190 protein-coding genes, 15 tRNA genes and 1 pseudogene (2 of these 206 running past the window's edge) are annotated in these 230,686 nt (G+C 38.9%); 82 read left to right on the forward strand and 124 right to left on the reverse strand.

What is annotated here, in order from left to right; all coding sequences use genetic code 11:
• The 3 genes in view from uup to rlmKL are tightly spaced (each overlapping or abutting the next) and all read right to left on the reverse strand, a layout consistent with a single transcriptional unit that may run on beyond the window.
• Window positions 1-1,397 carry the 5' portion of an ATP-binding cassette ATPase Uup gene (gene uup, locus ABD009_RS01255; protein WP_343822225.1) on the reverse strand. 514 nt of this gene lie to the left of the window's left edge, so only the first 1,397 of its 1,911 coding nucleotides appear in the window; its start codon is at window positions 1,395-1,397; its stop codon lies off the left edge, out of view.
• The gene (locus ABD009_RS01260) at window positions 1,384-1,623 is read right to left on the reverse strand and encodes a glutaredoxin family protein (RefSeq protein ID WP_343822226.1); all 240 of its coding nucleotides are present in this window, start codon (window positions 1,621-1,623) and stop codon (window positions 1,384-1,386) included. The genes uup and ABD009_RS01260 overlap by 14 nt, the downstream gene beginning before the upstream one ends.
• Window positions 1,616-3,745, reverse strand: coding sequence for a bifunctional 23S rRNA (guanine(2069)-N(7))-methyltransferase RlmK/23S rRNA (guanine(2445)-N(2))-methyltransferase RlmL (rlmKL, locus tag ABD009_RS01265; RefSeq protein WP_343822227.1), 2,130 nt, complete (start codon window positions 3,743-3,745; stop codon window positions 1,616-1,618). The genes ABD009_RS01260 and rlmKL overlap by 8 nt, the downstream gene beginning before the upstream one ends.
• A 192-nt stretch (window positions 3,746-3,937) precedes the next feature.
• Between rlmKL and ABD009_RS01270 the strand changes: the two genes are divergently transcribed.
• The 3 genes from ABD009_RS01270 to ABD009_RS01280 all read left to right on the forward strand — a co-directional run bounded on the left by ABD009_RS01270 (window position 3,938) and on the right by ABD009_RS01280 (window position 4,286).
• Window positions 3,938-4,014 (forward strand) — tRNA-Met (locus ABD009_RS01270).
• 59 nt (window positions 4,015-4,073) lie between these two features.
• Window positions 4,074-4,150: transfer RNA gene (locus ABD009_RS01275), tRNA-Met, on the forward strand.
• 59 nt (window positions 4,151-4,209) lie between these two features.
• Window positions 4,210-4,286 (forward strand) — tRNA-Met (locus ABD009_RS01280).
• 33 nt (window positions 4,287-4,319) lie between these two features.
• On the opposite strand, the gene ABD009_RS01285 is transcribed toward ABD009_RS01280, so the two are convergent.
• Both ABD009_RS01285 and ABD009_RS01290 read right to left on the reverse strand, forming a co-directional pair.
• Entirely contained in the window at window positions 4,320-4,646 is a 327-nt protein-coding gene (locus tag ABD009_RS01285; RefSeq protein ID WP_343822228.1) for an Hpt domain-containing protein, read from the reverse strand.
• 6 nt (window positions 4,647-4,652) lie between these two features.
• Window positions 4,653-5,606 (reverse strand): response regulator, encoded by a 954-nt coding sequence (locus ABD009_RS01290; RefSeq protein ID WP_343822229.1) that lies wholly within the window; start codon window positions 5,604-5,606, stop codon window positions 4,653-4,655.
• 158 nt (window positions 5,607-5,764) lie between these two features.
• On the opposite strand from ABD009_RS01290, the gene ABD009_RS01295 reads away from it, so the two are divergent.
• A complete protein-coding gene (locus ABD009_RS01295; protein WP_343822230.1) occupies window positions 5,765-8,179 on the forward strand; it encodes a PAS domain-containing protein in 2,415 nt (804 codons plus the stop codon).
• A gap of 131 nt (window positions 8,180-8,310) precedes the next feature.
• A complete protein-coding gene (locus ABD009_RS01300; protein WP_343822231.1) occupies window positions 8,311-10,668 on the forward strand; it encodes a carbohydrate binding family 9 domain-containing protein in 2,358 nt (785 codons plus the stop codon).
• A 69-nt stretch (window positions 10,669-10,737) separates the two neighbouring features.
• Here the strand turns inward: ABD009_RS01300 and ABD009_RS01305 are convergent, their stop codons facing one another.
• From ABD009_RS01305 to ABD009_RS01315, 3 genes are read right to left on the reverse strand one after another with little or no spacing between them, the layout of a single operon-like run.
• Entirely contained in the window at window positions 10,738-11,319 is a 582-nt protein-coding gene (locus ABD009_RS01305) for a glutathione S-transferase family protein (protein WP_343822232.1), read from the reverse strand.
• A gap of 8 nt (window positions 11,320-11,327) precedes the next feature.
• The gene (locus tag ABD009_RS01310; protein WP_343822233.1) at window positions 11,328-12,104 is read right to left on the reverse strand and encodes a methyltransferase; all 777 of its coding nucleotides are present in this window, start codon (window positions 12,102-12,104) and stop codon (window positions 11,328-11,330) included.
• A 1-nt stretch (window position 12,105) separates the two neighbouring features.
• Window positions 12,106-12,867 carry a Nif3-like dinuclear metal center hexameric protein gene (locus ABD009_RS01315; protein WP_343822234.1) on the reverse strand — a complete coding sequence of 254 codons (762 nt, stop codon included), beginning with the start codon at window positions 12,865-12,867 and terminating at the stop codon, window positions 12,106-12,108.
• 186 nt (window positions 12,868-13,053) lie between these two features.
• Between ABD009_RS01315 and ABD009_RS01320 the strand changes: the two genes are divergently transcribed.
• Entirely contained in the window at window positions 13,054-13,425 is a 372-nt protein-coding gene (locus tag ABD009_RS01320) for a hypothetical protein (RefSeq protein WP_343822235.1), read from the forward strand.
• 80 nt (window positions 13,426-13,505) lie between these two features.
• On the opposite strand, the gene ABD009_RS01325 is transcribed toward ABD009_RS01320, so the two are convergent.
• The 5 genes from ABD009_RS01325 to ABD009_RS01345 all read right to left on the reverse strand — a co-directional run bounded on the left by ABD009_RS01325 (window position 13,506) and on the right by ABD009_RS01345 (window position 19,297).
• Window positions 13,506-13,817, reverse strand: a complete 312-nt coding sequence (locus tag ABD009_RS01325) for an integration host factor subunit alpha (protein ID WP_155694715.1) — start codon at window positions 13,815-13,817, stop codon at window positions 13,506-13,508.
• 4 nt (window positions 13,818-13,821) lie between these two features.
• Window positions 13,822-16,233: a phenylalanine--tRNA ligase subunit beta gene (gene pheT / locus ABD009_RS01330; protein ID WP_343822236.1), complete on the reverse strand. Its 2,412-nt coding sequence runs from the start codon at window positions 16,231-16,233 to the stop codon at window positions 13,822-13,824.
• A gap of 11 nt (window positions 16,234-16,244) precedes the next feature.
• The gene (gene pheS, locus ABD009_RS01335; protein ID WP_155694711.1) at window positions 16,245-17,225 is read right to left on the reverse strand and encodes a phenylalanine--tRNA ligase subunit alpha; all 981 of its coding nucleotides are present in this window, start codon (window positions 17,223-17,225) and stop codon (window positions 16,245-16,247) included.
• A gap of 195 nt (window positions 17,226-17,420) precedes the next feature.
• A complete protein-coding gene (gene hda, locus ABD009_RS01340) occupies window positions 17,421-18,113 on the reverse strand; it encodes a DnaA regulatory inactivator Hda (RefSeq protein WP_343822237.1) in 693 nt (230 codons plus the stop codon).
• Window positions 18,113-19,297 (reverse strand): DUF2066 domain-containing protein, encoded by a 1,185-nt coding sequence (locus ABD009_RS01345; RefSeq protein ID WP_343822238.1) that lies wholly within the window; start codon window positions 19,295-19,297, stop codon window positions 18,113-18,115. Before ABD009_RS01345 ends, hda begins: the two co-directional genes overlap by 1 nt.
• A gap of 163 nt (window positions 19,298-19,460) precedes the next feature.
• Between ABD009_RS01345 and ABD009_RS01350 the strand changes: the two genes are divergently transcribed.
• From ABD009_RS01350 to ABD009_RS01360, 3 genes are read left to right on the forward strand one after another with little or no spacing between them, the layout of a single operon-like run.
• Complete coding sequence (locus ABD009_RS01350) at window positions 19,461-19,826, forward strand: histidine triad nucleotide-binding protein (protein WP_343822239.1); 366 nt, start codon at window positions 19,461-19,463, stop codon at window positions 19,824-19,826.
• Window positions 19,826-20,431 (forward strand): tRNA-uridine aminocarboxypropyltransferase, encoded by a 606-nt coding sequence (locus tag ABD009_RS01355; RefSeq protein WP_343822240.1) that lies wholly within the window; start codon window positions 19,826-19,828, stop codon window positions 20,429-20,431. Before ABD009_RS01350 ends, ABD009_RS01355 begins: the two co-directional genes overlap by 1 nt.
• Before the next feature lie 38 nt (window positions 20,432-20,469).
• Window positions 20,470-22,077: a GMC family oxidoreductase gene (locus tag ABD009_RS01360; RefSeq protein ID WP_343822241.1), complete on the forward strand. Its 1,608-nt coding sequence runs from the start codon at window positions 20,470-20,472 to the stop codon at window positions 22,075-22,077.
• Between the two features lie 59 nt (window positions 22,078-22,136).
• On the opposite strand, the gene ABD009_RS01365 is transcribed toward ABD009_RS01360, so the two are convergent.
• From ABD009_RS01365 to ABD009_RS01400, 8 genes are read right to left on the reverse strand one after another with little or no spacing between them, the layout of a single operon-like run.
• Window positions 22,137-23,057, reverse strand: coding sequence for a 2-hydroxyacid dehydrogenase (locus ABD009_RS01365; protein ID WP_343822242.1), 921 nt, complete (start codon window positions 23,055-23,057; stop codon window positions 22,137-22,139).
• Complete coding sequence (gene tcdA, locus ABD009_RS01370) at window positions 23,054-23,872, reverse strand: tRNA cyclic N6-threonylcarbamoyladenosine(37) synthase TcdA (protein WP_343822243.1); 819 nt, start codon at window positions 23,870-23,872, stop codon at window positions 23,054-23,056. Before tcdA ends, ABD009_RS01365 begins: the two co-directional genes overlap by 4 nt.
• The gene (locus ABD009_RS01375; RefSeq protein ID WP_343822244.1) at window positions 23,869-24,585 is read right to left on the reverse strand and encodes a TIGR01621 family pseudouridine synthase; all 717 of its coding nucleotides are present in this window, start codon (window positions 24,583-24,585) and stop codon (window positions 23,869-23,871) included. The genes tcdA and ABD009_RS01375 overlap by 4 nt, the downstream gene beginning before the upstream one ends.
• Window positions 24,586-25,380 (reverse strand): 3-deoxy-manno-octulosonate cytidylyltransferase, encoded by a 795-nt coding sequence (kdsB, locus tag ABD009_RS01380; protein WP_343822245.1) that lies wholly within the window; start codon window positions 25,378-25,380, stop codon window positions 24,586-24,588.
• A gap of 12 nt (window positions 25,381-25,392) precedes the next feature.
• Complete coding sequence (locus ABD009_RS01385; protein WP_343822246.1) at window positions 25,393-25,587, reverse strand: Trm112 family protein; 195 nt, start codon at window positions 25,585-25,587, stop codon at window positions 25,393-25,395.
• Window positions 25,588-25,590: 3 nt separating this feature from the next.
• Window positions 25,591-26,625 carry a tetraacyldisaccharide 4'-kinase gene (gene lpxK, locus ABD009_RS01390; protein WP_343822247.1) on the reverse strand — a complete coding sequence of 345 codons (1,035 nt, stop codon included), beginning with the start codon at window positions 26,623-26,625 and terminating at the stop codon, window positions 25,591-25,593.
• The gene (msbA, locus tag ABD009_RS01395; RefSeq protein ID WP_343822248.1) at window positions 26,626-28,362 is read right to left on the reverse strand and encodes a lipid A export permease/ATP-binding protein MsbA; all 1,737 of its coding nucleotides are present in this window, start codon (window positions 28,360-28,362) and stop codon (window positions 26,626-26,628) included.
• A gap of 42 nt (window positions 28,363-28,404) precedes the next feature.
• The gene (locus ABD009_RS01400) at window positions 28,405-31,119 is read right to left on the reverse strand and encodes a ComEC/Rec2 family competence protein (RefSeq protein WP_343822249.1); all 2,715 of its coding nucleotides are present in this window, start codon (window positions 31,117-31,119) and stop codon (window positions 28,405-28,407) included.
• Window positions 31,120-31,228: 109 nt separating this feature from the next.
• On the opposite strand from ABD009_RS01400, the gene ABD009_RS01405 reads away from it, so the two are divergent.
• Together ABD009_RS01405 and pyrC are read left to right on the forward strand one after the other, a co-directional pair.
• The gene (locus ABD009_RS01405; protein WP_343822250.1) at window positions 31,229-31,762 is read left to right on the forward strand and encodes a DUF2062 domain-containing protein; all 534 of its coding nucleotides are present in this window, start codon (window positions 31,229-31,231) and stop codon (window positions 31,760-31,762) included.
• 44 nt (window positions 31,763-31,806) lie between these two features.
• A complete protein-coding gene (pyrC, locus tag ABD009_RS01410) occupies window positions 31,807-32,841 on the forward strand; it encodes a dihydroorotase (RefSeq protein WP_343822251.1) in 1,035 nt (344 codons plus the stop codon).
• 26 nt (window positions 32,842-32,867) lie between these two features.
• Here the strand turns inward: pyrC and ABD009_RS01415 are convergent, their stop codons facing one another.
• From ABD009_RS01415 to ABD009_RS01425, 3 genes are read right to left on the reverse strand one after another with little or no spacing between them, the layout of a single operon-like run.
• Window positions 32,868-34,133 carry a lipoprotein-releasing ABC transporter permease subunit gene (locus ABD009_RS01415; protein ID WP_343822252.1) on the reverse strand — a complete coding sequence of 422 codons (1,266 nt, stop codon included), beginning with the start codon at window positions 34,131-34,133 and terminating at the stop codon, window positions 32,868-32,870.
• Window positions 34,130-34,798 (reverse strand): lipoprotein-releasing ABC transporter ATP-binding protein LolD, encoded by a 669-nt coding sequence (gene lolD / locus ABD009_RS01420; RefSeq protein WP_425543052.1) that lies wholly within the window; start codon window positions 34,796-34,798, stop codon window positions 34,130-34,132. Before lolD ends, ABD009_RS01415 begins: the two co-directional genes overlap by 4 nt.
• Window positions 34,799-34,813: 15 nt before the next feature.
• Window positions 34,814-36,058, reverse strand: coding sequence for a lipoprotein-releasing ABC transporter permease subunit (locus ABD009_RS01425; protein WP_343822254.1), 1,245 nt, complete (start codon window positions 36,056-36,058; stop codon window positions 34,814-34,816).
• A 118-nt stretch (window positions 36,059-36,176) separates the two neighbouring features.
• On the opposite strand from ABD009_RS01425, the gene ABD009_RS01430 reads away from it, so the two are divergent.
• The 8 genes from ABD009_RS01430 (at window position 36,177) to ABD009_RS01465 (ending at window position 45,994) form a co-directional block, all read left to right on the forward strand.
• The gene (locus ABD009_RS01430) at window positions 36,177-36,800 is read left to right on the forward strand and encodes a PilZ domain-containing protein (RefSeq protein WP_343822255.1); all 624 of its coding nucleotides are present in this window, start codon (window positions 36,177-36,179) and stop codon (window positions 36,798-36,800) included.
• Window positions 36,800-37,834 (forward strand): agmatine deiminase family protein, encoded by a 1,035-nt coding sequence (locus tag ABD009_RS01435; RefSeq protein ID WP_343822256.1) that lies wholly within the window; start codon window positions 36,800-36,802, stop codon window positions 37,832-37,834. Before ABD009_RS01430 ends, ABD009_RS01435 begins: the two co-directional genes overlap by 1 nt.
• Before the next feature lie 44 nt (window positions 37,835-37,878).
• Window positions 37,879-38,769, forward strand: coding sequence for a carbon-nitrogen hydrolase (locus ABD009_RS01440; protein WP_343822257.1), 891 nt, complete (start codon window positions 37,879-37,881; stop codon window positions 38,767-38,769).
• Between the two features lie 45 nt (window positions 38,770-38,814).
• The gene (gene mfd / locus ABD009_RS01445) at window positions 38,815-42,321 is read left to right on the forward strand and encodes a transcription-repair coupling factor (protein WP_425543053.1); all 3,507 of its coding nucleotides are present in this window, start codon (window positions 38,815-38,817) and stop codon (window positions 42,319-42,321) included.
• A gap of 81 nt (window positions 42,322-42,402) precedes the next feature.
• The gene (locus ABD009_RS01450) at window positions 42,403-43,893 is read left to right on the forward strand and encodes a CsiV family protein (RefSeq protein WP_343822258.1); all 1,491 of its coding nucleotides are present in this window, start codon (window positions 42,403-42,405) and stop codon (window positions 43,891-43,893) included.
• A gap of 12 nt (window positions 43,894-43,905) precedes the next feature.
• Window positions 43,906-44,718, forward strand: coding sequence for a purine-nucleoside phosphorylase (locus tag ABD009_RS01455; RefSeq protein ID WP_343822259.1), 813 nt, complete (start codon window positions 43,906-43,908; stop codon window positions 44,716-44,718).
• A complete protein-coding gene (gene deoC / locus ABD009_RS01460; protein WP_343822260.1) occupies window positions 44,718-45,497 on the forward strand; it encodes a deoxyribose-phosphate aldolase in 780 nt (259 codons plus the stop codon). The genes ABD009_RS01455 and deoC overlap by 1 nt, the downstream gene beginning before the upstream one ends.
• Before the next feature lie 74 nt (window positions 45,498-45,571).
• Window positions 45,572-45,994, forward strand: coding sequence for a hypothetical protein (locus tag ABD009_RS01465; RefSeq protein ID WP_343822261.1), 423 nt, complete (start codon window positions 45,572-45,574; stop codon window positions 45,992-45,994).
• On the opposite strand, the gene chrA is transcribed toward ABD009_RS01465, so the two are convergent.
• The gene (gene chrA / locus ABD009_RS01470) at window positions 45,989-47,176 is read right to left on the reverse strand and encodes a chromate efflux transporter (RefSeq protein ID WP_343822262.1); all 1,188 of its coding nucleotides are present in this window, start codon (window positions 47,174-47,176) and stop codon (window positions 45,989-45,991) included. The two genes, ABD009_RS01465 and chrA, sit on opposite strands and share 6 nt — an antisense overlap.
• Before the next feature lie 245 nt (window positions 47,177-47,421).
• On the opposite strand from chrA, the gene ABD009_RS01475 reads away from it, so the two are divergent.
• Complete coding sequence (locus ABD009_RS01475; protein ID WP_343822263.1) at window positions 47,422-48,966, forward strand: DUF3369 domain-containing protein; 1,545 nt, start codon at window positions 47,422-47,424, stop codon at window positions 48,964-48,966.
• Here ABD009_RS01475 and ABD009_RS01480 read toward each other — a convergent pair.
• The 27 genes from ABD009_RS01480 to ABD009_RS01610 all read right to left on the reverse strand — a co-directional run bounded on the left by ABD009_RS01480 (window position 48,963) and on the right by ABD009_RS01610 (window position 83,961).
• Complete coding sequence (locus ABD009_RS01480) at window positions 48,963-49,220, reverse strand: VF530 family protein (RefSeq protein ID WP_343822264.1); 258 nt, start codon at window positions 49,218-49,220, stop codon at window positions 48,963-48,965. The two genes, ABD009_RS01475 and ABD009_RS01480, sit on opposite strands and share 4 nt — an antisense overlap.
• Before the next feature lie 75 nt (window positions 49,221-49,295).
• A complete protein-coding gene (locus ABD009_RS01485; RefSeq protein WP_343822265.1) occupies window positions 49,296-51,509 on the reverse strand; it encodes a TonB-dependent receptor in 2,214 nt (737 codons plus the stop codon).
• 331 nt (window positions 51,510-51,840) lie between these two features.
• The gene (locus ABD009_RS01490; protein WP_343822266.1) at window positions 51,841-53,406 is read right to left on the reverse strand and encodes an amidase; all 1,566 of its coding nucleotides are present in this window, start codon (window positions 53,404-53,406) and stop codon (window positions 51,841-51,843) included.
• A 67-nt stretch (window positions 53,407-53,473) separates the two neighbouring features.
• Window positions 53,474-54,076, reverse strand: a complete 603-nt coding sequence (locus tag ABD009_RS01495) for an HD domain-containing protein (RefSeq protein ID WP_343822267.1) — start codon at window positions 54,074-54,076, stop codon at window positions 53,474-53,476.
• Window positions 54,073-54,651 (reverse strand): thymidine kinase, encoded by a 579-nt coding sequence (locus ABD009_RS01500; protein ID WP_343822268.1) that lies wholly within the window; start codon window positions 54,649-54,651, stop codon window positions 54,073-54,075. Before ABD009_RS01500 ends, ABD009_RS01495 begins: the two co-directional genes overlap by 4 nt.
• Window positions 54,652-54,733: 82 nt before the next feature.
• On the reverse strand, window positions 54,734-55,771 hold the full coding sequence (locus tag ABD009_RS01505) for an esterase-like activity of phytase family protein (RefSeq protein ID WP_343822269.1): 1,038 nt from the start codon (window positions 55,769-55,771) through the stop codon (window positions 54,734-54,736).
• 201 nt (window positions 55,772-55,972) lie between these two features.
• A complete protein-coding gene (locus ABD009_RS01510; protein WP_343822270.1) occupies window positions 55,973-56,443 on the reverse strand; it encodes a Dps family protein in 471 nt (156 codons plus the stop codon).
• A 102-nt stretch (window positions 56,444-56,545) separates the two neighbouring features.
• Window positions 56,546-57,769, reverse strand: a complete 1,224-nt coding sequence (locus tag ABD009_RS01515; RefSeq protein WP_343822271.1) for a phosphopentomutase — start codon at window positions 57,767-57,769, stop codon at window positions 56,546-56,548.
• Window positions 57,766-58,305 carry a cell division protein ZapC domain-containing protein gene (locus tag ABD009_RS01520; RefSeq protein WP_343822272.1) on the reverse strand — a complete coding sequence of 180 codons (540 nt, stop codon included), beginning with the start codon at window positions 58,303-58,305 and terminating at the stop codon, window positions 57,766-57,768. The genes ABD009_RS01515 and ABD009_RS01520 overlap by 4 nt, the downstream gene beginning before the upstream one ends.
• 70 nt (window positions 58,306-58,375) lie before the next feature.
• On the reverse strand, window positions 58,376-59,383 hold the full coding sequence (gene pyrD, locus ABD009_RS01525) for a quinone-dependent dihydroorotate dehydrogenase (RefSeq protein ID WP_343822273.1): 1,008 nt from the start codon (window positions 59,381-59,383) through the stop codon (window positions 58,376-58,378).
• An 81-nt stretch (window positions 59,384-59,464) separates the two neighbouring features.
• Window positions 59,465-64,294, reverse strand: coding sequence for an NAD-glutamate dehydrogenase (locus ABD009_RS01530; RefSeq protein WP_343822274.1), 4,830 nt, complete (start codon window positions 64,292-64,294; stop codon window positions 59,465-59,467).
• Between the two features lie 232 nt (window positions 64,295-64,526).
• On the reverse strand, window positions 64,527-66,833 hold the full coding sequence (locus ABD009_RS01535) for an efflux RND transporter permease subunit (RefSeq protein WP_155694642.1): 2,307 nt from the start codon (window positions 66,831-66,833) through the stop codon (window positions 64,527-64,529).
• Between the two features lie 14 nt (window positions 66,834-66,847).
• Window positions 66,848-67,873, reverse strand: a complete 1,026-nt coding sequence (locus ABD009_RS01540; RefSeq protein WP_343822275.1) for a WD40/YVTN/BNR-like repeat-containing protein — start codon at window positions 67,871-67,873, stop codon at window positions 66,848-66,850.
• Between the two features lie 88 nt (window positions 67,874-67,961).
• Window positions 67,962-69,323 (reverse strand): DUF1329 domain-containing protein, encoded by a 1,362-nt coding sequence (locus tag ABD009_RS01545; RefSeq protein WP_343822276.1) that lies wholly within the window; start codon window positions 69,321-69,323, stop codon window positions 67,962-67,964.
• Between the two features lie 13 nt (window positions 69,324-69,336).
• Window positions 69,337-71,415, reverse strand: a complete 2,079-nt coding sequence (locus ABD009_RS01550) for a DUF1302 domain-containing protein (protein ID WP_343822277.1) — start codon at window positions 71,413-71,415, stop codon at window positions 69,337-69,339.
• Window positions 71,416-71,582: 167 nt separating this feature from the next.
• Window positions 71,583-71,810: a DUF2835 family protein gene (locus tag ABD009_RS01555; protein ID WP_343822278.1), complete on the reverse strand. Its 228-nt coding sequence runs from the start codon at window positions 71,808-71,810 to the stop codon at window positions 71,583-71,585.
• Between the two features lie 8 nt (window positions 71,811-71,818).
• Window positions 71,819-74,386: an aminopeptidase N gene (gene pepN / locus ABD009_RS01560; protein ID WP_343822279.1), complete on the reverse strand. Its 2,568-nt coding sequence runs from the start codon at window positions 74,384-74,386 to the stop codon at window positions 71,819-71,821.
• Between the two features lie 81 nt (window positions 74,387-74,467).
• The gene (nhaC, locus tag ABD009_RS01565; RefSeq protein WP_343822280.1) at window positions 74,468-75,901 is read right to left on the reverse strand and encodes a Na+/H+ antiporter NhaC; all 1,434 of its coding nucleotides are present in this window, start codon (window positions 75,899-75,901) and stop codon (window positions 74,468-74,470) included.
• A gap of 29 nt (window positions 75,902-75,930) precedes the next feature.
• A complete protein-coding gene (locus tag ABD009_RS01570) occupies window positions 75,931-77,316 on the reverse strand; it encodes a sodium-dependent transporter (RefSeq protein ID WP_343822281.1) in 1,386 nt (461 codons plus the stop codon).
• A gap of 92 nt (window positions 77,317-77,408) precedes the next feature.
• Window positions 77,409-79,448: a carboxy terminal-processing peptidase gene (gene prc / locus ABD009_RS01575; protein WP_343822282.1), complete on the reverse strand. Its 2,040-nt coding sequence runs from the start codon at window positions 79,446-79,448 to the stop codon at window positions 77,409-77,411.
• Between the two features lie 8 nt (window positions 79,449-79,456).
• The gene (proQ, locus tag ABD009_RS01580) at window positions 79,457-80,077 is read right to left on the reverse strand and encodes an RNA chaperone ProQ (protein WP_343822283.1); all 621 of its coding nucleotides are present in this window, start codon (window positions 80,075-80,077) and stop codon (window positions 79,457-79,459) included.
• Window positions 80,077-80,361, reverse strand: a complete 285-nt coding sequence (locus ABD009_RS01585; protein ID WP_155694922.1) for a hypothetical protein — start codon at window positions 80,359-80,361, stop codon at window positions 80,077-80,079. The genes proQ and ABD009_RS01585 overlap by 1 nt, the downstream gene beginning before the upstream one ends.
• Window positions 80,362-80,367: 6 nt before the next feature.
• Window positions 80,368-80,844, reverse strand: a complete 477-nt coding sequence (locus ABD009_RS01590) for a GAF domain-containing protein (protein ID WP_343822284.1) — start codon at window positions 80,842-80,844, stop codon at window positions 80,368-80,370.
• 132 nt (window positions 80,845-80,976) lie between these two features.
• Window positions 80,977-81,801, reverse strand: coding sequence for a LytR/AlgR family response regulator transcription factor (locus ABD009_RS01595; protein ID WP_343822285.1), 825 nt, complete (start codon window positions 81,799-81,801; stop codon window positions 80,977-80,979).
• A gap of 10 nt (window positions 81,802-81,811) precedes the next feature.
• Window positions 81,812-82,882 (reverse strand): sensor histidine kinase, encoded by a 1,071-nt coding sequence (locus ABD009_RS01600; RefSeq protein WP_343822286.1) that lies wholly within the window; start codon window positions 82,880-82,882, stop codon window positions 81,812-81,814.
• Between the two features lie 123 nt (window positions 82,883-83,005).
• Window positions 83,006-83,470: an Mpo1 family 2-hydroxy fatty acid dioxygenase gene (locus ABD009_RS01605; RefSeq protein ID WP_343822287.1), complete on the reverse strand. Its 465-nt coding sequence runs from the start codon at window positions 83,468-83,470 to the stop codon at window positions 83,006-83,008.
• Window positions 83,471-83,550: 80 nt separating this feature from the next.
• Window positions 83,551-83,961 (reverse strand): acyl-CoA thioesterase, encoded by a 411-nt coding sequence (locus tag ABD009_RS01610; RefSeq protein ID WP_155694928.1) that lies wholly within the window; start codon window positions 83,959-83,961, stop codon window positions 83,551-83,553.
• A 123-nt stretch (window positions 83,962-84,084) separates the two neighbouring features.
• On the opposite strand from ABD009_RS01610, the gene ABD009_RS01615 reads away from it, so the two are divergent.
• Window positions 84,085-85,923, forward strand: coding sequence for a M61 family metallopeptidase (locus ABD009_RS01615; RefSeq protein ID WP_343822288.1), 1,839 nt, complete (start codon window positions 84,085-84,087; stop codon window positions 85,921-85,923).
• Between the two features lie 166 nt (window positions 85,924-86,089).
• On the opposite strand, the gene ABD009_RS01620 is transcribed toward ABD009_RS01615, so the two are convergent.
• Together ABD009_RS01620 and ABD009_RS01625 are read right to left on the reverse strand one after the other, a co-directional pair.
• On the reverse strand, window positions 86,090-86,965 hold the full coding sequence (locus ABD009_RS01620; RefSeq protein WP_343822289.1) for a M23 family metallopeptidase: 876 nt from the start codon (window positions 86,963-86,965) through the stop codon (window positions 86,090-86,092).
• A gap of 73 nt (window positions 86,966-87,038) precedes the next feature.
• Window positions 87,039-87,905: a 6-carboxytetrahydropterin synthase gene (locus tag ABD009_RS01625; protein ID WP_155694932.1), complete on the reverse strand. Its 867-nt coding sequence runs from the start codon at window positions 87,903-87,905 to the stop codon at window positions 87,039-87,041.
• A 135-nt stretch (window positions 87,906-88,040) separates the two neighbouring features.
• Here ABD009_RS01625 and ABD009_RS01630 point away from each other — a divergent pair, with 135 nt between their 5' ends.
• On the forward strand, window positions 88,041-88,361 hold the full coding sequence (locus ABD009_RS01630; protein WP_343822290.1) for a putative signal transducing protein: 321 nt from the start codon (window positions 88,041-88,043) through the stop codon (window positions 88,359-88,361).
• A 122-nt stretch (window positions 88,362-88,483) separates the two neighbouring features.
• Here ABD009_RS01630 and ABD009_RS01635 read toward each other — a convergent pair whose 3' ends face one another.
• Window positions 88,484-88,924 carry a VOC family protein gene (locus ABD009_RS01635; protein WP_343822291.1) on the reverse strand — a complete coding sequence of 147 codons (441 nt, stop codon included), beginning with the start codon at window positions 88,922-88,924 and terminating at the stop codon, window positions 88,484-88,486.
• A gap of 149 nt (window positions 88,925-89,073) precedes the next feature.
• Here ABD009_RS01635 and ABD009_RS01640 point away from each other — a divergent pair, with 149 nt between their 5' ends.
• Window positions 89,074-90,045 (forward strand): tRNA-dihydrouridine synthase, encoded by a 972-nt coding sequence (locus ABD009_RS01640; RefSeq protein ID WP_343822292.1) that lies wholly within the window; start codon window positions 89,074-89,076, stop codon window positions 90,043-90,045.
• A gap of 58 nt (window positions 90,046-90,103) precedes the next feature.
• Window positions 90,104-91,936 carry a M2 family metallopeptidase gene (locus tag ABD009_RS01645; RefSeq protein ID WP_343822293.1) on the forward strand — a complete coding sequence of 611 codons (1,833 nt, stop codon included), beginning with the start codon at window positions 90,104-90,106 and terminating at the stop codon, window positions 91,934-91,936.
• A 123-nt stretch (window positions 91,937-92,059) separates the two neighbouring features.
• Here the strand turns inward: ABD009_RS01645 and ABD009_RS01650 are convergent, their stop codons facing one another.
• Complete coding sequence (locus tag ABD009_RS01650; RefSeq protein WP_343822439.1) at window positions 92,060-92,899, reverse strand: 2OG-Fe(II) oxygenase family protein; 840 nt, start codon at window positions 92,897-92,899, stop codon at window positions 92,060-92,062.
• 88 nt (window positions 92,900-92,987) lie between these two features.
• Window positions 92,988-93,896, reverse strand: a complete 909-nt coding sequence (locus ABD009_RS01655; RefSeq protein ID WP_343822294.1) for a DMT family transporter — start codon at window positions 93,894-93,896, stop codon at window positions 92,988-92,990.
• A 165-nt stretch (window positions 93,897-94,061) separates the two neighbouring features.
• On the opposite strand from ABD009_RS01655, the gene ABD009_RS01660 reads away from it, so the two are divergent.
• Together ABD009_RS01660 and ABD009_RS01665 are read left to right on the forward strand one after the other, a co-directional pair.
• Window positions 94,062-96,536, forward strand: a complete 2,475-nt coding sequence (locus tag ABD009_RS01660; protein WP_343822295.1) for a DUF748 domain-containing protein — start codon at window positions 94,062-94,064, stop codon at window positions 96,534-96,536.
• Window positions 96,537-96,615: 79 nt separating this feature from the next.
• Window positions 96,616-97,143: an NUDIX hydrolase gene (locus ABD009_RS01665; RefSeq protein ID WP_343822296.1), complete on the forward strand. Its 528-nt coding sequence runs from the start codon at window positions 96,616-96,618 to the stop codon at window positions 97,141-97,143.
• Between the two features lies 1 nt (window position 97,144).
• On the opposite strand, the gene ABD009_RS01670 is transcribed toward ABD009_RS01665, so the two are convergent.
• The 5 genes from ABD009_RS01670 to dapA form a co-directional block, all read right to left on the reverse strand.
• Window positions 97,145-98,365, reverse strand: coding sequence for a phosphoenolpyruvate carboxylase (locus tag ABD009_RS01670; RefSeq protein ID WP_343822297.1), 1,221 nt, complete (start codon window positions 98,363-98,365; stop codon window positions 97,145-97,147).
• A gap of 12 nt (window positions 98,366-98,377) precedes the next feature.
• The gene (locus ABD009_RS01675) at window positions 98,378-99,013 is read right to left on the reverse strand and encodes a condensin complex protein MksE (protein ID WP_343822298.1); all 636 of its coding nucleotides are present in this window, start codon (window positions 99,011-99,013) and stop codon (window positions 98,378-98,380) included.
• Window positions 99,010-102,690, reverse strand: coding sequence for an ATP-binding protein (locus ABD009_RS01680; RefSeq protein ID WP_343822299.1), 3,681 nt, complete (start codon window positions 102,688-102,690; stop codon window positions 99,010-99,012). Before ABD009_RS01680 ends, ABD009_RS01675 begins: the two co-directional genes overlap by 4 nt.
• 102 nt (window positions 102,691-102,792) lie before the next feature.
• A complete protein-coding gene (bamC, locus tag ABD009_RS01685) occupies window positions 102,793-103,863 on the reverse strand; it encodes an NlpB/DapX family lipoprotein (RefSeq protein ID WP_343822300.1) in 1,071 nt (356 codons plus the stop codon).
• 19 nt (window positions 103,864-103,882) lie between these two features.
• Window positions 103,883-104,767, reverse strand: coding sequence for a 4-hydroxy-tetrahydrodipicolinate synthase (dapA, locus tag ABD009_RS01690; protein ID WP_343822301.1), 885 nt, complete (start codon window positions 104,765-104,767; stop codon window positions 103,883-103,885).
• 140 nt (window positions 104,768-104,907) lie between these two features.
• On the opposite strand from dapA, the gene ABD009_RS01695 reads away from it, so the two are divergent.
• Together ABD009_RS01695 and bcp are read left to right on the forward strand one after the other, a co-directional pair.
• The gene (locus tag ABD009_RS01695; RefSeq protein ID WP_343822302.1) at window positions 104,908-105,462 is read left to right on the forward strand and encodes a glycine cleavage system transcriptional repressor; all 555 of its coding nucleotides are present in this window, start codon (window positions 104,908-104,910) and stop codon (window positions 105,460-105,462) included.
• Window positions 105,463-105,474: 12 nt separating this feature from the next.
• Window positions 105,475-105,945, forward strand: coding sequence for a thioredoxin-dependent thiol peroxidase (bcp, locus tag ABD009_RS01700; RefSeq protein ID WP_343822303.1), 471 nt, complete (start codon window positions 105,475-105,477; stop codon window positions 105,943-105,945).
• 210 nt (window positions 105,946-106,155) lie between these two features.
• Here bcp and ABD009_RS01705 read toward each other — a convergent pair whose 3' ends face one another.
• Together ABD009_RS01705 and ABD009_RS01710 are read right to left on the reverse strand one after the other, a co-directional pair.
• Window positions 106,156-107,250, reverse strand: a complete 1,095-nt coding sequence (locus ABD009_RS01705) for an AI-2E family transporter (protein ID WP_343822304.1) — start codon at window positions 107,248-107,250, stop codon at window positions 106,156-106,158.
• A 25-nt stretch (window positions 107,251-107,275) separates the two neighbouring features.
• Window positions 107,276-107,488 carry a sulfurtransferase TusA family protein gene (locus ABD009_RS01710; RefSeq protein WP_486374857.1) on the reverse strand — a complete coding sequence of 71 codons (213 nt, stop codon included), beginning with the start codon at window positions 107,486-107,488 and terminating at the stop codon, window positions 107,276-107,278.
• A gap of 88 nt (window positions 107,489-107,576) precedes the next feature.
• On the opposite strand from ABD009_RS01710, the gene ABD009_RS01715 reads away from it, so the two are divergent.
• The 7 genes from ABD009_RS01715 to ABD009_RS01745 all read left to right on the forward strand — a co-directional run bounded on the left by ABD009_RS01715 (window position 107,577) and on the right by ABD009_RS01745 (window position 114,280).
• Complete coding sequence (locus ABD009_RS01715; RefSeq protein WP_343822305.1) at window positions 107,577-108,239, forward strand: hypothetical protein; 663 nt, start codon at window positions 107,577-107,579, stop codon at window positions 108,237-108,239.
• Window positions 108,240-108,250: 11 nt separating this feature from the next.
• Complete coding sequence (gene bepA, locus ABD009_RS01720; protein ID WP_343822306.1) at window positions 108,251-109,741, forward strand: beta-barrel assembly-enhancing protease; 1,491 nt, start codon at window positions 108,251-108,253, stop codon at window positions 109,739-109,741.
• On the forward strand, window positions 109,741-110,088 hold the full coding sequence (gene arsC, locus ABD009_RS01725; RefSeq protein WP_343822307.1) for an arsenate reductase (glutaredoxin): 348 nt from the start codon (window positions 109,741-109,743) through the stop codon (window positions 110,086-110,088). Before bepA ends, arsC begins: the two co-directional genes overlap by 1 nt.
• Window positions 110,088-110,669, forward strand: coding sequence for an NAD(P)H-dependent oxidoreductase (locus ABD009_RS01730; protein WP_343822308.1), 582 nt, complete (start codon window positions 110,088-110,090; stop codon window positions 110,667-110,669). Before arsC ends, ABD009_RS01730 begins: the two co-directional genes overlap by 1 nt.
• A gap of 9 nt (window positions 110,670-110,678) precedes the next feature.
• Window positions 110,679-111,197 (forward strand): DUF2069 domain-containing protein, encoded by a 519-nt coding sequence (locus ABD009_RS01735; protein WP_343822309.1) that lies wholly within the window; start codon window positions 110,679-110,681, stop codon window positions 111,195-111,197.
• Window positions 111,198-111,323: 126 nt separating this feature from the next.
• Window positions 111,324-112,715, forward strand: a complete 1,392-nt coding sequence (locus ABD009_RS01740; RefSeq protein WP_343822310.1) for a DASH family cryptochrome — start codon at window positions 111,324-111,326, stop codon at window positions 112,713-112,715.
• A 2-nt stretch (window positions 112,716-112,717) separates the two neighbouring features.
• Window positions 112,718-114,280: a cryptochrome/photolyase family protein gene (locus ABD009_RS01745; protein WP_343822311.1), complete on the forward strand. Its 1,563-nt coding sequence runs from the start codon at window positions 112,718-112,720 to the stop codon at window positions 114,278-114,280.
• 302 nt (window positions 114,281-114,582) lie between these two features.
• Here ABD009_RS01745 and ABD009_RS01750 read toward each other — a convergent pair whose 3' ends face one another.
• Window positions 114,583-114,996 carry a hypothetical protein gene (locus ABD009_RS01750; protein WP_343822312.1) on the reverse strand — a complete coding sequence of 138 codons (414 nt, stop codon included), beginning with the start codon at window positions 114,994-114,996 and terminating at the stop codon, window positions 114,583-114,585.
• A gap of 287 nt (window positions 114,997-115,283) precedes the next feature.
• Between ABD009_RS01750 and ABD009_RS01755 the strand changes: the two genes are divergently transcribed.
• Window positions 115,284-118,136, forward strand: coding sequence for a TonB-dependent receptor plug domain-containing protein (locus tag ABD009_RS01755; RefSeq protein WP_343822313.1), 2,853 nt, complete (start codon window positions 115,284-115,286; stop codon window positions 118,134-118,136).
• Window positions 118,137-118,246: 110 nt separating this feature from the next.
• Window positions 118,247-119,451 (forward strand): annotated as a pseudogene (locus ABD009_RS01760) (IS3 family transposase).
• A 70-nt stretch (window positions 119,452-119,521) separates the two neighbouring features.
• On the opposite strand, the gene ABD009_RS01765 reads toward ABD009_RS01760, so the two are convergent.
• Window positions 119,522-121,744, reverse strand: coding sequence for an NADP-dependent isocitrate dehydrogenase (locus ABD009_RS01765; protein ID WP_343822314.1), 2,223 nt, complete (start codon window positions 121,742-121,744; stop codon window positions 119,522-119,524).
• A gap of 363 nt (window positions 121,745-122,107) precedes the next feature.
• Between ABD009_RS01765 and ABD009_RS01770 the strand changes: the two genes are divergently transcribed.
• The 8 genes from ABD009_RS01770 (at window position 122,108) to ABD009_RS01805 (ending at window position 131,736) form a co-directional block, all read left to right on the forward strand.
• The gene (locus ABD009_RS01770; RefSeq protein WP_343822441.1) at window positions 122,108-122,638 is read left to right on the forward strand and encodes a pseudouridine synthase; all 531 of its coding nucleotides are present in this window, start codon (window positions 122,108-122,110) and stop codon (window positions 122,636-122,638) included.
• 87 nt (window positions 122,639-122,725) lie between these two features.
• Window positions 122,726-123,853: a tRNA 2-thiouridine(34) synthase MnmA gene (gene mnmA, locus ABD009_RS01775; RefSeq protein WP_343822315.1), complete on the forward strand. Its 1,128-nt coding sequence runs from the start codon at window positions 122,726-122,728 to the stop codon at window positions 123,851-123,853.
• A 1-nt stretch (window position 123,854) separates the two neighbouring features.
• The gene (gene hflD / locus ABD009_RS01780) at window positions 123,855-124,490 is read left to right on the forward strand and encodes a high frequency lysogenization protein HflD (RefSeq protein ID WP_343822316.1); all 636 of its coding nucleotides are present in this window, start codon (window positions 123,855-123,857) and stop codon (window positions 124,488-124,490) included.
• Window positions 124,491-124,499: 9 nt separating this feature from the next.
• Window positions 124,500-125,870, forward strand: coding sequence for an adenylosuccinate lyase (gene purB / locus ABD009_RS01785; RefSeq protein ID WP_155694989.1), 1,371 nt, complete (start codon window positions 124,500-124,502; stop codon window positions 125,868-125,870).
• Window positions 125,871-125,979: 109 nt separating this feature from the next.
• The gene (locus tag ABD009_RS01790) at window positions 125,980-127,131 is read left to right on the forward strand and encodes a cupin domain-containing protein (RefSeq protein WP_343822317.1); all 1,152 of its coding nucleotides are present in this window, start codon (window positions 125,980-125,982) and stop codon (window positions 127,129-127,131) included.
• Between the two features lie 2 nt (window positions 127,132-127,133).
• Window positions 127,134-127,589, forward strand: a complete 456-nt coding sequence (locus ABD009_RS01795) for a GNAT family N-acetyltransferase (protein ID WP_155694993.1) — start codon at window positions 127,134-127,136, stop codon at window positions 127,587-127,589.
• Between the two features lie 265 nt (window positions 127,590-127,854).
• The gene (locus ABD009_RS01800) at window positions 127,855-128,898 is read left to right on the forward strand and encodes a Leu/Phe/Val dehydrogenase (RefSeq protein ID WP_343822318.1); all 1,044 of its coding nucleotides are present in this window, start codon (window positions 127,855-127,857) and stop codon (window positions 128,896-128,898) included.
• 267 nt (window positions 128,899-129,165) lie between these two features.
• Complete coding sequence (locus ABD009_RS01805) at window positions 129,166-131,736, forward strand: TonB-dependent receptor plug domain-containing protein (protein WP_343822319.1); 2,571 nt, start codon at window positions 129,166-129,168, stop codon at window positions 131,734-131,736.
• Between the two features lie 228 nt (window positions 131,737-131,964).
• On the opposite strand, the gene sucD is transcribed toward ABD009_RS01805, so the two are convergent.
• The 8 genes from sucD to sdhC all read right to left on the reverse strand — a co-directional run bounded on the left by sucD (window position 131,965) and on the right by sdhC (window position 141,807).
• The gene (sucD, locus tag ABD009_RS01810) at window positions 131,965-132,837 is read right to left on the reverse strand and encodes a succinate--CoA ligase subunit alpha (RefSeq protein WP_155694998.1); all 873 of its coding nucleotides are present in this window, start codon (window positions 132,835-132,837) and stop codon (window positions 131,965-131,967) included.
• Window positions 132,837-134,003: an ADP-forming succinate--CoA ligase subunit beta gene (gene sucC / locus ABD009_RS01815; protein WP_343822320.1), complete on the reverse strand. Its 1,167-nt coding sequence runs from the start codon at window positions 134,001-134,003 to the stop codon at window positions 132,837-132,839. Before sucC ends, sucD begins: the two co-directional genes overlap by 1 nt.
• Window positions 134,004-134,148: 145 nt before the next feature.
• Window positions 134,149-135,645 (reverse strand): 2-oxoglutarate dehydrogenase complex dihydrolipoyllysine-residue succinyltransferase, encoded by a 1,497-nt coding sequence (gene odhB, locus ABD009_RS01820; RefSeq protein ID WP_343822321.1) that lies wholly within the window; start codon window positions 135,643-135,645, stop codon window positions 134,149-134,151.
• Window positions 135,646-135,660: 15 nt separating this feature from the next.
• Window positions 135,661-138,468 (reverse strand): 2-oxoglutarate dehydrogenase E1 component, encoded by a 2,808-nt coding sequence (gene sucA / locus ABD009_RS01825; protein ID WP_343822322.1) that lies wholly within the window; start codon window positions 138,466-138,468, stop codon window positions 135,661-135,663.
• 125 nt (window positions 138,469-138,593) lie between these two features.
• On the reverse strand, window positions 138,594-139,307 hold the full coding sequence (locus ABD009_RS01830; RefSeq protein ID WP_155695006.1) for a succinate dehydrogenase iron-sulfur subunit: 714 nt from the start codon (window positions 139,305-139,307) through the stop codon (window positions 138,594-138,596).
• Between the two features lie 18 nt (window positions 139,308-139,325).
• Window positions 139,326-141,092: a succinate dehydrogenase flavoprotein subunit gene (gene sdhA / locus ABD009_RS01835; protein ID WP_343822323.1), complete on the reverse strand. Its 1,767-nt coding sequence runs from the start codon at window positions 141,090-141,092 to the stop codon at window positions 139,326-139,328.
• Window positions 141,092-141,439 (reverse strand): succinate dehydrogenase, hydrophobic membrane anchor protein, encoded by a 348-nt coding sequence (sdhD, locus tag ABD009_RS01840; protein WP_343822324.1) that lies wholly within the window; start codon window positions 141,437-141,439, stop codon window positions 141,092-141,094. Before sdhD ends, sdhA begins: the two co-directional genes overlap by 1 nt.
• Window positions 141,433-141,807 (reverse strand): succinate dehydrogenase, cytochrome b556 subunit, encoded by a 375-nt coding sequence (sdhC, locus tag ABD009_RS01845; protein WP_330997719.1) that lies wholly within the window; start codon window positions 141,805-141,807, stop codon window positions 141,433-141,435. Before sdhC ends, sdhD begins: the two co-directional genes overlap by 7 nt.
• Before the next feature lie 381 nt (window positions 141,808-142,188).
• Here sdhC and ABD009_RS01850 point away from each other — a divergent pair, with 381 nt between their 5' ends.
• The 4 genes from ABD009_RS01850 to ABD009_RS01865 all read left to right on the forward strand — a co-directional run bounded on the left by ABD009_RS01850 (window position 142,189) and on the right by ABD009_RS01865 (window position 151,155).
• Window positions 142,189-143,475: a citrate synthase gene (locus ABD009_RS01850; protein WP_343822325.1), complete on the forward strand. Its 1,287-nt coding sequence runs from the start codon at window positions 142,189-142,191 to the stop codon at window positions 143,473-143,475.
• Between the two features lie 264 nt (window positions 143,476-143,739).
• Window positions 143,740-144,819, forward strand: a complete 1,080-nt coding sequence (locus ABD009_RS01855) for an efflux RND transporter periplasmic adaptor subunit (protein WP_343822326.1) — start codon at window positions 143,740-143,742, stop codon at window positions 144,817-144,819.
• Window positions 144,820-144,830: 11 nt separating this feature from the next.
• Window positions 144,831-148,097: an efflux RND transporter permease subunit gene (locus ABD009_RS01860; protein WP_343822327.1), complete on the forward strand. Its 3,267-nt coding sequence runs from the start codon at window positions 144,831-144,833 to the stop codon at window positions 148,095-148,097.
• On the forward strand, window positions 148,072-151,155 hold the full coding sequence (locus ABD009_RS01865; RefSeq protein ID WP_343822328.1) for an efflux RND transporter permease subunit: 3,084 nt from the start codon (window positions 148,072-148,074) through the stop codon (window positions 151,153-151,155). Before ABD009_RS01860 ends, ABD009_RS01865 begins: the two co-directional genes overlap by 26 nt.
• A gap of 106 nt (window positions 151,156-151,261) precedes the next feature.
• On the opposite strand, the gene ABD009_RS01870 is transcribed toward ABD009_RS01865, so the two are convergent.
• Window positions 151,262-154,342, reverse strand: coding sequence for an efflux RND transporter permease subunit (locus tag ABD009_RS01870; RefSeq protein ID WP_343822329.1), 3,081 nt, complete (start codon window positions 154,340-154,342; stop codon window positions 151,262-151,264).
• A 2-nt stretch (window positions 154,343-154,344) separates the two neighbouring features.
• The gene (locus ABD009_RS01875) at window positions 154,345-155,478 is read right to left on the reverse strand and encodes an efflux RND transporter periplasmic adaptor subunit (protein WP_343822330.1); all 1,134 of its coding nucleotides are present in this window, start codon (window positions 155,476-155,478) and stop codon (window positions 154,345-154,347) included.
• A 118-nt stretch (window positions 155,479-155,596) separates the two neighbouring features.
• On the opposite strand from ABD009_RS01875, the gene ABD009_RS01880 reads away from it, so the two are divergent.
• Window positions 155,597-156,481, forward strand: coding sequence for a LysR family transcriptional regulator (locus tag ABD009_RS01880; protein WP_343822331.1), 885 nt, complete (start codon window positions 155,597-155,599; stop codon window positions 156,479-156,481).
• 327 nt (window positions 156,482-156,808) lie between these two features.
• Here ABD009_RS01880 and ABD009_RS01885 read toward each other — a convergent pair whose 3' ends face one another.
• Window positions 156,809-157,594, reverse strand: a complete 786-nt coding sequence (locus ABD009_RS01885; RefSeq protein ID WP_343822332.1) for a TatD family hydrolase — start codon at window positions 157,592-157,594, stop codon at window positions 156,809-156,811.
• 188 nt (window positions 157,595-157,782) lie between these two features.
• On the opposite strand from ABD009_RS01885, the gene ABD009_RS01890 reads away from it, so the two are divergent.
• Window positions 157,783-158,454, forward strand: a complete 672-nt coding sequence (locus tag ABD009_RS01890; RefSeq protein WP_343822333.1) for an MlaC/ttg2D family ABC transporter substrate-binding protein — start codon at window positions 157,783-157,785, stop codon at window positions 158,452-158,454.
• 40 nt (window positions 158,455-158,494) lie between these two features.
• Here ABD009_RS01890 and ABD009_RS01895 read toward each other — a convergent pair whose 3' ends face one another.
• Window positions 158,495-161,086, reverse strand: a complete 2,592-nt coding sequence (locus ABD009_RS01895; protein WP_343822334.1) for an ABC transporter permease — start codon at window positions 161,084-161,086, stop codon at window positions 158,495-158,497.
• Entirely contained in the window at window positions 161,076-161,861 is a 786-nt protein-coding gene (locus ABD009_RS01900; RefSeq protein ID WP_343822335.1) for an ABC transporter ATP-binding protein, read from the reverse strand. The genes ABD009_RS01895 and ABD009_RS01900 overlap by 11 nt, the downstream gene beginning before the upstream one ends.
• A 23-nt stretch (window positions 161,862-161,884) precedes the next feature.
• Between ABD009_RS01900 and ABD009_RS01905 the strand changes: the two genes are divergently transcribed.
• Window positions 161,885-162,544 (forward strand): arylesterase, encoded by a 660-nt coding sequence (locus tag ABD009_RS01905; RefSeq protein WP_343822336.1) that lies wholly within the window; start codon window positions 161,885-161,887, stop codon window positions 162,542-162,544.
• Between the two features lie 234 nt (window positions 162,545-162,778).
• Here the strand turns inward: ABD009_RS01905 and ABD009_RS01910 are convergent.
• From ABD009_RS01910 to gltX, 6 genes are all read right to left on the reverse strand, one after another.
• Window positions 162,779-162,854, reverse strand: a tRNA-Glu gene (locus ABD009_RS01910).
• Window positions 162,855-162,884: 30 nt separating this feature from the next.
• Window positions 162,885-162,960 (reverse strand) — tRNA-Glu (locus ABD009_RS01915).
• A 28-nt stretch (window positions 162,961-162,988) separates the two neighbouring features.
• Window positions 162,989-163,064 (reverse strand) — tRNA-Glu (locus tag ABD009_RS01920).
• Between the two features lie 30 nt (window positions 163,065-163,094).
• A tRNA-Glu gene (locus ABD009_RS01925) sits at window positions 163,095-163,170 on the reverse strand.
• A 36-nt stretch (window positions 163,171-163,206) separates the two neighbouring features.
• Window positions 163,207-163,282 (reverse strand) — tRNA-Ala (locus tag ABD009_RS01930).
• A gap of 300 nt (window positions 163,283-163,582) precedes the next feature.
• Window positions 163,583-165,001, reverse strand: coding sequence for a glutamate--tRNA ligase (gene gltX / locus ABD009_RS01935; RefSeq protein WP_343822337.1), 1,419 nt, complete (start codon window positions 164,999-165,001; stop codon window positions 163,583-163,585).
• A gap of 69 nt (window positions 165,002-165,070) precedes the next feature.
• On the opposite strand from gltX, the gene ABD009_RS01940 reads away from it, so the two are divergent.
• From ABD009_RS01940 to ABD009_RS01955, 4 genes are all read left to right on the forward strand, one after another.
• Window positions 165,071-165,544 carry an EVE domain-containing protein gene (locus tag ABD009_RS01940; protein WP_343822338.1) on the forward strand — a complete coding sequence of 158 codons (474 nt, stop codon included), beginning with the start codon at window positions 165,071-165,073 and terminating at the stop codon, window positions 165,542-165,544.
• A 185-nt stretch (window positions 165,545-165,729) separates the two neighbouring features.
• Window positions 165,730-165,805: transfer RNA gene (locus ABD009_RS01945), tRNA-Val, on the forward strand.
• A 46-nt stretch (window positions 165,806-165,851) separates the two neighbouring features.
• Window positions 165,852-165,927, forward strand: a tRNA-Val gene (locus tag ABD009_RS01950).
• A 22-nt stretch (window positions 165,928-165,949) separates the two neighbouring features.
• Window positions 165,950-166,025: transfer RNA gene (locus ABD009_RS01955), tRNA-Val, on the forward strand.
• Window positions 166,026-166,059: 34 nt separating this feature from the next.
• On the opposite strand, the gene ABD009_RS01960 is transcribed toward ABD009_RS01955, so the two are convergent.
• On the reverse strand, window positions 166,060-166,476 hold the full coding sequence (locus tag ABD009_RS01960; protein WP_343822339.1) for a VOC family protein: 417 nt from the start codon (window positions 166,474-166,476) through the stop codon (window positions 166,060-166,062).
• A gap of 246 nt (window positions 166,477-166,722) precedes the next feature.
• Here ABD009_RS01960 and ABD009_RS01965 point away from each other — a divergent pair, with 246 nt between their 5' ends.
• Together ABD009_RS01965 and ABD009_RS01970 are read left to right on the forward strand one after the other, a co-directional pair.
• The gene (locus ABD009_RS01965; protein ID WP_343822340.1) at window positions 166,723-167,877 is read left to right on the forward strand and encodes an acyl-CoA dehydrogenase family protein; all 1,155 of its coding nucleotides are present in this window, start codon (window positions 166,723-166,725) and stop codon (window positions 167,875-167,877) included.
• 9 nt (window positions 167,878-167,886) lie between these two features.
• Window positions 167,887-168,663 (forward strand): SDR family NAD(P)-dependent oxidoreductase, encoded by a 777-nt coding sequence (locus ABD009_RS01970; protein ID WP_343822341.1) that lies wholly within the window; start codon window positions 167,887-167,889, stop codon window positions 168,661-168,663.
• 107 nt (window positions 168,664-168,770) lie between these two features.
• Here the strand turns inward: ABD009_RS01970 and ABD009_RS01975 are convergent, their stop codons facing one another.
• Window positions 168,771-169,097, reverse strand: a complete 327-nt coding sequence (locus ABD009_RS01975; protein ID WP_343822342.1) for a hypothetical protein — start codon at window positions 169,095-169,097, stop codon at window positions 168,771-168,773.
• 415 nt (window positions 169,098-169,512) lie between these two features.
• Here ABD009_RS01975 and hisG point away from each other — a divergent pair, with 415 nt between their 5' ends.
• The 6 genes from hisG to hisA all read left to right on the forward strand — a co-directional run bounded on the left by hisG (window position 169,513) and on the right by hisA (window position 175,503).
• Entirely contained in the window at window positions 169,513-170,412 is a 900-nt protein-coding gene (gene hisG, locus ABD009_RS01980) for an ATP phosphoribosyltransferase (protein ID WP_343822343.1), read from the forward strand.
• A gap of 29 nt (window positions 170,413-170,441) precedes the next feature.
• Entirely contained in the window at window positions 170,442-171,764 is a 1,323-nt protein-coding gene (gene hisD, locus ABD009_RS01985) for a histidinol dehydrogenase (protein WP_343822344.1), read from the forward strand.
• Window positions 171,757-172,878 (forward strand): histidinol-phosphate transaminase, encoded by a 1,122-nt coding sequence (gene hisC / locus ABD009_RS01990; protein ID WP_343822345.1) that lies wholly within the window; start codon window positions 171,757-171,759, stop codon window positions 172,876-172,878. Before hisD ends, hisC begins: the two co-directional genes overlap by 8 nt.
• A gap of 4 nt (window positions 172,879-172,882) precedes the next feature.
• The gene (gene hisB / locus ABD009_RS01995) at window positions 172,883-173,965 is read left to right on the forward strand and encodes a bifunctional histidinol-phosphatase/imidazoleglycerol-phosphate dehydratase HisB (protein ID WP_343822346.1); all 1,083 of its coding nucleotides are present in this window, start codon (window positions 172,883-172,885) and stop codon (window positions 173,963-173,965) included.
• On the forward strand, window positions 173,965-174,606 hold the full coding sequence (hisH, locus tag ABD009_RS02000; RefSeq protein ID WP_343822347.1) for an imidazole glycerol phosphate synthase subunit HisH: 642 nt from the start codon (window positions 173,965-173,967) through the stop codon (window positions 174,604-174,606). The genes hisB and hisH overlap by 1 nt, the downstream gene beginning before the upstream one ends.
• A 138-nt stretch (window positions 174,607-174,744) precedes the next feature.
• Window positions 174,745-175,503, forward strand: a complete 759-nt coding sequence (gene hisA, locus ABD009_RS02005; RefSeq protein ID WP_343822348.1) for a 1-(5-phosphoribosyl)-5-[(5-phosphoribosylamino)methylideneamino]imidazole-4-carboxamide isomerase — start codon at window positions 174,745-174,747, stop codon at window positions 175,501-175,503.
• A 71-nt stretch (window positions 175,504-175,574) separates the two neighbouring features.
• Here hisA and ABD009_RS02010 read toward each other — a convergent pair whose 3' ends face one another.
• The 12 genes from ABD009_RS02010 to dnaQ form a co-directional block, all read right to left on the reverse strand.
• Complete coding sequence (locus ABD009_RS02010) at window positions 175,575-175,787, reverse strand: YgaP family membrane protein (protein WP_343822349.1); 213 nt, start codon at window positions 175,785-175,787, stop codon at window positions 175,575-175,577.
• A gap of 26 nt (window positions 175,788-175,813) precedes the next feature.
• Window positions 175,814-177,187, reverse strand: a complete 1,374-nt coding sequence (locus tag ABD009_RS02015) for a hypothetical protein (RefSeq protein ID WP_343822350.1) — start codon at window positions 177,185-177,187, stop codon at window positions 175,814-175,816.
• A gap of 15 nt (window positions 177,188-177,202) precedes the next feature.
• A complete protein-coding gene (locus ABD009_RS02020) occupies window positions 177,203-178,018 on the reverse strand; it encodes an outer membrane lipoprotein-sorting protein (protein ID WP_343822351.1) in 816 nt (271 codons plus the stop codon).
• Window positions 178,011-180,566, reverse strand: a complete 2,556-nt coding sequence (locus ABD009_RS02025) for an efflux RND transporter permease subunit (RefSeq protein ID WP_343822352.1) — start codon at window positions 180,564-180,566, stop codon at window positions 178,011-178,013. The genes ABD009_RS02020 and ABD009_RS02025 overlap by 8 nt, the downstream gene beginning before the upstream one ends.
• A gap of 175 nt (window positions 180,567-180,741) precedes the next feature.
• The gene (locus tag ABD009_RS02030) at window positions 180,742-181,983 is read right to left on the reverse strand and encodes an amidohydrolase family protein (protein ID WP_343822353.1); all 1,242 of its coding nucleotides are present in this window, start codon (window positions 181,981-181,983) and stop codon (window positions 180,742-180,744) included.
• A 10-nt stretch (window positions 181,984-181,993) separates the two neighbouring features.
• A complete protein-coding gene (locus ABD009_RS02035; RefSeq protein ID WP_155695073.1) occupies window positions 181,994-183,373 on the reverse strand; it encodes an amidohydrolase in 1,380 nt (459 codons plus the stop codon).
• A 306-nt stretch (window positions 183,374-183,679) separates the two neighbouring features.
• A tRNA-Asp gene (locus ABD009_RS02040) sits at window positions 183,680-183,756 on the reverse strand.
• A 21-nt stretch (window positions 183,757-183,777) separates the two neighbouring features.
• Window positions 183,778-183,854 (reverse strand) — tRNA-Asp (locus ABD009_RS02045).
• A gap of 25 nt (window positions 183,855-183,879) precedes the next feature.
• A tRNA-Asp gene (locus ABD009_RS02050) sits at window positions 183,880-183,956 on the reverse strand.
• Window positions 183,957-183,993: 37 nt separating this feature from the next.
• Window positions 183,994-184,070: transfer RNA gene (locus ABD009_RS02055), tRNA-Asp, on the reverse strand.
• Between the two features lie 109 nt (window positions 184,071-184,179).
• Window positions 184,180-185,679 (reverse strand): TIGR03503 family protein, encoded by a 1,500-nt coding sequence (locus ABD009_RS02060; RefSeq protein ID WP_343822354.1) that lies wholly within the window; start codon window positions 185,677-185,679, stop codon window positions 184,180-184,182.
• Window positions 185,658-186,368: a DNA polymerase III subunit epsilon gene (gene dnaQ, locus ABD009_RS02065; protein ID WP_155695079.1), complete on the reverse strand. Its 711-nt coding sequence runs from the start codon at window positions 186,366-186,368 to the stop codon at window positions 185,658-185,660. The genes ABD009_RS02060 and dnaQ overlap by 22 nt, the downstream gene beginning before the upstream one ends.
• A gap of 82 nt (window positions 186,369-186,450) precedes the next feature.
• On the opposite strand from dnaQ, the gene rnhA reads away from it, so the two are divergent.
• Window positions 186,451-186,912, forward strand: a complete 462-nt coding sequence (gene rnhA / locus ABD009_RS02070; RefSeq protein WP_155695081.1) for a ribonuclease HI — start codon at window positions 186,451-186,453, stop codon at window positions 186,910-186,912.
• 57 nt (window positions 186,913-186,969) lie between these two features.
• Here the strand turns inward: rnhA and ABD009_RS02075 are convergent, their stop codons facing one another.
• The 8 genes from ABD009_RS02075 to ABD009_RS02110 all read right to left on the reverse strand — a co-directional run bounded on the left by ABD009_RS02075 (window position 186,970) and on the right by ABD009_RS02110 (window position 195,537).
• The gene (locus tag ABD009_RS02075) at window positions 186,970-187,824 is read right to left on the reverse strand and encodes a DMT family transporter (protein ID WP_343822355.1); all 855 of its coding nucleotides are present in this window, start codon (window positions 187,822-187,824) and stop codon (window positions 186,970-186,972) included.
• 93 nt (window positions 187,825-187,917) lie between these two features.
• Entirely contained in the window at window positions 187,918-189,156 is a 1,239-nt protein-coding gene (locus ABD009_RS02080) for an ABC transporter permease (RefSeq protein ID WP_343822356.1), read from the reverse strand.
• Window positions 189,149-190,348, reverse strand: coding sequence for an efflux RND transporter periplasmic adaptor subunit (locus tag ABD009_RS02085; RefSeq protein ID WP_343822357.1), 1,200 nt, complete (start codon window positions 190,346-190,348; stop codon window positions 189,149-189,151). Before ABD009_RS02085 ends, ABD009_RS02080 begins: the two co-directional genes overlap by 8 nt.
• The gene (locus ABD009_RS02090; RefSeq protein WP_343822358.1) at window positions 190,345-191,337 is read right to left on the reverse strand and encodes an HlyD family secretion protein; all 993 of its coding nucleotides are present in this window, start codon (window positions 191,335-191,337) and stop codon (window positions 190,345-190,347) included. The genes ABD009_RS02085 and ABD009_RS02090 overlap by 4 nt, the downstream gene beginning before the upstream one ends.
• Window positions 191,330-192,322: an HlyD family secretion protein gene (locus ABD009_RS02095; RefSeq protein ID WP_343822359.1), complete on the reverse strand. Its 993-nt coding sequence runs from the start codon at window positions 192,320-192,322 to the stop codon at window positions 191,330-191,332. The genes ABD009_RS02090 and ABD009_RS02095 overlap by 8 nt, the downstream gene beginning before the upstream one ends.
• Window positions 192,315-192,995, reverse strand: a complete 681-nt coding sequence (locus ABD009_RS02100) for an ABC transporter ATP-binding protein (protein WP_343822360.1) — start codon at window positions 192,993-192,995, stop codon at window positions 192,315-192,317. The genes ABD009_RS02095 and ABD009_RS02100 overlap by 8 nt, the downstream gene beginning before the upstream one ends.
• A 66-nt stretch (window positions 192,996-193,061) precedes the next feature.
• Window positions 193,062-193,766: an START domain-containing protein gene (locus tag ABD009_RS02105; protein ID WP_343822361.1), complete on the reverse strand. Its 705-nt coding sequence runs from the start codon at window positions 193,764-193,766 to the stop codon at window positions 193,062-193,064.
• Between the two features lie 250 nt (window positions 193,767-194,016).
• Entirely contained in the window at window positions 194,017-195,537 is a 1,521-nt protein-coding gene (locus ABD009_RS02110; RefSeq protein WP_343822362.1) for a fumarate hydratase, read from the reverse strand.
• 210 nt (window positions 195,538-195,747) lie between these two features.
• On the opposite strand from ABD009_RS02110, the gene pabB reads away from it, so the two are divergent.
• The 5 genes from pabB (at window position 195,748) to ABD009_RS02135 (ending at window position 200,918) form a co-directional block, all read left to right on the forward strand.
• Entirely contained in the window at window positions 195,748-197,145 is a 1,398-nt protein-coding gene (gene pabB, locus ABD009_RS02115; protein ID WP_343822363.1) for an aminodeoxychorismate synthase component I, read from the forward strand.
• A 10-nt stretch (window positions 197,146-197,155) separates the two neighbouring features.
• On the forward strand, window positions 197,156-197,737 hold the full coding sequence (locus ABD009_RS02120) for a CoA pyrophosphatase (RefSeq protein WP_343822364.1): 582 nt from the start codon (window positions 197,156-197,158) through the stop codon (window positions 197,735-197,737).
• A gap of 83 nt (window positions 197,738-197,820) precedes the next feature.
• Entirely contained in the window at window positions 197,821-199,197 is a 1,377-nt protein-coding gene (locus tag ABD009_RS02125; protein ID WP_343822365.1) for an L-serine ammonia-lyase, read from the forward strand.
• A 67-nt stretch (window positions 199,198-199,264) separates the two neighbouring features.
• Window positions 199,265-200,464, forward strand: coding sequence for an aminotransferase class V-fold PLP-dependent enzyme (locus ABD009_RS02130; protein WP_343822366.1), 1,200 nt, complete (start codon window positions 199,265-199,267; stop codon window positions 200,462-200,464).
• A gap of 10 nt (window positions 200,465-200,474) precedes the next feature.
• Window positions 200,475-200,918: a SufE family protein gene (locus ABD009_RS02135; RefSeq protein ID WP_343822367.1), complete on the forward strand. Its 444-nt coding sequence runs from the start codon at window positions 200,475-200,477 to the stop codon at window positions 200,916-200,918.
• On the opposite strand, the gene ABD009_RS02140 is transcribed toward ABD009_RS02135, so the two are convergent.
• Window positions 200,889-201,956, reverse strand: coding sequence for a DUF3549 family protein (locus ABD009_RS02140; RefSeq protein WP_155695108.1), 1,068 nt, complete (start codon window positions 201,954-201,956; stop codon window positions 200,889-200,891). The genes ABD009_RS02135 and ABD009_RS02140 overlap by 30 nt on opposite strands.
• A gap of 94 nt (window positions 201,957-202,050) precedes the next feature.
• Between ABD009_RS02140 and truC the strand changes: the two genes are divergently transcribed.
• Both truC and ABD009_RS02150 read left to right on the forward strand, forming a co-directional pair.
• The gene (gene truC, locus ABD009_RS02145) at window positions 202,051-202,812 is read left to right on the forward strand and encodes a tRNA pseudouridine(65) synthase TruC (protein WP_343822368.1); all 762 of its coding nucleotides are present in this window, start codon (window positions 202,051-202,053) and stop codon (window positions 202,810-202,812) included.
• Window positions 202,813-202,814: 2 nt separating this feature from the next.
• The gene (locus ABD009_RS02150) at window positions 202,815-203,261 is read left to right on the forward strand and encodes a flavodoxin domain-containing protein (RefSeq protein WP_343822369.1); all 447 of its coding nucleotides are present in this window, start codon (window positions 202,815-202,817) and stop codon (window positions 203,259-203,261) included.
• A gap of 103 nt (window positions 203,262-203,364) precedes the next feature.
• Here the strand turns inward: ABD009_RS02150 and topA are convergent, their stop codons facing one another.
• Entirely contained in the window at window positions 203,365-206,028 is a 2,664-nt protein-coding gene (gene topA / locus ABD009_RS02155) for a type I DNA topoisomerase (RefSeq protein WP_343822370.1), read from the reverse strand.
• Window positions 206,029-206,420: 392 nt separating this feature from the next.
• On the opposite strand from topA, the gene astB reads away from it, so the two are divergent.
• Window positions 206,421-207,767: an N-succinylarginine dihydrolase gene (gene astB / locus ABD009_RS02160; RefSeq protein ID WP_343822371.1), complete on the forward strand. Its 1,347-nt coding sequence runs from the start codon at window positions 206,421-206,423 to the stop codon at window positions 207,765-207,767.
• 145 nt (window positions 207,768-207,912) lie between these two features.
• Here the strand turns inward: astB and ABD009_RS02165 are convergent, their stop codons facing one another.
• The gene (locus tag ABD009_RS02165) at window positions 207,913-210,660 is read right to left on the reverse strand and encodes an Ig-like domain-containing protein (protein ID WP_343822372.1); all 2,748 of its coding nucleotides are present in this window, start codon (window positions 210,658-210,660) and stop codon (window positions 207,913-207,915) included.
• Window positions 210,661-210,854: 194 nt separating this feature from the next.
• Between ABD009_RS02165 and ABD009_RS02170 the strand changes: the two genes are divergently transcribed.
• A complete protein-coding gene (locus tag ABD009_RS02170) occupies window positions 210,855-212,213 on the forward strand; it encodes a dicarboxylate/amino acid:cation symporter (RefSeq protein WP_343822373.1) in 1,359 nt (452 codons plus the stop codon).
• Between the two features lie 111 nt (window positions 212,214-212,324).
• Here ABD009_RS02170 and ABD009_RS02175 read toward each other — a convergent pair whose 3' ends face one another.
• Window positions 212,325-212,714 (reverse strand): DUF3192 domain-containing protein, encoded by a 390-nt coding sequence (locus ABD009_RS02175; RefSeq protein ID WP_343822374.1) that lies wholly within the window; start codon window positions 212,712-212,714, stop codon window positions 212,325-212,327.
• Window positions 212,715-212,874: 160 nt separating this feature from the next.
• Between ABD009_RS02175 and ABD009_RS02180 the strand changes: the two genes are divergently transcribed.
• Window positions 212,875-213,165 (forward strand): hypothetical protein, encoded by a 291-nt coding sequence (locus tag ABD009_RS02180; protein ID WP_343822375.1) that lies wholly within the window; start codon window positions 212,875-212,877, stop codon window positions 213,163-213,165.
• Window positions 213,166-213,207: 42 nt separating this feature from the next.
• Here ABD009_RS02180 and syd read toward each other — a convergent pair whose 3' ends face one another.
• Entirely contained in the window at window positions 213,208-213,762 is a 555-nt protein-coding gene (gene syd, locus ABD009_RS02185; protein WP_343822376.1) for a SecY-interacting protein, read from the reverse strand.
• 65 nt (window positions 213,763-213,827) lie between these two features.
• Between syd and queF the strand changes: the two genes are divergently transcribed.
• Both queF and ABD009_RS02195 read left to right on the forward strand, forming a co-directional pair.
• Window positions 213,828-214,676 carry an NADPH-dependent 7-cyano-7-deazaguanine reductase QueF gene (queF, locus tag ABD009_RS02190; protein WP_343822377.1) on the forward strand — a complete coding sequence of 283 codons (849 nt, stop codon included), beginning with the start codon at window positions 213,828-213,830 and terminating at the stop codon, window positions 214,674-214,676.
• Window positions 214,677-214,687: 11 nt separating this feature from the next.
• Window positions 214,688-215,077 (forward strand): ribonuclease E inhibitor RraB, encoded by a 390-nt coding sequence (locus tag ABD009_RS02195; protein WP_155695126.1) that lies wholly within the window; start codon window positions 214,688-214,690, stop codon window positions 215,075-215,077.
• 144 nt (window positions 215,078-215,221) lie between these two features.
• Here ABD009_RS02195 and ABD009_RS02200 read toward each other — a convergent pair whose 3' ends face one another.
• Window positions 215,222-216,643, reverse strand: a complete 1,422-nt coding sequence (locus tag ABD009_RS02200; RefSeq protein WP_155695133.1) for a sodium-dependent transporter — start codon at window positions 216,641-216,643, stop codon at window positions 215,222-215,224.
• Between the two features lie 152 nt (window positions 216,644-216,795).
• On the opposite strand from ABD009_RS02200, the gene ABD009_RS02205 reads away from it, so the two are divergent.
• A complete protein-coding gene (locus ABD009_RS02205; RefSeq protein WP_343822378.1) occupies window positions 216,796-217,095 on the forward strand; it encodes a YciI family protein in 300 nt (99 codons plus the stop codon).
• 91 nt (window positions 217,096-217,186) lie between these two features.
• Window positions 217,187-217,570 (forward strand): hypothetical protein, encoded by a 384-nt coding sequence (locus ABD009_RS02210; protein WP_343822379.1) that lies wholly within the window; start codon window positions 217,187-217,189, stop codon window positions 217,568-217,570.
• Here ABD009_RS02210 and ABD009_RS02215 read toward each other — a convergent pair.
• From ABD009_RS02215 to ABD009_RS02225, 3 genes are read right to left on the reverse strand one after another with little or no spacing between them, the layout of a single operon-like run.
• Window positions 217,560-218,027, reverse strand: coding sequence for a hypothetical protein (locus ABD009_RS02215; protein WP_343822380.1), 468 nt, complete (start codon window positions 218,025-218,027; stop codon window positions 217,560-217,562). The two genes, ABD009_RS02210 and ABD009_RS02215, sit on opposite strands and share 11 nt — an antisense overlap.
• Window positions 218,028-218,030: 3 nt before the next feature.
• Window positions 218,031-218,264, reverse strand: coding sequence for a hypothetical protein (locus ABD009_RS02220; RefSeq protein ID WP_155695147.1), 234 nt, complete (start codon window positions 218,262-218,264; stop codon window positions 218,031-218,033).
• Window positions 218,265-218,267: 3 nt separating this feature from the next.
• Window positions 218,268-219,281, reverse strand: a complete 1,014-nt coding sequence (locus tag ABD009_RS02225) for a nucleoid-associated protein (RefSeq protein WP_155695148.1) — start codon at window positions 219,279-219,281, stop codon at window positions 218,268-218,270.
• A 62-nt stretch (window positions 219,282-219,343) separates the two neighbouring features.
• On the opposite strand from ABD009_RS02225, the gene ABD009_RS02230 reads away from it, so the two are divergent.
• Both ABD009_RS02230 and ABD009_RS02235 read left to right on the forward strand, forming a co-directional pair.
• Complete coding sequence (locus ABD009_RS02230) at window positions 219,344-219,568, forward strand: YejL family protein (RefSeq protein ID WP_343822381.1); 225 nt, start codon at window positions 219,344-219,346, stop codon at window positions 219,566-219,568.
• A 28-nt stretch (window positions 219,569-219,596) separates the two neighbouring features.
• Window positions 219,597-221,069: a DUF3413 domain-containing protein gene (locus ABD009_RS02235; RefSeq protein ID WP_343822382.1), complete on the forward strand. Its 1,473-nt coding sequence runs from the start codon at window positions 219,597-219,599 to the stop codon at window positions 221,067-221,069.
• On the opposite strand, the gene nosR is transcribed toward ABD009_RS02235, so the two are convergent.
• Window positions 221,059-222,345 (reverse strand): response regulator c-di-GMP phosphodiesterase, NosR family, encoded by a 1,287-nt coding sequence (gene nosR, locus ABD009_RS02240; RefSeq protein WP_343822383.1) that lies wholly within the window; start codon window positions 222,343-222,345, stop codon window positions 221,059-221,061. The genes ABD009_RS02235 and nosR overlap by 11 nt on opposite strands.
• Window positions 222,346-222,434: 89 nt before the next feature.
• Here nosR and ABD009_RS02245 point away from each other — a divergent pair, with 89 nt between their 5' ends.
• Complete coding sequence (locus tag ABD009_RS02245; RefSeq protein ID WP_343822384.1) at window positions 222,435-223,970, forward strand: sensor histidine kinase; 1,536 nt, start codon at window positions 222,435-222,437, stop codon at window positions 223,968-223,970.
• On the opposite strand, the gene acnA is transcribed toward ABD009_RS02245, so the two are convergent.
• From acnA to fabF, 7 genes are all read right to left on the reverse strand, one after another.
• A complete protein-coding gene (gene acnA, locus ABD009_RS02250; protein ID WP_343822385.1) occupies window positions 223,939-226,602 on the reverse strand; it encodes an aconitate hydratase AcnA in 2,664 nt (887 codons plus the stop codon). The genes ABD009_RS02245 and acnA overlap by 32 nt on opposite strands.
• Before the next feature lie 172 nt (window positions 226,603-226,774).
• Window positions 226,775-227,101 (reverse strand): PilZ domain-containing protein, encoded by a 327-nt coding sequence (locus tag ABD009_RS02255; protein WP_343822386.1) that lies wholly within the window; start codon window positions 227,099-227,101, stop codon window positions 226,775-226,777.
• Complete coding sequence (locus tag ABD009_RS02260) at window positions 227,101-227,997, reverse strand: hypothetical protein (RefSeq protein ID WP_343822387.1); 897 nt, start codon at window positions 227,995-227,997, stop codon at window positions 227,101-227,103. Before ABD009_RS02260 ends, ABD009_RS02255 begins: the two co-directional genes overlap by 1 nt.
• Complete coding sequence (tmk, locus tag ABD009_RS02265; RefSeq protein ID WP_343822388.1) at window positions 227,997-228,626, reverse strand: dTMP kinase; 630 nt, start codon at window positions 228,624-228,626, stop codon at window positions 227,997-227,999. The genes ABD009_RS02260 and tmk overlap by 1 nt, the downstream gene beginning before the upstream one ends.
• Window positions 228,627-228,640: 14 nt before the next feature.
• Window positions 228,641-229,708: an endolytic transglycosylase MltG gene (mltG, locus tag ABD009_RS02270; RefSeq protein ID WP_343822389.1), complete on the reverse strand. Its 1,068-nt coding sequence runs from the start codon at window positions 229,706-229,708 to the stop codon at window positions 228,641-228,643.
• The gene (gene pabC, locus ABD009_RS02275; protein WP_343822390.1) at window positions 229,701-230,513 is read right to left on the reverse strand and encodes an aminodeoxychorismate lyase; all 813 of its coding nucleotides are present in this window, start codon (window positions 230,511-230,513) and stop codon (window positions 229,701-229,703) included. Before pabC ends, mltG begins: the two co-directional genes overlap by 8 nt.
• Before the next feature lie 74 nt (window positions 230,514-230,587).
• On the reverse strand, window positions 230,588-230,686 hold the end of the coding sequence (fabF, locus tag ABD009_RS02280) for a beta-ketoacyl-ACP synthase II (RefSeq protein WP_343822391.1). The gene runs 1,140 nt beyond the window's last position; only the last 99 of its 1,239 coding nucleotides appear in the window; its start codon lies off the right edge, out of view — the gene reads right to left on this strand; it ends in the stop codon at window positions 230,588-230,590.

Genomic DNA, 230,686 nt, shown 5'->3' on the forward strand with positions numbered 1-230,686 from the left:
GTTGGTTCATCAAGTATTAAAACATTTGAAGGCTTAACAAATAACTTTGCTAAAAGAAGGCGGTTCTTTTCGCCACCTGACAAGGCTTTAACTGGCGTTCTTGAACGTGCTGGCGGAAATAAGAAATCTTGAAGATAACCAAGAACATGACGGCTTGAACCATTAAAATCAATCTCTTGTTTACCATCGGCAACATTATCTTGAACCGTCTTTTCAATATCAAGTGCTAAGCGATGCTGGTCAAAGTAGGCAACATTTAGGTTTTCACCAATATGAATAACACCTTGTTCTGGTTGTATGTCACCAAGCAATAATTTGATTAGCGTCGACTTACCAACACCATTTGGCCCTACAAGTGCAACCCTATCGCCTCTCATTACCAAACAAGAAAAATCATTAATCAGTGTTTTACCCGGAATTGAATAGCTAATGTCTTTAGCTTCAAATACTTTCTTGGCACTTTTTTCACCCTGTTGAATTGACATATTTGCAGTGGTAGGTGCGTCAATTCTGTCGTTGCGTTGTACCCTGAGGTCTTTTAAAGCTCTAACTCGACCTTCATTTCGCGTTCTTCTGGCTTTGATGCCTTGGCGGATCCAAACCTCTTCTTGCGCTAATTTTTTGTCAAATAACGCATTTTGTTGCTCTTCTACTTCTAAAAGTCTTTGTTTCTCTTCCAAATAATACTCATAAGTACCTACAATACTTAATGCATTACCTCTATCTAAGTCGATTATTCGAGTCGCCATTGCTCTAATAAACGCCCTGTCGTGCGAAATAAATACGATGGCACCCTTAAACTCTTTTAAAAAAGACTCCAACCATGCAATTGCGTCTATATCCAAGTGGTTCGTTGGCTCATCTAACAAAAGAATATTTGGTTGTTTTACCAATGCACGAGCTAAAGCAAGTTTACGTAGCCAACCACCCGACAATTTGTTGATGTCTTGATCAGGATTTAAACCCAACTTTGTTAGCGTTTGCGAAATTCTTAAATCTAACGTCCAGCCTTCGTGTTGATCAATTTGTTGTTGTAACTTTTCCATTCGAGACATCAAAGAAACGTCATCCGCAATTTTCATCGCAATATCGTCAAATTCATCCATTAGATCTTTTATATGTTGCAAACCTGCACTTACAAATTCTAAAACAGTACCGTGTTGGCCTCTTGGCGGATCTTGCTCTAATCTCGCTACGGTTGCGTCATTAACAAACTGCAATTTACCGTCGTCTAATGATTGGTCTCCGCTTATTACCTTGAGCAGCGAAGATTTACCTGCGCCATTTCGTCCAACGATACAAACTCGTTCGCCAGCGTTAATTTGAAAATCCACATGATTAAGAATTGGATTACTGCCAAATGCCAGCTGTGCGTTGCTAAGTCTAACTAATTCCATAATGCTCTTTATATTGCTCTATTTGTTGTATATCGAAAGGCCAAAATAACGCTTGTTCCGCATCTTCGGCAATTAATACAGGTATTTTGTCACCATAGTATTTGACCAGTTGATCATCGAATACGATATCTATGATTGAAAAGGTAGTACCTGAATCATTGAGGAGTTTAATGGCAAGGCTGCACAAGTGACAGCCCTGCGTTGATAAAAGATTGAGGCTAGCCATTTTCTTTTAAAATTAACTTCCAGCAATGATGGATATTTTGATTGCGTTTAAAGTCTTCTGGTAATGTTTTATCTTTAATATCAACAATCTCAAACCCTAACGCTTCAATCTGCTCAACTTCTAACTTAAACTTTCGTAAGTTATTTGAAAACAAAATAGTACCATTTGGATTTAACCTACCTTTTACAAGTTCTAATATCTCAACATGATCTCTCTGTACGTCCCAAGTTCTGTCCATCTTTTTAGAATTCGAGAACGAAGGTGGATCTAAAAACACCAAATCAAATTTATCACGAGACTTTGCCAACCAATCTAAGCAGTCGGCGCGTTGGAAATAGTGACCCTTTTCTGAGATTTTATTTAAGCTAAAGTTGTCTTTTGCCCAGTCAATATAGGTGTTAGACATATCAACACTTGTTACGCGGTTTGCACCGTTGAGTGCAGCATGTACTGATACACTGCCGGTGTAGCAAAATAGATTTAAAACGTCTTTGCCTTTACACCACGAAGCAAACTCTTTTCGAGTTGAGCGGTGGTCTAAAAACAGACCCGTATCTAAATAGTCGTGTATATTCACGTAAAACTGAGCGCCAAACTCTTCAACTGAAAAACGATGATATTTGCTATCTTCTTTTTCGTACTGCTTTTTACCTTTCTGAGCTTTTCTCACTTTGATAGAAAAGTTTTCAGCATTTAAATCAAATTTTTGTTGAAGAATACTAAGGACATCTAAAAGACGAATTTCCGCAACGCTTTCTTTTATGGTTTTTGGAGCTTGATATTCGTAAACTACAACGCGGCCATCATAATAATCTACCGCAACGTTATACTCTGGTATGTCGGCGTCATAAACTCGATAACAAGAAATGTCTTCTTTTTTAGCCCACTTCTTTAAACGTTTTAGGTTTTTATCTACTCGCTTAGAAAACGCTTGACCATCTTTAGATAAATAATATTCACCGTTTTGTGCGCTTTCTGATAATTCACATTGTTGAGGTGTTAACTGATAGTTTGCTAAAACGGTTTCTATTTGTCCGTTTTTGAGCTTGAACTCTTTGCTTTTTTGCAACCTTAATAATTTTAGCAATAAGGTTTGGCCCGTTAATAACGATACATGCCAGTTTTCATAATTCTTTTTGAAGTTTAAACCTAATCGTTTGAACAAAGATAGTAATTCAATTGCATCACCAATACGCTCACCGTATGGAGGATTTGAAACAATCCAGCCAGGTTTAAGCTTTTTGCTAACCGTTGCATTTGCTGCGTCTTGTTGATTAATACTTATTACTTCTTCCAAACCAGCTTCAGCAATATTGGACTCGGCTTTACCTATTACATAATTAGAAATTTCAAAACCAATAAATTGTGTTGTTGCTGGTACTTCTGCATCAATAGCCTCTTGGCGCAACGCATTGTATTTATTTACAGAGAACTCTGGATGTTTAACAAAGGGAAAAGTTCGCTTATTTAAACCTGGCGCTCTTTTTATATGCATCATCGCAGCTTCGATTAATAAAGTAGCTGAACCTGCAAAAAGGTCGACAAAGGGGCTGCTCTGATCCCAACCGCTTCGTTTGATTATAGCAGCCGCCAAATGCTCTTTTAAAGGCGCAGCACCCTGCTCGACTCGATAACCACGCTGATGTAATGATGAACCAGAAAAGTCGACATAGATATTACAGCGACCTTTAAATAATCGAGCGTGGATTTTTAAATCAGGATCTGATTTGTCGATGTCAGGGCGTTTACCCGTTTCTTCACGGATATTGTCAACGATAGCATCTTTTACGATAAGGCCACCAAATTGACTATTTCTTATACTTTTGTCAGTTCCGACAAACTCTACGGCAAAACTATCTGTTTTAGTAAAGTATGGGTGCCAATCAAAGCCAATAACACCGTTATATATTTTCTCCTTGGTGTTACCACTAATATCAATTACGTGTTTCAAAACACGAGTCGCTAGGCGCGACCAGAAGCATATTTTAATGGCGACTTCAAAGGTGGCTGAAAAGTGAACAGACTGCAATCTTGGGCTAACTTCTGTTGCCCCTAGTTCAATTAGTTCGTCGGCTAATAGCGGCTCTATTCCCGCTGATGTTAAAGCTATAAAATTTGGCATAATCACTAAACTTAGAAAATTTGCAGACATTATAGCAAATTTATACGAAAGACCTATTTATTACAGTTTTTTTAATTCAGGTGTTGCATTAAAATTTTAAGTCGTTAGTATACGCACCTCGCTGAAGCACGCTGTGCCGAAGTTCGGTCATTAAGTATGCAAAGACCTTTAAAAAAACATACAGTCTACTGGCGCGGGATGGAGCAGTCTGGTAGCTCGTCGGGCTCATAACCCGAAGGTCGTCGGTTCAAATCCGGCTCCCGCAACCAATTTTTGGTAGCCCTTCGTTACGAATAAACGAAGTAAATATAAATATTCAGTCTACTGGCGCGGGATGGAGCAGTCTGGTAGCTCGTCGGGCTCATAACCCGAAGGTCGTCGGTTCAAATCCGGCTCCCGCAACCAATTTTTGGTGGCCCTTCGTTACGAATAAACGAAGTAAATATAAATATTCAGTCTACTGGCGCGGGATGGAGCAGTCTGGTAGCTCGTCGGGCTCATAACCCGAAGGTCGTCGGTTCAAATCCGGCTCCCGCAACCAATTTTCTAAATGTAAATGGCTCTGTACTTTAAACTAGTACTTTAGGCTAGCTACGTAAGTTTCAATTTCTATTTTCACTTCAGGCCAATGCGCCAAAATGTGTTCCTTTTTTACTTTCCCATTACCCTCTGTTTTTTCAAACTCTTCACAAATAGTTGCCATAAATCGAGCGCCGACCATTTTTGACATGGTTTTTACACTATGTGCATGTCTAACAGACGTTTCTAAATCAGCGCTGCGTAATTCAGTAATATAAACCTGAGCTTCGCTGCAATAAGATTCTAAAGCGTCTATCAACATCACTTCTGGTAACCCTTCAAAGTTCATAATCAGATCATCAACACAAAATGTATTTTTCATATTTCGCTACTTTTTTCTTTGAATGATAGGTTTAGTAAGTATGCCCATCCACGCAGTTCGTAAACTCTTACTAAACTGACCTTTACCCTGAAGGGCAAGTTTAGGCGTTGAGTACTTGTCAAAAGGTAGTTCTGAAATCATTTTTATTCGTTCTGAAAATGGTTTCCAGATTGCGAGGTCGGGATTTGATGCTTTTATAGGTTTTATCGCATAGTTTAAGTCGTCCAAACACATTCTTATTTGTTTGATGTCTTCTTTTGCAGTTGGATATGTTTCTTTATCCGTCCTGTAAAAATGAAAATGGTTAAGTTGGAAGCATAAATCCTTTAACCTTCTATCTATTTGATGAAAACCAGTAGTTGCGTCAGATGGCCATTTAATAAATTGATTTACAGCCTCACTATCAGAGCTCTCTAACTGTTTTCTAACTTTAGTTTGCTCCGAAGGCTCATTCTTAACGACCGACGATTTAACTTTAACCTCTTTTGGAGGGTTTGCTTCGCGAAGTTTTTTATCTATTTCTTGAAAATGTTCGGCGGTATTGATGTTGGCCCTCTTGTTTAGATGATTCTGGACACGTTTTCTTAACTCTAGAGCAACAATAGGTTTAGCTATAATGTCGCTAACCTGGAACATTAAGCATTCCTTTACCGCCTCTTTATAGGTATTTCCAGAAAAAATTAACACAGGAATATCATGATTGCCTTTGCATTCGCCTTTTCGAATTTGTTTTACTATTTCTAGGCCCGACCCATCAGGCAAATTTAGATCAATTATAGCTAATTCCATATCGTATCTTTGCAGCAATGTATCGGCTGTGCTTACTCTTGATGCTGTGTGGCACTCAACACCAGGTATAACTCTCAACGTTTCATTAAGGAATTGGCACATAAGATTAACGTCGTCCACTAACAAAATATGAACAGTTTTTACTTTCTGAACATTTCCTACTACAACCATATTTTAATGAACTCCATATTCCAAACAGTGACTAAAGCGTAAGTTCAACCACATTGTTTCTATTAGAATATTTATAGTCTATAAATTAAATAATTACCTATACTAAGTTATGAAACAAAATCTAATTTTTAAAAAATTAACAATGAGAACTTTCCTACATGATTATTATTGCCACATTTTGCCTTGTTGCAGCATTGTTAGCCGGCGTAGGTATAGGGTTATTGCTTAATAAAAAAGTAGGTGTAAATTTTAGCAACGACAACAGATCAAAAGACACTGATAAAAATAGCTCGAATAGTACAGCTGAAAACAACCAGTACTTTAATTTCTCTAACCGAACCTTTTTACTATTAGCAAACTCATTACCTACTTACCTAGTCATTATTAAAAATGATGGCACCGTACTATTTGTAAATGAGACGTTTAAAACATTTATTGGGGATAATCTACCTACATTTAAAATTAACTGGCTTTCTTTTGTTTCAAAAAACGACGTTGATAGAGTTAAAACTAAATGGCGTAGCGCGGTCAAAAGCAACCAATCAATTAGTTTTGAGTACCGGTTTGATGACGGCAAGGGACTAATTCAGCATATTGAAACCTTTCTAACTCCAATTACCAATCCAAACAGCGGTGAAATAGTTTGGTTCGCTAGCTCTATCAACAATTCAAAGTTAGAAGACTTTAAGAATCAATTAGAGCAGCTTGCCGCCAAAAGAGAGGGTATTTTACAAAACATGGAAGACGGTTTTATTAGTGTAACTGAGGATTTGTTTGTAGATTACGTTAATTTTAGAGCCGAGATCATGCTTCAACTTCCACAAAACTGTATTGGAATGAAATTAAAAGAAACAACGCGGTTCTTTGAGGAGCCGGATATACTAGCGCATATAAAATACGCGTTAAATAATACATCAAGTGATAACTTTGAATTTTCTTACAAAGGCTGCGATTACTTTATTCGGATATACCCTACTGCAACAGGGCTAAGTTTCTACTTTCAAGATATCACATCTGAGAAGTCTTCTAGAAACGAGTTAAAACTATTAAGAACGGCTATAGACAAAGCCAATGATGTCGTATTGATAACGACAGCAGAACTAGAAAAGCCAGGACCTACTGTCGTCTATGCAAATGAGGCTTTTGAGCGAGTCACTGGATATAGTCGCCAAGATATAATTGGCCAGAGTCCACGTTTGCTGCAAGGTAAAGAAACTGAACGAAAGAACTTAGATGTATTAAAAAATGCATTACAGTCTTCAGAACCTGTTCGTGTTTTGTTAACAAACTATTCAAAAGACGGACAGGCTTATTTTAATGAGGTAGATATCTCGCCGATTATAGACAAAAGCGGAGTGACTACCCATTTTGTAGCGATTGAGCGCGATATTAGTAAACAAAAAGAACAAGAAGATTTGGCTTTTAGAGCTCACAAAATGGACTCTATTGGCTTGGTTACTGGCGGAGTAGCTCACGATTTCAATAACTTATTAACAATTATATTAGGTAATTGTGAAATCCTTTCTAGCCAATTAGAAAACCAAAACGAAAATAAAAGTCAAGAATATTTACATGCTATATCGGATGCTACTCGACAAGGCGTATCACTTACGCGAAGCCTATTAGCTTTCTCTAAAAGGCAGCCTTTTAATAAAAACACTGTTGTAATTGATAATATTTTAACGTCTGTAATCCCTCTTATTAAAACCGCACTTGGCGCACAGTTTGAGTTTACTCTTAGTGATGAATGTAGTAACCGCAAATTGGCTGGTGATCATGCCCAATTAGAAAGCATGTTTTTGAATATGGCTATAAATGCTCGTGACGCTATGGATTGCAAAGGTTCATTTTCAATCTCTATTAAAGATAAAGTAGTTAAAGAAGCAGACAAGCTTAGCCAATACTTAAACCCTGCCAATTACACACTTATTCAGTTTAAAGACTCGGGTAAAGGTATGACACCTGAAGTAATAGATAAAATATTCGATCCCTTCTTTAGCACTAAAGCATTAACAAAAGGTACAGGCTTAGGCTTGAGTATGATTTATAGTTACGTGGATCAGTGCTCTGGTTATATAGCTGTAGAGTCAAAAATTAACCAAGGTACAACATTTAACGTTTATTTACCGGCAGGTAACACTGTTGAAAATGATCAGGATAAACAGCAGAAACTAATACAAGAGCAGGACTTAGTAACTGATTTCACGGGTAAAACAGTACTAATAACTGAAGATACTCAAATGGTGGCGAAAGTTGCCTGCCACATATTCAATGAACTTGGTTTTAACGTATTGTTGGCAACAGATGGCTTAGAAGCGTTAGACTTGTTTGAAGAGAACCCTCAGATAGACCTCTTATTCACTGATATTATTTTACCCAATGGTCTCACTGGAAAGGATGTTGCTAATAGAATCAAAGAGTCGGTACCAACTTTGCCTGTCATATTTACTTCAGGTTTCACAGACGGCAAATTGAAACATGATGATTATCAAACTACAAATACAGAATTTCTTCAAAAACCTTATACAAAGAAAGCTCTCGTTGAAACGGTTAACTTAATTACATTTTCCTAAACGACTTAACTTTGCCGTTTTGTTGCTCACCGCAATTTACAACCTACTATCCATTATTTGTGTAGAATATTTTACTATAACTTAGACGTCATTTTCTCTTATAGAATAAAATATAATAAATTGAGACCAAAATGAAGAAAGGATTTACCACTCAGGTAGCAGTGCTCTTTCTGTGCACCTCTGCTTTTTCTAATGCAAAAGTAGACCAAACGGACTTGCAACACATTACTTCTGATTTAGTTGCACCTACTGAAATTCCACGTATCCATAAACCTATCACTATTGATGGCCATATAAACGAAGCTATATGGACAAAAGCACGTCGCTTTTTAGTGAATAATGTTACGTTTCCCCATGAAAATATACCGTCTCCTGTTCAAACAGAAGCGTTTATGATGGAAGATGGTGAAAACCTATATGTTGCTTTTAAAGCTTATGATCCTGAACCTCATAAAATCCGCGCTTTTTTAAGTGACCGTGACAAAAACTGGAATGATGATTTAGTCGGGCTAAAAATAGATAGTTTTAACGACGATACCCTAGCCTATCAGTTTTTTATTAACCCTTTAGGTACTCAAACAGACTCTATAGAAAACGCACTTACTGGCCGTGAGAGTTCGTCTTGGAACGGTATATGGGATTCTGCAGGTAAGATTACAGAGTTTGGTTATACGGTAGAAATTGCAATCCCGTTAAGAATTTTAAACTTCAATGACCGCCTCGATATTCAGCAATGGGGTTATGAACTCGTTAGGTTTTACCCTAGAGATGAACGTTTAAGATTATCAAACGCAAAAATGGATCAAGGCCAGGATTGTTGGGTTTGTCAAATGCCTACACTGCAAGGGTTCAGAGGTGCCAAACAAGGAAATAACTTAACGGTAGTACCGACGTTAGTTAGTGGACAAACACAAACCAGAGAAATTAATACAACAAACAACCAAACAACCATTGAAGACTGGGAAGACGAATCTAATACCGATGTTGGATTAGACTTTAAATGGGGTATAACACCCGATGTGACTTTAAACGCCACACTAAACCCAGACTTTTCCCAAGTAGAAGCGGATTCAGGACAACTAAATGTTAACAATACATTTGCTTTATTTACGCCAGAAAAACGTTCCTTCTTTTTAGCCAACGAAGATTACTTTAGTACTCCATTAAGCCTTATTTATACTCGTAATATACAAGACCCTGACTATGGCGCCAAAGTAACAGGTAAAATGGGCGATCATTCGTTCGGTGGTTTTGTTGCCAATGACAAAACATCACTATTTTTACTTCCTGGTAATTTAGGCTCCAATGTTTATGAAGTAGATGAAAAAACAACAAATGGTGCGTTACGATATAGTTACTCTGTAAATGATGACTTAAAAATGGGCGCAACAACAACCATTCGTAAAAATAGTGAATATCATAACTATTTAACGAGCTTAGATACCCGTTATCAACCAAACCAAAATAATCGCGTCAACATACAAGTATTATCTTCAGATACATATTTAGCTCAAAGTTACATAGATGATATAAAAAACTCTGGTGACTATAGCTCAGAGCAAGAGTTAAGAGCTGACAAGATTAACGGCACCGATACAGCGTATAGAATCCATTATAACCATACCAACCGTGATTGGTTTTTTGATATGACACACATGAATATTGGTGAAAGCTTTAGGGCCGACTTAGCTTTCTTTAATAATACTGATCATAAAAAGACAGTTATTGGCGGTGGCCATATTTGGCGTGGTAACGATGAGGATTGGTGGACTAGGGTTCAATTGTCTGGCGATGTAGATTGGACACATAACCAACGCGGTGAAAAAATTGAGCAAGAAGCAGAGATGTATTTGAACGTTAATGGTCCTATGCAATCATTTTTACGCCATGGGATAGCAGCTCGCACTAAAGTTGGCAATCGAATTGATGAAACAACGTTAGCAATAGATGGAAATACAGAAGAGTTTGATGAGGTTTCATTTAGCTCTTGGATGGAGTTTAAGCCTACGTCGCATATCTGGCTAGGTAATTACCTTAGACTAGGTACAGGTATCGATTATAGTAACTCGAGACTAAGTGATGTATTTGTTTGGGAGCCTAAAATCACATGGCACGCCAATAAACACTTAGAAACGAAACTAGCGTTAAAACTATCAAACATGAAGTATAAAGGCGATGATATTTATACTGCTAACTTAATTGATTTGAGGTTAAGTTATCAGTTTAATATACGAAGTTTTTTACGGCTATCTGTAGTAGGTTATGACATTGAAAGAACGCTTGAAAACTATTTACCAGAAGTCAGAGATGACTTTAATTCAAATTACAAAAGTGTTTCTGCACAGTTATTATTTTCGTACAAGGTCAATCCACAAACATTATTTTTTGTAGGCTATTCCGATGGCGGTTATCAAGATGATGATTTGAGTAAAGTTACAAAAAATACCAGAAGTGTATTCTTAAAAATGAGCTATGCATGGATTATGTAAACGCTTAATTAATGTACCACCTAGTATAAGTAAAAAGCTCTTAATATGTTTAAGAGCTTTTTTATGCCTCTATTCTACTGGGCTTGTTTCTGAAACACCTAATTGACTTTGATTACGTTCTATAAATTCTAGAATGTTCTTCTGTTTAGAGAAGTCATATAAGTTCCTAAATCCAGCCCATTCAATTAATACTAACAAACTAATGGTTACATAGTTCCATTCAGCTAGACCACCCTCTCCTAGCTTGCTATCAAAATAAGAAAACGTTGCTTCGCTTCGTTCTCTCTGGATATTAAAATACAGCTTATCTTCGCTTGTATCTACCGCAGATCGTTTTAAAATCATCATATTAACAAGAGAGTCGTTACAACTATTAATTAGTGCTAAGTCATTCTTTTCTTGCCAATTAAGTGGGGCAAGATCTAATACTTCTTGTACATATTCAAAAGCTAAGTTTGAATCCAATAATAACGGTAAGTTAGTATTATCGGTGTCTTCAAACATAGGTATTTTTAACGTTGGGTTCACGCTTTTAAGCTTTTCCCTGTCGCTACCAAATATATTTGTATTCTCAAAATCGTAGGGCGTAGACGCCAGTAGAATACGAAGTCTCCTAACGTAAGGAGAAGTTAACGATCCATATATTTTCATTTTATTTCCTATACTTTAGTTAAAATGAGATGCATATAACGCCCAATTTCAGTATATGGGGCTAACTGACTGTACTTTAGCTCCATATCTAATATGTTATCAACATCACTTTCCCATTTATTAACATCTCTTATGTAGTCATGGAACACTCGAACACCAGATTTGATTGCAATAGTAAGCTTTTCTTCTGATACCCACTGGTATACATCTGCAGGTTCTAATGCAGACTGAGGGTTTAACTTTACAACCCTCTTCGCCTTCATACCCGCTCTTATGTAGTCAAAATTCCCATACACCAGATTACTCAACGTTTGACCTATTTTGTTATAGAACATAAAAGAAATAGCGCCACTAGGTTTACATAAGGCATTAAGAATTGAAAACGCTTCTCTTGGTTTTTCTAACCACTCAAATACCGCATGGCAAAGTACTAAGTCATATTTTTCATTAAGGTTTTCTGATAACTCTTGTAACGGAAGACACTTAAAATTGATATTTTCTAGTTCTTTTTCCTGCGTAGCCTGTTTGGCTATAGTTAACATTTCCTCTGATATGTCGGTTAACGTCACGTCATGGCCAAGCTCTGCGAGTCTAATTGCAAGTTGTCCTTGCCCACCACCCACATCAAGAACAGAAAGTGTTTTTCCAGAATCTAGGTTAAAGTCAATATACTGTTTTAAGTCTCTAGTTAGTACTGCCTCTCTAACTCTGCCTTTACTAGTTCCGTATATGTTCTTCCTAAAAGTGCCTTTTCTATCATCAAAGTTTTGGTCTGTAGTTGTCATATTAAACCGGATTGTGAATATCTATAAATGAAACATCGAGGTTGAAGTGCTCTTCTAAATGCTCACCTAAACTTTGTACACCGTAACGCTCGGTAGCATGATGACCTGCTGCAAAAAAATCGATATTTTGCTCTCGAGAACTGTGAATAGTTTGTTCTGATGCTTCACCTGTAATAAATGCGTCAAGTCCAGCATGTGCGACCACATCTATATAACTTTGCCCACCTCCTGTGCACCAGGCTACAGTTCTAATATCTTCATCTCTTACTGCATTAACTAATGGCTCACGCAATAAGTTCAGTTTTATTAGTTTAGCTAACTTGTTGGCTGTTGTGCCTGTGGGTAACTCGCCTTGCATTACTATCCCTTTCGGCTTTATCCCTGGAAATGGTTTAACATTTGTAATATTTAGTTTTTTAGCGAGCTGTATATTGTTGCCAAATTCAAAATGAACATCTATTGGCAAATGATAGGCTACTAAATTAATGTCATGTTTAAGTAGCTTTGCAATACGCCTTTTTTTCATGCCTGTTATCGGGTCAGATTCACCTTTCCAGAAATAACCATGATGCACTAATATCGCATCAGCCTTATTTTCAATTGCAGCATCTATTAATGCTTCCGAAGCAGTCACCCCGATTACTATTTTTTTTATTTTGGAGCAACCTTCTACTTGAAGTCCATTCGGGCAAAAATCTTTTATATTATTAGAATCAAGCAGTTCATCTAAATAGGAAATCAATTGGTTTACTTCTACAGACATAAAATCTCTCCAAAAAAACAATACTCCAATATTCTACGCACTTTTATTTATATTGTGCACTTTGACGAGCATTTAAGGCGAAAAACGTTCTTTTATAGTCTAATTTCTCTGTAAAGTTGAAATTTACCTTGAAAGTTTGTATAAATAAACTTCATCTTTTTTAAAATAATTATTTAGGTAAATATAATGAGTAAACTAGACAAAGATCAGGTCTTGTCTGACTTCACAGCAGCTTACGTAGCTAAAAATGGAAAAGAGCCATCAGTTGAAGTAAAGAGTGGTTGGTACAGCATCGATGGCGGTAAAAACGTTCGACTAGCTGCTATTGAAGAGATGACTCAAGAATTGTCTGGTTCAGCTCCATCGGCAAAAGCGGCAGAGCCAGCAAAGGCAAAAAAATCAGTTAAAAAAGCAGCGCCAGCAAGTAAAGTTGCAGAAGCAAAGTCTGCGGGCTTTAAAGTTGTTAAAAAAGGCGACGGATATAACCCAGCAAACTTCTGGTTAGACTATTTAGCATCACTTAATAGTGACAGTCGTACACCACAAGGTTTCTACTAAAGCTTATTCTATAAATAATGTTTTAATAGAATAAAAAAAACCAGCTTAAAGGCTGGTTTTTTTATACTTTAATTTTGAGTCTACTTTTCCTGCTTTACTAGTTCAGCAGTGCCAACTTCAACTCTAGCCTTTAGCTTTTGACCAGGTCTAAAAGTCACAACTCGACGAGCAGAGATTGGAATATCTTCTCCCGTTTTTGGATTTCTACCTGGGCGTGATTTTTTCTCACGCAGCTCAAAGTTACCAAAGCCAGAAAGCTTAACTTGTTGGCCACTTTCTAAGGTTGAACGAATTTTTTCAAAAAACTCTTCAACTAAACCTTTTGAGTCGGCCTTATTAAGACCTACTTTTTCAAACAACTGTTCTGCTATTTCTGCTTTGGTTAATGCCATAGTTTTATTGCCTTAGCGTCGCGTCAAATTTATCAGTTAACATATTCACTACTTGATCAATTTTAGTACTAATATCCTGTTCTTCCAATGTTTTTTCAACATCTTGTAGTACTAAAGAGATGGCTAAACTTTTATTGCCATCTTCTATACCTTCTCCACGGTACACATCGAACAAGTTTAGGTCAACCAATTGATTTCCGCCAATATTTTTAATTTCTTTTAAGATCTCGCCAGCATTAACAGCTTCTTTTACAACTACAGCGATATCTCTTCTATTGGATGGATACTTAGAAACTGGCTTTGCGTCCGGTAAGTTTCTAACTTCAATCTCTGACAAGATTAGTTCAAAAACAAAAGTTTTTCCGTTTAAGCCGATAGTTTTTTCTATTTGTGGATGAACGGCCCCAACATACCCAATCACATTACCATTTCTGGTAATTTGTGCTGATTGTCCTGGGTGCAAGGCAGCAGAGTTTCTATCGCCACTTGCCATCGGCAAAAATTCGATATTACCCACCGACGCTGTTTTGGCCAGCAATGCTTCTACATCACCTTTAATATCGTAGAAATCAACTGCTCTTGGGTTACCATCCCAATATTCTCCATTAACTGTGCCTGAAATAACACCTGCTAACATAGCTTCTTGGCGAATATTCATTTCAGAGTTAGTGTCTGGCAAGAACCTTAAGCCAGTTTCAAATAAACGAACTCGGCTTTGTTGTCTCTTTTGGTTATTAGAAACAGCCGGTAATAAACCTGACCACAAGCTTAGTCTCATTACTGACATATCTGCTGAAATAGGATGTGGTAAAACTAAGCCTGATTCATTCGGGAACAAAGCTGACTGAACTTTAGGATCAACAAAACTATAAGTGATAGCTTCTTGATAACCTAAGTCTACCAACGTTGAAGAAAACACATTCTTTTCAATATTCTTTTCAGGATGGCTAGGCATCTTTAAAGAAGCCGTTGGCGCAATATTCGGAATGTTGTTATAACCGTACACACGAGCAACTTCTTCAATTAAGTCTTCTTCAATATTGATATCGAATCTGAAGCTAGGAGAGATGGCTGACCATGTTCCATTTTCAAAAGAAACATCTAATCCCAAACGGCTTAGTATAGTTGTTACTTCTTCATCACTAATTACATGACCTAATACTCTGTCTAGTCTTTCACGACGTAAAGAAACCACAGGCTCTTTAGGTAACTCATCATTGTTTACTGCTTCAACAATTGGGCCTGCTTCTCCACCGGCAATCTCTAACAATAGTTGAGTTGCTCTTTCCATTGCAGTGCGTTGCAGTTTAAAATCTACGCCACGTTCATAGCGGTGAGATGCATCAGTATGCAAACCGTAACGACGCGCTGCGCCTGCCATTGTCACAGGTGAGAAAAATGCGCTTTCTAAAAGAACGTCTTTAGTTTCTGTTGTGACACCAGAGTTTAAGCCACCAAACACACCGGCAATTGCTAGCGGCTTATTGTGATCAGCAATAACTAAAGTTTTTTCATATAACTTAACTTCAGACTCATCCAGTAAAACTAACTTTTCATCTTTGTTGGCTAGTCGTACTTTTATTCCGCCTTCAATCTTAGATAAATCAAATGCATGCATTGGATGACCAAGCTCTAACAATACAAAATTAGTAATATCAACAACCGGGTCAATTGAGCGGATACCACTTCTGCGTAACTTTTCAGTCATCCACAATGGTGTTGTTGCATTAACGTTAATGCCTTTTACTACACGACCTAAATAACGAGGACAAGATGTTGGTGCTTCTAATTCAATTGATACTTTATCTTCAATTGACATAGGTACGTCTTTAACGTTTAGAGCTTTAACATCTTCGTTATTCAGAACACCAACTTCGCGCGCAACACCTAATATTCCAAGGCAATCACTACGGTTTGGAGTTAAATCGATCTCAATAATTTGATCGTTTAAATCTAAATACTCTCTAACATCCGTGCCTAAAGGCGCGTCGTTTGGTAACTCTAAGATACCGTCGCTGTCATCAGCCATACCTAATTCAGACCAAGAACAAAGCATACCAAAAGAAGGTTGGCCTCTTAATTTAGCTTTCTTGATCTTAAAGTCACCCGGTAAAACCGCGCCTACCATAGCAACAGCCACTTTAAGACCTAAACGACAATTTTTAGCACCACAAACAATATCGATTAGTTCGCCATCGCCTGCAGTACCAACATTTATTTTTGTAATCTGAAGTTTATCTGCTTCAGGATGCTTGCCACATTCAACTACTTCACCAACAACTACACCGGTAAAATCTGCTGCTGCGGGCTCAACACCATCAACTTCTAGCCCAGCCATAGAAAGCTGTTCGCTTAATTCATTAGTTGATATGCTCGGGTTCACCCATTCACGTAACCACTTTTCACTAAATTTCATTGGATGAATTCCTATTTAAACTGCTTTAAGAAACGAAGATCGTTTTCGAAGAAAGAACGTAAGTCATTTACGCCGTAACGCAACATTGTTAATCGTTCAACGCCCATGCCAAAGGCAAAGCCAGTATATTCTTCTGGATCAATTCCCACTGAACGAAGTACATTTGGGTGGACCATGCCACAACCAAGTACTTCCAACCATTTACCATTTTTACCCATCACATCAACTTCAGCTGACGGTTCAGTAAATGGAAAATAAGATGGGCGGAATCTAATTTGTAAATCTTCTTCAAAGAATTGGTGAAGGAAGTCATGCAATATGCCTTTTAGCTCAGCAAAACTTACATTCTTGTCAACCATTAGACCTTCAACTTGGTGGAACATTGGCGTATGAGTTTGGTCATAATCGTTACGGTAAACACGGCCTGGAGATATGATTCTCAACGGTGGTTTCTCTGTTTCCATAGTACGAATTTGAACACCAGAGGTTTGCGTTCGTAAAACCGTATCTGCGGTAAAGTAGAACGTATCGTGATCGGCACGAGCTGGGTGATGTTCTGGTATATTTAGCGCATCAAAGTTATGAAAACCGTCTTCTACTTCTGGACCCTGTTTTACTTCAAAGCCTAAATCGCCAAAGAATTGCTGAATTCGTTCGATAGTTCTATTTACCGGGTGTATATTTCCAGGCTCTATACCACGACCAGACTTAGTAACGTCAATAGTTTCAGCCGCCAGCTTCGCGTTTAATGCTTCAGCTTGCAGTGCTTCACGGCGTACCGTTAATGCCTTTTGTACGTCACCTTTTGCAACATTGATAGCCTGACCGGCTTCCTTACGTTGCTCGTGGTCCATTTTTCCTAAGCCTTTAAGTAACTCAGTGATCTTACCTTTTTTGCCTAGAAATTCGACTCGAACTTCTTCTAGCGATGCAATATCGTTAGCGTTGTTGATGGCTTCTTTTGCTAAGCCAACTGTTTCTTCTAAATTCATGGAAAACTCTTTTCGGTCATTGACGATCTTGTGAGATTCGGATTTCTATTTTCAGCCGTAAATATTAACGTAAAACCAGTCGAGATTTTAGTTCTATTTGGCTAATTTTGAGGGATTTTTTTACTTTTTTTTAAATGTTTGCTTTTAGGGCAAAGAGAGCTGGTTGATTTCTGAACGTTTTCTGTTTTTTAAACGTCAAATTCCCAATACTTCTTTCACAAACGGAACCGTAACAACTCGTTTCATGGCAACGCTCTGTCTTGCCATCGTATCGAGTGCCTGCATTAAAAAAATCATATTTCTAGGTAATCTATTAATAATAAATTTCGCAACTTCTTCCGTAACTTCAAATTCCATTAAATGGGCATGTTGAATAAGCGCCTCTATTTTTAATGCTTCAGTTAACTCTGGCAGTTGGTATAACGTACACCATTGTAGTCTTGAACCTAGGTCAGGTAATGTTAAGTTTAGATTGGTGGGAATGTCATGCCCAGCAAATATCACGGTTGCTTTGTTCTGCAACAAGGCATTAAATAGATTAAAAAGTGCCGTTTGCCACGCGTCGTTTTCCGACACTAAGTGTATATTGTCAATACAAACCACGTCGACTGAGTCTAACCCGTCTATTAAGCCGGGTTCTGCTGCTAACACTTGCTCTAAAGGCAATAGAATGCTCGTTTTGCCAATCTCATCTGCAAAGTGACATGCTGCATTTAAAAGGTGGGTACATCCAACACCATGCTGCCCTGCTAAATAGTGTGCTGTGAACTCTTCACTTTCTATAGCACTTCTTAATTCTTTAACAACCAAGCCTGCAAGGCCTTCACTTTCAACGAATGAGCTAAAAGTTTGAGTGCTGTTATAAGTAACCGGTAATAATAACTGCATTAGCGGTTTAACCATCGGTAATTCAAAACGCTAATTTGTTTTATATCCAAATTTGTTCCGTCTGCTTCTGCATCAGAGTTTGTATATTCTTTAGTTAACAAGTCTAGTTGTTGCTCCACTGATAACTCCGGCGCTTTTGAAACAGACTGAGTTTCTACACGTTCGAAGTTAGGTAATAGAGAAAGGGCCCTTATCACATCCAAACCTTGACCTGATAACCATAACGTAAACCGAGCTTGGTCGGCATTAACTTCATGAAGATATACTTTTTTTATTGGCGGTAAGTTGGTTAAATGTTTTTCAACTAACTTTAAATCTAACATGGATTTTAGATTGCTAATGGTGAACTCTATGTTCTGTTGTTTTATTTGTTGGTTACTCACAGAGTATTGGCTAGCGAAGTAATCTCCTAATGAGTTAACTAACTCTTTTAATACGTAAAACTGGTCACCATTAGAGGTTCCTTTGGTAAGAAACCTTCTGTCCTTAAATATACTGAAATCTAACAACCAACCTGACTGGTACTCTGGTTCTTTAAAGTTATCAACCGCTCGAAGTCTTGCCATTACAAAATATTCTGCTTCATACCTTTGGCTGGCTTTACTAACGACACCATCAAACTTAGCCCATACGTCAGAGGAGTATATTGTTTCGCTGTCTTGCTCATCCATCAAAGGTAACGTTAGAGGCAGCCCTCTGTTCTCACTACTTTGATTAATAACTTCTGCTATCTGCTGGAATTCCTGTTCATTGACAATAGTTCTATTAAGCCCCTCTTCTAAAACTAACCATAGAACAGCTTTAGGTCGTCTTTGACCCCAAATAGAAGCACCCACCTTTCTAACCAAAGCATCAATCTTTGTTTGATCAAATTGATCCACCAAAAAGACTCTGTTTTGACTGTCAGTATCAAAAGTGAATGACTTAATATAATTAGCGGTTTTTACTCTAATTTCATATTGAACGGTTTTATTATTTAATATTTCTCGTGAACCAGTGACTTTAGTTAAAACTTGCTCTATCGCCCATTTATGAGCTTTAACCCTAGTTTTTTGGGATTTATCAGTAACAAGTATTTTCCCTGTATATAAGCCTTTAACCTCTACCGCATAAGAAAATGAGATTGAAGCCAAAAAAAGGACAGCAATAATAAAGCGATAAATCAATGTTACTTTTGCATTCACGATATGAGGATTTCCTTTGGGTTAGAGCCTAATCATACCCAATTAACTAAAACAAAAAAACACTATCATAAATAAATCTTCTTTTATTCAATACTAATCTTGCACATCATTCACTAGATCAGTAAAGTTTTTGTTTAAATTCTTCTTTTTAAGGCCCTTTGACGTGACTGAAGCCACAATTTTCGACAAGATAATTAACCGTGAGATACCCGCAACTATCATTTATGAAGATGATTATGTTTTAGCGTTTAATGACATTAACCCGCAGGCCCCAATTCATTTTTTAGTTATTCCAAAAGTTCAAATACGGACTGCAAATGATATTAACAATGATAATGCTGAGTTAGTTGGTAAGTTGTACGTTGCAGCGGCTAAAATTGCAGACGAAATGGGATTTGCTGACAATGGCTTTCGATGCGTAATGAACTGCAACCCCGATGGCGGTCAAACGGTTTATCATATCCATTTACATGTTTTAGCTGGCAAACCATTAGGCTGGCCTCCATATCAAGAAACTTTAAAAAAATAATGAGTAAGCGAAAAACCTGTTCGCACTGTATGTACCCTGAAACACGTTGTTTGTGCAGTTTTCTTACTCCTGTAAAACACAAAACAAAAATTACAATTATTCAGTGTGACAAGGAAGGGAGTAACGCTAAAAACACAGCAAAGTTACTGCCTTTTTTATCTAAAAACATTTCGATTGTCACAGAGCAAGATATTGCTGATATTAAATTACTAAGCGAACTTTCAATACAATCAGAAGAAACAGCAATTCTATTCCCTTCACAAGTTGCTAAACCTATATCTACTTGCGTGAACAACAACTTCTGTTTTGATCATTTAATTGTGATTGACGGCACCTGGAAAAAAGCTAAGAAACTGTTTTATACACACCCTTGGTTAAATGACCTAAGTCATGTCGCTTTATCAGAAGCTTATATGAGTCAATATGCCATTCGAAAAACATCTATTGATAACGGTTTATCAACTTTAGAAGCAATAGCGTATGCAATAGAAGAAAATGAAGGTGTCAATAATGTAGACATTTCTCCATTTTTTAAGTTACTAGATGGAATTAACAAAACTTTCATAGAGCATATGCCAAAGGACGTTAAGTCTAGATACCAATAAATGGTACCAGTGCGCTAATACTGAAAAAGGAGAATAAGTTGAAACATTTTGATTTTATTATTGTCGGCGGAGGCTCTGCAGGTTGTGTATTGGCAGCTCGCCTTTCAGAATGTGCAAACTTTTCTGTTCTTTTATTAGAAGCCGGTGGAGAAGATACTAGTCCGTTAATAAAAATGCCTGCAGGCGCTGTTTCTATGGTGCCAACCCATTACAATAATTGGGCATTTGATACCGCACCACAACAAGCAATGGCAAACCGTATTGGGTACCAACCTCGAGGAAAAGTGTTAGGTGGTAGTAGCGCTATTAATGCGATGATCTATATTCGAGGTCATCAACAAGACTATCAAGATTGGGCACACCTAGGTTGGGGTTGGGATGACGTATTGCCCTATTTTATTAAGTCGGAAAATAACCAAAACTTATATAACGACTCCAATAGTAAAGACCTCCACGGGCACAACGGGCCATTATATGTTTCTAATTCCTATTCAAACCACCCTATTGCTGATGCTTTTGTAGATGCAGGTGTGGCACTTGGTTACCCACATATAGACGATTTTAATGGTTTTGAACAAGAAGGCATGGGACGTTACCAAGTAACACAATATAAAGGACAACGTTTTAGTGCATCTAGGTCTTACCTAGAGCCAATTCGCTACCGTAACAATCTTACCGTCATTACTAATAGTGAAGTGGCTAAAGTTATATTAGAAGATAAAGTCTGCAAAGGTATTGAAACTCTAGATGGTAAAATATTTACCGCAGAAAAAGAGGTTTTGTTATCAGCAGGCGCAATAAAGTCACCACAAATCTTACTTCTGTCGGGTGTAGGTCCTAAAGAACAGTTAGCGAATAATAATATTAAGTTACAGCATGAATTAGATGGTGTAGGCCAAAACCTTCAAGACCATCCAGATTATGTTAGCTGTTTTGAGTCAAATCGAACTGATTTATATGGCCTATCGGCCTCAGCAATACCTAAAATGATAAAGCAGGCCTATCAATACTTTAAAAATGGGCAAGGTATATTAACGAGTAACTTTGCGGAGACCGGTGGCTTTTTGAAAACGGATAAAGCATTACAACGACCGGATATTCAATTTCACTTTGTGATCGCCACAGTTAAAGATCATGCTCGAGATTGGCGTACTAGTTTAAAACACGGTTTTAGCAATCATACCTGTGTTCTAAGGCCTAAAAGTGTTGGCAGCGTCACTCTAAAAAGTAACAACCCAACTGATTGCCCTATTATTGATCCCAACTTTCTAGCTCACGAAGACGATGTGAATACTATGTTGGCGGGCGTTAAAATGGCGAATCAAATACTGCAACACGATCTAATTAAAAGATATCAAGTATGCTCGATAAACCAAGATCAGAATTTAGATGATAATGAGCTTATCGATAAAATCAAAACTTTAACCGACTCAGTTTATCACCCAATTGGTACCTGCAAAATGGGATTACTTGATGACCCATCTGCCGTTGTAAATAATCAATTAGAAGTAATAGGAATTGAAAATCTAAGAGTCGTTGATGCTTCTGTATTTCCGAATCTAATTGGGGGCAATACTAACGCCCCTACTATTATGGTAGCCGAACGATGTGCTGACATGATTAAAGAGAAATGGCTTAACAATTAACAATTAACAATTAACAATTAACAATTAACAATTAACAATTAACAAGCCATTATCTTATACTAATAGCCTAGTGTCTTATCAACCACGTTTATAAGTTCTGTTCCGTCTAGAACGTTGTTGTAGTTTTCAATAACCTGTTCAACCGCTGTATTAACATTAGTTACTGCTGATACGTGTGGTGTAATGTGCAGATTGGGCGTTCGCCAGTATGGATGGCTTTCTGGTAATGGCTCTATATCAAACACATCTAAATATGCAGCTGCTATCTCTTTGTTATAAAGGGCAGCAATTACACTATCTTCATTAACATGCCCGCCGCGCGCCACATTGATGAGCACCGCGTCGGTTTTCATTTTACTGAAAACCTCATCGTCAATAATACCTTTTGTATCGGTAGTTAGCGGCAATAAGCAAACTAGATAGTCTACGTTTTGAATCAAGGAATCAAAGCCAACATTACCACTCATGCAGTCAATTGTTGGGTGACTCTTCTCTGTTCTGCTCCAACCTTTTACACGATAGCCGTTTTTTATTAAAACCTCTCCAACATGCATTCCTAGCTTTCCTAAGCCTAAAATGCCAACATCCCTTCCCTTACGATTACTTCGAGGTTTCCATAGCGCTAAAGATTGCTGTGTTTGATATGTTGGTAGTCGAAGTCTGTATTGATTTACGATAGTTAAAACATACTGCGCCATATTCTCAGATAAGTCGGCATCCACTATTCGAGTTACCGGCACATTTGGTAACTGTGGGTCAGCAAATATCGAGTCAACACCAGCGCCAAAAGAAGACACGGCTTTTAAGTTCTTAAACAGGACTAAACTGCCAGGTTCATGTTGCCATACTAAAGCGAGTTCAACGTCATCTGGCTTTGCAACATCAGGCCATACTTCAATATTTTCACTGCCAATACGTTCTGCTAATTTCGCTACTAATTTATCAGTATTTCTATCGGGGATATTGATTAACAAGCTCATAGACTTTCCTTTTTATTCAAACGCTCCATTTTACTAATGTGCTTAGTTATGGCTTTTGACGCAGCAAAAAATCCAAACGTGCCCGTTACCATTGTCGCTGCACCAAATCCCATATTGCAATCTAGTCGCATGCTACCTTCTGCTGATACCTTAGCAGCACAAACGGAGCCATCGGCTTGAGGATATTGCAGCTGTTCCTTACTATATACACAGTCCACTGAGAACTTTCGTTTAGGGTTTTTACTAAAGTTAAAATCTCGACGTAGCTGGTTTCTAACTTTAGACAACAATGGATCGTGTGTGGTTTTTGCCAAGTCGCCAAACTGTATTTGGCTAGGATCTGTTTGTCCGCCGGCACCACCTGTTACAACTAAATTGATTTTGTTTCTATGGCAATGTGCAATTAATGCCGTTTTTGCAGCAATGCTATCAATTGCATCGATGACAACGTCAAAACTTGACTCATGGCGAGTACCAAAGATCTCAATTAAATTGTCAGTGGTTACAAAATCCTCTATACAATGAACTTCGCAGTCCGGGTTTATTTGTTTAATTCGCTCAGCCATCACGTCTACTTTAGACTTACCTACAGTTGAAGACATTGCATGAATTTGGCGATTAGTATTTGTAGTACAAACATCATCTAAATCTATAAGTGTGATTGTACCAATTCCTGAGCGCGCTAATGCTTCTGCCGCCCATGTACCAACGCCACCAATACCAACTACACAAAAGTGAGCTTGCTTTAGCCAAAGGTGTGGCTCTACACCATAAAGTCGAGTTATTCCGCCAAAACGGATCTCATAATCACTCATATTTTATACTCTTTATTACTGACTTTTGCTGGCCAAGGTAAGTCATTGGCTTCTTCTAAAACCGCATTAATCAAATCAAGTTGCGATGCAAACTCATCGCCTTCATCTGGCATTGATTGAACTGAAATCAAGTCTTCGCCATACTGAAAATCTAATTTAGCGCTATGCAGGTAAACGCGATCACTACTTTGACCACCATAAAGCTCATCGCCTAAAATAGGCGCTGACAAGCTTTTTAAGGCGACTCTTAGCTGATGAGTTTTACCACTTTCTGGTTTAAGTAAATAAAGTCTAAAGCCGGCTTTATCTGGATTTGTATAACTAAAAAAGCGAGTAACTGCAGGATTTTGTTTGGTTTTTAAAAGCTTCCATTGAGAACGACGGGCTTTTTCCATATCGCCAATAATGGCACCCTGCTTTTTTTTAGGTTTCATATTTGATATTGCTAGATAAAACTTGGTGATTTCTCTAGCGCTAAAAGCGTCTTGAAAACGAGCCGCCGCTTGGCTGTTTCTCGCTAATATCAATAAACCTGAAGTGACTTTATCAAGACGATGAACAGGAAATAACTCTTCCTTGAAGTAACTCGCACAAGTATTAAAAAAACCTTGGCCAATATCACCTTCATCATGAAAGTTTACATTGGCTGGCTTATTAACTATGTAAAAGTCATTGTGTTCTAAAACAACATTTATGCTCAACTCGGATTCCATTTATTGTTGTTTTAAACTCGCCACTAATCTTCGAACCTGCTCGAGGTCTTCTGGTGTATCGACACCGGCCGGCGGTGGCTCAATCGCTAAATCAACATGAATACTTTTGCCTTGCCATAAGACTCTTAACTGCTCTAACGATTCAATTTGCTCCAACTGTGAAGTTGGCCAACTGATATAGTCTTTAATGAATCCGGCCGTATAAGCATAAATGCCGATATGTCTTTGATATGGAAAATCGAGGTTTATGTCCGCTGCTTGTTTAGTGAACTGGTCTCTGTCATAAGGTAAAGCTGAACGGGAAAAAGTTAACGCCAAACCATCTTTGTTGGTGACAACTTTAACAACATTAGGGTTTATTAATTCATTATAAGAGCAAATGCTCTCTGACAAGGTTGCCATTCCAACGTTCTGATCTTTTAACTTGATTAAATTAGCAGCAAGTTGCTGAATGTTAACCGACGGGATCATAGGTTCATCGCCTTGCACGTTTACCACAACGGTATCATCTTCGAAGCCATAAATATTCAATACTTCGGCCAGGCGCTCGGTGCCTGATTCATGACTTTTTGCAGTCATACAAACTTCGCCGCCAAAGGCTTTAACTGCATCAAAAACACGTTGATCATCCGTAGCTACAATTACTTTTGAAGCGCCAGAAGCAACTCCACGTTCGTATACCCACTGCACCATAGGTTTGTCGTCTATGATTGCTAATGGTTTACCCGGTAGTCTTGTTGAGTCATAACGAGCTGGAATAACAACTATAAAGTCATGTGTTTTTTGATTTATCATTGAATACTCTTTTTATTTGTACTGTTCAATTTCTTCTGAAGATAACTGGCGCGCTTCGCCTTCTAACATAACTGGAATGTCTTCATTAATTGCATAAGCAATTCGGTCAACTTTACAAATTAATTCGTTTGTATCTTTCGCGTAATGTAGTTTTGATTTGCATATAGGGCACGCGATTATATTTAATAATTTTGTATCAAAAGCCATGTTCTATTCCGTTATTTTTAATTTTTTAATTTTATCTGTGAGATTGCGCTCAAGCGAATCTGATATTACTGCGTCAACTGGCAGCGCATACCAATTAGGCTGAGCAAACTTCATACATTTAACTGCGTCTTTTTCGGTCATTACAATAATGTCGTTATCTTGTAACTCAATCGATTTAAAATCTGCTTCAGTAAAGTTATGGTGATCGGGAAACCAATGTTCAGATACTACTTTAAGGCCCGACTTTTGAGCGGTTTTTTTAAATCGCTCTGGATTTCCAATTCCAGATATCAAGTGCACATTTCTGGTCTCTTCTTTCAAAAGAGACACGGTTTTACCCTTCAGCTTTATTAGTGAGGTTGCACCAAGTTGATAATCTATAAACTTATTTTCATCAGACTGTAAGCTTGATTTACTTTTACTTAAAAAGCCTGAATTGACCACGGTAAAGTCTACCGATTTTAACCTACTTATAGGTTCTCTTAATGGTCCCATCGGCAACAAATAACCATTTCCAAAGTAACGAGCGCCATCTACTAATACCACTTCCATGTCTCTGGCCATCTTATAATGCTGCAAGCCATCATCAGAAATAACAATGTTTACACCACTTATTTGAGATGCATATTTCACCGCTTTTGTTCTGTCTGAATCAATTACCACTGGCACGCCAGTGCGCAAAGCCAATAAGTTTGGCTCATCACCCGTTAAGCTAGGGTCGCTAATCGCATTAACTAAACGTGGAAAGCTTGGGCCAATTTTAGTGTTTGCACCATAACCACGACTTACAATAGCCGGTGTATAACCAAGTCCTTTAAGCAACTTGACAAGATAGATAACAAATGGCGTTTTCCCAGTCCCGCCTACGGTAATATTACCCACAACGATTACTGGAACATTTGCTTTTATCTGTTTTTTTACACCGAGTTTAAATAAGCCTCGTCTTAAGTTGCTTACTAACCAAAATAATACAGTTAATGGTAACAGTAACCACACCCAACGTTTGTTGGAATACCATGCGGCTTCTAAACCGCTCATTTAATCATCACCAAACTGTAGTTGATGCAATGCCGCGTAAGCGCCACTTTGTGCTATCAAATCTGAGTGCGTGCCTTGCTCTATAATTCGGCCTTTATCCATAACAACAATCTTATCTGCATTTTCGATTGTCGATAAACGGTGTGCGATAACAATACTGGTTCTGTTAGTCATTAGGTGCTGCATAGCGTCTTGAATTGCACGTTCGGACTCAGTATCTAATGCCGATGTTGCTTCATCTAAAATTAAAATTGGTGAGTCTCTTAAAATCGCTCGAGCAATTGCGATACGTTGGCGTTGGCCGCCCGAAAGCAAAGCTCCGTTCTCGCCAACTTCAGTGTCTAATCCATTTTCTAGCTGATCTGTAAACTCAACTACATGGGCTAGTTTAGCGGCATTCTCTACCTCTGATCTGGTAACGCGTGACATTCCATAAGCAATATTATTTGCAATTGAATCGTTGAATAAAACCACTTGTTGAGAAACCATAGCGATATGAGAGCGTAAGTTCGTTAGTTCAAATTCATTAATATCATCGCCATCAATGGTGATATTTCCTTCATTTGGAAAATAGTAACGCGGTACGAAATTTGAAATTGTTGTCTTACCGCTACCACTTCTACCAACCAGTGCTACCGTAGTGCCTGGTTTAATATCTAAGCTGAAGTTTGTAATGACATTTTTATTAGTACCCGCATAAGCAAAGTTAACATTATTAAAACTTAAATGCCCTTTTACGGTTTCTTTAGCTATCGTTCCATTGTTAACTTCAGACTCTACATCTAATACTTCAAATACACTTTTTGCAGCTGTTAAGCCTCTTTGAAATTCGCTATTAACTGTGGTTAACATTTTAAGTGGTCGTAGCAACATCATCATAGATGAAAGAACAACAGAGAAAGTACCTGGTGATAATGTGCCCAACATTTCAGGCTGAGCAGAGATGTACAACACCGCCGCTAAAGCAAAGGAAGCAATAACCTGAATCGACGATACGCTCAATGTTTTGGTTACTACCATTTTCATGCGTTGCTGACGATTGTGATTGTTCGTATCAAAAAAAGATTCAGTTTCTTTTTTCTGACCGCCAAACGCTAGAATAACTTTATGTCCCGACAACATCTGTTCTGATTGTCTGGTGACATTTCCCATCGCCGATTGAATTCGTTTAGAAATAACTCTAAATCGCTTAGTAACATAAGTGACTATTAAAGCAACAATAGGCACTAGCACTATGATGGCAACAGACAGTTTCCAACTGTGATAAAACATAACAGCGAGAAGTCCAACGACCATGGCACCCTCTCGAACGAGTGTCATTAACGCTTTGCTACATGCATTTTCAATTTGTTCAGTATCAAAGGTAATTTTTGAGATAAGGCTGCCATTTGATTCAGCATCATGATAAGTCACAGGCAGTGTCAGCATTTTCTCGTATAACTCTTGGCGCATTTTCATTACAATATTAGAGCCAACCCAGCCTAACCCGTATGTGGCCATGTAATTAAATACACCGCGAAGAAAAAACACAGCAATAACAAACAGTGGTGCAGCCGCTAATACTTCGCTATTTTTTTCAGTTATACCATCGTCTATAAAAGTTTGGATTTCTGAGATAAAAAGCACATCGATACCGGCGTAACCTAACATGCCGATAAGTGCGATAACAAATCCTAAAAAGTACGGTTTAATATAGGCAGCGAGCCTTTTAAACGTTGTTGAGTAGTTTTCTTCCAAGAGTCTATCCAAAGCTAAACGAAACTAATAATTAGGTTAATTCTACCGTATTTGTCCATGAAAGCTAAAAGGATTTTGTTTTTTCCAAAATGGTGACCACTTATTGAGCGTTGTTCGAATTTCAATTTGCTGACTGTTTGGGTTTAAGAGTAAATCAATCTGCCCCGATTCTGCGGTATTGTATTGGCTAATTTGATAACGTTCGTACCTGTCTTTGACCTCTTTGGATGGCATGCCAAATCGATTATTTACACCGCTACTAAACACCACAATACTCGGCGAACTGGCGTAAATAAAAGGCTTAAAAGAACTATGTTTACTACCATGATGAGACGCAATCAGTACATCCGCTTTTAAGTTAATCTTATTTTGGTGATGAGCATCCACTAATATTTGCTCTACTTTATGTGTCACATCGCCTGATACTAATAGCTTTAAACCCGATGTTAAATCTTCTATTAATATTACACAGCTTTTATTATTTCGAGAGTAGTTAGGCCAAAGATCAACAAGTTCCGGCCATATAGAAATGTTTGGCCAAATAAGGGTTAAGGCTACACGTTCTGTTCCTACCAATTGGGGCAATTTGTTTAGATCATCACAATTTTGGGGAATTAGGCTTTCAGTTTGGGTTCCGTTTACTGCTGAAACATCACCAATATGATCAGTATCTAGGTGGGTAACAATAACCTGTGTTAAGTCATGAATGCCGCGTTTCTGCAATGTTGGCTCAATGACCGCCTGAGTCGCATTAGCGCCACTTGGAAATATTGGACCTAAGTCTATCAACATTGAGAAATTGCCAGTCCTATACTGACTAGCCCTATCTTGCTGTGAAACTAGTAAACTACTTCCTTGACCAACATCAAAAACTGAAATCAAGGTTCTTAGCTCATTGCTCTTTTTAAACAACGCCGTCCTGTTAGAAGCCGCTTTTGTTGGCACAGATGACTTTATGGGCTTAGGCGTAAGCCAAAGATTCCATGTATCGCTATAAATATTCGGAATCTTGTATCCAAAGAATAGGAGAATGAATAAAGTAAGCATTCTAAAAACGGTCAAATTTAAACGGCAAAAGTATTTATAGATAAAAGGTAAGGTGCTTATCAGAACGATAAATAGAAAAACCAAGGAAAACGCAGTATTGCTCGACAGGTAAAACCAGCCACTTTCTAGTTTAAACCATATAAACAGATCCCAAAACCAAGTCAGTATTTCATCAGCAATGGAAAACATAAAAAGAGATAATGTCGCGTTTATGTCTAGAGTAAGAGTGCCAATAACAATACTAGGCATGATTATAAATGAGAAGGTCGGCGCTAGCATAAGGTTTGTGGCTATAGAAGAAAGTGAAATTCCACCAAAAATAGTCATAGTCATTGGTGACATCCAAACCACTATAAATACTTGAAAAGCGATAGCAACAAACACAACTTTTTTTGTGTTCTCCACTATCGATGCACCTTCACTCCAAGTTCTATTAGCGAATAAACGAAAGAAGATTATGATGCCAACAACGGCATAAAAGCTTAGCCACCAAGATACGTTCAAATAAGACCATGGCGACCAAATGATACTGCACGTTGCGACAGATAACAGTATGGTAAAGCTCCCCAATCTTACACGTAACATTTTGAACAACACCCAACATGATATTGCTAAGGCTGCTCTAACCGCAGATGATGGTGCTCCTATCATAAAGACATAAAACCATATAAAACTGAGTGACAATAAATTTGGCACTAACATAGGGGTTAAGCTCTGACTTAATTTCGACCCTAAACCTTTTTTATTAATAACCTTGTTTATTAAACTATTTATTCCCGTTATAAATTTGATTAAAAGCTTTAGAGTCAGAGTAATCAGTAAATAGATTAGGCCAACATGCAGTCCAGAGATTGCCAAAAAATGGCCAATCCCTAACTTATTAATCGTATCCTTTTTTGCATAATCAATGAGCTGTTTGTCACCAGTGGTTAATGCTAAAAGAATATCTTGGTGCCGCCATTCTAAATTCGATTCGGAGACTGACTGGTTAATCATTCGCAACAATTTATCGGTAATTAACTGGCGTTGAGCTGGTCGGTTTATATTTAAATGTTCAGTTGAAAAAGCCGCCATGTTTTGGTTGTTCGAACTCACAGAAAAAACATGATCTTTTATAATGCTACCTGTTGCTTTGTAACCACCTGCTGTCATATAGGTTTGACGGTTAAAACCGTGTTCATTCTCATAACCAACTACGGATTTTAATTTTACATGTGCCGTAACTTCTTTGCCCATTTTTAATTCTAAATTGGAATCTGTTTTTGCTTCAAACCAGTTGAGTCTAACTAATAGCGCTGGTTGCAACCAGTCAACCTTTCGCTTTTCAACATGAGTCACTAACAGGTCAACAATCAGTGATTTAGGCGTGCAATTCGTGTTTGTTTTACTACATGGTTTTGCAACGTTTACGTTATTAACCATTCCAGTTAGTGTTACGATTCTATTTGAATCTAAGTAAGCGGTTAGAGGATTATATTGCGTTAACCAAGAACTGACTAAATTTTGATAACTGATACCCACTAAAATGGATATAAAAATTGATAATGCTAAGCTTGTTGTTAGATGGGTGTTTGTTTTTTTAACTTTTACGACAGCTAATAAAGAAAGAATGGCGATGAAGAAGCTGACTGACTCACCTAAAGTTAACAAGCGTGGGCTGAACAAAAAAAGGCCACAACCGATTAAAAATCCTGCGAACCATTTGTTCAATCAAATTTCCTTAACTAATGTATTAATTCTCTAATTACAAAGACCAATTTTTAATGTAACTTAGCGTCACTTTTTGACAAGTACAGAAATCTTGATCCGAGCTCAAATTATGCCAAAAAAATTCATACAGCGATTTTTGCCAGACCACCAAAAAATCAAACAAAACAAAGCCGTCAATATGTTTGGCGACCTACTGCACGACGCAAACTTATGGCACCTAAATCGACGCTCAGCTCGAGGGGCATTTGCAATTGGTTTGTTTAATGCTTTTATTCCCGTTCCTTTTCAAATGTGGCTTTCAGCGTTTGGTGCCATTATATTTAAAGTCAACTTGCCATTATCTGTAGCCCTTGTATGGGTCAGTAACCCTTTAACTATGCCTCCACTATTCTATGGTTGTTATTTATTGGGCGAATGGGTTTTAGGTGGTGAGAAACAACCATTTAAATTTCAGTTGAGTTGGGATTGGTTAGTGACCAGTTTATCAACCATAGGTCCTGCATTTATAACCGGCTGTTTAATTGCGGCCTCGGTTGCCGCCATTATCGGTTTTTTTGGAATAGACTTAATGTGGCGTTATTCAGTAAAAAAATCTTGGCAACAGCGCAAGCAACTTAGAATTAACCGCGAACTAGACAAGTAGTAACATTAATTCGTTAGTTATCTTTATCAGCATATGGAGCATTTATGACACAAATTACTATTCAAACGCCTGACGATTGGCACTTGCACTTCCGAGACGGTGATATGCTTAAAGAGACCGTCGCAGCAACGGCTCGTTGTTTTAATCGCGCGATTGTAATGCCGAACCTTGTGCCTCCAGTGACTAATGCTCAAATGATCAATGATTACCGCTCGCGCATAGAACAAGCTCGACCAGATGGCAGCCAGTTTGAACCGTTAATGGTGTTGTACCTTACAAACGATACGACAGAGCAAGATATCATCGACGCAAAAGCCGCTGGTACAGTCGCAGCAAAGCTTTATCCAGCGGGCGCAACTACTAATTCAGACGCTGCAGTTAGCGCGTTAGATAGCCTCTTTCCAATATTCGAAGTCATGGCAAGAGAAAACATGTTATTGCTAGTGCACGGAGAAGTAACGGATCACCACATCGACATTTTTGATCGAGAGAAAGAGTTTATCCACCGCAACTTATCTAGAATTGTTGATGGTTTTCCAAATCTTAAAATAGTCTTCGAGCACATTACCACTAAAGATGCAGTCGACTTTGTACTTAATGCGCCAGAAAACGTAGCCGCGACAATTACTCCACAGCATTTATTACTAAACAGGAATGATTTACTCGTTGGTGGCATTAGACCGCATAATTACTGCTTGCCTGTATTAAAGCGCAACATCCACCAGCAAGCTCTTCGCGCCGTTGTTGCAACTGGTAACAGTAAGTTTTTCCTAGGTACTGATTCAGCTCCACATGAAAAGTCGAAAAAAGAAAATTCTTGTGGATGTGCGGGTTGTTATAGTGCCTGGTCTGCACTTGAATTATATGCTCATGTATTTGAAGAGCTTGATGCTTTAGATAAGCTAGAAGGTTTTGCTTCTCATCATGGCGCTGACTTTTACGGACTACCGCGCAATAGCGGCACGGTTACATTAGTAAAAGAAGACTGGACCATTCCAGAAATGATTACACTTCCAAATGGTGATCCTATCGTTCCATTTTTTGCAGGTGAAACTTGTCATTGGAAACTGAAGGCTTAAAGTTTTTTAAACCTTCAGCTTATGCCTTACCTCAATAATTCTATTGGGGTAAGTTTAGCGGCTTTACTAGATGGATATAGACTAGCTAATAATGCGATAAACAAAGCAGTGCTTGTAATGATAATAACCTGTGTAAATTGGAGCTCGCTTGGTAAGTACTCTATAAAATAGACATCGCCGTCTAGCACCTTAAAGTTCAACAAACTCTCTAGAACCGCAAATATATTTGGCAAAAACTTCGCTAGAACACATCCAATTAATGTTCCCCAAACTATTCCTCTTACTGCAGTCAGTAAACCCATAATTACAAAAGTTAGTTTAACAGTGCTAGGCGTTAGCCCTAAAGTTTTAAGTATTCCAATATCGCTATACTTTTCTTGTACCGCCATAGAAAGTGAAGAAACAATATTAAAACTGGCCACGGACATAACAAGGACCATTACTAAATACATAATATCTTTTACTAGCACGATATCGTTGTATACATGGCCTTGGCTCCTGAACCAGTCAATAATATAAACGTAGTCCGTTATTTCACTGCCTATTTCAGAAGCAACCTTGTTAGCCTCAAATGGGTCAATGAGTGAAACCTTTACACCTTGGGCTTCATACTCACTGTAACCTTGGCTTTGTTGAATAACATCCAGTGGCACATAAACCTGACCGTGATCCATCTGACCACCGATTTGATAAATACCGCTCACTACAAAGTTTAAGTATTTAGGCGATGACAAACGGCCAGTATCAGAAACAACGGGGATTAATAACTCAAGTCTATCGCCTACTGTTAATTCTAGCTTTTTTGCGAGGCCAACTCCTATAACCGCCGGTGGTAAAGTGCCTGACTCTACTTTGGTTAACCAAGTACCCTCAATAATAAACTCCGACGTGACATTAACGGTTCGCTCCAACTCTTGATGTACCGCTTTTAGTAATACCGCTTCCATATTATTTTTCTTTTGAATCATCGCGTTTAATTCAATAAATGGAGCAACGGAGAGCACCTTTGGGTGTTGTTGAACTTGCTTGGCAGTTTTTGTCCAATCCGGCAATGAACCAGCCACCGATTTAAATTCTATATCCGGAATAACAGACAGAAGCGTATTGCGAAGCTCCCTTTCAAAGCCATTCATTACTGATAAGCCAATAATTAGCGCGGCAACGCCAATTGCAAAGCCTATGCGAGACGCTCTGTTAATGAACCGAATATAAGGGCTTTGTACGCCAGTTTTATAATACCTGCCTGCTAATTGCCAAGCTAAGGTGATATTTTGTTTAGAATTAGTGCTCATTCCACAACAAGTCCATCATCAAGCTTTATAATTCTGTCAAAGCGCTCTGCTAGTGCTTGATCATGTGTTACAACTACTAGAGTTGTCCCTAACTCTTGATTCACCTTTAAAAATAAATCAAACACCTGTTGAGCGTTTTGTTTGTCAAGGTTACCGGTAGGTTCATCAGCCAACACCAACTTAGGTTTATTAACGAGTGCTCTTGCAATCGCTACACGCTGACGCTCTCCTCCTGACATTTGCGAAGGTAAGTGATCTAAACGATGTGAGAGGCCAACTAAATCAAGCAAGCTTTTAGCTTGGTTTTCTGCTTCTTGTTTATCCGTTCCGTTGATAAGTAAAGGCATAGATACATTTTCTAAGGCACTGAATTCCATCAATAAGTGATGAAATTGATAGATAAACCCTAAATTTTTATTTCTAAATAGTGCAGCTTCACTGTCTGACAAGTCGGTATTGCGCTTGCCTAAAATCTCAATAACTCCAGACGACGGTTGATCAAGCATTCCAATTAAATGCAACAAAGTACTTTTTCCAGAGCCTGATTGTCCTAAGATAGCCACTTGCTCACCAGCTTTTATTTCTAAATTTAGTCCTTTTAAAATATCAGTATCCACAACACCGCTATATGATTTTTTCAAATCACTACACTGAATTACATTCACAACCATTTCCTTAAATTACTCATAACGCAGCACATCGGCCGGCGCTAACTTTGCCGCTCTGATGGCAGGATAAATACTGGCCAAAAACGACAATCCAATTGCCAAAATAGCAATCAAGCCGACCTTTTCCACACTAAATACAACAGGTAAACCTATGCCTGGAACGCCCAACAAGTTAATATCTGTTATTAACATAAACTTGTTTATTCCAAGGGTAATTACTGATCCTAATATGCTTCCTAAAATAGCACCAATAACACCGTTATAACTACCTTGAATAGTAAACACTTTTGCAATGTCTATGGGCTGCATGCCAAGGGTTTTTAAAATAGCTACTTCGCCTTGTTTTTGTGTGACCATCATGACAAGCGCAGAAACTATATTAAAAGCCGCTACCGCAACAATAAGGCTCAACATTATCCACATCATGTTTTTTTCCATTTTAACGGCGTCAAATAGTTTTCCGTGGGTATTATACCAACTTGATATGTCAAACTGGTCTTTGCCGAGCGTGTTCAATAATGATTTTTCAATTGATTTGGCTGCAAAAGGATCACTCAATACAAGCTGTATTGCCTGCATACTGTTAGCTTTTTGCTTTAGTAACTTGTTTAAGTCTTGTTTTTTAGTAAATACTAAATGTTGGTCCAACTCACTATCGGTGGAATAAAGTCCAACAATTTTAAAGTTACGTTGAGCGGGCAAACGACCTAACGGAGTGTAATGAGAAGCACCACTTACGATAATTCGTACATTGTCACCTATGCTTAGCCCGTTGTCGTAAGCCATAAACCGGCTTATAACGACGCCATAGCGACTACTATTTAACGATTCCCATGTTGGGCTATTGGCAGCGGCTTTTAAACCCAGAGGGATTTCAGAGTCAAGTGATAAACCTTGCACCACTATGCCTTTAAAATCTTGAGGTAGTTGTAGAATCGCCGTAGAGCTAACTAGTGGTAGTTGTTGTAAGATGAGTTGTTGGTCATTTTCTGGAAGTTGTTTAAGCCACTCTTTGTCTTGCAACTCTTCTAACAGGCCATTATTTTTAGCAGTAACCACTACATGCGGCACACTACCTAAAATCCGATCTTTTAATAAACCTTCAAAACCATCCATTACTGATATAACAACTATCAGAGATAATACACCTAAGGTAATGCCCGCTTTTGAAAATAATGATATCAGCCCCACGAACTTGCCTGCTTTGGAAGCTTTTGCGTATCGCCGAGCTATGACTAAACTTATTGGTAAATTCATGTAAGGTTTTGAATCTTTTTAATTTAAATGGTGAAGGAATGCATAAGGTTCGATAATATGTGTTTCATATACAAAGTACAAGCTATGCAGGCTCCGTAATCACATAAGGTCAGCGTTAATGAATGAACAAGATTCCGCTCAGTTTTCTGAGTATTTTCAGTTAAATCACGCCATTGAAGTCAACATAAGTAAAGGCGATGTATTGTCTAATACTCCTACTGATGATGAGTTTGACGCGTTAATCCCCTTACCTTATAAGTTAGCGTCTGAAATGAAAGGCGTTGAACAAAATATGCTTCGACCGCTTAGGCAGCTAGGCGATGTTATTGAGCCGCTTGCTGATTACTTAAAAGCACAAAGCCGAAAAATTGATTTAATGATGCACTATATTCTGCAAGCTCAAGATGAAAATGATGAACGTCATCTCACCGTTTCATTTGGTGGCGGAGGTTTTGTTTTCTCGTCACCGGATAGTTATAGCAAAGAAGACTATTTAGTTTGTAAATTGTTTTTTAATGACGAGGCTTCAGCAATATATTGTTTAGGCCGAGTAATTGAACAAAGTGATAATGACACACAAGGCGATGAAGGCGATGAAGGGAATGAAAGAGAAACGCTATATACCGTTTTATTCCATAAAATTAGAGATGAAGATCGTGAAACTGTAGTTAGAGCTTCGCTGCACCAACAATCGAAACAATTATTGAAGAAAACCCAAAAAAGAGACAGTGAGAATAGTTAATGTCATATACTTTGCCACCAGAGTGGGAAACACAGTCTGCCGTTTTATTAACATGGCCGCACGACAAAACAGACTGGGCACCTATCTTACCAGACATCGAGAACGTATATATACAGCTGGCCAGTCACATAGCGGAACGTCAGCTATTGGTTGTTGCTTGTCACTCTAGCGATTTAAAGAACCATGTAGCGTCATTGTTAGAAAGCAATAATGTGAACACAAATAACGCACGCTTATTTATAGCGCCTTGTAACGACACTTGGGCTAGAGATCATGGACCAATCACTCTACTGTCTGAAAAGCGAGAGCCTAAACTGCTCGACTTCACGTTTAACGCCTGGGGTGCAAAGTACCACGCAAATCTTGATAACGAGATCAATGGTCACCTTTTTAAGCAACCTTTTTTTGATGCGGCATTAACACAAAAGAATGATTTAATATTAGAGGGTGGCAGTATTGAAAGCGATGGTGCGGGTACCCTAATGACCACATCCATTTGTTTGCTGAATCAAAACCGCAATGCACACCTTTCAAAACAAGAAATCGAAGAGCAGTTATTAACATCATTGGGCATGAAACAAGTCTTGTGGATTGATCATGGGCACCTAGCTGGCGATGACACTGATGCTCACGTAGACACTTTAGCTCGTTTTGCGCCTGAAGGTATTGTCTATGTTCAGTGTAACGACAAAACAGAGTCTCACTATGCCGAACTATGCAACATGGAAAAGCAATTGGAAAGCTTTGAAAATACTAGCGGTGAACGCTACCGTCTATTTCCACTGCCTATGCCTAGCCCTATTTCAAATGAAGATGACGAATTGTTACCAGCCACCTACGCAAATTACCTCATTATCAATAGAGCGGTACTAGTACCAACCTACAATGATGACAATGATGCAGCTGCGTTAAGCGTAATCCAAAAGGCCCATCCAAATCATGACATTATCGGAATTGACTGTAACGCGGTTATCCAGCAGTTCGGTAGTTTACATTGTTTAACCATGCAGATACCTGCAGGCGTGATTGTTTAACCTATAATGACGTATGCAAATTTAACAAAATTTAGAGCTTAACTATGAACAATAAAGACCTAAACGTCGCCTTAGTACAACATAGCAATACAGGTGATGTTCAACACAATCTAAATAAAACCATTCAAGGCATTAAAGACGCCGCCTCTGAAGGTGCGAAGCTAATTGTTTTACAAGAGTTACATTGCTCTTTGTACTTCTGCCAAACGGAAGATACAGACTGTTTTGATTTAGCTGAAACTATACCGGGGCCTTCTACTAACACCTTTGGCGAATTAGCCAAAGAGTTAAAGGTTGTCATTGTATTATCGTTATTTGAAAAGCGAGCCGTTGGGATTTACCACAATACAGCAGTAGTCATGGACAGTGATGGCTCTATTGCAGGTAAATATCGTAAGATGCACATACCTGATGATCCTGGCTTTTATGAAAAGTTTTACTTTACACCGGGTGATATAGGTTTTGAGCCTATTCAAACCTCAATAGGTAAACTTGGTGTTTTAGTCTGTTGGGATCAATGGTTTCCTGAAGCTGCCAGATTAATGGCGATGGCGGGTGCAGACGTGCTTATATACCCTACCGCAATTGGTTGGGACAAAAGAGATGATGCCGATGAACAAAAGCGTCAGCTAGATGCATGGGTAATATCACAAAGAGCACATGCCGTGGCGAACGGTTTACCCGTTATCTCTTGTAATAGAGTGGGATTAGAATTAGATCCTAGTGGTCAGAGTGAAGGCATTTCGTTTTGGGGCAATAGTTTTATTGCAGGGCCACAAGGAGAAATATTAGCTCATGCAGGCGACAGTGATGATCAAATTCTTACGGCAAACGTATCGTTAAGTCGAAGTGAGTCTGTTAGACGAATATGGCCATTTATGCGTGACCGCCGGATAGACCATTATAGTGACTTATTAAAGATTTATCGCGATTAACAACGCTAATTACCGCGACTTGAAAATGAATTTAAAGGGATTGTTGTGCTTCCACAATTATTAAAACTGCCTTTGCCGAAGGTTAAATCGGCGTCAGACAAAAAAGCAGATAAGATAACTTGGTCAAGATTAGCGGGAAGCAGTAAAGCCCTTGCTATTGCAGAGGCTGCCTTTCATTCAGATCATGTAACCGTTGTGGTAACGGAAAACACGCCTGCGGCCCATAGACTAGAAAGTGAATTAACCACCCTTTTACCTGCAGACAGCCACCCGGTATTTACATTCCCCGATTGGGAAATTCTGCCATACGATACATTCTCGCCGCACCAAGACATTATTTCACAGCGACTTTTAACCCTGTATCAATTGCCAAGTATGCAGCGCGGCGTAGTTATCGTTCCTGTTAGTACGCTAATGCATTTTATTGCCCCTAAAAGCTATATTATGGGCAATAGCTTTGTATTTTCAGCGGGCGATGTAAAAGATATACAAGCATTAGCCTTGCAACTGCAAGAAAATGGCTACCGGAATGTAGAGCAAGTGATTGAACACGGTGAATACTCGGTACGTGGTTCCATACTCGATATTTACCCTATGGGTAGCGACCAACCTTTTAGAATTGATTTTTTTGATGACGAAATAGACTCTATTCGTGTCTTTGATACTGAATCTCAGCGCAGTAAAGACAAGGTCGATAAAATTAACTTATTGCCCGCTCACGAATTTCCTTTAGATAAAGAAGGAATAGAGGCATTTAGACAAAATTATCGTGAGCAATTCACTGTTAGAAATGAAAAAGGTAGCCTATACAAGCAAGTATCTGAAGGCAGTTTCCCTGCAGGGATTGAGTATTACCTACCGCTATTTTTCGAAAAAACAGACTCGCTTTTTGACTACTTCCCGCAAAACTGTCACTTAGTTTTGGTCGGTGATATACAGGCACAAGCCGAGTTATATCTGCGCGAAACCCAAAAGCGTCACGATAACCTAAATGTTGATCCTTTAAGACCTTTATTAGAACCGGCTAAATTATTCTTGGCGCTTAATGAGCTATTTGGTGAGATGAACCAATGGCCACAAATTAACATTCAAAATGGCGTGACAAAAGGCGCTGGTAAATTTAACGCTAATACGCAAATTATTGACGATATTTCAATAGACTCGCAGCTAAAACAACCATTTACTAAAATACTTGCCCATATTGTTTCTCAAAAAGAACAACGCGGTAAAGTTTTGTTTAGTGTTGAGTCTGCAGGTCGACGTGAAACATTACTAGAGCTTTTAAGACAAGCTCATATAAAGCCAAACCAATTTAAAACGGTAAAAGACTTTGTCGATTCAGATAGTGACATTGGTATCGTTATAACAAGTCTAGAAAACAGCTTTAGTTTAATCACTAACCACAATAATGAATCACTCCCAATTTCGTTTGTTACTGAAACAGAATTACTGGGCGGTCGCGTTACACAGCGAAAACGAAATAAACGTGAAAAGTCTATTTCTACTGATGCGCTAGTAAGAAACCTTGCAGAGCTGAAAGTAGATCAAGCAATTGTACATATTGAACATGGTGTAGGTCGTTATAAAGGGTTAGAAACCATAGACGCTGGTGGACTTACTAGCGAGTTTGTAACGATTGAATACGCTAACGAAGCAAAACTTTATGTTCCAGTTGGTAACTTACATTTACTTTCGCGTTATACCGGCGGTGAAACTGAATCTGCACCGCTAAATAAATTAGGCTCTGACGCATGGGAAAAAGCTCGCAAAAAAGCCGCGGAAAAGATTAAAGACGTGGCTGCTGAATTGCTCGACATCTATGCTCAACGTGAAGCAAAACCTGGATATAAATACGAATTAGAACGAGATGGCTGGCGACAGTTTTCGGCATCATTTCCGTTTGAAGAGACTGAAGATCAGCAACTTGCGATTAACGCCGTTGTTAATGACATGAAGTCACCACAAGCCATGGACAGACTTATATGCGGCGATGTTGGTTTTGGTAAAACCGAAGTCGCTATGCGCGCGGCTTACATCGCAGTAAACGATGGTAAGCAGGTTGCGGTTTTAGTGCCAACTACTCTGTTAGCGCAACAACACTACGAAAACTTTGTTGATAGGTTTGCGGATTGGCCCGTTAAAGTAGAAGTCCTATCGAGATTTAAAACAGGGAAACAACAAACTGCCGTTTTAGAGCAACTAGAAAATGGTCAAGTTGATATTGTGGTAGGTACACACAAGTTAATCCAAGAAAACATCAAGTTTAAAGACTTAGGCTTACTCATAATAGATGAAGAGCACAGGTTTGGTGTTAAACAAAAAGAAGCCATCAAAAAGCTAAGGGCTAATGTTGATATTCTAACGCTTACAGCTACGCCAATTCCAAGAACATTAAACATGGCGATGAGTGGCATGCGCGACCTTTCAATTATCGCCACGCCTCCAGCAAAACGCTTAGCTATCAAAACCTTTGTTCGCCAAATTAATGATGATCTGATCAAAGAAGCCATCATGAGAGAAACAAATCGTGGTGGCCAAGTGTATTTTTTACATAACAACGTAGAAACCATTGAGCAAAGAGCAAAGGCTATTGAGGCGTTGATGCCTGAGTGTCGAGTAGTGGTTGCACATGGACAAATGCGTGAAAAAGAGCTTGAGCGCGTAATGGGTGATTTTTATCACCAAAGATACAATGTATTAGTATGTACCACTATTATTGAAACCGGCATAGATGTGCCTACTGCCAATACTATTATCATGGAGCGTGCTGACAAACTTGGTTTGGCGCAACTACACCAACTTAGAGGCCGTGTGGGTCGTTCTCACCACCAAGCCTATGCTTATTTGTTAACACCACCACCCAAAGCCATCAGCAAGGACGCGGTTAAGCGCTTAGAAGCCATTGAGTCGCTAGAAGATCTTGGGGCTGGTTTTGCGTTAGCTACTCATGATTTAGAAATACGTGGCGCAGGTGAACTGCTTGGTGATGACCAGACAGGTCAAATACAAACCATTGGTTTTACGCTTTACATGGAAATGCTAGACCAAGCGGTGGAAGCGTTAAAACAAGGTAAAGAGTTAAGCTTAGATTTAATCACATCTAAACAAACTGAAGTAGAGCTTCGAATTCCGTCTTTATTACCTGATAGCTATATTCACGACGTTAACATGAGGTTGAGCCTTTATAAGCGAATCGCAACGGCTGCGGATACGGATGACTTAGACGATATAAAAATTGAGCTTATTGATAGGTTTGGTCTACTGCCTGATGCCACTAAGAATCTATTTAAAATTAGTGAGTTTAGACAACGGGCTCAGGCTCTTGGTATTACAAAAATAGAAGCTGGACCTAAAGGCGGTAAATTTGAGTTTTCACAAGAAACAAAAGTAGACCCGTTATTCTTGATTAGCTTAATTCAATCAAAACCACAGCATTATAAACTTGACGGTGGGCAAACCTTAAAATTCATCATTGATAATAAGGACACCGAAGATAGGTTGAAGTTTGTTAACGCTATGCTAAATGATTTTGAGCATAAGCAAAAAACCTAGAAGATTAAATTGCCCTAACGTACACTGGGAAACTAAATTACATGTTTCCCAGATTTTCTCTGTTAAAAGGAATAGAAGTTGTTGAGTCGTCAAATCATTGGAAATTCAAACTGGCTTAAAAAGCTGAGTCCGTTGTTTCTTGTACTTACCGCGACATCTGGTTTTGCGGCCACAGATTCAAGTTCACGTAGCCTTGCTATACCCGATGAGTTGACGAGTCTATTAACAGAGCCTAAAAACCCATTTGAGCTCAGCCCTACAGCACCTAGAAAAGAAAATGAGGAGCTAGTCGAGGGAATTAAGTCAGCTGATGGCCGTTGGTTTGATGTTGAAATTATCATTTTTGAACGCACTCTTAAAAAAACGACACGAGAAAATTTTGATCAACATATAAAAAATGTAAAACCTCGTCGATATTGGGATATACAAGCTAGTCAGTTTTCTCCCGACATAGCGCCACTATTATCCAATTTACCTAGGTGTCATGAGGATTTAGATCCTTTTTATATTAATGAACAGCGTGACGATCAAGGATTACCGCTGCTGTCAGATTCAGAGTTTTTTAAATACTACGTAAATTACCAAACAATAATTTCACAAAGCTGGAAGATTTCGGAAAACTTGTGCTTGTTACCAAGTGAGTCTTTAAACGATTATTGGCAAGTTTCTGAAGACATCAATTTCCTGAACCACAAAACAAACTCTAATGAAACTATAAACCTTTTTACAAAAGTTAAATGGGACAAAGCACCGAGGGAGATGTCTGGCTATGACTATGACGACTACAGAGGTGTTTATTTATTGGATAAACAAAACCTAGCACTGACAGAGCAAGCTGAGAAATTAGATAGCCACTGGGGCACAAAAACCTTATTACATATTGGTTGGCGTCAACCAGGCTTATCGGCTACGAACGCTGTTTCTGTGTATTTAAAAGCAGGTACCAACTATACTGATGAATTTACCTATGACGGTCATCAAATTAAAAAAAGCACGGCTCCGCCTTTAGCAAATAATTTGCAATCGATGGACCTTCAGCAATCTAGCAATCAAGTTATGCTAAGTTCGGTTCAAAGCAATGTAGATAAGTTTTTAAACAAACTTGAGTCTGGCGCAGCCGTCGATCCAATAACCAATCAATTAGTGATGCCCAAAAAACAGAACTTCCCAAAGGAAACTTGGCAACTTGATGGCTCCTTTAAAGTTCACCTAGATCATTACCTTTACTTAGACGCCAATTTAAACTTTCGTCAAAAAATGACAAAGATGGTGGATATAGACGAGGTTTTGGCTAAAGAATCATCATTAGATGCGTCATTACTTGAAAATGACTTGACCAATGATGTACAAAACGTATTAATATCAGCTGCAAACAAAGACAAAGCAGTCTCCGAGTTTAACGAATTTAATGAGCAGGATCCGTCTCTTACGAACGATAGCTCATTATTGGAAATACAATACCTACAAAATTTCCCATTCAAACAACTAAGACGTACCTACTCAGGTGATCTACACTATTTAGACCACCCTAAGTATGGCGTGCTTTTCCAGATCAGAAAATATAGACATTAACGGGATAATTACGTGAAAGATTTTGAAATCAGTGCTCAATATATAGAACAACAATTAAATGGTTTTAAACCTGAAGTGGCTATCGTATTAGGTAGCGGCTTAGCTGACCTTGCCGACCAAATAACAGACCCTATTAGTATTCCTTATGCTGATATCCCAGAGTTTCCACAAAGTACAGTTGTAGGTCATACAGGTCGATTAGTAGCCGGTACATTAGGTGGTAAAAACGTAATCTGTATGCAAGGTCGTTTTCACTATTACGAAGGCCACTCATTTGAAAAAATTGCAATTCCACTACGAAGCTTTAAAGCTTTAGGCTGTGAATCTGTTATTTTAACTAATGCCGCAGGCTCTCTAAAAGAAGACATGGGCCCGGGCAGTATTATGTTGATCACAGACCATATTAACTTCTCTGGCTTTAATCCATTGATTGGTCCTAATGATGACGAAATTGGTCCACGCTTCTTGGACTTGACGCAAACTTACGACCGTCAAATTGGCGAGCGTGTTGAAAAAGCGGCATTAAAGTCTGGCTTAACACTTTATCGTGGTACTTATATTTGGGTTTCAGGCCCTACTTTTGAAACGCCAGCAGAAATTCGTGCTCAGCGCACTTTAGGTGCTGATGCGGTTGGTATGTCAACGGTTCCTGAAGCAATCGTAGCTAGACATTGTGGTTTAAAAGTTTGTGCGATATCCACCATTACAAACTTGGCAGCTGGTCTATCGGCTACTAACCTAAGTCACGATGAAACGTTAGAGCAAGGCCAATTGGCTGCTAAACGACTGACTACACTATTAAAAGATCTATTGGCAGACGCATAATGAAAAATCATCAAGCCTATGCCCATCAAGCGTTAGGCTTGATGGACTTAACTTCATTAAACGACAACGACACAGACCAAACCATTATCGACCTTTGCCAAAATGCAATTACAGATCATGGGCATGTAGCGGCGGTTTGTGTATTTCCTAAGTATGTAGCAATAGCTAAAAAAACTTTACTTGAATTAGGTTTAGATTCAGTAAAAGTAGCTACTGTCACCAACTTTCCAAATGGCACTGATAATATTGACCAGGTTATTGCGTTAACTGAGCAGGCCATAGCCGACGGTGCCGATGAAATTGATGTTGTATTGCCTTATAAGCAGTTTGTTAACGGTGAACTGCAGCACTGTGAAGAAATATTAGTTCAAAGCAAACAGGCCTGTGCTGATCACAACGTACTAAAGGTAATTATTGAGTCTGGCGAACTAGGTGATTTAAATACAATAAAAGCAGCCAGTGAGTTTGCCATAGACTGCGGTGCAGATTTTATAAAAACATCTACTGGAAAAGTGACAGTCAATGCCACGTTAGAAGCCGCGGATGTCATGTTAAATGTGATAAAAGAAAATGGTAGCAAAGTTGGCTTTAAAGCAGCTGGCGGTATTCGAACTACTCAAGACGCTCAGAATTATTTAATTCAAGCTGAACAAATAATGGGCGTAGAGTGGATAACGGCCTCTAACTACCGCTTTGGTGCAAGTGGCCTTTTAAATAGCCTAAAAGATACACTGTCAGGCAATGAAAGTAATAACTCAGACAGTTCGTCAGGTTATTAAATTTTAATTAAACGAAAGTTTAAATTACGTACAATAAATAGCGCAGATGAATATTAACCAATATGGGACCTAAAATGGAAGAAAGTTTACCTATCGTAGTTAGAACATCTGCCCTGTTTGATGCGAGCGATGATAAATCATCATTTTTAATAGAAAAGCTTCAGGCGTGGATAAATTTTGTTGCGCTTTCAGCTCAATGGTTTGCAGATGAATCTAAAGTGATAAACATTCATCTTACACTCATGCCAGAAAAGCCATATATGGCGCTACCTCAACAGAGTTCTGATGGTTGGATAAAAATCACAGAAGCAGGATTAACCGGCTTAAAAAAGTGTGAAACAGGAAACACCTATTTTGAAGCAATTATTGCTATTAATAATCAAGACCTAAAAGAAATGATGGAAGATGGCACCACTGTTGAACCCCAACTTCAAAGCCTGCTGCTAAGTGCATGTAATTATCTTACTGCTCACCTTTCATTGCAGAAGCTTTTATAAACTTTTAACAATTCCAATGCCTATATAGGCAATTACAACTGCAATAAATGGCAACTTGGCATACCTTACAGCCCAAAAGCCAACCAACGCAGTTACAACATCCCAATGACTATGTATAGCACTAATTAAAACTGGCTTATAAAACGCTGCCATTAGAAGCCCAACTACTGCGGCGTTAATTACTACCATTGCACCTGCAACTCTTGGAAACTTAGCCAGGCCTTTCCAGCTATCCTTGAATGCAACAATCAGTAAAAACCCTGGTAGGAATACAGCCAATGTCGCTAAAAATGCACCTATAAATACCGAATTTACAAGTAACTCGCCACCTAGGTAAGTCGCGAATGTAAACATAGGACCAGGTATAGCCTGTGCAGCAGCATAACCTAACAAAAATGTATCGTTATCAATGCTCGTAGTTACTTCCTGTAACATAGGGAGAACCACGTGCCCTCCGCCAAATACTAAGCTACCAACATAATAGAAATCTGAAAATAAAGAAATCTCTTTACTAACGTTAGCTAACAAAGGCAACCCGAATAACAAAATCACAAATATAGAAAACGAAAAGACCTTCATGTTTTTAAGTTCAGTCCGAATATTCGAATGAGTAATTGCCGGCGCACTGTCTAAAAAACCTTGCTGAATTTTAGCTTGGTAAATGGCACCAAATATCAAAGCCGCAAGTAACAACAATACTTGAAGAACCAAGCCAGATACTAAGATGGAGGTCACTGCACTGATAAAAGTAATAGAGATCGTTATGTTATTTTTGCAGAAGTTTGTAAACATACTTAACACAGCATCAGCAACGACTACTACCGCCAGTATTTTTAGCATGGAAATAACATTAACAAAAATAGGCTGACTTAATTGTTCTTCACTACCTAAGTTTGCTAGAAAATACATTATGAAGAAAGATGGTAAAGTGAAGCCTATAAAAGCAGCAATACCTCCGAAAACCCCTGCTCTTTCATGACCAATTGCAAAGCCTACTTGACTAGATCCCGGCCCTGGTAAAAATTGACTTAAACCAATAAATCCAGCATAGGTTTTAGGCTCAACCCAATTTAACTTTTCGACGAATGTTTTTTGAAAATAGGCAATATGTGCCGCAGGTCCACCAAAGCTTATAAGACCCAGATAAAGAAACTGCACAAATATTTCTAAATACTTTTTCAACGCTAAATCCTTGTACACTCAATTTTTATACTTTTGCGACTAACACCTCTTCTTCACCATTACAAATGTGAATAACGAAGAGCGAGAAAACAATTCGACAGAAACGATTACAAAACATTCAAACTGCTAATTACTTGTATATTAACACCATAAAAAATCTTTTAAATAAATGCTAGCTGATTTACTTGCAGGTTTTACAGATTAGCGACTAAGTTTAATCTAACTCAGTAATAAAGGTAGCCAACATGATAGATAATGATGATGCCCCGCTTTTTTCAGTTGAAGATTTGCAAGAAGAATTTATAGAAAATAAGCTTGATGAAAAAGGTTGGCAAATACTCATAGTTGATGATGAACCAAGTATACATACGGTTACAAAGCTAGCGCTCAATTCCTTTACCTTCGCTGATAAACCACTAAATTTTTTTAATGTATACTCAGGCGCTGAAGCAAAAGAGCTATTACAAAAGGAACCGGACATTGCCGTTATATTGCTTGATGTTGTAATGGAAACAGATACCGCAGGTTTAGATTTGGTAGATTTCATTAGAAATGAAATGGTTAACCACGATGTTAGAATTATTTTACGGACTGGCCAACCTGGCCAAGCACCAGAATATGAAGTAATCCAAAAATACGATATAAACGATTACAAAGAAAAAACAGAACTCACTAATCAGAAACTTAATACAGTTATCTATTCTGCGTTACGTTCTTACCGTGACATAACCGCTATTAACCGAACAAGAATAGGCCTAGAGCGAATTATAGAAGCTACCTCATCCTTATTGCAGGAAAATTCATTAAAAAAATTTGCAGAGGGTGCTTTGCAACAATTAGCGGCAATGATGCATATAGATGCGGAAGTAGTTTTAGCGCAAAGCACTACAGCTTTTGCCGCAAAGTCAAATGAGCAAGTTAAGTTATTAGCTTGTATAGATCATGGAACCTCAAAATCCAAGAACGAATTGATAAGAATAAAAATCGCTAAGTTATTAGAATCAAAAACGATACCTAGAGATAAGATGGTTTTAGAGCACAACCAGACCTTTTATATTAGTACTGTAGGAAAACATGAATTAGTTCTATTTCTTGAAATTTCTAAAGACATTGTAGAGTTTGATTCGAATATACTTGAGGTATTCTGTCGTAATATATCAGTCGCCATAGAGAATATTAGATTAAACGATGAACTCAAACAAACACAAGAAGAGATTGTTTACTCTATTTGCGAAGTAGCAGAAACAAGATCAAAAGAAACTGGTAATCACGTTCGAAGGGTTGCCCTTTATTCTAAATTAATAGCACAAAAGTTAGGACTCAATTCAGAAGAGGTGGAGCAGTTATTTTTGGCAGCGCCTCTCCATGACGTAGGAAAAATTGGTATTCCTGATAAAATATTAAACAAACCAGGCAAGCTAGATACAGATGAATGGGAGATTATGAAAACCCACTCTGATATTGGTGAGGCTGTTTTGTTGTCATCTAACTTACCTATAATGAAAGCGGCATCAACCATAGCGGCCCAACATCACGAAAACTGGGATGGAACTGGTTACCCCAGAGGTCTAAAAGGCAACGACATACACGTATATGGCCGAATTGTTGCGTTAGCTGACGTTTATGATGCGCTTATGACAAACCGATGTTACAAACCAGCATGGGATATAGACAATGTGAATAAACTCATTCTCAAAGAATCCGGCAAAAAGTTTGACCCCAACTTGGTTTCATTATTTGTAGACAATAAAGATCAATTTTTACAAATACACCAAAAATATGCTGACTAAACTTTACCCCATGGTGAAGCAGACGTTGAATTTTCAGCTTGCAAAAACGTAGAAATATAAAGGCTTTCAACTTCATCACGAGCCCACTGGGTCTTTCTTAAAAACTTTAAAGAAGACTTAATGGAGGGATCCAGTTTAAAACAGTTAATATTGATGTTATCGGCGAGTTCTTGCCAACCAAAATGGTCCACCAAGTCTGTAACGATAGTTTCTAGCTTAATTCCATGTAATGGATTATTAGGTTGATTGTTCATATTATTATTCCATAAATTAAAAAGCCCAACGTAAATAATACATTGGGCTTTAAGTCTAAACTAAAAAGCTACTGATTAATAAGAAGCAGTGTAACGTACACCAAATTCACTAGCGTCGTTGCTCTTTATAACTAGCAAGTAGTCGCCAGTGTTTAGTCTCGCGTCATCATAACGTTTGTCAAAAACGTTACGTCCGTACAATGAAACTTTCCAGTCTGCGCCTGCTGGTGCATATGAAACATCAAAATTTACAAGAGAACGAGATTCAACCATCGTCATTCGCCCTTCATCTGAACTTGGCTCACCGTACATTTCATCGCGGAATGAATAATCAATTCGCGTTGTAATTGTTGAGCCGTCTTCTAAGTCAAATGCATAGCTTGGACTTACAGAAGCGGTAAACTTAGGTGTTAGAGGAGCAACTGGTTTTACTTTATCTTTCTCATCGACATCTACGTCTATATAACCTGCACTTGTGTGCAAAGAAAGTGCATCTGTTACGTACCATGTGCTTTCCCACTCAATACCACGAGACGTTTGTGATACAACTAAGTTTGCAGTATCAAAACCTGCTTCAGAGGTCGTATTTACTTGGTATGGTAAGTCGTCATAGTTAGTGTTAAACAACGCTATACTCATGTTGAAGTCGCTATTAACTTCGCCTTTAAGACCAATTTCATAGTTAACAGCAGTAATGTTATCAGAAGCAACAAAACAAGTTGGGTCACCAAACAAGCAATAAGGTCTTGCAGGGAACTGACCACCTTGATAACCACTTTGAATACTTGAGTAGATGTTTAAACCATTGTCCATTGTGTAGTTCGCTGATAAATCATAGCTAACTTCACTCCAATCATCTTCCGCAAAAGTAGGTCCTGTGCCAACATTAGCTGTTGCTTCTTTCTCATCTTGTGTATAACGAAGACCACCAGAAATACGAAGATCATCAGTTGCGTCGTAACCTAGGTTTACAAAAACTGCTTTACTTGTGGTTTTTTGGTCTAATTCTAGAGTGTTACCACCACCATTAAAGCTTGAGTCTTCACCTTGGCGGTTGCTACCTTCTTCAGTAAACCAATACACACCAGAAACAAAGTCTACTTCACCAACGTAACCATTCAACTGAAGCTCAACTGAAGTTTGGTCAGCGTCGCCATGTTCTGGGTAATGGTCAAGCGCATAAATTGTTGCGTCATCATCTAAGCCAGCTTTGTACTCTGATGTACGATTGCTGATAATGAACTTCGAGCCTAACGTATCTGAAATATTATAATCTGCTGTGAACGAAACGCCGCTTGCGCTGTTCGTTACTTCTGTTACTTCAATAGTACCAGTCGCATTGTCAAATGGGTCAGCGGCTACGTCAGAGTTTCTAAGTGGGCCAGATGGTAACGGAGAGCCAAAACGCTCGCCTGTGTAATAAGCGCCATTTGGAACTTCGTTGATTTTTGTTGTGTATGGACGCAAGCCGCCTTCGCCGTCATTGGCGTCTGCAGTTACGACAATTTTTAAGTCATCATTCACATCGTATTTAAGGGAAAAACGACCGTGCATTTCACGGCTTTCACCAACGTCGTATTTTGCTTCAGGAAGGTTAATGAACTCACCTAAACCATCACGGCGATTAAAACCAGCGCTGAAGTTAACGGCTACTTTTTCGCTCAACTCACGGTTTACAAACACATCACCTTTAAGACGACCACGAGTACCCACTTCAGCAGATACTTTAGTTACTGGCTTAGTACCAGGTTGTTTTGTAATGATATTGATTGCGCCGCCAATTGAGTTACGACCATAAAGTGTGCCTTGAGGGCCACGCAATACTTCAATTCGGTCAATGTTTTGTAAGTTCCAGTTTTGGCCAACCTGACGACCTAAATAAACACCGTCTACGTATACGCTAACACCTGGATCAGTTGTGATTAAGTGATCTTGTAGACCTATACCACGAATAAATGGATTTGCTGAAGATGTATGACCTGCAGAGAAACCGGTGATGTTTAGGTTAGGGACAAACTTACCTACATCAGAAATACCTGTGATGCCTTGAGTGTCTAACGCATCACCGCTAAATGCACTCATTGCGATTGGAACTTCATAAATAACTTGTGAACGCTTTGTCGCAGTTACAGTGATAGCTTCCATTTTAGACTTTTTAGCTTTTTCCTCAACTTCTTCCGCTGTTGCATTTGCAACGTATAGACCTGGAGTTACTAGCGCCAACGCCAACGCTGTAGTAATAGGATTAAATTTACGCTTACGCAAAACTGAACCATTAACTGTGTTCATTGTATGTCCTCTAAAGAAGTTTAAAAAGCAATAACAGAACAAAGACACAGTATTGAAAGTCCAACTAATTTGCGCGCAACAAAACGCACGGCTCAAGGTGAGGTGAGTCGCACAATATACGTTCAAATTTTAAGATAGCAGACTAGCAAAACGGAATATTTGCTACTGTTTGGTTGGGCGAGCATACTACCACCACTTCCCTATTTGGGGAAGTGGTTTTGTAATAAAAGTGAAAGAAAATAGTCTTAAAAGTGTCTAAATTAGCTAAAAAGTGTATTAATGCAGTAATTTATAAGAAAAACTTCTTGGCCATGCAGTAACAAGCCACTGTTTACATTAATTTTTCTAGCGTTTCAGCTATATTAATTGCTTTGCTGTCTTCCCCTCCGCTCGTCATAATCGACAGACCGATAGGTAAACCGTGTAATTTTCCAGCCGGAATTGTAATGTGAGGGTAGCCAGAAATAGCTGAAAATGTAGATACGCCGCCATTACTATGATCGCCATTAATTAAATCTATTTTCCAAGCTGGGCCTCTAGTTATTGCAATTAATGCATCAAGTTTATGTTCTTTTAAAAGAGCATCAATACCTTCTTTACCTGTAACTCGAAGCAACTTTTTCCTTAAATTTTTATATTTTTGAGTAGCCATTCCTTCAGTTGCCTGTGACTTAACAAAAATTTCCTGGCGAAAATATTTCATCTCAAGATCGGCATTGTTGTTATTAAACTTAATGACATCTTCTAGCGTCAGCATATTGAGGTTATTAGGTGTATCGTTGGGTAAGTTTGCAAAGTAATGATTAAGGGATGTCTTAAATTCTCGTAATAGCTGAGTATATCCATCGCTCCAAAACCCGTTATAAGTTTCAAAGCTTAAAGCTGTTACAAGAGTAACGCCGTTTTTTTTCATACGTTGTTGTAACGCTTCAGATAGCTCTTTAACTTGTTCATGATCTTCAGCCCCGCTAACTAATAAACCTAGGCGTAAAGTTTCTATTTTTGGTTGACGCTTTGATTCAACTACTTCAATTATGGTTTTTGATTTAGTAATTAGGTCTTTTTCGTCAGGACCTTGCATTGCCATTAATACTAAACGTGCGTCTTCCACACTTTTAGCCATTGGACCTGCTGTGTCTTGGGCAGGGGAAATAGGCACTATACCAAATCTACTTACAAGCCCCACTGTAGGCTTTATACCCACAACACCGTTTACCGCAGCAGGACATGTAATGGAACCATTTGTCTCAGTACCGATAGCAGCTATAGCAAAATTAGCCGCAATAGCAGCACCTGAACCAGAGCTCGAACCACAAGTTGTTCGTGTTACATCATGTGGGTTTTTAGTTTGACCACCTATTGCACTCCACCCACTTGAAGAGCGTTCTGAACGAAAGTTAGCCCACTCACTTAAATTTGTTTTCCCAAGTATTATTGCCCCTGATGCTCTTAAGTACTCGGTAAGTGTTGCATCTCTATTCGTTTGGTTGTCTTTGAGTACTAACGAACCTGCAGTGGTAGGCATTTCCATCGCTTCTATATTATCTTTGAGCAGAATAGGCATACCGTATAAAATAGGTAATTTTTTAGTATAACGACTTAAGTTCCTGTCGAGCTTTTCTGCGATGGATAATGCATCAGGGTTTATAGCGATAATACTATTATACTTGTGGTCTTCTTTTTCTATTTTGTCTATATAAAACTGGGTAAGTTGTTTGCTGGTGAAAACACCCTGTTTCATGAGTTCTTGAAGTTCAACGATCGTTTTTGTAGCGGTTAGCGTTTCAAGTGTATTGTCATTGTTCGAATGCACAGGATGACTAAAAGAAAGCAGCGATAGCATCGACAATGTCACGATTAATAGTGTTTTTTTTGTAACTTTTGAAAGCAGGCTCATAAATATCCCTTGTTTTTTTTCTTAACATAGCAAGGGATAAAAGAGAGTGCAATTTTCCTACAGTTGATTATTCGTTTAATAACCAACCATTATCTGTCGCTTTATTTATTTGTTTTTCTACATAATTCCAAAGACTATCAGAAACCTCTTTTAATCCAATGTTTCTATCTAAAACTTGAGAGCGTTTAACTTTGTTTGCAGCCCAACTTCCGCCATTATTTTGCATGTTTTGTACTAATGGCAATATTCTATCAATTGCCTTTGCAAATTTTGCGTTGTTCGTAGAGGACTCTTCGAATTCATTAAACAAACCTAGATAAAAATCCCTTTGCGGATCTGGTAAAATACCAAAAATTCTTTTTGCAGCTTTTTCTTCTAATTCAAACTGAGCATCAAGTTGCTCTTGAGGTGCAAAGGCAAATGTATCACCCGCGTCTATTTCGACGATATCGTGAATCAATAACATCTGCGTAACACGCATAATGTCTACTGGATAATTGACATGACTTTCCAATACTTGTGCAGCCATGCATATATGCCAGCTATGCTCCGCACTATTTTCGTATCGATTATTATCAGCTTTTATTAATGCTTTGCGCTTTACCGCTTTTAGTAAGTCCATTTCATGAATGAATAAAAACTGTTGATTTAGATCTAATGGCGTGTTCATTGCTTTAATGCTTCTTTGTAGTGTTTACGACATACTGAAACGTAACGTTCGTTGCCACCAATCTGAACTTGGTCGCCATCTGCAATTGCGGTGCCCTGCTCATCAGTTCTTAAAACCATGTTAGCTTTACGTCCGCAATGACATACCGTCTTTAATTCGACTAGCTTGTCTGCCCATGCTAATAAATACTGCGCGCCTTCAAATAACTCGCCCCTAAAATCTGTTCTTAAACCGTAACATAAAACAGGAATATTATAGACGTCGACCACCTCAGTGAGCTGATGTACTTGTTCTTTCGTTAAAAACTGGCACTCATCAACCATCACGCAGTCTAATTTTTGTGACTCTTTTAATTTACTAATCACTTCAAACAAATTGCTGCTCGCTTTATAAACATGAGCTGGAGCTTCAAGTCCGATTCTAGACGTTACTTTGCCTATCTCATATCGATTATCAATTGCCGCCGTAAAAATAACAGGCTCCATGCCTCTTTCTTTATAATTAAACGATGATTGTAAAAGTGTTGTGGACTTCCCTGCGTTCATTGCAGAATAGTAAAAATACAGCTGCGCCATTTTTAGCTCATACCATTTTAAAAATTTGACGTGATGCTACTGAATAAACAAACAAATTAAAAGTTAAAAAATATGGATTTAATTATTGGTGACTAAGTAGTTTATTGACTTCGAAGCCAATAAATAGCGTTTTTTGCCTTTCTCTACCTTTTTCTTCGACATCTTTAGTATGCCAATCTCCGTTGTCATCAGAAACTAAGTAAATCCATTCCTTTCCATTTGCAGTACAAGACGCCATACCTTCAAAATTATCATAACCTAGTTCTGTTCGATCAAATAGGCTAACACTCGAAAGTTCATTGGATGTTTTTAACGATTTCTGATCTAAAAGCGATAGCCTTAAACGAGAACCTTTTGCTCCTAACCAATCTTTTTCAAGTACTATTATCTCTCCACTTTGCAAGGTGGTGATGTCCTTTGGGCTCGAAACTGCTCTATAGTTTGTACTTATAGCATCGCCCTGCTTATCAATAATTTGAACGGGAACAACGTTATCACTTAGCTTAAACTTTTCCCACATAGACAAAATACTACCATCTCCAGTAATGGTAATTGACTCTAAACCAGCATTCCCCTGCCCTAATTGTGGTTGTTTATAAGCTATGGTAGGTGTGGCCATTAGAGCACTTCTTATTTGAGTAACTGATGGCTTAGGCTGATACGCGTTATTAAAACTATATTTTAATAGGTTACCTGTGTCGTCCAACGACAGCAGTAAACCATTGTTATGCCAAACAACAGATTCAGCCGCTCCTCTTAATACGCTTCCATCTAGTGCCTTTAGTTGACCAGAATAGACAACGTTGATTGATTTAATGCGGCCTGTTTGATCCAAAATATTTTTAGTTTCAAACCATTTTGACTTTGAAACAGGCTGTTCTTTAAGATCGCCCTCTGATACTTGACTATAGTCAGAAATAAACCACGTTGTTTTACAGTCTTTAGACAACCACATAGCGCTGAAGCCACCGCTCTCTCTACGATTTCTGTGGTTTAAAACGAGTGCTTGCTCGATACCCGGAAGTAAAATAGTTCCAGAGTAAAAAGGCTTTACTTCTGTTTCTGCATAGGTTGTTAATGTAGTAAATATTGATATAGATAAAAGGCTGGACAGGATCACATTAATACTCAAGGTTTTGTTTTAAATTACGATAATCAAAGTATATTAAAAATTAATTATATTAAAATTTAATTTGATTTGATTTGATTTGATTTGACTTGAAGCAGCATAAACAACTTTATTAACGTGACTGTAGGTAAATTTAAGAGAGTTTAATAATAAAAAAGCGGCTTTCGCCGCTTTAACATACTGTATTAAAGACTATTTTCGTGTTGCTCTCAACATCCATGAGTTTTTCTCATGGACCCTCATTCTATCGCCAACCAACGCTGCTGTTGACTCATCATCTGCGTCTTGGGCAGTTTTAAGCACTTTTCTGGCAGTTTGAACTACTTGTTCATGACCCTTCGTCAGTAAATCTACCATTACACCCGCTTCAGGTACGCCATCAACTTCTTCTATTGAACTCAAACGTGCAAACTCTTTATATGTGCCAGGCGCTGCAAAATCTAACGTTCTAATACGCTCTGCAATGTCATCTACAGCAAGAGCAAGATCTTGATAGTGCTCTTCAAACATTAAATGTAACTCTCTAAATTGAGGACCAGTTACGTTCCAATGAAAATTATGTGTTTGAAGGTACAGTGTGTATGAATCAGCCAATAGCTTCTTTAAACCTTCTGCAATATTACTTCTGTCTTCGGCATTAATTCCTATATTAATGTCAGTCATTGTATCTCCTTTGCATAGTGTTTCGAAATAACAGTATTGTTATACTCATATTAAATACATGGGGATCAGTTTGTTAACTTCAACCACGTTTTTAACTTTAGTTCAATTTGACTCGTCGCTAACTAAATTATTCAAAAAACTTTCTCCATGGGACATTTTTTCTAACGCGAAAAATTCCGATATGGTTTGTCCCATGTCTGCGAACGTCGATCTTTGTCCTAAAGGAGTATCACCTAACCCTTTTATATAAGCCAATATAGGAACGTACTCTCTCGTATGGTCTGTACCTGGCCAGCTAGGGTCGCAACCATGATCAGCCGTAATTAATAAAATGTCGTCCTGTTTTAAGGCAGCCAAGATGTCCGGGATACGAGTATCAAAATATTCTAGTGCGCCTGCATAACCGGTAATGTCGCGTCGGTGACCAAAGTCTTGATCGAAGTTCACTAAGTTGGTAAAGATTATCCCTTCATTGTCCATGCCATTCATTTCAGAAATCGTTGTATCTATGAGCGCTTCTAAACCGTTTGCTTTTAGTGACTTTGAAATACCTTGATGGGCATAAATATCCGATATTTTCCCTATACTTATCACTTCTTTGCCACAATCGAAAACTTTATCAAGTACCGTTTTTGATGGCGGCAATACCGAGTAATCTCTTCTATTACCAGTTCTTTTAAACTCGCTTGGTGATTCGCCTAAAAATGGTCTAGCTATAACACGACCAATGTTATATTTGTCTAATAGTTCACGTGCAACTTCACAAAACTCATAAAGCTTATCTAAACCAAAATGCTCTTCATGGGCTGCAACCTGAAAAACACTATCTGCACTGGTATAACAAATTGGCTTTCCACTTTGTATGTGCTCTTCCCCATGCCAGGACAACACATCAGTGCCCGGCGCATGACAGTTCCCTAGTATTCCTGGAACACCCGTTTTAGCAATCAGTTCTTCTATAAACTCCGGAGGAAAACTATTTGTCTTATCCTTAAAATATCCCCAATCAAAAAGCACTGGTACACCTGCCATTTCCCAATGACCACTAGGTGTATCTTTACCCGTTGAAATTTCTTGCATATGTCCGTAAGCACCATTGATCGAATATGAAGGGAATTGGTCAAACTTTACATTCTTAGCAGTTTCACAGGCCTTTATGAGACCAAGCTTAGCTAAATTTGGCATATTCATTACGTGGTTGTGCTTTTCCAGCATGTGCTGATAAATATGGAACAGTGTGTTCGAACCTTGATCGCCAAATGCGTCAGCATCCGCTGAACTGCCAATACCTAAACTATCTGCTACTAAAATTATAACTCGACTCATAGTTGGTCTGCCTTTAATTCAATTAAGGTGGGGGTTAACCGATCATTATGGACTTTAAGAGTTTGTCCTTGAAAAATCACTCTCGAATCTGAGATTTGATGACGGTTACTCGCTAATATTACATCCGACGTTTCGTGGTCAGTATCTAACACTAGATATATGGCTTCATCTGTTGCTTTCAAGGCAACCCAATCGCCTTGCTTGACTTTTCCTATGCCAACGCTAGAAGCAGGATGAAAAAGCCAACTTTTTGCTGCTAAGGGTTTTAAATATTGGCTTGCGATGGTTGCGTTTATAGCTAATGTAAAAGCTTGCTCTTCATCAAAGGGAGTATATGAAAATTTATCTCTAAATAGACTATACAAAAACGCATCGGATGTTGAAAAAGGTTGTTCATGTAAGTCATAACTCAACAGTTCAGAAATCTTAAAAACCGTTGGAAAATTAACTCCAGCAGCGAGTTCCAAACACACTTTTTGAGTATCAAAATTAGTAACCCACCGCCAGTGAACGCCTTTTTTATCCTTTTTATCCAAACCTACACCCTTGGTCAACTAAATAAAAACTGATAACCAGAGTATTGAGTGTACTTGTTACTGTCAACCGTTAAAGGCCTTCAACAATATCCTTAACCAGTTTAGGTCCTTGATAAATAAAACTAGAATATACTTGAACCAAGCTTGCACCTGCCTTTATTTTTTCCTGAGCAGCTGCAGGACCATCTATACCGCCAACGCCTATGATAGGTATTTCGGTATTAATAGCTCTAATTTTTCTTATGATTTCTGTACTCATGTCTTTTACCGGCATACCACTCAAACCGCCGCTTTCTTCCGCGTGATCCAAACCTTTTACAGCATCTCTTGAGAGTGTTGTGTTTGTTGCGATTATGCCATCCATTTTCTGACTAACGATGCAATTTACCACTTGTTCTACTGCTATGTCGTCCATGTCTGGTGCTATTTTTACCAGGACAGGTACGTATTTATTAAACTTAGTTTGCAATTCTAATTGAGTCACTTTAACTGCCGACAATAAGACCGTTAGTGAGTCTCCAAATTGCAAATCTCTTAAACCTGGTGTATTTGGTGAAGAAATGTTTACCGTTATATAGTCGGCATATTCATAAACTTTGTGCATACACTTAACATAGTCTTCGTGCCCTAATTCGTTTGGAGTGTCTTTATTTTTGCCTATATTAATGCCCAAAATACCTTTGTAATTCGAGTTTTTGACATTTTTTATTAACTCATCAACACCACCGTTGTTAAAGCCCATACGATTAATAATTGCATGTTTTTCTGGCAGTCTGAAGATGCGTGGTTTCTCATTTCCAGGTTGAGCAAGCGGTGTTATCGTTCCAATTTCTATAAACCCAAACCCCATTTGTGCAAACGCGTCAATGCATCGGCCGTTTTTATCTAAGCCGGCCGCTAATCCAACGGCATTTGGAAAAGTAAGGCCAAATAATTTTATAGGTTTATCAGGGACTGTTTGCTTCCATATCAAACTAAGTGGGGTATTTGCAAAACGTTGAAAGTTATTAAGCGCAAAATCATGTGCCCATTCTGGATCTTGAGTAAACATAAATTTTTTGGCTAATTCAAACAGCATGATTTTTCCTATATATAGTGGGAGCAGATAAAAAAACGCCCCGATTAGTCGAGGCGTATTTTAAGTTAGATTACGGTAAAGTTAAACCGCACTTTCGCAGTGATGACTCAATAACATTAACTCTCTTAATGCAACAGAGAATTTAGCGAACTCATGACTTTCGGTAGTTTTAAACTCCGCAATCATATGCTGCCAACGACCTAGAATGTGCTCATACGAAGCCATCCACTCGTCATAAATAACATCAAGGTCTTTGCTTTCAGAATTAAAGTGTAAAACCGTTGCAGTTAATGCTCTTTGTTGCCAATCTAATTCTTCGCGATAACTCGCTCTAGCTAACGCTTGCCAATGATTACCAACAGGCTGATTAGTGATTTGATCTAGGAACCAATGCAAGCCAAGGTCAGAGCCTAAACGGAAGTATAATGTAGCAACTTCTTTTACATCACGTTCAGTATTAGCTGCTACGTCCGCAATATCCATTACAGAGAATATTGAAGAAAGCTGGGCTACATAAGCAGCAACTTCTGTTGGTACGCCTTCTCTTTCAAAGCTTTGCTGCGCATCAGACAACTGCTTTTTCTCTTTTTCAACTAAGTAATCACCTAACGTCGTAGTTAATTGATCAAAGCTAGTTTTGTAATGTGCAATAGTTTCACTTAAATCTAATGCTTTATTTCTATGACGCAAGAACCAACGAGAAGCACGGCGAACAGTACGACGCAATTGATGAAGCATTTCTGTCTGAACAATTGCTGGTACTTTATTGTCTAATGCTTCTATTTCTTTCCATATTCTTGGCATATCGAAGATTTCACGGGCCATAACATAGCAGGTAAGTACTTCATCTATCGTTGCGCCCGTTTCTTCTTTCATTCTAACAACAAAATTAAGGCCCATATCATTAACCACTTCGTTGGCTAATTTTGTAGCAATAATTTCTTTACGTAACGGATGCAGTTGAATTTGCTCCGCATACTTTTCTTGAAGCTTCGGTGGGAAGGCCTCAATCAAAAGTGGAATGTAATATGGATTTTGGTCAATTTCTTCTATGGCAAACTGCTCTTTAAGAATCATTTTTCCATAGGCTACAAGTACAGACAACTCAGGTCTTGTAAAACCTTTACCTTTAGCTTGGCGCTCAGCTAATTCTTCATCATTTGGTAAGAACTCTAAGTCACGGTCTAATTTACCAGACTTTTCAAGTTCATGAATAAAGCGAAGTTGCTCTTTTAATAAGCTAACACCTTTAAGTTCTGTAATTGAGATTGTGTGAGTTTGTCTGTAACAGTCTTTAAGAACTATTTTAGAAACATCATCAGTCATATCATAAAGTAACTGATCGCGATGCTTTTTCGTAAGTTCGCCTTCATTCACCAATTGGTTAAGAAGGATCTTAATATTTACTTCGTTATCCGAACAATCTACACCACCAACATTATCAACAAAGTCGGTGTTGATACGGCCACCGTGTTGAGCAAACTCTATACGGCCTAACTGTGTTAAACCTAGGTTACCGCCTTCACCAAATACTTTAGCTTTAAGTTCTGAACCATTAATACGCAATGCATCATTAGCTCTATCTCCTACTTGCGCATCAGTTTCAGACTTAGCTTTCACGTAAGTACCAATGCCACCGTTCCAAATTAAGTCAACTTGCATCGTTAATAATGCTTTAAGTAGGTCGTTTGGAGCCAAGCTAGCCTTTTTTGTACCTAACATCTTTTTCATTTCAGGCGTCAATGTTATTGACTTTGCACTTCTTGAGAAAATGCCACCACCTTCAGAAATAAGCGATTTATCATAATCTTCCCAAGAAGAACGAGGTAACTCAAACAAGCGTTGACGCTCAACATATGAACTTGCTGCATCTGGATTTGGATCTATGAAAATGTGCATATGGTTAAAGGCTGCTTGCAAGCGTGTATGTTTAGATAACAACATACCATTACCAAACACGTCACCTGCCATGTCGCCAATGGCAACACATGTAAAGTCTGTTGTTTGACAATCAATGCCCATTTCTCTGAAGTGACGTTTAACCGACTCCCAAGCACCGCGGGCTGTTATACCCATTTTCTTATGGTCATAACCAACACTTCCGCCAGAAGCAAAAGCATCTCCTAACCAAAAGTTATATTCATCAGAAATTGAGTTTGCAATATCCGAGAAAGTCGCTGTGCCTTTATCGGCTGCTACAACTAAGTAAGTATCATCTTCGTCATGACGAACAACATCTATTGGCGGTACAACTTCTCCATGTACGATGTTATCTGTTAGGTCTAACAAGCCACGGATGAAAATCCTGTAACACTCTTGCCCTTCTGCAAAAAATGCATCTCGGCCGCCATCTACAGGTTGCTGTTTACAAACGAACCCACCTTTAGAGCCATTAGGTACAATTACTGTATTTTTAACTTGCTGTGCTTTTACAAGACCTAAAACTTCTGTACGGAAGTCTTCCATACGATCAGACCAACGCAACCCACCACGAGCCACTTTGCCACCACGAAGATGCACACCTTCAATTCTTGGGCTGTAGACGAAAATTTCAAACTTAGGTCTTGGTAGTGGAACTTCCGGTATTTGCTCTGGAAGTAATTTAAATGAAATATATGGTTTGAACGCACCATCTTCCGCTTTTTGGTAGAAGTTAGTACGCAAAGTCGCGTCCATTAAAGTAATGTACAAACGAATAATTCTGTCATCATCCAAGTTAGCAACATCATCAAGTGCTACAAGTACTTTTTCTTTTAGCTTGTCATATTTCTTTTCACTAGATTTTTTAGGCTTAAATTTAAGCGTAAATAACTCAACTAATTGAGCAGCAATTTTTGGATAACGATCAAACGTTGATTCAATATAAGCTTGTGAAAACGTAACGCCAATCTGACGCATATACTTAGCGTAAGATCGAATGACTGACGCCTGACGTCCACTTAGCTTTGCGCCTAATATTAGTCGGTTAAAACCGTCATTTTCTAAGTTATTTTTCCAAACCGCATCAAATGCATTTTGGAATAGCTCTTGTGTAGTCTCAAAATCTGCATTATCACCGTTAGTTAAACGCATGGTGAAATCCATTATCCAGCTGGTTCCAGCTTCTGTTTTAACCTGGTACGGTGTTTCACCGATTACACGAAGGCCAAAGTTCTCTAAAATAGGCAATACATCTGAAAGGTGGATCGGTTCATCTTTATGGTACAAGCTCAGGCGAACAGCATTTTTATCAGACTCTTCTTGAGGTCGGTAAAACAACATGCTTAATTTGTTGTCGTCCGTTAAACTTTCCAAATGGTGGATATCTACCGTAGCCGTTGAAGGTAAAACTTGGTCTTTATAAGACGATGGGAACCCACTACCGTAACGAACGGCCAATTCTTTACCTTTAGCTCCGCCAAATGAGGTACTTAAAGCCGATGACAATTTGTCATCCCAAGTGCGTGCTGCTTCTATTAGGTTATTTTCAATATCTTTCACGTTAAGTTCTACATCCTGATCAGTGGCTCTGACAATATAATGCGTTCTCGCTAAAGGTGATTCCGAAAAGAAAGTATTAAATTCTACTTCACCATCGCTTTTCATCGCTTGCTGCAATACTCGTTGCGTTTCTCTTCTAAGCGCGGTGTTGTATCGCTCTCTGCGAACAAATACCATGCAAGAGTAAAATCGTCCAAATGAGTCTTTTCTAACAAAAACTTTAGTCATGTCACGTTCTTGCATTTGCAACACGCCTAAAGCGACTTCCATCAAATGCTGTTCCGAAGCCTGTATTAACTCATCTCTAGGGTAAGTTTCTAATACGTTTAATAGAGCCTTATAAGCATGACTGCCTTTTGCAAAGCTACTTTTTTCTGTAACTCTAGATAACTTTTGTTTCAACAGCGGAATATCTTTAACGCTCGAGTTATAGAAACTAGCTCCATATAAACCAATAAAGCGGTGCTCTCCTACAACTTTACCGCTGTCATCAAACATTTTTATACCAATGTAGTCCATATATGCTGGACGATGAACAGTGGATTTTGACACCGTTTTAGTAAGAACTAATAAATTGTTTGATAAAGCTTCTTGTCTGGATGCATTAGACAGTTCTGATAGAACTCGTGTTTTAGCTTCTCTGTTTTTTGTTAAACCAAGTGCAGAATCATCCACAGGAACAATTTCCGTGTCGCCTTCTACACCGGCTACCTTATATTGGCGGTAACCCATTAACGTAAAGTTATGATCAGCTATCCAGTTTAAAAAATCGATACTTGTTTTTAGGCTTGATTGGTCTGCAAATTTAGAATCTTTTGCTTCATCAATACAAGCTTGTAATTTTTTCTGAATAGGTTTCCAGTCTTGTACTGCTATTGAAACATCTGATAAAACAGATTCTAAGTTTTGCGTTATCGCTTTAACTTGTTTTGTTTCAGCTTGTCTATCAATTTCAATTAAGAAAACCGTTTGAGTATGTGTCGTTTTATCTTTTGACTTCAAGTCAACAAAGCTATCAACGTTACCTTTTTTATCACGGTTTACTTTAATAGGTGTATGGATTAATAAATGAGACGTTATATTAAGACGATTTAATGCCATACGGACTGAGTCGACAAGAAACGGTAAGTCGTTAACCACAATTTGTACAATTGTATGTTCAGATTCCCATCCGTGCTTGCCCAACTCAGGGTTAAACACACGAATGAAGGGTTGGCCTGTGTTAGCTTCGCTAAATGCATTAAATAAGCTTAACGCTGCACCATAAAGTTCCACGTCAATTCTTTTTTCTAAGTCTTGTTGAGAAATGTTTTCGAATAAAATGGATGCAAATTGTTCGACGTGAGCTTGACGCTCTAAAGGCAATTTTTCTTCTATGAGCTTAGAAACATTTTTAAGGATCACAGACGAGGAATTACGTAACAAGGTCATTACAGTTTCCTTTTAAGATATTAAGTGCTGATATTTGTAATATTTTTTTGATACCAACAAGTGTAGCCCTTATTCTTACGTAATTAAAATGAAATTTTTCAATGTCTTCCTATAATACAACTGCTCTGATGAGCTGAGTAGGCAGTTATGCAAATCTAATAAATAAAAAAGCGACTTTACGTCGCTTTTTTATTTATTTATGCAGTTGTTTCATAACAACTATTTTATGGTTTTATGACTCTTTATTGTTGTCACGCCATAAAATTGAAGCTAACGCCGGCAATACTATTATTGCACCCAACATGTTGACCAAAAACATAAATGTTAACAAAATCCCCATATCAACTTGGAACTTAAGCGCCGAGAATACCCAAGTACTCACACCAATTGCCAATGTAAGTCCGGTAAATAGTACTGCACTGCCTCTTTCTTTTAACGCATTAAAATAAGATGTACGCAGCGATGAACCATTTCGCAAAGACTCGACCATCGTAGATAGTATATAGATTCCATAATCAACACCGATACCTACACCCAAAGCGATAACAGGCATAGTGGAAACCGTCAGACCGATTTCCAAATAAGTCATTAGGGCTTGCGCTAATGTTGACACCACAAATAATGGTAACACTACTGCAACGGTTGCTTTGACCGATCTGAAGCTCAATAAGCAAAGAACAACAACCGCACCATACACATACCAAAGCATAGGTACTTGTGCCGCTGAAACCGCTTCATTTGTTGCAGCCATTACACCAGCAGAGCCAGAGGCTAACCTAAATGTAACTTCGTCATTTTGAAGTTCATCTCTCGCCGCTTTAACTTCATTAACAATACGCTCAATTGTTTCCGCTTTGTGATCTTCAAGGAATAGAATTATAGGCATAACGCTACAGTCTCTATTCAAAAGACCTGTGCTTGTTTCAATTCTGGCAGTGGACTGAACTAAGGAATTAGTATTTCTTGGTAATGAACGCCATTTTAAATTGCCTTCATTAAAGCCTGTATTTACTACTTTTGCTACTGACGATAGGCTAACTGCAGACTGAACACCCTCTACATTTTCTAAGCGCCACTGGAACTGGTCAATTTGGTTCATTACCGAGTGATAAGTACAACCACTTTCTTTAGTTTCTACAATGACTTTTAAAATATCAGTGGATATCGCATAACGGTCCGTAATTAAAAAAGTATCTTGGTTATAGCGTGAATCAGCATGCAGCGCTGGAGCACCGGCTTGCATATCACCAATCTTCATATCTTGGCTTTTTACATAACCAAATACATAAAGCAAAGCGGTAACAGCCAAAATAGAGTACGCGACTTTTGGTTTAGTAAAAGATGACATCGCTCGCCAAATGTGGTCGTGCGTGCCTTCTGGCTGAGCTTTAAATTGCTTATCAAAATCAATATATGAGGCCAATACTGGCAGTAAAAATAAGTTAGTAAGAATGATGATGGCAACACCAACACTCGCTGTAATTGCTAACTCTCTAATAATACCGATATCGATGTTAAGTAAAGTTAAAAAACCAACTGTATCCGACAGCAACGCTATCCCGCCAGGAATTAGCAATTTAACAAAACTAGCGCAACTTGCTTCTCTAGCTGTCATGCCCTCGTGAACACGTTTACCTATTGAGTTAATCATTTGCACGCCATGGCTAACACCAATCGCAAAGACTAAAAATGGCACCAAAATAGACATAGGGTCTAAACCAAACCCTAAAGTATTAAGCATACCGAGTTGCCATACTACCGCCATAAATGAGCAAACAATAGGAAGTACTGTTAATAACAATGAGCGACAGAAAATCCAAACCATTAATGAAGTGATTGCAATAGCAATGGCAAAAAAGACAACTACATCTTTCGCACCAGTAGCTACATCGCCAATCATTTTAGCAAAGCCAATGATATGAATAGAGATATTCTCATCTTCAAACTTTTCTCTTATCTGCTTCTCTAATTCATTAGCTAAGGCAATACTGTCTAGACTTTCACCTGTATCAGGGTTTTTCTCTAGAAGTTGACTTGAAACCATGGCACATGAATAGTCATCAGAAACGCTTCGACCAACAATACCGGCCTTCTCAACGTTTTGTTTAACCGTAGCTAAACCCTGTTTGTCAGCTTGAAAGTCTGCCGGAATTACTGGTCCGCCGGCAAATCCATCTTCAACCACTTCAATAAATCGTGTGCTTGGCGAGTACAAAGAATTTACGAGTGTTCTATTTATTCCAGGTATAAAGAATAACTGATCATGAACACCTTTAAGTGCTTCAAAGAACTCAGGATTAAATATGTCACCTTCTTTATCACACACAGAAATGTAGACGGTATTTGCGCCTCCAAACTCTTCGCTATACTGTACATATGTCTGCATGTATTCGTGTTGAAGCGGTATGTTTTTATTAAATGACGCATCCAAATGGATGTTTGACGCTTGAAAACCTAAAACGGCGGTAAAAAACGCAAAAGCCAATATGACTAATGGTCTTTGTCTAAACAAAAATGTTTCTAGTGAATGAATTAACATTTATGAAGGTCTCTTTACTTAAGTGTTGCTAGTGGAATAAATTTAATGCCTGCTTCAGTAGCAAGTACAAGATTACTGTTTTTTACAACACCAGACATCACCGCCTTGCCGTCGTCAAATACATAGTGTTTAAAATCTTCGCCATTGGCAGAGAAATACAAATTGCCAGAGTTAGCAAATAAAAATACTGTCTCTTTATAAACTAAAATATCATTAATAGTGGCTTTCCCATCCATAGAAAAAGCCTGCCACGCACCTGAAGATTCCTCAAATACGTTGCCTCGTAGGCCTGCTATAACTAAATTTTCTTGTTCATTTTTAGTTAATGAAAAAAATGAACCATAATAATCTACATCCAACTTTTCCCAATCATTACCTTGATTTGAGCTTTGTGCGACAAAGCCTGCTTCACCTGCCAAATACCAGTTAACCCCTGATAAATACACATCATTAAAGTGCGGTAACAGGTATTGTTTTTCGATTTCGTATAATTCCGGATCAGATTCTTTTATTTCTAGCAAAAACTCTCTGTCTTCTTTAAACAATAACTCGTCATGAAACTCTTGGGTCCAAGTATTTCCGCTGTCTTTACTTTGCCAAAATAAACCATAAGCACCAACAGCGACCACTTCTTTACCAAAAGACTTAACGGCTAATAATGGTCTGTCTAATTCAGGTTGATAATTTAATAGTGTCCAGGATTCGCCACCATCTGTAGTTTTTAAAATTGTTGCGTCGTGTCCTACTGCAAACCCGACTTTTTCACTAGAAAACGAAATCGAGGTTAATAATACATTTACTGGTACTTTTGCTTGAGTCCAGTCAGTACCATTTTCTGAGTAAATAATGTGTCCACGCTCGCCTAACGAAAATAGCCTTGAGCCCACGCTGGTGATATCTGTTAGTAGCTTTTTATCTGCCAGAGAACTTATCACTGCTGGAGTAGCGGTCTGTGAAACTTTTAAAGACGCTACTGCGTCAGTCATCCCTAATAAGGTTGAGGAGAGAAGAATAAGAGAATAAAGGGAGGTTTTGGTCATAAAATTCTTAATATGTAAATGTTATTAATTAATCGGTTTAAAGTAAAAACGGCTGGACAAGCCAACCGTTTTTTTAGTCTAGCTTATATTATCGGTTTGAGCGACGAAGTGCTGCTGCCGTATAATCACTAGAGCTTTGTTTAGTTTGGAAGTCATACATTTTTTCTTCGTTATCCAAACCAATTGCGATATAGCGTCTTGAATTCAAGTCGTAATAAGCATCCAAAGTACTCCAATGTGTAGGTACTTCGTAATAGTTAATACCATAAGCTACTGCTACACGATATAACTCATCACGGTTATCATACAAGTCAGCAATATGAATCTGCCATGAATCTTCGTCGATGTAGAAAGTACGCTTTTTATAAACATGACTGATACCATCTTTTAGCGTTGCTTCTACAACCCAAACACGGTGCTTTTCCCAACGAACTAGATCAGTATTAATATGACCTGGTTTGATGATGTCTTCATACTTAACTTCATCACTATGAAGTTTATAACTGTTGTATGGAATGAATACTTCTTTTTTGCCTTTCAATTCCCAGTTATAACGATCTGGTGCGCCGTTATACATATCGAAATCATCGGTTGTACGAAGACCATCAGACGCTGTTCCTGGTGCATCGTATGCTACGTTTGGTGCACGACGTACACGACGCTGACCAGAGTTATAAGTCCAAGCTTGACGAGGCTTTTTAACTTGGTCCATTGTTTCATGTACTAGTAAAGCAGTACCGGCTAATCGAGCTGGCTGAGTAACGTTCTGTTTAAAACGGAACAAAATGTTGCTTTCCTCTAGTGCTGCAGGTGTTGCATCTTCTCTAGAGTATTCAATTGAAATAGCTTCATCAAAACCGATATAAGTGAAATCACCATCAGCAGTTGGTGCAGCTTGTCCACCGTTACGGGTAGTTTGCTCACCACGGAAACGAAGAATATGGTTCCAGATAGCCTCTAGGCCATTTGCTGGTACTGGGAAAGGAACACCAATAGCTGCACCTTTAATACCGTTACCACCTTCCACTAACTCTGCGCGAGTCGCGTTTTCGATAGTTGCGTCATAAACATATTTAGGAAAAGAAGCTGTACGACGTGACTGATAAATATCCATTTTGTACGTGTCTGGATACGTTTCAAACATTTTTGTAATACCCGGAGTTAAAAACTCAGCGTATTTGTCTTTGTTTGCATTCGTCACTGTGTAAAGTACTTTATCACTTGAGAATGGGTCTGGGTGGTGCATTCCAACCGTATAGCCTGCTGGCGCAGACGTAATACCGCCTGTCCAAGCTGGGATTGAACCGTCTTTATTGGCTGCTTTAACTGCGCCAAGTGGCGTAAGCTCTGACTTAAGTTTAGCTGCATCAGCCTCAGATATTTTTGCATCGGCAGCAACTGACGTCAATGTCAGCGCTACTACAGATGATAATAATGTAATTTTATTCATTTACAGAAATCTCCTACAACGAATATTTAATATTGAAAGACACATAGTCACGATCTGAAGTTTGGTTCACTGTGCCTACACCGTCATAGAAAGTGTTGTAAGCAAAACCAAGAGACCATCTGCTTTGATAGTCTACTTCAACTGCAAAACTTGCAGACTTTTTGTCTTCATGGAAAAGGAACAACGGATCTGGCGTTATACCATCAACATCGTGAGAAAAAGTAATTTTAGGTTTTACGTTAAAAGAACCAAATACTCTGTTGATTTCACCAGCAAGAATAACTCTATAACCCCAAGCATCTTCAGTCGGGAAGTATTGCTCTGGAGCAGTACCGTTTTGAACACCATTTAATACACCAGCCGCCACTTCTTCCGTAGTTTGACCACTACGTTCTGTACCAGGTGCATTAAAACGCATTAATTCATGCGACGGCATATCAGGAATATTGACATAACCAATTTCAAATACGGCATTAAAATTATCTAGACCAAAACTAGGACCAAACGAGTGAATAGCCGTAGCTTGAGCTTGAATAGTATCTAAACGACAAAAACCGTCTGCAGTGGCACCTAAACTAGGGCTTTGAATGTCACAACCTTCAACTTCAGAACGACCATACTGAGAAAGACCATTCAATTCTGGACGAATTCCAGCATTTGCTAATTGTTGAGGCATTGCTGCAAATAGCAACTCTGCATCATCAATTTGAAGAGGTTCGCCTTCACGATATGAAATTTCACCAGCAACAGCGGTTGTACCAACTGTAGTATTAAAGCTGAAACCATACAGTTTAATGTCTTCTGGGAATACAATTACACCTTTAGTGAACGCATTTAGGTTATTAAACTGTTCCGTAGATAATCCACCACTACCTTGCGCAAGTGCCATTGTCTGGATGTCTGCACCAATAGCTTCAGAACTAAAGTCTGACGCTACACCTGAAATTAGAGGACGACGTGAGTGATAGTTAATGTAGTAAAAACCAAATTCTGTGTAATTTAAGTCTTCAGCAAACCAACCTAACTTAACACCGAACTGGCCATCATCACCTGCTTCTCTGTCGCTAGAGCTATCTCTGATTGCAAACTTAGTTGCATAACCTAGATACATTTGACCCAGTTGCTCCTGAGCTACTGCACCAGAAGCTGCCATCATACCAAGATCATTCAAACCAGCCATAAGGCCATCGCGGTCTAAGTCAGGGTTTGATGAGAAGTTCAACTGAATGTTATTGTGTTCACCACCGGCACCAGCAAAGTCATTTGTTGAGAAGTAAGAACCTGGCGCTGGTAGATGTGTTTTTTGCCACTCATATTGATAAAACGCTTCGATAGATACCGCATCATTAATACCAATATTCGCCCAAACCATACCAGTAGGTATAAATGCTTCTTTTAAATCCGCACCTGGCGCTTTCAAACGAGCGAAATCCACTGGGCTTACGTTAATACCATGAGGGATTAATGTGCTTTCACCCCAAGATAATACTTGTTCACCAACACGGATTGAAACCGGGTTTTGACCGTCATTAAAATCAAAGTCAGCAAAGAAGTATGCGTCTAGGAAACGGAAGTCTTCACAAACTAACTCTTTAGCTTCATCGTCACGACATACGTCAAATGACTCACCTGTTACCGAATTTTTATATTGCGTGCCTTCAGCAGCAAAGTCTTTATAGTACATAAAACTAACAACGGCGCCGTAATTATCAGCGCTTACTGTTAGTTCATGGAAGCCTTTTATGACTTCAGAAAATGATTCGCCAGCGTCATAATTTAGATTACCTAAATCACCGTTGGTAGAGTATGAGCCCATTTGAGCCCAAACGTCTGTGTTGGCATACAAAGGTGCATAACCTTTGTAACCAGACCAGTTGAATAATTGATTATTTGACTTACCAATATTGTTTTTGAAATCTCTATCTTCAATACGATATGCAGCACCGGCTGAGAATGTCGAATCGAATGAAACATCAAACTTGCCAACATTAAAGTTAGCTGCACTTGCGCCCATTGATTGCATTGCTAAAACTGCTGAAGCAACACTTATCGCCAATGGCTTGAGCGCAATCCTGCGTTCCCCTTTAGTCATATTTTTCTCCCCTGTCCTCGTTAGGTTTATTATTTTTTAATTATTGTGAGGATTAATTTTCGCTCATCGGATGAGCAAAATTATTATTAATAATTACACCAATTACTTAAGCGTGCAAGACCTAAGTTAAATTACATGCAACTAAAACTACCGTCTGTAGCTATTTTCTACGTTATTTTCTTCAACGCGATGAATTTATTACTCTCATTAAGATAAAGTTCAAACTTACCTTTCACACCTAAACTAGTAACAAACGGCCTAATATGGTGCGCTGGGAACTGCACACTTATGCCCACATCGGACATGACCTTTATTGAAGTATAAAGGCCTTGATAATATTCTTGGCATTCCCTGTGCGTTAAAAATAAGTTAAATCTAAAAACTCGACTTTTCATTTAATGACCTAACTTAACGCTGCTTCCACTTTTTCAAACAAGTCATTTGACAGCTTATTGCTTTGAAGCTCTTTTAGAGTATTTTGCATTAAGTTTGCTCGTTTCTTTTCATATCGTTTAAAGGACATCAAAGGGTCGACCAACCTTGCAGCTAATTGCGGGTTAAAACTGTCTATTTCTAAAAGTAAGGTTTTTAGGAATTGATAACCTTCCCCACTTTCATCATGGAATTTCTTAGGGTTCCTCATTACAAATGAGCCGTAAAGTGAACGCATGCGATTAGGGTTGTTTCGTTTAAATTCATTTTTTCTCGACCATTCATCCATTAAGTCATAAATGTTGTCGTCATTGCGTGAAGCCACAACTTGTAGAATTTTATCAAATACTAATACTTGCCCTTCAAACTCGTTATACAAAGAATCTAATAGATCATTACATAACGTTTTATCGGCAATGGCTGATGCTTGTATTGCCGCAATCTTATCTGTCATATTCGTAGCGTTATCAAACAAGCTACGAATTTTCTCCGCAGTAAAGCCTGAGCTGCCATAAGCTAATAATTTTAATGATGCGGCTCTTAAGCTTCTTTTCGCAGCATTATTAGAATTGTAATCATCAGATACCATATCGATACTTTCTATGATGCTGATCAACTCTGCTTCTACAGATTTCGATACAGCGCTAGCAATCGTTGTTCTTAAGGATAATATTTCATCTACTTTAACCGTATCCATAGTGTCGGCAAGGGATTGAAATGTTGGAATTGATAACATTTCAGCTTTGACCGCCGCATCTATGCTATTAGACTTCACTACGTTACAAAGTGTATTAACAAGCTCAGTCTCCAATATACTTGTACTACCTTGTAATGTTTGTTGCCATAGCGTTTGTAACATATCCCATCGACAAAATTGATCAGACGCATTGCCAATTATTCTTTGAATCGTTTCTAGCTCTAAGTCTCTTACAACTTTCACTGGCGCTGAAAAGTTTTCAAACAACACAACGTCTACCGGTTCAGATAATGCAATATCAAAACTTTGTTGATGTTTATTTAATTCGATGGTGCCACGTTGTAAAGACTGACCACTTCTAATTGATAGCAGTTCATAATTAACAGGTATCGTCAGTGCTTCAAAGTGTTCAGCTCTTTTGTATATAGACTGTTCAAACTCGAGGGTTAATTTTGATGTCGTTTGCTTTTCTAAGACAGTTACTACAGGTGTTCCACTTTGACTGTACCAGCGGCTAAAGCCAGTTAAGTCTCTATTATTTGCATCTGCCATTGCAGACACAAAGTCATCACAAGTTACGGCTTGGCCGTCGTGACGTTTAAAATAGAGATCGATTCCCTTTTTGAAGCCCTCTTCTGTCAACAGTGTGTTCATCATCCTAATAACTTCCGCACCTTTGTCATAAACGGTGACCGTGTAGAAGTTATTCATCTCTATAACCTTTTCTGGTCGTATAGGATGTGACATTGGTCCTGAGTCTTCGGCAAACTGCATGGTTCGCATAACATTGGCGTGAGAAATTCTCTCAATCACAGCACTGCCCATATCAGCACTAAATTGTTGATCCCGAAATACAGTCAACCCTTCTTTTAAACTGAGTTGAAACCAATCACGACAAGTTACCCGGTTACCCGTCCAATTATGAAAGTATTCGTGAGCAATAACAGATTCAATTCCGTGATAGTCAGTATCTGTTGCTGTCTTTGAGTCGGCCAAAACATATTTACTGTTAAAAACATTTAACCCTTTATTTTCCATCGCGCCCATATTAAAAAAGTCGACGGCAACGATCATGTAGGTATCTAAATCATATTCGAGGTCGTATTTCTTCTCATCCCATTCCATAGACTTCTTCAAAGACGCCATAGCATGGTGAGATAAGTGTAAATTGCCTTTATCTACGTATAACTCCAAAGCAATCTCTTTGCCACTTCTGGTGGTGAACGTATCTTGTAGTAAGTCAAAATCACCAGCAACTAACGCAAATAAATAGCTTGGCTTTGGAAATGGGTCAAACCATGTGAAGGTTACACGTCCAGTTTTGTCGTCTAGGCTTTTAGAAATTAAGTTACCATTAGCCAATACGTGAGGATAAGACTCGTCAGCTGTTATAGAAACAGTAAAGATTGAAAGCACATCTGGCCTATCTAGATAAGGCGTAATTTTCCTAAAGCCTTCGGCTTCACACTGTGTGCAAAATACACCTGCTGATTTGTATAAGCCTTCGAGCTGTAAGTTATTACTTGGGTCTATTTCTGACTCGGTGGTTAACTTAAATTCGGTTTTATCCGTTTTTATTGTTAGAAGACCATTTTCATGAGTGTATTGATTTTCATTTAGCTCAATTCCATCAATTAGCACTTTAGAAACAACCGACACCTCAGAATTTAACTCTAAATTATCGACGTGGTCACCGTTACGGAGCATGTCGAGTTCTGCAACAACGATTGTCTGGTGATCATCAAGATGGATATTTAGGTATGTTTTATTTATGAGAAATTTTGGTGCTTGATAGTCTTTTCGAAATTTAGCTGTAGGATTTTTTATTACTGAGTCATTCATATTAAAACCTTTTAATTTGGCCCTAAATGCAAAGCGGACTATTTACTAGCCCGCTTTAATTACTGTGTACTACCTTTTATGCTAGGCAGCTTGTTTTTTAAGTACCTTTATTCCTAGATAGGCAAACGTAATCGCTAGGATAGGATTAAGTAAGTTAAAGAAGGCATACTGCCAATACTCAAGTGGACTGACAAGTAACACGCCTGCCATATAGGCACCACAAGTATTCCAAGGAATCAGTGGGCTTGTAATCGTACCACCATCTTCTAACGCTCTAGACAAGTTAACATTCTCTAATCCACGACGCTCATATTCTTCTCTATACATACGACCTGTCATTACCAATGACATATATTGGTCGGCCGTTACTACATTAATACCAAAAGCCGTACCTATTGTTGCTGTGATCAGCGAGCCAGAGGACTTTGCTGCAGATAAAATACTTCTAACAAAAACCGCTAGCAGTCCTAATTTCTCCATAACGGCACCAAACATCAATGCAGTCATGATCAACCATGTAGTATTAAGCATAGATGACATACCGCCACCACTTAACAACTTGTCCATGTTGTCGTCACCGGTTACTACACTAAATCCGTCAAACATTGCTTTCCAAACTACTGATACTTTTTCAACAAAGCCATTGCCACCGGCGATGCTAGCTAAAAGGTCTGGCTGAAAAATGTATCCCCAAACTGCGCCAATTAGCGCACCGATGAAAATAGCTGGAAAGGCAGGAACCTTTTTAATGGCCATCACAACTAAAATTAATAGTGGAAATAAATGAATTAGTGACACGTCGTAAGTGCTGCTAATAATTTCTTGTACATTACCTATAGAAACGTTTTCAGCACTTGCCTGTTCAGTAAAACCTAAAATAGTAAACAGTATTAGCGCAATTACAAAAGACGGTACCGTTGTCCAAAGCATGTGACGAATATGGTCAAACAGGTCGCTTCCTGACACTGCAGGAGCAAGGTTAGTTGTCTCAGATAGTGGACTTATTTTATCTCCAAAATAAGCACCACTCACTACGGCACCGGCTGCAATTGCTGGTGACATGCCAATACCAGTTGCGATACCCATTAGCGCTACACCTACCGTAGCAGCAGTTGTCCATGAACTACCAATGCTCATTGCTACAATCGCACTTAATAAACAGGCAGCAGCATAAAACCAGTCAGGGTTCAAAATTTCTAAACCAAAATAAATTAGTGTTGGCACGGTGCCGGCTAGTAACCAAGTACCAATTAAAGAACCTACCGCTAACAATATAAAAATAGCACCCATTGAAACAGAGATGCCATGTATCATAGCCTCTTCTAATTGATCCCATTTATAACCGTTTTTAATGCCTATCAAACACGCTACTGCAGTCGCTAATAATAAAACTATTTGGTTCGGACCATAGGAGCTATCAGCGCCATAAAGTCCAACAGACGCAGCCAATAACAATACCAAAAATAGTAACGGTATTATCGCGTCAAAAAATGAAGGTTGTTGTGGTGATTTCAAGTGAAAATCCTCTAAAAAATATACTGCGATTAAGAGCCAAAGCTCATTAATCCTATTAGGTTTAGAAAAACAAATAGAACCGCTACTGGCGTGAACCAACGCAGCGTTACATACCAAAGGTTAAATAAACCCTCAGATAAATTAAGCTCTTGTTTGACCGCTTCTTTCTGCATTATCCAAGCCACAAAAACAGCAGTAGCCAAGCCACCTAGAGGTAGTAAAACGTCGGCTGTAAGGTGGTCAATCAATTCAAAATAATTTGAAACATGTTTACCCACAAAAACAAAGTCCAACTTGGCCCATTCAGCACCCGTGAAAGAGAATACTGTAAGCATACTAACAAACCACAAACTTATAACTGCTGTAAATGCCGCTTTTCCACGAGAAAACGCCAGTCGCTCTACTAGCCAAGCAACAGCTGACTCGACCATTGCTATTGCAGAAGTAAAGGCAGCAAATCCCAACATTACAAAGAATAGCGTTCCAAAAACGATACCGCCCCACATTTGTCCAAAGGCGATTGGCAAGCTTACGAATACTAATCCAGGACCGGCCGTTGCCTCTAAACCATTACCAAAAACGATTGGGTAAATTGCTAGACCAGCAATTAGAGCAATCACTGTGTCCGCAATTGCAATTGCAACAACAGATTGAGAGATACTGGTTTTTTGAGGTAAATAAGCCCCGTAAATCATCATTGCGCCTGACGCTAAACTTAATGTAAAGAAAGCGTGACCTAGTGCTATCAACACTCCTGAAAATGTTAATTTTGAGAAGTCAGGGTAAAACATAAATTCGATAGTTTTCGCGAAGTCACCATTAATGGCCGCATAACCAGCAATTACTAGTAGCAATACAAACATTGTAGGCATTGCGTATGTCACTGCACGTTCAAGGCCATTTTTAAGGCCTTTACCAACAATTAAGCCAGTGACAGCAAGCACTATGCTTGTCCACATTATTAAAGTAGACGGATCTGTTTGTAATTCGTTAAAAATATTCTGAATTTTTTCTGGCGAAGCTCCAACAAAGTTACCCGCTGCTGACTCAAATATGTAAGAAATTGCCCAACCAGCAATAACCGCATAAAAGGATAAAATTAAAAAGCCCGCTATCAAGCCAACCCAACCAACTAAACTCCATTTTGTATTTGCCTTGGCTTCTAACGCCAATGCTCTTACTGAGTTTCCTGGGCTTAATCGTCCACGACGACCAATTAATACTTCCGCCATCATGACAGGTATACCAATTGCAAAAATACAAACTAGATACACGATGACAAAAGCGCCACCACCGTTCTCGCCCATTATGTATGGAAACTTCCATACGTTTCCTAAACCAACGGCAGAACCCGTTGCCGCTAAAATAAACGCTAGTCTGCTAGACCATTGACCATGATCAACATTTGTTGACATGTGTCCCCCTTAAATTGTGTTTTATTATTATTGTTTTTTATTCTTATATAAAAAAGCAGCCTAAGGCTGCTCTTCTTTAACCCGATTATTAACTACTTAGTCACTTTAGCAAACTGACCTGACGACACTAGGTCGGCAACGATTCGAGCAGACTCTTCAAGAAAAGGATCAAGTTTCTCTAGTTGCTCAGGTAAATCATCATCTACTGACTCAATTGGCTCTAAGCCAAAGCGCTTTAGTCTTTCATTAATTCGAACTAAACGCTCAGATTTATTCTTCTCTCTTTCAGCTAACCGTTCAGCCTCATTAAGAGAAATAAAGTTCTTGTCCTTGTTTATCTTATATTCAGCGATATCACTAAATAAATAACTAAACTCAGGTTCTTTAGCTATACGTGATAGATGACGTTTATTTAACAAATCAACCTGACTAGACACCAGCGCAGAAGTTTTATATTTAGCTGGGCGAATATTATCCCAAGGCAATGCGTTTTCTTCCTGACTTTCGCCCCATTCTGCTGCTTCTATAGCCGATGGAAAGATGATGTCTGGAACAACGCCTTTATTTTGGGTACTGCCGCCATCAATTCGATAAAACTTAGCGATAGTAAATTGAATTGATCCAAGTTTATTATCAAATCGATCAAATGCTCTACCTATTCCGCGATGCTCTTGAACTGTACCTTTACCAAAGGTTTGTTCACCAACAACTAGCGCACGACCATAATCTTGCAAAGCTGCTGCAAATATTTCTGATGCAGAAGCACTATATCTATCTACTAAAACGGTAAGTGGACCGTCATAATAACTAACGCCGTCATAGTCACCTCGTTGGCTTATATTTCCGATGCTATTTCTAATTTGTACAACTGGGCCTTTATCAATAAATAAGCCAGTTAATAATGAAGCTTCCGTTAAAGAGCCACCGCCATTACCTCGAAGATCAACAATAATGCCTTCAACGTTTTGGTCTTTTAATTTTTTAACTTGAACTTTTACGTCTTCCGACAAGTTATTGTAAAAACTAGGGATAGTAATCACCCCAACCTTTGCACCTAACTCGCCAGTTTGTGATTCAAAGACTTCTGAATCTGCGGCTCTGTCTTCAAGTCTCACTTTATCTCTAATAATAGCAACTTCTTTAGCGCTAGCTAATGAGTTGTCACCACGTACAACTTGAAGTTTTACCTCAGTGCCTTTTTTACCTTTGATAAGTTCAACAACATCATCTAAACGCCAGCCTATAACGTCTACATAATCTTCTTTTCCTTGAGCTACACCGATGATCTTATCTTCTGGTTTTAATTTATTCGTTTGATCTGCTGGTCCACCAGGAACTAGACTGCGAATAACAGTAAACTCATCTACAGGCTGAAGTACCGCTCCGATACCTTCTAACTCTAAGTTCATTTCAACTTTAAAGCGATCCGCTCTACGAGGAGATAAATAAGACGTATGAGCTTCTATGCTGCGAGCGAACGAGTTCATCACTAACTGAAAAGCATCTTCATTTTGGGACTGAGTCAAACGGCGAATTGCATTTACATAGCGTTTCTTTAACGTCTCTTTGATACCTTCAACGTCTTTACCAGCAAGTTTTAAGTTCAACGCATCATACTTTAATTTTTGCGCCCAAAACTCATCAAGTTCTGCTGTAGACTCGGCCCATGGAGTTTCTTCTCTATCGAAATAAAAGACGTCGTCTTTGGTAAAATCCATAGGTAACGCTAACCATTCGATAGCTTGTTTGTATCTATCCACTCGGCGTTTAATAGACTCTTCAAACAATTCAAAAGCAAAGTCTAAAGAGCCTTTACTAATACCGTCATCAAATTGATCGGCATATTGATCAAATTTGGCTATATCGGCAGCCGTAAATAAGCTTTTGTTATAATCTAAATTACGTAAATATCTATCGTAGATTTTGGCAGACAGTTCATCATCTAAGTGAACCTTTTTATAATGCGAACGAGAAAACCAGGCCGTGATCCTTTTTGAAGCTACTTTATGCTGTGCTTCCTGTACCAAATCTGGAACAACAAAATCTTCTACTTTAGTCTCAGCATTTGCAACACTGAAAAAAGATAATGATGCGATTATCGAGCTTGCTAATACGTTCTTAACTGTCTGCATATACGCTCCTATGCTTTAAAAATACTATCCTTTGATACCTTCATAACCATACCTGAAGATAACTGAACTGAAACCTCTCCCTTTGAAGCTTCGACAATTGTCGCAGCCATTGGTTTCATTCCTAACTTAACTAAAACAGACGTTCCTGCACTAAAGTCTTCATTGCTCACTAATTCTTTAGCTGGCTCAGGTTCTTTTTGTGGGGCTTTTTCTGTTTTTGGCTTGCGCTTAGGCGGGTTTTTCGCTGACTTAGCTGGACGCTTTGGAGCATCTTTTTTAGCAGCGGCTTTACGCTTCTCATCAAACTTAGCCTTACTTTCAGCTAATTGAGATTTTGCATGTTCAATATGTTCATTGGTAAGTGCCTCAACATCAGCACCCACTAAGTCTACTCTCATCCCACCTTTCTCTACTGCCTCTAAATATCTCCAGCTATTTGTATAGCGACGTAACGCATGACGAACTTGCGTTTTAGAGACAGGATCTTCATCGGTCAATTCCGCTGCAATATCATTAAAAATACCGATTTTTAATGGTTTAGCTGCGCCTTTGATACTGAAGCTTTGTGGAAATTTATTTGCTAAAAATTCAATAACCGTTTTAAGGTCTGTTTTCTGTTGAGATTGCATTAATCGTTCTCTATTTCATCTAATTTCTGAACTACAAAGCTAGTTAACCAGCTTTCTAATTCATCTAATTCATTTTCTATAACAAAGTCTTGGCCAGCTACTGCTTCCCATAACTCGTCGAATAATTTTTCAGCCATCAATGGTGTAGTGTGGTCAGGCAACATTCCGTATGCTTGATAAACCATTTCATTTATTCGTTCTACTACTTCTTCTTCGTCGCCATCCCAATCACCTACGATTTCAATGCCAACTAAAAAGTCACGAACGTCTATAAACTCTTTCATTATGGACTAAGACCAAATACTTTGGATCATTTCTACCAACTGTTCCATTCCGTCAGCATCTGCTTGTTCGAAACGGCCAACTGTTGGGCTATCAATGTCTAGTACCGCAACTAACTTGCCATTAACATTAATTGGTACAACAACTTCTGAGTTACTTGCTGCGTCACAGGCAATATGACCTTCAAATTCATGTACGTCCATAATCAATTGAGTTTTGTTTTGAGACACGGCAGTACCGCAAACACCACGACCAACTGGAATACGTACACAAGCCGCTCGCCCTTGAAAAGGACCCAGAATAAGTTCTTCTGATTGACCGTTTACACTTTCACCCATCAAATAAAATCCTGCCCAATTTACATCGTCTAATCTTTCAAAAAGAATGGCACTAATGTTCGAAAGGTTAGCAATTAAATTAGGTTCGCCTTCACACAATGCTTTCGCTTGCATGGTAATTTCACGATAGAATTCTTTTTTATCCAAAGTTATCCCACAGATTTATTTAAGTTAAAAAATATAGCCTGCTAAGTTACCCCTAATCACCTTAAATTTAAAGGCGCTTGGCTTAATAAAATTGGCAAAAACTCATTATTTGTTGGTTTTTTCTGCAAACGCCTACAAAAATAGTGATCGTACCTTATCTCGGTAGCTTCTGCTGACTCTAATTTCATGCTCATTATTTAACTGTATAACGTATTCACCGTTGCTTAACGTGAGTACTTTCTTTACTGCGTTATTATTTACTAACACTGAACGGTGAACTCGGACAAACAATCTAGGGTTCAGTTCTTGCTCAAGTTGCTTCATTGTTTTACGTAAAATATGCGTTTCACCATCATTACAATGGACACACATATAGTCACCGGCCGCGTCAACCCAAAGGACATCATGTACAGCAATTCGGGTGGTTTCACCTACATCTTTTACCGAAATATAGTCTCTATACCCCTGCACAGCGAGCGGTTCACCTTTTGCTAAGCTATCTAAAATCTCATCAGAGTTTGAGCCGGTTAACTGCGCCATTAATTTAACTAATTGCAATTGTTGCTCTGTATCGTGATTCGTTAAAAAGCTTCGTTCAACTTTTTGCATACATTCCTGCAAACGTTCTTCATCAACTGGCTTTAATAGATAGTCAATTGCATGCACTTCAAATGCCTTTAATGCGTACTGATCGTAAGCCGTTACAAAGACAATCTTTGGTAGATTGCTCACTTCTTGCTGTAGTTTATTTAAAACATCAAAACCTGTCATACCAGGCATTTGAATGTCTAAAAATACCAAATCCGGCTTCAACTCAATAATTTTTTCAATGGCTTGGTGGCCATTCTTACATTGCTCGATAACTTCAACACGTTCGAATTTATTCAGCCTTAGTAACAAGCCCTTACGCGCAAGAGGCTCGTCGTCTACAATTATCGTTTTAATAGTTTTTAACATTAAACAAGTCCTACTCAGCTTCAAATTCTAATGGGATACGGATATTCACCTTTAACCCATTTGGTTCTACCGATGACAATACAAATGAATGATCATCATACAAATTTTGTAAACGCTCTTTTATATTAGTGATACCCACGCCAACACCCTTCTGGCTAGTATTATAATGCCCATTATCTAAGCCCGGCCCATTGTCTTTTACTTCTAATAACAAGTCATGACCAAATGTTTCTGCGCTTACCGATATAACGCCACCATCATCGCAAGCTGCGATGGCATACTTAATTGAGTTTTCTATTAATGGCTGTAGCAGTAAACTCGGAACTAACGCTTGTTCAGCATTTTCAGAAACCTTCCAGTTAACCGTTAACCTGTCTTCAAATCTAATTTTTTCAATCTCTAAGTAAAGGGACAACGCTTTAATTTCTTGCTTAAGAGGCACTTTTTTTATGGGATCTGTGTGTAATGAATGTCTTAAAAACTCGCTTAATTTGCTGACCATTCTATTTGCCGTATTATTTTCTTCACACATTATGAGCGTGGATATCGCATTTAGTGTGTTAAACAAAAAGTGTGGATTTAATTGATAGCGCAACATTTTGAGCTGTGCTTGGTTCGCCATGTTTGCGGCAGTAAGCACTTTCTGCCTTTCTTTTTGCAACATTTGGTAGTATTTGATACCAAAATACAATCCGCTCCAGCATAGAACAATATAAAAGCTACCTAATGTATTGTGGAAGTAGTAGGTCCAGTCTTCAGGGTGTGAACCAAATTTATAGAATTCGAAAAAACTAAAGCGCTTTATAACGCCCCATGTTATGCCAACAACAAACGACGCACTGAGTATGGTTACAATAAGTTTAGTCGGCGTCATCTCCCATACTTTTTGATACAAATACCTTAACGGTAGGGTAAGCATAGCGCCAATGTAAGCATCAGAAATGATGATAAATATGTAGCTGTCTCTGAAGTTATCAACAAAGGAGCCAATGTAGTGAACGAGCGCAAAACTGCACCAGCCGACAATGTGCAATATCCAAAAGAATTTTTTTCTGTCGTCTAAAAGTGTTTGTACATTCAAATTTATATCGCCCCTCAGCGCAAAACAGCTACTGAATACATTATAAGGAGAAGGGTTTATTAAATACGGTAAGTAGACCCGCTAAGCGGGTCGTTAGTCGCATAACATAGGTGAATATTTGTATTAAGCTTCCTGCTTATCCAAACCGAATAAATGACAAAATATCCAAGCAGGACCAATCATTAAAAACTGAACATCTTTAAAAAACGATGGCTTTTTACCCTCAATTTTGTGACCAACAAATTGAAGTATCCAAGCTGCGACAAACACAATGATAGACATCATTAACACTGACATATCCATGTTTAAAGACCACCAGTGCACAAATAGGACAGTTAAAGCTGAAAAGAAAATCATGCCTAAACCAAGAAAAACAGAAAGTTTAATGTAAAACAACATCGCTGGGATCAAAAGTAGCGTTGCCCAGTTAACCATTGGTGAAACATTCTCACCTGGAAATGGAATGGCCCATAACAAGCCTACCACTGTCATAAAAATAGCGGGGACACAAAGGTAGTGAATAATTTTGTTTGTACTGTTTTGGTGGCTTTCGCCATACTCCGACAACCACTGTTGTAAATTTTTCATCTATATTGCTCTTTTATTTTTATAATTTGAGAGCAATATAAACGGGAATGCTATTTAATGACAAGACAAAAAATTCAGTTTTACATTTCTATATCTGAAAGTACCGGCGTAGGTTTTCTATCTTTGTCTAACGCAACAAACTTAAATGAACCAGAAATGGCCTTGTGCTTGTCATCTTGATACATACCTTCAATAAAGATATTCACTTCAACAACCATACTCGTGCGACCTATTTGTGAAACGCTCGCCACCAACTCAACTATTGAACCTGCAGGGATAGGCTCTTTAAAATCGACTCGATCAGACGATATTGTTACCAGTGGTTTGCGACAAAAGCGAGTTGCACATATAAAGGCCACCTCATCCATCCAGGCTAAAGCCTCACCACCGAATAAAGTGTTGTGATGATTTGTTCGACCTGGGAATACCGTTTTTGTGGTGTAGGTTGTTGCATAATTAATTCTGGCTTGGACTTTTTCTGAATATTCCATATGATCACTCTACTCTTTATTGGTTTAACTCTATTATAAACCTATTCTTACAGTAACCTTGATGAATACTTATGTTATTTCCATTAAGTGTTATTTTTTTAGTCACTATGGACGAATTTTGTTATGTCGACGGTTAATTATCACTTTTCAATTGAAGACCCAAATGCACATTTATTTAATATAAAAATAGAATATACCCCTCTAACTGAATCAGTAGACGAATTATATTTGCCAAACTGGATTCCTGGCAGCTACATGATAAGAGACTTTGCCAAGCACGTATTAGAGATTAAGGCGTTTGACAAACATGGCTCACTTGCATTGCACGCTACTGACAAAAGTACATTTAAGTTACAACACAATAATAAACCCGTAACGATAGAGTATAAATATTACGCGTTTGATTTAAGTGTTCGTAAAGCCTATTTAGATCAACAATATGGTTTCATTAACCCAGCAAGTAGTTGCTTTGCAATCAAAGGTCATGAACACCAAGTTTGCAATGTCATTTTACATAAGCCTACGTCTTCAATTTGTAAAAACTGGCTACCTGCCTCTGGGTTATCTAAAGGAGTAAATACTAAAGCTTTCAGTTGGGGCGAATACAGTATTGAAGGTTATCTAGCATTTACCGACTATCCAATATTATTTGGCGAATTAGACATTGCATCCTTTGAAATAAACCAAATTCCGCACCACGTGGTAACCGTTGGTCAACATTTTGGTTCGCTAGCTCGTGTCGCCAAAGACTTAACGCCACTTTGCCAGTTTCACGCTGATATGTTTGGTGGATTGCCTACTGATGTAGACCAATATCTGTTTTTGACCATGATAACCGACAATGGTTTTGGTGGGCTCGAGCATTTAAACTCAACAGCATTGGTAGCGAGTCGCTTTGATATCATTAATGATGACGCAGCGATTACTGACGGATATCAAACTTTTTTAAGTTTATGCAGTCACGAATATCTTCATACTTGGAACGTAAAACGTTTAAAACCAACCGAGTTTATTCCTTATCAATTGGACAAAGAGGTCTATACCGACCAACTTTGGTTTTATGAGGGAATGACGTCTTATTTTGATGATTTCAGTTTGGTAGCCACTAATACTATTTCTAATGAAGCATACTTAAATGCACTAGCAAAAGCCCTTACCCGCCTAGAACGAGGTAAAGGACAACTTAGACAGTCGGTAACGGAGAGTAGCTTTTTAACGTGGACAAAGTTCTATCAACAAGACGATACAGCACCTGATCAAATAGTAAGTTACTACGTTAAAGGCGCTGTTATTGCCTGTTTTGCTGACATTGCCATCCGAAAACAATCAAACGGCGAACAGTCACTTAAAGACCTAATGCAAACCGCTTGGGTTAAGTTTGGCGTCAATAACTTAGGCACAACACAGCAAGACTTAGAAAGCCTGTTTAGTAACTTTTTGTCCGGCGAAGATTACTCAATCTTTTTAGAATTGCTGCACAGCAAAGAAAAAGTAAACTTAAAAGAAACATTTAAACGTGTTGGGCTAGATATAAATTACTATGATCAATACAAACCAAGTCAGTGGTTTAAGCCGGTAAGCTTTATGCAAACCCAATCTAACGAACAAGCTCAAAGTCTCACTCAAAAAGCAATTAAAAATACGAAGTCAGCTCCTTGGCTTGGTGCTGTTTTAGCTAATGTCCAAGGTAATATTGTAGTAAGACAAGTATTAGAAGGCTCGCCTGCACAGCAAGCCGGTATTGCAACAGGAGATACGTTAGTTGCTTTTAACAACCTCAAAATTAACAGTGACGCCATCGAGCCTTTATTAATAAATGCTGTTAAAGACTCAGACAATGTAATTCACTACTTTAGAAAAGATTTACTTTACCGCTCTGACATAACGTTTGGTCAAAACAATAAGTTTGTTGCTGGGTTTACGATTGAAGATAAAGACAAGCTGAGTAAGTGGCTTAACTAACAAAGCATTCTAAATGCCTATAATTAGAAACAAAAAAGCCTAATTAAGCATGTATTTAGTTAGGCTTTGTTATGTTTTGATTGAATGTTTTGATTTAAACTTTTATTTAACGAGATTTATTACCTAGCTTAAGTAAAGCTCTTAATCCAACTAGCTTAAACAGAGGTTATTCGTCTAATAGTAAGGCAGGATCTAATCGGCGATTAAACCAATTCAGACGCCAATCTAAATGCGGGCCTGTTACTCTTCCGGTAGCACCAATCTCAGCAATTTTATCACCTTGCTGAACTTCATCACCTATCTTTACATCAACTTTACTTAAATGAATGTAAGTTGATGTAACGCCTAAGCCATGATCGATAATTAAAGTACCACCTGAATAATACAAATCAGGCTCTGCTAACACGACTTTTCCCGCCCAAGGCGCGATAACTTTGGTTCCAGTAGGTCCAGCTATATCTAAACCAAAGTGTGGACGTTTTGGTACACCATTAAATACACGTCTCGAACCATAAACTCCACTAATGCGCCCTTCTGCAGGTCGTATAGATTTTTCAAGGAAGTCGGTACGATAAGACATTTTCTCGCGAGCTTTTTTGACCTTAGCAGAGTCAGAGCTTATTCGGCTCAACACAGACTTAGGAGGCGACACATATTTTTGAGCAACGCCATTGACTCTATCTATTTTATATTCACGTTGGGCAACATTTAATGGCTGTCTTTCAATGCTTCCATCGGCATAAGTAATAACTAGTTCTGACTGCTCCTGTGCATCTACACCAAAGCCAAATACAAACAGATTATTATTAGGATGAACAGGAACCTTTACGCCATCAATTTTAACGCTTTTAACCGCTTCCGTTGACTTTCCATATAACAAACCGCCTTGGATTACGTCACCAAAAAGAGTTGTTCTAACTCCGCCAGTTGCAACTTTGTTATCGGTTTTGTTATTAGCATTGGCATTGGCGACGCAAAAAAGCATGGTAGCCACTACGAATAGTCGCTTCATTAAAAGCCGTTTAATTACTACCAATTTCATTTAATAACATCCTTCATTAAATTTACCGTTTAAACTGACCAAATATCCACTGCAATGCTACAGCTAATTTTTACTAAGCGAATGCAATTGCGCCTTTTGCAACACCTTCATAAGCAACTACTTTATAGTTGTTGTGCGGGTACTGAGCTTTTAGTTTATCGGCAAGGTATTGAGCTATTAGTTCTACCGTCGTATCCACTGGCATAGAGTAGACAGAAGCTTTTTCCATTGCTAACTCAAACTTACCTTGAGAAGACTCATATTTGTATGCAACCTGGCTTTGTGTTTTTGAAATGAATTCTAACTCTGATTCAGCTACTTCATCTTCGTCTGTCGCCACATAAATATCTTCCCACAGTTTAGAAGCTTCTTTTTCTAAACGTGGAGATTTCATGTCATTTTCAAAGATTTGAATTTTAGAACGATGGCCATGAGCAATACGTTGGCAATTACCATCGTGCTTTTTTAGTCCATGCGTGTAGTGATAATAGAAGCCGCTTATATCTTCCGCTCTTAATGACAACTCAACCTTTTTAACATTAGCAGGCAGTTGAGGCTTGATAACTGACGCTAAATGCTTAATCACATGAGACATTTCAATGCGGTCAGCGTCTACAAAACAGTAAGCGTCAGATGGGCTAGAAATCGCGATTTTTTCGCCGCTATTAGACTCAAACTCAACCTTTATGTAGTCTTGTCCTTCGATATGCTGAACATTAACACCACTGTATTCAGTTGGAATAGCCAACTTATGGTCAACCGTATCGTCAATAATACGTTTAACTTGTTTTTTAACTTTAGAGAAGTCCAAAACCATATTTTGTTCATCAAGTTCACCGTGCAATGTCAAATCGACAATCCAGCTTTCACCCACCATGCCTCGTTGAGTACACAGGTAGGAAAAATCGATAACGGTTAAATCATTAACAAACAGTTGCATATTACTCTCTCTCTTTAATTCGAGCCGGTATTATAAAGATAATTATCACGCATCGCATTAATTGTTTTAGTTAACTTGGCGAAAACTATCAGAGTAGGTCATAGTATAAAACAATACACAAAAACAGGCGGTTAAATGAAGAAAGTTTACCAATGTAGCAATAATCTAGAACTTCAGCCTTTTATTGAAACTTTAAAGCGGTTAGATATAAAACATTTAGTTAAAAACGAGTACATCTCTGGAGCAATCGGAGAACTTCCTTTCACTGAAGCATGGCCACAACTTTGGGTATTAAATGACAGTGATTTAGATATCGCAAGGTCAGCGTGTCAGGCGATAGAGCAAGAATTAAAAACTGACAAACCCGATTGGAATTGCACTCATTGTGGCGAAGAAAACCACGCAAACTTTGAGTTTTGTTGGCAATGTGAACAATTAGATGTACATCAAGTTTAGTTGTGTATACCTAACCACACTAATTGTTCATTTTGTATATTTTTACAGTTTAATGGCAAGGCCACTGTTAGACGATTAAATTATTTCCTAACGAGTAGACCTTGTTTGTCAATAATCAAAGACTACCAGCTACCTGTGTTTTCCATTGAAACCCACGGTTCTTTTGGTGGTAATGAGCCATTTTTTTGCAATAACTCAATGCTAATTCCATCGGGTGATCGTACAAATGCCATATGGCCACATCTTGGCGGTCTATTAATCAGTACCCCACCGTCTTGTAACTTTTGACAAAGCTCATAAATATCATCAACTCTAAATGCCAAGTGCCCAAAGTTACGACCACCTGTGTACTCTTCCGGATCCCAGTTGTAGGTTAGCTCAATAGTAGGTTTCTGTGTTTCTTTTGCTTCTTCTAACTGGTCTGAAGCTGCTAGATACACAAGTGTAAACCTGCCCTTCTCACTATCTTGGCGATGAACTTCATGCAGGCCTAATAGGTCACAATAAAACTTCATTGATGCTTCAAGATTGTTGACTCGAACCATAGTGTGGACATATTCCATTGGTGTCTCCTAACTTAAAATATAAAAACGCAATTAATTTAACATGCTTAAAATTTCAAAACATTAAAAGCCTAGTGATAAAATCCTAACTGGTGACTTTTTAACAAAGCCAGTATAATGCGCGGCCTCAATTTTTAAAGATGAACTCGATGACTAAACCAAAAATAACGTTGGCGCCTATGGAAGGTGTAATTGACCACCTAATGAGGCACATGCTTACCAGCATGGGTGGCATCGACTTATGCGTTACTGAGTTTATTCGTATTGTCGATCAGAAACTGCCTGATCGTGTTTTTTATCGATACTGCCCAGAATTATACAACGGGAGTAAAACACCAAGCGGTACTCCTGTTCGGATTCAATTACTTGGACAAGAACCTAATTGGTTGGCCGAAAATGCCGTGGTTGCGACTTCTTTAGGTAGTCCGGGTATAGACCTTAACTTTGGTTGCCCAGCAAAGGCCGTTAATAAAAGTCGCGGTGGCGCAATTTTACTTAAAGACCCCAATACGCTTTATAACATAGCGAAAGCAGTGAGACGTGCCGTCCCTGAGCATTTACCCGTTACCGCAAAAATGCGACTAGGTTTTGATGACGCTAGCCTAGCAATAGAAAACGCACAAGCTTTATCAGAAGGTGGTGCCACTGAAATTGCTATTCATGCAAGAACAAAAAGTGATGGATACAAACCACCCGCTTATTGGGAACACATTGCGCTCATTGCCAAGCACGTTAAAACACCTCTAATTGCCAATGGCGAAATATGGAACCCAGAACAAGCCAAGATATGTCAATCAAGATCTGGCTGCACAAATATTATGTTGGGCAGAGGTGCATTAGCCCTTCCCAACTTAGCAAATTGGATTAAAGGTGACCAACAGCCATTAACTTGGTTTCAGGTATTGGCACTGTTAATTAAATATTCTGAATATGAAATTGAAGGCGATAAAGGACTTTACTATTCAAACAGAGTGAAACAATGGATGGTTTATTTAAAGATGAACTACCCAGAAGCAGAACCATTTTTTAGGTCTATCCGAACCATCAAAAAGACCAACGAAATGCTGAACGCAATACAACAAGAACATCAACATTATGCCAATATTGCAGAAACTAGTTAGCTAGGTTATTTTATCCTGAACTTTATGATTCATAAAAATAAAATAATCAGGATCTAAAATGCAAAAACACTTTACAACTAAACGACTAATGTTAACCGCTGCTATATCTATTGCGTTAGCTGGTTGCTCAGTAGAAACAAAAACAGATAATGTAACGACTCAAAACCAGCAATTATCTGAAGCTGATGCAAAAGCTTATGTTGTCAACGCGGAACAGCGCCTTTCAGAAATTTATGAATACGCCGCTAAAGCAGAATGGGTAGCTCAAACCTATATCACTGAAGATACACAATTTATTGCCTCGAAAGCTAATGAAGAAATTAAGCTTTTGGGAATTGAACTTGCCAACGGTGCCGCAAAATTCAAAGACTTAACGTTAGATTATGATACCAAACGAAAATTAGACCTTTTAAGACTCGGTCTAACTTTACCAGCTCCAGCAGACTCACCGGAACTAGCTTCTGAATTAGCGAAAATCGAAAGCAAACTATCTGCAATTTATGGCTCTGGCTCAACGCCTGATGGCAACAAGTATGACTTAATTGGCTTATCCAACACTATGGCAACCTCGGATGATCCAGAAGCAATGTTAAATGCCTGGATAGATTGGCGTAAAGTTTCTCCTAGCATGAAAGATAAATACGTCCGCCTTGTAGAGATTGCTAACCAAGGCGCTAAAGACTTAGGCTTTAATGATGTTGGCGCAATGTGGCGCTCTAAATACGACATGGAACCAGATGCCTTTGCAAATGAAATGGACAGGGTTTGGGGGCAAGTAAAACCCTTATACGACTCACTTCATTGTCATGTTAGAGCCAAGCTAAACGAAAAATATGGCGATGACGTAGTTCCTAACGAAGGCGAAATCCCTGCTCACCTTCTAGGTAACATGTGGGCACAGACCTGGGGCAACATTTATGACTTAGTTGCGCCTGAAGGCGGAACAGGCGTTGATGTTACAACTAAACTTAAAGAGCACAACTACACGCCAATTAAGATGGTTGAGCAAGCAGAAGGTTTTTTCACCTCTCTTGGATTCGAAGAGTTGCCGGGCACTTTTTGGACTCGTTCTCAGTTTGAAAAACCAGTAGGCAGAGATTCAGTATGTCATGCCAGTGCATGGGATGTTACAGATACGGATTACCGTATAAAAATGTGTATTCAGCAAACCGGTGAGGAGTTTAATGTAATACACCATGAGCTAGGCCATAATTTTTATCAGCGTGCCTATAATCAAAAGCAACCTTTATTGTATCGAGGCAGTGCTAATGATGGTTTCCACGAAGCTATTGGCGATACAGTAGCATTATCAATTACACCAAAATATCTAAAAGAAATTGGTTTGATTGAAGAAGAGCCAGATGCATCTGGCGATCTTCCATTTTTAATGCGTATGGCTATGGATAAAGTTGCCTTTTTACCATTTGGTTTAATGGTAGACAAATGGCGCTGGCAGGTATTTAGCGGTGAGTTAAAGCCTGATCAATATAACGAAGGTTGGTGGAAATTACGTGAACAGTACCAAGGTGTGAAAGCTCCGGTAGCCCGCAGCGAAGAAAACTTTGACGCTGGTTCTAAATACCACATTCCTGCGAATACGCCTTATTCACGTTACTTCTTAGCACACATATTGCAGTTCCAATTCCATAGAGAGCTTTGTGATATAGCCGGCGAAACCGGTCCTCTGCACCGTTGTTCAATTTACAACAACAAAGAAGTGGGCACTAAGTTAAATGCGATGCTTGAAATGGGCATGAGCAAGCCTTGGCAAGAAGCTTTAGAGGCTATGACAGGCTCTAAAGAGATGGATGCGACAGCAGTAATTGACTATTTTGCGCCATTAAAAACATGGTTAGATAAACAAAATGTAAATCGTCAGTGTGGTTGGTAATAATACCGACCCAATACTGCAAATGTACTAGTAAGAAATAGTAGTTACATTTGTAGTAGATACTAAAAAACGGCAGTTTAACTGCCGTTTTTTATGACTTCATATTACCTAGTACAAAGAAGCTTATTTAACGCCTAACTCGCGCAAACGCTCATCTAAGTATTCGCCCGCAGTATAGCGGTCAGACAATACTACGTCTGGACGTGGATGTAAGAATAGAGGTAAAGAAATACGAGACTTACTTCTATCTGCACCTTCCGGGTTAATTACTCGGTGAATAGTAGATGGGAAATAACCGCCTGACGCTTCTTGCAGCATGTCACCGATATTTACCACTAAACAACCAAAGTCGCCTGGTACATCAAACCAACTACCGTCTTTTTTCTGAACTTGCAAACCACCTTGGTTTGCAGCCGGTAATACAGTTAGTAAGTTAATGTCGCCGTGCGCAGCAGCACGAATCGCACCTACTTCTTCGTCACCTGTAATTGGTGGGTAATGAAGAATTCGTAATAACGTTTGTTCGCTATCCTTAATCATTGAAGACAGCGCAGCTTTGTAGTTTACCGCTACATCTGCAGGAGAGTGCTTTTCTACCCAGTCTAAAAGTGTAGACGCTAACTCGTTCGCTTGAACAAAGTAGTTATGAATTTCTTCGCGCAATGCTTCCGGACACTGTCCCCAAGGGTAATAGTGATAATATTCTTTGATGTCTTTTTTGTCGTGACCTTTGGCCGTTTCACTTACTGTATCTGGGAAGAATCCGTCTTGTGTATCAACATTAAAGTGAAAGTCTTGTTTATTTTCCGATGAAAAATAACCAGCCCAGTTGTTATAAATAGACTCTAAAAGATCTTTCTGTAAAGGATGGTTTTTTAGTACACCAAAACCAGTTTCATGAAGAGACTTTACAAACTCTTCCGCTGCATTATCAGCTTTATAATCAACAATAGATAACATTATAATTTAACCTCTTATTTTATGCGGCGAATTATATGTGATTTTAGCGCGTAATCAAAAAATAAAGAGGAAAAAACTAACTTGGATCAAACTAAATGTTTATTGAACCATTTTTTGACCGATTAAACTTACTAAACACCCTATTCCCAAACTGAAAAACACCCAGCCCCAAAACAATTAGCAAGCCACCTGTTAATAAACTTATAGAAAAGCGTTCGTTGTTTAAAATAATACCTAAGCTCATAGACACCACAGGCGTTAACATCGTTACTAAAGCGACTGTGCTTGCTTCAAGTTTTTGAAGTATATAAAAGTAAGCTAAAAAGCCAAGAAGCGAAGCAAATAGTCCCATGTAAATCACGGCCCAAATGGATCGCATCTGCCACTCTTGGTAATTCACCTCACCATCAAGGACAAACCAAGCGATTAAGTAGACTGGAAGCGATACAAGCAAAGAACCCACGGTTGTTGATAAAGGGTGCAAATCAACTTTGACACCTTTTACTAAAACGCTACTTAAACTAAACAGTACTACGCCTATAAATATAAAACTAAATCCATAAATAGCACCGTCGTTAATTATCATATTTTCACTGCAGACAATGGCCAATCCAGCTAATGCTATTAACAAGGATATCTTTTTTGTTTTCGTAAATTTATTTTCTGATAGCCAGCGCTGTGCCAACAAACCAGACAAAATCGGTGTTAAACCGAAACTTAGCGCCATTAATCCCGACGAAATATATTGAGCTGCAAAATAACAAAACAGCATTCCTACAGACAAGCTAATGCTAGAAAATAAATATACCTTTAAGGCATTTCTTGACGTGTTTAATTTAATATTGAGGACTTTCATGAGCAACAGCCCAAAAGATGCCGCAATTCCCATTCGCATTAACAATGACAGTGTTGGTGATATTGATTCGCTGCTCCAAACTATACCAAGAGGCGTAGTAGACCAGACAAGTACAACAACTAAAAAGGCAAGAGATACCGGCATTTGTATTCCAATAAACAAGGCTAACGTGAATCAGCTAACATAAAGCTAGAGTATATACTTTAACCTAATTACCACGAAGTAAAAATTTCATGTGACTGTTTTATTATCCCATGCCAAAGTAGGCTAAACATGCTAACTTATAGCTTCATCGTTTTAGGAGTAAAAATGAAGAGAATCATTGCTTTAATATTAGTTTCAATTACCGCTAGTTTAATTATCGGTCTTTTATCTCTTTCTTCTTATTTAGCAAAATGGGCAGTGAAAGAAACCTTCCTAGAACAACAGTTAACTCTGCAAGATAACTTCCAATTAAGCTACGACCCATTTATAAGTGAACTGACGATTTCTGATGCAGCACTGATGTATCAAAATTCCGAAGAGTTAGTTTCCTTTAAGTCGCTTATTGTTAATTTTGATCTGCTACCTCTGTTTAGTAAAACACTTTTGATAAATAAATTTGAATTCTCTGGTCTTAATCTAAGTGTAGATCAGCAAGCGGACCAAGCACTTATGATTGGAGGTTGGTCTATCGCTAACTTGGACTCTAAAAACAAAAATATTGAAGCTAAGGATACAGAGAACAACCAGCCTGCTGAAAAGAGCGAGCCATTTATAAATCAAGTCCAAATTGGAAGCATTGTTTTTAAAGATTTAAATGTGAATGCAAAAGTTGTAAAGCAGGAGCATGACATCGCTATTGAGTCATTAACAATAGAAAAACTAGACTTGCAATTAGGTGAACTCTACCAACCAACTGCGCTTTCATTTTTGTTCGATACAAGCCTGCAATATAAATTAGAAGATCTCGATAGCACACTATCATTAAGCACTAACTTGTTCTTAGAAACTGCGCCAGATATTATTTTTGATAAAAACGACATTGCCAACCTCCAGTTTCAAACAGAGTCGCTCTTATTAAAATTACAACAAACCAATGTAAAATCAGGTGTTCAAGATATTGCACTTAGCTTTAAAGCGTGGCAAACCAATTTAACGGACGTTAATGCGTCTACAGATGGCGGCGTAAAAAGTGATTTGCTGTTAAATTCATTTATAGAAGGCCTAAATGTGTCCACTATAGGCTCTGAACACAAAATGTTTACCTTTGAAAAACTAGCGTTAAATAACGTCGCATCCGAAATAAACATGACCGGAGCCGTTCTTGAATATGATGTGGCATTTTCCGACATTCAGCTAGTTGACTCTCAAGCCATGCCAAATAAAGAGGAAACTCTACCTGCCCTTTTAGACTTAGAATCTCTTAGTATCACCAATGGTTCTTTTACAAATCAACTCTCGTCTATAGAAAAAATTGAGATTGGTTCATTAGTAACTAACGTGGTTGTAAACAAAGACAAGTCTATAGCCAACCTAGTTTTACCAAAACCAACTGTTGATGACGAAAATTCGGCTACCAATCAAGAAAGTTCACAAAACAATAGTAAACAAGTTGCGGAAATAGCAAACAATAAAGCCAATCAAAAAAGTGCTAATAAGGCTGTTCTTGCCGCCGCTGATTTACCAAGTGAAGCCCTACCAGAACAAACAACTTTGAATGACGACGACGCTACTTCAAAGAAAATGGATATCAAACTTGTTGAATTGGTAAATGCAGGACCATTTAAATTAAATACACTTGATTTAAGTGTGGAACCTAACTTTCGCTCTCTAATAGAAGTGCAAAAATTCCGTTTAGCTGACATTGACAGCACACAGCCTCAACTTGTTACCACTTTTGATTTAGCGGCGACGAACAACACTTACGCCAAAATTAATATTTCGAATCAAAGTCAGTTATTTATCGAACAACCAACACACACTATTAAGGTGCTTCTAGATGAAATGGATTTAGCATCTTTGTCTCCATATGTAAGTTCTGCACTGGGTTATCATATAAATACCGGGCAGTTAGACAGTGAAGTAAACGCCAAAGTCATTGGTAACAAAATAGACGGAGAAGCCGATTTATTAATGCGTTCAGTCGACTTAACAGCTATTTCTAATCAAGGTGAGGAAAGTGGCTTTAGTGGTGGTGCGATTTCCTTTAATTACGCTCTGAGCATGCTAAAAGATGGTGATGGCAATGTTGATTTGAACGTACCTTTCGACGGTGATTTAAATAACCCTTCTGTTGGTTTTACTGGTTTTCTGTCACTCATAGTGCAAAGAGCAACAATGTCAGCCGCTAAAGACTACCTTATTAATACCTTTGTGCCATATGCCAACGTTGTTAACTTTGCGTTGTCGGCCAGCAAACATGTATTAAAGCTTAGGTTTAATGATCTAGCATTAACGGCTAAAAACTCGGAATTAACCGAAACCCAAACTGAACGATTGTCTCAACTTAGCTTAGTATTAAAAAAACACGATACAACCAGTATTAAAGTGTGCCCTATAGGCGTTGTCGCTGATTTAACTACAAGTGCCGAACAGATAGAAAGCCAGGATGTTGTTACTCAAAAATCAATTACCGCTACGCAAGTACAAGAGTTAATGGATTTAAACCAAGCGAGAGCCGAAAAGATAAAGGCTTATTTGGTAAATGAAGGAAATGTTGAATCGAAACGTATTCTTGGTTGCTCACCAACTATTGACTATAAAAAAGGTGCCGAGCCTAGGGTTTCTTTTAACGCGACTTAACTCTATTTAACGACCCAACAATTAGCCTAACTTTAATAAGCTGTTACAATGCCCGCTTTTTAATATAAAGAAGTGTATTGTGCGTTTATTAAAGTTAGCAACCCACCCTCAAGTTACAGACTTAAATGGCTCTACTTTTACTAGAAAAGCAACTCGAGCTATTGTGGTTAATAACAATAATATTTTACTGCTTTACACTCAGCGCTACGACGACTTTAGCTTACCTGGCGGTGGCATAGATGAAAATGAAAGCCACCTTGATGGGCTTATTCGAGAGCTAAAAGAGGAAACTGGCGCACAAGCCATTTCGAACGTAAAAGAATTTGGCCTATATCGCGAATACAGACCTTGGTACAAGCCTGACTTTGATGTAGTACATATGGAATCTTATTGTTTTACATGTGACATAGACGGGGATTTACTTGAGCCGCAATTTGAAGCTCACGAAATTCAAAATGGTATGAAACCACAATGGGTGAATATTCACGACGCAATAAAGCACAATGAAAATACGATTGCGCATAGTGAAAAAAAAGGCATGTCTATTGAAAGAGAAACCTTTTTATTGAAACTTATTGTAGAAGAATTAATAAAAAAACAGGGCTAGTTTACTGTAGCCCTATTTCAATATCTGTAATAACAAAATTACCTGAGAATACCGGATCCGGAACGCCTCGAGTTTCTAATGCAAAGTAACTTTTATCTTGTTCTGGCAAACCGTGAAAGCCACCAATAACCTGATAAAGCCAAACCTCAGGGTCAAAGTCTAAGTTCTCAGTTTTATAATAATCTAATGCCGTTTGATTTGTGCCAGAATCAATCACTGCACAAAAGAATGCGTCCACTTCACTTTTCAGTAGACTCTCTTGTAACTCTATTGCGTTTTCATCTTGCATCGTTAGAGGTGATGCATTATTCAAATTGGTTCGAGTATCTCTTTGCCTGTTCACATGTTTTATGTTGCTCATTACTTCTAGTAACGACTGCTCTTGTTCTACATTGTTTACATCAATGGCTGCGGCGGCAATGGTATTTTCCGCAACATTAAACAACGCAGGCACATTACTCAAAGTCGAATAATTTTGAGGCGCAAAGCTAGGATTTTGTTCTAGGTGCAATACAAAACCCTTGAGTAGTCGTGTGCGGCCTTTAAACTCTCTGAAGCGACCTAACAAATCAATAAGTTTAGCCTGAGCTAGGCTGAGCTCTTGCGTACAATGTGCAAAGCTACTTTGTAGAGTAACTACCAACAAATGTCGTAGCTCACGATGTGAACCAGAAATATCACTAAGTTGGTCAAACTGGAACATGCTCAATTGGTTTAGCAATTCTGATACTTGAGACTGAGCCAGTTCATTCTCTCTGATTTTGGCATCAACAGTGGCAACATAACCAAATTCATTGCTAATACGCGACCATAACAAACGTACATTAGTGGCTAACATATCCGTCAAGCTATACACACGCTCAGTAACATCAGACAGCATAGATTCCGCTTCTTTAAAGCGTCCTGCGTTTAATGCTTCTTTGTAATGCTCAGCTTGGGTTTTAATTGACACTAAACTACTGCCAATATTGGCATCAATTTGTCTATTATTTTCGTCCTGTAAGCTTTCTTCTAATAACGTTCTAAGCGCAGGCCTTAAACGTAACTGACGTTCATTTTCAGGTCGCCAAATAACTTTTAGGTCTAACAGGTTATTGATGACTTTAGGCGTGCAGTCGGCTTCGTTAATGCTGCCAGAAAAGTACGCCTCCATGACTAACTCAGAATGATTACTAAGTGCATTAAGAAGCGATGAGCCTGCTTTTTTAAGATTGTAATTCATCTTAAACTTCCACTAAATCAAATCTGACTGAGACATGGCATCTTCAGCCTTTTTAGCTAATGACAGTTGTTCCGTTTCATCAATAAACTTAAGAACATCGAATAGATAGTCTATTTTTCCAGTAACGGTATAAATCTGTTTATCTTGGTTTGGTTTAATTAAATAACCAAGCTCAACTAAACGCTTAAATACTAACTTTAGTTGAGCATCAAGCTCTGCAGCTTTAGAGCCAAAGAGTGCATAACGAGATATTTTATTTAGCTGTTCAGCATAAGCTGGCGTATCTTCAATGACTGTTTGTAACTCATTTAATCGTAGGTTCATGCCTTGAGATAAACTTAAGTCGTTGTTTAAGCTTTCTTGAACTAACAACAACCATTCAATTAATGGCAATAAATGATTAGATACATCTTCAAACTGTTTACCAAGTTTAACTCTCTCAGTTTCACCAATAGTCTGATACGACGCGAAAAAAACTTGTTCCTCAGCCGCATGCGTTAGTTGCCTATTAAGTACAGCAAGATGTGCTTCTACTTCCATTCGACCAGCAGACGTTTTTAAAAAGCGATAACTATCTTCATCGGTAGTTTCGCAAATGAAGTGTCCAGATAGTAATTTTTCTAACACAATTCCTTTTTGACTAATCATGCCGATACCTCGTTTGAAGATTCACTTTTCATTTTTGCTTTTATACGCTCAGATATAGGGCTCACTTTAGGCTCTACTACTTGAAGTTGTTTTTTCTGCTTATCTATTAAGTATCGGTTTTTAAATAAACTTAATACTTCTGATTCAGGATTAGGAAACGCCCCAACAACATGTATTTGGTTATTTTGGCAAGCATCAAATATTTTCTTGATATTGCTTTGATGTAAAGTGCCTAACTCATCAATTGGCCAGTGGATAATCGCACTTGAAGGCCCTCTTAACAATCTCGTAAATGCCAACAAAAACTTACATAAAATAAGATATGCCATTCCATGACTCGAGGATTCATTTAATTGACGGTCAGTTCTTATAATAAGGTCTCGGCCACTTTCTTTAATATGAAGCTCAATATCGAGTAACTTACTAATTCCACCAGCAAGCGCCGCTTTACCTAATATATCAATCACACGTCGCATGCTAGCGGCATACTCGTCCGTTGGTAATTCATGAGCTCCGGCTTCAATCCACTTACCATACAACTCACTAAAGCGTTGAAGATCAGGCCAAAACTCCAACTCATCAATTTTTGAGCGAATTTTAACCGCTGAGTCAGAGACACCATCTAAAAACAATTCTTCATCAACTTCTTTACTAATGCGTTCGCTTTGCAAACCAATGTGCTTTTCAATATCTTTAAGAATTTTGTAGTACTCAGAAAGCGCTAAGCCAAAGATACGTCCCTGCTCTCTAATACTGTTCAACTTTTGTGGAATAAGTCCATTTATAAGCTGATCGAGTTCAGGAACTAGCTTAACAGGATCAACGTGACGAACGCCTTCTTCATCAATAACACTGCATAGTTCGCGACTACGCTCCCAAGCATCATAAAATCCGGTGCCGCTTTGCGCCGCAATCTTTTGATCAAAACTTTCTACATAGTGTTTGATTGCACTTAGTTGCTCTTCTCTTTGCGCCATTAGGCTAGTAGCTTCGTTTAGGCGTTGTGAAATACTGCCGTTTTCCAACTGAGGCACACTGTCTGTGAGCTTAAGCTTTCTCATTTGAGCTAAAACTGACTGAGCTTGATACTCTTGCTCTAATAAATGTTTAAGAGACTTTTCCGCTTCATTTTGTGTTGTCTTAATGCTGCTCGCTGTTTGCTTGTATGTGTTTAGCGCTTTGTCTAAGTCTCGTTTAGATTGGCTTTCTAACTGACGAGCATCAGACAATTGCTGTTGCCACGTCACTTTTTGTTTTACGTAGTTAGTTTGATACCAAACATTAAATTCCAACACTTGATTACGTTGTTTTTCTGTTTCGGTAATATCGGCTTTTAACGTTTTAATTTTTCGTTTTAAGTCACCTATGTCATCAACATCAACGCCACGATTATTTAATTCATCTTTCTGCCACTTCTCTAGCTGCTTAAGCTCCGTTTTTAATGACACCTGGCATTGCGTAATATGGCTTTCAACTTGTGCTAACTGTTGTTCAATATCATTAACAAGGTTTTGCCAATGAGTCTTGAGTTCCATTTCGGCGTCACGTTGTTGATCAGCAACATCTTCTAACGCTTCATCTTGTTTAAGCTGCAAGCTCTGTAGGTTCGACTTTAACGATGATATTTGCTTTTGATAATGCTGCTTTCGTTCTTTTTGAGCAATTTGAAATGCTTGCGTAGATGCCGACTTATCCGCAACAGCACGTTTTCTATTTTGTAGGGCGTTATTAACATCAGACTGAACTTTAGCTAGATTAACTTCTGCTGCTCTCAGCGCATTGTTAAGCTCTGCTAATGATGTTTCTTCTTTGTGCTGAGCTTCCAACGATTCTTTTATCGCAAGTTCTAAATCATGAAGTTTTGTTTGTAAGTCAGATTCATTAGCACACTCAGATGGCAACTCTATATTGTCAGCGTCAATATTTAACCCAAACAAACTATTTTCATCTTCCACTAATGAAGGTTGCATATCCTTTCGTCGTAATAAAGCAGGGTTAATAACTTTACCTATGCTTTGTTGCCAGCCTGGCTTTTCTGATCTTAAAAACTCTAATAGAGTGCCTTCGCCTGGAAATATAACCGAATTTAATTCATTTAAAGAGGTTTGTTGTTGTGCTACTTCTTGTCTTGCTGCTTGGAGTACTAAATCTTGTTGATGACGTTCTGACTTAAGCTTAGCTAACTCATCATTCACTTGCTTGTGTTTCTCTCTTGCAAGGTCTTCTAACTCTGTTGCTTCATTAATTGTTTGCTCTAACAACTCAATTTGCTGCTGCTCTTGTTGAGTGAAACCCACATTGTTCGCAAGTGTTGTTAATTTAGTTATCTCTAGGTCTATCTCAACTTTTTGTTCTTTAAAGTCACTATTAAGCTGACTAATCTCGCCTTTAAATTTAGATTCCAAGCTCGTTAGCTGTTGATTTTGCTGTTGAACTTTTTCTGTGCGTAAATCCTTCAAAGACTCTTTTTGTTCTTTGTATGCTTCTAACTCGTCAGCGTGTTGCTCTCGTATCTCCAAGAGTTGTTTATTGTATCGACCTTCAACATCTTGATGTTGTTCCGTTAATAACGAAAGCCTGGACTCTGCGCTACTAAGCTCACTATTCCAACGTGGCAGCTTTTCTAGGTTGTCTTTATGGGTTTCAATTTCTTTATCTTGCCATGTGTCATAAACCGACTCTACTTCATCTAGTTTAGAGGTATAAATCTCTACATCGGATTTGGCCGCAGATAAGCTTTGATTTAGTGTGTCTCTTTGTTCAGACCATTGCGACTCTAACTGTTGAGCGTCCATTTTATTTTGTAAAATCGCGCCCTCTAATTCCGATTTATTGGAGCTTAATACCGTTTGGTCAATAGAGATTTGATGCTTTAATTCAGCGAGCCTGATTAAGATTTGATTATAATCTGTATAAGAAGCCTCTAGCTTTGTAAAATCCGGTCGGATCTCTTCAAAGCCTTTGATCAGCTTACACTCTCTAATCCATTCATCCACTTTGGTCGGGCTAAGTTTTGTTTCGCCAGGTGTTACACCATCTTCTTCTAAAATCGCGGCAACCATTGCTTTAATGGTTTCCATTTTTCCTTCTTTACTATGGACTGCCTTTGCTAACTTCTCTATGTGTCGTAAATTGTTCGAGCCATCACATAAACTAAAAAGACGAGCGTAACCTGGTAAATCTCTATGTGAGGCAAGAATTGACCTGTCGTTTTGGATAATAGCTTTAAACTCTTTGGTGTTTAATTTACGACTACACAAAATACCATCACGTTTGATAGTTCGAACTAACTCAACAGGATTTGCAGCGTGCTGACCTTCCAACATGCCCGCGCTTAAATAATCGGTTAATTCAAAGGCTTTATTGATCAATCTATAGTCAACACCTTTACCTGACGAAGTTAACACCACCTGGCAAACATCTGAATCTTGCTCACCTCTAAGGTATTCGTAAATTATGTAACTATTAGATTGTGGCAAATACCAACGTTCAAACGAATCACGGGTAGCGGGTACTACACGACTCGGGTATTCACCATAAAAAACAGGAATAAGACGCTGCAACGTTGTTTTACCCGACGCGTTTGTACCACAGATATTCGTATGACCGTTTAGATTTAGTTCTACCACTCCGGTCATATGGGTATTTATAAGAATTATCCGATTTAATGCTGGCATTTTATCCCTTCAAACTATTTTTATTCTAATAACTAAACACAACAACGCCGCTAATGAAAGCGGCGCTATTTTAATACTGACTTGCGTTATGCTTTAAAGCAATTACAACTCAATCTCTTCTTCTTTCACAACCTTAATAATTAGATTGTAGATTTCTTGAACTTGACTCTGTGGTAACGGTTTACCTTCTTTATCGGTAAACTGAATATAGACACCATCAATAGTCGTAACCAATACAGCCTCGTATTCACCAGCATCTAAAGATAATTGGTTTTGGTACTCTGAGCCAAACGCTGAACCCCAAATAGACTTGTCATTCTTATCATACGTCAAGGTATATAAAAATAGCTTTTTGTCTTCTTCTTCGATATTAAAGCCAAGATCTTCTAGTACATCTTCTAACTTCTTAAAGACAAACAATATATCTCGTTGTGATGTAATAACACTATCGCCAGCTGGGTTAGTTCCCAATACTAAAGATACGTCAGTTAATACACGCTGTTTTTGCACTACAACTCGATATTGGTAATCTAGTTCTAACGAGAATTGATTTAACATTTCTATAGCTAACTGCTGAGTTCGATACTCTTTGCTGAACTTTGGAGCATGTGTCTTGCTTAACATTTCAAGTTTAACTGGCGTTACAAAAGCTTCTCCGCTTCTGCCGTGAGGTTGAACATTATAAGTCAGATCAAAAACGAAACGCTCAGTTTCTACTTCGCGAGTCCAAAACCAAAACCCAACTTCCACCGTTTTTATAACTTCAATGCGATGGCTATCACCACTATTAAGAAGGTTATAGCCGCGACTATTAATTAAACCATTTACGCCTTGTTCAATAAATGGAGAAAAGTCGTCTACTTGTTGAGGCTTTTCCAACATAATTTTGTATGGATGGCTATCATCTGAGTTTACCCAACTCCCCTGAAATATTTCCAATACGCTTGATGGTGAGGTAATTACTTCAGAATTTTTTGCAGTTTTACTATTGTTAGCTAAATAAAACTCAGTACTTTTAGCCGGTGCATTTAGGCTTTCTGGCACAACAAGTGTGTCTGTGCTTTGCTTTGTATTCTTGACATTTGGCGTATCTGTTAGCCAATTCTTAACCGATGTACAGCCTGTGGTTAACGATACTAAGGTAACCAATATAGCCGGTTTAAGATATTTCACGCACTTCTCCATCTTATTATTATTTACTTTGCTCTAAAGCTTGTTTGATAATGTTATGATGATTTGGTTCCATCGTAACTAAAGGTAATCGAACAAAGTCAGAACTAATTTTGTTTTCTAACATCAACGCCCATTTTACTGGCACTGGATTAGGCTCAATAAATAGGTCGTTATGCAATGCTACTAGTTTCTTGTCAATATCGTTTGCATTTTGTTGCTCACCTGCCAATGCATATTGAACCATTTCACGCAGTTGCCCAGGTCTAATATTTGCAGTAACAGAAATAGCACCATCACCACCAAGGTGTAAAAAATCTTTTGACGTTACATCGTCACCGCTAAACAATATGAAGTCTGGGTTTGCTTGTTTTAGTACTCTAACTCTACTTAAATCGCCAGTAGCGTCTTTAATGCCAACAATATTTTCTACCGCCATTAGCTCCATTACCGACTGATTGCTTAAATCAACATTAGTGCGGCCTGGAACATTATACAAAATGATAGGTTTAGAAGACGCTTCTGCAATCGCTTTAAAATGCTGAATCATGCCTCTTTGACTAGGCTTGTTATAATATGGTGTTACTGTAAGAAAACCATCAATTTCTAAGTGATCATATTTTTGAGTCGTTTCTATTGTTGCAGCTGTGGAATTTGAACCATTACCAACAATAATAGGAAGACGCCCATCGTTAACGTCAATACTATGAGTTAAAACCTGCATTTTCTCAGCTTCATTTAATGTTGCTGATTCTGCTGTTGTTCCAAGTATTACAAGTCCGTCGGTCTTAGAAGCAATATGCCACTCAATCAAATTAGTTAGACTATCAAAATCTACTTCACCATTGTTCAACATTGGTGTAATTAAGGCGACAAAGCTGCCCTGAAATTTTGCCTTTAAACTCATAATTCCTCCGTATATTTAGCAAGGTATGTTACTTAGGCACGTACCAATAAACAAGTAAGATATTTGCCAATAATGCGTTTTTATTCCCTTATGGTAGACTACTTGACCATTTTGAAAATAGAAGCGCTTTACAATTGCCTATGACCACCATAAATACAGCTCCACAATACCTCGTAATCACAGCTATTGGAGAGAACAAAACCGGCCTCGTTAGTGAACTCGCCGGGCTAGTCTATCAGTGTGGCTGCAATGTGGTTGACAGCAAAATGGCGATATTTGCCAATGAGTTTTCTATAATCATGTTACTCGAAGGTGAGCATGTCGATCTACTTCAACTAGAAACTCAGTTACCGCCTTTAGCAATGAGTTTATCTTTGCTCACTATGATGAAACGAACGCAAAAGCGTCACTTGGCTGACGATTTAAACAATCACTATTTAATTTCCATAGATGGGCCTGATAAAGCAGGAACCATTAAGGTGTTTACTTCGTATTTAGCAAAGCAAGGTATCGATATTACAAGTTTGAAGTCAGGTACAGAGATACGACAAGGTAACAAATGGCAGTCAGCACAAATTGAGTGCTTAATGCCAACGGAACAAACAGTGAACAGTATAGAAAGTGAATTTGTTTCACTTTGTAGCTCTTATGAGATGAGCTGTACAATTAGTCCAATTACCATTGAAGTTAATTAAAGGAGTAGTCTAATGAACACATTAAAAGCAGGCGATAAAGCGCCAATGTTTAAACTTAATGACCAAAACGGTGAATTATTCGATTTAGCGGAAACGCTTAAAACAAGCCAAGTGCTGGTTTACTTTTATCCAAAAGCAATGACACCAGGTTGTACAGTACAAGCGCAAAACTTGCGTGATGTAAAAGCAGATCTTGAAAAATATAACACGGTTGCTGTAGGTATTAGTCCAGACGCTGTGAAACGATTAACAAAATTTACCGAAAGAGATGAATTGAATTTTCCTCTTTTGTCTGACGAAGACCATAAAGTTGCCGACGACTTTGGTGTTTGGGGCTTAAAGAAGTTTATGGGTAAAGAGTACGACGGCATTCATCGTCTATCTTTCTTAATTGGGCAAGACGGTGAAATCAAACATTTCTTTAATAAGTTCAAGACTAAAGATCATCACCAAGCCGTACTTGATGTTTTAGCAGAAAAATAATAGCTGAATATAAAAACCTGAGTGCCATATTTAAATCCGATTTATCTGTCACTTAGTTTTTGAATTCATAACTCTCTGCAATATATTTATTAAAAAGTGTCAACGTTATTTAGACGAGGCATTAAAATGCAAAAAAACCCAATATTTATATTGGGCTTTTTTTATACTAATTTTTATTTTCAATAATTTAAACTATCTATGACGGTGAACCTACTTACTGCAATTTACTTCTTCTGTGCTAACGTCGTTACTCTGTGGTAGCTCTTTAACAGACCATGCATTGATTAGTGCTTTAACTAGTGACGCCAAAGGTATCGCAAAAAACACGCCCCAAAAACCCCATAACCCGCCAAAAAATAAAACTGCAACGATGATATAAACAGGGTTTAAGTCTACCGCTTCTGAAAACAATAATGGCACCAGCAAGTTACCATCTAGCGCTTGAATAATGCCGTAGGCAATCATAACGTAATAAAAATCAGGGCTTAATCCAAACTGAAATAAAGCAACACCTATAACGGGGATTGTCACTACTGCAGCCCCTATATATGGAATGAGCACCGATAAGCCAACCAGTAACCCCAAAACAGCAGCATAACGCAAGTCCATAATGACAAACGCGATATATGTAGAAACACCAACCACAAGTATTTCAAATAACTTGCCTCGGATATAATTAATAATTTGTTGGTTCATTTCAGTTGATACTTGTGTGATCAAGGTTCGCTCTGTAGGCAACAACCGGTCGAAGCCAGCATAAAGTGATACCTTGTCTTTCAGCATAAAAAACACCATTAGTGGTACCAGTATTAAGTATATTAATAGAGCTACTAGATCTGTTACTGATGTCATAACACCTTGTAGCAGCTCTTCAAGAAAGGTAACAAAACGATTGTCCACATTGCCCATGACCTTTTCTACTAACATAGGATCAATATTAGGGTATTTTTCTGGTATCTCTTGGATGAATTTTTTTAAATCATTCATCATCTCTGGCAGCTCTTTTACAAGACTGATGCTTTGTTGCCAAATGACAGGAATAACTTTAACTATAAGCGTGGTGAGTGCACCAACAAATGCGGTAATGACAATTGTTGTGCTGATATTTCTACTGAAACCTAGTCGTGATACACGCTTTACTGGCCATTCCAATAAAAACGCAAATACGACAGCTACTAGAACAGGAGTGAGTAATTTCCCAAACCAAAAAAAGGCTAACATCCCTAGCATGACTACCATAGCTAAGGTTACTGCGTTTGGGTCTGAAAAGTTTTTTCTGTACCACTGTCTTATCACTTCGAACATAATTGGCTATCCAACCTATATTATTTTAATCCAATATCTCAACGTTAAAATCCGAACCTTGAACGGATTGTTCAAAGCTTATATTTTCGGACTTTAAGTAACTAACAAAGTTTTTTAAAGTAATGTCATCATCCAAAATAAATGATTTTGTGCTTTTTTTTAGCAATTGTTGTTTAACTAGTACAAAAGCCAGTGGACAAGTTAGTCCTCTAGCATCAAACTGATACACAGAATTCAAAATTGGAGCCTTTTGGCAATTTGCTCTATTTTGGGTAGTCTACACCTAAGATTGTGTTAATGCAGTAAACCTATTGAAAAAGAGAATTATGGGCTTATATCCAGATAAATACGGCTTACCAGATGAAGCCGAGATCAAAGACATAAATGCATTTAAGAAAAAAATAAACTGGGGCGAAATTCCAGCTTTTTTTCAACTCGTCGGTAAATCCATAGCCGATGCCGAAGGGTTTATACATTATGGTTTTGACAATGCATTCAAAAAAATCGTTGATCGGAAAAACTGGAATTATGAAAAATTAGGTATACCTGTCAATGCAGATAGGACAATGGCAGAGCACGCACTTGAGCCGATAAGACGTCCTAAAATTTGTTTGTATCATGTGTTTAATAAAACTGGGTATGAACTTTTAGCATTTCCATACGTCAAAAGTGTATTAATTGATGAGTTTAGAGAAAATGATCCTAAATTAGACTTTCGTCGATGGGATCCATCTCAGATGAAAGTACTCGTTAGAATTCCAGAACTGCATAAGTTTATTGCCTTTACGCTGGTAAATGGTGATGACGCAGACATGGCTTTAATAGTTCATGCACATAACGTGGTAAATCGAATGATTTCAATGTTAGAGAATGAAGTAGATGTACACGAAATACGTGGTTTAAGCATTGATCAAGGTTTTAAAAAGCAAAGCCTAAGCCCCGACGACACACCGGAAGATATTATTATCGAAAACCAAAAAAAAGGATAAAACAACGCCTTATGCAGTTCTCTTTTCAAAAGGTAGTTAAAGCTAAGTTTAGTTCTATATCAGCCGCCGCCATTTTTATTTTTTCCGCTTCGGCACACTCTATGACCGTAGACAATGAATTGCCCGATCTAGGCGCATCGGCTTTAAGTACATTATCGATAGAAAAGGAGAAGCAACTAGGCAACATCATTTTTGACCAATTGAGAGGCCAAACCGCTATTTTGCAGGATCCTATTATTATTGAATATATTAATGATCTGGGAAATAGATTAGTGGCGAAGTCAAATGATGTAAATTTCCCATTCACTTTTTTTGGTGTTAACAACAGTCAAATAAATGCCTTTGCTTTTTATGGTGGTTATATTGGGATACATACTGGCCTCATTGCAAAGTCTGAAAATGAAAGCCAACTCGCTTCAGTAATAGCTCATGAAATTGCTCACGTAACACAACGACACCTTGCAAGAAGCAAAGAAGCGGCATCAAATAGAGCTCCTTTAACACTAGCGGGAATTGTAGGCTCTATCATTTTAGCCGCCGTTAGCCCTCAATTAGTTATGGCTTCTATGATGGCAACAACTGCGGGTACGCAGCAAGCCATGATCAATTATACAAGAGGTAACGAGCAAGAGGCAGATAGAATTGGCATGAATATACTGGCTAATTCTGGTTACGACCCATATGCAGCTGCTGAATTTTTCACAAAACTACAAGAACAAGTGCGCTACAAAAGTGACATTCCTGCATTTTTAATTACCCATCCTCTTCCTGATACGCGTGTTACCGATGCAAGACTTCGTGCTCAGCAATATGAAAAAAAGTTCTATACCGACTCACTTGATTTCTTATTAGTAAAAGCTCGTATAGATGCAAGATATGTAAAAAGCCAAGCTGATAACTCAGACACAACAAATTTAGTAGATAGAATAAAAAAGACGAGTGGTAATAAACGGTTTGCGCTTCAGTACCAGTTACTCCTTACCCTAGTAGATAATAAGAAAATTGATAAAGCATTTGAAATATGGGAAAAACTTAACGAATACGCACCTGGCAACTTATTCCTTTTAGATACCTACTCTGACCTTGCTATAGCTGCGGAGACACCTGAAGTTGCGCTTGATGCCTTAGCAAAGGCTTATAAAAACAAGCCTAACAACTACGTGGTAACATTAAATTACGCCAACGTCGCATTAGATGCTAAGCAATATGACAAAGCGATTGAGCTATTAGAGTATTTCTTATTAAAAAAGCCAAACGATTTATTAGCCACTCAAATGTTAGTTGATGCATACAAAGACGCTAAAAATATGGCAAAATACAATATCACTAAAGGTGAGTTATACGCACTCATGGCTCGCTACAACGAAGCTATTACATTTTTAGATAGAGCGTTAGCAATGATGGGTAAAACTGATAAAGCCGAAGTAAGCCGAATTCAAGCGTTAAAGTACCAGTACCGAGAACGCCAGCAATATATAAAAGACATTAAAGGAACCATTTAATGACCGTTACTATTTTCCACAATCCAAGATGCTCAAAAAGCCGACAAACATTAGAGTTACTAAAGTCGAATGATGTGGAGCCAAATATTGTTGAATACCTAAAAACGCCCCCTACATCTGCTGAACTTTCTAACATTATTAAAATGCTTGGCGTAGATATAAGAGATATTATTCGTACCAAAGAATCTGAGTATAAAGAAGTAGGCGCTGATAATAAGAGTTTATCCGACTCTGAGTTGCTATCGATTCTAGCATCTACCCCAAAATTAATAGAACGACCTATCGTGATTAACGGAAATAAAGCAGCTATTGGACGACCTCCAGAAAACGTATTGAGTATTCTTTAATGTCTCAGCCATTTGTTTTAGTTCTTTTCTATTCCAGACATGGATCTGTTTTGAATCTTGCGAAATCAATAGCCAAAGGTATTGAACAAACAGGAGTCGAAGCTCGTATCCGAACGGTTATTGACAGTGATGATCATTGCTCAGATTATCCTGCAGTAGATACCGACGATGTTAAAAACTGTATTGGACTTGCAATGGGTAGTCCCTGTCATTTCGGGATGATGTCGAGTTCGTTAAAAAAGTTTTGGGAATCCACGTCTAATCATTGGATAAGCGGAGAGCTAATTGACAAACCAGCCGCAGTATTTACCTCTAGCTCAAGTTTACATGGTGGCAACGAAAGTACTTTACTAAGCATGAGCTTACCCTTATTACACCATGGGATGATGCTATTAGGGGTACCATACTCAGAGCCTGAGTTGCATAAAACCGACTCTGGTGGCACGCCCTATGGAGCCAGCCATGTTTCAGGCTTGTCGTTATCTAATGAACTAAGCGAATCTGAAAAACGTATTGCTATAGCATTAGGGATACGTTTAGCAAACACCGCAAAATTAATGAATACTAACCAGGCGACATAGTTAAATAAAATGCAAAAACACAACGCAACAGCTACAGACTTTCAAACCGCACCGATGGCAACTTTTGTAAAGAAACTACAAAGGTTAGGTTCCTTTGGTTTCTTTGGATTAGTAATTTATTATCCTATTTTATTTACCTTGCTTGATACTGCTGGTAATTCTTTATCTTATATAACGTTAGTATTATTTTGGGTGCCATTACTTTTTGCCGTTAAAGGTATTTATCAAGGTAATCCATATACCTTTGCATGGAGTAACTTTGTCATTATGTGGTGCTACCTTCATGGCCTCACAGCAATATGGACGTTTGAAGGTAATAAACTATTTATCGTTATCGAGCTGATTTTACTCACTGCTGCTTTTATAGGTAACACCTATTTTGCCCGCTTCAGAGGCAGAGAGATGGGCTTAGCTTTGCCTAAAATCAAAGAATTAAAAGAACAAGAGAAAGCTCAGTTTGAAGGTAACATAAAACCCAATAACGAAGAGTCAGTTATCAAACCAAACATTGAAAAGTCTGACAAATAAGGCAGCTTTTAAACCTGCAATTGAAGTGTGTTGATTACCTATCTGAGATGCTTATCCTGCAGGTAAATTAAACTAAAAGTTCAGATTATTCGTAATGAGGCTATTATTCATTATTAAAAATGACTCATGGCCTCTAATTATCTATATATATTCGACAACGACTTACGGACGAGCTATTTACCTGTCCTCTCTCAATTTATAAAAGAAATCAACGATAGCGGGCATGGAGAACTTCAATGCGCCTACCTTTTTGATCCAGAAGATTTAAAACCCAAGAATTTTCAGTCTGCGTTAATCAGTCCTGCTAAATTAAAACTAATTTGTGAATCTCTAAAAGAGCTAGGACAAGTCTTAGCCAACAAAGGTATTTTATTAGACATTTGCATTGGTAACAAAAGTGCTAACCTTGGTAACCTAATTAAAAAATATAATGTCACTTGCTTAGGCTACTCTTCGCCAACAGGCAGTTACGAACGTGAATTATACCGTAATGCCGAAATTGAAGGCTTAACGGTTCACAACGACTTCCAAACGTCGTTATTCAACAAAGCTACATTACCATTTGCAATAAATGACTTACCAGCAACCTTCACTCGCTTTCGAAAAGTTGTTGAAGCTTTACCTCTCGATGAGTTATTTACTCACTATCAAAAGCTACCTGAGTTATCTCACAAAACTAATTGCGCCATGCAATTGCTGGCCAACTTCGAAGAGTCTTATTTATCACTGAACCAAACGCCTGCTTTTAGCTATGCGTTAGACACCGCAAACAAGCTTAAGATCGAATTTAGTGGTGGTGAAGGTTTAGCGGTGCACCATATGAACAATTACTTTTCTCTCACTTCGCCTAGTGTATATAAAACAACGAGAAACTTTTTAGACAATTGGACAGCATCAACCAAGTTCAGTGCTGCTTTGTGTTTAGGCAACATATCTCCTAAACAAATTTGGCGAGAGATTGTAAAGTACGAGTTAAAAAACGGCAGTAATGAGTCTACATACTGGATTAAGTTTGAGTTATTGTGGCGTGAGTATTTTCATTGGTATGCCGCAAAATACAATGAAAAACTATTCCACTTTTCAGGGATCACACAACAAAAACCCCTATCAAGCTTTTATCCAGAACGGTTTCGCAAATGGATTGACGGTGCAACACCCTCTCACTTTATAAACGCTATAATGAATCAATTAAAAACAACGGGTTATATAAGTAACCGGGCGAGGCAACTAACCGCAAGCTACTTTGTAAATGAGCTAAACATAGATTGGCGTTATGGAGCCGCTTATTTCCAGTCACAATTAATTGACCATGACGTTGCTTCTAATTGGGGAAACTGGCAATACTTAGCGGGTGTAGGCTGCGATCCTAGAGGGAAGCGTAAATTTAATATCGAGAAGCAGCAAAATTTATACGACCCAAACATGTCCTATATTAATAAATGGATTTCTAGCGCTACAACGTTGCCACTAGACAGTGTTGACTATGTTGATTGGCCAATAGTTAATGAGGAGCCTTAAACGTGACGTCATATTCAAAGCTACGGTTAATTTTAGGCGATCAGCTGAACGCAAATCACAGTTGGTATAAAAATAAAAATGAAAGCACACTCTATTTAATCGCAGAGCTTCACCAAGAGCAAAGCTACGCTAACCATCATATTCAGAAAACGCAGGCGTTTTTTAAAAGTATGGAGTGTTTTGCTCAAGCTCTAAAAAAATCAGGTCATCGGGTATTGCACTTAACCTTAGATGATACTGTTGGCTATACCTTAGTGGAACTAATTGAGCATTTAATTTCGAAACATAAAATAAGCAATTTTGAATATCAGCAACCTGACGAATATAGACTTTCGGCTCAACTTGAAGTGCTCAATGAAGATAAAAACTTAAATGTGACGGTTGATTCAACAGAACATTTTTTTATCGAGCATACAAACATAAACAAATACTTTAAACCCGATACCGCTCATCGAATGGAAGCCTTTTACAGAAAACTTCGGGTTCAGTTTGGAATACTGCTTGATGAGGCTGGTCAACCTGCAGGAGGAAAATGGAATTACGACGGCGCCAATCGCAACAAAATGAAACCAGACGAAATTAAACAGGTGCCACAACCCCTTCTGTTCTCAAATGACGTAACAGACATCAATAAACGAATAGAAAAGCACGGCGTAAAAACCATAGGTGTTGGTACAGACCGATTACTATGGCCAACATCAAGGTCGCAAGCCAAAGAGCTTTTGCAATTTTTCTTAGATCAATGTTTATGCAACTTTGGGTATTTTCAAGATTCTATGACTCATGATAGCAATAAGTCGAAGTCATCACTTTGGAGCCTATACCATTCTCGAGTTTCGTTTGCATTAAATGCAAAAATGATTTCGCCAGCATACGTTATTGATCAAGCGATAAAAACTTATCGAAATAATGACAATATTTCAATTGAGCAAATAGAAGGTTTTATCCGTCAAATATTAGGCTGGCGTGAGTTTGTCCGAGGAATATATTGGATAAATATGCCTAGCTATAAAACTCAAAATCAACTCAACGCTAAAGGTACGCTACCAGATTATTTTTGGACAGGTGAAACCAAAATGAATTGCATGCACCATGCAATAACACAAAGCCTTAATTACGCTTATGCCCATCATATTCAGCGTTTAATGGTTACAGGTAACTTTACCTTGCTTACCGGTATTAACCCTGATGAAGTAGATGACTGGTACTTAGGTATTTATATTGATGCTATTGAGTGGGTAGAGTTACCTAACACAAGAGGCATGAGTCAGTTTGCCGACGGTGGTTTACTAGCCTCCAAAGCCTATGCGTCAAGCGGCAATTACATAAACAAAATGAGTGATTATTGTAAGTCTTGCCACTATGACGTTAAAGAAAAGGTAGGTGACACGTCTTGCCCATATAACAGTTTATATTGGGGCTTTATGAACAAACATGAAGGCAAGTTTGGCAATAACCCAAGGCAAGCTATGGTTTACAAAAATTGGCATAAAAAAGATGGATACGAACAACAAGCAATATTGAAGCGTTACAACTGGTTGCTCAACAACTTAAGCAATTTATAAAACGATTTGTTAGTTGGTAGTTGGGTAGTTGGTTAGTTGGTTAGTTGGTTAGTTGGTTAGTTGGTTAGTTGGTTGGTTAGTTGGTTGGTTGGTTGGTTGGTTGGTTGGTTGGTTGGTTAGTTGGTTAGTTGGTTAGTTGGTTAGTTGGTTAGTTGGTTAGTTGGTTAGTTGGTTAGTTAATTGGTTAATTGGTTAATTGGTTAATTGGTTAATTTAGATCTAACCATTTTAAAATTTCACACCAAACAAAAAAGGGCTAAAAAGCCCTTTTCTTTATTCAGATATTAACGTCAATAAATAGATTATTTAATTGTCGCTAACAAAGTATCGTCTAAACCTTCATTTACGATTCCGATAACCGCATTACAATGCTCTAGCGTAAACTCGCCGTCGGCAATTTGTTTATCAAGCTTGTTACGACGATCAGATACTGTATTTTGGATAGCCTTTTTATCATCTTTATCGATGTTTAGTTTGGCTACTTTAGCGTCTAGCTTCGCGAAATAAGGATACAAAGTACCTTCCGCTTTGTAGGCTTCTGCTCGTGTACTTGGGTGGAAATCTTCACAAGCATTTAAATTCATTAAATAAAAATTTAAATATGTAGAAACCGTAATTAATTTATAGCTTTGGTTTTCTTCTGCATTAACTTGACTTGCCATACTGCCGAACACAATTGTCGCTGCCGTTATCAATGATAATAAAGTTTTTTTCATGCGTTTTTATCCCTAACATAATACTAGATAGACTTTAAAGTAAACGTTCCCAAACATCAAACAATTTAGAATGATATACTCTTATCTTAATACTTTCACTATGTGTTTTAGAAAGCACATATGTAACACTTTTGTTTTTTTTATCATCAGTTATCCCCCTTTAATCACGTTACAACTTGACCCTAGAGCTAATATGTGATTTCTTACACGTGTTGATCTGAATAGACAACACTAAACAACAAAAAAATAAACGCCCATTAGAGGCTAAAATTCCACGGGAATTAATAATGAAAAAAAGATCACTAGTAAGCCAAGCTATTAACTTAGCTTTAGTAACGGGTCTTTCTTTGAGTGCGCAATCTGTGTTCGCCGCAGATGAAGTAGTTAAAGAAGACGTAGAAAAAATCACAGTAACCGGCTCTCGTATAGCCAAAACAGAATTATCTTCTCCGACGCCTGTTTTAGTTATAGGTCAAGCTGAAATCGCACGGTTTGGTACACCAGATTTAGGTAGCGTACTTGCTGAATTACCAGCTATCGGTGCAACAAACACATTATCAGGAAACGCGAACAGCAACTCAGCAGCGGGTCAAAGCTCGGCTGATTTACGTCGTCTAGGTGCAAAACGCTCTCTAGTACTGGTAAACGGTAAACGTCACGTAGCAGGCTCACCTGGTTCATCTACTGTTGATTTATCAACTATACCTGCCGTACTTATCGAACGTATTGAAATCATTACTGGTGGCGCATCAGCGATTTATGGTTCTGACGCGGTAACAGGTGTAATTAACGTTATTTTGAAGCGCGACTTTGAAGGCCTAGAACTAAATGCAACTGCAAGCCGTTCAACTGAGGGCGTAGCAGCAAACAACCACACTGTAAGCATCGTAGGCGGTACATCAAGCGACCGTGGTAACGTGACTTTCTTTGCTGGTGTTGAGCGTATTGAAGAAACAATGTCAGCTGACATTCGTCAACTTAATAGCTGGGGAACAATATCAAACCCTGAAGACGGCGGTGAAGATGACGGTATTTCTGACCGTCTACGTGTACCGAATGTTGGTTCAGAAATGATCAACCGTTTTGGTGTTATCAATCCGTTTGGTGGCGACCGTTTCACATTTGACGATGCCGGTAACGTTATCGAACAGTGTGAGCGCATTGGTACGAACAGCTTTGCTTTTGGCCAATTACCAGCAGACTGTAAAACAGGCTTCATGACTGAAGATTACGAAAACATCTACCCATCGGTAGAGCGTTTCTATGTTGGTTCAACAATGAACTATGAAATTACTGATCAAGTAAGCTTCTTCGGTGACTTCAAATACAACTCAGCAGAAATCAAACAGCAGTTCCAACCTAGTTTTGATTTTGGTGGCATAGATATTGATGTTGAAAACAATGCGTTTTTATCTGACGAAGCACGCACGCGCTTAGGTGGAACTGGCGTAGTTCCTATGTCCAAGTTCTTTGACGAACTTGGTAACCGCTCTGCAGCAAACGAACGTGAATTATTCCGTGCAGTTGCAGGCTTAGACGGTTACTTCACACTTAGCGATACGAACTTTGATTGGGAATTATTTTACGTTTACGGTGAAACAAACAACGTTCGTGTAACAGAAAATGACCTAATCCCAGGGAACTTCGCAGCGGCAGTCAATTCTCAAATTGGTGCAGATGGTCAAGCAGAATGTGTAGACCCAACAGCTGGTACTGTTGACGCAGGTAACTGTGTTGCATACAACCCGTTTGGTTTTAACAACGCTTCTGAAGCAGCGAAAGATTGGATCTCTGCTGACGTAACACGTTCTGACCAAATCACTCAAGAAATCGTTGGCGGTTCAATCGCGACAGATACAAGCGAGTTCTTCTCTTTTCAAGGCGGCGCGATTGGTTTTGCAGCTGGTTTTGAATACCGTGAAGAAACGTACACGACAGTTACAGACGAGTTAACTAAGTCTGGCGCGTTATCAAACGCGGCAACTCCTGATGAGTACGGCGATTACGACGTAACAGAAGGTTTCGTTGAAATTAGCTTACCACTTCTTGCTGAAGTTGATTTTGCTTATGAGTTAACACTTGATGCGGCATACCGTACGGCTGATTACTCACACGCAGGTTCTGCTGATTCCTGGAAAGTTGGTTTAATGTATGCACCGATTGAAGATGTACGTATCCGTGCAACTGTTGGTGAAGCAGTACGTGCACCTAACTTAGGTGAAGCATTTAGCCCACTTTCTCCTGGTTTCGGCCGTGTTTCTGATCCATGTGATGCAGACAACATTAACGAAGATCCGGATCGTGCAGGTAACTGTGCTGCGTTAGGTATCCCAGCTGGATTCGAAGCAAACGATAACGTATCTGTTGATACGCTTTCAGGTGGTAACCCTAACCTGTTCTCAGAAACATCAACATCAACAACTGTTGGTATAGTATGGGCACCTCAGTTCATAGAGAACTTCACGGTAACGTTAGATTACTACGACATCGAAATCGAAGATGCGATCATTTCAGTAGCAGTGCAAGATATTGCTGATAACTGTGTTGACGCAACTGGTGGTCCAGATGAGTTGTACTGTAGCGCGATTGACCGCGATCCAACGACTAACGACATTGACTTGGTTCGTTCTGGTTTCTTAAACGCAGCGGCACTTAACGTGAGTGGCATTGAGTCTGAAATCAACTACAGAACTTCGTTAGAAGGCTTCGAATTACCAGGTGAATTATCTGTTAAGTTATTCGTATCTAAACTAATCGAATTAGAGCAGTTTGAATTCCAAGACCGCCCGGACGAAATTAACGTTGAACACGGTGAAGTAGGTGACCCTGAGTTACAAGTACGTTTATCTACTAACTACCGTTTAGACGATTTATTAGTTAACTGGACAATGCGTTCAGTCGAGCGCTCTGTAACTTATGATGTATCTCCAGGTGGTGGTTCACCAGAAGATGCTTACCCGTACTGGGTTCCTTCAATCGTTACTCATGACTTCTCAGCTAACTACATCTTAAATGATAATGTTCGTTTTGACTTTGGTGTACGTAACGCATTTGATAAGTTACCTCCGGGTTACACTATCAACCCAATGTACGACATCGTAGGTCGTCGTATCTTTACTGGTGTTAACGTTAAATTTTAATTTGACGCTACTCAGATTTAAAGGTCGCTTCGGCGGCCTTTTTTATTACCTTTAAATTGACCCGTCCTAAATAACGTTGACACTTTTCAATCAATAAATTGGAGAGTGTTATGAAAACAACCACTAAACGTACTCAAAAAGATTATACCCTCGCTTTTAAATTATCTGTTGTCGAGCAGGTAGAAAAAGGTGAAATGACCTATAAAGTTGCCCAAGACTTATATGGAATTCAAGGTTGTTCAACTGTTTTAGTTTGGCTTAGGAAGCATGGTCGTCTAAATTGGTCTAAGGGAACACCTAAGTTCCTAACACAAGGGCCTATTATGGAAAAACCTGAATCGACATTAACCCCAGAGCAGAGAATAAAGCAACTCGAGCAGCAACTGGTTGAATCCAAACAAAAAGCCGACTTCTTTGAGGCCGTTGTTAATGTATAGGAGACAGACTATGGAGTACGTGTTGTAAAAAAGCCCAAGGGCAAGTAATCCGGAATAAAGTGATACCGGGCCTAACAGTCACTCAAGCGTGCCTTTATCTGGGGATTTCACGCCAAGCTTTATACCAACGTGGTAAAAGACAGGCTGCTCAAAATAAACACGAAGCGTCCGTGCTTGAACAGGTTAGAAATGAACGGCTTGTTCACCCTCGCATTGGAGCACGCAAACTCAAGTACCTACTTAACCTTAAAAATATTTTTATTGGTCGAGACCATCTCTTCAACTTATTAAGAGATAAACGGCTGCTTGTCAGCCCTAAAAGAGCCTACCATCGAACAACCAATAGTCACCATAGGTTTCATTGTCACCCCAATGTAATAAAAAATGGTTATTCGGCTGTGCAGCCCGAGCAATTGTGGGTGGCCGATATCACTTATCTGCCAACACGAGATGGTGAGTCATATGTAAGCTTAATCACTGACGCATTCTCACGAAAGATCGTGGGATACCAGGTTGATAGTCATATGAAAACAAACTCAGTCAAAAAAGCTTTTACTAGCGCCCTGAAACAGCGAACAAAACAAGGAGACTTGATTCATCACTCAGACCGCGGAGTTCAATACTGCTCTGCGGAGTATCAAGGTCTGCACGAAAAGTACGGAGTGAAGTGTTCGATGACAGATGGATATGACTGTTATCAAAACGCCTTAGCTGAACGGATTAATGGAATACTCAAATCTGAATATCTGTTACACAAACCAAAGGATTTAGATGAAGCAAAGAAAATGGTCGCCGAGTCAGTAGCGATCTATAATCAAAAGAGGCCACACTCGGCCTTAAAATACAAAACGCCCGATGAAGTTCATCGAGCGTTTTAAAAGAAATAAGTGTCAACCTATTTCAGGACGGGTCAAAACTAACCTTAAGCTTAGTTTCTTAACGTTTTTATTAGCTCAATTTAGACATTGCGTCATTTAATGTTTGGCTTGGACGCATTGCTGCAAAACCCTGCTCATCTGAAGGCTTATAGTAGCCGCCAATGTTCATCGCAGCACCTTGAACTTCATTCAGTTCAGTTACAATTGAATCTTCGTTAGCAGTTAGGTACTCAGCAAGCGCTTTAAATGTTGCTTGAAGATCAGCATCATCCGTTTGCGCCGCTAATTCTTGAGCCCAGTAAAGTGCTAAGAAGAAGTGAGAGCCACGGTTGTCTAACTCATTCACTTTACGTGACGGCGACTTGTTGTTGTCTAAAAACTTAGCGGTCGCTTTATCTAAGGTTACAGATAAAACTTTTGCTTTGTTGTTACCAACTGTGTTTCCTAAATGCTCATAAGAAGCCGCAAGCGCTAGGAACTCACCTAATGAATCCCAACGTAAATGGTTTTCTTTTTCAAACTGTTGTACGTGCTTAGGCGCTGAACCACCTGCACCAGTTTCAAACAAACCGCCGCCGTTCATTAGAGGGACAATTGATAGCATTTTAGCTGATGTTCCTAACTCTAAAATAGGGAATAAATCAGTTAAATAGTCACGTAATACGTTACCTGTTACAGAAATCGTATCTTCGCCCTTCTTGATTCTATCTAGTGTGAAACGAGTCGCGTCTTCAGGCGCTAAGATACGTAGGTCTAAACCATCTGTATCGTGATCTTTAAGGTATGTATTTACCTTTTTGATCAATTGAGCGTCATGTGCGCGGTTTTCGTTTAACCAAAATACCGCTGGCATACCAGATAAACGTGAACGATTTACTGCTAATTTAACCCAATCTTGAATTGGTGCATCTTTAACCTGACACATACGGTAGATATCGCCAGTTTCAACAGCGTGTTCAAAAACAACATTGCCGTCTTGGTCTGTTACTTTAACAGTACCATTTGCTGGGATTTCAAACGTTTTATCGTGTGAACCATACTCTTCTGCTTTTTGAGCCATAAGTCCAACGTTAGGTACAGTACCCATAGTTGACGGATCAAAAGCACCATTTTCAATACAGAATGAAATAGTTTCTTGGTAAACACCTGCATAACAACGATCAGGAATAACTGCTTTCATATCTTGAAGCTTACCTTCCGCATTCCACATCTGACCTGATGTACGAATTGCAGCTGGCATAGATGCATCAATAATTACGTCTGAAGGTACGTGTAAGTTTGTAATACCACGATCTGAGTCAACCATTGCAATATCAGGTGCAGTTTCATAAACCGCCATAATGTCTGCTTTGATTTCATCTTGCTTCGCCGCATCTAATTTTTCAATTTTTGCGTAAACGTCGCCTAAACCATTTTTAACATCAACACCTAGCTCTTCAAAAGTAGCTGCATGTTTTGCAAATACGTCTTTGTAGAAAACCTTAACGATATGACCAAAAATGATTGGGTCAGAAACTTTCATCATCGTTGCTTTAAGGTGAGCTGAGAATAAAACTCCTTGCTCTTTTGCGTCTGCAATTTCTTTTGCTAAGAAGGTATTTAACGCACTTACGCTCATGAACGTTGCATCAACAACTTCACCGGCTAATACTGGAACTGAGTCTTTTAAAACATTTGATGAACCATCAGTGCCAACAAACTCAATTTTTAGTGAGCCGTCTTTCGCAATAGTTGTCGACTTTTCACTTGCAAAGAAATCGCCATCGCTCATATGTGCTACGTGAGACTTAGATGTCTTTTCCCACTTACCCATTGAGTGTGGGTTTTTCTGCGCGTACTGTTTAACAGCACCTGGTGCACGACGGTCAGAGTTACCTTCACGTAAAACTGGGTTTACTGCTGAACCTAATACTTTAGAGTAAGCGGCTTTGATTGCTTGCTCTTCATCTGATTTCGCTTCTTCAGGAAACTCAGGAAGTTTAACACCCTGTGCTTGAAGCTCTTTGATAGCCGCTTTTAATTGCGGAATAGAAGCTGAGATATTAGGAAGCTTAATAATGTTCGCTTCTGGAGTTTTAGCAACTTGACCTAAATATGCTAAGTCATCGTTTACTCGCTGATCTTCTGGCAGAAAATCGGCTAAGTTAGCAATAATTCGAGCAGCTAGTGAAATATCACGAGTTTCAACTTCGATACCAGCTGTTTTGCTGAACGCTTCAACAATTGGTAAAAATGAATAGGTCGCCAATGCTGGCGCTTCATCTGTTTTTGTGTAGATGATTTTTGATGTCATTTAGATTCCCTACATTTGCAGTGAGTTTGTCGTCCGAATAAGTATAGCGGACGATTATCTGAATATAAGTCTGAATTTTGGTTGTGCATACTATAAAATACCGGTACTTAAAGAAAGACCTTTATCTATAATAGCGCTATGAAAACTGTAAAAAATAATGCCCAACGTCAAAATGTGGGCAAAAACACAAATAATCAACGATTTGGTAAAAATAAATCGTCTAATTCTCGATCAGACAAATCCAGTTCTAGTGACAAGAGGACTTCGGGTGGTGCCTACTCGTCTAATGCTAAAGCACGCCGAGGAAAACCTTCGAGTCAAAATAAGGCATCCGATCAACCTAAAGAGAATAGTAAAGTTGTTTTGTTTAACAAACCTTTTCAAGTATTAACACAATTTAGTGATCAAGATGGTCGAGCAACATTAAAAGACTACATAGATATCGAAGGTGTTTATGCAGCGGGACGGCTCGATAGAGACAGTGAAGGATTGTTAGTTTTAACTAATGATGGGGCTTTGCAAAATAAAATAGCGAGTCCAAAACACAAAACCACTAAGTGTTACTGGGTTCAGGTTGAAGGCGCTCCTACAGAAGAACAACTTCAACCATTAAGAGACGGTGTTGAACTAAAAGACGGTTTAACAAAACCAGCAAAAGTACAAAAAATAGCACAACCTGAATTAGTATGGTCAAGAGTTCCACCCATTAGAGAAAGAGCAAATATTCCTACAACCTGGTTAGAGATTACTATTTCTGAAGGTAAAAATAGACAGGTACGACGAATGACAGCCCACATAGGTTTCCCTACCTTAAGATTAATTAGATATAGGGTTGGAAACTGGACGCTGGATGGTATCGATGTTGGAACCTATAAAGTCATCGAAAAACCTTAAAAAGGGCCATTTCGAACTTACTTATTAATAGCGGTTTATGTTAGAATCCGCGCAAATTTTAACTGTCTGGAATAATTTACTGCACCTATGTCTGAGATTTCATCTGAAACGCTAAGCTTAAATGCAACAAAAAAAGTTATCGTTGGTATGTCCGGCGGTGTTGACTCATCTGTTTCTGCCTATCTATTGCAACAGCAAGGGTACCAGGTGGAAGGTCTTTTCATGAAAAACTGGGAAGAAGACGACGATGATGAATATTGCTCAGCGGCTGAAGATCTAAAAGACGCGCAAGACGTGTGCGACAAGTTAGGTATTGAACTTCATACGGTTAATTTTGCATCAGAATACTGGGACAATGTTTTTGAACACTTTTTGGAAGAGTACAAGGCAGGCCGCACCCCGAACCCAGACATCATGTGCAACAAAGAAATTAAGTTTAAAGCCTTTCTTCAATTTTCTGCAGAAATCCTTGGCGCTGACTATATTGCAACTGGCCACTATGTTCGCAGAACTGCTGACGACAATAATACCCAAATGTTACGTGGTCTTGACGACAATAAAGATCAAAGTTACTTCTTGTACGCTATTGGCGAAAAACAAATAGCACAAACGTTATTCCCTGTTGGCGAATTAGAGAAGCCGGAAGTAAGGCGCATTGCTGAAGAACAAGGTTTAGTAACCGCTGATAAAAAAGACTCAACGGGCATCTGTTTCATTGGTGAACGTAAGTTTAAAGACTTTTTACAAAAGTTTTTACCCGCCCAGCCAGGTGATATTGAAACGCCAGAAGGCGAAGTTATTGGTCAACATGAAGGTTTGATGTATCACACATTGGGCCAACGTAAAGGCCTTTTAATTGGTGGTTTAAAAGAGTTTAAAGATCAACCTTGGTTTGTTGTTGATAAAGACGTTAAGCGCAATGTATTAATTGTTGGTCAAGGTAAAAACCACCCTCTTCTGTTTTCTGATGGTCTTGTGGCGAACCAGTTAAATTGGGTAGATGGCAAAGGCCCTCAAAACGCAATGCGCTTAACCGTGAAAACACGCTATCGCCAAGAAGATATACCATGCGCTGTGACGCCAGATTTGGAAAAAGGAACAATAAAAGTCCTGTTTGATACCCCTCAAAGAGCCGTAACACCTGGACAATCTGCTGTCTTTTATGACGGTGATGTATGTTTAGGCGGCGGTATTATTGAGCAGTACTTAAGATAATATGAGCGAACAAATGCGTAACCAAACAATAGCAATGGCTGCGCTTTGTGAAGCAGCCCTGCTCATTCAGCAAGTATCTAAAGGTCAGGCTTTTGATAGCCAAGCAGTAGCGACGTTAGTTGGCGGCATTATGAATACCGCCCCTGAAAATGTTGACCAAGTCTATCCAAACCTAGCGTCTTTAAAACAAGGCAGCTATTTGCTTGTACACCAACTAAGCGGCCAAGCAACGAGTAAAGATGTAGAAGTGACTCGTTATTTGGCTGGCATGATGTCTCTATCAAAAAAGCTTCTTAATAATCAAACTGCATTAACGGGCTTATCAACATCTTTAAAAGAGGTTGAGCGTCGACTGGAACATTTTGACATTACAGACTCATCAATTATTGGTAACTTTGCTGATATCTACAGCAAAAACATCAGCCCTATTGGCCAAAAAATTAAAGTCATCGGCACCCCACAAAATTTAAAACAACCCATTATCCAAAACCAAGTCAGAGCATTATTACTAGCAGGCGTTAGAGCCGCAGTGTTATGGCGTCAAATGGGTGGTAAAAGACGACAATTTATTTTTAGTCGCAATAAAATATTAAAAAGCGCAATTTCATTTAACAACGAATTATCATCAATCAGTTAAGAGGTCATCATGCAACTCTCTGCACTTACAGCAATTTCACCAGTAGACGGACGTTACGGTAGCAAAGCTTCTGAACTTCGCTCAATATTTAGCGAGTTCGGTCTTATTAAGTACCGCGTAGTAGTAGAAGTTCGTTGGTTACAAAGACTATCGAGCATTACTGAAATTGCAGAAGTTCCTGCTTTTTCTAATGAAGCAAATGCAGTATTGAACAAAATTGTTGATGAGTTTTCAGAACAAGACGCACAGCGTATTAAAGATATAGAGCGCACTACCAACCACGACGTAAAAGCGGTTGAATACTTCTTAAAAGAAAAAGTAGCAGACAACGCTGAATTAACGGCCGTTAACGAGTTCATTCATTTTGCTTGTACTTCAGAAGACATTAACAACCTATCACATGGCTTAATGTTAACTGCTGCTCGCGAAGACGTAATCTTGCCATATTGCGACAAAATATTGTCTGAGTTGAAAGTATTAGCTAACGAATACAAATCTATTCCTATGATGTGCCGTACTCATGGTCAGCCTGCTACTCCATCAACGATGGGCAAAGAAATGGCTAACGTTTTCATGCGCCTTAAACGTCAACGCAGCCAAATTGCCAATGTAGAAATACTAGGTAAATTTAACGGTGCTGTTGGTAATTACAACGCTCACCTTTCTGCTTACCCAGAACTAGATTGGCATGGTCAGTCTGAGCAATTTGTAACGTCGTTAGGCTTAACGTGGAACGCATTTACTACACAAATCGAACCTCATGACTACATTGCTGAGCTATTTGATGCCATGGCTCGATTCAATACTATTTTATTAGACTTTGATCGTGACGTTTGGGGCTACATTGCAATGGGCCACTTTAAGCAAAAAACCGTTGCTGGCGAAATTGGCTCTTCAACCATGCCACATAAAGTAAACCCAATTGATTTTGAAAATTCAGAGGGCAACCTTGGAATCGCTAACGCTATATTTGGACATTTAGCCACCAAACTGCCTGTATCAAGGTGGCAGCGTGATTTAACAGATTCAACGGTATTAAGAACCTTAGGTGTGGGTGTTGCTCACTCAATTATTGCATACCAAGCAACGCTTAAAGGTATGAGTAAATTAGAAGTAAACGAGCAAAGCTTATTAGACGAATTAGACAATAACTGGGAACTATTAGCAGAGCCAATTCAAACAGTTATGCGTCGATACGGTATTGAAAAACCGTATGAAAAGCTAAAAGACTTAACACGTGGTAAAAAGGTTAACCAACAAGTTATGGCTGAGTTTATTGATAACTTAGAACTTCCTGACTCGGTAAAAGCTGAACTTAAAACCATGACGCCAGCAAACTATATTGGTGATGCAGAAAAGTTTGTAGCGTTACTAGACTAAACTAACATAATGAAATGTTATTCATCGTATATTAATCCAATGAATAACAAATGATAAAAGCCAGTCAAAAGACTGGCTTTGTTTTTACTGAATAAGGCTAATTGTCATCATGAATATTAATTGGACCAACGTTACACAAGCAGACTTTATTAACTATTATTGGCAACAGAAACCTGTCGTTTTAAAAAATGCTATTGCTGACTTTGCTGATCCAATTGACGCCAATGACTTAGCCGGTTTAGCAATGGAAGAAGTGGTAGAGTCTCGAATTGTTAAACAAACTAATAACAAGTGGAACGTACAACACGGGCCGTTCAAAGAGTTTGATGATTTACCTGAACAAGCTTGGTCTCTTTTAGTACAAGGTGTAGACCGTTGGATACCAGAAATCTATAGCTTAAGAGAACTAGTTAACTTTATTCCTAAGTGGAGCGTTGACGATGTGATGGTTTCTTACAGCGCCATAAGTGGTGGTGTTGGTGCCCATTTAGATCAGTATGACGTTTTTATCATTCAAGGAAGTGGCCAACGACAATGGCAAGTAGGTTCAGTAGATAAAAGCTTGTCTCAAAAAGAAGTTGTGCAAGACTTGTTACAGGTCGATGATTTCAGTCCTATTATTGATGAAGTATTGGAACCGGGTGATATTTTATATATTCCACCTTTTGCTCCTCATTGCGGAGTAAGTTTAGAGCCTAGCCTGAGTTACTCTATTGGATTTCGTGCACCAAGTCAGACAGAATTACTTACTTCTTTCGCTGATTTTATCTATGAAAACGAACAGGGTAAAACTAGATTTGTTAATGAGAATATAAACAATTCAGAAAGCCAAGATAGCTCAACAATGTCAGACTCTACAGTAAATGATCTAAAAAACTTCATGTTAGAGTCATTACAAAACAACCAATTTGAAAAGTTTTTACATCAATTCCTAACGGAGCCAACTAGGGAGTTAGATATCCTTCCAAGTGAACAGGAATGGAGCGAAGAGCAACTTTCGCAATTACTTCAGTCGAGTAATATACGTATTAATAAAGTTCTAGCCTTAAAAACTTCTTACTTTATAGATGATCAAGGTCTGCATTTTTATTGCAACGGTACATATTTTAAACTGATTGATTCACAACAAGAATTTGTAAGTGTGCTACACAGGTCTGAGTCCCTTGACAAATCTAATCTAAAAAGTTCCCTAAACCAATTAGAAAATATTTCACTTTTGACTACACTTATTAATACAGGTTATCTATTTATAGACGAGTAAAAATGAACTACAAAGCTGATAAAGTTTCGTGGAGGAAGTCATCAAAGGAAATTCGCGCCATTCGTGAACAAGTTTTTATTTACGAATATCAATTCCCATTAGAGTCAGAGTTTGACCACCATGACACACATTGCCAGCACGTTTTAGTGCGAGATGAACAAGGTGTCGCTATAGCAACAGGTCGGCTCTGCGACGACGGTAAAATAAGTCGTGTAGCGGTATTAATGAAACACCGCAATATAAAAGTTCGACGACAAGTGATTAAAGAGTTATTGCAGTTGGCTAAAACTAAAGGCCTCAAAAAAGTATACTTTGACTCAAGACTAGATGAAGTTGATAAATATAAGGAACAAGGATTTGTTCCCACAGGCACAGTATACATGGATGCCGGCATTGCTAAGCAACCTTTGATGTGTGCGTTAGAATTATTTAAGATTGCCCCAACCGTACTCCACTAAAACAAAAACCAATATAATGATACTAGTATTCTGCAGTTGCTAGTTTTCTTTTATTTTTCAATAAGCTCCGTCTCTACAAACTTTTAACTTTTACATTCTTTCACTTTGCAATATTACTTCTGCCCTATTCCGTCCTTACCATGGGATATAATCTTTACAATAAAATGTGGTCTAACCAGTAGCCTCTAACGTCAACTAGATTGCTAATTAATACTTCTCTGATAAAGTCCGTGAAAATTATTTATACCTACACATGGAGTTACCGTTGACTGTATTTTCCCAGCCTGAATTTGATAACCATGAGCAAATTGTTTTTGCAAATGATGAAGCGACCGGATTAAGAGCAATAATTGCCGTTCACAATACAAACTGTGGTCCAGCAGTTGGCGGCTGTCGCTTTTGGAACTATGACAATGACGAAGATGCTCTTGTAGACGTATTAAGGTTATCCAAGGGAATGACTTACAAAAACGCTTTGGCAGGTTTAAATTTTGGTGGTGGTAAAGCCGTTATTATCGGTGATCCTAAGAAGTTAAAATCAGAAGCCTTATTTAGAGCTTTTGGTAAAAAACTTAATAACCTAAACGGCACCTATTATTCAGCAGAAGACGTTAATATTACGACCACAGATATCATGCAAGCCTACCAAGAAACAGACTTTGTAGTGGGTTTAGAAGGAAAAAGTGGAAACCCTGCCCCCTTTACAGCTTACGGCACATACCTAGGTATAAAAGCTGCGGTTAAACATAAATTCAACCGTGAAAGTTTAGACGGCCTAACCTTCTCTATACAAGGTTTAGGATCTGTTGGTATGTACCTGTGTAAGAGGCTATTTGAAGAAAATGCCAAACTAATCGTTACCGACATTAATCAAGAGTCTGTCGAGAAAGCGATTTCTGAGTTTGGTGCTACCGCCGTTGGCCTAGATGAAATATATGCAGTGGATGCAGATGTATATGTCCCTTGTGCTTTAGGTGCTACTATAAACGACGACACCATTCCTCAATTGAAGGTTAAAGTTGTAGCAGGGTGTGCTAATAACCAACTGCAATTGCCTATTCATGGAACAAAGCTGAAAGATTTAGGGATTTTATATGCTCCAGACTACGCAATTAATGCTGGGGGAATTATAAATATCTTTTTTGAACAAGACAAAGATGGATACTCTGCAAGCAAAGCTAATAAAAAAGTTGAAGAAATATACGATACCTTGACTGAAATTTTTGTTAGAGCAGATAAAGAGAACAAACCTACACACCAAGTTGCTGATATTCTTGCACAAGAAATAATCAAAAATGGCGGTAAATAGTTTTTCTAATACCTAGCTAAAATATAATTAATGGCAGAAATAAGTCTGTCATTAATTATAAAAAAACAACCCTAAAAACCCTTCCTTACCGCCCATTTTTGTACACTTATCGCATACATATAAAAAAAATAGCCAAAAACGTATAATTTTTAACCATTTCGTTCGCTTTACAACTAGCAAAATTTCTTTTTTCGTTGTAGGTTTAATTTGCCTTTGAAACAAAAACAACTAACAAAGGTACAAAAGAACAACAAAAAGGGAACAAACATGTATAAATTAAAGCCACTTTCCAAGGTATTGAAATATACTTTGCTATCTAGTTTATCGGTTGGTGCAGCAGTGCCAACTCTTGCCTTTGCTGAAGATGACAAAGTTGAAAAAAATATAGAAAAAATTGCTGTTGTTGGTACTCGTGCCGCTCCTCGATCAATTGGTGACTCCCCTGTTCCTGTAGATGTAATCAGTGCAGAAGAATTCAATAAACAAGGCTCTACAGATATGGTTTCTATGCTGCAAACCACTGTTCCCTCGTTTAACGTTAACGAACAACCTATCAACGATGCATCATCATTAGTACGTCCGGCCAACTTGCGAGGCATGGCGGCTGACCACACCCTAGTTTTGGTAAATGGTAAGCGACGACATCGTTCAGCAGTAATTACTTTCCTTGGTGGCGGTTTATCAGATGGTGCTCAAGGACCAGATTTATCAGTTATCCCTTCTGTTGCTATCAAGCAAGTAGAAGTATTACGTGATGGCGCTGCAGCCCAATATGGCTCAGATGCTATCGCTGGTGTTATTAACTTTGTTTTGAACGACGCTTCTGAAGGTGGTCGATTTGAAGTTAAACACGGTTCTTATTACGAAGGTGACGGTGATACTTTACAAGTCGCTGGTAACATTGGCCTGCCTTTGACTGACAAAGGTTTCGCTAACTTTTCTTTCGAATTTAAAGAAGCAGATCCAACAAGTCGAAGTGTTCAACGCGATGACGCAGCATCTCTAATCGCAGGTGGTAATAACTTTGTTGGAGTCCCAGCTCAAGTTTGGGGTAACCCAGAGTTTAAAAATGACGTAAAAGTTTTTGGTAACTTTGGATTAGAGTTATCAAATGATTCTGAAGCATACATGTTTTTGAACTACGCAGAGCGCGAAGTTGAAGGTGGTTTTTACTTCCGTAACCCTCACAACCGTGGCGGTGTGTATGATGGCGGCACTAACGATGATGACCAACAATTGCTTCTCGTTGCTGATTTAACAGCTGACATGAGTGGTAATTGTCCAATGGACATCCAAACTGGTAGCAATGTATTAAACAATCCTCGTTACGTTGATGAAGTAGCAAATAACCCTGATTGTTTTGCTTTCAATGAAATGTTCCCTGGTGGTTTCACTCCTAAATTCGGTGGAAAGATCGTCGACTCATCAATTGCTGTGGGCACAAAGGGTGAGAGTAATGCGTTTATTGACGAGCTAATGTATGACATAAGCTTCTACGCTGGCTCTAATGAAGTTGACTTCATGATTAGCAATACAATCAACCCAAGCTTAGGGCCTGATACTCCTACATCATTTAAGCCGGGTAAATACATTCAGTCTGAGCAATCATTAAATATCGATTTCTCTAAGTACATCGACAACTTTAATGATGGTGCACTTAACGTAGCAGGTGGCTTTGAGTTCCGTCACGAGTCTTATGAAAGCATTGCTGGCGATTATAAGTCTTGGGAAATTGGGCCTCTAGCCGCACAAGGCTTTGGTATTGGTTCAAACGGCTTCCCGGGTTTATCAGCTAAGAGTGCTGGCAAAAATGACCGAGATAGTTTCGCTACCTACATAGACGTTGAATATAACGTTACTGATGACTTTATGTTATCGGGTGCATTACGATTTGAAGATTTCTCAGACTTCGGCAGCACTACAAAGGGTAAATTAGCAGGTCGTTACCAACTTAATGACGAGTTTGCGATACGTGGTGCCTTTAGTACAGGCTTTAAAGCACCTACGATTGGACAATCAACTGTTCGAAATGTAACAACAGCTTTTGGTACTGACGGTGCACTTATTGACAGAGCAACATTGCCACCAACAGACCCGATTTCAGTTCTTAAAGGCGGTACTGCTTTGACACCAGAAGAGTCTGAAGCAATTAGTTTTGGTGTTGTTGCTGAATTAGATAATGGTCTATTTGTAACTGCCGATTATTTCAATATCGATGTGAGTGACAGAATAGCGACTGTTTCTGGTATTAAATTAACGTCAGACGATATTGATTTGCTTCTAGCACAAGGTGTACAAGATGCATCTAGCTTCTCTGAAGTAAGTTACTTCACAAACGACTTTGATACATCTACAGAAGGACTGGATGTTGTAGCAAACTACAGCGCCGACTTTATGGATGGCGAGAACAAGTATGCGTTAGCGTATAACTGGACAAAAACTGAAGTTACACAGCATTCAGAAAACATTTCGACAGAACGTGTTCGCATGATAGAAGAAAACCTTCCTGAGCACCGCTGGAGCTTTACAACTACTCATTCAAATGAGGGTTGGAGAGCAATGGTTCGTGTTAACTACTTTGCTGGTATTTACGAGGATCACTTAGATTCTGCATTACCAATTGAAGATATCAGTGCAGAGTTCACTATAGATGCTGAAGTTGCCTATGATGTAACTGAAAGTTTTGAAGTGATTCTAGGTGCTAAGAACTTACTAGATGAAACTCCAGACGAAAATACAATGTGGGATACTGAAGTTGCAGGTGCTCAATACCCTGTAACATCTCCTATTGGTATTAACGGTGGGTTCTACTACTTAAAAGGTGTTTATAAGTTCTAATTAGAATTAATAAACATAAATACTTTTAGTCTATTAAATTATAAAAGCCCCGATTGGGGCTTTTTTTTATGGCAATTACGTCGCCTATTACTAACTACACATCAATCATAATTTGAAAGCATTTATTCAATCATTATAGTCTTAAAGATTGTAGACATAAAAAAAGCAGCCATATGGCTGCTTTTTTTTGTTGGTTCAATATACGTTAGCTAATGCTACGTTAATTGACTACCAACCTGTTTTTTCTTTTAATGCTTTACCAATTTCAGCTAGTGAACGTACAGTTTTTACGCCCGCAGCTTCAAGAGCAGCAAATTTGTCATCAGCAGTACCTTTACCACCAGAGATAATCGCACCGGCATGACCCATACGCTTACCTTCTGGAGCAGTAACACCAGCAATATAAGAAACAACTGGCTTAGTTACATTTTCTTTAATGTATGCTGCCGCTTCTTCTTCTGCTGTACCACCAATTTCACCGATCATAACAATCGCTTCAGTTTTAGGGTCTTTTTCGAACAACTCTAAAACGTCAATGAAGTTAGTACCAGGAATTGGATCACCACCAATACCAACACAAGTAGACTGACCAAAACCAGCATCAGTAGTTTGCTTAACCGCTTCGTACGTAAGAGTACCAGAGCGAGAAACAATACCTACACGGCCAGGCTTATGGATGTGACCAGGCATGATACCAATTTTACACTCTCCAGGAGTGATTACACCTGGGCAGTTAGGGCCGATTAGACGAACACCTAATGTGTCACACACTACTTTTGCATCAAGCATATCTTGAGTTGGGATACCTTCTGTAATACAAACGATTAGTTTGATTCCAGAGTTAGCCGCTTCTAATATAGAGTCTTTACAGAAAGGAGCTGGTACGTAGATTACAGATGCATCAGCACCTGTTTCAGCAACAGCTTCAGCAACTGTGTTGAATACAGGAAGGTCTAAATGAGTTTGACCACCTTTACCTGGAGTAACACCACCAACCATGTTAGTGCCGTATGCAATAGCTTGCTCAGAGTGGAATGTACCTTGAGCACCAGTGAAACCTTGACAGATTACTTTAGTATCTTTATTAATTAAAACGCTCATTATTTACCCTCTGCAGCTTTAACTACTAGTTCAGCAGCGCTCTGTAAGCTTTCTGCTGCGATGATGTCTACGTCAGAATTCGCTAATACTTCACGACCTTTTTCAGCGTTAGTACCTTCAAGACGAACAACAACTGGCACGTTAACGCCAACTTCTTTAACCGCACCAATAATACCTTCAGCGATCATGTCACAACGAACAATACCACCAAAGATGTTTACTAGAACTGCTTTAACATTGTCATCAGATAAAATGATCTTAAATGCTTCAGCAACACGCTCTTTAGTCGCGCCGCCGCCTACATCTAGGAAGTTTGCTGGGCTGCCACCGTTAAGGTTAACGATATCCATTGTACCCATTGCAAGACCCGCACCGTTAACCATACAGCCAACGTTTCCGTCTAGAGCTACGTAGTTAAGTTCCCATTTTGCAGCATCAGCTTCACGCGCGTCTTCTTGCGAAGGATCGTGCATTTCTTTGATGTCTGGGTGACGGTAAACAGCATTGCTATCGATAGCTACTTTAGCGTCTAGACAATGTAAGTCACCAGCTGGTGTGATAACTAAAGGGTTAACTTCAATTAATTCAATGTCTTTTTCTTTGAAAAGCTTAGCTAGACCCATGAAGATCTTAACAAACTGACCTATTTGCTTACCAGAAAGGCCTAATTTAAATGCTAAGTCACGACCTTGATAAGGTTGTGCACCTACTAATGGATCGATTGTCGCTTTAAGAATCTTTTCTGGAGTTTCTTCAGCAACTTTCTCAATCTCAACACCACCTTCTGTAGACGCCATGAATACGATACGACGGCTAGAACGGTCTACAACAGCACCAAGATATAACTCTTGGTCAATGTCAGTACATGTTTCAACTAAGATACGGGTAACTGGTTGGCCAGCAGCGTCTGTTTGATAAGTAACTAGACGTTCGCCTAACCACTTTTCAGCAAATGCTTTAATTTCGTCTTTAGTTTTTACTAGTTTAACGCCACCCGCTTTACCACGGCCACCGGCGTGTACTTGCGCTTTAACTACAAATTCTGTTCCGCCGATTTGGTCAGCTGCTGCTGCCGCTTCCGCTGGAGTCTCGGCTGCGATGCCTTTAGATACAGGAAGCCCGTATTGAGCAAACAATTGTTTGCCCTGATATTCATGCAAATTCATGATGTTCTATCCATCTCTGTTATAAGTAAAAGGCTACACTACTTATGCAGCCATAATTAACAAGCGGGGCTATTATAGTTAACCCCTCAATTAGTGCAATAAAAGCTAGGTTAAATTACCGATTATTGCGTTAATTTTCGCGTAATTAGATATCTAGTAGTAATCGAGCAGGATCTTCTAGTAACTCTTTAACTGTTACTAAGAAACCAACTGACTCTTTACCGTCTACTAAACGGTGATCGTAAGATAGAGCTAAGTACATCATTGGTAAAATTTCAACTTTACCGTTTACCGCCATAGGACGATCTTGGATTTTATGCATACCCAAAATAGCTGTTTGCGGTAAGTTAATGATTGGTGTTGATAACAGTGACCCAAATACGCCACCGTTTGTGATTGTAAAGTTACCACCTTGCATTTCTTCAACTGTTAGCTTTCCGTCACGGCCTTTTAGGGCTAATGCACGAATGCCATTTTCAATTTCAGCAAAGTTCATTTTATCGCAATCACGTAAAACTGGAGTAACAAGACCACGTGGAGTTGATACCGCAATACTAACGTCAAAGTAGTTGTGGTAAACAATATCATCACCGTCAATAGAAGCATTAACTGCAGGGAATCGTTTAAGTGCTTCAACTACTGCCTTAACATAGAAAGACATAAAGCCTAGACGAGCACCATGGCGCTCTTCAAATACGTCTTTATATTGTTTACGAAGGTCCATGATTGGTTTCATGTTGATTTCGTTAAACGTTGTTAACATCGCTGTTGAGTTTTTAGCTTCTAACAGGCGATTTGCAATTGTTTTACGTAAACGAGTCATTGGAACACGTTTTTGCGTTCTGTCGCCTGTTGGTGCTTGAACAGCGGCTTGTGGTGCTGGTGCAGATTTCGCTGGTTTGCTTGCGTTACTTGCAAACGTTTCAACGTCTTCTTTAGTAATTTTACCGTTTTTACCAGACCCTTTAATTTTGCTTGCGTCTAAGCCTTTCTCAGAAACTAAACGACGGACAGAAGGAGACATTACTTCATCTCCAGATTCTGCTTCGCTATCGCTTTCTGAGCTAGTTGATGCTGCTGGTGCGGCTCCGCCTGCTGTGATTTCTGCGATATCTTGTTCGCCAAGAACCGTATCGCCTTCACCATTAGTTATCTTGCTGATAACGCCGGCTTCTGGTGCTACAACTTCTAAAACCACTTTATCAGTTTCGATATCAACTAAGTTTTGATCGCGTTCAACGGTGTCACCTTCTTGAACATGCCAAGTAGCAATTGTCGCATCTGCAACAGACTCAGGAAGAACTGGAACTTTAATCTTTACAACTGTCGTTTCTTTAGTTTCTTTAGTTGCTTCAGCTTTTGAGCTGTCTTTTTTAGGTGCTTCACTTGATGCTGGCGCAGTATCTGCTGCTCCAACTTTTGCAATAACTTGCTCACCTAAAACGGTAGCACCCTCTTCTTCTAATATTTCAGTAATAACACCGTCGTCTGGTGCAACTACTTCTAACACAACTTTGTCTGTTTCAATGTCAACTAAGTTCTGGTCACGAGATACTTTATCTCCAACCTTTACGTGCCAAGTAGCCACTGATGCGTCTGCAACTGATTCAGGTAATACTGGAACTTTAATTTCAGTAGTCATGGTTAATCCTTGAGATTATTTAATCGTTAATGCGTCGTTGACCAACGCTTGTTGTTCTTTAGCATGGACAGAAGCATAACCTACGGCTGGAGAAGCTGATGCTACTCGACCTGCATAAGTTAGGTTTGCGCCCGATGGAATTGAATTCCAGAAATGGTGTTGACTACAATACCAAGCACCTTGGTTTTGTGGTTCTTCCTGACACCATACAAAATCTTTAACATGGCTATACTGCTCAATAACCTTGTCCATCTCTTCATGAGGGAATGGATAAAGCTGTTCAACACGAACAATTGCCACATCGTTTTGCTCATTCTTACGACGTTGCTCAAGCAAATCGTAATAAACTTTACCTGAACAAAATACCACTCTCTTAACATCTTTAGGCACAATATCATCTATCTCGCCAATAATGTTTTGATAAGTGCCTTCCGCTAGTTCTTCCATAGTAGAAACAGCTAAAGGATGACGTAACAATGATTTAGGAGTCATAACAATCAACGGTCGACGCATAGGTCTGATTGATTGACGACGGATCATGTTAAATACTTGAGCTGGTGTAGTAGGTACACATACCTGCATATTGTGGTCAGCACAAAGTTGTAGGAATCTTTCAAGTCGAGCTGACGAGTGCTCAGGCCCTTGGCCTTCATACCCGTGCGGCAGTAACATAGTAAGTCCGCATAAACGTCCCCACTTTTGCTCACCTGAACTGATAAACTGATCGATTACAACCTGAGCTACGTTTGCAAAGTCACCAAACTGTGCTTCCCAAATTACTAGTGAATCTGGTTCTGCAGTGGCATAGCCATACTCAAATGCTAATACACCCACTTCTGATAATACGGCGTCATAAATCTCAAAGCGACCTTGGTCTTCTTTTACATTTTCTAACGGTGTATAAGTAGAAGCGTCTTCTTGGTTATGTAATACAGCATGACGGTGGAAGAAAGTACCACGGCCAGAATCTTGACCTGTAAGGCGGATGTTTGTGCCTCGGTCTACGATATCAGCATAAGCTAGTGTTTCTGCAAAACCCCAGTCTAGTTTTTTATCGCCATTAAGCATCTTAATACGTTCGTCGTATTGTTTTTTAACACGCGAATGTAATTTGTGGCTTTCAGGGTAGCTAGTAATCTTCGCACCTAGGTCTTTCAACTTTTCAAGTTCAATTGACTTGGCATAGTCAATATCCCAATCATGACCTAAGTAAGGCGCCCAATCAGCAGAATGCTGTGTCATAGGACGCTTTTCTTCTACCGTACACTCACCTTTATCTAGGATAGCTCGATAGTCATCCATTAACCCTTTCACTTCGTCATCAGAGATGGCATTTTCGCCTTTCAACTGTTCAACATATAAAGCTCTAGGTACTGGATGCTTTTTAACTTTTTTATACATAAGAGGCTGAGTTGCGCTTGGCTCATCTGCTTCGTTATGACCATGACGTCGGTAACAAACTAAGTCGATAACAACATCACGGTTAAATTTATTGCGATAATCAACGGCTATTTGAGAAACCAACGCAACTGCTTCAGGATCATCAGAATTAACATGAAGAATTGGCGCCTGAACCATTTTAGCAATGTCAGTACAATACTCAGTTGAGCGAGTATCTTCACTGTTTGATGTTGTAAAGCCAACTTGGTTATTTACAACAATACGAATGGTTCCGCCTACTTTATACGCTCTAGTTTGAGACATATTAAAGGTTTCTTGCACCACGCCCTGACCTGCGATTGCAGAGTCACCGTGAACGGTAATAGGCAATGCCTTTAAACCAGTTTCACAACCTCGACGGTCAAGACGAGCCCTTACAGAACCCATAACAACCGGGTTAACAATCTCTAAGTGAGACGGGTTGAAGGCAAGTGCTAAGTGAACATTGCCACCTGCAGTTTCAAAATCTGACGAATAGCCTTGGTGATATTTAACGTCACCCGCTGTAAGATTTGGGTCTACTTTGCCGCCAAACTCTTCAAATAATTCACCCGCTTTTTTACCAAGAACATTCACAAGAACGTTAAGTCTGCCTCGATGGGCCATACCAATAACGACTTCTTTTTGACCTTGTTCACCAGCTGCGTGAATAATTTCTTTAATCATCGGAATTAGCGCATCACCGCCTTCCAATGAAAAGCGTTTAGCGCCAGGAAATTTAGCACCTAAATACTTTTCTAAACCATCTGCGGCTACTAGGCCTTTTAGAATACGAGTCTTAATTTCTTTGGAGAAAGATGGTTTACTTTTAATTGATTCAAGCTTTCCTTGAATCCAACGTTTCTCATCTGTGTCCGTTATGTGCATATACTCTGCACCAATAGAACCACAGTAAGTTTGTTGAAGTGCTTGGTAAAGATCGCCTAGAGGCATTTTATCTTTACCTACAGCAAAAGAACCAACATTAAACTCTTTAGACTTATCAACATCCGCTAAATCGTGGTGTTCAAGAGACAGTTCTCGAACCTTCTCTCTATCCCAAATGCCTAATGGATCGAGATTAGCGTTTTGGTGACCTCTAAAGCGAAACGCGTTGATTAGCTGTAACACTTTTACTTGTTTTTCATCAGCTTGATCTGCCGCAGAAACCGCGACGCGATCTTTGGTTTTGGCAAGCTGAGCAAATAAGTCACGAACTTCTGAATGCTTTGTTTCAACCGACACGCCTTGAACTTTTGGCAGTTGATCAAAAATTTCACGCCATTCATCACCAACTGACGTTGCATCATCTAAGTACAGTTCATACATCTGCTCAACATATACCATGCTGTTAGCTGATAAGTGTGAACTATCTAGCCAAGTTTGCATAACACCTTCGTGCATTAGATATATATCCTTGTAAGTCTTAACGACTTTTTATTACAAAAATTAAAATAAAAAAGAGCCCTTCCAAGTAAATGGAACGACTCTTAGTGTTTAAAGTATAACCGCTGGACACTCTGCCAAGATTAGACTGACCTCTGCAACAACATTGATTTAATATGACCAATCGCTTTTGTTGGGTTTAAACCTTTAGGACAAACATTAACGCAGTTCATGATACCGTGGCATCTGAATACACTAAATGCATCATCCAAATCGGCTAAACGCTCGTCCGTTGCAGTATCACGGCTGTCGATTAAGAATCGATAAGCGTGTAACAAACCTGCAGGTCCGATAAATTTATCTGGGTTCCACCAGAACGATGGGCATGAAGTTGAACAACATGCACATAAAATACATTCATATAATCCGTCTAACTTGTCACGCTCTTCAATAGATTGAAGGTGTTCACGCGCAGGCGGTTGTTTATCATCGTTAATTAGGAACGGCTTAACTTTCTCGTATTGAGTGTAGAACTGAGTCATGTCAATTACAAGGTCACGTACTACAGGTAAACCAGGTAATGGACGAACTACAATAGTTCCTTTACCTAAAGCTGAAAGTGGCGTGATACAAGCCAAACCATTTTTGCCATTCATGTTCATGCCATCAGAGCCACAAACACCTTCACGACAAGAACGACGATAAGCTAACGTTGGATCCTGCTCTTTTAATAAATTAAGAGCATCTAAAACCATCATGTCCTGACCTTCTTCAACTTCAAGTTGATAGTCTTTCATGTATGGTGCGTCATCAACGTCAGGGTTATAACGGTATACTGAGAAATTCAAAGTTTTCATAATTCGTTATTTACCTTATTAATAAGTTCGCGCTTTAGGCGGGAACGCTTCGCGGTATTTTGGTGACATATTAACATCACGCTTGCTCATTTCTTCAGAGTTTGGATCATAAACGCTGTGACATAACCAGTTTTCATCATCACGGTCTAAGAAATCTTCACGGCTGTGAGCACCACGGCTTTCTGTACGGAAGTTAGCGGCAACAGCTGTTGCGTAAGCAGTTTCCATTAAGTTATCTAACTCTAAACATTCAATACGCTGTGTATTAAACTCGCTAGAATTATCAGAAAGTTTCGCATGTTTTAAACGTTCACGAATTTCTTTAAGTTCAGCTAGACCTTGTGCCATCGCTTTACCTTCACGGAATACCGAGAAGTTAAGTTGCATACAGCTCTGTAGATCTTTCTTAATTTGTACTGGGTCTTCACCGTCTTTGTTGTTTTCCCAACGGTTGTAACGTTCTAGAGCTGCGTTAATATCGTCTTCAGAAACGTCAGTTGCGCCTTTACCTTCACCTAGATATTTTTCTAGGTATTGGCCTGCAGCACGTCCGAATACAACTAAATCAAGCAGTGAGTTACCGCCTAAGCGGTTTGCACCATGAACAGATACACATGCAATTTCACCAACAGCAAATAGACCTTCAACTTCTTTAAATGAGCCATCTTCTGCTTTAGTTAAAGCTTGACCATTTACGTTAGTTGGTACACCACCCATCATATAGTGACAAGTTGGGATTACTGGAATTGGTTCATCTGCAGGATGTACGTGTGCAAATGTTTTAGATAATTCACAAACACCTGGAAGACGCGATTCGAGCGTTTCACGACCTAAATGGTCTAGCTTCAACTTAAGATGTGGACCTTGAGGACCATCACAGCCACGACCTTCACGAATTTCAGTCATCATTGAACGTGCAACAACGTCACGAGACGCTAGGTCTTTCGCGTTTGGTGCGTAACGTTCCATGAAGCGTTCGCCATCTTTATTTAACAGATAACCACCTTCACCACGACAACCTTCTGTTACCAATGTACCTGCACCAGCTATACCCGTTGGGTGGAACTGCCACATTTCCATATCTTGTAACGCAACACCGGCACGAACTGCCATACCAACACCGTCACCAGTATTAATATGTGCATTAGTAGTTGAAGCATAAATACGGCCTGCTCCACCTGTTGCTAGAACAGTTGCGCGAGCTTTGAAGAAAACAACTTCGCCGCTTTCAATATCTATCGCGGTACAACCTACAATCGCACCATCTTGATTTTTAACTAAATCAAGTGCGTACCATTCGCTGTAAACGGTTGTTTTATTTTTAACATTTTGTTGATACAACAAATGTAATAATGCATGTCCAGTACGGTCAGCAGCAGCGGCAGTACGAGCAGCTTGCTCTCCACCGAAGTTTTTAGACTGGCCACCAAATGGACGTTGATAAACAGTACCGTCTTCGAAGCGAGAGAAAGGTAAACCTTTGTTTTCCATTTCTAAGATTGCTTCTGGGCCTGTTTTACACATGTATTCAATTGCATCTTGATCACCGATAAAGTCTGAGCCTTTAACAGTGTCATACATGTGGTATTCCCAGTTATCTTCGTGCGCATTACCTAATGCAACTGTAATTCCGCCTTGAGCAGAAACAGTATGAGAACGAGTTGGGAACACTTTAGAGATCAAGGCACATGACTGCCCTGATTCAGAAATTTGCAATGCGGCACGCATACCCGCGCCACCTGCACCGATTACTACGGCATCAAATTCTCTTACAGAAATACTCACTACACACCCCACAAAATAAATAGACCGGCAACAACGTAAGCCAAACCTATAGTATTAAGAATAAAGCTTAACACTACGCGAACTGTCGCATTCTTCACATAATCTGTTAGCACTTGCCACAAACCAATGCGAGTATGAACCCAAATACATAGCAAAGTAATAAATGTGAATATCTTCATGCCTAAATTGGCAAATAAACCAGACCATATGTCATAAGTCATCTCTGGTGTCGATAAAAACACATATAAAATAAAGAACGTGTAAGCTGTCATCAGTAACGCAGTAGCGCGCAACGATACGTAATCTTGTACACCGTCTCTTTTTAAAGAAGCTTGATTGATTACCATATCCATACTCCAGCTAATATTACTGTTACAATCCAAATAGCAATCGCCAATTTGGCACTTAGGTTACCTGACTCCAACTCTTCCCAGTGTCCCATATCCATTACTAAGTGACGTAAGCCACCAATAATATGGTAAGAAAGTGCTGCCAATGTACCAATCGCAATAATCTTACCGATTACGCCTTGCATTAGCTCTTTAGCTAATTCAAAACCTTCAGCAGATTGAAGAGAAATGGCCCAAACTACGATAACGAAGATCAGAGCGAAGAACATTGCTACACCAGTTACACGGTGAAGAATTGACGCATTCGCCGTAGCTGGCATTGAAATGGTAGTCAGATCTAGATTTACAGGTCTTTGTTTTTTCACGATTACATGCCTATCAGAGCTGTTTATTTATAGAGTATACCGTTGAAGTACACCAATGGTTTTGTCGAGCTTGAAATTTTTTAATTATTCTAAATAAAGCTCAATAACAGTACCTGCATACGAGTGCAGTACATGCAGTATATATAGCGATTTCAGATATATCAATTTCTGTTTAAATTTAACGTGTTAAAGCGCAATAATTATACACCTCATTTGAAGTAGTGAATAATAATTGAACATTTGTGCAATAAAATTGACTTTTTACTCTACTTTAGAGTTACAATGGCGTGATTTTTTTAATGACTTATTTAATTATTTCATTTTCTTCTATACTGATGACTATGATTAATTAAAACAACTACATATTCGAGGAGAACATGCATGGCAGATAAAAAGGCCACAGTTCAAGTCACTGGACAAGAACCATTTGATTTACCAATAATGTCAGGCACTGCGGGTAACGACGTAATAGACGTTCGTACTTTAGGCGCTCAAGGCGTATTTACATATGATCCGGGTTTTTTGGCCACTGCTTCATGTCAATCAGAGATTACTTTCATTGATGGCGGTAAAGGCGTTTTATTACACCGCGGTTATCCAATTGAGCAACTAGCTAACGACTCTTCTTATTTAGAGTTATGCTACTTGTTGTTGCACGGAGAGTTACCATCTTCTGAGAAACTTGAAGAATTTGAAGAAACAATTACTCATCACACTATGGTGCATGAGAAAATTGCAAACTTCTTCCACGGTTTTGTTGTTGATGCTCACCCAATGGCGATGCTTTGTGGTGTTGTAGGTGCATTATCGAGCTTCTATCATGATGACTTAAGCATTACAGACCCTGCTCAGCGTAAGCGTAGCGCTTACCGTTTAGTTGCTAAATTGCCAACTATTGCGGCGATGGCTTACAAATACAGCATCGGCCAACCTTTTGTTTACCCGAAAAACAAACTGTCTTACTCAGAAAACTTCTTACATATGATGTTCTCTGTTCCTGCAGAAGACTACGAAGTAAATCCAATTATTGCTAAAGCGATGGATAAAATATTCATGCTTCATGCAGACCATGAGCAAAACGCGTCTACTTCTACAGTGCGTTTAGCAGGTTCATCTGGCGCAAATCCATATGCATGTATTGCTGCTGGTATTGCATCTTTATGGGGCCCTGCACACGGCGGCGCAAACGAAGCTTGTTTAACTATGCTTCAACAGATTGGTTCAGTTGATAGAATCCCTGAGTTTGTTGCAAAAGCAAAAGATAAAGCGGATCCGTTCCGTCTTATGGGCTTTGGTCACCGTGTTTACAAAAACTTCGACCCACGCGCTAAAGTAATGCGTGAAACGTGTCACGAAGTTTTAACTGCATTAAAAATTAACGACCCACTACTAGATGTTGCTATGGAACTAGAGCGTATTGCTCTAGAAGACCCATACTTCGTTGAAAAGAAACTATACCCAAATGTAGACTTCTACTCAGGTATTATTCTTAAAGCGATTGGTATTCCAACAAGCATGTTTACAGTAATATTTGCTATGTCTCGTACTGTTGGCTGGATAAGCCACTGGGACGAAATGTTAAGCGAAAAAGGTCAGAAGATTGGTCGTCCTCGTCAATTGTATACTGGTCCTGCTAAGCGTGACTACGTAACTGTTGATAAACGATAACTCTAGTTATTAATTAAAAAGCAGCCACTTGGCTGCTTTTTTTATGCCTAAAAATCAATTATATCTAGACATTTACTTCCCACCAACTTAGCCAATATCACTAACTTTTAGTCAAATTTTTCAACTAATTAGTTTTTACATTAGAGAAAGAGTTAAAAAAATCGCACAAAATACGATAAAACATTGTTATATAACACTTTTAATAAATGGCATGACATATGCGATAGAGCCAGTAATAAATAGCATTAAAAATGGAATATAATAATGAGCACTTATCACCTTCTTAAAAGACTGTCCTTTTACACCTTACTATCAATTTCTATTGTTTCTATACAAGCTTGTGAAGATGCAACCGCTTCTTCGGATAACGCAGCGGAAAAAGAAGAGATTGTAAAGGTCCCCGTAGAAGCTGAGATAGCGTCAAGACAAGATATTGGTAGCTATTACGCTGCGAACGCGGTACTTGAAAGTAGAGCCGAGGCCGATGTTATTAGTAAGGTCCAAGGTTTAGTAGAAGAAGTTTATGTCGAAGAGGGAGATTTTGTAGAGAAAGGTCAACTCTTGGCAAAATTAGATTCATCTCGTTATGTACTAGCGTTGCAACAAAGAGAGGCTGACTTAGCGCAAGTAAAAAGTGAGTTACATCGTTTAAACTCCGCAAAAAATCAGTCGCTTATTAGCGCTGATGCTCTAGAAAAACTAGAGTGGCAGTACAAATCTCTACAAGCTTCAACTGATATTGCTACGTTAGACGTAAAAGAAACGGAAATACTAGCCCCAATAAGCGGTTTTATATCTAATAGGTATGTAAAGGTTGGTAATTTAGTTCACCAATATCAGCATCAAAATCTTTTCAATATTGTTGCCCAAGACAAACTAGAAGGTGTTATTTATTTGCCTGAAGGTAGGTTACCAGAAGTCAAAAAGAATCAACCCGTTCAGCTTAAGTTACCTGCTATTGGCGCTCAGTCGTTTAACGCGCACATAAGTCGAATAAGTCCAGTTATTGATGCAAACAACGGTACATTCAAAGTGGTCGTTGAAGTTGTGAATTCAGATAACTTATTAAAACCAGGTATGTTTGCCGAAGTGAATATTCAACTAGGCCTTCATAGCAATGCTTTAGTGGCACCTTCACGCTCTGTCATTTCTATCGATAACAGTGATTACGTTTATAAAATAATAGACGGTAAAGCCGTTAAAACAAAAATAGAAGCGGGCTATAGACACAGTGGCTTAGTGGAAGTTTTGTCTGGTGTTTCAGACGAAGACACATTGATTGTAGCTGGCCACAATAATTTGAAAAATGATGCATTAGTTTCAATTGTATCGGTTCAAGAGTAAAAGGACAGACCATGAAAATTGTTGAAGTTGCTATTAAGCGCCCAGTTACAATATGGATGTTTGTATTGGCTGTAATGTTATTCGGAATGGTTTCACTGTCACGTTTAGCAATAAACTTACTACCGGATTTATCCTACCCTACTCTGACTATAAGAACAGATTATGACGGTGCTGCTCCTTCGGAAGTAGAACTGTTGATTAGTAAGCCCATCGAAGAAGCGATAGGAATCGTTAAAAATATCCGACAAGTAAGTTCTATATCTAAAGCAGGCCAATCAGATGTTATCTTAGAGTTCAACTGGGGTACAGATATGGACATGGCGAGCTTAAATGTTCGTGAAAAATTGGATATTCTGCAACTGCCTCTAGATATCAAAAAACCGGTACTGTTAAGGTTTAACCCAAGTTTAGATCCTATCATGAGATTAGCTTTAACTTCCGATGAAGAAAGCGCTAGTTTAAAATCGGTTCGCATATTTGCTGAAGAGCAAATTAAACGTAGATTAGAATCTATTTCAGGCGTTGCTTCAGTAAGAGTTGGCGGCGGTTTAGAGCAAGAAATACACATCGAAATTGACCAATTTAAGCTAAATCACCATCAAATACCGCTACAGCACATCATTCAACGATTAAGAGATGAAAATATCAACATGGCTGGCGGTCGTGTAAAAGACATTAACCAAGACTATTTTGTTCGTACTATAAATCAATTCAAAAACGTAGAAGAAATACGACAACTCATTGTTAAGCAAGAACAACTTAAAGTAATAAGACTTGGTGACATTGCTTATGTTAGTGATAGTCATAAGGAGCGTGACTCCATAACTCAGATAGATGGCCAAGAAAGTATCGAAATTTCACTCTATAAAGAAGGTGACGCTAACTCAGTTCAAGTGGCTAAGTCAGTATTAAATCAGTTAGAGCCAATAAATGATAATTTACCAAATGGATTAGCAATAAAGACAATTTATAATCAAGCTGACTTTATTGAATCTGCTGTAAACGAAGTAAAAACAGCAGGTATTATTGGTGGCGTGCTCGCCATGCTTGTACTTTTTCTTTTTCTGCGCAATTCATGGACAACCTTTATTGTATCGCTGTCTATCCCAGTATCTGTTATCGCCACATTTAATTTTATGTATGGCAACAACATATCACTAAATATTATGAGTTTAGGCGGTATAGCCCTCGCGATTGGTTTATTGGTAGATAGCGCCATTGTTGTTCTTGAAAACATTGCTCGATATAAAGAAAAAGGAATGGCACCCAAACTAGCTGCGCTTAATGGAACAAATGAAGTCGCAATGGCCGTAACGGCATCTACACTGACTACGATGGCGGTGTTCTTTCCCCTCGCCTTTGTTGAAGGCATTGCAGGCCAATTATTTAGTGATCAAGCCATGGCAATCACCTTTGCTCTACTCGCGTCTTTGATTGTCTCAATCACTCTTATCCCTATGTTAGCCTCAAGAGAAAAGAAAGAGCACAAGTACATTCCAGAAGTTGCACCAACACAAAAAGAGTCAGCTAAAAGGGGCAAAGTGGCTAATGTAATTTATATACTCACTTGGCCAATCAGAGCATTAACAAAAACCGTTATTTATTGGATCCCCTTAGCACTTGTCATTGTATTTAAATCTCTCGTCAAATTGGTTGCCAAAATTGCGTCGTTTATCTTAAATCCAACAGCAACCGCATTTAACTGGTTATTTGACAAACTATCCTTTGCTTATAAAAAAGCCTTAGATAAAACGTTAAACTGGCCTAAAACCGTTATCTCATTAATCATTTTAGTCTCAGCGGGATCTATTCCTCTAGTTTCTAAATTAGGATCTGAGTTGTTACCACCAATGTCTCAAGGTGAGTTTTACGTTGATATTTTGCTACCAACAGGTGCAAAGCTAGAAGAAACTCGCTCTAAAATATCATCATTAAGCGAGGTGGCTAACAAGCTTCCTATGGTAGAAAAAACCTATAGCATGGTTGGTACTGGCAGTTTGCTTAATGCATCCCCTGCACAAAGTGGTGACAACTGGGCCCGATTAAATATTGTCTTAAAAAGCGACGCTGATAAAACAAATGAAGCTGAGGTCATTGAGTCTTTGCGCGCTATTGTTGAGAAAATGCCTGGTGTTGTTTCAACTATTGAACGTCCTCAACTAATGAGCTTTAAAGCGCCTATTCAAATTGTTTTAACAAGCTACGATTTAAATGGTCTTCAAAAAGCCAGCAGTAAACTGGTTATTAAAATGAAAGACCACCCTCTTCTTACCGATATTAACCCAACGCTAAAAGCTGGCAACCCAGAGATATCTCTCGACTTTAATCATGCACGACTAGCTCAACTTGGCCTTACGGCATCAGAAGTATCAGAAATTGTAGCGACACAAGTCGGCGGAAAAGTCGCCAGCAAGTTAGTCATTGGAGACAGAAAGGTCGATATTCTTGTGAGAACCGCGGAGTCGAGACGAAACTCTATTAATGACTTACGACAACTGATTATTAATCCAACTGCTGATCGTTCCGTTACTCTGGAAGAAGTTGCTGAAATAAGTCTTACCACTGGACCGAGTGAAATTAACCGGCTTCAACAAGAACGAGTTGCCTTAATTGACGTAAACTTTAGTTCAGGCGACTTAGCCTCTGCGGTAATAGTCGTACAAGACATTATTGATAAAAGTGGCTTGCCGCTAAATATTAATACCAGTATTGATGGCCAAAATGAAGACATGCAACACTCGTTTGATTCTCTTATGATGGCATTAGCACTGGCGATATTCATGGTCTATATCGTTATGGCGTCACAGTTTGAGTCGCTACTTCACCCATTGATAATACTGTTTACGGTTCCATTAGCCGGCGCTGGATCAATTTATGGATTATTCATCACAGGTACAAACTTAAGCGTTGTCGTTTTCATCGGATTTATTATGTTAGCCGGCATAGTGGTAAATAACGCTATTGTATTAATTGACCGAATTAACCAATTGCGAGAACAGGGGATAGAAAAAGTCGAAGCTATAAAGCAATCTGCTGAAACTCGATTGCGACCCATTATCATGACAACTCTAACAACTACACTTGGTTTATTACCACTTGCTATTGGCTTTGGTGATGGAGCCGAAATGCGCACACCAATGGCATTAACTGTCATATTCGGATTAGTTTTCTCAACGCTATTAACACTGTTGTTCATACCTGCCCTATATTGGTTATTCGACCTTAAGCAGTTTGAAGTAAAGGGAGATGACCATGTCGTTGCCATCACAACAAAGTAGTACTTCAACGTCTTTAGCTACCTTTGCATTGCGCAAACCTGTTACAACGGTAATTTTATTCTTATCGTTGTTAATGCTTGGGGCGATATCTAGTCGTCTATTGCCTTTGGAAAAGTTTCCAGGAATTGAGATACCTGAACTTTTCATAAACATACCTTACCCTAACTCAACGCCTGCTGAAGTAGAGCGTCAAATTACAAAACCCGTTGAAGAGGTATTGGCGACTATTTCCGGCATTCAAGAGGCACAATCTTGGTCAAATGAATCGGGCGCAAATATTGGTTTATCATTCAAATGGGATGAGAATATTAGTGCAAAGTCTATTGAAGCTAGAGAAAAGATAGACGCAATCAGAGAGCTTTTACCAGAAGATTTAGAGCGCATCATGGTTTATCAGTTTAATACTGGTGACTTTCCGGTGTTTAATCTAAGAATATCATCAGAGCGCGACCTTTCTTTTGCTTATGATCTTTTAGATAAGCAATTAAAGCGACCTATCGAACGTGTACCTGGCGTGTCACAGGTTACGTTATACGGGGTAGATAAACGTGAGATTTCAATTCGTTTAGATGAAACCAAAATTGCCGCTTACAAACTGTCAGTACCGAGTATTATAAACCGCCTTCGAGGCATGAACTTTAGTCAGTCTGCTGGATTTCTGAATACGGCAAAAGGCAAAATACTAATATCTCCAAATGGACAGTTTAAAACTTTAGAGGAAGTACAAAACGCCCCTATTACCGAGTTCGTAAAGCTTAAAGATATCGCAAATATCACCTATGAACTGCCTGAACGTGAAGAAGGTCGTCACTTACATCAAACCTATGCCATTGGTATGGATGTAATGAAAGAATCTAATGCTAATTTAGTGGATGTCGCAACTCGAGTAATGGCCGTAGTTGAAGAAGCTAAAAGCAATCCTCAGTTTGATGGAATTTCACTTTTTGTAATGCAAAATACAGCCGAAGATGTCACCACCTCACTTGGTAATTTAACGGAAGCTGGTTTAATAGGCGCATTTCTTTCTATCGTCGTGCTCTATTCATTTTTAAGACACTTTGCCACCACCGTTATTGTTGTGCTTTCTGTGCCTTTTGCTATTTGTATAACATTAGGTGCAATGTATGTTTTAGGTTATAGCTTAAATGTCCTGTCCTTGATGGGACTCATGCTAGCAATTGGCATGTTAGTAGATAATGCTGTGGTGGTTACTGAATCTATCTTCCATGAGCGACAATCCGACAGCAATATTAAAACAGCAACCGTTAATGGCGTTAACCATGTTTCATTAGCCGTTATTGCCGGTACTTGTACAACGGCCATTGTTTTTTTACCCAACATAATAGGTAAAAAAATTGATGTAACCATCTTCCTTGAGCATGTGGCAATTGCAATTTGTATATCGCTATTTGCCTCGCTTCTTATCGCTCAAACGTTAATACCGTTACTAACAAGTAAAATTAAAAATATTCCAAAGTCCAATAGCGACAACAACAAGTCTCATGTTTTTTATAAAAACATTCTCACTAAGGTAATGAATAATCAGAAGAAGTCTTTTTTTATTGGCTTTTTATTGTTTATTTCCATGGCCATCCCTTTAGGTATGGTTTCAAGTGATGAAGAAAATGGCGTAAGTAATAGTAGAATGTGGCTAAACTACAATATCCAAGGCAATCAAAGCCTAGAAGAAGTAGAACAAGCTGTTGTCCAAATGGAAAACTACTTATATAAGAACCAAGAGTTGTTTGAGTTTGAAAGCGTCTATTCTTATTACCGTGCTGGATTTGCTCGCTCAACGTTAAATATGAACAAAGAGCTGACCAAATCACCAAGTGCCATTAAAAAGCACATTGAAGAAAACTGGCCAGCGCTAGTAATCGCAAAACCGCAATTTGGCTGGAACCAAGGCAATGGTGGCGGTGTTAGAGTTAGTCTGGCTGGCCCTTCAACGGAAGTTCTGATTGAAATAGCCGATCAGGTAGTGCCTTTATTGTCCAAAACCAAAGGTTTACAAGATGTAAAATCTGAAATAACAGGCGACCAAAAAGAAATTCAAATCATTGTAAACAGGGAAAAGATACAACGCTTTGGCTTGAGCAGCCGAGAAGTTGCACAAGCGGCATCATCTGCGTTAAGAGGTTTAAACTTAAGAACATTTAGAGACCCTAATGCAGGAGAAATACAGGTAAAACTAAAATTCGCCGACGACGTAGAAAAGTCCCTAGAGCGCTTCAAGTCTATTATTGTAATTTCTAGAAATGGAATTGATTATCGCCTCGACCAACTTGCTGACATTGTTATTACACCTAGGTTAAACCAGATATATCGACGCTTTAGGCAAACTAATTTAGCCATTGGCGCAAACCTAGAAGAAGGCACGACACTAGAACAAGCTCAAGAGCGTATTACATCAATGATGAATCAAATAGAGCTGCCAACTGGCTATAAATGGACTTTAACAGGAAGTTTTGAACGTCAGGCAGAAGCTGAAAACATCATGCAGGTTAATATGCTATTAGCTTTAATAATGATTTATATCGTTATGGCAGCCTTGTTTGAAAGTCTGATATTACCTACTGCTGTCATTACTTCCTTGCTGTTTTCTATCTCTGGTACCTTCTGGGCGCTCGCGATAACGGGAACAAGTATGTCGGTAATGGTGATGATTGGGATACTAATTTTAATGGGAATTGTAGTAAATAACGGGATTGTACTGGTCGATCGAATAAACCAGTTACGTGAACAAGGCGTAACTCTTTATACTGCGGTTATTGATGGTAGTACTAGTAGATTAAGACCCATTTTAATGACGGTTTCCACCACTATTCTAGGTTTAGTTCCGCTAGCAATCGGCGATGCTAATATTGGAGGAACAGGCAGCCCAGAATACTCACCTATGGCTATAGCCATCATGGGTGGACTCATATTTTCTACTGCCACTAGCCTATTCCTAGTGCCTCTAGCTTATGTGCTATTACTTAAACTAGCGGACCGAACACAGCGCTTGTTTAAACGCGCTAACGCTGTTGCGGCTAAAGCCACCAGAACCGGCGTGTAAACAAAAAAGCCTCATAAGTTTTATTTATTATACTTATGAGGCTCAACTTAGCAGGTGCTTAGTGACTCACTATTTTTAGTTATGTGAGTCATTTAGTGCAACTAAATTAATTTTCAACGCTTTTAGCTTTTGATTCCATTAACAACAAATACATCACCGGAACAACAATTAACGTTAATACTGTCGCAAACCCTAAGCCAAACATGATCACCACTGCCATGCTTTTAAAGAAATCGTCAGTTAGTAATGGCGCCATACCTAAAACAGTTGTAATTGCGGCCATGGAAACTGGCCTAACACGGCTTACCGCAGCATGAACAATTGCATTATAAAAAGTACGACCGTCTTCTTTTTCCAACTCAATTTGCTCAACTAAAACAATACCGTTCTTAATCAACATGCCAGATAGGCTTAGCAGCCCAAGCAAACTCATAAAGCCAAATGCAATACCCGTGGTTAAAAAACCAAAGGAAACACCAATAATAGCTAACGGAACTGTGGTCCATATCACCGTTGCTAATTTAAAAGAATTGAATAGCAAAACAGTAATGATAAACATCAGAGCAAAGCCTAGCGGTAATGCGCTGAATATTGGTGCTTGGGCTTTTTTACTGGCTTCAAATTCGCCACCCCAATTCAATTCATAACCAATAGGCAGTTCAATTTTTTCTAATTCTGGCTTAACTTTCGTAAATAACTGCGCTGCGGTCTTCTCAGACAAAATATCATGATCGGCCATCACGGTAAGTGTACGCTTGCGGTCTCTGCGGTTAATAATTGGATCTTCAAATTCCATGGTGAAATCAGAAATAACCTTAGACAACGGAACATACTGAGATAACACTGGAGAGTAAATCTGCATATCTTCAATGCTATCAATAACATTTCGCTGCTGTTCTGGCATTCTTACTACAATAGGTAGCCTTTCAGTGCCTTCACGATAGACGCCCACTGTTTTGCCTACAAAGTTGGTTAGCAGTAAGTCATCAACCGCAGATTTGGTAATGCCGACTTCTCTAGCTGCGATTGCATCAAACTTAGGACGCATTACTTTTGTCATATTTTTCCAATTATCAGATACATTTCTAGCATCTGGCTCTGCTGACAAAATATTTTTTGCTTGATTTGCAAGGCCTCTGAGTACAATTGGATCCGGACCTGAAAAACGAGCTTCAATTTTGGAAGCTTGCGCCGGGCCAATCTCAACTCTCAGTAACTTTGACTCAATTGTTGGATAATTGTCAGAAATATATTGGCGAGCAAACGTCATCAAAGGCTCTAGATCATCCTTATTTGCTACCCGTACAATTAGCTGACCATAATTACTATAGTTAAGCTCCATGTTGTAGGTAAGCATGAATCTCGCGGCACCGCGTCCAATTGTATTGGAAACAAACTCAACTTGTTTTTGCTCCATTAATGCATTCTCTAATGCTATACCAGCCTCTTCCGTTGCTCTTATGTCTGAACCTTGCGGCAATCTATACTCCACATAAAACATAGGTAAATTAGAAGCAGGAAAAAACGACTGCTTTACGGAGCCAAAACCAACAACGGCTGCAACAAACAATAAAAACATTGACAGCATGGTTGTTTTTGGAAAGTTTAACGCCTTCATTAGTAGACTTTTATATCCAACGTATAACTTGCCTGCATAAGGGTCAGGTTCTTCGTTTGCATCATTGTCGACTTTGGACTCTTTGAATAAAATACTGGCGTAAAAAGGAGTAATTGTAATAGCCGTAACCCAGCTTAATAAAAGAGAAATAAGCAGTACGTAAAAAAGTGACCCAGCAAATTCCCCTGTTGCATCTGGCGAAAGACCAATTGGAGCAAAAGCAATAATTGCAATAAACGTTGCAGCTAACAGTGGCCACTTTGTTTGACGCACAATTAAGCTAGCAGCATCCGCTTTGCTCATTTTTCTGTGCATACCAACCAAAATACCTTCAACAATAACAATTGCGTTATCTACCAACATACCAAGCGCAATGATTAACGCACCAAGTGAAACTCGGTGTAACTGCAAGTCTAGAATATTCATGAAGATGAACGTGCCAAGAACCGTCAATAGCAATATGCCACCAATTAACAAGCCCGTTTTAACGCCCATAAATAGTAACAAAACGATGATGACGATTACTACGGCTTCAACCAAACTCTGAATAAAACCGGAAACAGACTGTTCAACTTCTTTCGGTTGGTTATAAACGGTACTAATATCCATTCCATAAGGTCGCTGTAGTTCTAGCTCTTTTAGTTTAGATGAAACAATTTCACCTATATCTACCACGTTTGCACCAGAGGTAAATGAAAGGCCGACGTATATCGAAGGAGCCCCATTATGTCGCACGATATGGCTTGGTGTTTCATCGTAATCTTTATAAATTTTAGCGATATCAGACAGTATGATTCGCTTTGACTGGCCAGGCGGACTTATAACAAGATCACCAAGTTCTTGAACAGATTCAAATTCTCCTGTTGGATCAAATCTAATTTTTTCATCCCCAACACGAACAAAACCGGCATTAGAAACAACATTTTGCTGCGCTAATAATTGATACAAATAGTCTGTCGATATACCTAGTGACACCATTCGGTTTTGCGACATTTCGATTACAACTTGCTCCTGTTCTGAACCGACAACTGTTACCTTGCCTATCCCTTTTATGAGAACCAGTTCACGTCTTATGTAATCTACATAATCATTAAGCTCATCGTTGCTGTAACCTTCCCCAGATACCGCGAGTAAAACGCCAAATACATCACCAAAGTCATCTTTAACAATAGGTGCAGTTGTACCGGCAGGTAATTGCGGCTGATAATCATTGATTTTTCGTCTCAGTTCATCCCAAATCTGACGTAATTCTGTTTTTCGATAGGTAGACTTCATTTCTACAATAATTTGTGAAATACCTGCACTCGTTATCGACTTTACGTTATCCACGTAAGCGAGCTTTTGAATCTCGTTTTCTAATGGGTGTGTTACCTCTTCTTCCACCTGAACTGGAGAAGCACCAGGGTATTGAGTAATTACAATGGCTTGCTTTAATACAAACTCAGGATCCTCAAGTTGCCCAAGCTGAAAATATGAAATTAAGCCACCGACAAAAAGAATGACTGCAAATAACCAAGACGTTGTCTTCTGTTTTACAAAGTGTCGAGCAATATCAAAACCGTCAGACATTATTAAAGTCCTCTCTCTTGCTTCCACTCAGAAATCACACTTCCCTCTGATATTAAATGAGGTCCTGCTGCAACGACTCTATCACTGCTTGTTAGTAAACCAGTTTCGATAGGCTTTATCACAACACCTGTCTGTCTTGTTTCAATCACATTCACCCTAACTAACTCGGTTTGCATGTTACTTTTTACTTTTAGTACAAACTTTACATTGGAGTTTTCTAACTCACCTACTTTGCTATTTGGCACAAATAAAGAGGAAATTGGAACAATGAGAGCGTTTACATCACTAGTTAATAATTTATCTAATTCTACTTCTAGTGCAGCTGTCATGCCGGCCAGTACATTAAGATCTTCAGGCGTTGGCATGGTAAAAACAACTTGGTAAGACTTAGTTGCAGAGTTTGGAATAATGTCGTGCTCTTTTAACGTAACTTTATATTTCTTTTGTTGCTCACCATCAAATATCAATGTTGGTTGGTAAGTTTGAGCCTTTGAGGATTTTGGTAACCTGATCATCAATTGCTCAGGCACTTGAATTACTACATCTATTGTTTCTCTTCCCTGAAGCTCCATAATCGGTTGTTTTGCTTGTATAAACTCAAAAGCTTCAACATTAACGTGCGCAACCACACCAGGAAATGGTGCTTTGATTGTAGAATATTTTAAATTGTTTTTTGCGGCTTCTAATTGGGCTGATGCAATATCTAATTCAGCTTTTAGTTGATCATACTCCGCGGATGAAATCAGTTTTTCTGCAAGTAATTTGTCGGCTCTATCAAACTGTGACTTAGTTAAGTCAAATCTCGCTAATGCTTGCTTATGCTGAATTATAAAATCACTGTCATCAAGTTTTGCTAGAACTTGGTCTTTCTCTACATGTTGACCTGCAACAACGGAAATTTTTGCGACCTCACCATTTACTCTAAATGCAAGGTGAGCGTAAATTGATGGTTCGACCGTAGCTGGAAAAGTTCGAATCGTATCGCCTTGAAGCTTTTTAACCTGTGCCAATTTTGCAGGCCTAATATTGCTCGTTTTACTAGTTTCTTCTTTTTCATTTGAGCATCCAGTAACCAAGAGCACACCAATAACCGCCGTGAATAACATTGTTACTTTTATTAATTTTGAATAAGCCATTGATAAAACCTTATATTTAAGCAATTTTTTAAATTCTAACAGCAATCTTAATAATTGATATTTATATTAAATTAACATCTATATAATATTTAATTATGATTTTTAGAAGCTTTGATTAATGATTAAAATAGACCAACTAGAAACCTTTGCTACGGTATTTGAGACCGGATCTATAAATGCTGCCGCACAGCAGCTCAGAAGAACTCAGCCAGCAGTTAGTATGACGCTTAAACGCCTAGAAGAATCTATAGGTTTTCAACTCTTTGATAGAACAAACTATAGACTAAAACCAACAGACAGAGGACATATCTATTATCAAAAAGCTAAGTCTATTTTAGATCAAATGCATCAACTTCAAGACTTAAGTACAAGTCTTACTGCTTGCATAGAGCATAAAGTTTCTATTGCGATAGAAGATACGGCTAACATTGCTTCAATAATAAATAAGCTTCAACCTGTGCAATCTTTATTTCCAAACACTGAACTTGTTATAGAAACAGAAAGTAGGCTAAACAGTTTAACAAGATTAGCAAAAGAGGAAGTTCAACTAGCGATTACACCATGGATATTTACTTTTGCAAGTGAAGGTGAATTTGAGTCTAAAACAGTAAAAACAATGAGTATGTTTTATTGTATTCATAAAGACTTAGCGGCAACTTTAGGAATCACTAAAGAATCCGACGTAACAGAGCAAGTGTTGATGCAATTGCCACAGATTGTTCCAACCGAATTTAGCGTCAAACTTAATCACACTAAAATAATGAAGCCTATTGGCCGTAGTATAGTTAAAGTAAATAACTTAACCGCAATGCTAGCGGCGTTAAACGCTAAACTTGGTTGGGGTCCAATAACTGATAGTTATTGGAGTTCTGACATGGAATCTCGTTTTTTTAGATTTCCAATAGATAAAAATTCATCTCCCATAAGCAATGAAATTCGAATTGTCAAAAACAGGTACAAAAGTCTAGGGCCTGCTGCAAAAAAAATCTGGACGCTAATATAAAAAACACACAAATTGTAAATAAAAGGTTACAATGGCGTATTATTGAGCACCACTTATAACAAAGAAAACCTGTGGATAACCTGAGGAAAAGCCGTTAACAAGGAGCTTGATAAGTTTTGACTTTTAATAAGGCTGCTGAAAGTGAAAGTAAAAAAAATCCGCCAGTCCAACTTTAATAAAAAAAATAATTCAGCTAATCTTAATTTCAGTTAGTCAGATATTGATGAATTTGACAAAGTTAAGATTAAGTACACAAGTTTTAGCGCACGGCTCTTAATGAGCCATTCCCCTCGCCCAGATCAGGAATCGTTCTGGGCTTTTTTTTGCCTATAGTTTTGCCGTAGTAAATAAGTCTTTGAAGTTTTGTGTCGTTTGCTCAGCGACTTCTTCAACCGAAATATTTTTCAATTGCGCTACAAACTCTGCCACATGTTTTACATAGGCTGGCTGGTTCTGTTTACCTCGGTATGGAACGGGCGCTAGATAAGGTGAATCTGTTTCAATTAACAACCTATCTAAAGGCATTTTTCTCACTACATCCTGAAGCTCAGCTGCGCTTTTAAACGTGACAATTCCAGAAATTGAAATGTAGAAGTTAAGATCCATTGCTTGCTTGGCCATTTCCCAAGACTCTGTGAAACAATGAAGTACGCCTCTGCATTTATCGGCGTTTTGCTCTTTCAAGATTGCAATTGTATCTTCTCTAGCATCGCGAGTATGGACAATAATAGGTTTATTTAGTTTGTTTCCAACTTCAATATGATGAGCAAACGCCTTTTGTTGGTCAGCAATAGAGTCTTTAGAATAATAATAATCTAAGCCAGTTTCCCCAACGGCAACAACCCTTTGATCTGAAGCTAGCTCATGTAAGTCCTTTAACGTAAAGTTTTTATCTTCACCAACATGCAATGGATGCACACCGCAAGAGAAAGAAACATTTTTATAATTTTTAGACTTTTCTACCATGGCAGGGAACTGATCTAATGAAATAGCAACACACAACATATGCTCCACATTATTTGCTTGAGCGTTTTCAAACAAAGTGCCAAAGTCGATCTTTTCTTTTTCCAAATCAATTCTGTCTAAATGACAATGTGAATCAACAAATCGCATAACTACCCCTACCAAAATTTTGAACTACAATTATCTAATAAAAGAAGTGAGAAAAAAAGGCATAACCTTCGTACCTCCTATAACTTTAAGTTATTCCATTAAATTATAAGATTTTAGGATAAATTTGCATTTACATACCGAACGGTCGGTATTACAATCGCATATTCAAAATCTAAGGACATAAAAACATGCGTATTGTATCAACTACACTCACTACTATCTTTCTTCTGGCTTCATCACTTTCATTTACAGCTCAGTCAAAAGACTACAATGCTGAAGAACTCACTTCCAAATATAAAGCCGAAATTGAACAGATAGCACCTGACAGTTCACCTTATGACATTGTTGAGTCTTTATCTAAAGTTGTTTTTAAGTCAGTTGCGAATGCAAAAGCGCAAGGTGATGAAAAAACAACAAAAGAGCTAATGCAATTAATTGTTAGGCAGCAACTATTACCGTTTGTAGATGTACGTTTTGCTGCTTATAAAATTTTAGGGCCGCAACTAAAGCAATCAACAAAAGAAGAGCGTGATTTATTTGTTGATGCGATGGAGAGAAACTTAGTAGATACGTATTCATCAGCGTTGGTGCAGTACAATAACCAAGAAGTTAGATATGAGCCTAAAAGAGACGTATCGAATCAAAAAATGGTGGCTGTAAGAACTGAATTATTACAGCCAGGCGGTAAACCATTATCGATGATATTTAAGCTACGAAAAAACAGCAAAACGGGTGAGTGGAAGGCTTACGACTTAATTGTTGAAGGTATTAGCTTAATTGACTCTAAACGTGCAGAGCTGTCTCAGCCACTACGTAATGACGGTATTGGTCAAGTAGCAGAAACGCTTTTGGAAGAATAACCAAAAGCGTTTCAGGGCTTTTTCCTTAGTTAACAGACCGTTAAGCCAATTGTCTAATTAACTCACTAGGTGTAATTTTTAATAAAGAACGTGTGCTTAGTGAGCCAACTACCGCAACAAATATGGCGCCAGATAAAGGCCCTATCATCCACAACTCCCAATGCAGTACCCAAGTCATTTTAAAAGAGTAAGTTTGCAGTAGATATAAACTAAACTCAGCTACCGAAGCCGCAATAAATCCAGAGATAGCACCTAGGCTAATAAACTCGTAGGATATTGCATTTCGAATAACACTGCCCTTTGCACCAATTGTTCTGTAAATGACTGTTTCCTTTTTACGTTCATCTAAAGAAGACTGAACTTGTGCCACTAGCACTAAAGTCGCCGCTATTACTACTATCAGCAATACAAACTGAATCGCTACCGATACTTGGGCTATTACACTTTGTATTTGCTCAAGCATAGCTGCAACATCGATGATGCTTAACGTTGGGTAGTCTGCTAACAGTTCGTTTAACCAAAGCTTATCTTCTTTTGCCAAGTAAAAAGACGTGATATAGGTCGCTGGAAAGTCTGCAATAACGTCATCACTGAATATCATGTAGAAGTTAGGTTGTAGGCTGTTCCAATCTACTGTTCTTATACTCGTTACAGTTGCCCTAACAGTTTGGGAACCAATTAAAAAGCTAAGTTCATCGCCTAGCTTTAACTCAAGACGCTCTGCAACTTTAGCTTCCACAGACACTTGCTTTTGCACATCCTGTGGCATCCAAGTACCTTCAATAAGTTCATTGTTATTAGGGAACTTGTCTGTAAAGGTTAAATTGAGTTCACGTCCAAAGCCGGTTCTGGCTTCTTCTTTGTCCTTGTTTGCTTGTTCTTGTGTTTTATTAGCTGTTTCGCTGTTGTCGTCAAACTCACCTTTGCCTTTAAATTTAGCACCATCGTCAGCTTCTTCTGGGCGCTTTTGCTTAAGAACTTCATCATTAATTTGAGTCAATCTGCCGCGAATAATTGGATAAAACTGTTCTGGTTGAATTCCTTTTTCACTAAACCTTTGCTCAATTTTCTCAATGTTTTGTTGCGAAATATTAATTATAAAATGGTTGGGCGCTCCCTGAGGGATTTGTTCCTGCCACTCTTGTATAATTGAGTTTTTCAGTGAAAACAAAATTAGGACAAGCATAATTGCCAGCGTAAACCCGATAACCTGAGATACATTTTCCTTTGAACGTCGTTGCAATGATGCAATCGCAAGTTTAAGAGATGGATTATCAATACGTTTACTCGCGCTTCTACAGGCTACTAATAAGAGTCTAGAAACTAGGAGGATTAATACGCTTAAAACTAATCCTGCACCTAATACAATGCCAGTGAGTTTAATGTCTTGGCTGTAAAACCACACCAGTCCAATGGTTGTAGTGGCCATAATAGCCTGTGCGCTTATAGACGATGACACTCCGTCTCCTAAGTTACGGCGTAATACTCTTAGCGGCGGTACATTAAATAGCTTAAGCAATGCGGGTACGGAAAACATCAGCGCACAAACAAAACCAGTAACAATTGAGACTACAAAAGGACGATATCCAATGTCAGGAATGTCTTTAGGAAGGTATTCAGCTAATGAGATCAGAGCGATATTTTGTAAGCCCGAACCAACAACTAAACCAATCAAAATACTAACTACCGCGATTAAACAAAGTTGCGTTAAATAAATAACCTGCACCTGACGAACACTGGCGCCTAAAGTTTTCATAATGGCAATTGAATCTAAATGACGTTGGCTATAAAGCCTAGCTGATACCGATATTGCCACAGCCGCTAACAATACACCCAATACTCCGGCAAGCATGAGAAAGCTCTCAGCACGCTCTAATGAGCTAGTAATATTAGAGGCACCTTCTTTAACACCTCTAAACTTCTGACTTTCAGAAAGCTGAGGTTTTACCCATGACTCTAGTTCGTCAAGTGCTTGCGGTTCACCAGCGAACAGCCCTGCATAAGTAACTCGGCTGCCGGGCTGAATCACTTCAGTTTTAGGAATGTCATTGATGTTCATGATCACCCTAGTGCCCGAGTTAAATACCTGAAAAGGTGCATCTGGTTCAGCATCGATAATGCCAGATACCGTAAACGTTCCTTCGCCAACATCTATTTGACTCGACTGTCCTAAGGCAAAATACAGTCTTTTACTGATCCAAACATTCCCTACTTCTGGTCCTTTTGCCTTAAAAATTTCACTTTCCTCATTCAAAGGCTCAATAAACAATTCTCCACGCAGTGGATAGTTTTGAGTTACCGCTTTTACCACCGCTAGATTCATCTTGTCGCCGGCAAAGGCCATTGATGAGAAATAAATATGCTTATCGGTTCTAATATTCAGGGATTCAGCGTATTCATAAACTTCTTTTTTTATTTCAGTTGGACTCACTAAGTCCTTGTCTGCTGCTAAAAACTCGGCACTTTTCATCAAAATGGATGCTTGTACTCTATCCGTTAGACTACTTAACGCCATAACCGATGAAACCGCTAAAACAATAGACAAGGCGATTACTGTGAGCTCTCCGCGACCAAACTCGCGCTTAAAGAGTCTAAATGACAGCCCAAGCCAGGTTAATAACTTACTTTGCATCTTGTTTAGCCTTTTGAATAGGTGTGACATCGGCAAGTTTTGGTTTTGGCACTTCCTGCAAAGATAAGTGTCCATCTTTAATGATATATGTTTTTTCACAGCGCTTGGCTAATGCCGGGTCGTGAGTCACTAATACTAATGTGGTATTGGCACTTTTATTCAACTCAAACAACAGGTCTTCCACTAAATGGCCGTTAACAGAATCTAAGTTCGCAGATGGTTCGTCTGCGAACAATAATTTAGGTTCAGTGATAAAGGCACGCGCTATTGCAACACGTTGTTGTTCGCCGCCTGACAATTGATTTGGAAAGTGATCTAAACGATGGCTTAACCCCACTTTATCTAACCATTTCTGCGCGTTTTCTTTCGCTTTTGTTCTAATTTCAATATTATCCGACAGCTCTGCTGGCAGCATTACATTCTCAAGCGCGGTTAAACTCGGCACTAACAAAAACTGTTGGAAGATAAAGCCGATATCAGAACGTCTTATCGCAGCACGATCTTCTTCGTCTAAAATTTGAATTTGTTTACCGTAGAATTCAATTGCGCCCGTTGTTGGCAAATCCAGTCCAGCTAAGAGCCCTAAAAGCGTTGATTTACCAGAACCTGAAGCGCCGACAATGGCAACTGACTCACCATGCTCGATTGAAAGTTCAATATCACTTATGATAGTGATCTTTTTTTCAGCGTCTGCGTTGTTACTTGAAGAATTAGACAATATAACTGTCTTACTAATATTATTGGCGACTAGCGCTGGTAAAGCATCTTTATTCATGAAAATAGGATCCAATCAAAGCAATGAATTTATATAGTAAAAGAAACTCGTTAAACAACACAAGCTTCCTATTTGTACTATTTACGTTACTTTTCACATTTTCGATTGCCTCTCATGCTAAATCGACAAAAGTACTTATGTATGGCGATAGTGTTAGCGCGGGTTACGGGATGAAAACAGAGCAAAGTTGGCCTTACCTTTTATCGCAAACTTTTGTAACAGAAAACGCAGGAATAAATTTAGTCAATGCGAGTATAAGTGGTGAAACTACTGGAGGTGGCGTAGCGAGGCTTGCCTCTGTTATGAAAAGACAAGAATTAAACGAAGGCGACTGGGTTATTTTAGAACTTGGTGGCAATGATGGCTTACGCGGCTTTCCTATATCAACACTTAAAACAAATTTACAGTTAATGATTGATCAAGTGAAAAGTCACAATGTAAATGTTGCATTGATGCAAGTGCGAATACCACCAAACTACGGTAAACGTTATACAACTATGTTTGAGGACGTTTATAAAGACTTAGCGAAAACTAACAGCATTAAACTACTGCCCTTCTTTATGGAGAAAGTAGCTATGAATAAAAACTACATGATGCCAGACGGTATTCACCCAAATGTTAGTGCGCAAGTAATCATAAGAGATGAAATGAAAGAAGTGATTGAGTCTTTGATCGCCGATTAAGATTTTTCATTTTTAAACCAAAGAAAGCGTCGACTTAGTTTCGGCGTTTTTTTATAGATGACGTATTAAAATGCAATGACAAATAAGTTTTGAAGTTTTGAAGTTTTGAAGTTTTGAAGTTTTGAAGTTTTGAAGTTTTGAAGTTTTGAAGTTTTGAAGTTTTGAAGTTTTGAAGTTTTGAAGTTTTGAAGTTTTGAAGTTTTGAAGTTTTGAAGAAGTATAACATTTAAAAAGTGGTACTCCCAAGGGGATTCGAACCCCTGTTACCGCCGTGAAAGGGCGGTGTCCTAGGCCTCTAGACGATGGGAGCACAGGACTTTTTAACTGTTTTAAATTTAAGTGGTACTCCCAAGGGGATTCGAACCCCTGTTACCGCCGTGAAAGGGCGGTGTCCTAGGCCTCTAGACGATGGGAGCACTAAGACTTAAACTTGTTGTTAATTGATGGTACTCCCAAGGGGATTCGAACCCCTGTTACCGCCGTGAAAGGGCGGTGTCCTAGGCCTCTAGACGATGGGAGCACAGGACAATTAACTGTTGATTATAATAAGTGGTACTCCCAAGGGGATTCGAACCCCTGTTACCGCCGTGAAAGGGCGGTGTCCTAGGCCTCTAGACGATGGGAGCACAGGACTTATTAATCTCAATTCTATAATATAATACTGGTGGAGCTAAGCGGGATCGAACCGCTGACCTCTACACTGCCAGTGTAGCGCTCTCCCAGCTGAGCTATAGCCCCATATTACAGAACTGGTATCAACTACAGCGTCGACATGTTTGCCTCAACTGCGGGGCGCATTCTATGCACTCCTCTTATTTTCGTCAACCCTTATTTTAATAAAAATAGCTAACTTTAGGTTGTTTGGTCATTTTTTTAACAAGATGGTTAAAAATCAATAAAAAAGCCGATCAAATGACCGGCTTTTTCTAACTTTAAGGGTTTTTAATATTATCGTTATAGATACGACTATTTGAAATAATCATTAAATTTATAATACTAAATATATTAATAACCCATATATTGACTAAAAATTAATTATTATTGTGCGGCTTCTCGTTGCTCTACAAATATAATTGCATTCGCAATACGCTCAATAACTTTACTTTTGTCCATTAATTCTAATGTAACGTCTAAAGAAGGTGAGTTACCACCGCCTGTCACTGCAACTCTTAGTGGCATACCAACTTTACCCATGCCTAATTCAAGTTCTTCAGCAGTTGCATTAATAGCAGCTTGGATATCACTACCCTGCCAGTTATCTAATGCGTTTAGCTTTTCTTTCGCTAAAATCAATGATTCTTTCGCAACAGGACGTAAGTGCTTTTTAGCAGCCTTTTCATCTAGCGCATCAAAATCTTTATAAAAATAAGTACTGATCTCTGCCATTTCTTTTAATGTTTTGACTCGTTCAGCCTGAATTTCAACAATAGCTGACAAACTTGGCCCTTTTGAAACGTCGATATCCATATTATTAAAATGCCATGACAGGTGTTCAGCAACTTCAGTAGCCGGTAAAGACTTCATATATTGCTGATTCATCCAGTTTAATTTTTCAGTGTTAAACGCTGATGCCGAATTATTGATGTCGTTGATATCAAATAACTCAAATAGCTCTTCTAGGCTAAAAATCTCCTGGTCGCCATGTGACCAGCCTAAACGAACTAGATAATTGATAACGGCTTGAGGCAAGTAACCATCGTCACGATATTGCATTACGCTAACAGCGCCATGACGCTTAGATAACTTTTTACCGTCATCACCCAAAATCATAGAGCAATGCGCATATTGTGGAACTGGAGCACCTAGAGCTTCAAAGATATTAATTTGACGTGGGGTATTTAATAAATGGTCTTCGCCACGAATAACGTGAGTCATTTCCATTTCCCAATCGTCGATAACGACACAGAAGTTATAAGTTGGCGTGCCATCAGTTCGCTGAATAATTAAATCATCCATTTCTTCGTTAGCAATGCGCATATCACCACGAATAGAATCTTTAAATTCAACCGCGCCCTCTGTAGGGTTTTTAAAACGAATTACGAACGGTGCATCTGCAGGTTGATCAGCGTCATTTAAATCACGGCACTTACCATCATATTTAGTACGTTCGCCATTTTTCTCTTGCTCTTCACGTAAACTCTCTAAACGCTCTTTGCTGCAATAACACTTATAAGCTTTATCTTCGTCTACTAATTGTTGAACATACTTCTTATAAGTATCAAAACGTTTGGTTTGATAAAAAACCTCGCCATCTCCTTCCATACCCAACCAAGACATACCGTCTAAAATTGCTTGAACTGCTTCTGGAGTAGAACGTTCTAGGTCAGTATCTTCTATACGTAATATAAATTTACCATTATTACGCTTAGCGTATAACCAAGAATATAGTGCAGTACGTGCACCGCCAACATGTAAATAGCCCGTAGGACTTGGGGCAAAACGAGTAACAACGCTCATTAATGTATCCATTTAGTTTATTCATTAAAATTTGCACGCTATTCTATAGAAAAACGTGAGGGACTTAAAATGCAATATTGGTTATTTAAATCAGAACCTGATGAATATAGCATCGATAGCTTAAAAGCTGAGAAAAATAGTATTGGCCGTTGGGATGGAATTAGAAACTACCAGGCTAGGAATTTAATTCGCGATGATATAAAAGTGGGCAATGGTGTACTCTTTTATCATTCAAGTTGTAAAACGGTTGGTATTGCTGGTTTTGCCTCTGTGGTTTCAGAGCCCTACCCCGATCCGCTTCAATTTGATCCTGAAAGTAAATATTTTGATAGTAAGGCAACACAAGATAAACCGAGGTGGGTATCAATCGATATTAAATATGAATCGCATGCTAAATCGTTTTTACCCTTAACTACTATAAAAGCAACGCCAGCGTTAGACGATATGGTATTAGTAAAACGAAGCCGACTTTCAATACAACCGGTTTCAAAAGACCAATGGGCGTTCATAGTAAACGCCACTAAAACGGATTTACAACGTTAAGTACCAAGATTTATCACTTTAACTATTCAGAACAGTTTATAAAACAAACAAAAAAAGCTTTTTTTAAACAGTTTGTTTAAGATTTGTCCGAACAAATCATTTTTTTGAAATTAGTGTTGACTCTTTTTTTGGCCTCCCTATAATACGCACCACTTGAGCAGTTAAGCTGTTTAAGAGATAAAGCTGGGCGGTTAGCTCAGTTGGGAGAGCATCGCCCTTACAAGGCGAGGGTCACTGGTTCGAGCCCAGTACCGCCCACCAATACTTTACCCTAAAGAATTGGTCTCAGCTTTATCAGATTTTAATTGGGCGGTTAGCTCAGTTGGGAGAGCATCGCCCTTACAAGGCGAGGGTCACTGGTTCGAGCCCAGTACCGCCCACCAATTAAAGTCAACTCTTGAAAGTGGGCGGTTAGCTCAGTTGGGAGAGCATCGCCCTTACAAGGCGAGGGTCACTGGTTCGAGCCCAGTACCGCCCACCACTTTCAAGACTCTTCGGTAAGTCTTCAGAAACTATCAATCTTCATTATTACGCTCTGACGGTAAATCCGAACTATATTCAACAAACTCTACTTCAATTCCGTCTGGATCTAAAAAATATACATTTTTACGATAAAGATTCTCTGCACCTGGCTTAGCGATAGAAAAGCCCGCCTGCTCTAGTCTAAATATTACTTCTTTAATGTTATATGTTTCAAATGCTATATGAGCTAAACCAACTTGATGCCCAGCAAGATCACGCCCATCGCTTTCTCCGTTATCGCATATAGCAATATAATTGTAGTCATCACCAAAATGAATCCAAGTTCTAGGCTTACCTGACCATTCGCTTTGCCCTTTGCTTCTTATACTCCAATGAGGACAAGCTGCTTTGTAAAAAGCTAAACTCCTTTCAATATCTCTGACTACTAAATTTACATGTTCTAATCTCATTTTGTTCCCTCTACACCTTTATCCAAACTTTATTTATACTCTTATTTAAACGCTAATTGAAAATAACTATGGCACATCAATCTTAAATATCACTCTAGTTTTATTAGACAAATAACAAAGTAAAAATATCAATACATAGACCACATAACTATTTGAGCTGCCACCCTTTATATATATGGTGGTTTCTGGCAGATTGACGTCATCTTTAATGTGTAACTAATACACCTCTTTACTTGAGCAATAAATATGAACTTTTCTTTAACTGAAGAGCAACTCCTAATCCAAGATACTGCGCGCCAATTTGCAGAAAATGAGTTGACTCCTAACGCGGCCGAATTAGATAAAACGGGAAACCGCGAAATTCTCCTGAACAACCTCAAGCAATTAGCCGAATTGGGCTTTATGGGTTTAAATACCAGCGTAGATTATGGCGGTAGTGAAGTAGGAACCGTCGCTTTTAGTATTGCAATTAAAGAGCTCGCTAAAGGTTGTGCATCAACTGCTGTCACCACTTCCGTGACCAATATGGTTGCCGAAGTCATTCAAGCCGTTGGAAACGAAGAACAAAAAAATAAATATCTTCCTAAAATATGTTCCGGCGAATATCCGGCAGCTGGCTTTTGCTTAACAGAAGTAAGTGCGGGCTCTGATCCAGCAGGTATGAAAACCACAGCTACAAAAGATGGCAGTGATTACATATTGAATGGCAGTAAAATGTTTATTACTAGTGCGGAATATGCAGGCGTATTTGTTGTTTGGGCTGTCACAGACAAAGAAGCTAAAAAAGGCAAAGGCATTTCTTGTTTTCTAGTGGAAAACGGAACGCCTGGATTAACAGTGGAAGCCGCTGAACATAAAATGGGCCAAAAAGCGTCAGCCACCAATGAAGTTAGATTTGATAACTGTCGCATTCCAGCAACAGCTCTTATGGGTGAAGAAAATAACGGATTTAAAGTAGCTGTGACAGAGCTTGCTGGCGGCCGTATAGGTATTGGTTCACTAGCGTTAGGTGTTGCTGAAGCTGCCATGGATTATGCTCGCCAGTATATCGCAGAGAGAGAGCAGTTTGGCCAGGCATTAATTAAGTTTCAAGGTCTACAGTGGAAACTCGCTGACCGTTATACCGAACTAGAAGCTGCAAAGTTACTTCTTATGCAAGCTGCTTATCTTAAAGAGCAAGGTCAACCTTTCTCAAAACAAGCATCGATGGCTAAACTTTTTGCCACAGAAAAAGCCAACGAAATTTGTTACGACGCTATTCAGTTGCTCGGTGGATACGGCTACATTAGCGAATATCCAGTGGAGCGCATGGCTAGAGACGTTCGTATCACAACAATTTATGAAGGAACGAGCGAAGTGCAAAAAATTGTCATTGCTCGTGAATTATTAAAAGAGATTTAAGGAATTATCATGGAATTAGAAAATAAAATTGCAATTGTTACGGGTGGAGCTTCAGGCTTAGGTAAAGCCACCAGCCAAGGTTTGGTAGCTTCAGGCGTTAAAGTCGCTATTTTTGATCTGAATGAAGAGTCTGGAAAACAAGCAATCGATGAGCTTGGTGCTGATAACGCAATGTTTATCAGTGTAGATGTCACTAATGCAGAGTCTGTTAGCTCAGCAATAGAAGAAGTAATGAAGGCTTACGGTGCAATTCACATTTTAGTGAACTGCGCTGGTATTGCGCCGGCCGCTAAAGTCTTAGACCGAGAAGGCAAAGCGATGGCATTAAACAAGTTTTCAATGGCCATCAATATAAACTTAATTGGTACCTTTAATGTCGCTTCACAAGTTGCTGAGCAAATGGCAAAAAATGAACCTATGGGTGAAGCTCTAGAGCGCGGTGTAATCATTAACACAGCATCTGTTGCCGGATATGAAGGCCAAATGGGTCAATCTGCATATGCAGCAAGTAAAGGTGGAATAATTGCATTGAGTTTACCTATGGCGCGTGACTTAGCTCGCACGGGTATACGTGTAAATGCCATTGCACCGGGCATTATGGGCACGCCTATGTTGTTGGCGATGCCAGATAACGTGCAGGAAAGCTTAGTAGCAAACATCCAATTCCCGAAAAGAATGGGCCAGCCAAAAGAATTTGCAGATTTGGTTATGCACTTAACATCTAACGCATATATAAATGCCGAAACTATACGTCTTGATGGTGCAATAAGAATGCAACCAAGATAGCTATTCAGAGGCATTGCAATAGAGTAGAAAGCAAAAACGGACCTTAGAGTCCGTTTTTTGCTCAAGGTTTAATTAAGCCTATAACCGATATAAAACTAAATGTGAGGCTAAGCATAAAAATCTAGGTGCTCAACGCCATTTTCATCAACGTATTTACCTTTGCCCTGCTTTTTTGGTGTTAGTTCATGTTCATTATTCTGTTTGTTTGTACCTGATGCTTTTATCAATTTATTCTGATTGTCGTCCGAGTGAGATGATTGCTCATCTTTAGTTGGCTTCCCATCAGTGTTTTGTTGTTGCTGATTACTCGGATCATCCTCTTCAATGCGCTTTGCTCTCGCATCTTTTGGCGTTTTATCTACATGATAAATATCTTTTTTGTCTGGTTCATTCGCAACAGGCCTGCGAATCGCATTATAAATGAAGTCCACCATGATCTTTGTCCTTATATCCTTAGTAATGAACAGGGCTGAATAATTGAGTAAAGCTTATATTCTGTGCAATTATTAACCACTTATCGACCGATATGCAAATAGATTAAGTTTTTTTGTGTTTTGTTATATACAAGCGGTTGCTTTTATTTTCATCTAGGTTTATTTTGTGCACATCAACTTTACGAAATTAGAAAAAACGAAAACTCATGAACTTTACAAACGTAAATACAATTTGGTTCCATCATCACGTACCAACGGAATAGTTTTCGGCTAATTTCGCTGGAGGCTATTGTCAGTCCTCCAAGCACATAATTATTGAGCCCTGGAGGATAATATCTTCTGGGGTTTTTTCGTTTTAGGGTTTAACAATTTAATTTAATACTAAAAATTTAGTGCAAATAAAGTAGGAATACACATGAATGACAAGAATAGATTAAGAATCGCGGTACAGAAAAAAGGTCGTTTAAGCGATGAGTCAATAAAGTTACTTAAAGCGATTGGTGTAAAGCTATCAATCAGAGACAGACTGCTTATTGCACACTCCACTAACTTACCTATCGATTTATTATTAGTACGCGATGATGATATTCCAGGCTTAGTAATGGACGGTATCGCAGATTTAGGTTTTATTGGCGAAAATGAACTTGAAGAAAAAATGCTTGAAAGACAAGCATCGAATGAACCTGCAGAATATAAAACACTTAAACGATTAGAGTATGGCGGTTGTCGTTTATCTATTGCTGTACCTAATGAATTTGATTACAAGGGCTTAGAGTCTTTAAATCAAACTAAAATAGCAACAACCTACCCTTACTTACTTAAGCGCTTTTTAGTTGCTAATAATATAAATGCACAACCGGTAATGTTAACAGGTTCAGTTGAAGTAGCACCTCGAGCTGGTATTGCTGAAGCTATTTGTGACCTGGTATCTACCGGAGCAACACTTGAAGCGAACGGATTAGAAGAAGCGACAGAAATTTTTGTATCTAAAGCTGTTTTAATTCAAAAGTCTGAAGCGCTGACTGCAGAAAAACAAAAATTAGTAGATACCCTTCTGCCAAGAATTAATGGCGTTATGCAAGCTAAAGAATCTAAATACATCATGCTACACGCCCCTATCGCTAAGCTAGAAGAAGTTAAAAAGCTTCTACCAGGTGCTGAAGATCCTACTGTATTACCTCTGTCAGAAAACAGCGATCAAGCCGCTATCCACGTTGTTAGTCCAGAAAACCTTTTCTGGGAGACTATGGAGCAATTAAAAGCGTTAGGTTGCACATCAATATTGGTAATGCCAATTGAAAAAATGATGGGCTAATTGGTTAAGCACTAAAGGTAAATTTCCACATGATCACATGGCAAAATCTAACATTAGCAGAGCAAAAGTCGGCATTGTCTCGACCGGCGATCGCAAATCGTGCTGATTTAACAAGTAAAGTCTTAGACATTGTAAATATGGTCAAAGACAAAGGAGACGAAGCGTTACTCACGCTGACGGAAAAGTTTGACGGTTTATCACTAAACTCTGTGGCACTGGCTTCGTCGCAAGCAGAAGACATTATTGCGACACTTGGTGATGAGCAACGAGCTGCGATTGAATTAGCCTATGGCCAAATTAAACGTTTTCATGAAGCACAGGTACAAGCGGACGTTAAAGTAGAAACGAGTCCTGGTGTGGTTTGTGAATTGATCACGCAAGCTATTAGCTCAGTAGGTTTATATATTCCTGGTGGCAGTGCTCCGTTACCTTCAACTGTTTTAATGCTAGGTGTTCCAGCTCAAATAGCAGGCTGTAAAAGAACCGTTTTGTGTACTCCGCCGGACACTTCTGAGGGCAACAAAGGCGGAATTACCGCTGAAATCCTTTATGCAGCAAAACTATGTGGCATTAAAGAAATTTACCGAACTGGTGGCGCGCAAGCAATAGCAGCAATGGCATATGGTACTGAGTCGATTGCCGCAGTAGATAAGATTTTTGGGCCTGGTAATAGCTTTGTTACTGAAGCTAAACAGTTGGTTGCTCAAGACCCTGCTGGAGCTGCCATTGATATGCCGGCAGGTCCTTCTGAGGTTTTAGTACTTGCTGATGCCAATGCAAACCCAGCGTTTGTAGCGGCGGACCTTTTATCGCAAGCCGAACACGGACCTGACTCGCAAGTTATATTAGTGTCAGATTCACTGCCGCTAATTGAAAAAACCAAGCAGGATATCGAGTCACAGCTAACTTTGCTGCCTCGTGCTGATATTGCGAAAAAAGCATTGGCTAATAGTCGCTTTATTCTAGCATCGGACTTGAACGAAGCGGTTGAAATTAGTAATCAGTACGCCCCTGAACACTTAATTGTGCAGTTTGACAATGCAAGAAGCTGGCTTAGTAAGTTAGATAATGCAGCTTCGGTTTTCTTAGGTGCTTATACACCAGAAAGCGCCGGAGATTATGCGAGTGGCACAAACCATGTTTTACCTACTTATGGGTACTCTAAAGTTCTAAGCTCACTAAACTTAGCAGACTTTACTCGTAAATTTACGGTACAAGAAATAACGCCTAATGGTCTAGCGGCTATTGGTCCGGCAATTATGACGTTAGCCGCTGCTGAAGGTTTAGACGCGCACAGAAACGCGGTTGGTCTTAGACTTGAGCAATTGCAAAAAGAGAAATCAAATGACTGATAATCTAAATAAGACTTCAACACTCGTTGATAAACTTATCCGCCCTGAGCTTAAAGAGTTAAAGCCTTATGAGTCGGCTCGACGTTTATTCAGCATGTCAGGCTCTGACGATACCAATACAGTTTGGCTAAATGCCAATGAAAACCCTTACAGCCCTAATGTTAGCGCTGATCCTAGTCTTTACAATCGTTACCCAGACTTTCAGCCTGAACCACTCATTAACGCTTACAGCCAATATGCCGCAGTAAAGCCGGAACAAGTGTTAGCAACAAGAGGCGCTGATGAAGGCATCGAGTTGCTAATACGAACTTTCTGTAGTCCGGGACAGAATATCATTATCTGCCCTCCTACTTACGGTATGTATGCAATTAGTGCTGAAACGGCAAACGTAAATGTAACTAAAGTTCCACTTTTACCGTCTTTTCAATTGGACGTTAACAGCATACTTAACCAAGTTGATAATACACAAATCGTCTTTATTTGCTCGCCTAACAATCCAACAGGTGATGTAATAAACCGTAACGACCTAGTATCGGTTTTAGAAGCGACCAAAGGACACGCCATTGTTGTTGCTGATGAAGCTTATATCGAGTTTAGTAGTGAAGATACCGTTACAGAACTATTGAATTCATATCCAAATTTAGTGGTATTACGTACATTGTCTAAAGCATTTGCATTAGCTGGCTTGCGTTGTGGTTTTACACTGGCGTCTGAAGCCATTATTAACGCTATGAAAAAGGTCATTGCGCCTTATCCTATTCCAGCTCCAGTTGCACAAATGGCAACTCAAGCATTAAGTGAAGACGGATTATTATGGATGCGACGATGCGTTAACGAATTAAACAATCGCCGCGATGCCTTTATAGAAAAAGCAAAAACTTGGCGGTTTGCAAATGAAGTTTATCCTTCAAAAACAAATTTTGTTTTGATGAAACTATCTGAAACGCTTGACGCTAATAAGGTAATGACATTATTTACCGAACAACAAATTTTACTGCGCAATCAATCTAAACAGTTAATGCTAAATAATACCATTAGGGTAACCATTGGTAGTGAAGAAGAAATGGCCGCTGTTGAAAACGTATTTAACCTAATTGAACAAAAACTGGACTAACACAATGAGCAAGCAACAACCTATACTATTTATTGATCGCGACGGCACTCTTGTTCAAGAGCCGCCTGTAGACAAACAATTAGACCGTTTAGACAAACTCGTATTTGAGCCGCTAGTTGTGCCGGTATTAACTCGTTTACAGCAAAAAGGTTATCGTCTAGTTATGGTATCTAACCAAGACGGACTTGGTACAGACGCATTTCCTCAAGCTGACTTTGATGCACCACACAATCAAATGATGGCGTTTTTTGAATCTCAAGGTGTTACTTTTGACGATGTTTTAATATGTCCTCACTTTGACCATGAAGATTGTAGCTGCAGAAAACCAAAGTTAGGCCTGGTAAAAGATTACCTTCAAGAAGGTAAAGTCGACTTCACTGATTCTTATGTGATTGGTGACCGCATTACGGATATTCAACTCGCTGAAAATATGGGTATTGTTGGCATTCAATATTCGCCAGAAAAAATGGATTGGTTAGCAATTGAAAAGTTATTAGCACAACAAAAAGAGCAAAACCGCCAGGCAAAAGTGACGCGCACCACGTCTGAAACAAACATCAATGTATTTGTAGATTTAGATAGTACTGAGAAATCAAATATTCAAACGGGTATCGGATTTTTTGACCATATGCTTGATCAGATAGCATCGCATGGTGGTTTTTACTTAGACCTAACAACCGATGGTGATTTACACATTGATGACCACCACTCTGTTGAAGATACCGCTCTTGCGCTAGGACAAGCTCTAAAAGAAGCATTAGGTGACAAACGTGGCATTGGTCGTTTTGGCTTTGTACTGCCTATGGACGAATGTAAAGCAGAAGCAACGCTAGACATTTCTGGTCGACCTTATTTAGTTTTTAACTCTGAATTTACTGATAACCGTGTAGGTGATATGTCCACACAAATGGTTGAGCACTTCTTTTTCTCGTTAAGTCAGGCAATGGGACTCACCTTGCACCTGTCTACTACAAAAGGAAACGCCCACCACCAAGTAGAGAGCTTGTTTAAAGTATTTGGCAGAGCTTTACGCGCCGCAATTAAAGTTGAAGGTGATGTACTTCCATCAACAAAAGGAGCGTTGTAATGTCGGGTGACTCTAAGCCAATAAACTTGGTTATTGTTAATACCGGGTGCGCCAATATTTACTCTGTGCAATGTGCTTTTGAACGTCTTGGCGTTGAAGTTACCGTGTCAGATAACCCTGCAGTTATCAAATCGGCTGACAAGGTGTTGTTACCTGGTGTCGGCTCAGCATTTGCGGCTATGAAAAGTATCGAGCAAAAGCAATTAACTAGCGTTATTCAGTCCCTAACTCAGCCTGTACTTGGTATTTGTTTGGGCATGCAGCTTATGGCCAAAAGCTCAAACGAAAAACCGGGTTCGCACTTGGTTACGTCAAAAACAGATACCGTTGAGTGTTTAGGTTTGATCCCCACCGTAATTGAACGAATGGAAGCGGGAGACTTAGTACTGCCGCATATGGGTTGGAATGAAGTGACACTGGATTCCCCTCACCCTTTGTTTAAAAACATAGAACAAGGTGCATTTTTCTATTTTGTACATAGCTTTTGTGCGCCAATATCAGTCAATACATTAGCTAAATGTAACTATCACTTAGATTTTTCTGCTGCCATTTATCATAACAACTTTTTTGGGGTGCAATTCCACCCTGAGAGAAGTGGTAAAGCCGGCGAGCAATTACTTAGGAACTTTATCGAGCTATAACAAAAGTTGCTTTTGAAGGCTCAATGTAGCTATTAGTTATTAGTTATTAGTTATTAGTTATTAGTTATTAGTTATTAGTTATTAGTTATTAGTTATTAGTTATTAGTTAAAAAAGATAATAAAAATATTAGGATTTACATGATTATCCCAGCAATAGACTTAATAGAAGGATCTGTTGTCCGTTTATACCAAGGCGACTACGGGCAAAAAACAGAATATAAAATTGATCCAGTTGAATTAGTAAAACAATATGGCGCTGCAAAAGCAGAATGGCTGCATATTGTTGATCTTACGGGAGCAAAGGACACTTCAAAACGCCAGTTGTCGTTAATTAAAAGCATGGTTGATTTAGATGTAATGAAGTTTCAAGCTGGCGGTGGCATTAGAACAGAGCAAGATATAATTGACCTGTTCGATATTGGTGTTAGTCGTGTGGTTATTGGCTCATTGGCCGTTAATGACTCTGACCTAGTGCTATCATGGTTTGAAAAGTACGGTGCAGAAAAAATTGTACTGGCACTGGACGTTAACATTGACGAAAACGGCAACAAGTATATTGCTACGCACGGTTGGCAAGAAAGTTCAGGCACAACGTTAGAGTCAGTGGTAGATAAGTTTCTAAACGTTGGACTTAAGCACGTACTTTGCACAGACATTAGCAAAGATGGAACACTTCAAGGTCCAAACCAAGAGCTTTATAGTGCTCTAGCTGAGCAATATCCTGAAATTAGTTGGCAAGCTTCTGGCGGCATTAGTAGTTTAGAAGACATCAAAATAGCTCTAGCGAACATCAAAGGCTCTGGTTTAGCAAATAACAGCCCAAGCGGAGTTATTCTTGGTCGTTCATTGCTAGAAGGCAAATTTGAACTAGCTGAAGCGATGCAACTTGTTAAATAATTTAATAAATTAAAAGTTAGTCGAATTGTCATTTCTGAGCTTTAAGTAATTATACTTGCAGCTCAGAAAGTTTATTTCTCTGTCGCTAATTGCTTTTCCGTTTTTATGCCTAGCTTCTGCATAACCATTGCAGCTGGGCAAAAGCCGGTAAAGCTTTGCTGGAATAAATTGGCCCCGACAAACACAGTAAACCACACAAAATTAGGGTGCACATAAATAGTCAGAACTACAGATAGTAAAACCATAAAACCGGCAAAAGCTGCCACCGCTCTTTCTAAAGACATGATATTTCCTCACTCATTAAATCAAATTAAAAATATTTTCGTATAGTTAGATATGCGTTTGATGCATCTTCAAACTGACCAAAAAACGTTGTTTTCTGTTTACCCCAGAAATAATTTACTCCCCCAGTCAGTTGCCAATTCTCTATTGGTTGATAAGACACTTTGACTCTACTGTAACCATCATTCTCTGAAGGTGAATAAAAGGTAAACCATTGCAAACTCAATGTATCTTGCATCAATCGATAATAAAGCTGGGCTGTCCATAACGTTCTGGCTTGCTTATCTGTGGGAGAATAAGATAACGCAGGATCAAATTCATTTTGACGCTCTAATTGAAATTGAATCGAACCCGTAAGATTAGTCACTAACTCTTGCTGGTAACCAATTAACAACTTTGATTCACGATTTGGTATCAAAGGATTACGACCCTCGCTATCTGCAGAGTTATGTTGGGCAACTTCAAGGTTAAACAAGCCCGAAAATAATGGGGTCATCATGCTGGCCCCAATGACATTGAGCTTTGTAAAGGTTGGCTGAAAATCAGAAGTTAAGCTATTTGGAGACTTATCAAAGCCTTTATAACCATATAAAGCGAACTCTATAGCGTCATATTGCTTTTTAACCCTTAAAGCGTACTCTGCACCCTTTGGTGTGTTTTTATCGCTCACATCAAAACCAGGGGCTATATTTATTCCACCATTTAGCTGCCCTGCTATTGGGTTATAAAACGAAAACACATCTCCATTAATATATTGATCTGATACAAATTTTGGCGTGATTACCAAGTCTACATTTGCAAAGTCATAATAACCTGAAGCTTTTACTGCGAGTTGCGGCGCCTTTAGGTACTCATCGTCTCGACCTGCAAAAAAGCTCTGCCAGTCCTTTGCGAACATATCATTGAGAAACAAGTAATCTCCTGTTCCCCAAGTTAAAATTTGCTGACCGGCTTTTATATCCCAACGATCACTTACTTTACCCTGCCAATTTAATTCTCTAATTTGACCACGCCATTTTGATTGAACGCCATCGTAAAAAACTTGGCCTCTCAATTTAATGGTTGAAGCATTAAGTTTATAGTCACCCTGAGCCTGAATTCGAATATCATTTAAAGTACTACTTGTCTTTAAAGCTGGGTCATCACTCAATCTTTTACCTAAGGCAACCTCAACAAAAGTCGCTAAATTACTCCAGCTAGTTTTCGCTTTTTCTGCCCATGGATCATCGCCCCAGCTATCATCACTCGCTTTATCGTCACCCCAAATGTCATCAGGCCAATCGGTATTAGTTGAAGCAAATGCACTGGCAGTAAATAGAATACCAACGCAACTTATACTTTTAAGCAAAGCCAAAATAGTTTTCTTAGATAACAAGTTGGAAAATAAGCTGTTAACTTTCATATGATTTTTCTAACCCTATCTGCGTAACCATTCAATAGGCGGAGTTCTTAAACTACGTTCAGTGAATATGCTGTCTGGCAAACCAATGTCGTAACTAATATTACGAAACTCCATTAACGTATAACCACCTGTTTTCACGTCAGATATTTTTGATTTAGTCACAGTGACATAACCCGAAATATTTTCAGTTTCTAAGGTTTCAACCTTTCGGTATAAAGTATTAGAGGCATCATAAAACTCGATCACCATTGGTAGGTATGAGCTTTTATCAATTTGTATTTTGTAATAAGAAAACTCAACGTCGTTTGCTACTTTAGGCGTTGCTTTTAAAGTGTATCTTTGTTCGGTTTGCTCCAAGAGCTCAAAACTATCAACTTTGGTAGAACGCCCTGAAACATCTTCATAAAAAAAGTGAGAGCCCACAAATGAGGTTCGTTTATCGCCTGCTGAAATTCTTTTCACCAAATCTAAACCTGGTAAATATAACCAACGGTCATCATCTGTTGATACATCGTTATGTTTTTCAACACGAAACACCATGCCGCTAACGTCTGCCGGACGAGAGAAAAACACTAGCATTTTCTGATCGCCACCGTCCTCAACGTCTTTGCGTAAGATAGTAAATTGTCTTACTTGTCTGCGCTCTTGTTCATCAATGATCATCATTCGAGCTTGTGTTTTGCCATCTTTACCAGCGTAGTATGCCGCTAACTCTGCTTTAGAAATTATCTGTTCAGCCGTTACTTCAGTTGCCGATTGCACTGAGCCGCTTGCTAAGATTGCTGCTACTAGCGCAACAGGTGTTGTAATACTTTTTAATAAATTAGTCATGTTTACCTCGCTTTATAATAGTCAGTACTGCCGGTAATAAAATTAATGTAACTAACGCTGAAATTGCCATAATACTCGCTAAAAACACCCCAACGGTTACGTAAGGAACTAAAGGTGCAAATAACAATGGCGTAAAACCAAGAGCTACTACAGACGCATTTTTTGTTATCGCATTAGCTGGCTCGCCAAACATAATATTCATTGTTTGTTTAATTGAATCCGTTTCTTTTAGTGCGCTTCTAGCGCGTTCCAAAAAGTGAATTGCAAAGTCCACAGATAACCCAAGGGTCAGTGCAGACAGCACGGCAATAGGCATATCGTAATCTTTACCAATCCAACCAATAAGACCATAAATAAAGGTAATCGTGATCGTCAGCGGTAACATGGCTAACAAACCATAGACAAAAGACCTAAATAGCAGAACCATCATAATAAATACGATAACAAAGGCACTCATAAGACTGTCTAACATGCCAGTTACCATTTGCTCCTGCCAAGCTACATTCAGATAGGCTTTACCGGCCCATCCTGTAGAAATGTTTTCTGGTAATGGATTTTTTTTAATATATTGTTCAACGGATTCTATAACCGAGGACATATGCTGGTTGTCGCCGCTGGTTAACTGTAACCAAACCAAACTTTTTCTATAGTCTGGTGTTACAAAGTGCCATAAGTCTCCCGGTCGATGTGACGATTGGTACTGAATTAAGGTTTGAGCAACACCATTTGCAGAGTCTGGCAATTGGTAATCGACAAATTCACCACTTCGTAACTCTCGGTTCACTACTTTTACAATATCCGTCAATGAGTTCGACTTACCCACTAAACCAGTTGTTGCCAAATAGTTTTGTAAATTCTCTATGTAAGTTAATACTTCAGGTGATGTGAATCGCTTTGATTTTTGCTGGACAATTTCAATTGATTTAAGTTTAGACTCCAACCAAGTAATGGCTGGTTTATCAGACACTTCAAATAACACATCTTCAATTTCATAAACCAGTGTATTTAATTGGTTTGCTACAGTTTTATCGTTCGATAAAGAGACTTGCAGTTGGCTCGTATGCCACTCAATTAAACTCGCAGGAATTTCACTACCTTCCAACAAGGTTTTAACAGAAGGCAGTACCGACTCGTCTTGCAAAACAAAGTAAGCATCATAAGTCCCAGCAAACTGTTGGTTTAATTCTTTGTCTGCCACTCGAATTGGGTGGTCTTCTTTGAACCAACGTACAGGATTGTCATTAATTTGAATTTTAGTTACACCAATAGCAGACCAAATAAAAATCAGGCCGAAAATGACTATATGTAAGGCTTGGCGTTTTTTCGCAATGTTGCCAATAACATTAACAAACGCAGCTAGACCACTTTTTTGCTCTAAACTTTGTTGATGAGAAACTTGCAACTGTTTTAATGACTTATCGCTAAGGCGACTAATGTATGCCGGTACGAATAATATGGTGGTCACAAACGCTAAAATAATACCAAATCCGATAAACGCACCAAATATTTGCACTGGTGGGATTGGTGTTAGCATAAGTGATAAGAAGCCAATCGTAGATGTCACTGAAGTAAATAACATGGGTGTAAACAATTCACCAACCACGGTCTTGATGACGGCTTTTTTGTCTTGCCCTTCTTTATAACGGTCTGCAAATTCTGACATTATATGAACCGAATCAACCACGGCTATTGGCATTAAAAAAATCGCAATCATAGAAGACATGATATGAACCGTATAGCCTAAGCCAATCAACAAACCCATAATTACGATTACGGTTGTCATTGCCACAATCATGGCTGCAGAAATAAACTTTATATTTTTAAAAAGAATAAATAATAGAATAAAGATAGCTAAACCAGCTAGCGGTGCAGATATACCCATTTGGACAAACATCTCATAACCAAAGCGGTCTTCAGCAACAGGCAAACCGGTAATATGCCAATCGGCTGATGAAGAAAATGAATCAATCGATGTTTGAATTTCTTGGGCGATTAAATAGCTTTTGTTTTTATCTTCAAGTGGGACATATATCGCCACTGCATTACCATTTTCAGAGGCTAGGGTATTGTTTAATAGTGGTAGCTTTTTAATCTTTTCTAAAACAGCACTTGCATTCTTTTGGTTCTCAGGCGCTTGCTTCATCAACCATTCAAATCGAATTGCGTTTGAACCAAATTCCGTTTGCTCCTGAGTTACATTATCCACTACAGAAACCGACATAACGTCTTTTTCAATAACACCCTCAATACTTAAAATATGATTAGTTAACTGCTCAATTTCTTTAAGTACTGTAGGTGTAAACACACCAAACTGTTCAGTTTGGACTGCACCAACAACAATAGAGTCGTGCATTAAAAAGTCGGATTTTGTTTGGTTATGAAAAACGCGCGCCGCATTATCAGCCGGCAACATGTTTTCTGGATCAGTATCAATTTGAATTGATGGCATAAAAGCCAAGGCAACTATTACCATAATGATCATTACCGCATATATCTTTTTAGCGTGATCAAGGCTCAGTTGTATTGATGAATTTATTAGCCTATTCATGTAAGTCTTCTTAGTTAATTAACTATATATGCCGACATTATATATTAGTAATTTCTAATATATAATAGCCTGACTAGAATTAATATAACCAAACAGTTACTTGCATATTCCTTTTAGGTATAAAAAAAGGGCCAGTAAATACTGACCCTGCGCACTTCTCAAATTTACCTATGGTCTATTTTATATAACCACGAGGTTTGTTTTCTTTAGAAGTATAACGATCACGTAACTTATCTTGGCGAGACTCTGTCGTCACTTGTTCACCGTCAATCCAAATGTTTTCAACTCTTGAACTGATTTCAAACGGGTCACCACTCCAAAGTACTAAGTTTGCTGGTTGTCCTTCGGCTACTACGCCACCAGGAATACCAAACACTTCCGCTACATTTTTAGTTACCGCTTTTAGTGCGCCATCACGACTTAAGCCGTTCGCTATCGCAACACCAGCATCTGTTCTAAGGTTGTAACTTATGTGGGTGTCAGGTTGAGTAAGAATAAGCTTAACACCTGCTTGCTCTAAAATAGCCGCATTTTCTAGTGATGCATTTAAAGAGTCAAAGCTACCAGGTAGGTTTGATAAGCTCTCCATGATCACAGGAACACCCGCTTCAGCAATTTGCTCTTTAACGCGCACTGCGTCCTTAGCTCCAGATAAAACAAGGTTTAAACCAAACTTCTCTTTAAGTTTTAACAAATGGAGAATGTCAGTTGCTCGTTCAACATCAGCAATAAGAGGTTTTGACCCGTCTAGCAAAGAAGACAATATTTTCTCTTCTTTACTTGGCTCTTTTTTATCGCCCTCTTCTTTTTTGTCTGATTTTTTCGCTTTTTCAGCTTTGTCTATGTGAGCTTGCAGCTCTTCTTCTAAGCTAACTAAGCTAGATGCTCGTGAACCACGACGCTCTGAACCAAAGTAAGCCAAGGTAGCGACATTTGACGCAACAACACTGTCATATTCACCAGACAAATCAGCAGCAAATATTTGACCTGCCCAAATGCCTTCGCTACCACGAGGCGCAACTAAGCTATGAGTAATACCGCCTTTACGAGTAAAAGGAATTACGGCACTGTTTGGGTTAAAGGCAATTGAAGGTTCAAATGTAATCCCACCCTTTTTAGCGCCCATATCACGTGACGCAGATACTGCATCTACTTCAACTAGGCCTAATTGATTCAAAGATGAAATAAAGCCCGCCGTTAAAATACGACCTTGACCATCTACAGTAGAATCTACGTTTAATTCTGCTGGGTTAATCGAAACAATTTTTCCATCTTCGATAACTACGCTAGCGCCCGTTAGAACGCCCTGTTCAGTGCCGGTATAAACTGTTGTATTTGTGATCGCTACGGTATCAGCCAAACTAGCAAAGCTAGTAGCTAGGGCAGCGAAAACCAATGAGAGTTTTAAAATTTTCATGTTTTTCTCCTTATTGCTGACCTAGTAAAAAGTCACTTTTTGCTTTGTAAGTATCATCATTCGCATCAAACACTTTCGCACCATCTACAAAAACCTGTTCTGCGATTGCATAAGAACTAAATGGACTTTGGTTCCAAATGACAACATCACCAGCCTTACCTTTTTCTAGTGAACCGGTTTTATTCTCGATACCTAGCGACTTAGCGGCGTTATAGGTAATCCATTTGATAGCATCCGCTTCAGTGATTTCAAAGCCGTTTTCATTCGCTCTGTACATTGATTTCGCGGCTTCTTGGTTTAAGCGTTGAATTGTTGTGCCTGAATCTGAATGTACAACAGCACATGAGTTCTTAAACGAGTCAACGACTGCCACGTTCTCTAAAATCATGTCATAGGCTTCCATTTTGAAACCCCACCAGTCTGGCCACATTGCAGCACAGTTACCATTCTCAGCTAATAAATCACCAATTTTATAGGCTTCAATTGCGTGGTGGAACGTACCAGCGTGATAATTAAACTCTTTTCCAAGGTCTATCATCATAGCCATTTCTTCAGCTTTATAGCAGTGATTGTGGATTCTAATATCACCGTCTAGTACGCCTTTTAGCGTATCTAACGTTAGGTTACGTGATGGCGCCTCAGGGTTTTTACCCGCTTCATAGTCGCGGTCGTATTTTTCCCATGCTCTTTTATATTCAGCAGCATCAGCCCAAGCTTGTCTGTAACCAGCCATGTTACCCATTCTGGTTGAAGGCGAAATGTTTTTACTGCCATAAACACGTTTAGGGTTTTCACCACACGCCATTTTTAAACCATATGGCGCGTCAGGGAATTTCATACCTTGCATAGTATGCGATGGCACGTTTTTAAGTGTAACGCCTCTACCACCAATAAGATTGGCCGAACCCGGTAATAACTGCAAAGTAGTAATACCACCGGCACGAGCTGCTTCAAAACCAGGATCTTGAGGCCAAACTGAGTGTTCTGACCATACTTCAGCCGTAACTGGAGCCGTTGCTTCATTACCATCGCTGTGAGACTCAACGCTTGGTGAAGGGTAAACGCCTAAGTGCGAATGCACATCTATAATGCCTGGAGTTACCCATTTGCCTTTACCGTCAATTACTGTCGCACTGCCGTGCTCTAAATCTGCACCAACTGCAGAAACCTTACCATTCACCAATAGGACGTCGGCATTATCAAGTCGTTCACCTGTGCCCGTTAACACCGTTGCACCCTTTATTAAGGTCGTCATTTGTGTCATTGGTTCGTATGTACTTGGATATGGATTTGGATTTATTTCAACTTTCGGATCTTGAGCTTCAATGCCTGTACAGCCGGCAATAATAGAAGAAGCAATCAAGGTCGTACTAAATGCGAGTTTACGCATGGCAGGTTCCTTTTATTGTTTTTATTCAAAAATCTGATGATTTGCATAGATATAGCATAATTATCAGATTGATGACACGAAACAACAAAAATACGATAGATCGAAGGTTTATTAAGAAGCAAAGTGTTTGTGAGCCATCTGTTTAGAGTTATTGCTAAACAATATTTAAAATAAAGCCGCGAACAAACAGTATTGGTATTGGCATTGGTATTGGTATTGGTAACGATTTTAAATTGAGAATATTTTATGGGGAATAACGTTTTGCTCTGTTTTTAGATAGTGGGGTTTATCTCAAAGCAAAAAAAGTGGCGGAACGGACGAGACTCGAACTCGCGACCCCCGGCGTGACAGGCCGGTATTCTAACCAACTGAACTACCGCTCCAACCTTTTTTGACATTATAGATGGCGGAACGGACGAGACTCGAACTCGCGACCCCCGGCGTGACAGGCCGGTATTCTAACCAACTGAACTACCGCTCCAATCTATAACATGCTGCAAACTAAGTGGCGGAACGGACGAGACTCGAACTCGCGACCCCCGGCGTGACAGGCCGGTATTCTAACCAACTGAACTACCGCTCCAGCTTAGTTTACATATTTAGCATTGCACAAGTGATGTTGGCGGAACGGACGAGACTCGAACTCGCGACCCCCGGCGTGACAGGCCGGTATTCTAACCAACTGAACTACCGCTCCGTTGCTTATCACTTGTTGTCAGCTTTGCTAAACAACGGCGCGAATATTAAAGTTTGATTGGGCAACCGTCAACACCTTTTTATAAATAAATGAATTGTTTGCTTAGTTTCTAATCATCTGGCAAAGAAAGGTCTAAAATATCATCAGAACCTTCTTGTTTTGGTGCTTTTTCAGCCGACTTTTCTTTATTTTCAGGATCCGTGTTTTTGTCTGATTTAGATTTCTTTTTGAATTTTATTAATTTAAGTGGGTTCGGTATGCTTCTTTTTAGAACAAATAACCAAATAACTAAAAAACCCACCGTTAAAATCACTAAATTCAAAGTAATAATTAGTGCAACAGGTACAGGCTCTTCTTTTACTTCTTCTACTTTATCAGCGGATGCCTCTAAATTTTCACTTAATTCCTGGTCCAAAGTATCCGTTGTTGCTTCATCACCACTCTCATTTTCAGTCATTGTCGCAGCTGGGTCTGGAATGTCCGTTGTAAATATATAAGCAGGAGGTGAAAGCACAAACTCTCTTCCTTCCTTGTCCTTACCAAACACTTCGGTTTCAACTTGGAATTGCCCGTAATCTGCCTGAAATAAACTGAGCGTTCTGTCTTGATCATTGTTTAAATGAAAAGTTTCAGTGTCTCCATTTGGAAATGTAATGACGCCTTGGAAAACAAGTTGTTCATTGTCTAAATGCGTATCGTCAACTTCAATCGTTACATAATGATACTTTTCATCGCCAACTGCGGTTTTAACCGTAAAGCTAATTGGTGCTGGCAGGACCATAATTTCAGCTTGAACCACCTCTCTAGTAAATAACTCAGCCTGAACTCTATACTTAGGTGTCCACTTACCCACTTCACTATTAAAGTCGAACTGAACGGTAAATTCACCGTCTCGAGGCCGCTCATCCAAAAGTCGGCCATCATCAAAAAACTCACCAAGTGTGTAGATACCTGCTCCAAAGTTTTCTAATTCAGCATCATTAGTTGAGTATAAATAAGCACGCAACCTTACTACGTCTCTTATGGCTGGGTCTCTAATAAGCTCCCGAGCATTAGTAACTTTTGCTTTTGCTTTTATTCGCTCTGTCTGAAATACCGATGAAGGTAAAGGCTCAACAACGAGTTGAACATCTGACAACACCAGTATTTTACTGGAGTCTTCGATTCGACCTAAGGCTTGCCAAGGACCAGGCATGGGGTTTTTTAATCGAATTAGGTCATAACTAACATCTGCATGCCAATCTACTTCCCCTGTCTCAGCAGCAGTAACATAAATTTTAGAACCATCAGGCTTAACCAGTACAACGGGCGTTGAACCTCGTTTTCTAAACAACAGGAGCAGTAGCTCATCTACTTCATAATCTATTCTAAAACGATTATTAAGAAGTTTGATCTGGTTAGTGCCCTTAAAGTTCTTAAGCATTTCTAGCGTTGGCTGTGCTTGTGCTTTTGTTGGGTCAAGGACTTTAGGTAATACAGCGCCAGGCATGGCAAATGAATTAGCAACTGGTAACATGAGCATTAATGTTAAAAAAACAAATACTCTTTTTAAGACTAAGGCATCTACCTTATTAATAATTCTCTTTTTTAATGCTGAGATGTTCGCCACAGTGGTACTCCACCCTCTTTTTCTATTATGTCTAAACGAGCCTCATGCTCAGATAGCTCGTTATTACTCGCTGCAACTATTTTCAAATGACGCATTTGAGTTTTATTTGAGCCGTCTTGATTCAACTGTTGCGCCTTTAATTGATGCGCTAAGTCCATATCAACTTGACCACCTGTCATTCGCAGGTAAACATCAGCCAAAATTTCTGAATCGAGTAACGCGCCATGCAGCATACGATGAGAGTTATCTATCTCGTAACGTCGGCATAACGCATCCAAACTGTTCTTTTGACCGGGATGTTTGTCTCTTGCCATCACTAATGTATCGACCACTGCGCAAAACTCTGCAGTTTGTGTCCAATCCTGCCATAAAATGCCAAATTCATTATCCATGTGACCGATATCAAACGGTGCATTATGAATAACAAGCTCACCGCCCCTAATATAGTCAAAAAACTCATCGGCAATATCCCTAAATAAAGGTTTGCCGCGTAAGAATTCATTTGTAATACCGTGCACCCCAATCGCTTCATCTTCTATCATGCGTTGTGGGTCAATATAAACATGGAAGTTATTACCGGTAAGACGCCTGTTTACCATTTCGATACAACCAATTTCAATAATGCGGTGCCCTGCTCTTGGGTCAATACCAGTGGTTTCTGTATCTAAAATAATTTGTCGTTTGGCCATAATTTACTGTATTCAATGATTTTGATAGTTAGAGTATACTCTGTAATTGAAAATAAAATCACCCATTAGGATCAATGAGTTTATGAAATCCGTACAACTTTTCACAGACGGTTCCTGTTTAGGAAATCCAGGACCAGGCGGATATGGCGCACTACTTATTTATAACGGCCATAAAAAAGAATTACATCAAGGTTATAAAAAGACCACCAATAATCGGATGGAGCTTTTAGCCGTTATAAAAGGTCTTGAAGCCATTAGCGAATCCTGCAAGATAGATGTGACCACAGACTCAAATTACGTCAAAGACGGTATTACCAAGTGGATTAAAAACTGGAAGAAAAATGGCTGGAAAACTGCAGCCAAGCAACCTGTAAAAAATGTAGACTTGTGGAAAGCATTAGACATCGCAGTTGCTAAACACACTATTGAATGGCATTGGGTTAAAGGTCATAGTGGTCATACTGAAAATGAAATTGTCGATGATTTAGCAAGAGCCGCAGCAGAATCAAAAGACTTATTAGAAGACAGCGGGTTTCCTGGCTAGTCTTTGCCCCCTTGTACATACATTATAAAAGCAGGCCAAACACCTGCTTTTATTTACTTATCTGGTTTTACTAAGTGAGTTACTAACAACTGCACCTACAACAATTAATAATGTCGCAACAATTATTGAAACAGTTAGCTCACTAAAGCCAAACAAATACAAAGATACCGACGCAATTACCGGTGTACCAAAGCTAATTGATGCCAACCAAGATTGATTGCCCTGTTTCATGCCAATATCCCATAAATAGAAAGCACCGCCTGTTGGCCCTATACCAATAAGTATTAGCATCGCCACTTCCGTATTTGTTAAATCCCACACGCCATTTTCAAAGAGCAAATGACACACTAACGCGATGAAGGCAACAGCTAGTGCAACCCAAGATATATCCTCTACATCACTTTTTGTTTTCGATAAAAACCAAGAGTAATTGGTCCATATAAGTGCACAACCTAACGCACAAAGATAACCGACAACCGCTAAAGCGCTTTCACCTTGGTTTGTGTCTAAACCGTCTGCAATCATTACTACCGTGCCACAAAAGCCTATAATCCCGCCTAACACAGCAAAACGTTTATTGCCCTTAGTTGCCAATAGTACACCTAATAACAAAGGCCAAAGGTAGATAATTAAGGTTGCTTCAATAGGTGGCGCAAAGCGAAGTGCTAAAAAGTAGAAAATATGAAAGCCAAACAGTCCAGTTACGCCCACCAGCCATTGAGTTCGGTCCATTGCAGGCTTTTTTATTAAAGGCTCACGCTTAATTGCTCGTTTTACATAAACTAACGAACTGGCGATAGTGAAGCAGATAAAAAGAAGTTGAAACGGTGGGATACGGTTTGTAAACACACTTAGTGCCGCCAACATACCCCACATAAAAATAGCAAAAAAGCCTAAAAACGTTGCCATCATTACCCCTAACAAAAAATGAAGAGCGCATAGTAACGGATGTAGATTAAATTACTATGCTCGTTAGACATAAAACTCAACAAACGTTGTTTAAGCCTAGTCGGAATGCAATGCCTCTATAGGGTTTAGTCTTGAAGCTTTTATCGCTGGGTAAGCTCCAAAAGAAACACCAACAATCATACATATCGCTAGCGACAAGAAGATTGCCCACATTGACCAAGTCACTGCCCACTCAGAATAAAAGCCAATCACTTCAGAAAGTAGTAGGCCAAATATAACGCCCAATACACCGCCTAGAAATGAAATAACAAAGCTTTCTGTAATAAACTGTAGCTTAATATCCTGCTTTGTTGCTCCAACCGCTCTTAATAAGCCTATTTCTTTGGTACGCTCTAATACATTGGCCAACATAATATTCATGATTCCAATGCCACCTACTAATAAAGAAATACCAGCAACACAAGCCATAACAATATTAAAAATTTGTTGCGTTTGCTCTTGTTGTGCAAGTAATTCTGATGGGATCACCAGGGTGTAATCTTCGATGTCACTATGGCGAACTGAAAGCAACTGGGAAATAGCCTTAGAAGCTAATATTGGGCTATAGCCACTTTGAATAGACACTTTAACAACATCAAGTTCACTGGCTAATCTGTCTGACGAAAACTTTTTTAGCGATGTAGATAGCGGAACGAAAATTCTGTTTCGGTCGCCACCCAGTTTAACGCCTTGGAATTCATCTTTATTTAGTGCCGGTGTTGTCAGTACACCAACGACCTGCAACCAAACATGATTAACCTTAATCAATTTTCCTATTGCATCTGCGTTAGGGAACAAAGACAACGCCGCATCAGCGCCTAAAACCGCAACTTGGCTAACCTTAGTATTGTCCTCTTTTGAGATTAATCGCCCACTTTGTACCGACAGATTAGCAAGTTCAAAATATCGCTCATTCACTCCTACTGTCTCTGATTCAGCTTTCCCATATTCGCTATACAAGGCATGGGTCTTTATAGACTTTTCAGCACTATAACCCGTTATAAAGGGCAAAGTAGATAACATGGCATCAACATCTGACATAGACAAGCCGAGTGATTCTTCACGTAACTCTTTAAGCTCTTCTTTATTATATTGCTTACCCTCAATAATTAAATTATTGACCCCCATTGAATCAATCAACTTTAGAGCTTCTTTTTCCGCACCTTCGCCAATGTTTAACATAGCAATAACGGCACCTACTCCAAAAATCATACCTAACAAAGTCAATAACGTTCTTAACTTTTGCGACACTAGTTCACTCCACGCATCGAATACTAAAGGCATTAACTTATCCATGTTTATTTTCTCCTGGAGTACTTAAGGCAATCTGATCACCTTCTTTTAGACCCGACATGACTTCTACTAAAAACAGGTTCTTTGCGCCCGTTGAAATAGGTTGTCTTTTGAATTCGCCACCCTGCTTCAGGTAAACAAAATTACCACCATCTTCGTTATGAATAGCTTGGATTGGCGCAAGTAGCTTTTGATTAAACTCTTCCACATGAATGGTGGCTGACAACTTGCGACCCGGTCTGAAAGTATCATTTCCCGCTTGGTCAATCTCCACCGTTACCTCAAAAAATTTAACAGGGTTTCCTCTTTGAATCGTTCTTGCAAAACCAGCAACTTCAACCACAGTGCCTTTGAAAGTTTTGTCTGGATAGGCATCTAACGTTAAACTGACTTTCTGGTCCTTGGCTAAGCCAATCGCTTCTTTTTCCAAGACGAAAAGTTTTGCCTGCATTTTAGACAGGTTAGGTATCTTTGCCACAGGTCTACCGGGAAATACCGATTGCCCAACAGAAGCAGATTCACCGCGCCAGTTTTTCTCGTAGACTAACAACCCATCAAAAGGCGCCCTAACTTCTAAATGGGCTAGAGCTTGTTGGTGTTGTTCTAGTTTGGATTGATGGCCATTTTTTTGTATATCTAAAACATCTACGGCACTTTGACTTTGTTCGCTGATGCTGCCCTTTTTCCAATCTAAGAACTCATCTTTTGCGCTCAAAAACTCAGTATTTTCTATTGATTCGATAATTTCCAACTGGGAGTAGATTCGCAAGTCATCAACAGAATAACTTTTCGCAAATTCAAACTCTTCACTAACAAACTCTTTTTCTGCGTCAACCTCAGTTTCAAGTTTATTTTTTTCAGTGACTTTTTTACCAATATCCTTTTCGATAAGCATCATATCTAATTGTTCATTACGTGAATCTATAGATAGTTTTTCACCATCAAACTTTACAATCAGCTCGCCCTTTTTAACTTCTTTGTATTCCTCTGCTAACCAGGCAATTGTCATTGGTTGACGGCCAGGAGAGTTAATAACTTGTGATGATGCAGCTTCTAAGTGGCCAGTTCCAGGTACATTTACGCTCAGTGTTGAAGCTTCAATGGTATAAGTCGGTATGGTTTCCTGCTCTTCTGAACAGCCCGACAACAAGAGTACCAAGCCAGGTATCAGTAATTTAATTTTTGAGCAATTCACAATTGGCCTCCTGCCATTTCAACTTTAACTTTCATGCCTGGACGCATTATCTCTGGATTAATATTTTCAATATCAATAAAAACGTCAAAAATAACTTTAGGATTTCTATAAGATTTTGTTTTATAGGATTGCCCAAGGCTAGTAATTTTGCCTACAAAAGGCATCTCAGGGTAAGCATCAAGGGTGATTTTAACGTCGTCGCCAACGTTCACCTTTGTTGTATCAGGCTCATCAAACTCAGCTTGCACCGCAATTTTATCCAATGACGGAATAGTTAAAATACGTCTACCTTGCCAGATGCTTTCACCAATAGCTGGTTTCTCCCCATCCTGCTCGGTAACATACATAACTATGCCTGCTTTACTGGCTTTAACATTAAGTAAACTGATTTCAGATTTTATGCGATCCACGTCGATAGTTAATCGGTTGATTGTTGCATCCGATACTTCCTCATTTATAGAGGTGCTTGTATAGTAACTTTTTAATCGTTGCTCGGCTTGGGCAAAAATTGCTTGCGCTATTTCGTATTGCTTAGCCTGCTTTTCTTTTTCAATACCAGAACGAGAAGCATCAACAATTTCAGCTTTGCGCTTTTCTTTGTCTCTGTTCATTTTAGCTTCTGCTCTCGCTAACTTTAAGTCTTGTAGTATCTGGGTCTGATTTAATTCACTTTGTTCTTTTTGTTTAACGGCGGCATCAAGTTGACTTTGTTTGCTCATTAAGTCATTTCTTAATTGCATAGGGTCAAAACGAACCACAGTGTCGCCTTTTTTCACGAGCGTATTTTCTTTAACAAGGTATTGAATCTTATATTGCCACATACTAGAAACACTCGGTGGCGATACTGTTGCTGATTCTTTTGAAACTAATACACCCGTTGCTGTCAGGCTTGCTGGTTTCGTAACCTCAGTAGTTACACTGACTTCAGTTCCACAACCAATGATTTGGCTCAAAAGGAATGAGGTTAATATAATTTTAATTTTATTCATCAGCGTCTCCCTCCACCACAACTTGCACACTCATGCCTGGCAATAACTCAGCATTAGGTTGCTGTTTAAATTCTAAATACATACGGTGATAGGAGCTGTTACTCCAATTTTCTCTTTTTTCAGACTGACTAGCGACAGAAACAACTCGCCCTTCAAGCTTTTGATTTGGATAGGCATCCAAACGAAGCGAGGCAACATTTCCCGCCTGTACCTTATTTACATCAATTTCGTGAACCCAAGCCTGAACCTGATACCCACCTTTACCTTGAACTAGCATGGCTTTCATTGATTGCTGTAACATGGTTCCTGCAGTAATTTTTTCACCATGCCAAGGGTGCATTGCATGCGTAACCTGACCAGTTATTTCAGCTTTTACTGAGGTTCTATCCAACGTCTGGTATTGATACGCCAGTCTCTCTTCTATTTTTGTTATTGAAATATTTTGCTTTGAAGTTTCAACATCTTGCTCTTTTTTTCTTACCAGCAATAACTGTTGTGCTTTAATCTTATTTAACAAAGCTCGCTCGAGTGCAATTTGATAACGGCCCTTGTCATACTTGCTAACATCTGTCGACGTTATGCCAGCTTCAATTCTTGCCTTTTCCACCTCTAACTCAGCAACAACTAATGCACTTTGAGCATCTGTGACGGCTTGTTCTAAATCTAACTTTTTCTTCTTTAACAGGAGCTTTTCTGATGAAAGTTGTTCTTCACTTTGTTTAATCTGAGACTTTAAAGAACCAGAATCAAACACGGCAATTAAGTCACCTTTATTCGCTATTTTTCCCTCTTCAAACATCCACTGAATTTGTACCTGCCAACGGTCCGTTCTTGGCGCAGTTACGATTTGTTTCTCCAACGAGGCTATTTCCCCAGTAATCAATACTGATTCTGCATTTGCAAATGGCAAAAGTAAAAAGGCACTAGATATTAAGGTGGTACGAACAGATTGATGAAGTTGCGTAACGTTTCGTTTGTTAAACATTATTACTCTCCATGCTAATAACTTGGCCGTCTTTCATTCTCACAACTCGTTCTGCAAATTCAGCAATGTCATCTTCGTGAGTAACCATAACTATAGTTTGCCCTTGTTTGTGCAAGTCTGTTAATAACGCCATGATTTCTTCTGACGTTTTACTATCGAGGTTACCGGTTGGTTCGTCAGCCAATACAACAGCGGGGTTATTAATTAACGCTCTTGCAATAGCGACACGTTGACGTTGTCCGCCTGACATTTCAAAAGGTTTATGATGCATACGGTGTTCAAGGCCTACCTTTTTTAAAAGGTGAACCGCACGCTCTGTGGCTTCTTCATCTGATATATTGGAGTACCTGAGCGGTAATTTCACATTACCGATGGCATCTAATTTAGGCAGTAAATGGAAGGTTTGGAAAATAAAACCAATATGTTCATTTCTTACTTTGGACAAGGCTTCGTCTGACAATGATGCAACATTTGCACCGTTTAAAAAATACTCTCCATGTGTAGGTGTATCTAAACAACCTAAAATATTCATTAACGTTGATTTACCTGAACCTGAGCTACCCATAAAGGCAACAAACTCGTTTTCTGATATTTCTAAAGACACACCATTTAATGCCTTTACAACTTCATCCCCATTTCTGAATGACTTTTCTATTTCTTTTATTTTAAGCATGACTTCCCGCTGTCAAATAAGCTCTACTATTTAACCACGTACATTAATATTATCACCTGGTAAAGTCTATGCTGACGGTCCTGCATTTCCGTCGATTAATTGTAACAGTGCGTCAATATCATCACGGAGTGAGTCTGCTAAGCGACTGTTTATTAATTTAGGTGATATAGAACCTGAGAAGTCTGTGTGCATGTAAATATTCAACTGCGTTTTATTGTCCGAACTTGCAGTGAGTTCATAAACAATATTTGAGGTTGCTCTAACGAGCTTTGATTTTTCTTTGTTATATTGCTCTGGGTTCAGATGCGGCGCTAAACTAATAACAACCTTTTTAGTTAGACCTTGAGCAGAAGCAGTATTATGTTCGGAAACTTTAGCCTCAAAAACAAAGTCTCTATCGGTAATGGGCCAGGGCATATTAACAACAGTATAAACCACTTGATGATGCTCATTTATCTTATTTAGGATCACCGACGACTTACATTTCAACTGCCACTGCCAACACCCATTCTCCCCCTGAAAATAGGGCAAAACGGAATTTAGTGGTGCATTTATCTTAACCTCTGATTTTACTTCTAAAAAACCTGAAGTTTTTGGCATTTTATTGGACCTGGCATTATCTACTGCGCTGATTGTTAACCGCGCTCTATCAGCAATATATGGCCTAGTATAAATAACCGTTTGAGGATTTTTGTATTCTAGCGCCCAATCACTTTGCTTATCTGTTGCAGCATTGACGTCAATAACGTAGCTGAAGCTAACCAGTGCCATTATGAATTGGGTTACTCTTATCTTGGTTAAGAGTGTCCTGGTTAAGAGTGCTTTCGTTAAAACAGTTTTAGTGCTCATTTCTAAACCGCCCTTTGTCGTAATTGGATACTAAAAAGCCAGTCACGGTAGGTAAACTGGCTTTTGACTTTGATTTAACATAAATAACCAAACTGATAATTGAAGGTGAACGTTTACTTAACCTTCACGTTTATCTTCAATTTAAATAAGCTATTTAACGTTGATGCGACTATTAGCTTTTATTCATTTCAGCTATTTTGCCTTTCCACATTGCAGGGCCAGTTTCATGTACATTGTTACCCGTGCTGTCTACTGCAACAGATACCGGCATGTCTTCAACTTCAAACTCATAGATGGCTTCCATACCTAAATCTTCAAAAGCGACGACTCTAGATTTCTTAATCGCTTTAGATACTAAGTATGCAGCGCCGCCTACAGCCATTAGATAAACTGAGCCATATTTGGCAATTGAATCTACCGTTGCTGGCCCACGTTCTGCCTTACCAATCATACCCATAAGGCCAGTTTCACCTAACATCAAGTCAGTAAACTTATCCATACGTGTTGCCGTTGTTGGTCCTGCAGGGCCAACTACTTCATCACCAACAGCGTCTACTGGACCAACGTAATAAATGAAGCGTCCGTTAAAGTCTACGCCTTCTGGTAGCCCTTCACCTTTATCTAACATGTCTTTAATACGTTTATGAGCAGCATCACGACCTGTTAGAATTTTACCGCTTAGTAATACTGTATCACCAGCTTTCCAAGTCGCTACTTCTTCTTTAGTAATTGTATCAATGTTAACTCGACGAACATTGTCACCCATTTCCCACGTCACTTCTGGCCAATCTTCTAATTTAGGTGGTGTTAATTGCGCCGGACCTGACCCGTCTAAATGAAAGTGAACATGACGAGTTGCTGCACAATTTGGGATCATTACTACAGGTTTAGACGCTGCGTGTGTTGGACAAGACTTAACTTTAATATCTACAACCGTTGTTAAACCACCGAGGCCTTGTGCACCAATACCTAGGTCATTCACTGCTTTAAGTAAGTCTAAACGTAGCTGTTCATCCGACGTTTCTGCACCTTTATCCATAAGATCTTGAATATCAACGGGATCCATCAATGACTCTTTTGCCATAACCGCTGCTTTTTCTGCCGTACCGCCAATACCTATGCCTAGCATGCCTGGTGGACACCAACCCGCACCCATTGTCGGTAATGTTTTTGTTACCCATTCAACAATGTCATCTGACGGGTTTAACATCGCCATTTTAGATTTATTCTCAGAACCACCGCCTTTAGCAGCAATCATAACTTCGATGCCTGTACCAGGCACCATTTCAACATGAACAACCGACGGTGTATTGTCTTTGGTGTTTTTTCTCGCACCGTTTGGATCAGCAACAATTGAAGCTCTTAATGGGTTGTCTGGGTTTAAGTAGGCTCTGCGCGTACCTTCATCCACCATTTGTTGAACTGTCATGTCCGTTTTGTCCCACTGAACACCCATGCCTATTTTCACAAAACAGGTCACTATTCCGGTATCTTGGCAAATTGGACGACGCCCTTCTGCAGACATTCTTGAGTTAATAAGAATTTGTGCCATAGCGTCTTTAGCCGCAGGGTTTTGCTCTTTATGGTAAGCCTTTTCAACAGCTTGAACATAATCTAATGGGTGGTAGTAAGACATGTATTGTAGCGAGTCTGCAATACTTTCAATTAAGTCTTGTTGGCGAATAACCGTCATAGCGACCTCTGTATTTTTGATATTATTTTGAAAACAAAACGTATGTTTATTGTCGTCGAGTTTTGTAAAGTTTCAATAAATGATCATGATTACTGAAAATTAATATTGATAATGATACTCTTCTGCTCAATTGAAACCAACATATAAACCTGCAAAATTTAAGTTAACCTTATAATTTTGTTGAATTGTTAAACAAGTTAATCAATCAAAATGTCCCAATCTGTATTTCGTAAAGCCTTATCTTTATCAAACGCTGAATTTCAGCGCGTTTTACTATGTTTACAAGAAACTCCTTCTTTTGTTTTCCTAGATAGCGCAAATAGCTCAACGGAAGGCAAAGGATTTTCACTGTGTGTCTGGAGTCCATCTGTATTACTTAAAACCTTTGGTGATGTTACTCAAATAATAAAACCTGACGGCAATGTAACAACATCTAATGAAGATCCACTGACTCTTATTGACCAATCGTTACAAGCCTATAATTTGAAGCTTGATAGTAGTCTGCCCTTTAGTGGTGGTGCCGTAGGCTTTTGGGGTTATGAATTAGGTGGTCATTTTGAGCCATTGCCAAAACCAAAACCTCATGACATTACTATCCCAGACATGGCCGTTGGCATTTACCTTTCAGGCCTAGTAATTAATCACGAAAACGGAAAAATTAACTACTTTAGTCAGTCCCTACAACCAGAAGATGATTATCAAACGCTGCTAACGATTATAGACAACAGACAGTTCGAACAAATACCTTCGCAGTCACCAAATAAAGGTTTTGCGCTTACCAATGCATGGCAATCAAACATGACGTTTTTAGATTACCAAACCAAATTTAATGCGATTCAAGCTTATTTGCAGTCTGGCGATTGTTATCAAGTAAACTTAGCACAACGCTTTTGTGCTGATTATACTGGTTCAGAGTGGCAGGCCTATTTGAAGCTAAGAGAGCAGAATAAAGCCCCCTTCTCTAGCTTTATGCGATTGGAAGAAGGTGCTATTTTAAGTGTATCGCCAGAGCGCTTTTTACAAGTAACGAACAAGCTTGTTGAAACAAAGCCAATTAAAGGTACGCGGCCTCGTGGCAAATCTATCAGTGAAGATAAGTCACTCGCCAATGAGTTATTTAATGCGACAAAAGATCGTGCTGAAAATTTAATGATTGTCGATCTTTTGAGAAACGATATTGCTAAAGTGTCTAAAGCTGGTTCGGTAAAAGTGCCTAAGTTATTTGATATAGAGAGTTATCCAGCAGTTCATCACTTAGTAAGTACGGTTACTTCGGAGCTTAAGCATAATGCCAGTTCTATTGACTTACTTCGTGGCGCGTTTCCTGGCGGTTCTATTACTGGTGCGCCAAAAATTAGGGCTATGGAAGTTATTCATGAATTGGAGCCACACCCGAGAAGTGCATATTGCGGTTCAATAGGTTATATAAAACCTAATGGTGACATGGATACAAACATCACAATTAGAACGTTAGTATGTAGTAATAATAGAATTTACTGTTGGGCTGGCGGCGGATTAGTGGCCGACTCAAAATGTGAAGACGAATATCAAGAAACCTTAGACAAGGTGAACAAAATTTTACCTACCTTAACTGAAATGACTGGATAGTAGATTTATAATGACGCCTACTGAATTTGCCTCAAGACTGTGTTTACGGCCATTTTCTGATGAAAATGAATCTGACTATGGTCGATTCGGTCCAGCGACACCGTTAAAAAGAGCTGCAGTGTTAATCCCTGTTATCAATAGGGAAAACGGTCTACACATATTGTTAACTCAACGAGCCAATCATTTAAGAAATCACCCAGGTCAAATTAGCTTTCCAGGCGGCAAACATGACGAGGTTGACGATACACTCACTGATACGGCAATAAGAGAAAGTGAAGAAGAAATAGGCCTAAATACAAGAAAAATACAGCCACTTGGTTGGTTACCTGAACTGCATACTGTTAGTCATTTTACCATGTCGCCACTTGTTGCACTTGTGGATGGCAATCAAACCTTCGTTGCTAATGAAGATGAAGTGAGCGACATATTTGAAGTACCATTAGCTTATTTAATGGCTAGAAAGCATCAATTTTATTTAACCCCTGAATGGCAAGGCAAACCTTCTAAAATCCACTTCATCCGATTTGAAAACAAACTCATCTGGGGTGCTACAGCGGCTATCTTACAAAAGCTCATCCGACATATCGAATAAGATTTTCTCATGCGTAGTATGATGTGAATATTTACAAACTACGTTACAATCTATCTATCGTTTTCTAAAGATAGAAAAATTAAATGTTAAGTGTTTTTGATATGTTCAGTATCGGCATTGGGCCGAGTAGTTCTCATACTGTTGGGCCAATGCGCGCAGCAAAACAGTTTGGAGACTTGTTAGAGTCTAAAGGATTGTTGTCACAAGTAACGTCTGTACAGACTGAGCTGTTTGGCTCATTAGGGCAAACAGGTATTGGTCATGGCTCTGGCAAAGCCGTCATTTTAGGTTTATTAGGTGATGAGCCAGAAACAATAGACCCTGACTCTGTTGCGAAAAAACTTGCTGATATTGACTCTACAGAAAAGCTAAATTTGTTAGGTCATCAGCTAATAGACTTCCCAAGTAAAAACGCCATTGTTTTTCATCGCCGTAAAACGCTGCCATTACATTCAAATGGTATGACACTAACCGCTAAATCGGGTGACGAAATACTTTTAAGCCAAACCTATTACTCAATCGGTGGCGGTTTTATTGTTAAGCATGAAGATTTTGAAATTCAAAAAGAAACGGCGGTTCAGCAAGTTGAAGAAACGCCTGTTCCTTATCCATTCTCAACAGGCGCGGATTTGTTAGCTATGTGCCAACAAGACGGTCTGAGCATTCCTGGCCTGATGATGGCAAATGAGAAAGTTTGGCTAGATGAAAAAGTAGTGAGAAAACAACTCGTAGAGCTTTGGCATGTGATGGAAGCCTGCATCGACCGTGGAATTAGAACGGAAGGTATTTTGCCTGGTGGCCTGAAAGTTAAACGTCGTGCACCTGCGTTGCATCGCAAACTGTCCAGTGAGCAATCTAGCGACCCGTTAACGGTTATGGATTGGGTTAACCTATTTGCCTTATCTGTAAATGAAGAGAATGCCGATGGTGGTCGTGTTGTTACAGCACCTACCAATGGTGCGGCCGGTATTATCCCTGCAGTATTGATGTACTACCATAAATTTGTAAAACCACTAAATGACGACCTTATCGTTCGTTACCTGTTAACAGCAGGTGCCATTGGTATCTTATACAAAAAGAACGCGTCTATTTCAGGTGCTGAAGTTGGTTGCCAAGGTGAAGTTGGTGTAGCTTGCTCAATGGCTGCTGGCGCACTAGCAGAAATTCAAGGTGCAAGCGTTGAACAAGTAGAAAACGCAGCAGAAATAGGCATGGAGCACAACCTAGGTTTGACCTGCGATCCTGTTGGTGGTTTGGTTCAAGTTCCTTGTATTGAACGAAATGCAATGGGCTCAATAAAGGCAATTAACGCTGCTAGACTCGCACTTCGCGGTAGTGGCGGACAAAAAGTATCGTTAGACAAGGTTATAAAAACCATGTGGGATACAGGTAACGACATGAAGTCTAAATACAAAGAAACAGCTCGTGGTGGTTTAGCAGTCAATATTATTGAATGTTAATTTTTACCCCCACTATGAAATCGGGTAAACTAGCGCCACGTTAGTTTGCCCTTTTTTATGCGTAATTATGAGCCTCAAACAATTATTCCCATTTTTTAGCAATAACCCTGACCTTGTCTATCTTGATAGCGCGGCCACTACTCAAAAGCCTAAACAGGTAATTGATGCCATGACGCAGTTTTATCAAGCTAACAATGTAAACGTGCACAGAGGCTCATATCAAGCAGCCCAGCATGTCACTGCTCAATATGAAGAAAGTCGCGCAAGCGTCGCTAAATTTATTGGTGCAGGCAGCTCTAGTAACATTGTTTGGACAAAAGGCACTACTGACTCAATAAACTTAGTAGCTCAAAGCTGGGCAAACCACAATCTTAAAGCAGGTGATGAAGTTGTAGTGTTAGCTTCTGAACACCACGCCAACTTTGTTCCTTGGCAACAACTGGCAATTAACAAACAATTAAAGCTGACAATTATTGAATTGTTAGAAAATGGCCAAGTCGATTTAGAACAATACGCCCACGTTATAGCAAACAAGCCTAAATTAATTGCGATTCAACACGTATCGAATGCGCTAGGAACTATATATCCAATAGCAGACATGACGCGCATGGCAAAAGAGTCAGGAGCGACCGTTTTAATTGATGGCGCACAGGCTGTTGCTCACCTTCCAGTAAATGTAGAAGAGCTAAATTGTGATTTTTACGTTTTTTCTGGTCACAAACTATATGGCCCAACGGGCATAGGTGTTCTGTATATTCACAACAGGGTCAAAAGTGGGATGCAAGCGGTAAACTTTGGCGGTGAGATGATCACAAAGGTGACGAGAACAAGCACCCAATTTAGAGAAATTCCAGCCTTATTAGAAACAGGTACTCCTAACATTGCTGGTGTTATTGGGCTAAAGGCGGCTATTGAATTTATTAGTAGTCCAAATTATCAAACACAGCATAATCAAATTGCCCTATTACATTCACAACTTGTTAATGAGCTAAAAAAGAACCGCAACATTCAGCTTTATGGTGATATGGACAATAATGTAGGCGTAGTATCTTTTACTATTACCGGTGAATCGGTGGCTGATATAGGTATGTTATTGGATCAACAAGGGATTGCCGTTCGTTGTGGACACCACTGCGCAATGCCGCTCATGGCCGCATTAGGTATTGATGGTACCGTGCGTGTGTCCCTTGGCGTTTATAATGACAGCAATGATGTTACAGCCTTTATTAAAGCACTTAACAACACCATCAGTTTATTAGATATATAAGTAGGCGAAAATGCACCAAGATATTATTGAGTTCTCCAATCAGTTTCATTTTACGTCTTCTGACATATTGGAAATACTGCTAAAAGAAAAAGGTTGGCAAAATCAATATCGACGTATCATGTTATTAGGTAAAGAACTGCCTGAACAGCCTGTTTCATTAAAGCTGGATGACAAGTTAGTTGCGGGTTGTGAAAGTAATGTGTGGTTAAACTATCAATGGGTAAATGGCCAATTAAAGCTGGCGGCCTCGTCTGACTCAAAAGTGGTAAAAGGCTTAATAACTATTATTCTTGCTGCTTATAACAACAAAGAGCAAAACCAAATATTAGACTTTAAGATAGAAAGTTATCTTGATGAACTTGGCTTATTACAACAGCTAAGTCCATCAAGAGGCAATGGCATTAAAGCCATCGTCAATAAAATATTATTGGTTGCCGAACAAGGTTCCAATTGATCTTGAAACAGCTGCCGTACGATTTGGATCTCGCAATAGGCCAAGCAAACTAGCACGTGTTGCAGGAACGGCTACTAAGTCTGCAAAAATCCCGGCAAATAACTGTTGGTTACTATGCTGCGCTACTTTATCAAAATAAAGATTTAATAACTCAGGGTCGTTTAAATAATCCCAAAAGCGACCTGCAATTATTAAATATAAGCTCTCTTCATTTAAATCTGGTTGCGCCAACAAATGACTAAGCTGTTCCTTTACCAAACCTTTTGCTTCACTGCCCGCCATACATCTTAATAAATGAAATACTTCTTCATGATCTGAAGAGTCTAATGCGATGTTCTGTTGCTCTATTAGTTTAGTGGTTAGCAATGTTGAAATTGTTGAGTGCTCCAACGTGCCACCTAATACACTTAATATCTGTACCGTTAGTTCATCTAACTTTGCTATTAGGTTACTTTCGTTGTTCGTATCTTCAATTCTAGCGGCAAAGTCAGCTATACCCTGAACCGTGAGCTCCTGCCATTTATCCGTACTAATTTCATTGTTAAAGTACGACTGAACATGCTCATAATACATAGACGCAGGTTGTTTTAACGCGACTTTCACTTTTGCATTAAAAGACGCCTGCTTATTTTGATCTGGCGTAAATGAATATGGATGGTTGTCTAATTTTTCAGATGAACTATCGTTATTGCCAACAATAGCTGAACCTAACTCTTTAATAACAATTGATATAAAGTGATCACGTTGCTGCAAATTTAATAAGCCAAGCTCGTCAACATCAAATTGTAAAAACCAAATAAATGGGTTGTTTACTTTCGCTTGTTTACTTTCTTTTTGATCCCAAAATAAAACCGCAAATCTAGCTTTTTGTTGCAATGGATAAGGGTAAGGCTTTTCACCTCGTTCCATGACGGCAAAGTCATTTTTATTAATCGATTGAATCCTTCTGCCCATATCAAAAACGCGCCAATTAGCGTCAGCTTTCGCCATTAAGTCTGCAATAGTTGGAACTGGGTTATTTGGAGTTGCCGTCGTCATTATTTATCCTTTGAATTATTTTGCCTGGCAATTATAGGGGCTCTCGCCTTTAAGTGGTATCCTTTCTGCTAAATATTCATTGAATAAACGAACAATGCGAAACATAATTTTTGATCAAACGCCTGAATTATCAATTTTATATCAAGATGAGTTTTTAGTGGCAATAAACAAACCATCGGGTTTGCTGGTTCACCGAAGTGAAATTGATAAACGTGAAACGCTATTTGCACTTCAATTAACCAGAGATCTTGTTGGCCAACATGTATTTCCGGTGCATCGTCTAGACCGACCAACTTCTGGTGTTCTTCTATTTGCATTAAGCAGTGAAGTTGCCCATGAAATAAACCAGGCGTTTATAGAAGGCTCCATTGAGAAAACTTACTTAGCCGTGGTGCGAGGACATACACCAGACTCTTTAGAAATTGACTACGCATTGAGTTACATTCACGATAAATTTGCCGACAAAGATCGCGATAAAGACTTGCCACCACAAGAAGCACAAACTCTACTTAAAACACTAGCAAAGGTTGAGCTTCCATTTCCATCGGGTCGTTATGAGTCAAGCCGTTACTCTTTAGTTGAGTTAACGCCTAAAACAGGTCGAAAGCATCAACTTAGGCGTCATATGGCACACATCAGGCATCCAATTATTGGCGATACAAATCATGGTGACGGCAAACAGAATAAATCAGCCCGAGCAAACCTTGATTTAACAAGACTGGCATTGCATGCTAAATCACTGAGTTTTAATCACCCTATTTCGAAACAAAACATTACCATTACTGCCCCCTTAGATGACGCCTTAAATCATTTAATAAATACGTGCGGTTGGGAAACAGATTTACAAGGAAAATAAATATGGCAACTGTAGCAATTATAATGGGTAGCGTTTTTGGCGCGGCTCAAACCCTGTCAGCCACGGTTCAAAATGAATTGCATGCTGCTGGTCATACAACAATATACAATAACTCGGCATTAGTTGGCGACATTCACGACGTTGATGCGTGTTTAGTTATCACTTCTACAACAGGTCAAGGTGATCTGCCTAATAATATTGAAGGTTTTTACTTTGGCGCAAGGGATACAATGCCAATGCAAAATCAAAAACCTTTTGGGGTAATTGCTCTGGGCGACTCAAGTTACCAGACATTTTGTGGTGCTGGTGAAAAAATGGAAGAGTTATTTTATGAGCTTCAAGGCATAGCTCCAATTCCTATGCTAAAAATTGATGCATGTGAAACATTAGAGCCAGAAACAAAAGCGCTACCTTGGCTTAAAGAATGGATGACACACATTCCGGCCTAAGGCATCAACAAAAAAGCCGAAAGATTTAAATCTTTCGGCTTTTATTTATGTTTTAGTAAATCAAAAATTCACAATGATTAACTGGCGTTTCCAATATTAACCGTTATTTTTTCGCTTTGGCTTTAGGCTTCGCCTTTGCTTTTGGTTTTTTGCGTTTGTCTTCCGCTGTCCATTCACCTTCAGTAAACCAAGCAGACCAACCTGTTGCCTTACCATTATCATCTTCAGTCATAACGTATTGCTGTTTGGTTTTACGACTAAATCTAACTTTGGTTTTATTACCATCTGGGTCTTGCGCTGGCGCGTCTGCTAGGTAATAGAACTTAGGACTAATCCTATCTCTAAACCTTTGAAGCTCTTCTACAAATGGTGCTCTCGTTTCTCTAGATTTAGGGAAAGTTGAAGCAGCCATAAATAAACCAGCGGCACCATCACGTAACACAAAGTAACCATCAGATTTTTCACATGGCAACTCAGGCAAGTGAGTCGGATCTTCTTTTGGAGGCGCAGCTTCACCGTTTTTAAGTAATTTACGTGTGTTCTTACATTCAGAATTAGTACAACCAAAATATTTACCAAAGCGACCAGATTTTAATTCCATATCTGATTGGCACTTATCACATTCGATAAGAGGGCCGTCATAACCTTTTAACTTGAACTCACCATTCTCAATAACAAACCCTTCACAAACGGGGTTGTTACCACAGATATGAATTTTTCGTTTTTCGTCAATTAGATAGCTATCCATTGCCGTTGAGCAAACTGGACAACGTTTCATATGACGCAACGCTTCCGCTTCTTGCTCCTCATTGGTCACGCTTTCTGCTTCGTCACCTGAGGTTAAGTTCATGGTATTTGTGCAACGCTCTTTTGGAGGTAGTGCATAACCTGAACACCCTAAGAATACACCTGTACTTGCTGTACGGATATTCATGTTACGACCACATTTACCGCACTCAATATCCGTTTCAATTGGCGTATTTTGGCGCATGCCGCCTTCATCAGACTCTTGCGACGCCACTTCTAGGTTCTCTTTGAACTCTTTATAGAATTCGTCAAGAAGCGCTTTCCATTTCAAATCACCATGCGCAACTTCATCCAATCGACCTTCCATTCTTGCTGTAAAGTCGTAGTTTAGTAAGTCTGTAAAGTTTTCAACTAAGCGATCTGTAACAATCTCGCCCATTTTTTCCGCATAAAAGCGTCGGCTTTCTAATCTTACATAACCTCTATCTTGTATTGTGCCAATAATTGACGCATACGTTGAAGGTCGGCCAATGCCTCTTTTTTCTAACTCTTTAACTAAACTGGCTTCTGAAAAACGAGCCACTGGTTTAGTAAAGTGTTGTTTCGGCATCAACTCTTTTAATGCTAACTCTTCACCCACTTTAACATCAGGTAATTCAAGGTTTTCGTCGTTTGCTTTTTTAACAGCTGGTTGAACACGTGTCCAACCATCAAACTTAAGCACACGACCTTTCGCTCGTAATTCAAAGTCTCCAGCGGTAACCGTTACGTTTGTAACGTCATATTCTGCTGGCACCATCTGACATGCAACAAATTGGTTCCAGATAAGCTCATACAAACGTACAGCATCTCGTTCCATGCCATCTAACTTATCTGACGTTAAACCAACATTTGACGGTCTAATCGCTTCGTGGGCCTCTTGAGCGCCATCTTTGCTGCCGTACATAATTGGTGATTTAGGTAAATACTTTTCACCAAATTCACTTTGAATAAACATACGACAAGCACCAACCGCCTCAGAACTAAGGTTCGTTGAGTCAGTACGCATATATGTAATATGACCAGCTTCATAAAGTCGCTGCGCCATCATCATTGTTTTCTTAACACCAAAACTTAAACGCGTACTCGCTGCTTGTTGCAAAGTTGATGTGATAAATGGTGCTGACGGTTTGCTCTTCGAAGGTTTGTCTTCACGGTTGCTAACGGTAAATGTTTGAGACTTAATGTCTTCTAAAACGGCATCCATTTGGCCTTTATTCACAGGCTTAAATGTTTTACCTTGCTGTTTAGCAACTTCTAATAAAATCGCCTGTTTGGCAACCGTCGTTGTATCCGCATGCAAACGCCAAAACTCTTCTGGAATAAACGCTTTAATTTCACGTTCTCGTTCAACAACAAGACGCACTGCTACCGATTGAACTCGACCAGCTGATAGGCCTCGAGCGATCTTTTTCCAAAGCAGTGGCGACACCATAAAGCCAACAACTCTGTCTAAGAAACGACGAGCTTGTTGCGCATTTACTCGGTCAATGTTTAATTCACCAGGTTTTGAGAACGCCTGTTGTATTGCACTTTTAGTAATCTCATTAAATACAACACGTTTAAATTTATCGTCACTTCCGCCAATAATTTCCCGCAGGTGCCATGCAATAGCTTCCCCTTCGCGGTCCAAATCCGTTGCGAGATAAACTTGGTCAGCATCTTTTGCGAGCTTTTTAAGTTCGGTCACTACCTTTTCTTTGCCTGGTAGTATTTGGTATTTAGCCGCCCAACCTTTATCAGGGTTGATGCCCATGCGTCCAACTAATGCTTCTTTGTCTTTTTTTGCTTTTAAGGCTGCCTTTTCTTCGACAGACATGCCTTTAGTTGATGTTCTTTCCGCGGCCTTCTTAGGTCCACCGGACGTGGGTAAATCACGAATATGACCAACACTAGACTTAACAACAAAATCCTTTCCGAGGTACTTGTTGATAGTTTTGGCTTTTGCTGGTGATTCTACTATTACCAGAGATTTTCCCATAATTCCTCAATCACTTATAAAACTGTTTCGCCGCTTAACTTTTAAGCCACGTGAGTGTTTTTGGTTTATTTGCGTAGTTATACTAACTTATAAGATATATATGCGATTCTATTCGACTTCAAGCATAAATCGCTATCAATTTCTTTCTTTAACTTAGATTTTTCTGCTTAACTGCGTATAATATAAACGTTTTACAGCCTCTGACAGGCAATGTTTACAAGTGTTACAGGGATTTTTGTTAGTTGCAAAATTATTTAGTTTTAATTTTGAATTTTATTTTCAATCATTCTGGAACACTGAAAAGTTGAAAAATCAGCTTTCACTATAAAAATAATAATTTTTTTTCTGAATAAAAATCTATTTGGAAATGAATATAGAGGAGTTATCAATAAATGAAGTATTTTGAAGCCAATTTCGATGGTTTAGTTGGGCCGACTCATAATTATGCTGGTCTTTCTGTTGGTAATGTAGCCTCCTTATCAAACGCAAAAGACGTATCTAATCCTAAATCTGCGGCCAAACAAGGTTTGCAAAAAATGAAAGCATTGCACGACATGGGATTAAAACAAGGCGTACTTGCTCCTCAAGAGCGCCCTGACATGAATGCATTGCGTCGCTTAGGTTTTACTGGCTCTGATGCAAATATCTTACAGCAAGCTAAACAGCATGCGCCTCAAATATTACGAGCAGTATATTCAGCGTCGAGCATGTGGACCGCTAATGCAGCGACTGTTTCACCGAGTTCAGATACTGCCGACAAAAAAGTTCATTTTACACCTGCAAACCTGACCAATAAGTTTCACCGCTCTTTAGAGCCAGAAACAAGTGGCCGAATTTTACAAGCCATGTTTGCAAACGATGAACATTTTGCTCATCACCGCCACCTGCCTGACAATGACCATTTTGGTGATGAAGGCGCTGCAAACCATACAAGATTTTGTGATGACTACGGCCAAGGTGGAATCGAAATGTTTGTGTACGGACGTTATGCGTTTGATCACAATAAACCTGCACCGGTTAAGTATCCTGCTCGCCACACATTTGAAGCCTGTACCGCAGTATCTAGGTTGCATCAGTTAAACGAATCAGGTGTTGTTTACGTTCAGCAAAATCCAGAAGTTATTGACCAAGGTGTATTCCATAACGATGTAATTGCCGTAGGTAATCAAAATGTGCTGTTTTACCATGAGCAAGCGTTTTTGAATACTGAAGAAAAACTAGCGGAGCTTAACCGCAAATATGCAGCGCAAAACAATAAAGAGATGCACTTTGTTAAAGTAGCTTCGAATCAAGTTAGCGTCGAAGAAGCAGTTAAAACTTACCTTTTCAATACTCAATTAGTTGATATCGGTAATAATGAAATGGCTATCATTGCACCAATGGAGTGTAAAGAAAGTGCGTCTGTATCGGCTTACTTAGAGCAACTTGTTAGCCAGAATACACCAATTAAGAAAGTACACTTTTTTGACGTTAAGCAAAGCATGAGAAACGGTGGCGGCCCAGCGTGTTTACGTTTACGCGTTGCGTTAAGCGAGCAAGAGCTAGCAGCGACCAATCAGCACGTGCTAATGTCAGATCAGTTATTTGCCACATTAAACAATTGGGTAGACAAACATTATCGCGATGAGTTGTCTGAAAACGACCTAATTGACCCTAGCCTAGTAATGGAATCTCGTACGGCCTTAGATGAGCTAACTCAAATATTAAACCTTGGTTCTGTTTACGACTTCCAACGTTAGTATTTTGCGAGTCTTAAAGAGAAGCGACTTCTACGTCGCTTTTTTATATAAAAAAAGGAGCCTACTGGCTCCTTTTCTCTTTATCTAGCATTCATTAAAAGCTTTAAAGTAATAAAAAGTAAAAGCTCTAATGGCTATACAAAGGTTAATCTGTAGTCAAACAGCTATTGTCGGTTCCATAATCATGTCGAGTTGGAGCAAACTTCTCATCGGTTACGTCATCCTGTAAAACTGGCAAGGTAATCTTCAATGTACGAGAATGCTCTGTACCGGCCATCTTTGCCGAAACAACAAAATCTAAATCAACCCAAGCCGCATATGATTGCGGGTAAACAATCGAAATCATTGTTGAGCCGTTCTCATCTGTAACAAAGTTACCTTCTGTTCTAACAATATTGCCCGGGTCTAAAACACCATTACCGTTAATGTCTTCATCAAAACCATCGCCGTTAACAGTAGCGTCTAATACACCATCACGGTCTATGTCTTCATTTGTACATGTAACTGAGCGTTGAGAAATCCATTTTATAAATGAATCATCTTCAGCATCAATTTGCTGAACCCAAATGCCCTTAGCGTAATGAGTAGGTACTGCTGATATGCTTAACTCAACGCCAGCAATAGGATTACTATTAACGTCAGTAACGTAAACCGGAATATCGTATTGGTATTCTTGTGGCGTTGGCTCTGCCAATGCGTTGCCTAAGCCGGCTGTTATAAATAGCTCTCGCTCAGCAACCGTAATCGCTACACCATCAGAAACACAGGTTTTACCACTTACAGTACAGCCGTAGGTGTCATCCAAGCTATTATTGTTGTCAAGAGTATCTCGAGAGTTAGTACAGTTACTCAGCTCACCACTGGTATCCGTGCAGGCACCAATTGCTACGCCGTTAGATGATGAAACTGTATTTGATGTATAAACCGTTGTTGCTAAACCGTTACTATCTGTAATGTTAGTAGCAGGAAAAATTTCACCGCCGCTCACGTCATATAGCTGAAAGTTAACAGGTCTATTTTTCACTAAATTACCATCCAAGTCTCTAACCACAGCACTAACGGTTGATTGTTGACCATTAGGACCAATAGAAAAAGGTGAGGCTTGTAATGTAATCTGATGGGCTGTTTCCGCAACAAATTCAAAATCAAATGTTGCTGATAGGCCAGGCGCTTTTGCCGTTAATATGGCAGGTCCAGCATTAGTAGAAACCAGCATGACTTCTACAGAACCATCCGCTGCGCTTGTTGAAATCTCTGTTGTCAGTGGCATGTCAGTAGCGGGATCCGCACCTGCATTAAATATTTGTCCACGAGTAGTAGAAAATAAAACATCTCCTTCAAATGGAACGCCATCTTTTTGCCACACTAACTTAAATGTCCCACCTTGACTCATAGGAACCTCTGCTGATGTTACAACCTCTGAATCTACTTTTAATTCGTTAATGACAAAAGTATCTGGAGAAACCGAAATATTAAAACTAGTTGTTTCGCCAAGTGCACCCGCCGTTATGGTGTCTGTTCCACTAACAGAAGCATCATATTTGAACTGAGCACCACCTGTAGTGCCTGTATCTATATAAGCTTTATTGCTATTTGCTGAATCTGTTGGTAAAGCTTGTCCGTCTTTATTTAACAGTGCATTACCTTGCAGGCTAGTAAGATAAACTCGTTTTTGTGCGATCCCATTACCGTCAGAATCTAATACCTCAACAGTCATGTCAGCTTCGTTACCCGTAACAATAGAATCATTACCGTTGATTTTTATAGTGGTCCCTGTCACCAATATTTTTACTGTGGCAACTTTGTCTCCAACAAACGCATCAACTGTAATATCTCTGGTCTGAGGCGCATTTGTTGTATTTAAAGTCGCAACGGCTTTTCCGTCTGCACCTGTAACGGCTTGAGTAACGGCGATACCACCTGATGTGGACCGGAATGAAACACTTACGCCGTCCATTAGATTGTTATTTTCGTCTTTCACTAAGCTAACTAGGTTTACGATTTGAGCGCCAGAAGATGCCATCTGAAATGAATCGGAGAGTAATTCTATGCTACCAATTGTTTTCGATACCTCTTGGTCTCCATCACCGGCAGATTCAAAGACAATCTTTTTGATAATTTCATCATCGTAAACAACATTCAAAACGCCGGCACCACTAGAGTTTGTTGCTTCAAGGGTAAGAGTTGCAAAGCCATTGCTGTCAGTCGCTACACCTCCATTGTCAACACTCAGGTTAGCAAGATCACTGGCTCTTTCTTCAAGTTCAATATAAACAATGTCTCTTTCTATCGGATTGCCACTATCATCATTAAGTTGAACTACTACTCGACCTGGCTCAGCAGATGAAATTGTGGTTAGTGTTGAATCTGTAATGGAGCTGAATGACGCTGTAGGAGTGTCACTAGGTACTAAAAAGGCTTTATGATTATTATTTGCTACTTGGTCTCCAACTGAGGTGTAGTCAATAACAACAGTACTTACAGAACCAACCGTGGTGCTCACTGTTATCGAACCTGCCCCTGCTTGCGACGCTCCTGTTACAGTAACTTGAGCCTGTCCACTTGAGTCTGTTACGGCTTGCGTACTACTAAGGTTAACAAATGCACTGTTTGAGTTCGCAAAATTGATTGTTGCATCTTCGACAGCTTCGCCATCTAAGCTTAGAGTAGCGGTTAACGTCCATACTTCACCAAAATCAATACTAGATATAGTTGAGCCATCTGAAGATACATAATTTACCGACAATTCATATTCATTCGAATCCCCCGAACCTGAATCATCTGTGGAACTGCCATCTGACAGACTACCGTCACCACTACAAGCAACGATTAAAAATGTAAATAAACCAACTATAAAGCTTTTTATTGAGCTTTTAAGAAGCGCTGGTGACATGTAACTTCTCCCTATTAAAATATGCATCTGCAGCAATCTCTGACGCTAAGTTAATAAATATCAATTTATTACACAATGCTTTTCTATTATTTTTTGTATTTTGAACAATGATTAATCGCCCAAAGGTGAAATTAATTCAATTTTATGATTATATTGGGCCTATAAATTAATTCATAAAATAAGAATAAATAAACATGACGCCTCAACAGGAAAATAAAAAGATGGGTTTAACCGCTCGAATTTTAATAGGGATGATAGCCGGCATCAGCATCGGTATATTTTTTCAAGCGCTATTTGGAAGTAAAGGAGACTTCGTAATACCTTTAGGGTTTGCTGAACTCTCTATAAAAGACTTTTTTGTCGACGGGTTATTTAATGTCGGTGGCGCCATATTTGTAGCTAGTTTAAAAATGATTGTAGTGCCACTTGTCTTTGTATCTTTGGTGGTGGGCACATGTAGCCTTAATGACACATCAAAACTTGCTCGACTTGGTGGTAAATCTATTGCCTTATATTTGTTAACTACTGCAATCGCCATTACTTTAGCAATTGTCGCCGCTTTGATTATTGCACCAGGCGAAGGCGTTAACATGGCAACCGAAGCCAATTATGCAGCTAAAGAGGCGCCTGGTTTTGCACAAGTATTAATTAACATGTTCCCTACTAACCCTATAGCCTCTATGGCAAACGGCAATATGTTACAGGTTATTGTCTTTGCATTGCTGTTTGGTATTGCAATGGCTTTAGCAGGTAAACCAGGTGAAAGACTTGCTACTATTTTTGTTGATATTAATGCCGTGATTATGCGTTTAGTTGTAATTTTGATGAACCTAGCACCTTACGGCGTCTTTTGTTTACTTGCTAAGTTAATGACAACAATGGACTTTGCAATCATTGCCAACCTTGGTAAATACTTCCTACTGGTAGTTGCAGTTTTACTGTTCCATGGATTGGTTGTTTATGCCCTGCTATTAAAGTCATTTACAGGATTAAATCCTATTACATTCTATAAAAAAATGCGTGACGCTGCCCTTTTTGCATTTAGTACATCAAGCTCAGGCGCTACATTGCCAGTTACGATGGAAACAGCGACTAAAAAACTAGGTGTAAACAACTCGATTGCGTCGTTCACTTTACCAATGGGTGCAACTTTAAACATGGACGGTACTGCGATTATGCAGGGTGTAGCCACAGTATTTATCGCACAGATATTTGCCGTTGATTTAACAATAGGCGACTACCTTATGGTTGTGCTTACTGCAACATTAGCTTCTATCGGGACTGCGGCCGTGCCGGGTGTAGGACTCGTTATGCTAGCAATGGTATTACAGCAGGTAGGCTTACCAGTTGAAGGTATAGCATTAATTTTAGGTGTTGATAGATTATTAGATATGACGCGCACAGCAGTAAACGTAACTGGTGACTGTATGGTGAGTTGTGTTGTTGCGGCATCTGAAAAAGAATTCGACTACGAACGCTTTAACAATCCTGATGCAGGCCTATCTAGTGAAAAAGTAGACTTCCACAAATTAGGCGAAGAAAATAAAGTTTAACTTCTTCTATTTAGTGCAAAAAGGCCTGTATTTACAGGCCTTTTTTTATGACTGGTTTTACCCGTATCCAATATTTAAATTAGTCGAATCTGGTTTATATCATTTGCCAGATTAAAGTCGGGAGTAAGCCTTATCGCCAAAAGCAACCAATTCCCCACCTTTAAAAATCAAAGCCGTGCATTCATCTTTTGTAGTTTCACCATCTGAATGTTTGTGCATAGTACGATAAAAAATAACTTGAACCGCCTTACCTTCTTTTTCAAATGCTTCATTAAACCTAGGTGTTCCCATTAGGCTTCTTACTTTCTCAAAACTGTCGCCTAATTGTAAATCAGCGATTTTTTGGTTATTGACTCGTTGCTCTTCTTTCCATGCAGAGTCGGAGTTTGAGTTTATCCAATTGGCGTCTGGACCGTCATCGGTTCCGACAATGATACAGCCAGTAAGCGAGGCTGCTAAAGGTAATGCAATTAGTAACTTATACAAGTTTGAGTTTTTCACTTTATAGTCCTTTCTAAAAATAAGAAGTTATTGTTATACTTTAAAAGCTATTATACAAAAACAATTCCAACTTTTAAGTGGCTGATATAAAAGAAAATTATCAAACCAGCGCAAAGCACTTTTGTTAAAAACATAACTTTATGGTCAAAAACACTAAATAATGAATACAAATGAAGTACTAGCTATATGCAAACAACTTGCCTCAGAAGGCAAACAACCCTCCGTCGCTTTGGTTAAAACAAGAATGACGGGACCTAAAGTGTTACCGCTAATAATTGAAGGAATTAAACAGTACTCTGCAAACCCAAACATAGCGCTAGAAAAACAAGAGACCCATGTTGAATCTGAACTAACCGATAAACAACGTATTGTGCAGCTAGAGCGAGATACATTGGAGTTAAAGAAGCAAGTTGAAGAACTTAAAGTGATTATAAAAAAGCTCACTAGTTAAGGTGAGCTTTCAAAATGAAGCGAATTAATTGCGAACTTTACTTTAGAACACTAACTCACTTTTTTCTAAAAACTCAGTTAAATTGTTAGCTATTGATTCATGCGGCTCTTTTCCAACATACTCTAAACAAACTTCACCCGTAGTATTGTCAACAACCAAATTTAGATCATCTTGCTCTGTTAAAGCAAAAAACAACGTTGGTTTTTGCTTTAACTTCTGTTTCATCAAAAGGTGTCCTACTAAGTTTTGTTGAAACCTTTCAAAATCATCGTCTGACCAAACCTGTAGCAGTTGAAAATCCCCTTTTTCATGCTTCATGTTTAAATTATCTGAAAAATAAAGCGTGAATAAGTCACTGTATTGCTGGTTTATCTCAATTTCAAAAGCCTCACCGACATTATCAAAGCTCTTCTTTGAGCTAGTGTGGTCCGACTGCAATACAGGTTGCCAAAACGTTCCTTCAGAGTTTGACTGCACGCATGGCGATGGCCAATCATCATCCAACTCTAATGCTGGATAACCTCGCTCTTTTGCCTTTTCGTGCCAGTTGATAATTACTTCCGTTAAAACCGGCGTTAAATTCGAATTTTTAAACATTAAACCTTCACTTTTAATGGTTGGCATTTACAATATACAGCACTCTAATATATAGATTTTTAACTATGACAGCAAAATATAATGACGATGCAGCGCTTGCTAATCTATCCCTTGGCAAGGCAACTGAATATGCTACGGAATACCAACCTGAGTTACTTCAGGGTGTACCGCGAAGCCTAAATCGTGACGATCTCAACTTAGGATCTGAATTACCTTTCAAAGGTATCGATCTTTGGACTGGATACGAAGTAAGTTGGTTAAATGCCAAAGGTAAACCTATTGTTGCCATTGCTGAGTTTTATGTACCCATTACCAGCCCAAACCTAATTGAAAGTAAGTCATTTAAACTATACTTAAACAGCTTTAATCAAACAAAGTTCGCTGACTGGTCTTTAGTCCATACATCAATGATTGCTGATTTATCAAATTGTGCTGGCCAGCCTGTTAGTGTGCGTTTACACGACATAAGTGACGTTAGCCATTTTCAGGTTAAGGCGTTACCTGGCGAAAACATTGACGACTTGGATGTCGAGATAGATAACTATCAGTTTGATACTTCATTGCTTAAAACCAGTAAAGCCGGCGTGCCAGTGCATGAAACCCTAAACAGTCACCTATTAAAATCCAACTGTCTAATTACCAACCAACCAGACTGGGCTAGTGTAATTATTGAATACAAAGGAACTCAAATTGATAGAGAGGCACTATTACGGTATTTAATATCTTTTAGGATGCATAACGAGTTCCATGAACAGTGTGTAGAACGAATTTATACCGACTTAATGGAACACTGTAATCTTACAGAATTAAGTGTCTATGCTCGTTACACAAGGCGTGGTGGATTAGATATAAACCCGTTTCGTTCTAACATACATGATACTATTCCGTTTAATATTAGAATCAACAGACAGTAAGAAGAGTTAAAATGAACTTCCCAAAAGACGAAACTGGCCAAATTTTACAAGAAATGGCCGATGCTGGTTTTGATTTCGAACCCGACTACGTTATCGACTTTTTTGCACTATTTCATAAAGAGGAAGATGCAGACAAAGTTGCAAAAATATTTATGCGCCGCATAGAAGAAGACGAGCCAATTGTAAAAGTAGAAACTCGTAACTATGACCATGGTGGTGAAGCAAGTGATGCCATAGAGTTGCAAGTATCAAAAGTACTGAAACCGACTTATGAGCTGATCAGTGAGTTTGAGAAAGACTACAAGCGCATAGCAGAAAAGCACAGTGGCTACTCAGATGGCTGGGGTGTATTCATGGGTGATGATGACTATGACGACGAAGAAGATTCATATACAGAATAATTCGTTGGGTTTAAATAAAAAAAGCCGCTTTTTATAAGCGGCTTTTTTATATCTTAAATTTCGTTTTTATTCGTTATTTTTAATAGCAACATTTTGATTTAGTTGATTTTAAAAACTCAAATTTAATTTAAACACTAATTGAATTTAAAATACTAGGTTGAGACCAAAGAACTTTCTCGCAACTGTATCAATGAATATAAGCGTCAACAAAATTGGAATAATAGTTGATAACGCAAAGTCACTGTATTTAAGCAAAAACTTATGTTTACCTGGCGCAGCACCTTCCATAAGTTCATTATTAAAGTTGGCTTTTTTCCAACGAATTGAAACAAATAAACAAATTAACAAGCCGTTTAGTGGCAAAATAGTATCGTAGAACACATCATAAATTACATCGAATAAAGACTTATCTGCACCCGCATAATTGACGAAACTAGTAAAGAAGTCAGACATACCAAATGACATAGTCGCTGCAACTGATAACAATACAACCATTACGGCCAATGTCGATAAAGACTTCTTACGAGATAAGTTTTTCTCACCCATGATTGCAGAGTTAGGAACTTCTATAATAGAAACTAAAGAAGTAATCGCGGCAAAAAATACTAACAAGAAGAAAATCGAAGCTACTGCACTTGCGCCAACGTAACCAATGTCTGTTTGCAACGATAAGAAAATCTTAGGTAGCAATACAAAAATAAGAGATATAGAGGACTCAGAAAGCTCAGACGTGTTTACATTTGGGTCAAAACTGAAAATTGCAGGAAGAATTAATAGACCTGCAAAAAACGCAACACCCGTATCAGTTAATGCAACCAATTTTGAAGAGTCTGCAATGTCTTGTTTTTTGCTCATATACGAGCCATACGTTACTAAGATACCCATACCTAACGATAATGAGAAAAACGCTTGAGACAAGGCACCACTTACCACACTGCCAGTAATTTTACTGAAGTCAGGTAATACATAAAATGATACACCAGCCAGTGCGTTATCAAGTGTTAGAACATAAATAACAAGTAATACTAGAAGCAAAAATAATGCAGGCATTAAGATTTTAGCCGCCTTTTCGATGCCCTCTTTTACGCCACTCATTAAAATAAAGCCCGTAATCGCCGATACAATTGCCATATATATAAATAACTTAGAGCTAGTAACAAACTGGCCAAATGTATTTGGATCCGCTAGCAATGCTAAGTCGCCAGTCACGGCAGAGAACAAATAACCGAAAATCCAAACGGTAATGACTAGATAAAATACCCCAATCATAAATGGCGTAATAACACCTAACCATCCGGCTAGTTTCCACTTACTGTCGTTTTCAGAAATTTTTGAATAGGCCCCAAGAGGGTCTTTATTGGTGTGTCTTCCAACGGCCATTTCGGCCATCATGACTGGTAAACAAATGATAATGACAAACAGAGCATAAATGAATAAAAATGCTCCCCCGCCGTTTTTAGCTGCTGCTACTGGAAAGCCAACCAGATTGCCGATGCCAACTGCTGATCCTGCTGCTGCCAATATAAAACCAAGCTTTGATGAAAAATGCTCTCTTTCCGCACTCATACAAACTACCTTTATTATAATTATTTTTAATTGTGTACTGAGCCATGCTACCAAGTAATTTGAACACTGTCTTCCCATTCAACTTGATTTTTCCTGCAATTAAAGCAAGATCCGCTGAAAATATAATTTACAACCCAATTTAAGGAAACAAAATGTATTACATGATCTATTCTGAAGATGTGGCAAATTCATTATCAAACCGATTGGCAACTCGAGAAAAGCACTTAGCTAGATTAATTGAATTAAAAGAACAGGGCCGATTACTGGTTGCTGGTCCGTTACCAGCCATTGATAGTGAAAATCCTGGTGAAGCAGGTTTTACTGGCTCTTTAGTTGTTGCAGAGTTTAATTCTTTAGAAGAAGCAAAAACTTGGGCAAACAGTGACCCGTACTTGGCCGCTGGTGTTTATGCGCAATCTATAGTTAAGCCTTATAAAGTTGTATTGCCTTAATAAAAAATGTTCCACAACCTTAAATAAAAGTACCCGAGGTGTAAGTTTGTTAATCCGTTTATTTATCTTTTGTTTCTCGCTTAGCCTTTCAATGCTGGTATCAGCAGAGGAAAGCTTCTTTTATAGCTCTAAAGAAATTACTGACTGTAAACAAAAACATAAAAGGCCCATGGACTATACGCTGTGCCTAGATGCGGCGTTTGTTCAAGTTGAACGGGAACTGATGACCTGGGAAACCAATGTAGAGATTATCTTACGAGATCTAAACAAAGAAGAAACGGGAAACAACCCTCTCCTTCTTTATAAATCCTCTATTCGCTACTTTAATAAATATAAAAAAGCCACCTGCAAGTGGCAATATATAGCTATGTTGCCAGACGTATCCTCATCGATATCAATGGCTAAAGAGTGTGAGATTTATATGACTAAAGACCGCATTAGCAAGTTAAAAGAACTCAGTAAACTCAATTTTTAGGTTGTTCATCATTATCTATAATAAGGTCAGCCTCAGACCTTAATTTAGACTTGTTACGAATGTTAGAAAATGGGTCTTCATTATTACTTTTAGTGTGAGGACCTTTTTTTGATTTCAACTCTTCATTACCAAAAGTCGTTGACGTGTTATTAGAGGTTTTTGCAAACTTTTTCAAAAAGCTTAGATTTTGATGCCCTTGCTTTTTTGTTTTAGAAAAGCTCGAAAATATATAAATATAGAAACCCGTTAGTGCTAAATAGGCAATCCACTTTATAAAAAATGAACTGGCGATAAAACTCTGGCCTTCATTTGCGGTTGCAACATAATCTAAATAGTCTTTATGGACCAAAGACACCAATAAAAGTGCAAATAAATACGCTAAAGTTGAGAGCAGTTGGCCTTTGTACTTCTTCCAAACCGTAATTAAAAACGTCCATCTAGCAATATGCTGAAACATCACCTAACTCCAAAGTGACAAACCCAATAGAGAAGCCAACACTAACAAGCCCTTCTCCTTTGCGCTGCCATAAATTTTATCTTCTTCTTCTTTTACAAGAATTTCCAACTGGGCTTCATTAAAGTCGCTCGGGGTTTTGCCCGCAAGCATGATTCGAGTTTCGGCTTTTTTAATCGCCTTCTCTCTAACTCGAATCTCTACTTTACGTTTTAGGTTTAATGACTCTTTAATTTTCATTTTTTACTCTAGGCCAAACTCATTAAGTAGTACTGCTTTTAGAGAAGCTGGTACCCCCTTAATAGTTAGTTCGTCTGATTGAGGATTATAATTAACTCTATCACCTAACAAAATTCGGTCAAATGAAACGGAAACACCTTGGCCGCTACCTGACAATTTCACTAATTTACGAACTGTACTTTTATCAAGTGTTACATTGTCATCAAATGAATAGTCCTGTTGGCTAATAAAGTCTTTAAATTCATTGTCGGAAGAAATAGAAAGCGTATCATTAAGCTCACTTAACCTAGCATCTTCGCCACTGGCGATACGTTCATTACAATATTCATAAACTTTTTCACGTGTTTCGGACTTTTCATTTGGATCCATGGTTTCAACAGACATAAAGTCATCTATCGCCGTTAAAAGCTCTTTGCTTTGTGACTTCGCATTAATGGTTTCAGTGCAACCTAACAAGTCCATAAAAAAGTCATTTACTTGCCTACCAGCACGGCCTTTTATAAAAGAAATAGTTTTTAAATCATCACTACTGTGCAATAAACTACTCACGTCTATACGGGCGGCTAGTTGAATTTTATTTATATCTAAATGGCGTTCACGTTTAATACCAAATTCATTATCAACTGAAAAGTGGTCTGTTAAATTTACAACACCAACCATCACATAACGAGTTGCCACATATTCATAATCAATCAGCAACAAATAACCAGTCTCTTCAAACTCGTACTTTTCTAGTTCAGCTTGAAATATCTTTAGCACTTCTTTAGAAAGATGATCAAAAGGGACCTCTTGACCTAAATAGCTATGCAGTCTGTGTGAAAACGCTGTATTTTTCTCTTCCGAAAATGCCGCGTAGCTTTTACTTGGTTTAGCGTTATAAATATTATGCAATTGCTCTACAAAAGTTAAAGACTTGGTCAAACTTTCGTCGGCCATTACTGCCCACTTTGTTGAAAATTCAGTTTCAGCCTGCTTTTCGTAAAAAGCGATAGAAAATTGATTTACTGCTAATGACATATGTTTTCCTAGCCCGCTATTGTGTTAAGATCCGCATCACGAACCATTAATAAGATTTCTTTATGCCAATCATATCAAAATACTCAAACGATGAGATTAATAATTTAGTAGAACAATTACTAGATGTTGTAGAAAACAACAAAGTTTCTGTCGATTTAGCGCTTATTGCTTTAGGTAATACCGTTAGTAATATTATTGACGATAATATTAAACCTGATATAAAAGAACAAATAGCAAAAAGTTTTGCAGATGCCCTGTTGAACTCTTTAAGTGCATCTAAGCACTAACAGTACTTTTTAGGACTGACAAGCATAAATGGTAATTAAACTAAAAGATCAATGGGAAACAGAGCAACCTTTTAACTTATTGTCTTGGGGACACTGGTTCACATTTGCCAATTTGCTTTTAGCGCTTTGCTTTTCATTTTTCTATATTAACGAGCATAGTTTACCCGTCTCAGTTTCGGGTTGGCTTTACTTTTTGACAACCTGGCTGGGTCACTTTGCCTTTTTGTCAATGAGTTGCTTTATAATTACCATATTTCCCGTCATCATTTTATTTCCATATAAGCGTCATATACGAGGCGTTTCTGCCGTCATGGCGTCTCTTTTCCAGTTGTATTTATTCCTAGATGTATTGGCTTATCGAGGACTAGGTTACCACTTAAGTTCAAGTTCCATTGACCAACTTAGTGAAGTTGAAGATGTTTACCTTGGCCTTATGGGTGATAGCTACTTTGTCATGTTGATCGCCGTCTTCATTTTTATATTGGCGTATCAGTTTTTAGCCAGTAATTTCACTTGGAAAAGAATTCATAAGCTACAGCAGTTCTCTAAGCGTTATGTTGTTGCAGGAACTTTAGTGGCAAGTTTTTTCTTCAGCCACTTTATGCATATTTGGGCCGACGCAACGTTAAATACAGACATTGCTAAACAAGGCTCTATGTTCCCTGGACACTACCCACTGACTGCTAAAACGTTATTAGCTCGCTACGACCTATTAGATTTAGATAAATACAATGACTATAAGTCCAACAGAGCTTTCGTTAACAACAGTTTGTACTCTATTTCTAAAACTCAAGAAGTAAGTTGCGATATTGCTGATAAACCTAAACTAAATATAGTCATATTACCTAGTCAAAACCAGAAATCGGTAGAAGGTTGGTTAACTGAAAACAATATTAATTATCAACGAACCAACCAACTCAGTATTCCAAGCGATTTAAAAACACTACTATTTAACTTCACAAGTGGGCTTCCTGGATTATATCAGTCAAGTACGGTTGATCTTGCTGTGAATACTCACTTGAAGCAAAGCAAAGTTTCCGTAGAACTCACTAGCACTGATTTTAATTCTCACTCAACTTATTCAGACTTAACAAGCAAGCGTATTTATGTATTTCATGACACTAGTAACACTAACGTTTTTTATCGAACAACAGCATTATTAATTGGTTTCGACAAATTACCAGACATGGCATTTAGTCCGCAAAACATAATTGCGACTTATATTAGTGATACTCTATCTTGCCCAAAATACGTTGAAACAAACTTAATAGACGTACCATTGTCCAAGGTTGATATACAGCACATCACCACCAACTTTTCTAATGATCACTTTTACTTTGTAAGTAAAGACAACGCACTGTTGTTTAAAAAAGGTCAGTTAATTAGCAATACTGCCTACTCCACTAACAAAAAAGTAAATGATTCTGTGGATATTTCATTGCTTAAAGAGGCGGCAAACAACCTCACAAAACGCAGAGTTAAGTCGGAAATTAGTAAATGAAAACAGTAACAAAACAATCGTTGTCTTTTTCATAATTTACGAGTTTCGCTATAGCCGCTTCCGTTAGTGTTGTATCTTTAGTCAACATTATGCCGCCAGTTTTGTTTTTGACGTCGTCTGATACAATCATTCCAGGCTCTAGACGATTAGTAGCGACACAATAGTCCGCATCAAGCTCTTCAATGTCAGGAATACGAGTCAGCAAGTCTAGATACTGATCTGCAATTTTGTAGTCATATAATTTGCCCCGCTGCTCTTTTATTTGAAAAGCAGCTCTGTCTGGCGAAAGCTTATTCCCATCTTTATGGCCTAGTAATAAGTAGTCATAGTCACTAACGACCTTCAATAGTCTTGACCCGAATGGGATTTCCTCTTTTTTAAGATTATCCGGATAACCTGAGCCATCATAGTTCTCATATTGATGTCTAATATTTTCCGCTACTTCGCGTAAGTTTGGCAACTTACTCAAAATTTTGGCACCTTCCACTGCATGACTCTTAAAGGCAATATTCTCTTCTGTAGTACGTTCAAACTCTACCGTTTGCAAAAGTATGTCACTAATTGCAACCTTACCAACCTCATGCATTAGGCCGGTTAAATAAATATTGATTGCTTCTGCTCTATTTAGCCCTAATTCCTCTGCCAATACTTTACTATGTGCTGCAACTCTTTTGCTGTGACCATTTTCATGACCTGCCCTGTCTTCAATGATTAAACCAACCATGTCTAAGATTTGTCTAAAGAACTTTCTCTGTTTTATCGTCGAACGTTTCAGCATGGCGGCTTTGTGATTCAACTCTTTTGTTCTTGCAGCAACTTTCTCTTCTAGAAGGCGGTTAGCTTCCGTTAACTGCGTATTCGCTGCCACTAACTTTCCAGATAGCTCATTATTTTGGGATTTAAGCGAGTAGCGGCTAATAGCATTTGCCATTAGCGCTTTTAAACTATCGTTATTCCAAGGCTTGCAGACATAGTTAAATATGTCGCCCTCATTAATCGCTTTAATCGTACTATCCATGTCAGCATAGCCGCTTAGCAAGATCCTTACTGATTCAGGGGCAACTTCTTTTGCCTTTGCTAAAAACGTAGCGCCATCCATACCAGGCATTTTCATGTCTGATATAACAATGGCATAGTCAGTTTCAGCCAACGCGACCAGCGCATCTTCACCATCACTAAACGTATCAACGGCATAATCTTTGCGAAATACACGCTTTAAGGAGTTAAGAATTTCAACTTCATCGTCTAAAACTAATATTTTGTACTTTTCTGACATAAAAGGCCTATAGTTAATCAATAAACTCTTAAAAAACGTACTATCTTTAAACTATAGCTCAATTTTCAATGAACTACATTTAACAGACTATGACAGAAGAATTACAAAAGCAGGTTGATACACTTAAAAAGTCGTTAGATCGAGAGAAAGCTGCTAGAAAAATGGCTGAAACACTCTTAGAACAAAGATCTAGGGAAATTTATGAGTCAAATCAGAGCCTTAAAAATCAAGCTAGTGAAGCGAAGCTGCAACAATTACAGCTCTCTTTTTTAACTGGCTTATCTGCTGACATCTGGAATGCAGATTCGGTAAATGCAACGGTGCAAGTTTATTTGCGTCGCGCTAGTGAGTTTTTGAATAATGCACAATGTATCTTTTTTCAACTCAAGCAAGCTAATTCGAATGCTGAATGGAAATTAGCATCGGTAATGGAGTTAGAGCAGCAAAAGACAGCTAAAGCGAGCCGGATTGATGTGCTAGAGCAAGATGATATTGATGCTTTAGTAATTAGAGACTTAGTACAAGCATTTGACTTCAAAACTATTTTGGATGCAGTTGAGGAGTCCGCAGGTGAAAGTACCCTACTTCCAATGAATTCAATTTCTTCAATTACTACTAAATTTGAGTATGCCTATTTAGTACCGCTATTTAGCATAAACAACAATCGTGGTTTTGCTTGTTTTGTTTATTCAGATTCCACAAAAATAGATATTCTAAAACTACAGTCCGTAGAGTCTTCACGATCAATGTTGGCCGTTGCAGTTCAACGACAAATGGCTACAGTTAACCTGGGTAACCGATTTAAAGAGCTAGAAAAAACGCATAAAAAACTCGATGACGCGCAACGTCAATTAATTCAATCTGAACGAATGGCTTCCGTTGGTCAACTTGCGGCAGGCGTAGCACATGAAATAAACAACCCAATTGGTTTTGTGATTAGTAACTATGAAACCCTAACTGAATACGTTGAGGTGTTAAATCGTTTATTAGACAAGGTTCCAAAGGTTGAAAAAGATAGTAGCGTAATGAAAGAAATTACCGACATTTGGCAAGAAGAAGATGTCGACTTTATCATGTCTGATGTAAATAGTTTGTTAACCGCCTCTAAAGGAGGATTAAAGCGAGTGCAAGATATAGTGGCAGGTCTTAAGTCGTTCTCTCATAGTGATGCTTCAAGTTACACACCTATAAGCTTAAACGATTGTATAGAGGACTCCATTCAATTAGTTTGGAATGAGCTAAAATACAACTGCGAGCTGGTAAAAAACTTAGCGGAAGTAAGTACTATCAAGGCAAACTTTGGTCAAATAGAACAAGTTATCGTTAACATGCTTATCAATGCCAAGCACGCAATGGACGAAGGCGGAACTATTACTATTAGTACCGTTAACGCTGAAAACCAAGTTACATTAACGATTAGCGATACAGGTTCAGGTATCAGCGAAAAAAACCAAGAGAAACTTTTTACCCCATTTTTTACGACTAAACCTGTGGGGGTAGGAACTGGCCTTGGACTATCCATTTCATATGGAATACTCCAAGACCATGGCGCTGAGATATCAGTTGAAAGTCAGCTTGGTGTAGGTACAACTTTTAAGATAGTGTTCCCAGCATATTCCGAATAACGTAAGATAATATGCCTCCATTAGAAAAGTAATCAAACTCATTAGCCGTATCAATTCTAATATCAAAGGTAATTTCCTTTGTTTCTTTATCACTTTTAACACGAACTACTAACTCTTTTTGAGTCGCTTCTACCGCTGGAATATCAAAACGTTCTTTACCCGTTAGACCGTGAGAGTCGGCGCTTTCGCCTGGCTTAAACTGCAAAGGTAAAATACCCATGCCGATTAAGTTTGATCTATGAATTCTCTCATAGCTTTCTGCCATCACCACTTTTATACCTAAAAGAGATGGGCCTTTTGCTGCCCAATCTCGACTAGAGCCTGTACCGTATTCTTTGCCGGCAAGAACAACTGTGTCCACTTGTTCTTCCTGATAAAGCATCGCAGCGTCAAAAATAGACATTGCTTTGTTTGATGGGTAGTGAGTTGTTGCGCTCCCTGTTGTGCCTGGTGCCAATTGATTTTGTAATCGTACGTTGGCAAACGTTCCACGCATCATAACCTCATGGTTGCCTCTACGAGAGCCATATGAGTTAAAGTCTTTATTCGTGATCCCTTGCTCTTTTAAGTATTTAGCCGCCGGGCTATCATCAGCGATAGTACCAGCTGGGGATATATGGTCTGTAGTGATACTGTCGCCTACTTTCACCAAACATGCAGCGTCACTGATTGGTTCTACCGGTTTTGCAGATTTAGACATGTCAGTAAAAAAAGGTGGCTGTTTTATATAGGTTGAGTCTGGCCATTGATAAATGCTTTGAGACCCACCGTCAAGCTCATTCCAACTGTCATCACCATTAAACACATCTGAGTATTTATCGGTAAATATTGAGCGGGATATAGACTTCTCTACTACTTCTTTGATCTCTTTGTCAGTTGGCCATAAGTCTTTCAGGTAGATATCATTACCGTCAGCGTCTTTGCAAATTGCATCTTTAGTAATATCAATATTCATATTACCTGCTATTGCATAAGCAACCACCAGTGGTGGTGAGGCTAAATAATTAGCCGCTATATCGGCGTGAATTCGCCCTTCAAAATTCCGGTTACCAGATAATACTGATGTCACTGACAAGTCATTTTTACGTATGGTGTCACCAATTTCCGTTGGTAAAGGCCCAGAATTACCGATACATGTTGTACAACCATAACCCACTAAATTAAAACCTAGCGCTTCTAAGTCATCCATTAAACCAGCGTTTTCTAAATATTCAGTTACTACCTGCGAGCCAGGAGCGAGTGAGGTTTTAACCCATGGTTTAGACTTAATTCCTAACTTAGCCGCGTTTCTAGCTAATAAGCCGGCTGCAACTAATACAGAAGGGTTTGAAGTATTAGTACAGCTCGTAATGGCGGCGATAACAACAGAGCCATTTTTAAGATCGAATTCTTTACCGTCTTTAGTTACTTTGGCCTTTTTGTCGATAGAATCGGCACCGTTGAGCGTAGACCAGTCTTTATAAGCTGTGGCTGCTTCATCTAATGCAATTCTATCCTGAGGGCGTTTAGGGCCAGCAATACTCGGGACAACACTCGCTAAATCAAACTCAAGTTGCTCATGATATTCTGCTTCTGGTGTTTCATGGTCGTGCCAAATACCCAGTTGTTTAGCATATGCTTCTACTCGGTCTATATCAGCACTGTCTCTACCGGTCAGGTTTAAATAATTTAACGACTCTTTGTCTAAAGGGAATATACCGCAGGTCGCACCATATTCAGGTGCCATATTCGCAATTGTGGCTCTATCAGCCAGCGATAATTGTGATAAACCTTCACCATAAAATTCTACAAACTTACCAACCACGCCATGGCTACGAAGCTGTTCTGTAATTGTTAACACTAAATCTGTAGCCGTTACTCCAGGATTTAGTTTACCGCTAAGTTTAAAGCCGACAACTTTTGGTATTAGCATAGTGACTGGCTGGCCAAGCATGGCTGCTTCGGCTTCAATTCCACCTACGCCCCACCCTAAAACACCTAGGCCATTAATCATTGTGGTGTGTGAATCGGTGCCTACCAGTGTATCTGGATAAGCCCACTTTTCACCGTCAAAGTCCCCTTCAAATACACATCTTGCCAAATATTCTAAATTCACTTGGTGAACAATACCGCGTCCTGGGGGCACTACTTTAAAGTTATCAAACGCAGACTGTCCCCACTTTAAAAACTGGTAACGCTCTTTGTTTCGTTCTACTTCAATATCAGTATTTTTTTTCAGGGCATCTTCTGTTGCAAAGTGGTCCACCATGACAGAGTGGTCGATCACAAGCTCAACAGGATTAAATGGGTTAATTTTTTGTGCGTCGCCACCTAAAGAGGAAATAGCATCACGCATCGCCGCTAAATCTACAATCGCCGGCACACCGGTAAAGTCTTGTAAAACGACTCTAGCTGGAACAAATGATATTTCCTGATCTTGATCAGAAGAAGTATCCCATTTAGCTAAGGTAAGAATATCGTCTTCTTGCACAAAAGGTCGGTCTTCATGGCGCAGAAGGTTTTCAAGTAGAATTTTTGCGGCGTAAGGTAATCGAGATAGGTTAAATTGAGATTCGAGCTTGTCAAAGCTAATGCTGTTAAGTGTTTTATCTTTAAGTTGCAGTTTTGCAATTGACTTCCACTGTGTAGACATAGTTGCTCCTGTTTTATAAATATATGAATTTATACAGCTTGTTTTTCTAGCTACTTATACCTTACTAAGGGTAGAAGTGTTTCAGATCAACCACAACATGAAAATATTTTTACTTTAAATTTTTGCAAATCCCTTCTTAAACGCTCTATATGTCCTTTAAAAATGGTGGTTCTTACATAGTGTAAGTCGGCTCCGGTAGATTCAGCATTGTGCCTAATAGCTTTTCAATTTTTACCTGAAGTCTATTTTCTGTGTTATTTAGTAGAACGCCAACGCCCGGAGGATTCACATTTTGAGCGCCTTGCGGAGTAACCCAAATAACTTCAGATTCAAACATTTCTGGTTCTAGCGCATCAGGTAGTGTCAATGTTATCGCTACTTTGTCACCTATTTTTGCTGGCAAGTTTGTTTTAATAAAAAGCCCACCACCTTTAACAAAAGGCATATAACATCTAAACAATTCCTTTGTATCTTCTAATTCTGAAGTAAGTCGATTCATTATTTTACCCAAGACTCCAAGTTTTGAATGAATGCCAATAAGGCAAGTTCCTTATTCTGCCCTTTTATATTTTTTTGAGCAAAATTAAATTTTGATAAAACCGACAATGCCTCTTCTGCATTGCTTAAATAATTATTTAATATCATTTGCTTACAACGACGCTCAATTAAATAAACAAAAAATGGTGTTAATTCAGCATGTTTTTGCATGGTATTATTTAACTGATTATTACTAACTTGGTTTTTCAGCCAAGCTACAAAAAGCTCGTAAAGCGCCTTGTAATGAGCTTGGTTTGCTTCATCTTGCCAAGCTTTAATCTGTGTTTCATTGCCATTTGCATAACCAACAAGATAGTCTGGTACGTTAGGGTACTCTTGCTTTAATTGCGCAGTTAATTTTATAGGTTGCTTTAATAATTGGCAGCGACTGCTAATTGTTGGTAAAAGCTTTTCACCGCCATTATTAACTAAAAATAGGAAGCTATTTGATGTTGGCTCTTCTAATGTTTTTAAGAGAGCATTAGCGGCATTTTCTGTCATGTTACCAACCGCTAAAATAGACACGACTTGATTTTTAGCTATCTGCGGTGTTTTATTTAACCAGTCACTCACGGCTCTTATGTCATCAACGCCCACAGACTGAGTGCGGCCATCTAACAACTTAAAGTCTGGGTGAGAACCAGCTTGATATAGTAAACAGCTTTTACATTTTCCACAGGCTGTAAAGTCATCAGGCGTAGCTGTATCACATAAAAAGCTTTGATAAATTGGGGTTAATGACGCTTCAGTGGCTTCTCGATCGTTTGTTTCAATAACATAGGCATGCGCAAGTTTCAGCGATTTAGCCAATCGCTCTAATTGTTGCTGTAATGAATTAGTAACCAATGAGTCAGCCACTATTTGTTCTTCTCAAGCCAATTAGAAATTTTTGTGCTTAAGTCTTTTTGAACCTGCACCAACTCATTTTCTGCATTGATTGTGATCACTTTAGGGTTATTATTCGCAAGCTCCAAATAAACATTTCGAGTACGGTCAAAAAAGCCCATATCCATTCGTTCAATTCTGTCTAGCTCGCCACGTGCAGCAGCCCTAGAAAGGCCAACCCTTGGATCGAGGTCCATTAATATTGTTAAGTCTGGTGCAAAATCTTTTAAAACCGCATTTCTTATAGGTAACAACAAAGAATCTGGTAACTGTCTACCACCTCCTTGGTACGCTAACGAAGACATATCATGTCTATCTCCAATAACCCATTTACCTTCAGCCAACGCTGGTTTAATTACGTTATCAATCAGCTGAATACGACTTGCATACATAAGTAACAGCTCGGCTTCTGCCGTCAGATGTTCTTCGGTTTCTGCTTTTACAATCTCTCTCATTTTCTCAGCTAGCGGTGTGCCGCCGGGTTCACGAGTAGTAATAAAACTAATCCCTTGTTCAGAAAGTATTTGCTGTATTTGTGACATCGCTGTTGATTTACCTGCACCTTCGAGGCCTTCAACAACGATAAATTTACCAGTTTTCATTTATTTCCTATGTTCTATCTATTTTGGCTAGCTTCATTGGTTTCTTGCTCGGCTTTTTGTTTTGCCTTTTGTTTTGCTAAGTATGCTCGAAGCGCTTTATTGTGCTCAGCTAGTGTTTTGCTAAAAACATGACCTCCATCACCTGATGCAACAAAATAAAAGTAGTCGGTGCTCTCTGGGTGTGCCACGGCTAATAAAGATCCCAAGCTAGGGTTGGCAATGGGTGTTGGAGGCAAGCCATTTATTCTATATGTATTGTAAGGTGTTTTTTGCTTTATATGAACGCGTTTTATATCACCTTTATATTCTTTCCAGATCCCATAAATTATTGTTGGATCCGTTTGTAACCTCATCTTTTCATCTAATCGATTAAAAAATACCGACGCAATCGTATTTCGCTCGCTTGCTAAGGCTGACTCTTTTTCCACTATTGACGCTAATTTTAGCAATTCATAAGGCGTTTTCAGCCTAGAAGGTTGCCTTTCCGACCATACTTTTTCTAAACGTATTTTTTGTTTTTCTACCGCACGAAGAAGAACCGCTGTCGCTGACGTTTCAGCTTCAACAAAATAAGTATCCGGCGCTAAATATCCTTCTGGTGTATCAGCTCTTAAATTCAACGCCTTAGATAATTCTATAAAACTTTTGTCATTTACATCGTCTATTAAATACGGTGATTTTGAAACTTTATCCAGTACTTGATAAATATTTTCACCATCAATAATAGTGAAAGGAAACTGGTGTGTTTTTCCGCTTACAAATAGAGCAATTGCAGACTTAAGCGTTTGCTCTGGTTGAAGCTGATAGGTTCCTGATTGAATTTGACTAGAAACAGCGTTTAATTTACTGCTGACTTTTAACGTTAAACATTCGCTTAACCAATCGTTCTTCATAAATTGACGGCACACAGCGTTAACGGACGCGCCTTTTTCAACTTTAAACAACGTAGGTTCATTAATGCGCAGTGGTGTCTCAACGCCTTGCTTTAAATAAAGTCCCCCACCAATTGCGAACAATAAAACAATAAATAGTAATATTGATAAGCTCTTTTTCAGCGAGAGTTGTACGATTGATTTACTCATTAAATACCTTTAGATGTAATTCCTTTACATTAGCTATGTCTAAGCTTTTACCATTTAGTTTAGCAACTGGAATTATGCCCGTAATGGAATTGCATAGAAACATTGATTTTGCTTTTTCAGCAATTGTTTCATAATCAGTATCGCTGACTTTTAGCATTGGCAGGCTTTTTTCTATCACGCTTTTGCCAACTCCATCTATTCCGCTATGTGATAAACTTGGGCTGTTCCAATGAGTGCCATCATGCCAAAAGACATTTGCCTTAGAGGACTCAATTACATGACCGTTGATGTTCGTTACGAGTCCATCGTTCAACTTGCGTTCTTTAAGTTCGCACGCAATCATCGCTTGTTCTAAACGGTTACAGTGTTTAATTCCGGCTAACTGTGGATTTAGCCCTAATTGTGTTGCCAATAATTGTAATTCAATAGGTTGCTTTAAATCACGAACAGCAGGCATGTGCTGCGTCAATTCAAATATAAATACACTAGGTCGCATTTCTTCCGATATTTGATAGCCTCGGACACTCTTCCCTCTGCTTATTTGAACTTTTATTATGCCGTCGATAATCCCTCGTGCTGTTGACTCAACAACATCAAAAAGTACGTTCCAATTTATAGGCGCAAACTTAAGCTTCTCATTGGCAAGCTTTAGCCTGTTTATGTGCTCAGGTAACCAGACCACCTTGCCCTGCTCAACCTTGGCCGTTGTAAAGTGGCCGTCACCAAATAAAAAGCTTCTTTGTTGCTGCCACTCAGCTTCAAGGTCGATAGGTAACAAGTTATTGTCGTAGCTACTAAATATCATAAAAAAAGCCCAATAGGATCATTGAGCTTTTGTATCAAATTTTTGGTGTAAATTCACCTGCTACCAGTGCAAATCTATACTTTTTTGAATATTAGCGTTCCATTTGTGCCACCAAAACCAAATGAGTTACAAAGTGCATAATCCATCTCTACGGCTCTTTCACCATCAGCAAC

The sequence above is a fragment of the Psychrosphaera haliotis genome (genome assembly GCF_039523615.1).
In the GTDB taxonomy this organism is placed as follows: Bacteria; Pseudomonadota; Gammaproteobacteria; order Enterobacterales; family Alteromonadaceae; genus Psychrosphaera; species Psychrosphaera haliotis.

Bases quoted from the DNA above. Each gene is read 5' to 3' on its own strand.
- ABD009_RS02090 (WP_343822358.1), bottom strand. From the start codon at position 191,337: ATGAATAAAATTAAAATTATATTAACCTCATTCCTTTTGAGCCAAATC.
- ABD009_RS02165 (WP_343822372.1), bottom strand. From the start codon at position 210,660: ATGTCACCAGCGCTTCTTAAAAGCTCAATAAAAAGCTTTATAGTTGGT.
- ABD009_RS01655 (WP_343822294.1), bottom strand. From the start codon at position 93,896: ATGCCGGTATCTCTTGCCTTTTTAGTTGTTGTACTTGTCTGGTCTACT.
- tcdA (WP_343822243.1), bottom strand. From the start codon at position 23,872: ATGAGTGATTATGAGATCCGTTTTGGCGGAATAACTCGACTTTATGGT.
- gltX (WP_343822337.1), bottom strand. From the start codon at position 165,001: ATGAGCGTTGTTACTCGTTTTGCCCCAAGTCCTACGGGCTATTTACAT.
- ABD009_RS01285 (WP_343822228.1), bottom strand. From the start codon at position 4,646: ATGAAAAATACATTTTGTGTTGATGATCTGATTATGAACTTTGAAGGG.
- ABD009_RS01325 (WP_155694715.1), bottom strand. From the start codon at position 13,817: ATGGCATTAACCAAAGCAGAAATAGCAGAACAGTTGTTTGAAAAAGTA.
- ABD009_RS01315 (WP_343822234.1), bottom strand. From the start codon at position 12,867: ATGTCTGTAGAAGTAAACCAATTGATTTCCTATTTAGATGAACTGCTT.
- ABD009_RS02105 (WP_343822361.1), bottom strand. From the start codon at position 193,766: ATGGCACTGGTTAGCTTCAGCTACGTTATTGACGTCAATGCTGCAACA.
- ABD009_RS01530 (WP_343822274.1), bottom strand. From the start codon at position 64,294: ATGACCTTGTTACGTAATTCCTCGTCTGTGATCCTTAAAAATGTTTCT.
- pepN (WP_343822279.1), bottom strand. From the start codon at position 74,386: ATGAATGACTCAGTAATAAAAAATCCTACAGCTAAATTTCGAAAAGAC.
- hisA (WP_343822348.1), top strand. From the start codon at position 174,745: ATGATTATCCCAGCAATAGACTTAATAGAAGGATCTGTTGTCCGTTTA.
- ABD009_RS01540 (WP_343822275.1), bottom strand. From the start codon at position 67,873: ATGACCAAAACCTCCCTTTATTCTCTTATTCTTCTCTCCTCAACCTTA.
- ABD009_RS01630 (WP_343822290.1), top strand. From the start codon at position 88,041: ATGAAGAAAGTTTACCAATGTAGCAATAATCTAGAACTTCAGCCTTTT.
- pabC (WP_343822390.1), bottom strand. From the start codon at position 230,513: ATGATATTTAGTAGCTACGACAATAACTTGTTACCTATCGACCTTGAA.
- rnhA (WP_155695081.1), top strand. From the start codon at position 186,451: ATGAAATCCGTACAACTTTTCACAGACGGTTCCTGTTTAGGAAATCCA.
- pyrD (WP_343822273.1), bottom strand. From the start codon at position 59,383: ATGCTGTTTGAATTAGCCAAAAAATTTATGTTTACTCAAGATCCAGAA.
- ABD009_RS01425 (WP_343822254.1), bottom strand. From the start codon at position 36,058: ATGAATTTACCAATAAGTTTAGTCATAGCTCGGCGATACGCAAAAGCT.
- ABD009_RS01715 (WP_343822305.1), top strand. From the start codon at position 107,577: ATGGGCTTATATCCAGATAAATACGGCTTACCAGATGAAGCCGAGATC.
- ABD009_RS01865 (WP_343822328.1), top strand. From the start codon at position 148,072: ATGTCGTTGCCATCACAACAAAGTAGTACTTCAACGTCTTTAGCTACC.
- ABD009_RS01595 (WP_343822285.1), bottom strand. From the start codon at position 81,801: ATGTTAAAAACTATTAAAACGATAATTGTAGACGACGAGCCTCTTGCG.
- ABD009_RS01550 (WP_343822277.1), bottom strand. From the start codon at position 71,415: ATGACTAAAGGGGAACGCAGGATTGCGCTCAAGCCATTGGCGATAAGT.
- ABD009_RS01740 (WP_343822310.1), top strand. From the start codon at position 111,324: ATGGCCTCTAATTATCTATATATATTCGACAACGACTTACGGACGAGC.
- ABD009_RS02080 (WP_343822356.1), bottom strand. From the start codon at position 189,156: ATGGATAAGTTAATGCCTTTAGTATTCGATGCGTGGAGTGAACTAGTG.
- ABD009_RS01755 (WP_343822313.1), top strand. From the start codon at position 115,284: ATGAAAAAAAGATCACTAGTAAGCCAAGCTATTAACTTAGCTTTAGTA.
- syd (WP_343822376.1), bottom strand. From the start codon at position 213,762: ATGTTTAAAAATTCGAATTTAACGCCGGTTTTAACGGAAGTAATTATC.
- ABD009_RS01765 (WP_343822314.1), bottom strand. From the start codon at position 121,744: ATGACATCAAAAATCATCTACACAAAAACAGATGAAGCGCCAGCATTG.
- acnA (WP_343822385.1), bottom strand. From the start codon at position 226,602: ATGTCTACACAGTGGAAGTCAATTGCAAAACTGCAACTTAAAGATAAA.
- pheS (WP_155694711.1), bottom strand. From the start codon at position 17,225: ATGAATTTAGAAGAAACAGTTGGCTTAGCAAAAGAAGCCATCAACAAC.
- ABD009_RS01795 (WP_155694993.1), top strand. From the start codon at position 127,134: ATGAACTACAAAGCTGATAAAGTTTCGTGGAGGAAGTCATCAAAGGAA.
- ABD009_RS02180 (WP_343822375.1), top strand. From the start codon at position 212,875: ATGAATACAAATGAAGTACTAGCTATATGCAAACAACTTGCCTCAGAA.
- ABD009_RS01695 (WP_343822302.1), top strand. From the start codon at position 104,908: ATGACCACCATAAATACAGCTCCACAATACCTCGTAATCACAGCTATT.
- ABD009_RS02170 (WP_343822373.1), top strand. From the start codon at position 210,855: ATGACGCCTCAACAGGAAAATAAAAAGATGGGTTTAACCGCTCGAATT.
- ABD009_RS02205 (WP_343822378.1), top strand. From the start codon at position 216,796: ATGTATTACATGATCTATTCTGAAGATGTGGCAAATTCATTATCAAAC.
- ABD009_RS01905 (WP_343822336.1), top strand. From the start codon at position 161,885: ATGAATTTATATAGTAAAAGAAACTCGTTAAACAACACAAGCTTCCTA.
- ABD009_RS02110 (WP_343822362.1), bottom strand. From the start codon at position 195,537: ATGACGGTTATTCGCCAACAAGACTTAATTGAAAGTATTGCAGACTCG.
- odhB (WP_343822321.1), bottom strand. From the start codon at position 135,645: ATGACTACTGAAATTAAAGTTCCAGTATTACCTGAATCAGTTGCAGAC.
- ABD009_RS01475 (WP_343822263.1), top strand. From the start codon at position 47,422: ATGATAGATAATGATGATGCCCCGCTTTTTTCAGTTGAAGATTTGCAA.
- ABD009_RS01860 (WP_343822327.1), top strand. From the start codon at position 144,831: ATGAAAATTGTTGAAGTTGCTATTAAGCGCCCAGTTACAATATGGATG.
- ABD009_RS01885 (WP_343822332.1), bottom strand. From the start codon at position 157,594: ATGCGATTTGTTGATTCACATTGTCATTTAGACAGAATTGATTTGGAA.
- ABD009_RS01535 (WP_155694642.1), bottom strand. From the start codon at position 66,833: ATGTTAATTCATTCACTAGAAACATTTTTGTTTAGACAAAGACCATTA.
- pabB (WP_343822363.1), top strand. From the start codon at position 195,748: ATGTCCCAATCTGTATTTCGTAAAGCCTTATCTTTATCAAACGCTGAA.
- ABD009_RS02245 (WP_343822384.1), top strand. From the start codon at position 222,435: ATGACAGAAGAATTACAAAAGCAGGTTGATACACTTAAAAAGTCGTTA.
- ABD009_RS01645 (WP_343822293.1), top strand. From the start codon at position 90,104: ATGCAAAAACACTTTACAACTAAACGACTAATGTTAACCGCTGCTATA.
- ABD009_RS01310 (WP_343822233.1), bottom strand. From the start codon at position 12,104: ATGACAACTACAGACCAAAACTTTGATGATAGAAAAGGCACTTTTAGG.
- mltG (WP_343822389.1), bottom strand. From the start codon at position 229,708: ATGAGTAAATCAATCGTACAACTCTCGCTGAAAAAGAGCTTATCAATA.
- purB (WP_155694989.1), top strand. From the start codon at position 124,500: ATGCAACTCTCTGCACTTACAGCAATTTCACCAGTAGACGGACGTTAC.
- ABD009_RS01805 (WP_343822319.1), top strand. From the start codon at position 129,166: ATGTATAAATTAAAGCCACTTTCCAAGGTATTGAAATATACTTTGCTA.
- ABD009_RS01875 (WP_343822330.1), bottom strand. From the start codon at position 155,478: ATGGCTTATTCAAAATTAATAAAAGTAACAATGTTATTCACGGCGGTT.
- ABD009_RS01850 (WP_343822325.1), top strand. From the start codon at position 142,189: ATGGCAGATAAAAAGGCCACAGTTCAAGTCACTGGACAAGAACCATTT.
- ABD009_RS02220 (WP_155695147.1), bottom strand. From the start codon at position 218,264: ATGAAAATTAAAGAGTCATTAAACCTAAAACGTAAAGTAGAGATTCGA.
- tmk (WP_343822388.1), bottom strand. From the start codon at position 228,626: ATGAAAACTGGTAAATTTATCGTTGTTGAAGGCCTCGAAGGTGCAGGT.
- ABD009_RS02100 (WP_343822360.1), bottom strand. From the start codon at position 192,995: ATGCTTAAAATAAAAGAAATAGAAAAGTCATTCAGAAATGGGGATGAA.
- truC (WP_343822368.1), top strand. From the start codon at position 202,051: ATGCGAAACATAATTTTTGATCAAACGCCTGAATTATCAATTTTATAT.
- ABD009_RS01415 (WP_343822252.1), bottom strand. From the start codon at position 34,133: ATGAGCACTAATTCTAAACAAAATATCACCTTAGCTTGGCAATTAGCA.
- ABD009_RS02025 (WP_343822352.1), bottom strand. From the start codon at position 180,566: ATGAATAGGCTAATAAATTCATCAATACAACTGAGCCTTGATCACGCT.
- ABD009_RS01635 (WP_343822291.1), bottom strand. From the start codon at position 88,924: ATGGAATATGTCCACACTATGGTTCGAGTCAACAATCTTGAAGCATCA.
- dnaQ (WP_155695079.1), bottom strand. From the start codon at position 186,368: ATGGCCAAACGACAAATTATTTTAGATACAGAAACCACTGGTATTGAC.
- ABD009_RS02015 (WP_343822350.1), bottom strand. From the start codon at position 177,187: ATGAAAGTTAACAGCTTATTTTCCAACTTGTTATCTAAGAAAACTATT.
- ABD009_RS01670 (WP_343822297.1), bottom strand. From the start codon at position 98,365: ATGAATTACAATCTTAAAAAAGCAGGCTCATCGCTTCTTAATGCACTT.
- hda (WP_343822237.1), bottom strand. From the start codon at position 18,113: ATGCAGTTATTATTACCGGTTACTTATAACAGCACTCAAACTTTTAGC.
- ABD009_RS01480 (WP_343822264.1), bottom strand. From the start codon at position 49,220: ATGAACAATCAACCTAATAATCCATTACATGGAATTAAGCTAGAAACT.
- ABD009_RS01730 (WP_343822308.1), top strand. From the start codon at position 110,088: ATGTCTCAGCCATTTGTTTTAGTTCTTTTCTATTCCAGACATGGATCT.
- ABD009_RS02125 (WP_343822365.1), top strand. From the start codon at position 197,821: ATGTTAAGTGTTTTTGATATGTTCAGTATCGGCATTGGGCCGAGTAGT.
- ABD009_RS01385 (WP_343822246.1), bottom strand. From the start codon at position 25,587: ATGGCTTTTGATACAAAATTATTAAATATAATCGCGTGCCCTATATGC.
- ABD009_RS01305 (WP_343822232.1), bottom strand. From the start codon at position 11,319: ATGAAAATATATGGATCGTTAACTTCTCCTTACGTTAGGAGACTTCGT.
- ABD009_RS01555 (WP_343822278.1), bottom strand. From the start codon at position 71,810: ATGAAAAGTCGAGTTTTTAGATTTAACTTATTTTTAACGCACAGGGAA.
- ABD009_RS02235 (WP_343822382.1), top strand. From the start codon at position 219,597: ATGGTAATTAAACTAAAAGATCAATGGGAAACAGAGCAACCTTTTAAC.
- ABD009_RS02035 (WP_155695073.1), bottom strand. From the start codon at position 183,373: ATGCGTAAACTCGCATTTAGTACGACCTTGATTGCTTCTTCTATTATT.
- ABD009_RS02255 (WP_343822386.1), bottom strand. From the start codon at position 227,101: ATGAATCGACTTACTTCAGAATTAGAAGATACAAAGGAATTGTTTAGA.
- ABD009_RS01545 (WP_343822276.1), bottom strand. From the start codon at position 69,323: ATGAATAAAATTACATTATTATCATCTGTAGTAGCGCTGACATTGACG.
- sucC (WP_343822320.1), bottom strand. From the start codon at position 134,003: ATGAATTTGCATGAATATCAGGGCAAACAATTGTTTGCTCAATACGGG.
- ABD009_RS01940 (WP_343822338.1), top strand. From the start codon at position 165,071: ATGCAATATTGGTTATTTAAATCAGAACCTGATGAATATAGCATCGAT.
- ABD009_RS02010 (WP_343822349.1), bottom strand. From the start codon at position 175,787: ATGTCTTTAGAAAGAGCGGTGGCAGCTTTTGCCGGTTTTATGGTTTTA.
- ABD009_RS02130 (WP_343822366.1), top strand. From the start codon at position 199,265: ATGAGCCTCAAACAATTATTCCCATTTTTTAGCAATAACCCTGACCTT.
- ABD009_RS01365 (WP_343822242.1), bottom strand. From the start codon at position 23,057: ATGAGCTTGTTAATCAATATCCCCGATAGAAATACTGATAAATTAGTA.
- hflD (WP_343822316.1), top strand. From the start codon at position 123,855: ATGAGCGAACAAATGCGTAACCAAACAATAGCAATGGCTGCGCTTTGT.
- ABD009_RS01830 (WP_155695006.1), bottom strand. From the start codon at position 139,307: ATGAAAACTTTGAATTTCTCAGTATACCGTTATAACCCTGACGTTGAT.
- ABD009_RS01960 (WP_343822339.1), bottom strand. From the start codon at position 166,476: ATGAGATTAGAACATGTAAATTTAGTAGTCAGAGATATTGAAAGGAGT.
- ABD009_RS01675 (WP_343822298.1), bottom strand. From the start codon at position 99,013: ATGATTAGTCAAAAAGGAATTGTGTTAGAAAAATTACTATCTGGACAC.
- ABD009_RS01485 (WP_343822265.1), bottom strand. From the start codon at position 51,509: ATGAACACAGTTAATGGTTCAGTTTTGCGTAAGCGTAAATTTAATCCT.
- ABD009_RS01585 (WP_155694922.1), bottom strand. From the start codon at position 80,361: ATGAAAGAGTTTATAGACGTTCGTGACTTTTTAGTTGGCATTGAAATC.
- astB (WP_343822371.1), top strand. From the start codon at position 206,421: ATGAAGTATTTTGAAGCCAATTTCGATGGTTTAGTTGGGCCGACTCAT.
- ABD009_RS01890 (WP_343822333.1), top strand. From the start codon at position 157,783: ATGCGTATTGTATCAACTACACTCACTACTATCTTTCTTCTGGCTTCA.
- ABD009_RS01435 (WP_343822256.1), top strand. From the start codon at position 36,800: ATGTCATATACTTTGCCACCAGAGTGGGAAACACAGTCTGCCGTTTTA.
- dapA (WP_343822301.1), bottom strand. From the start codon at position 104,767: ATGAGTTTAAAGGCAAAATTTCAGGGCAGCTTTGTCGCCTTAATTACA.
- mnmA (WP_343822315.1), top strand. From the start codon at position 122,726: ATGTCTGAGATTTCATCTGAAACGCTAAGCTTAAATGCAACAAAAAAA.
- ABD009_RS02075 (WP_343822355.1), bottom strand. From the start codon at position 187,824: ATGATGGCAACGTTTTTAGGCTTTTTTGCTATTTTTATGTGGGGTATG.
- ABD009_RS01465 (WP_343822261.1), top strand. From the start codon at position 45,572: ATGGAAGAAAGTTTACCTATCGTAGTTAGAACATCTGCCCTGTTTGAT.
- pyrC (WP_343822251.1), top strand. From the start codon at position 31,807: ATGACACAAATTACTATTCAAACGCCTGACGATTGGCACTTGCACTTC.
- ABD009_RS01705 (WP_343822304.1), bottom strand. From the start codon at position 107,250: ATGTTCGAAGTGATAAGACAGTGGTACAGAAAAAACTTTTCAGACCCA.
- ABD009_RS02095 (WP_343822359.1), bottom strand. From the start codon at position 192,322: ATGTTTAACAAACGAAACGTTACGCAACTTCATCAATCTGTTCGTACC.
- bcp (WP_343822303.1), top strand. From the start codon at position 105,475: ATGAACACATTAAAAGCAGGCGATAAAGCGCCAATGTTTAAACTTAAT.
- ABD009_RS01290 (WP_343822229.1), bottom strand. From the start codon at position 5,606: ATGGTTGTAGTAGGAAATGTTCAGAAAGTAAAAACTGTTCATATTTTG.
- ABD009_RS02210 (WP_343822379.1), top strand. From the start codon at position 217,187: ATGCTGGTATCAGCAGAGGAAAGCTTCTTTTATAGCTCTAAAGAAATT.
- ABD009_RS01895 (WP_343822334.1), bottom strand. From the start codon at position 161,086: ATGCAAAGTAAGTTATTAACCTGGCTTGGGCTGTCATTTAGACTCTTT.
- ABD009_RS01870 (WP_343822329.1), bottom strand. From the start codon at position 154,342: ATGTCTGACGGTTTTGATATTGCTCGACACTTTGTAAAACAGAAGACA.
- ABD009_RS01430 (WP_343822255.1), top strand. From the start codon at position 36,177: ATGAATGAACAAGATTCCGCTCAGTTTTCTGAGTATTTTCAGTTAAAT.
- ABD009_RS02215 (WP_343822380.1), bottom strand. From the start codon at position 218,027: ATGTTTCAGCATATTGCTAGATGGACGTTTTTAATTACGGTTTGGAAG.
- deoC (WP_343822260.1), top strand. From the start codon at position 44,718: ATGAAAAATCATCAAGCCTATGCCCATCAAGCGTTAGGCTTGATGGAC.
- ABD009_RS01320 (WP_343822235.1), top strand. From the start codon at position 13,054: ATGAGTAAACTAGACAAAGATCAGGTCTTGTCTGACTTCACAGCAGCT.
- ABD009_RS01490 (WP_343822266.1), bottom strand. From the start codon at position 53,406: ATGAGCCTGCTTTCAAAAGTTACAAAAAAAACACTATTAATCGTGACA.
- ABD009_RS01975 (WP_343822342.1), bottom strand. From the start codon at position 169,097: ATGGTGGACTTCATTTATAATGCGATTCGCAGGCCTGTTGCGAATGAA.
- queF (WP_343822377.1), top strand. From the start codon at position 213,828: ATGACAGCAAAATATAATGACGATGCAGCGCTTGCTAATCTATCCCTT.
- ABD009_RS02030 (WP_343822353.1), bottom strand. From the start codon at position 181,983: ATGAAAATTTTAAAACTCTCATTGGTTTTCGCTGCCCTAGCTACTAGC.
- ABD009_RS01295 (WP_343822230.1), top strand. From the start codon at position 5,765: ATGATTATTATTGCCACATTTTGCCTTGTTGCAGCATTGTTAGCCGGC.
- ABD009_RS02200 (WP_155695133.1), bottom strand. From the start codon at position 216,643: ATGAGTGCGGAAAGAGAGCATTTTTCATCAAAGCTTGGTTTTATATTG.
- ABD009_RS01500 (WP_343822268.1), bottom strand. From the start codon at position 54,651: ATGGCGCAGCTGTATTTTTACTATTCTGCAATGAACGCAGGGAAGTCC.
- ABD009_RS01900 (WP_343822335.1), bottom strand. From the start codon at position 161,861: ATGAATAAAGATGCTTTACCAGCGCTAGTCGCCAATAATATTAGTAAG.
- ABD009_RS01605 (WP_343822287.1), bottom strand. From the start codon at position 83,470: ATGAAAAATTTACAACAGTGGTTGTCGGAGTATGGCGAAAGCCACCAA.
- prc (WP_343822282.1), bottom strand. From the start codon at position 79,448: ATGCAGACAGTTAAGAACGTATTAGCAAGCTCGATAATCGCATCATTA.
- ABD009_RS01880 (WP_343822331.1), top strand. From the start codon at position 155,597: ATGATTAAAATAGACCAACTAGAAACCTTTGCTACGGTATTTGAGACC.
- rlmKL (WP_343822227.1), bottom strand. From the start codon at position 3,745: ATGCCAAATTTTATAGCTTTAACATCAGCGGGAATAGAGCCGCTATTA.
- arsC (WP_343822307.1), top strand. From the start codon at position 109,741: ATGACCGTTACTATTTTCCACAATCCAAGATGCTCAAAAAGCCGACAA.
- ABD009_RS01615 (WP_343822288.1), top strand. From the start codon at position 84,085: ATGTCGACGGTTAATTATCACTTTTCAATTGAAGACCCAAATGCACAT.
- hisC (WP_343822345.1), top strand. From the start codon at position 171,757: ATGACTGATAATCTAAATAAGACTTCAACACTCGTTGATAAACTTATC.
- ABD009_RS01640 (WP_343822292.1), top strand. From the start codon at position 89,074: ATGACTAAACCAAAAATAACGTTGGCGCCTATGGAAGGTGTAATTGAC.
- ABD009_RS02135 (WP_343822367.1), top strand. From the start codon at position 200,475: ATGCACCAAGATATTATTGAGTTCTCCAATCAGTTTCATTTTACGTCT.
- hisD (WP_343822344.1), top strand. From the start codon at position 170,442: ATGATCACATGGCAAAATCTAACATTAGCAGAGCAAAAGTCGGCATTG.
- ABD009_RS02020 (WP_343822351.1), bottom strand. From the start codon at position 178,018: ATGACTAATTTATTAAAAAGTATTACAACACCTGTTGCGCTAGTAGCA.
- ABD009_RS01495 (WP_343822267.1), bottom strand. From the start codon at position 54,076: ATGAACACGCCATTAGATCTAAATCAACAGTTTTTATTCATTCATGAA.
- ABD009_RS01405 (WP_343822250.1), top strand. From the start codon at position 31,229: ATGCCAAAAAAATTCATACAGCGATTTTTGCCAGACCACCAAAAAATC.
- ABD009_RS01440 (WP_343822257.1), top strand. From the start codon at position 37,879: ATGAACAATAAAGACCTAAACGTCGCCTTAGTACAACATAGCAATACA.
- ABD009_RS01965 (WP_343822340.1), top strand. From the start codon at position 166,723: ATGAACTTTTCTTTAACTGAAGAGCAACTCCTAATCCAAGATACTGCG.
- pheT (WP_343822236.1), bottom strand. From the start codon at position 16,233: ATGAAATTTAGTGAAAAGTGGTTACGTGAATGGGTGAACCCGAGCATA.
- ABD009_RS02225 (WP_155695148.1), bottom strand. From the start codon at position 219,281: ATGTCATTAGCAGTAAATCAATTTTCTATCGCTTTTTACGAAAAGCAG.
- sucD (WP_155694998.1), bottom strand. From the start codon at position 132,837: ATGAGCGTTTTAATTAATAAAGATACTAAAGTAATCTGTCAAGGTTTC.
- ABD009_RS02120 (WP_343822364.1), top strand. From the start codon at position 197,156: ATGACGCCTACTGAATTTGCCTCAAGACTGTGTTTACGGCCATTTTCT.
- sucA (WP_343822322.1), bottom strand. From the start codon at position 138,468: ATGCACGAAGGTGTTATGCAAACTTGGCTAGATAGTTCACACTTATCA.
- ABD009_RS02230 (WP_343822381.1), top strand. From the start codon at position 219,344: ATGCCAATCATATCAAAATACTCAAACGATGAGATTAATAATTTAGTA.
- sdhD (WP_343822324.1), bottom strand. From the start codon at position 141,439: ATGGTAATCAATCAAGCTTCTTTAAAAAGAGACGGTGTACAAGATTAC.
- ABD009_RS02140 (WP_155695108.1), bottom strand. From the start codon at position 201,956: ATGACGACGGCAACTCCAAATAACCCAGTTCCAACTATTGCAGACTTA.
- ABD009_RS01660 (WP_343822295.1), top strand. From the start codon at position 94,062: ATGAAGAGAATCATTGCTTTAATATTAGTTTCAATTACCGCTAGTTTA.
- nosR (WP_343822383.1), bottom strand. From the start codon at position 222,345: ATGTCAGAAAAGTACAAAATATTAGTTTTAGACGATGAAGTTGAAATT.
- hisB (WP_343822346.1), top strand. From the start codon at position 172,883: ATGAGCAAGCAACAACCTATACTATTTATTGATCGCGACGGCACTCTT.
- ABD009_RS01750 (WP_343822312.1), bottom strand. From the start codon at position 114,996: ATGAAAAAAACTTTATTATCATTGATAACGGCAGCGACAATTGTGTTC.
- hisH (WP_343822347.1), top strand. From the start codon at position 173,965: ATGTCGGGTGACTCTAAGCCAATAAACTTGGTTATTGTTAATACCGGG.
- ABD009_RS01300 (WP_343822231.1), top strand. From the start codon at position 8,311: ATGAAGAAAGGATTTACCACTCAGGTAGCAGTGCTCTTTCTGTGCACC.
- ABD009_RS01790 (WP_343822317.1), top strand. From the start codon at position 125,980: ATGAATATTAATTGGACCAACGTTACACAAGCAGACTTTATTAACTAT.
- bepA (WP_343822306.1), top strand. From the start codon at position 108,251: ATGCAGTTCTCTTTTCAAAAGGTAGTTAAAGCTAAGTTTAGTTCTATA.
- ABD009_RS02195 (WP_155695126.1), top strand. From the start codon at position 214,688: ATGAACTTCCCAAAAGACGAAACTGGCCAAATTTTACAAGAAATGGCC.
- ABD009_RS01970 (WP_343822341.1), top strand. From the start codon at position 167,887: ATGGAATTAGAAAATAAAATTGCAATTGTTACGGGTGGAGCTTCAGGC.
- topA (WP_343822370.1), bottom strand. From the start codon at position 206,028: ATGGGAAAATCTCTGGTAATAGTAGAATCACCAGCAAAAGCCAAAACT.
- ABD009_RS01610 (WP_155694928.1), bottom strand. From the start codon at position 83,961: ATGGAATATTCAGAAAAAGTCCAAGCCAGAATTAATTATGCAACAACC.
- ABD009_RS01680 (WP_343822299.1), bottom strand. From the start codon at position 102,690: ATGCCAGCATTAAATCGGATAATTCTTATAAATACCCATATGACCGGA.
- hisG (WP_343822343.1), top strand. From the start codon at position 169,513: ATGAATGACAAGAATAGATTAAGAATCGCGGTACAGAAAAAAGGTCGT.
- proQ (WP_343822283.1), bottom strand. From the start codon at position 80,077: ATGCAATCTCAACAGAAAACAGACCTTAAAACGGTTATTGAATTTTTA.
- ABD009_RS01735 (WP_343822309.1), top strand. From the start codon at position 110,679: ATGCAAAAACACAACGCAACAGCTACAGACTTTCAAACCGCACCGATG.
- ABD009_RS01515 (WP_343822271.1), bottom strand. From the start codon at position 57,769: ATGAGTCGAGTTATAATTTTAGTAGCAGATAGTTTAGGTATTGGCAGT.
- lpxK (WP_343822247.1), bottom strand. From the start codon at position 26,625: ATGAGCGGTTTAGAAGCCGCATGGTATTCCAACAAACGTTGGGTGTGG.
- ABD009_RS01620 (WP_343822289.1), bottom strand. From the start codon at position 86,965: ATGAAATTGGTAGTAATTAAACGGCTTTTAATGAAGCGACTATTCGTA.
- ABD009_RS01855 (WP_343822326.1), top strand. From the start codon at position 143,740: ATGAGCACTTATCACCTTCTTAAAAGACTGTCCTTTTACACCTTACTA.
- ABD009_RS01355 (WP_343822240.1), top strand. From the start codon at position 19,826: ATGAGTAAGCGAAAAACCTGTTCGCACTGTATGTACCCTGAAACACGT.
- kdsB (WP_343822245.1), bottom strand. From the start codon at position 25,380: ATGATAAATCAAAAAACACATGACTTTATAGTTGTTATTCCAGCTCGT.
- ABD009_RS01570 (WP_343822281.1), bottom strand. From the start codon at position 77,316: ATGTCAACAAATGTTGATCATGGTCAATGGTCTAGCAGACTAGCGTTT.
- ABD009_RS01375 (WP_343822244.1), bottom strand. From the start codon at position 24,585: ATGGAATCCGAGTTGAGCATAAATGTTGTTTTAGAACACAATGACTTT.
- ABD009_RS01510 (WP_343822270.1), bottom strand. From the start codon at position 56,443: ATGACTGACATTAATATAGGAATTAATGCCGAAGACAGAAGTAATATT.
- ABD009_RS01625 (WP_155694932.1), bottom strand. From the start codon at position 87,905: ATGCAACTGTTTGTTAATGATTTAACCGTTATCGATTTTTCCTACCTG.
- ABD009_RS02150 (WP_343822369.1), top strand. From the start codon at position 202,815: ATGGCAACTGTAGCAATTATAATGGGTAGCGTTTTTGGCGCGGCTCAA.
- ABD009_RS01260 (WP_343822226.1), bottom strand. From the start codon at position 1,623: ATGGCTAGCCTCAATCTTTTATCAACGCAGGGCTGTCACTTGTGCAGC.